This window comes from Pseudomonas kilonensis, from assembly GCF_001269885.1.
Lineage (GTDB): Bacteria > Pseudomonadota > Gammaproteobacteria > Pseudomonadales > Pseudomonadaceae > Aquipseudomonas > Aquipseudomonas kilonensis.
Genome location: NZ_LHVH01000007.1, coordinates 1 through 182,308, shown reverse-complemented (window position 1 = coordinate 182,308; position 182,308 = coordinate 1). Strand labels below are relative to the sequence as shown.

The following is a 182,308-nucleotide window of genomic DNA, read 5'->3' as shown; positions in this document are numbered from 1 at the left end:
GCTCCCACCCTGGATCGGCATCGCCCGGCCCACTGTGGGAGCGAGCTTGCTCCGGGCGGCGATCCGACGATAGGGCTCATGGGTTCAACGCTTATTTTTTCTTCAGGCACTCACTCATGAACGCCTTGCGGGCATCGCCCTTCAACGCCTGGGTGGTGGCGGTGGCGTTGCAGGTTTTCATGCGATCCTGCGGGGTAGCCTTGAGGCAAGTGCTCATGAAGGCTTTGCGCTCGTCGCCCTTGAGGGCCTTGGCGGTGGCGTCGGCGTTGCAGGTGGTCATCTTGGTCTGCTGCGCCGTCTCGGCGAAGCTCTGGGAACACAGCAATAAACCGATCATCAACAAAGGCACACGCAGCATCTTCATGGTGTTTCTCCTGGCTGCCACACGAGAGGGTGGCGATGAGGTGCAGTGTAGACAAAGCCTGTTACACCTTCACCCAAGAGATTCTCAGTGCCTGAACTACCGCTTTCGCGAGCAAGCCCGCTCCCACATTCGACCGAGTTTCTTCAGACAGAATGCGGTCAATTGTGGGAGCGGGCTTGCTCGCGAAGAACGATAACGCCGTCTTCCTGATGATCTACACCCCGGCCGCCTTCAACCGCTCGGCATGCTCGACAAACAACCGGATCGGCTCAGCCCCCTTGCCCACCAGCCCCAGCGACTGGTTGACGATGTCGAAGTGGTCCAACGGATAGTCATCGCCGATGACCGTGCCCAGGTGCGAGCTGTAGCGTCCGACCATGCCGTCGCATTGCCCCGCCTCCCTTACAAAGGTGCGAGCAAATAAACGGCAACTGCGGTTGGTGCCGTCGAACAGGTTGCGCCCCTTGTCGGTCTTGCCCGGCTGCAAGGTGCCGGACCACGAGTAATAGCGCACGCCATTGACCTCTTCCGGCCCATTCCCGCCCCAGGTAACCGGCAGGCCCTGTGGATAACGTTGGTTGAACACCCCCACCCCGGCGGTGGTCAGGGAGGCGTGGGAAGCGTGGACATCCACCGGCAGCTTCGGCCCGCGATAGCCGGTGTCCAGCAGGCTCATCAGGGCGCTGATCAGCCGCAGCACGGCACTGAGCACGCGCCCCTTGGCACTGTCGGCGGGGTAGTGGAGCTGCAGGTAATCGGCCAGTTCGGAACCGTGGTTGGTGCCGGCCACCGATGTGACCGACGCCACCAGGTCCGGGCGCTTGGCGGCTGCATAGCGGGCGGTGAGGCTGCCTTGGCTGTGGCCGATCAAATTGACCTTCTGCGCACCGGTTTGCCGCAGGATCTCCTCGATCCGTGCCAGCAATTGCTCGCCGCGCACCTCGGAAGAATGCAGCGGCGAAACCTTCACCGCCACGACCACGGCCCCGCCGCGACGCAACGCCGAGACGATCCCATACCAGTACGGATACAGCACCAGGCGTATGAACCCGAGCATGCCCGGAACCAGTACCAGCGGGTAACGAGTGGCGCAGCGCTGCGACATGGCGACATCCTTGTGATCAAGAGGGTCAGCATCGGTACCGATGATGACCAGTCTATGACACCCAGATGAATCCGTGGCGAGGGCGCTTGCTCCCGTTAGGCTGCGCAGCCTCTCAGAAGGACCGCGCCAAGGCCAGCAGACGCTCCTCGGCCTCGGCGCAGGACAACGCAAAGCTGCGCTCGGCCGATTCTTCGCCTTCGGCCGCCACCACCGTCACATCGCTGATGCCGATAAACCCCAAGACAGTGCGCAACAGTGTGTCGGCGTGGTTCATGCTCTCCAACGGGCCGCCAGGGCCGAAACCGAAATCGCCGCGACTGGTCACGATCAGGGCTTTCTTGCCCTGCAACAGCGGCTCGTAGTGCGACACGCCGTTATCCAGGCTGTGGTTGAACGTCAGCCCGATGCGCACGATCTGGTCGATCCAGGCCTTCACGCCGCTGGGCACGCTGAAGTTGTGCATGGGCGCGGAGATCACCAGTCGGTCATGGGCTTGCAACTCCTCGACCAAGGCATCGCTCAGGGCCAGGTCCGCTTGCATGATCAACGGTCGAGCCTGGGGCTCAGGGTAGAACGCCGCGGCGATGAACGCTTCGTTGACCGGCGCAATCACCGTCCGTCCAACTTCGCGACGGGTCAATTGGGATTGTGGATGGGCGGCCTGCCACGCTGAAACAAAGGTCTCAGCCAAGCGCCGGGAATGAGAGCGCTCGCCACGGGGACTGCCATGTACTACAAGAATCTTGCTCATCTGAATATCCTTTATCCGGCTACAATCGACACTGCTTGTGCCCTTCAGCTTGAAGCCCAGCGCTGCTGACAGACAAATGAGCGCTAATTCATCAAGATGAATTAATTTCATCCATAGCATTTTCAGGAGAGTTCAGATGTTCGCCAACCTGCCGCTCAACGCCCTGCGCGCCTTCGAGGCTGCCGCGCGGTTGCTCAGCTTCAAGGCGGCCGCGGCGGAGCTGTCGGTGACGCCTACGGCGGTCTCCCATCAGATTCGATCCCTGGAGAGCTGGCTGGGGCTGGCGCTGTTCGAACGCCTGCCACGCCAGGTACGCCTCACCGACGGCGGGCAACGCTTGTTCCACAGCCTGCATGGGGCGTTGCTGGAAGTGGCACAAAGCGTCGACACCCTGCGCCCGCAACGCAGCACCAGCCACCTGACACTGTCCACCACCGCAGCGTTTGCCGCCCTGTGGCTGGTGCCTCGCCTGGGGCGTTTTTATGCGCGTCACCCGAACATCAACGTGCGCCTGGACACCCACTGCGAGGTGATCGACCTGCACCAGGACGCCAGCGTCGACCTGGTGGTGCGCTACAGCCTGGACGCCTATCCGAACCTCTACGGTATGTGCCTGTTCGATGAAAGCTTCGGGGTCTATGGCTCGCCTGAACAGGTGGCGCTGGCAGCACGGCAGGTGCCGACGCTGATCAGCGTGCATTGGCACAACTCCAAGCTGTACGCCCATGGTTGGGATGCCTGGTGCGCCCAGGCCGGGGAAACCTGGCTTGCCCGGCAGCCATGCATGCGCGAGTACGACGAGGAGCATTACGCCTTGCAAGCGGCGATTGCCGGGCAGGGCCTGGTGCTGGCGAGCAATATCCTGGCTTCCGAAAGCATCGCCAGTGGTTTGCTGGTGGGCTATCGCCCAGACATCCAGGTCAATGGCGCCGGCTACAGCGCCCTGTGCGTCCCGGGCCGCGAACGCCACCCGCCGGTGCGGGCGTTCTTCCAGTGGCTGGGGGAGGAAGCGCGGCTGTCCGGCTATGCACTGAAAAACTCGGTAAAACTTTTTCAGGACCGTGTCACTCAGACCTAGAGTGATCGCGCCATCAGAGCGTGACGCTCCCACCGGATCAGCCTCCAGGAGAACGAGATGAGCGACATGCACTTATCCGATGTAACCACCCTGCGCGAACGTGCACGGCAGAACGTGCAGAACGGTGCAGTGACCGAAGGCTACGGCGCCGATCGGCAGGAAGTTGTCCGCCTGCTCAACGAAGCGCTGGCCACCGAACTGGTCTGCGTGCTGCGCTACAAGCGCCACTACTTCATGGCCACCGGCCTCAAGGCCAGCGTGGCGGCCAATGAATTCCTCGAACACGCGAACCAGGAAGCCGAACACGCCGACAAACTTGCCGAGCGCATCGTGCAGTTGGGCGGCGAGCCGGAGTTCAACCCCGACCTGTTGACTCGCAGCTCCCACGCCCAGTACGTGGCGGGCAACACCCTCAAGGAAATGGTGTACGAGGACCTGGTGGCCGAACGCATCGCCATCGACAGCTATCGGGAAATCATCCAGTACATTGGCGAAAAAGACCCGACCACCCGGCGCATCTTCGAAGACATCCTGGCCCAGGAAGAAGAGCATGCCGATGACATGGCCGATATCCTCGCCGACCTCTGATACACCTTAGGGCCCCTTCGCGAGCAAGCCCGCTCCCACACTTGAACCGCATTCTTTCTGAAAGAACTCGGTCAACTGTGGGAGCGGGCTTGCTCGCGAAAGGGCCCTAAGCATCACAGCAATCCGTCGGCTACCGGGTCGGCTTGACCGTCACCGGCGCCTTGCCCGCCTTCATCTGCTCCAGCAGCGGCGCGCACTGGTTCGGCTCACCGCCGCTGGGCGCTACCAGCGCGAGCAAGCCGGCGGCCGGCGCGGCGATCACGCCCAACGCCACCATCCCGGCACCGCGCAGCATCAGCGGCACGGCCTTGACCCCAGCGGCGGGCTTGGCGAACGAGCCCCGCACGTACAACGGCGAGCGCAGGGAAATCAGGCGCCAGCCCTTGGACTCGGGGGTGATGGTCAGGTCCAGTTGTTCGTTCGCCATATTCGCCGTGCCGTCGATGTAGATGATCGCGTTCTCGGTGTCGAACACGAACAGGCGCGTGGTGGCCAGGCCCGTCTTGATGTCGAAGTCCGCCGCCGCGCAGTTGATCTTCACTTCCTTGTCGCCAAAGATTTTCCCCACCACGTAGTTGCCGACGTTCAGCCCCGCCAGCTCCATCAGCTCACGACTGATGGCACCATCGTTGATGAGCATTTTCAGCGTGCCATTGGAAGTGCCCAGCAACGCCGCCACCGAATTGCCGCGCCCGGTGATATCGGCATCGCCGTTCAATTCGCCGAAGCTGGTTTTCATCGGCTCAAAACCGGGGAACAGTTGCTTGAGCTTGAAACCGCGCGCCGTCAGCTTCGCCTGGCCTTCAAGGGGCCGGGTGCGCCCGTTGAGGCGGATCTGTGCATCAAGGCGGCCACCGGCCACGCCGAAGCGCAGGGGCTCGAGGCTCAACTGCCCATCGTTGAGCACCAGATGGGTGTAAAGGTCGGCGAACGGCAACTGCTCACTATGGACGATGCGTTTGCCGGTGAACTCGACATCGGCGTCCATCACACTCCAACGCTCGGTGCGAAACTCTTCCACGGGCAAGACCTTGCCAGTCGGCTGCTTGCTGGCGCCGCCGCGGGCCTTTTGCTCGGCATTGGAGTCAGCGCCGATCAGCGGCGCCAGGTCACTGAACAGCAGTTGATTGGAGACCAGCGCGCCACTGAGTTTCGGCCGGGGCTGGCTGGCGACATAGGCCAAGTCGCCATGGATATCGCTGTCGCCGATCTTGCCGTTGAACGCCTCATAGCGAAACAGCGCCCCTCCCGGCTCATGCAGCTTGGCAATCAAGCGGCCATCGGTGGCATACGGCGGCGAATCCGGCAGGGTCACGCCGGTCAGTGGGTAGAGATGGGCGAGGCTGTTGCCGGCCAGTTTCAGGCGCAAATCCAGGGCCCCGAGGTTCATCGGATCGGTGAGGGTTCCGGCCAACTCGACGCGGGTGGCGGCGATCGTCGCCTGGGCCTGGAGCGGAAAGGGTCGTGACGCATCCTGCAATGCCAGCAAACCACCGACCTTGCCGGAGCCGGCCAGGGCTTGCCCGTGATACTGCCCGTTGACCTTGAAGGCGAACGCGTAATCCTGCGGTGTGGCGCCTTGGTCCTGGGCTTTTTTGGCAGCCTTGTCACCGACGATATCGCTGAACGGGATGGGTTTGCCTAATGGGTCGATCAACAGGTCGAGCCGGGTCTTGAGCGTCTGGTCATCAAGGGTGACGTGGCCTTTGTCGAAGCCGATGGCGCCGATGTCCACCACCCAGCTGGACGGCTCGGCGTCCGGGTCTTTCGGATCGAATTGGAAGGTCCAGTTGGCGCGTCCGTCAGCCAGACGCTGCAGGTTGGCATTGGGCTCCGTCAGGTCGATGCGCGGGATCGCCACCCGCCGCGCCAGCAAGGCCAAGGGGGACACGCGCAACTCGACACGCTTGAGCGTGACCATTTGCGGGGTTTTCGACCAGTCAGGGTTGCCCAGGCTCAAATCCTCGGCCACCACATGGGGCCAGGGCAGCCAGGCACGCCAGCCCCCTTCCTCTGGCTCACGCTGCCAGGCTACCGCCAGATTGCCGTTGATGGCGAAGGGGCGATGCAACTCCTCGGAAACCTTGGCATTGAGCGTGGGCTTGATGCGGTTCCAGTCGAAGAACGCGATGACCAGGACCAGCACGGCCAGCAGGACAACAAGGCTGGCAAAGCTCCAGGCGAGGATTTTCGAGGTGCGCGTCATGCACAAGGCTCCTGATGACAAGTCAGCGTCCGCAACCGCGACGCCGCTGGAAACACGAACCTGCAGCCGGTTCGTCATAAAGGGTTGGACTGGTGAAACAGCTTACAGGTGCCGATGAACGGCACAAAAAAAATGCCAGGATCCTGACCGATCAGCCAACAAACTGTTACCGCATCCGCACATTCACGAGGCAGTAGTGGGTACAAAATACCCACCCCGGTGCAAAACGGCACCTCGGAAACGCCCGTTCTAGAGCCTTCGCGCTGAACAATCAATTCCGTTGATTATTACCATTGCGTTTATGAACTTTTATATCGACTTATCGAGAGTAGCATTGCCCTCGTACCCACTTTATCGCCCCCCCAAGGAGCAACGATCATGAAACGCCAATTACTGATGAGCCTGTCCCTTTCACTGCTGGCCTCGACTGCCTTCGCACTGCCAGCCTCCGAACAAGCCACACCACAGGTCAAGGACAGCCACTCTGTCTACAGCCAGACTGTTGCCGAAGGCGGACGTGATCGCCTGGAAGAAAAAGGCCTGGTTGAAGACGGTTCTGACCGTACACCTGGCCAGACCCTCGCCGCCGACGGTTCTGACCGCACACCTGGCCAAACCCTCGCCGCCGACGGTTCTGACCGCACACCTGGCCAGACCCTTGCTGAAGACGGGTCTTCCCGCACCAAACTGGGCGAAACCGTGGCCGAAGGCGGTGGTGATCGCACGATCGAACGCAATGGCACAGTGAGCTGAGCCCATGATGGCCCAAAAAAAAGCCCGATTCCTGCAATCGGGCTTTTGACTTTTCAAGCCCTTCGTTTTCCCGCCCCCCCCTCTCTACCGTTCGACGTCGGCAAAGCCGATTTGCTAGAGTGCGTCGCTCCCGTGAATCAGAAGCCAGCCCTGCGATGCTGCCCCGCGCCGAACAGAAACAACAGACCCGAATTGCCCTGATGGATGCAGCCCGTCATTTGATGGAGTGTGGCCGGGGATTCGGTAGCCTGAGCCTGCGGGAAGTCACCCGGACAGCCGGCATCGTGCCCACCGGGTTCTACCGGCACTTTGACGACATGGACCAACTGGGCCTGGCACTGGTCAGCGAAGTCGGCCAGACCTTCCGCGAAACCATCCGCCTGGTACGCCACAACGAATTCGTCATGGGCGGCATTATCGATGCCTCGGTGCGGATCTTTCTCGATGTGGTGCAGGCCAACCGATCGCAGTTCCTGTTCCTGGCCCGCGAGCAATACGGCGGCTCCCTGCCGGTGCGCCAGGCCATCGCCCAACTGCGCGAAGACATCAGCTCGGACCTGGCCGCCGACCTGGCCTTGATGCCCAAGTTGCAGCACCTGGACCTGGCCGCCCTGGGCGTGATGGCCGACCTCATCGTCAAGAGCGTATTCGCCACCCTGCCGGACATCATCGACCCACCCGCCCAAGCCCTCCCCGAACACCTCACGCCCCAGGCGAAGATTACCCAGCAACTGCGGTTCATCTTTATTGGCCTCAAGCATTGGCAAGGGTTGGGCAGTACCGAATAAACCCCCGGATGTACCCCACTGTGGGAGCGAGCTTGCTCGCGATAGCGGAGTCTCAGCCCCTATCAATGCCAACTGAACCGACGCCTTCGCGAGCAGGCTCGCTCCCACAGGTTCTTTTTGTGCCCGTCGCATAATGGTGCGCGACATCTCGGCGCGCACCAACATGGCACGCAATCCGCCCCATCCTGAAACGCCATCCCAGCTATTTCCTACACCTCATTCGGTTGGCAAGCCCCTTGCTCTAAACACAGCACTGTTCATTGCTGGAAGCACTCCGATGCTGGTGATTCACCGCAGAATCGACACTCAACCGCGCTGGGACGCCGAGCTGCACCTGACCTTTGACGCCCGCAGCAAAAGCCGTCTGCGCTGTTTCAGTGCCGAGGGTGAAGACGTGGGGTTGTTCCTGGAGCGAGGCCAACCGCCGCTGTACGACGGCGAATGCCTGCAGGCCGAAGACGGGCGCATCGTGCGCGTCTGCGCTCGCGCCGAACAATTGCTGCATGTCACCTGCGCCAACGCGTTTGAACTGACCCGCGCCGCCTATCACCTGGGCAATCGCCATGTCGCCTTGCAAGTAGGCGATGGCTGGTTGCGCCTGCTGGACGATTACGTGCTCAAGGCGATGCTCGAGCAACTGGGCGCCCGCGCCGAACCCATCGAAGCCCCGTTCCAGCCGGAACACGGCGCCTATGGCGGCGGTCATCATCACTCCCGGCACGGCGACGAAGATTTCAACTACGCGCCGCGCCTGCATCAGTTTGGCGTGCGCACATGAACCCGGCCTGGGCGCTGCTGCGTCTGGCCAGCCCGCAATTGCCGATTGGCGGCTACAGCTATTCCCAGGGGCTGGAGATGGCGGTGGACAACGGCCTGGTCAAGAATTGCGACGACGCCCGTCGCTGGATCAGCGATCAATTGCTGCTGAACCTGGCGCGTTTCGAGGCGCCTTTGCTGCTGGCGCACTGCAGCGCAGCAGCCGCTGACGATTGGGACGCCCTGCTGCTGCATTGCGAAGAACACCGCGCCAGCCGGGAAACCCGTGAGCTGTATCAGGAAAGCCGGCAGATGGGCTACTCGTTGCAGCAACTGCTCGCCGGCCTGCCGGAGCTCGACCGTGCCGCCCGGGACTTTCTTGAACAACGCAGCGAGCCGCACCTGGCCTTGTGCTGGGCCCTCGCGGCGCGCGCCTGGCATATCACCCCCCAGGACGCCCTCGCCGCCTGGCTGTGGAGCTGGCTGGAAAACCAACTGGCGGTGCTGATGAAAACCCTGCCCCTGGGCCAGCAAGCCGCCCAGCGCCTGACCAGCGAACTGCTGCCACTGCTGCAACAGGCTCAGCACGACGCCTCGAACATCGACCCCGACCATTACGGCAGCGCCGCCTTTGGCCTGTCCCTGGCGTGCATGGCTCATGAGCGCCAGTACAGCCGTCTGTTCCGTTCCTAGGAGACACCCATGAATACACAACCTCTGCGCGTCGGTATCGGCGGCCCGGTAGGTTCCGGCAAGACCGCCCTGACCCTGGCCCTGTGCCTGGCTCTACGTGAACGCTACAACCTGGCAGTGGTCACCAACGACATCTATACCCGCGAAGACGCCGACTTCCTGGTGCGCAACGAGGCCCTGGCGCCGGAGCGGATCATCGGCGTGGAAACCGGCGGCTGCCCGCACACGGCGATTCGCGAAGACGCGTCGATCAACCTTGAGGCGGTGGACCAGTTGAACCGGCGCTTCCCGGACCTGGACCTGATCCTGGTGGAATCGGGCGGTGACAACCTGTCGGCGACCTTCAGCCCTGAGCTGTCGGACCTGACCATCTATGTGATCGACGTCTCGGCCGGCGACAAGCTGCCGCGCAAGGGCGGGCCGGGCATCTGCAAATCCGACCTGCTGGTGATCAATAAAATCGACCTGGCACCGCTGGTGGGTGCATCCCTGGAAATGATGGACAGCGACACCCGGCGGATGCGCAACGGCAAGCCCTTTGTGTTTAGCAACCAGAAGACCGGCCAGGGCCTGGACGACATCATCGCCTTCATCGAGCGCCAGGGTCTGCTGACCGCCGCCTGATCTTTCCGACTGACCACAAGGAAGCTTATCCATGACCTTCAAACGCCTCCTCGGCGCCCTCGCCCTGCTGCTGACCCCGACCCTGGCCTTCGCCCACCCAGGCCATGGCGACAATGGCCTGATCGCCGGCCTCGGCCACCCCATCGGCGGGCTCGACCACTTGCTGGCAATGCTGGCTGTCGGTTTGTGGGCCGCACAACAACAAGGGGCCGCGCGCTGGGCGCTGCCCTGCACCTTCGTCGGTACGATGCTGCTCGGCGGCCTGCTGGGCTTTGAAGGCCTGGAGCTGCCAGCGCTGGAAAGCGGGATCGCCGCCTCGGTGCTCGCCCTGGGCCTGGCGGTGGCATTGGCGGTGCGTCCGCCATTGAGCCTGGCGGTCGGTGCGACGGCACTGTTTGCGCTGTTCCATGGCGTGGCCCACGGCTTGGAACTGCCGAACATGTCGAGCCCGTGGGCCTATGCGGCGGGCTTCGTCGCGGCGACAGCAGCGTTGCATGGCGCCGGGTTTGCCCTGGTGCGGGTGTTGCCGCGAGCGGCGGCGCCATTGGTTCGATTGGCCGGGGCGGCTTCGGCGGGGGCTGGGGTTTGGTTGTTGGCGGGTTGATTATTTAGCGCCTTCAAAGGCCCCTTCGCGAGCAAGCCCGCTCCCACAGTTTGATCGATCCCTGTGGGAGCGGGCTTGCTCGCGAAGGCGGCCTGACAGCCGCCCCATCTCCCCAGGCCTGCCACTCTGCTACCATGTCGCGCAATCGCCCCCAGCCGTGACGACGTCCGCCAATGCCTCATGCTTCCCGCCCCGCTCCCCAGCCTGAATTGACTGCCCTGTTTGCAACGGTGCGTCAGCATTTTCACGACGTGATCGTGCCGATGTGGCAGGGCCCGGGCTGGAATGCCGAACTGGCGCTGCCCTATGAATCCCTGGATGCCGAACATGCGCCGCTGCCACCCCAGCGCTATCGCGCCATGGCCTGTGCGCGGCAGCTGTATGTGTTCGCCAGCCTGATTGGCGAAGTGCCCCAGGCCGAGGAACGGGCCAGCGCACTGTTCCGCTCGCTGCAGCGTCATTTCCACGATGCCGAGCATGGCGGCTGGTTCTACAGCATCGACCCGCAAGGCGTGCCGCTGGACACCGGCAAAGACCTCTACACCCACGCCTTCATCCTGTTCGCCTGCGCTCATTACTGGGGCAAGGTTCGCGAACCGCTGGTGGAATCGGTGCTCAACGCCAGCCTGGAGGTCATTGCCAAGCGTTTTGCCAGTGCAGACGGTCTCTACGAGGCCAGCCTCAAGCGCGATTGGTCAACGACCGGATCCGGCCCGTTGCAAAACCCCTTGATGCACCTGGCCGAAGCGTTCCTCGCCACGCTCTCGGTCCGCGAAGACGCCAACGTCCGCCAGGCGTTGCTGAGCCTGTGCGACGGGATGTCCAAGCAGTTCATCGAGCCGCAGCAACGCGTGATGATGGAGAAGCCGCTCAAGGCTGTGGATAACTGGTTCGAACCGGGGCACCAGTTCGAATGGTATTACTTGCTGGCTTCATCGCCGCTGTTGCGCAACGGCAAGTTGCACACCGCCCTGGAGCGCAGCTTCGGCCATACCGAACAACGCGGCGTCGCCCCGGACTCCGGTGCTGTGTGTGCAATGCTGGCCTTGGGATCCCAGGCAGGCCCACGCGATGCCACCCAACGCATCTGGGCCCAGGCGGAATACTTGCGGGCACTCACCTTGCGCCCGGACAACCAGGGGCTGCTGCTGCTGCTGCGTCAATTGCAGGCGCTGCAGCAGCATTTCCTGCATGCCAAGGGGTGGAACGAATGCCTGGACGCCGACGGCATCGTCAGCCGCCGGGACATGCCGTCCACCACGCCGTATCACCTGCTGACCTGCTATCGCGGGCTGGCCGATTATCTGGGCTGATTGGTAAACCGCTATCGCGGGCAAGCCTTGCTCCCACAGGGATCAGAGCCGACCTGCTCCCCAGGGATGAGTCAAACCTGTGGAAGTCCTGCTCCCCAGAGATGAATCAAACCTGTGGAAGTCCTGCTCCCCAGAGATGAGTCAAACCTGTGGAAGTCCTGCTCCCCAGAGATGAGTCAAACCTGTGGAAGTCCTGCTCCCCAGAGATGAGTCAAACCTGTGGGAGCAAGGCTTGCCCGCGATGAACGATAACGCGGTTTTATGTTTTGTTGCGCTCAATGGCAAACCCGGCCCAGGTCTGGCTCACCGGCATCAGCTCCAGGCTGTTGATGTTGATGTGCGCTGGCGCATTGAGCACCCAGAAAATCGTATCGGCGATGTCCTGTGGCTGGATCGGCTCAGCGCCAGCGTAGGTCGCGTTGTAGCGCTCCTGGTCGCCACCGAAGCGCACCAGGGAAAACTCGCTCTCGCACAGGCCCGGCTCAATATTGCTCACCCGCACGCCCGTGCCTTGCAGGTCGCAACGCAGGTTCAAGGAGAACTGTTTGACGAACGCCTTGCTCGCGCCATACACGTGGCTGCCCGGATACGGGTAGTTGCCGGCGATAGAGCCCAGGTTGACGATCCCTGCTCCACGACCATGGGCGATCAGGCGCGGCAACAGCAGGCGAGTGCTGTAGAGCAGCCCTTTCACATTGGTGTCGACCATGGTGTCCCAGTCATCGAGGTCGCACTTGGGCGCCGGGTCAACGCCCAGGGCCAGGCCGGCGTTGTTGATCAGCCCGCGCAATTTGACGAAGGATGGCGGCAGGTTGGCGATGGCCTCTTCCATGGCCTTGCGATCACGCACATCCACGACCAGGCCATGGACTTCGGTCTGCTTCGACAGCTCGGCACAGAGGGCATTGAGGCGTTCTTCACGACGACCGGTCAGCACCAGTTTCCAACCGGCCTCGGCAAAACGACGGGCACAGGCTTCACCAAAACCGGACGTCGCGCCGGTAATAAACAGGGTGTCAGACATCGTGTTCTCCTTGTTTGAACTTCAACAGCCATTAAATGGAAATCGGCCCACAGCATGCCCGCCCTGGCACGGTAGGAGCAAGGCTTGCACACGGCTTTTGCCCCACAACTGCTCATAAAACAACCAATCCCCGCCAGGCCTTGTCCAACAAGGGCCGCAGCCGGTTGCCCGCACCTTATCCACAGGCACGTCCACAGTAATCGGGGGCAAGTGCAAAACCCGCAAGCCGCTGTGCATAAGGCTTTGCGGGGTATTTGGAAATTTTTTTCGCTTGACCCTGCAAGTGAGGTTGTGCAGCGCAAGTTATCTGCTATAAGCCAACGCGAGATGGGCGATGGCTCCAAGCCAGTAACGACGGTACTCAGCGCGGTCTTTCCAGAGTTTAATCACAGACTTATCCACAGGCTTGCCCACCGACTTTCGAGCCCATTGCAGTGTTCATAAAAGTGTTGACAACAGTCACTCCCGCTTGACGAAAAACGCCTGATCAAAAAACAACCACAGGCCTGCAAGCCACGTATTCAAAGGCTTGCAGCCAGCTACTCCCACGTTACCCACAGCCAGTTCCACAGCAAACGGGGACAAGTCAAAACCGTGACAAAACAACTGTTTGCGGCGACTTTATGTCGCGGTTTCGCAGGGACTCAGGATTGTTGTCCACAATTGCCACAGACAACCGAAATCCCCATGTGGGAGCGGGCTTGCTCGCGAAGGCGGCGTGTCAGTCGACATCAATATGTCTGATCCACCGCTTTCGCGAGCAAGCCCGCTCCCACAGAGGGACAGTGGTGTTTTGGGGAGATAAAAAAACCGGCGATCACTCGCCGGTTTTTTTCATTGCAACAGCCGCCTCAATGCCCGCCCAGGTACGCGTTGCGCACTTCCTCGTTGGCGAGCAGCTCCTTGCCTGTGCCGGTCAGGCGGATTTCGCCGTTGACCATCACATAGGCCCGGTCCGACAGCCTGAGGGCGTGGTTGGCGTTCTGTTCCACCAGGAAGATGGTCATCCCGGTGGAGGCCAGCTCGCGCAGGGTGGCGAAGATCTGCTTCACCACGATCGGCGCCAGCCCCAGGCTCGGCTCATCGAGCAGCAACAACTTGGGCCGGCTCATCAATGCCCGAGCGATGGCGAGCATTTGCTGCTCGCCGCCGGACATGGTCATGGCCCGCTGGTTGCGGCGCTCCTTGAGCCGTGGAAACAGCTCGAACATGCGCTGCATGTCTTCGCTGGCATATTTATCACCTATGGGAATGGTGCCCATCAGCAGGTTTTCCTCGACGGTCATGTCCGGGAATACCCGCCGCCCTTCCGGCGACTGCGCGATGCCGTTGGAGGCAATGTAGTGCGACGACTTGTGGGTGATGTCCACGCCCTGGTAGATGATCTGCCCGCCGGCAGCACGCGGCTGGCCGAAGATCGACATCAGCAACGTGGACTTGCCGGCCCCGTTGGAGCCGATCAGGCTCACGGTTTCACCTTCACCGATGTGCATCGAGACTTTTTTCAGGGCCTGGATCGGCCCGTAGAACACGTCCAACTCCTTGAGCTCGAGGATAGGTCCACTCATACCAGTTCCTCTTCATCGGCACCCAGGTAGGCCGCGATCACCTTCGGATCGTTGCGAATCGCCTCGGGACCGCCCTCGGCGATCACGTTGCCGTGGTCCAGCACCACAATGTGGTCGGAAATGCTCATTACCATGCCCATGTCGTGTTCGATCAGCACCACGGTCAGATCATGCTCGTCGCGCAGCAGCCGGATCATCGCGCTCAGCGCTTCGGTTTCCTGAGGGTTGAGGCCGGCGGCCGGTTCATCGAGGCAGATGATCTGTGGGCGTGTGCACATGGCCCGGGCGATTTCCAGGCGCCGCTGCTGACCATAGGAAAGCTCGCCCGCCAGGCGGTTGGCGCAATCCACCAGGTCCACCACTTCCAGCCAATAGAAGGCATGGTCCAAGGCGTCGCTTTCGGCCTTGCGGTAGCCCTTGGTGTTGAGGATGCCCGCCACCATGCTGCGGTTGACCCACATGTGCTGGGCCACCAGCAGGTTTTCCAGCACCGACATTTCCTTGAACAGGCGAATGTTCTGGAAGGTGCGCGCCAGGCCGGCGCGGTTCACCAGGTGGGTGCCGCCGAACATCTTGTAATACAGCCGGCTGGCGAAGGCTTTCGGCGACACGAAATCAGTCGGGCGAAACGCCTCGCCCAACAGCTTGATGACGTTGGTTTGCTCGCCACGCACGTTGAGCTCGATATTCCCGCCCGAAGCCTTGTAGAAACCGGTCAGGCAGTTGAACACCGTGGTCTTGCCCGCACCATTGGGGCCGATCAGGGCGAAGATCGAGTTGCGCTTGACTTGCAGGCTGACGTCGCTGAGGGCCTTGATACCACCGAACTGCATCATCAGGTTTTCAACTTTGAGTACGACTTCGCTCATGGCGCTACCCCCTTGCGCGGCGTTACCCCGGTACGGCTGATACGGATCAGGCCGCGAGGCCGCCAGATCATCATCAACACCATCAATACGCCGAACAACAGCACCCTGTATTCCGAGAAACTGCGCAACAGCTCCGGCGCCACGGTGAGCACGAACGCGGCAATCACCACGCCGACCGTCGAGCCCATGCCCCCCAGCACCACGATGGCCAGTATCAGCGCCGACTCGAAGAAGGTGAACGAAGACGGGTTGACGAAACCCTGGTAACTGGCGAAGAACACCCCCGCCAGGCCCGCCGTGGACGCACCGATGGTAAAGGCCGAGAGCTTGACCAGCACATGGTTCAGGCCCATGGAGCGACAGGCGATTTCATCCTCGCGCAAGGCTTCCCAGGCACGTCCGACCGGCATGCGGGTCAGGCGATGCTTGACGTAGAGCACCAGCAGCACCGTGATGAACAGCACGATGTAGATGAACAGGAATTTGATATTGGGGTTGTAGTCGATGCCGAAGAACTCATGAAACGGTACCCCACCATCCTTGGCCCTTCGACCAAACTCCAGGCCGAAAAAGGTCGGCGACGGCACAGGCATGCCATTCGGCCCGCCGGTGAACGACAGCCAGTTGTTGAGCACCAGGCGAATGATCTCGCCAAAGCCCAGGGTCACGATGGCCAGGTAATCACCGTGCATTCGCAACACCGGGAAACCCAAGATGCACCCCGCCATCGCCGCCGCGATGGCCGCCAGGGGCAGTACGGTCCAGAACCCCAGCCCCAGGTATTGGTAGCCCAGCGCCAGGCCATAGGCGCCGATGGCGTAGAACGCCACATAACCCAGGTCGAGCAGCCCCGCCAGGCCGACCACGATGTTCAGGCCCAGGCCCAACAGCACATAGATCAACCCGAGGATGACCACGGTGAGCACGTATTTGTTGGCGAAGAACGGAAACACGATGGCAATCACGATCAGCGCCGGGATGATCCAGCGCAGCCGCGACTTGTAGTCGGGTGGCAGCACATGCACGCCGGAGCCAGTGCTTTCGAAACCCTGGAGAATCTTCAGTCCCTTGGGGGTTTGCAGGAACAGGCTCAAGGCAAAGCGCCCGATCATCACGATAGCCACCAGCCAGCCGACGCGGGCCGGTTGCAGGTTGAAGCTGTAGCCGTCGAGCACCACGCCGACAATCGGCCCGAACACGATCAGCGAGATCAGGCCGGCCAGGATCGCGTCGATGACGCTCTGTTTGATATCAAGCGGTTTATTGGCAGCAGACATACTTATACCTTCGCCACGAGTGGGCGACCCAACAGGCCCTGGGGACGGAAAATCAGAATCAGCACCAACAGCGAGAAACTGAACACGTCTTTGTAGTCAGAGTTGATCAGACCGGCGAACAGCGACTCGGAAATGCCGAGGATGATCCCGCCGAGCATCGCCCCAGGCAGGGAGCCAATGCCGCCGAGTACCGCAGCAGTGAACGCCTTGATGCCGATGATGAAGCCAGCATAGAAGTCGAACGTGCCGTAGTTCATGGTGATCAGCACACCGGCCAGGGCCGCCATGGCCGCGCCGATGATGAACACGTAGGAAATCACCCGGTCGGTGTTGATCCCCAGGATCGAGGCCATCTTGCGGTCTTGCTGGGTGGCGCGGCACATGCGTCCGAGCTTGGTGTACTTGATGATGTAGGTCAGCAAGGCCATCCCGGCGAATGCGGCGATCAGGATGAAAATCTTGGTGTAGGTGAGCTGGACGAAACCGCTGCCGATGTCGACGCGCATGGCGCCTTCGAGCAGTGTCGGAACACCCTGTTGGCGGGCGCCCTGGCTGATCTGTGCATAGTTCTGCAGGATCAGCGAAATGCCGATGGCACTGATCAGCGGTGCCAGCCGGGTTGAGTTGCGCAGGGGTTTGTAGGCGACGCGTTCGATGACCCAGCCGTATACCCCGGTGACCACGACCGTGAACACGAGAGTGCCGAGGATCATAAGCGGAAAGGATTCAATACCGAAGTAAGCCAGCAGAGCCAGACTGATTGCCGCGAGGTAAGCGGAAATCATGTAAACCTCGCCGTGGGCGAAGTTGATCATGCCGATGATGCCGTAGACCATTGTGTAGCCGATGGCGATCAGACCATAGACCGACCCGAGGGTCAGGCCATTGATCAGTTGCTGCAGGAAAATACCATCCATAACGCAATCTCACGCAGTGAGAACCTGCACACCCTGAGGTGTGCGGTTCTTCTAAGGAAAATACAGATTTACGTCGGAGCAGTGTCAGGCACGACCGGCGCGAGCCTCATGGAAACCGGGGCTTGCCCGGCTGCCCTAGAAGGCTTGGACGGTCGTTTCAGCCCTTACTTCTGTTTTTCCAACTGGTGATATTTGCCGTCCTTGTCCCACTGGTAGACCACGTAGTCGGAGACTTTCAAGTCGCCCTTGGTGTCCCACTCCTTCTTGCCCATCACGGTCTGGACGGGGTTGGCCTTGAGCCACTTGGCCGCGTCTTCGCCTTTGTTGGACTTGGCGCCATTGAAACCGGCGGCCAGGGCCTGGACCGAAGCGTAGGCGTACAGGGTGTAGCCTTCAGGCTCGGTGCCGTTCTTGCGGAACTCTTCAACCACGACCTTGCTGTCTGGCAGCAGGCGCGGGTCGGCACCGAAGGTCATGTACACGCCATCGACGTATTGCGCGCCGCCGGCGGTGGTGACCAGCTCGTCGGTCACGATGCCATCGTCGGACATGAACTTAACGTCCTTGAGACCTTGCTCACGCAACTGGCGAACCAGCGGGCCGGCTTCCGGGTGCAGACCACCGAAATAGACCACGTCGGCACCGGCCGAACGGATCTTGGTGACCACGGCGCTGAAGTCTTTCTCGCCGCGGGTCAGGCCTTCGTACAGCACCTCCTTCACGCCACGCTTGGCCAGTTGTGCCTTGGTGGCATCCGCCAGGCCTTGGCCGTAGGTGTCCTTGTCGTGCAGCACAGCCACTTTCTTGCCCTTGAGCACGTCAACGATGTAGTCGCCTGCCACGATGCCCTGCTGGTCGTCACGACCGCACATGCGGAACATTGCGCTCAGGCCACGCTCGGTGACCTGTGGGTTGGTGGAGCCCGGGGTGATGGCGATGATGCCGGCTTCGTCGTAGACCTCGGAGGCCGGGATGGTATTGGACGAGCAGAAGTGCCCGACCACGCCGATCACCTTGTCCTGGTCGACCAGGCGGTTGGCCACGGCCACGGCCTGCTTGGGTTCGCAGGCGTCGTCGCCAGCGACCAGTACGATCTTCTCACCGTTGACGCCGCCGGCCTTGTTGATGGCATCGGCTGCCGCCTGGGCACCTTTCATGTACTGCTCGCCAAATGCAGCGTTGGCGCCGGTCATCGGCCCCGCCACACCAAATTTCACATCAGCTTGAGCAAACGCAGAAACACCCAACGCAGCTGCCACTGCGAGGGCCAGGAAACCTTTCTTGTAAAACGTCTGGGACATGAGGTGGTGCTCCAAGGTTTTTTTTAGTTGGCACTGCGACTTCATTTCACTGAAAAGCTCAGAGCAAGGGCCGTGCCATCGGTTTTTTATTCTGAAAAAAGTCGCTGCTTTATTGTTATTTCGACTGTTTCGAGCCCTTTTTCATAGGGCGTGCAACCGTCTAAACCGCACGAGGTGCAACCTTTTATTTAAATAGGTGAAACCCTCCGTGAGCCATCATTGCAACCATCGCACGAAACGGCGTGCAACCACTGTGTAACAACCCGCGTCACCGAACTGCACACTGTCGGTGCGCGATTGCTACAACCCGCACCATAACAGGCTAGACGCTACGCCGGAAAAAGCGGGTTCCAGTAACAATTTTCAACACTCAAATGACGATCCGCAGGCACTGGCCCGCGTGATACAGCGAGAAGCCCGCCTCATACAAGCAACTGCGCAACCCCACCCCGGCCACCGGCTGCATGGGGGCGAACGGGATCGGCAGGGCCTGGGCATCGCCGTGGCACAGGTAGTCGGCGAACGCCTTGCCGACCACAGTACCGGTGGTCACGCCCCGGCCGTTGTAGCCGGTCACGGCCACCAGCCCGGGGGCCGGTTCGAACAGGCGCATCAAGTGATCGGGGGTGAAGGCAATGCAACCGGTCCAGGTGCACTCCCACTCCACCGACTTGAGATAAGGAAAGTAATGCTGCTGCACCCGGTCGGCCCAAGCCTTGAGGAACCAGGTCGGCTTGCGGTTGCCATTGCCCAGGCTGCCCAGCAGCAAACGGCCATCCTTGTCCCGGCGGATGCTGCTCAACACCTGGCGGGTATCCCACGAGCCCTGCCCGCCCGGCAGAATGCGTCGGGCGGCCTCGTCAGTCAGCGGGGCCGAAGCGACCTGATAGTAATAACCGGGGAAGAAATTTCGCCGCAGTTCGGTCCAGTCGCCCTCGGTGTAGGCGTTGGAGGCGATCACCACCTGCTCGGCCAGCACCGAACCCTGGGCAGTCTGCACCGACCAGCGCTGGCCTTGGCGTTCCAGGCGCGTCACCGGTGAATGGTCGAACAACTGGCCGCCAAGGTCTGTGGCCGCCTTGGCCAACCCGCTGGTGTAGGCCATCGGGTTGAGCGTGCCGGCGCGACGGTCGAGCAATGCCGCAGCGATTTTCGACGTGCCGGTGGCATCGACACAGGCCTGGCCGGTGAGCAATTCCACCGGGGCACCGCGGCGCTTCCATTGCGCTTCACGACTGCGCAGGTCGGCCTCGCCCCGGGCGTTATGGGCCATGTGCAGGGTGCCTTCGCGGCGCAGTTGGCAATCGATGTTGTATTTATCGATGAGGCTGAACACCAGGGCCGGCGCGGCCCCCAGCATGCGGTTGAGCTGGCTGCCCACCGCCTCGCCGAACCCGGCCTCGATGTCATCCGGCGGGATCCACAGGCCGGCGTTGACCAACCCGACGTTACGCCCCGATCCACCATGCCCGGCCCGATGAGCCTCCAGCACAACCACGCGCTTGCCTTGTTCGAGCAAATGTACCGCCGCCGACAGCCCGGTAAAACCCGCGCCGATCACGCAGACATCGGCCGTGACTTCACCGGTGAGCGCGCTGTTTTCAGGCCTTTGCGGCGTCAGTTTTTCCCACAGACATTCTTCGCGTAACGGCATTGCCAGACTCCGAAAAAGAAACCCAACCACCACACCCTTTCATTTGTGGGAGCGAGCTTGCTCGCGATGACGGTTTATCTACCGATATTGATGTCGGCTGATTCGACGCTATCGCGAGCAAGCTCGCTCCCACATGGGATCACCGCTTGGCTCAAGCCTTAATCAAAGGTAATCCCCTGCGCCAACGGCAACTCCAGCGAGTAGTTCACGGTGTTGGTCTGGCGGCGCATGTAGCCGCGCCAGGCGTCGGAGCCGGATTCGCGACCGCCGCCGGTTTCTTTTTCGCCACCGAATGCGCCGCCGATCTCGGCGCCGCTCGGGCCGATGTTGACGTTGGCGATGCCGCAGTCGCTGCCCACGGCCGACATGAATTGCTCGGCTTCACGCACGTCGGTGGTGAAAATGCAGGACGACAGGCCCTGGGGCACGGAATTGTTCAGGTGCAAGGCCTCGGCAAAATCCTTGTAGCCGACCACGTACAGGATCGGTGCGAAGGTTTCGTGGCGCACCACATCGCTCTGCTCGGGCATCTCGACGATGGCCGGCGAGACGTAATAGGCATTCGGGAACTGGTCTTCAAGCTGGCGCTTGCCACCAAACACGCGCCCGCCCTCACTCAAGGCCTGCTCCAGCGCATCCTGCATGCTGTCGAAGCTGTGCTTGTCGATCAGCGGCCCGACCAGGTTGCCTTCCAACGGATGGCCGATACGCACTTTCGAATAGGCGGCCTTGAGGCGGGTGACGATTTCTTCCTTCACCGATTCATGGGCAATCAGCCGGCGCAGGGTGGTGCAACGCTGGCCGGCGGTGCCGACGGCGCTGAACAGGATGGCGCGCACGGCCATGTCCAGGTCGGCGCTCGGTGCCAGGATCATGGCGTTGTTGCCGCCCAGTTCCAGGATGCTGCGGGCAAAACGCGCGGCGACTTTCGGTGCCACTTCACGACCCATGCGGGTGCTGCCGGTGGCGCTGATCAAGGCCACGCGCGGGTCATCCACCAGCGCTTCACCAGCATCGCGACCACCGATGATCACCTGGCTCAGGTACGGCGGTGCGTCACTGAAGTTCTTCAGCACGCGCTCGAACAACGCCTGGCACGCCAGGGCGGTGAGCGGGGTCTTTTCCGACGGCTTCCAGATCACCGCGTTGCCGCACACCAGGGCCAGCGTGGTGTTCCAGGCCCAGACCGCCACCGGGAAGTTGAAGGCACTGATCACCCCAACCACACCCAGCGGATGCCAGGACTCACGCATGTGGTGGCCAGGACGCTCGGAGGCGATGGTCAGGCCGTACAGCTGGCGGGACAGGCCGACGGCGAAGTCGCAGATATCGATCATTTCTTGCACTTCACCCAGGCCTTCCTGGGTGATCTTGCCGGCTTCCCACGACACCAGCTCGCCGAGGTCGGCCTTGTATTCACGCAACAGGTCGCCAAATTGACGCACCAGCTCGCCGCGACGCGGGGCCGGCACCTTGCGCCACAGGTCGAAGGCGTGTTCGGCACGGCTGACCTGCTGCTCGACTTCAGCCGCGCCTTCCCAGTTCACGGCGCCGATACGGCTGCCATCAATGGGCGAATGCACCGGTTGTGTGCCGTTCTGGTACAAGGCCGAGTCGACGCCCAAGCGATCAAGCAATGCAGCAACCATGGAAAATTTCCTCACACGAAAAACAAAGGATTGGCAGCCGGACGAATGCGACTGATCAGACCTGTAGTTGTAGCTGGCCTGAGTCTTGCCAACAAACGACCTTTAAGCGAGATATCATTCCGTTTATTCATGCTGGCCATGACCGGATAAGCAGAGCGACAAGAAATAAGGCCTCATCATGCTCAATAAACGCTATTTACCGTCGATCACGGCGCTGCAGTGCTTCGAAGCAGTGACCCGCCACCTGAGCTTCACCCGCGCCGCCGAAGAGCTGAACCTGACCCAGAGCGCCGTCAGCAAACAGGTCGCGCAACTGGAAGAGTTGCTGCAGCACTTGCTGTTTCGACGCGTGCGCCGACGCTTGCAACTGACGCCAGCTGGAGACTTGTACCTGGGGGAAGTGCGAAAAATCCTCACGCAGGTGGAGATGTCTACCCATTACCTGCGTTCCTACGGCGGCGATACCGAAGTCCTGCGCGTGTCCACGCCTCCGACCTTCGGCGCCCGTTGGCTGGTCCCACGCTTGAAGGGCTGGCGGTTGCGGCATCCGACCATTCACCTGGACCTGTGCAGCGAGCAGGAAGCCGATGACTTGCTGCAAGGGCGCAGCGACCTGGCGTTCTATTTCGGCCAAGGCTCGCGACCCGGCACCGAATCCCTGAAGCTGTTTGGCGAAGAACTGGTGCCGGTCTGTGCGCCCGGCAGCCTGCCTGAGCAGCCCTTCACCGACCCGACCCAACTGGCCGAGCTGGTGCTGCTGCAAAACGCCTCGCGCCCCCAAGCCTGGCACGACTGGTTCGACCACCAGGGCTACCACACCGAACACAGCTACCACGGGCCGCGCTTCGAAACCTTCTACATGTGCATCCGCGCCGCCCAGGTCGGCTGCGGCGTCGCCCTGCTGCCGCGGTTTCTGGTGGAAGAAGAACTGGCCGACGGCAAACTGGTCATCCCCTGGCCGCACGCGATGCCCAGCACCAACGCCTATTACCTGGCCTATCCGGAACATTCGGCGGAAGTGCCCAAGGTGCGGCTTTTTGTGGAGTGGATGCTGGAGCAGATCGACAACCCGGATATACCGGCATAACCCGACGCGAACCTGTGGGAGCAAGGCTTGCCCGCGAAGAACGCACCACGGTCTCCCGGAAACCGAGTCGCCTGTATCGCGGGCAAGCCTTGCTCCCACAGCGGGGCGGGGCGACGTTTCGATAAATCCCCTCGCCACAAATAGCTCTTCTTAGCCGAAAAAGCCCCAGTGACCAAAAAAAACTGGCAATCATCATGAGTGATATGCGCCACTAGCCCTTTCACTACAAACCGCCGAACTTCGCTACCCTCGGCTGCGGCCTGTCTGGAGAACCCTATGAGCGAGAGCGTATTTGCCGATCGTATCGTGCAGAACCTGCTCGACACCGACTTCTACAAACTGACGATGATGCAGGCGGTGTTGCACAACTACCCCAACGTCGAAGTCGAATGGGAATTCCGCTGCCGCAACAGCGAAGACCTGCGCCCCTACCTGGCAGAGATCCGCTTTCAGATCGAGCGCCTGGCCGAGCTGAGCCTGAGCGCCGACCAGTTGGGTTTCCTGGAGCGCATCAGTTTTCTGAAGCCGGACTTCCTGCGTTTCCTGGGGCTGTTTCGCTTCAACCTGCGCTACGTGCACACGGGTATCGAAAACGGCGAGCTGTTCATCCGCCTGCGCGGGCCGTGGCTGCACGTCATTCTGTTCGAAGTGCCGCTGCTGGCCATTGTCAGCGAGGTGCGCAATCGTTATCGCTACCGTGAAATAGTCCTGGAACAGGCCCGCGAGCAGTTGTATTGCAAGTTCGACTGGCTGAGCGCCAACGCCAGCGCCGAAGAACTGTCCGAATTGCAAGTCGCGGACTTCGGCACCCGCCGCCGCTTTTCCTTCCGCGTCCAGGAAGAAGTGGTCAACGTGCTCAAGCATGACTTCCCCGGGCGTTTCGTCGGCACCAGTAACGTGCACCTGTCCCGGGAGTTGGACATGAAGCCCCTGGGCACCATGGCCCATGAGTGGATCATGGCCCACCAGCAATTGGGCCCGCGGCTGATCGACAGCCAGATCGCTGCCCTCGATTGCTGGGTGCGCGAGTACCGAGGCCTGCTGGGGATCGCCCTGACCGATTGCATCACCATGGACGCCTTCCTCAAGGACTTCGATCTGTTCTTCGCCAAGCTGTTCGACGGTTTGCGCCACGACTCGGGCGACCCGGTGATCTGGGCTGAAAAAGCCATTGCCCACTACCACAAGCTTGGCATCGACCCGATGAGCAAGACCCTGGTGTTTTCCGATAGCCTGACACTACCCAAATGCCTGGAGATTTTTCGGGCATTGCGTGGTCGCATTAATGTCAGCTTCGGTATTGGCACCAACCTGACCTGCGACATTCCGGGTGTCGAGCCCATGAGCATCGTGCTTAAAATGATCAGCTGTGCCGGGCAACCCGTGGCCAAGATTTCAGACGAGCCCGGCAAGACCCACTGCAAGGATCCGAATTTCGTCGCCTACATGCGACACGTTTTCCAAGTACCTGCCGCCCTTCCAGACACATCAAGCAAGGAGTGAATTCATGCAAGCCGTACAGCGTGAGATTGCTGAACAGCTCAAGGTCCAGCCACCGTTCGCCGATGACGCCGCCCTCAAGGCCGAAATCGCCCGGCGGGTGGACTTTATCCAGGATTGCCTGGTCAACTCCGGCCTCAAGTCCCTCGTACTGGGCATCAGCGGTGGCGTCGATTCGTTGACCGCCGGGCTGCTGGCCCAACGCGCCATGCGCGAACTGCGGGAGAAAACCGGTAACGCCGCCTACAAGTTCATCGCCGTGCGCCTGCCGTACGAAACCCAGTTCGACGAACATGAAGCGCAAGCCTGCGTGGACTTCATCGACCCGGACGAGCGCCATACCGTCAACATCGGTCCAGCGGTCAAGGCCTTGGCCGATCAAGTCGCGGCGTTCGAAGGCAAGGCAGCGCTCTCGCGGGATTTCGTGCTGGGCAATACCAAGGCGCGGATGCGCATGGTGGCGCAATACACCATCGCGGGCACCGAGCACGGCCTGGTGATCGGCACCGACCATGCCGCCGAAGCGGTGATGGGTTTCTTCACCAAGTTCGGTGATGGCGCTTGTGACTTGGCCCCGCTCAGCGGCCTGGTGAAAAACCAGGTCCGGGCCATCGCCCGTGACTTTGGCGCGCCGGAGTCGCTGGTGGAAAAAGTCCCCACCGCCGACCTTGAGGACCTGTCGCCAGGCAAGCCGGATGAAGCCTCCCACGGTGTGACCTACGCCGAGATCGATGCGTTCCTGCATGGCGAGCCTGTGCGGGACGAGGCGTTCAGGATCATTTGCGAGACCTATCGCAAGACTGAGCACAAGCGGGTGATGCCTTATGCCCCGTAACGGGTAATCACTGTGGGAGCGAGCTTGCTCGCGATAGCTGAGAGGCGTGGGTTGGTGTGTATATCCGTTATTTAGGTAACGGCTACTTAGGGTTCCGCTCTTACAGCGGGTCACTTTTGGAAGAGCGCCAAAAGTAACCAAAAGCGCTCTGCCCCACCACTCGGCACCTCGCTTAGGCTCGGTGTGCCCGAACGCAGGCATTGCTCCGTGGGCCCGCCGCGAAGGGCCATCCATGGCCCAGCGCGGCTATCCCGGCATCCATGCCGGGATGCCCACTCCACAATGCCTGCGTTCGGCCAGCGTGGTTTAACGGGGCGTCCAGATCAAGATCCAAAGCAAAGCAAGGCAAGAGCAAGAGCAAGAGCAAGAGCAAGAGCAAGAGCGGGGCTTATGCCGGCATCTATGTGGCTGAGCCACCGCTATCGCGAGCAAGCTCGCTCCCACATTGGATCTTCCGTAGAGACAATATTTATGTGCATCCAGAGCCCCCTGTGGGAGCGAGCCTGCTCGCGAAGAGGCCGGCACATCCAACATCTTCATTGACTGGGACACCGTCATCGCGAGCAAGCTTTGCTCCCACAGATCTAATGGGTGTACGACCGCAAGAGCCAGGTCGGCTATCAGGCCGCCTCGCGGTGGACGTTGATCTCGGGCGCCCCATTAACCACGATGGCTGAACGAAGGTGTTGCGCAGTGGGCAACCCGGCATGGATGCCGGGTTAGCCGCGCTGGGCCATGGATGGCCCTTCGCGGCGGCCCACGGAGCAATGCCTTCGTTCAGGCATGCCGAGCCTAGGCGAGGCACCGAGTGGTGGGGCAAAAGCGTTTTGCTTACTTTTGCGCTTCTCAAAAGTGAGCCGCTGTAAGAGCGGAACCATAACCCGCCGTTACGCAAAAAACGGATATACACACCAAAGCAACTAAACACCGAGCTTTCTAAAAAACCAAAAAAAACGGCACTTCCCATTTCTGAAAGAAGCGCCGCTTTTTTGTGCCTGAAGCTGATTACTTCAGGGTAACGGTGCCTTTCATCATCGAGATGTGGCCCGGGAACGAGCAGAAGAAGCCGTACTTCTCGGAAGCATTGAGCTTCGACACATCGAAGGTCACCGAGTCGCTTTCCTTGGCACCAATGAGTTTGGTGTGGGCGATGATGCGTGCATCACCTTCCGGCAGGTAGTTCTTGTCGACGCCTGCTGGCAAACCAGCCGTGGCAATCGGCTGCATGTCAGCCTCCTTGCTCAGTACCCAGTTATGGCCCATGACGTTTTTCGGCAAGTTGCCCGAGTGAGTCAGCTCGACGGTGAACGTCTTGCAGCTCTTGTCGATCTCGATGGCCTTGGTGTTGAAGGACATCTGGTCGGTCGAGTCGATGGTGGTCTTGCACTCCGCTGCCATCAGTTGGCTGCTGGCCAGCGTCAACAGGGATACTGCAACAAGTTTGGCAAACATTGTGAATCTCCAAGGCATGGTTAACAAAAATCCGTCAAAGGGAAAGACTGCCTGAATTTCAGACAAGTTCCTATGACCTGAATCAAAGATTGTATACAACTTAAGGCTATCAGCCTGATGGACACAATCAACCAGCCAGAGGGAGGACACCGCTCTATGATCAGCCTCACCACCTCTCGGGAGCGCCCATCATGAACGTCAACAGCCTGTTATGCAGCTTGCTCGCCGCCTACGCCTGCGGCGCCAGTGGCACCTACGAAAAACCCCAGCGCGAGGTTTAAGTCCTTTGCGCAGCATAGGCCAGGCTTTACTCTGGAGGGGTAACTGACCACGGAGTAAAGCATGTCCATCGCGTCTGTTTGTGTATTTTGCGGCGCCAGCACCGGCACCGATCCAGCGTATCGTGAAGCGGCGCAGGCCCTGGGCCGGGCGTTGGCGGAACGAAAATTGACCCTGGTCTACGGCGGCGGGGCCGTCGGCCTGATGGGTATCGTCGCCGACGCGGCCCTGGCCGCCGGCGGCGAGGTCATCGGCATCATCCCGCAAAGCCTCAAGGACAAGGAGATCGGCCACAGCGGCCTGACCCGCCTGGAAGTGGTGGACGGCATGCACGCCCGCAAGGCGCGCATGGCTGAACTCAGCGATGCCTTCATCGCCCTGCCCGGCGGCCTCGGCACGCTGGAGGAGTTGTTCGAGGTCTGGACCTGGGGCCAGCTCGGCTACCACGGCAAACCGCTGGGGCTGCTGGAAGTGAACGGCTTCTACAGCAAGCTCACCGCTTTTCTCGATCATATCGTCGGCGAAGGCTTCGTCCGCGCGCCCCATCGTGACATGCTGCAAGTGAGCGAATCAGCGCAGAACCTGCTCGATGCGCTGGACGAATGGCAACCGTCAGTGCAGCCAAAGTGGGCCGAACAAAAACCCAGCTAACGGCTCGGCCCCGATACAGGGCAGAATATGCGCCGCTCAACCTCACCTTCGACCCCAGAGGATCGCCCATGGCCAAACCCAATTATTCCTTCGCCAAACGTCAGAGAGACTTGGCCAAGGAGCAGAAGAAAGAGGAAAAGCTGCAGCGCAAGAAAGCCACAGCTGAAGAAGAAGCCGCACTGACCCCGGATACCGAAGGCGAAGTAGCAGCAGAAGATGATGTTGATGCACCGAAAGATCAGGCACCCGAGGCCTGATACCCCCAGGGCCCGATGATCCGATCCGGCCCCCCGGTTTTGTGTCCTGGGCCGGCAGTCCCACTGCCGGCCCTCACAATCCCAGCGTCTTGATAATCGACAGGCGATAGCCTGCAGGTAGATTGGCCGGCAATTGGTCCGGCTCGAACAACCCGATCTGCTTGTGCTCATGGCTGATCATCGGCACAAAACCGCCCAGCAACTCATCCATATGACACACAATCTGTGGGAGCCGAACCCTGTGGGAGCCGAGCTTGCTCGCGATGAGGGCGACACGGTTCAACTGCAAAAACGCGTCATCGTTCATCGCGAGCAAGCTCGGCTCCCACAGGCTCGCTCCCACATTTTCCACACAGCGCTCATGACTCCAGCGGCATCACCGTCACCCGCACCTCGGGATCATGATTGCCACCCCCCAGGATCACCCCCCGCAGCGGCGACACATCGGAAAAATCCCGGCCCCAGGCCAGGGTGATGTGTTCCAGGGCCGGCTGGACGTTGTTGGTCGGGTCGAAGTCCACCCACCCCAACACCGGGCAATACACCGAGACCCAGGCATGGGACGCATCGGCGCCAATAAGCCGTGGCTGGCCGGGTGGCGGCTGGGTCAGCAGGTAGCCGCTGACGTAACGCGCCGCCAGACCGCGCGAGCGCACGCAGGCCAGCATCAGATGGGCAAAGTCCTGGCATACGCCCCGCCGCCGCTCCAGCACCTCCACCAGCGGCGTCGCCACCTGGGTCGCCTCGGCATCGAAGGTGAACTCTTCGAAGATCTTCTCCATCAGCGCTCGAACGCCAACCATCAGCGGTCGCCCCGGCGGGAAGCAACTTTCGGAAAACTCGACGAAGCTGCGCTTGAGGTGCACATACGGCGACTCGAAACGATAACGGCACGCCTCCAGCAATGGTGCCGCCAGTGGCCGGCCACTGTAGCTCAGCGCGTTGCAGGTCGATTCCCAGGCCGGGGACAGGTCGAAATCCAGCGCGGGGCGCGCCAGCACTTCGACGCTCAAGCGAGCATTGACCAGCAACTCGTCATGGGGCCGTTCGAAGGCCAGCCGGGTCAGCGGGTTGCCAAACACATCCAGCTCATCGCGACGAGTCGTCGGCTCCGGGCTGATCAGCAACTGCTGTTCGGTGCAACGCTGCCAGTCACAGGCGCGCGGCCACAGGTGAGCAAGCTGCTGGGCCAGGGACACCGGGCTGTCGTAGTGGTAATGGGTGTCGTGGAGGATCTGGTAACGAGCGCTCATCAGACGGACACCGTGCGTTGGCTGACGTCATCGACGTGGGCGAAATGGCGCAAGGCCAGGCGATCGGACACCTGGCCACCGACATCGGCCACTTCCTGCAACAGGTCGGCCAGCCCATCAAGTGCTGCGCGCAGGCTGGCTTCGCCAAACAGGGGGTTTTCCAGGCAACGCAAGTCAAAGCGAGAAAGACGCGTCACCAATTCTGGCAAGGCCGTTTCCTTCGGTGCGCCAAAATCGTCGTTCAGGCGTTTGAGCGTGCGGGCCACCAGCTTTAACTGGAAAAGCACCGCGTGGGGGTTCTGTTCGTCCAGCAACAACAGGTCCAGCACCGGGATCAGTTGCGCCACCGCCAGGTAGCGCGAACGGTAGGTGATGCTGCTGTTGCCCAGTTCCAGCAGCCACTCCAGCCCGGCCTGGTCGAACACTGCATCGCTGCGCAAAAACGCCGCCAGGCTGCCGCTGAGGAACTGCAAGCGTTCCAGGCGTCGGCCAATCATCAAGAAGCGCCAGCCCTCGTCGCGGGTCATGTCGTCCAAGGCAAAACCAGACAACGCCGCCAGGGACATCACTAGCCGATTGAGGAAATCCAGCAACTCACCGAAATCCGGCTCCTCGGTTTCCAGCTCCATCGCTTCGCGCTGCAACTCCACCAGCGCCTGCCAGTTCTCCCGGGACAGCTTGCCGCGAACCTGCGAGGCCGCCCACTGCAAGCGCTGCAGGTTGGAGCGCAGGCTGAACGACCAGTCGTCCCCCAACAGCGCCGCCAGCAAACGCTCGTGCAGCTCGCCCTCTTCAGGCAGCAGCATCAGGCTTTCACCCAGGGACACCGCCGACTGCAGGGCCTGCGGGTCATCGCCATCGACATAACGCCCCAGCATGATCCGCAGCAGCCGCGCGCTGTCGTCGCAACGCTCGCAGTAGCGGCCGAACCAGAACAGGTTTTCCACCACCCGCGAAGGCAGGTACGGATCGCGTCGAACCAGGTCGTGGACCCCCACGGTTCGCTGGGCCTTCCATTGTTCACCGCCGGGCGCCTGCTCGCCCAGCACCCAGGTGTCCTTGCTGGCGCCACCACGTTGCATCGACACCACCTCGGCGTCGGCCTCGGCGGCCACGCGGGTCAGGCCACCCGACAGCACCCGATAATCATCCTTCCCGGACACGGCATACACGCGCATGCCGATGGCCCGAGGCTGGATGTGCCCGTCTTCGGCCTGCCAGACCGGGGCCTGGGACAGTTGCGCCAACTCCTGGGCGACATAGGCATAGGGCCGTGCCTGCATGCGCGCCGCCAGTTGGCTGCGCTGCTTCTCGCTCAGGTCGCGGCCGAACACCGGGCTGAAGCTCTGGGAAGGAAATGCCGGCTTGATCAACAGCTGCGGCAATTTCTCCAGGGCCTGGGCCAGCACCGGCGGTTCACCGCACCACCAGGTGGCGATGGACGGCAGTATCAATTCCTCACCGAACAGGTACTGGTTGATCTTCGGCAGGAACCCCAACAGGCCCGGTGACTCCAGCACGCCACTGCCCAGGGCATTGGCCACCAGCACCCGGCCCTGGCGCACCGCTTCCAACAACCCCGGCACGCCGAGGGCCGAATCGGTACGCAGCTCCAGGGGGTCGCAGAAATCGTCGTCGAGCCGGCGCATGATGGCGTGGACCCGGCGCAGGCCACTGAGGGTCTTGAGGTAGACCGTGGCGTCCCGCACGGTCAGGTCGCCTCCCTCTACCAGCGGATAGCCGAGCTGGCGCGCCAGATAAAGATGTTCGAAATAACTTTCGTTGAACCGCCCCGGCGTCAACAGCACCACCAGTGGCGACTCACCGTCGCTGGGGGCCTGTCTTGCCAGGGTTTCCTGCAAGGTGCGGAAAAACCCGGACAAGTGCCGCACCTTCAAGTCGCGATACAAATCGGGGAAGGCGCGGGAAACGATCATGCGATTTTCCAGCGCATAACCGGCCCCCGAAGGCGCCTGGGTCCGATCCGCCGTGACCCACCAACGGCCATCGGGCGTGCGCGCCAGATCCACCGCATACAAGTGCAGGAAGCTGCCGTCCGGTGGCGCGATGCCCTGGCAGGGCCAAAGGAAATTGTTGTGCCCGAATACCAGCTCTGCCGGCAGCAGCCCTTCGCTGATCAGCCGCTGTGGCCCATACAGGTCGGCCAGCACCGCATTGAGCAGCCGCGCACGCTGGGCGATCCCGGCCGACAGATGTTTCCATTCCTGCGGGTCGATCACGTGGGGCAGCAGGTCCAGCTCCCACGGCCGGTCGGCGCCCTTCGGATCGGCGTAGACGTTATAGGTGACACCGTTTTCCTGGATCTGCCGAGCCAGCAGCGCCTGACGCTGGATCAGGTGAGCCGGCGTGCTGCGCTGCAACTGATCGAACAACCGCCGCCAGTGCGGACGCACCGCACCGCTGTCGTCCAACAGTTCGTGATAGGTGCCCGTCGTCAGCGGGTAACGGTCAAGCAGGTCAGGCATGGAAAGCTCGGCAGACGGCAATAAAAGGTGAGACTAGCGCAAGCGCATGACGCCCGGATAGGTGTGTTTTATGTTGGGTCCGGCCTGGGTTTTCAGACTGCAATCATCGTGGCGAGGGGATTTATCCCCGCTGGGCTGCGCAGCAGCCCCCAAACCAGGCAACTCGGTGTGCCAGGAAGATTGAGCTAACTGCTTTAGGGCTGCTGCGCAGCCCAGCGGGGCGGTGCGACGTTTCGCTAAATCCCCTCGCCACAAGGGCCACCTAGCGCTTTAACGCTCCTGGAAAACGTCGCAGATCGAGTGTGAGCGGAAACTCGTCATCCACTGCCAGGCTGGGTGTCGGAAGTTTCCCAGGCGTGTGTCCGATACGGAAGAAACGCGCCATCCGCCGGCTTTCGGCCTCGTTGGCATTCACCGGCAGGCTGTCGTAGTTGCGCCCGCCCGGATGGGCCACGTGATACTGGCAGCCGCCCACGGAACGTTGCATCCAGGTGTCGAGCAAATCGAAGACCAGCGGCGCATGCACCGGGATGGTCGGTTGCAGGCAGTTGGCCGGTTGCCAGGCGCGGAAACGCACCCCGGCGACGAACTCGCCGACCCGACCAGTGGGTTGCAACGGCACCGGCACGCCATTGCAGGTCAGCAGGTAGCGTTGCGGCGCCAGGCCGCTGAGCTTGACCTGCAAGCGCTCCAGGGAGGAATCCACATAACGCACGGTGCCGCCCACCGCGCCCTCTTCCCCCAGCACATGCCAAGGCTCGAGGGCTTGGCGCAATTGCAGCTCGATGCCGCTGACCGCGTAATCGCCCACCTTGGGGAAACGGAACTCCAGGTGCGCGGCGAACCACTCGGCCCGCAGCGGGTAGCCGGCGGCGTTCAGCTCATGGATGACGTCGGCAAAATCCTGCTCGATAAAGTGCGGCAACAGGAAACGGTCATGCAGCTCGGTGCCCCAGCGCGCCAGTTTCGCCGGCGCATAAGGCTCACGCCAGAACCGCACCACCAGCGCCCGCAGCAGTAATTGCTGGGCCAGGCTCATGCGGGCGTGGGGTGGCATCTCGAAAGCACGCAACTCCAACAAGCCGAGACGCCCGGTGGCGCCGTCCGGCGAATAGAGCTTGTCGATGCAGAATTCGGCACGGTGCGTATTGCCGGTCACGTCGATCAACAGGTTGCGCAACAGGCGATCGACCAACCACGGCGGGCATTCCTCGCCGGGCTGTGGCATTTGCGCGAAAGCGATTTCCAGTTCGTACAACGCGTCGTTGCGCGCCTCGTCCACGCGAGGCGCCTGGGAGGTCGGGCCGATGAACAATCCGGAAAACAGGTAGGACAATGACGGATGGTTATGCCAGTAACTGATCAGGCTGCGCAGCAGGTCGGGACGCCGCAGAAACGGTGAGTCAGCCGGTGTCGCGCCACCCAGTACGAAATGGTTACCACCGCCGGTGCCCGTGTGCCGGCCATCGATCATGAATTTCTCGGTGGTCAGTCGGGTCTGTCGCGCCTCTTCGTATAGAAACTCAGTGCGCTCGACCAACTCATCCCAGGTCGCCGAGGGTTGCACGTTGACCTCGATCACACCCGGGTCGGGGGTGATGCGGAAATTGCCCAGGCGCGGGTCGCTCGGCGGCTCGTAGCCCTCCAACAGCACCGGACAGTGCAGCTCCTCAGCCGTCGCCTCGATGGCGCTGACCAGTTCCAGGTAATCCTCGACCCGCTCCAGTGGCGGCATGAACAGGTACAGGCGGCCATCGCGGGCCTCGGCACAGAAGGCGGTGCGGGTCAGCCAGTCGGCGGATTTGTCGATCTCCGGGACACGCTCCTGCTCGGCCGCCGGCTCGCCGTGACGCGCCAGTTGCTCGGTGCCGGGCAGCTCGGGCAAGTCCTGGTTCGGGTCGGTGGGGTGGATGAACGGGTACTCGGCCGCCGTCACCCATGGCTGGGACGCCAGTGGCAAGCGATAGCCCAGGGGCGAATCCCCTGGCACCAGGCGGCAGTGACTGTCACGCAGATACCAGCGACCGCTTTGCCACTGATCGCCCTTGGCGGTACGGGCCAGCGGCAGGACCTGGCCGATGACCTTGTCCAGGCCCTGGCTGAAGACCTTGCGCAACCGTGCACGCTCCAGGGCGTCCTCCAGACGTGGGTCCTCGGCCGTGACATTCGAAGGCAATGCACCTTCGCGCCAGAGGTAATAGAAGTTGTCTTCGTAGGCCGGAAACACGAACCGCGCAGGAATTTTCAAACGCTCGGCAACGCTCGCCAGGAAACGCCCGGCCAGTTCGCCATCGGCGCCGTAGTCCTCCTGCTCATCGGCGATCAACGCGCTGTTGTGCCAGATCGGCACCCCGTCGCGCCGCCAATAGCAGTTGAGCGACCAGCGCGGCAATTGTTCGCCGGGGTACCACTTGCCCTGGCCGAAATGCACCAGCCCCTTGGGCGCATAGTGATTGCGCATGCGCTGGAACAGCTCGGCGGAGAGCCGGCGTTTATCCGGCCCGAGTGCCGCGGTGTTCCACTCGGCACCGTCCGGGTCATCGATGGAGACAAAGGTCGGTTCGCCACCCATGGTCAGGCGCACGTCGCCCTCCAACAGGTCGGCATCGATCTGGCGCCCCAGCGCCTGGATCGCCAGCCACTGTGCGTCGGTGTAAGGCTTGGTCACCCGTGGCGCTTCCCAGACCCGCTCGACGGACATTTCATGGCTGAACTCACACTCGCAAGGCTCCACCAAACCACTGATCGGTGCCGCCGAGGACGGATCGGGACTGCACGCCAACGGGATGTGGCCTTCACCGGCGAACAACCCGGACGTCGCATCCAGGCCGATCCAGCCGGCACCGGGCAGGTAGACCTCGCACCAGGCATGCAGGTCGGTGAAGTCCACGTCAGTGCCAGACGGGCCATCGAGACTTTTCACATCAGCGGTCAACTGGATCAGGTAACCGGAGACAAACCGCGCAGCCAGGCCGAGGTTGCGCAACAGCTGCACCAACAACCAGGCCGAGTCGCGGCAGGAACCGGAGGCGTGCTCCAGCGTATGCTCCGGGGTCTGCACGCCCGGCTCCATGCGGATCAGGTAGTTGATGTCTTCGCTCAGGCGCTGGTTGAGCGCCACCAGGAAATCCACCGCGGGCAACGGCGTGCGGTCGATCCCGTCCAGATAAGCCTGGAACCTCGGCGTCAGCGGCAGGGTTTCCAGGTAAGGCGCCAGCTCCTTGCGCTCGTCGGCCGCGTAGGCGAACGGAATCTTTTCGGCGTAGGGCTCGAGGAAGAAGTCGAACGGATTGAACACCGCCATTTCCGCCAACAAATCGACCTCTATTCGCATCTCCCGGGTTTTCTCGGGAAACACCAACCGCGCCAGGTAATTGCCCTGGGGGTCCTGCTGCCAGTTGATGAAATGCTGCTCGGGCGAAACCTTCAGCGCATAGGAAAGAATCCGCGTGCGGCTGTGGGCCGCCGGGCGCAGGCGAACGATCTGCGGGCCGAGTTCGACGGCGCGGTCGTAGCGGTAATGCGTGACGTGATGCAATGCGACATGGATCGACACGACGTGCCTCCTGCGAGCCTGGGCGTTATCGAAAGCGGCGCAAGACTTATGCCATGCAGGCAGGCCGGACACTTTCTTTATCTACTCAAGGCAGTAGAGCACTAAAAACGCGCGCTGCCCGAATTCATCTGCAAAGCAATGCACATAAATGCGGCGCCGGCAGCGCGAATCGACTCAGCGACGCAGGCGTGATGCCTTGGCGGCCTGGATGATCAGCGCGCGTTGGCGGCGGATGTCGACGAGTTTGCTGCGCATCTCCCGATGGCGCTTGCTGTTGAGCAGCAAGAGCCCCAGCAGTGGCAATAACACCGCGAATAGGTACACGCCCTGATGCGGCCGATACGCGAACGTCGGCAGCACCGCCGCCAGACAGGCCAGGAAATACCCCGCCACCCACCAGACCGCCCAGGCGCGCCCGCGAGCAATCAAGAGGTTGCCCAAGACCAGAACGATCACCAGGGCCAAAGTGCCGAGCCCGACATAGTCGGTCCTGGCTGACGGCTCCAGGGCACGCCAATAAGTGGTCCCGGCCAACACAAGCAGCGTGGACCCGGAAAAGCAGCCCAGCAGGATCGTCCCCATGAAAACCGGAAAATAACGGGCGAGAAATGATTTCAGCGATCCGCCACCGATCATTCCGTGAACTCCTCATATAGGCCGACGGCCACGGTCTTCACATGGCCGCCGCCGGTATAACTGCCGATAACGCCCAGGGCGCCACCCAACGAGTCCTTGATCTGAGTCAGGGTCGCGTGGCGGATTTCAGCGGAGGAATAACGTTTGGGCACGGCCCCCGCGCGTTGCTGCAACTTGAGTAGCTTCGCCGTCAGGCTCGGGTCCTTGAGCGTCAACAGCTCCTTGGTCAGCTTGCTTCGCTCTTGCCGATTCAGGCCCTTGAGCAACTGATACCAACTCTTTCCAGTGCCGGCCGCTTTGTTGGCCTTGAGCAGCCGGACAGTCGTCAGCGCCGAGCCACCGACACCCACCAGGGAAACCCCGTCAAGGATCGGCGACACGATGTTGTACCAGTCCGCGTCATTCATCTCATCGTTGCCGGTCGGATTGGTCAGCTCATTGGCCACCCGCATCCCGCCAATGACGCATTGCGCGGTGCTGGCCGTCGCGGCAGCGGCGCCCAGGGCAACGACAAAGGCACTTGCCCCCGCCGTAAAGGGCACGGCGACGCTTCCACTGAACACCACCACCCAACCAATCACAGCGGCGACACAGGACAAGCCGGCATTGGTTGCTTCAAGCCCAAGCTTGGACTCGCGCGGGCTGCTTTTTACCTGATCGATGAATTGCTGCGGTGCGATGTATTTTTTCGCCTCGCGCAGAATGATGCGCTTGGGCGCGATGCTGCAAATCGGCTTGAATTCGCGCAGGACCACTACGTTGAACTCAGCATCGATATACACCACACCCGCGCCGACGATGCTTGGATCGGCATCAATGGCGGCGAACAGCCGTGGCAGGTTGATTTGGCTTTCAATGCGGCGGCGGGCCATCATCTGGGAGATGCTGTTGTCCATGCCGATGCCGGGTAACGGAGTGCTCATATGAATCGTCCTTGAGAATCGGAGGGTGAGACGTTATCCACACTGAACCCTGTGGCGAGGGGATAAATCCCCTCGCCACAAGAGCGATGTGTCCGGCGTTGTTGTGCCTATTGACGGGAATTGGCGGGCGCCACGATAACAAACGGCCAGCACCGCCGCTAGAAAGCAAAACGCCAGCACTTAGGCTGGCGTTTTACGAGGTGGCAGGGCGATCAGCGCGGCACGACAGGCTTGCGCGCCGGTTTCGGTCCTTTGCCCTTGGCGGCGTCCTTGCGCTCCTTGGCAGCCTGTTGGTTGCGGGCGAATGCCGCGGCCTTGGCTTGCTCGCGCTTGTCCCATGCGTTGCCACCATCGCTGGCACGCGGCGGCAGGCCGGTGTGCTGGGTCAGGATCTTGGTGGTTTCCTTGCCCACCTTGTGGCTGCCGGCTGGCGTCGAATTCTTGCGACGGGCGCTCTGGTAGCTGTCGGTGGACGGCTGGTGCAACGGAATCAATTGGTTCTTGCCCGGCCCGATCAGGTCGGCGCGGCCCATGCGGGTCAGCGCTTCGCGCAGCATCGGCCAACCCTTGGGGTCGTGATAACGCAGGAAGGCCTTGTGCAGACGGCGCTGCTCCTCGCTCTTGACGATGGTCACCGCGTCGCTCTTGTAGGTGACCTTGCGCAGCGGGTTCTTGCCCGAGTGGTACATCGCCGTGGCCGTGGCCATTGGCGACGGATAGAACGCCTGCACCTGGTCGGCGCGGAAGCCGTTGCCCTTGAGCCACAGCGCCAGGTTCATCATGTCTTCGTCGGTGGTGCCCGGGTGAGCGGCGATGAAGTACGGAATCAGGTACTGCTCTTTCCCGGCTTCCTTGGTGTACTTCTCGAACATCCGCTTGAATTTGTCATAGCTGCCGATGCCCGGCTTCATCATCTGGTTGAGCGGGCCTTCCTCGGTATGCTCCGGAGCGATCTTCAGGTAACCGCCGACGTGGTGGGTCACCAGCTCCTTGACGTATTCCGGCGACTCGACCGCCAGGTCGTAACGCAGGCCAGAGGCAATCAGGATCTTCTTCACCCCAGGCAAGGCCCGGGCGCTGCGGTACAGCTGGATCAGCGAAGAATGGTCGGTGTTCAGGTTCGGGCAGATGCCGGGGAACACGCACGATGGCTTGCGGCACGCGGATTCGATTTCCGGGCTCTTGCAGGCAATGCGATACATGTTCGCGGTCGGGCCGCCGAGGTCGGAAATGACTCCGGTGAAACCCGGGACCTTGTCGCGGATCTCTTCGATCTCGCGAATGATCGACTCTTCGGAACGGTTCTGGATGATCCGGCCTTCGTGCTCGGTGATCGAGCAGAACGTGCAGCCACCGAAGCAGCCACGCATGATGTTCACCGAGAAACGGATCATCTCGTAGGCCGGGATCTTCTCCTTGCCGTACGCCGGATGGGGGACGCGTGCGTAAGGCATGCCAAACACGTAGTCCATTTCTTCGGTGGTCATCGGAATGGGCGGCGGGTTGAACCAGACATCGACTTCGCCGTGCTTCTGCACCAGGGCGCGAGCATTGCCTGGGTTGGTTTCCAGGTGAAGCACACGGTTGGCGTGGGCGTAGAGCACCGCGTCGCCACGGACCTTTTCCACCGATGGCAGACGGATCACGGTTTTGTCGCGGGTCATTTTCGGGCTCGCCAGGATCTGTACGACCTTGGCTTCGCTCGGGTCTTCAACCGGACCCTTCTCCTGCTCGATGGCGCAGGCTTGAGTGTCCTGGGTGTTGACGTACGGGTTGATGATCTTGTCGATCTTGCCCGGACGGTCGATGCGCGTGGAGTCGACTTCGTACCAGTCTTTCGGCGTATCACGACGGATGAAGGCCGTACCGCGCACGTCGGTGATGTCTTCGATCTTGTGGCCGTAGGACAGGCGCTGGGCGACTTCGACAATCGCCCGCTCGGCATTGCCGTAGAGCAGGATGTCGGCGCAGGCGTCGATCAGGATCGAGTTGCGGACACGGTCCTGCCAGTAATCGTAGTGAGCGATACGGCGCAGCGACGCTTCGATACCACCCAGAACGATCGGCACATGCTTGTAGGCCTCCTTGCAGCGCTGGCTGTAGACCAGGCTCGCCCGATCCGGCCGTTTGCCCGCCATGCCACCCGGGGTGTAGGCGTCGTCGGAGCGAATTTTCTTGTCAGCGGTGTAGCGGTTGATCATCGAGTCCATGTTGCCGGCCGCGACACCGAAAAACAGGTTGGGCTCGCCAAGCTTCATGAAGTCGTCTTTGGACTGCCAGTTCGGCTGGGCAATGATCCCGACGCGAAAGCCCTGGGCTTCCAGCAAACGGCCAATGATCGCCATGCCGAACGACGGGTGATCGACGTAGGCATCACCGGTCACGATGATGATGTCGCACGAATCCCAGCCGAGCTGATCCATCTCCTCCCTGCTCATGGGCAGGAACGGCGCCGGGCCGAAACATTCGGCCCAGTACTTGGGATAGTCAAATAACGGCTTGGCTGCTTGCATGTCGATAACCGGTATAAAAGATGAAAAATCGCGGGCGCGGAATATAGCACAAATTTTGACCAATTCCGACGGCTATGGTCGGAAATCGGCGGCGCACCTATCGCGAGCAGGCTCGCTCCCACAGAGGAATGCATTCCAGGGTGGGAGCGAGCCTGCTCGCGATGAGGCCGCATCAGACGATGAAGAACTTACTCGTCGTCATCAAAATTGTAGCTACCCGGCGCCAGGTTTTCGAAGCGCGTGTACTTACCGATAAACGCCAGGCGGATGAAGCCGATCGGGCCGTTCCGCTGCTTGCCGATGATGATTTCGGCGATGCCCTTGTGCTCCGTCTCGGGGTGATACACCTCGTCGCGGTACACGAACATGATGACGTCGGCGTCCTGCTCGATCGCTCCGGATTCCCGCAAGTCGGAGTTCACCGGACGCTTGTTGGGGCGCTGTTCCAGGGAACGGTTCAACTGGGAAAGCGCCACCACCGGGCAGTTGAACTCCTTGGCCAGGGCCTTGAGGGAACGGGAGATTTCGGAAATCTCGTTGGTCCGGTTGTCGCCGCTGGAACCGGGGATCTGCATCAGTTGCAGGTAGTCGATCATGATCAACCCGACCTCACCGTGCTCACGCACCAGGCGACGGGTCCGAGCGCGCATTTCCGATGGGCTGATACCAGCCGTATCGTCGATGAACAGCTTGCGGTCGTTGAGCAGGTTGACCGCCGAGGTGAGGCGCGGCCAGTCGTCGTCTTCCAGTTGGCCGGAACGAACCTTGGTCTGGTCGATACGCCCCAGGGACGAGAGCATACGCATGATCAGCGATTCGCCTGGCATCTCGAGGGAGTACACCAACACCGCCTTTTCGCTGCGTAGCACGGCGTTTTCCACCAGGTTCATCGCAAAGGTGGTTTTCCCCATGGACGGACGGCCGGCGACGATAATCAGGTCGGACGGCTGCAGGCCGCTGGTCTTCTCGTCGAGGTCGGTGTAGCCGGTGGACAGGCCGGTAATGGCGTTGTCAGTGTTGAACAAGGTGTCGATACGGTCGATCGCCTTGGTCAACAGGTCGTTGACGCTGACCGGGCCACCGGTTTTCGGCCGGGCCTCGGCGATCTGGAAGATCTGCCGTTCGGCTTCGTCAAGGATCTCGGCGGCGGTGCGGCCTTCCGGGTTGAAGGCGCTGTCGGCGATCTCGGTACTGATGCCGATCAATTGGCGCAAGGTCGCCCGTTCGCGCACGATCTGCGCGTAAGCCTTGATGTTGGCGACAGACGGCGTGTTTTTCGCCAGCTCACCCAGGTAACCGAGACCGCCGACCTGGGATGTCTGCCCTTCCTTGTCCAATTGCTCGGCCAGGGTCACGACGTCGATCGGCATGTTCTGATCGGCCAACTTGGCGATCGCACGGAAAATCAGCCGGTGGTCATGCCGGTAGAAATCGCCATCGGAGACTTGATCGAGCACGCGTTCCCAGGCGTTGTTGTCCAGCATCAGGCCACCGAGCACGGCCTGTTCGGCCTCGATGGAATGCGGAGGCACCTTCAGGGCAGCGGTTTGCAGATCGTATTGCTCGGGAGCGGTGATTTCGTTCATGGCCACTTCTGGTTATGAAAATCAGGAATTGCAGAAAGACAAAGGGCACGACCTGTAAACAGGATCGTGCCCGATGTTACCGGCAAGCACCCGAGGGTGCCAGCCGACAGGTGTTGCTTAAGCTGCTACCACGACAACGCGTACGGTGGCTTCAACTTCGGCGTGCAGGTGCACGGCTACGTCGAATTCGCCTACGTTGCGGATGGTGCCGTTCGGCAGACGAACTTCGCTTTTCGCAACTTCAACGCCGGAGGCGGTCAGTGCGTCAGCGATGTCGTGAGTACCGATCGAACCGAACAGCTTGCCTTCGTCGCCAGCGGTGGCAGTGATGGTCACTTCCAGCTCGGCCAGTTGGGCAGCACGGCTTTCAGCCGAGGTTTTACGGTCTGCGGCAGCTTTTTCCAGCTCAGCACGACGCTCTTCGAACGCAGCCAGGTTGGCAGCGGTCGCAGCGGTGGCTTTGCCGTAAGGCAGCAGGTAGTTACGACCGTAGCCGGCCTTAACGTTTACTTTGTCACCCAGGTTGCCCAGGTTGGTGACTTTTTCCAGAAGGATCAGTTGCATGTGAAAATCCTCTAACTTTTAACCTTCACCGTTCGCGTTGTCGGCGTCTTTCGGCGCCATACGACCGCGAAAATCAATCAGGCTGTCGACGATGGCCAAGACCACCAGCAACGGATAGATCAGTTGCATGAACAGCAACAACGTGACGTACAACCCCACCAGCCAGAACCTGGCCAGTCGCTTTTGCGCCACCAGCCCATGAATCAGGGCCAGGGCGGCAAAGACCAGCGGTACACTGCACAACGGCGTGAGCATCGCCATCTGCGGACCGAAGTTCGGCCCCAGAAGCATGCCCGCCAACAGCAACATCGCCAGCCCAAGCGGGAAACGGATGGCGCGAAACTCGCGACCAAAACCACCCGGGTTGTACAACAACGCCTGCCAGTAGCGCCCGATAACCAGGCTCAGCACACTGACGATTTGCAACAAGGCCGCAATCAGTCCGGTCAGGACGGGGGCGATCAGGGACGCGAAACGCGCCTGCTCTTCTACCGACATCTGCTGGTAGAGATCACCGAGCGCCTCGGGCAGGATTTTTATCAAAGCCTGCGACAGCATCTCGATCTGGGGTGCGAAAGCCACCCCGAGCACCACTGAAAACACCACGCCTATCGCTATGCTGACCAGCAGCACGCGGTTCCAGGATTCGCTAGCGCGCAACACCAACGCCAGCGCCGAAGTCCCCAGCAGTACCATGACTGCACGCGGGTCCGCGGAATACAGCCACCAGAGCAAGGCCGGCAGCAGTCCTAGAGCAAGAACGCCCAAGGCGTCCCTCAATCCGCGCCGCAGGAGTACAAGACTCCCGGCGGCAGCACCCAACCAATACAACAACGGCAATGCCGCGCATCCAGCCACTACCAGAGTGGCCTGCATACGACCGCGCATGATGAACTCAGCTAAGGCGCGCATGCATTCAATCCCTTACTACTCGTCGACTGCCCGGTCTCAGCGGCCGTGGCTGTCGGTGTAGGCCAGCAGGGCCAGGAAGCGGGCGCGCTTGATAGCGGTGGCCAGCTGACGCTGATAACGAGCTTTGGTACCGGTGATACGGCTTGGAACGATTTTGCCGGTCTCGGATACGTAGGCTTTCAGAGTGTTGAGATCTTTGTAATCGATCTCTTTCACGTCTTCAGCGGTGAAGCGGCAGAATTTACGACGACGGAAGAAACGTGCCATGTGATTGGCTCCTTAAAAGGTCCGTGGATTACTCGTCAGCGTTATCGCTGTTGTCGCTGTCGCTATCGCTGTCATCGCCATCGGCGCTGTCAGAGTGCTCAGGACGGTCGCGACGCTCACGGCGCTCACTGCGGTTTTCTTCAGCCTTGAGCATCTCGGATTGGCCGGTGACGGCTTCTTCGCGACGGATGACCAGGTTACGGATCACTGCATCGTTGTAGCGGAAGTTGTCTTCCAGCTCGGCCAGGGCCTTGCCAGTGCACTCAACGTTCAGCATCACGTAGTGAGCCTTGTGAACATTGTTGATTGCGTAGGCCAGTTGACGACGGCCCCAATCTTCCAGACGGTGGATTTTGCCGCCGTCTTCTTCGATCAGCTTGGTGTAACGCTCAACCATGCCGCCGACTTGCTCGCTTTGATCCGGGTGGACCAAAAAGATGATTTCGTAATGACGCATGAATGCTCCTTACGGGTTGTAGCCTGCCGCTCAAAAACGGTCAGACAAGGAGTGAATGACACTTATGGACTTGTGGACGCTAGACACATCAGTGCCTGCCATCACAGCAAGGGGCGCAATTGTAGAGAAGGGCCGAGGGCGGCGCAAGGCAATTGGCGATTATTTGAACAACCACTGACGATTGCGGGGCTGACAAATGTAGGAGCTGCCGAAGGCTGCGATCTTTTGATCTTGATCTTTCGCTTGAGACTCAACTGCCAGGGATAAGATCGCAGCCTCGTTGCACTCGTCAGCTCCTACAAGGGTATGTCAGGGCTTTTTGGCGGAAGCCTTGACGCTGCGCTGGCGCAGCGCTTCGAACAGGCACACGCCGGTCGCCACCGAAACGTTGAGGCTGCTGACGCTGCCGGCCATCGGCAGCTTGACCAGGTAGTCGCAATGCTCGCGGGTCAGGCGGCGCATGCCCTTGCCTTCGGCCCCCATGATCAGGATCGTCGGGCCCGTCAGGTCCTGGTCATAGATACTGACCTCGGCCTCACCCGCCGTGCCGACCACCCACAAGCCGCGCTGCTGGAGCTTTTCCAGGGTGCGCGCCAGGTTGGTCACCGCCACCAGCGGAATCACTTCCGCCGCGCCGCAGGCCACCTTGCGCACCACCGGCGTCAAGGTTGCCGACTTGTCTTTAGGCACGATCACCGCCAACGCACCCGCTGCATCCGCCGAACGCAGGCAAGCGCCCAGGTTGTGCGGATCGGTCACGCCGTCCAGCACCAGCAACAGCGGCGCGCCTTCGGTACGGTCGAGCAGCTCGTCGAGCATCGCCTCGCCCCAGACCTGGCTCGGGCTTACGTCCGCAACCACACCCTGGTGAACGCCTTCGACCCACACGTCCATTTCACGACGCTCGGCCTGGCCGATGGCAACCTTGTTTTGGGTGGCCAGTTCGACCAGCGCTTGCACACGCGGCTCGCTGCGACCCTCTGCCAACCATACTTGCTTGACACGTTTAGGGTGGTGACGCAGCAGTGCTTCTACGGCATGCACGCCGTAGATTTTTTCCAGACTCATGACTTGGCCTTAGGTTTGCGCGACCCGCCGCTTTTGGCGGGAGCCGAACCCGCTTTTGGCGGGCCTTTACGGTGTTTACTTGGCTTGCTCGACGGCTTTTCCGCCCCGTGGGACTTTCCCCCAGACGCCGCTTTACCACCGCTCTTGGCTTCGTTGAGCAACTGCTGCTTCAACTCGCGGCTCTTGCGCAGCTCGGCGTTTTTCGCCGCAGCGTCGCTGGGGCGGTAGGCTTCGGGAGCCTTGTCCTTGGCAGACGAACGGCGACCGGCCTTGGCTGGCTCAGGCTCTGCGGTTTTGGCAGGAGCACCTTTACCTCTGCCTTTGGTCGCAGGCGCGGCGGTCTCGCTGCCACGCTTTTTACGGCCAGTCGGTGCTTCGGCAGGCTTGTCGGACATTCCGAAGTCGATCTTGCGCTCATCGAGGTCGACGCGCATGACCTGCACTTCCACGGTGTCGCCCAGACGGAAGCTGCGACCGGTGCGCTCGCCCGCCAGGCGGTGGTGCACAGGATCGAAGTGGTAGTAATCACCCGGCAAGGCGGTGACGTGCACCAAGCCCTCGACGTAGATGTCGGTCAGCTCGACAAACAAACCAAAGCCTGTCACTGCAGTGATCACGCCTGGGAACGACTCGCCCACGCGGTCTTTCATGAACTCGCACTTGAGCCAGTTCACCACGTCGCGGGTAGCTTCGTCGGCGCGGCGCTCGCTCATGGAGCACTGCTCGCCCAACTGCTCCAGGGCCGCTTCGTCGTACGGATAGATCCGCGCCTTCGGAATGGTCATGGCACCGGCGCGCTTGACGTGCGGGGTGTTCTGCTTGGAATGGATCACGCTGCGGATCGCGCGGTGCGTGAGCAAGTCCGGGTAACGGCGAATCGGCGAGGTGAAGTGGGTGTACGCCTCGTAATTCAGGCCAAAGTGGCCCTGGTTGTCGGCGCTGTACACCGCCTGGCTCAGGGAGCGCAGCATCACGGTCTGGATCACATGGTAATCCGGACGGTCCTTGATGCTGGCCAGCAGTGCCTGGTAGTCCTTCGGCGTCGGGCCGTCCTTGCCTTTGTGCAGGGACAGGCCGAGCTCGCCGAGGAAAGCACGCAGTTTTTCCAGACGCTCCGGCGGCGGGCCGTCGTGCACGCGGTACAACGCAGGAATCTCGTGTTTCTTGAGGAATTCCGCGGTGGCCACGTTGGCTGCCAGCATGCACTCTTCGATCAGCTTGTGCGCATCGTTACGGGTGGTCGGGGTGATTGCGGCGATCTTGCGCTCGGAACCGAAGACAATCCGGGTTTCCTGGGTCTCGAAATCGATCGCGCCACGCACGTGACGGGCCCCCAGCAACACCTTGTACAGCGAGTACAGCTGCTTGAGGTGCGGCACCACGCCAGCGTATTCGGTACGCAGGGCCTTGGCTTCACTGGTCTTCGGCGTTTCCAGGATGGTGCTGACCTTGTTGTAGGTCAGGCGCGCCTGGGAGTGGATCACCGCTTCGTAGAACTGGTAGTCGGTCATTTCGCCGGTTTTGGAGATGGTCATCTCGCACACCATGGCCAAACGGTCGACTTTCGGGTTCAGCGAGCACAGGCCGTTGGACAGCTGCTCAGGCAGCATCGGGATCACGCGCTCAGGGAAATACACGGAGTTGCCGCGCACCTGGGCTTCGTTATCCAGGGCCGAACCGATCTTCACGTAGCTGGACACGTCAGCAATCGCGACGAACAACTTCCAGCCGCCGGAGAACAGGCGCAGCTTGCCAGGCTTGGCTTCGCAGTAGACCGCATCGTCGAAGTCGCGGGCGTCTTCGCCGTCGATAGTGACGAACGGCAGATGGCGCAGGTCGATGCGTTTTTCTTTATCTTTCTCTTCAACTTCCGGCTTGAGCTTGGCGGCTTCCTTGAGCACAGCCTCGGGCCAGACGTGAGGAATGTCGTAGGTGCGCAGCGCAACGTCGATCTCCATGCCCGGCGCCATGTAGTTGCCGACCACTTCAACGATATCGCCCTGCGGCTGGAAGCGCGCAGTTGGCCAGTGGGTGATTTTCACCTCGACGAACTGACCTACCTTGGCGGCGCCATTACGGCCCGGGGTAATCAGCACTTCCTGCTGGACCTTCGGGTTATCCGGCACAACAAAACCGATACCACCTTCTTCGAAGTAACGGCCGACGATGGATTCGTGGGCACGGGACACTACTTCGACGATCACGCCTTCACGGCGACCACGACGGTCCAGGCCGGACACGCGTGCCAGCGCCCGGTCGCCATCGAACACCAGGCGCATTTGCCCCGGGCTCATGAACAGGTCGTCGCTGCCGTCGTCCGGGATCAGGAAACCGAAGCCGTCACGGTGACCGGCGATGCGGCCCAGGATCAGGTCGAGCTTGTCCACCGGCGCATAGGTCCCGCGCCGGGTGTAGATCAGTTGAGCGTCGCGCTCCATGGCGCGCAGACGGCGGCGCAGGGCTTCGAGTTGGTCCTCGGTGGTCAGACCGAACTCTTCGACCAGCTGCTCGCGGCTAGCAGGCGAACCCCGATCGGCGAGATGCGCCAGGATCAGTTCGCGGCTAGGAATAGGGTTTTCATATTTTTCCGCTTCACGAGCGGCCTCGGGATCGAGGGACTGCCAATCGGCCATTAGAGAGTTTTCACCTTGTCTATATGCGGGTTAGTTTGGCATAGGCTTAATGAAACGGGAAATTTCAAGCATCCGATCGCTTTTCTAAAGTCATTTGGCCTGCCTTGGAAGCCCGGAAAAGCGCCGCTCGTGAAATTTAGCGGTTTTTTTCTCAGGAGGGGTTTACAGTTAAAAAGACGCTCCGTATAGTGCGCGCCATCGACGACGTACACACGATGTCGATATTGCCCAGATGGTGAAATTGGTAGACACGCCAGCTTCAGGTGCTGGTGACCGCAAGGTCGTGGAAGTTCGAGTCTTCTTCTGGGCACCAATTTCGAGCAACAGGTCAATGGCCTGCTGGCTCAACAAAAACCCGCGAAAGCGGGTTTTTGCATTTTTGCCCCCTGCAATTGCGTTTGGCAATTACTAAAACAAAAACAGGGGTTTACAGATCAAAATGCGCTCCGTATAGTGCGCCACATCAACAGCGGCAACGCTGAAGATGCTGCCCAGATGGTGAAATTGGTAGACACGCCAGCTTCAGGTGCTGGTGACCGCAAGGTCGTGGAAGTTCGAGTCTTCTTCTGGGCACCAATTCAAGCTTCAAGGTTACAGCCTTGAACCTCACAGAAACCCGCGAAAGCGGGTTTTTGCGTTTCTGCACGCCTAAAATTGGAACACCCCCCTGTGGCGAGGGAGCTTGCTGTGGCGCCCGCCTATGCGCTGGTGTTCCTGGATGCAATGAAGGAACCGACCGCCACACTGCTGAGGCCGACCGGGCTCAATACGCTGGCAACGCCGTTTGGGCCCATACCTCGAATGTGGAGTTCGCGGCGGCGCCTTATGCGGCGCTGTTGATTCTGGTATCGGGGTTGCCGGTTTATTTGCTGACGACGCGGATGTACCTGAGCCGCTGAGACCGCCATCGCGAGCAGGCTCGCTCCCACAATTGGATCGGGGCACGACCGGAGAGACTGGTTGGCTGTTAGGCCGCCTTCGCGGGCAAGCCCGCTCCCACAATTGGATCGGAGTATGACTGGAGAGCTAGGTCGGCTATCAGGCCGCCTCGCGAGCAAGCTTTGCTCCCACAGATCTGATGAGGTGTACGACTGGGAGAACCAGGTTGGCTGTTAGGCCGCCTTCGCGGGCAGGCCCGCTCCCACAATTGGATCGGAGTATGACTGGAGAGCTAGGTCGGCTATCAGGGCGCCTCGCGAGCAAGCTTTGCTCCCACAGATCTGATGTGGCGTACGACTGGGAGAACCAGGTTGGCTGTTAGGCCGCCTTCGCGGGCAGGCCCGCTCCCACAATTGGATCGGAGTATGACTGGAGAGCTAGGTCGGCTATCAGGCCGCCTCGCGAGCAAGCTTTGCTCCCACAGGTCCTGCTCAAACAAGTCTGATGGGTGTACGACCGTGAGAGCCAGGTCGGCTACTAGGCCGCCTCGCGGCGGACGTTGATCTCGGGAGCCCCGTTAACCACGATGGCCGAACGCAGGCATTGTGGAGTGGGCATCCCGGCATGGATGCCGGGATAGCCGCGCTGGGCCATGGATGGCCCTTCGCGGCGGGCCCACGGAGCAATGCCGGAGTGAGGGCATGCCGAGCCTAAGCGAGGCACCGAGTGGTGGGGCAAAAGCGTTTTGCTTACTTTTGCGCTTCTCAAAAGTGAGCCGCTGTAAGAGCGGAACCATAAGCCGCCGTTACCACAGCAATGGATATGTACTCAGTCAAGCCGCCATCGCGAGCAAGCTCGCTCCCACAGAGGTACCAGCCGCCAGATCAGGCCCGGAACTGCCCCAAACTCGCCTTCAACTGCGCCGCCAACCCATCCAGGACCTTACCGCTGGCCGTGGTCTCCACCACGGCCTGGGCCGCCTTCTCGGCCTGGGCATGGATGGTTTCCACCCGCCCGCGCACCGCTTGCGCGCCCTGGGCCTGATGGGCCGCGGCCTGAGTTGCCAGGCCAATGGCCGCATGCACCTGCTCGACAGACGCCTGAACCGACTGCTGCAGCCGCGCACTGTCTCGCAGCACCAACAAGCCCTCACTGGCCTGGCGCCCGGCCTGGCCGATAGCGGCTACCGCCTCGCGAGCGCCCTGCTGCAAGGCCACGATATGCGCCTGGATATCGCCCGTTGAGCTTTGGGTCTTGCTCGCCAACGCCCGCACCTCATCCGCCACCACGGCAAACCCGCGCCCGGTTTCCCCGGCCCGCGCCGCTTCGATGGCCGCGTTCAAAGCCAACAAGTTAGTCTGCTCGGCGATGCCGTGGATCACCGTCAGCACCACTTCGATCTGTTCGCTCTGCTGCGCCAGCCGCTCGATCACTTTCGCCCCAGTGTCTACCTGCCCGGCCAACGCCTCGATCAAGCTGCCGACCTTGGCCGAAGTGCGGGTGTTTTCATCGGTGGCCTGGCGGATCTCCACCACCTGCTGCAAGGCCGCCTGCATCGCCTGGCTTTCCGATTGAGCTTCATCCGCCATTTGCGACAGCGCCCGCAGACTCTCGGCCACTTCATCACGCTGCATCCCGGCCGCCGCATCGGCACCGGAGTTGCGCAAGGTCATCGCACCGATTTCCACACCGGTACGCTGGGCCACATCGCCCGCCTCGCGCACGATGGGTTGCAACTTATCCACAAAGCGATTGACCGCTGACGCCATGTCGCCGATTTCGTCCTTGCTGTTGATTTGCACGCGCTTGGTCAGATCACCCTCGCCTGCCGCCAGGTCGTTCATGGCCGCGATCAGCAACTTCAAGCGATTGACCACCCGACGCCCCAGCACCACGGCCAGCAGGGCCAGCACACCAAAGCCCACCAGCGCCAGCCCCAGGCCGATGCGCCAGCGCAAGGTGCCTGCCGCTTCCTGCACGGTGCTGGCGGTGTTGGTCTGCATCTGTGTGGCGGTGGCCTGGGCCGACTCCAGACGACCGCGCATGGCCGTGGCGCTGTCGGCCGCCGCCCCCTTGAGGCTGTCACCGACCAACTGGTCGCTGCTGGCGATCAAGGCCGAGAAGCGCTGGTCCAACGCTTTCAGGTCGGCTTCAACGGAAGCCGTGGAAACGCCCATCAACACTTTGCCAATCTCTACGCCGTTGGGGCTGATCGAGGCTTCGAGGTAATACACCGACGGGTCGCTCTTCGCCGCATCCAGCACTTTGTCCAACGCCCGCTCGCCCTTGCCTTTTTCCAGCAGCGCCTTGTTGATCGGGTTTTCCCGGTTCAGGTAGCGGGTCAGGTGCTCACCATTGGCGTCATCATAGATAACGAACAGCACATTGGGATTGCGCTGGGCCCGACGGGCGAATTCGGAAAGGGTCGGTATGTCGCTGTCCCACATGGCGCGGGGCGCGACCGAGGCCAGGAGTTGCGCCATATCGTTGGCGGAGTCCTTGAGCGATTGTTCGAGTGTCGTGCGCAACTGCGCCTGCTCGTCCTTCAGGCGCGTCGACAAACCGACGGTAAGGCGCTGACGAGTGCTGGCAGACAAACTGTCCAGGCTTGAGGTGACCTCGCGCCCGGCCTGCTCCAGTTCGCCAGACAATTTCTGACTATCCCCCCCCAGCCGGGCCCCTAGCTCGGCCTCCAGCGCGGTGACCGTGCTTCGCGTCAGCGCGACGGCCACCAGCACTTGCACCAAAAGGGCGATACCCAGGGTAACGAACACAGGCCGCAACAGACGGCTTTGTAACAGTGAGAGAACGGCCGACACAGGGGAATCCCTCTACTAAACGCCATTAAATTGATGGCACTTCAAAGAAGTACTTATTATTAACGATGCATAGCAAAGGTCGTGCCGTTCGACCGGCAGAGACGACAAAGGCCCCAAACGAGGGGCCTTTGTGTTTTACATCAACGACTTATCAGGCAAACGGGTGACGCAGAACGATGGTTTCGTTGCGGTCCGGCCCCGTCGAAATAATGTCGATCGGCGCACCGACCAACTCTTCGACGCGCTTGATGTAGTTGCGGGCCGCCACTGGCAGCTCTTCCAGGGTCTTGGCACCCACGGTCGATTCGGTCCAGCCTGGCATCTGCTCGTACACCGGCTCCAGGCCGATGTAGCTGTCGGCGTCGGTCGGTGCGTCGATGACGGCGCCGTCCTGATTTTTGTAGCCCACGCAGATGTTGATGGTTTCCAGGCCGTCCAGCACGTCCAGCTTGGTCAGGCACAGGCCCGAGATGCTGTTGACGTCGATGGCGCGACGCAGGATGACAGCATCGAACCAGCCACAACGACGGGCACGGCCGGTGGTAGCACCGAACTCGTGGCCGCGCTTGGCCAGGAAGGCGCCAACGTCGTCGAACAGCTCAGTCGGGAATGGACCCGAACCCACGCGAGTGGTGTAGGCCTTGGTGATACCCAGGATGTAGTCCAGGTACATCGGACCGAAACCCGAACCGGTGGCGATGCCGCCGGCGGTGGTGTTGGAGCTGGTGACGTACGGGTAGGTGCCGTGGTCGATGTCCAGCAGCGAACCCTGGGCACCTTCGAACATGATGTCCTTGCCAGCGCGACGCAGCTCGTGCAGCTCAGCAGTGACGTCGAGCATCATCGGCTTGAGCAGCTCGGCGTACTCCATGCACTCGTCCAGGGTTTTCTGGAAGTCGATGGCCGGTTCTTTGTAGTAATTGACCAGGACGAAGTTGTGGTAGTCCAGCAACTCGCCCAGCTTGGCGGCGAAACGCTCACGGTGGAACAGGTCACCGATGCGCAGGCCACGACGAGCCACCTTGTCTTCGTAGGCCGGGCCGATGCCGCGACCGGTGGTGCCGATCTTCAGCTCGCCACGGGCCTTTTCACGGGCCTGGTCCAGCGCGACGTGATAGGACAGGATCAGCGGGCAGGACGGGCTGATACGCAGGCGCTCGCGCACCGGTACGCCTTTTTCTTCCAGCTTGATGATTTCCCGCAGCAAGGCGTCGGGAGCAACCACCACACCGTTGCCGATCAGGCACTGTACGCCTTCGCGCAGCACGCCCGACGGAATCAGGTGCAGGACGGTTTTTTCACCGTCGATCACCAAGGTGTGACCTGCGTTGTGGCCACCCTGGTAGCGCACTACGGCGGCAGCATGTTCGGTCAGCAGATCAACGATCTTGCCTTTGCCCTCATCACCCCACTGGGTGCCCAGGACTACGACATTCTTACCCATAACACTTGTCCTCATTCGCGCAAACTTGGTGCCGGCCGCAGCCGGCAGGAAAACTCAAGAAGCCAGCGGCAATACTTGCCAAAGCCCGTTCTGCTGAATCAATTGCCGGTCGCAGTCCGCTTCACGGGCGGCGGCCAAAGGTTGCCCAGGCAAGGCCTGGACGACACGCTGACCCTCACTGCGCAACTGGCAGACTGCTTGCCAGAGTGCCGCATCCGTACTGTCAGGCATCCAGATACCGCCAGACGGTAGCTCGACTTCAGCACGCCCCAGGGTCACCAGGGTTTTCAAATCGGTAGAGAAACCGGTCGCCGGACGGGCACGACCAAAGTCGGCACCGATGTCGTCATAACGGCCGCCCTGGGCGATGGATTGACCCACGCCCGGTACGAACACAGCGAACACGACGCCCGTGTGGTAGTGATAGCCGCGCAACTCACCCAAGTCGAAATACAGCGGCAACTCAGGGAAGCGCACCGACAGACGCTCGGCAATCGCCAACAGGTCGTCCAGCGCCGCCAACACAGGCGCCGGCGCGCGGGCCAGGCGCTCACGGGCAGCGGCCAATACTTCACGTCCGCCACACAGGTCCACCAGCGCCCGCAGCATGCCCGACAGATCGGCCGGCAGGCCCTCGGTCAGGCTGATGACCTCGTCGATAGCCTTGCGTTGCAGGGCATCGAACAGCTGTTGCTCCACTTCGCCGGACAAACCGGCCGCACGGGCCAGGCCGCGATAGATGCCAACATGCCCCAGGTCCATATGGACATCCGGCACGTCAGCCAGTTGCAGCATGGCCAACATCAGGCTGATGACTTCTACGTCGCTGCTCGGACTGGCGTCGCCATACAACTCGGCGCCCAGCTGGATCGGGCTGCGCGAAGACGACAAGGCACGCGGCTGGGCATGCAGCACACTGCCGGCGTAGCACAGGCGGCTCGGACCTTCACGGCGCAGGGTGTGGGCATCGATACGCGCCACTTGCGGCGTGATGTCGGCCCGAAAGCCCATCTGCCGGCCCGACTGCGGGTCGATAACCTTGAAGGTGCGCAGGTCCAGGTCCTGGCCCGCGCCGGTGAGCAGGGATTCCAGGTACTCGATATGCGGGGTGACGACGAACTCGTAACCCCAACTCTGGAACAGATCCAACACCTGACGACGCGCTACTTCGATACGCGCAGCTTCCGGTGGCAGTACTTCTTCGATGCCATCTGGCAGCAGCCAGCGGTCTACCGTTGCCATTACGCCATTCCCCTATGGTCCGGGCGGCCAGCTTTCGGGCTGGCCTTGAGTGAAGCAGAAAATGCCTGCGCCAGGCGCGCATCCTGGGCAAAAAACGCGCAAGAGCGACGTGACGAATGGCCCACAATCGGCCTCGCCCGGCACTTCCCTCGAAAAACCTGTCGGGTCGTTCAACCCGACGCCTGCACCTATAAACCGCAATCGAACGTGCAGACGCAAAAAAGCCGGGAATTTCCCGGCTGCCGCATCATACACACGTTTTCCCAAAGGATCACCCCGCCCGATGCTTTAGCCGCCGGGCGGAGTGTCTCAGGTCAACGTCGCATCAAGGCTTGGACTTTTCCAGGTAGTGGAAGAAGTCGCTGCTTGGGTCCAGGACCAGGACGTCGGATTTGTTCGCGAAGCTTTCACGGTAGGCGCGCAGGCTACGGTAGAACGCGTAGAACTCCTGATCCTGACCGTAGGCCTTGGAGTAGATCGAAGCGGCCTGGGCATCACCATCACCACGGACCTCTTCCGATTCACGATAGGCTTCGGCCAGCAGCACGCGGCGTTGGCGATCGGCGTCGGCACGGATGCCTTCGGCCAGCTCGTTACCCTTGGCGCGGTGCTCGCGGGCTTCACGCTCACGCTCGGTGCTCATGCGCTCGAACACGCTGCGGTTCACTTCCTTCGGCAGGTCGATGGCCTTGACCCGGACATCGACCACTTCGATACCCAGCTCTTTTTCCGCCATCGCATTCAGCGAACGGGTGATGTCGGCCATGAGCGCATCACGCTCACCGGAAACCACTTCATGCAGCGTGCGCTTACCGAACTGGTCACGCAGGCCCGATTCCAGACGACGGGACAGACGCTCGTCGGCGATCTGCTTCAGACCAGAGGTCGCGGTGTAGAAGCGCTCGGCATCCTTCACACGCCACTTGGCATAGGCATCCACCATCACGGCTTTCTTTTCCAGCGTCAGGAAGCGTTGCGTCGGCGCATCCAGCGTCATCAGGCGAGCGTCGAACTTGCGCACCTTGTTGACGTACGGCACCTTCACATGCAGCCCTGGCTGGACATCAGCCTGGACCACGCGACCGAATTGCAGCAACACCGCGCGCTCGGTCTGAGCCACGATGTAGAAGCAGTTCCAGGCAGCGATCGCCACGACGACACCGACAATAAGGGCGATCAGCGATTTATTGCTCATCAGCGACTCTCCCTGGTACGTGCTTGCTGTTGTTGCAGGTCCGCCGCCGCACGGGTGCCGGCCTCATTGCTGGCCGCCGCCGAGCTGGTCGGTGGCGTGCTGGTGTTGCGACCGCTCTCGACCATCTTGTCCAGCGGCAGGTACAGCAGATTGCTCTGGCCGTTCTTGTTGCCGGTCACGAGGACCTTGCTGGTGTTGCTGAAGACTTCCTGCATGGTGTCCAGGTACAGACGTTGGCGGGTCACTTCAGGGGCCTTGCGATACTCGGCCACCAGCTTGGTGAAACGATCAGCCTCACCCTTGGCACGGGAGACCACTTCATCACGGTAACCGTTGGCATCCTCGATGATGCGCTGGGCCTGACCACGGGCTTCCGGCACGACGCCGTTGGCATAGGTTTCGGCCTGGTTGCGCGAACGCTGCTCGTCTTCACGGGCACGGATCACGTCGTCGAAGGCTTCCTGGACCTCACGCGGGGCTGCCGCGCTCTGGACGTTGACCTGGGTGACGGTGATACCGGTGCGATAGGTATCGAGGAACCGCTGCAGGCGCTCCTTGATTTCGCTGGCCATCAGTTCACGACCTTCAGTCAGCACCTGGTCCATGGCGGTGGAACCCACCACATGGCGCAAGGCACTTTCGGTCGCGTGCTGCAGGCTGATTTCCGGCTGGTCGACGTTCAGCACGAAGTCCTGCAGGTTGGTGATCTTGTATTGCACGGTCAGCGGCACTTCGACGATGTTCTCGTCTTCGGTCAGCATCTGGCCCTGCTTGGTGTACGCCCGCTCACGCGTGACGTTCTCCATGTACTTCTGGTCGATCGGCGGGAAATAGATGTTCAAGCCCGGGCCAACCGTCTCGTAGTACTTGCCGAAGCGCAGCACCACGGCCTGCTCCTGCTCGTCCACGACATAGACCGCGCTGTACAGCCAGACAGCCGCCAGCACGACCAGACCGATGCCGAGCAGGCCAAAACCGCCGCCCTTGCCCGGACGACCGCCCCCCTCGTCACCGCGTTTTTTACCACCACCGAACAAACCGTTCAGGCTTTCCTGCAGCTTTCGGAAGGCCTCGTCGAGATCCGGCGGCCCCTTGCGGTCGCCGTTGTTACGACGTTTGCCACCCCAAGGATCCTGATTATTCGAGTTGCCACCCGGCTCATTCCAAGCCATAGCGCTCTCCATCTGATAAAGCAAAGACGCACCCACGGCGCGCCGACCAATGCTACAGAATGCCTGACACAGCTTTCTCAGGCTTTTATTGCAAAGTGTGTTGCTCGATGAATTCCATCGGTTGCAGCCCTTCGCGACTGACCAGCCGATTGAGCTCCGCCCGAGGCAGGCGAACAGCCAGCAGGCAGACGCCTTCGTCGTCGTGTTCTTCTTTTTGCACGGCCCCCAACTCAAAGAACTGGGCTCGCAGCCGGGCGAAACGTTGCGGCAACTTCAGGGTGCCGACAAACAGATCGTTGCCCAACAGCTCGGCCACGGCCTGCTTGAGCAGGTCCAGGCCGGTGCCATCACGGGCCGACAGCCAGACCCTTTGCGGCTTGCCGTCGGCATCGCGCTGGATCTGCGGCTCCACGCCTTCGAGCAAATCGAGTTTGTTGTATACCTCGAGGATCGGCAAGTCCTGGGCTCCGATCTCGCCCAGCACCACCATCACCTGCTCGATCTGCAGCATCCGGTCCGGCTCGGCGGCATCGATCACGTGCAGCAGCAGGTCGGAGTTGCTCGACTCTTCGAGCGTAGCCCGAAAAGCCTCGACCAGCTTGTGCGGCAAATGACGAATGAAGCCCACGGTGTCGGCCAGCACGATCGGCCCGAGGTCGTCCAGGTCGAGCCGGCGCAGGGTCGGGTCGAGCGTGGCAAACAACTGGTCGGCGGCGTAGACGTCGGATTGGGTGACGTTATTGAACAGGGTCGATTTGCCGGCGTTGGTATAACCCACCAGTGAAACCGTCGGGATATCTGCCCGTTTGCGGCCGCGTCGCGACTGCTCGCGCTGGCTGCGGACCTTTTCCAGCCGCCCCTTGATCTGGCGCAGGCGCACCCGCAACAGGCGCCGGTCGGTTTCCAGCTGGGTTTCACCCGGGCCGCGCAGGCCAATACCGCCTTTTTGCCGCTCAAGGTGAGTCCAGCCGCGAACCAGGCGCGTACTCATGTGTTCAAGCTGGGCCAGTTCGACCTGGAGCTTGCCTTCATGGGTGCGGGCACGTTGGGCGAAAATATCGAGGATCAGCCCCGTACGGTCGATCACGCGACACTCGAAGACACGTTCGAGGTTACGCTCCTGACTGGGCGTGAGGATGTGATTGAAAATCACCAGATCGACCTGTTCGGCCTTGACCAGGTCGCGCAACTCCTCGACCTTGCCACTGCCGATCAGGAACTTGGCGGTTGGCCGATGACGCGGCACGTTGAAAAACGCGACGGTCTCGGCGCCGGCCGAAAGTGCCAATTCCTGAAACTCCTGCGGATCTTCGCGCGCCTCAGGGTCCTGTCCATCCAAGTGAACGAGAATGGCCCGTTCACCACCACCGTGGCGCTCAAAGAACAAAGGAGGCTCCTATCAGGCGTTACCCGGTTCAGCGTCACCGCCTTCGGATTCGGTTGCACTAGGCAGACGAATTGGACGAACTGGCACGACTGTCGAGATCGCGTGCTTGTAGACCATTTGGCTGACGGTGTTTTTCAGAAGGATGACGAACTGGTCGAAAGACTCGATCGTGCCTTGCAGTTTGATCCCGTTGACCAGATAGATGGACACCCCAACTTTCTCTTTACGTAAAGTGTTCAAGTAAGGGTCTTGTAGCGAATGCCCTTTTGACATGTGCCGCACTCCTTTAAGGATCAATAATAAAAATCGGAATCAGATGGCTTGGGCCGTCACACCCCCAAGGATAGACGGCAATTGCAAGGACTCAGCTCAATATGGAGATGGTCCCAAGGTATTTCAAGGCGCGTGGCAGATTGTCGCAATCGAGACTGTCGAGCCAATGCAAGTCAGTCCAGCTGCGCAGCCAGGTGAACTGGCGTTTCGCCAATTGGCGCGTGGCTATGATCCCACGCTCCTGCATCTCGGCTGACGTCAGCTTGCCGTCCAGGTAATCCCAGACTTGTCGATAACCTACCGCACGTATAGACGGCAACCCGGCATGCAGGTCACTTCGCTCACGCAGGGCTACGACCTCGTCTATGAACCCCTGTTCCAACATTAATGTGAATCTTTGTTCAATTCGCCGATGCAGCACTTGCCGGTTCGCCGGAGCGATGGCCAGATTCGCGACAGTATAGGGCAATTGTTGCAGTCCCGAAGCGGCTGCTTCAGTACTTTGCGCAGATTGTCGCTGGCGCAGGGCGGTCATGCTCTGGCCGCTGACCCGATAAACCTCCAGGGCCCGACTGAGTCGCTGCGGGTCATTGGGGTGAATACGCGCCGCCGATTCCGGATCGATGATCGCCAATTGCTCGTGCAGGGCTTGCCAGCCAAGGCGCGCGGCCTCTTCTTCGATCTGCGCGCGCACCTCGGGATCGGCCGCCGGCATGTCCGCCAGCCCGTCGACCAAAGCCTTGTAATACAGCATCGTGCCGCCCACCAGCAGCGGGATCTTGCCCCGCGCCGTGATCTCGGCCATGGCCTGGAGCGCGTCACGACGGAAATCGGCCGCCGAATAAGCCTCGGCCGGGTCGAGGATGTCGATCAGGCGATGGGGAAATTCGGCCAGCAGTTCTTTCGACGGCTTGGCGGTGCCGATGTCCATGCCCCGGTAGACCAGGGCCGAATCGACGCTGATCAACTCGCAGGGCAGGACTTTGGTCAATTCGATGGCCAGGTCGGTCTTGCCGGCAGCGGTCGGTCCCATCAGGAAAATCGCGGGGGGTAACTGGCTCATCAACGACCGCGCAGGAACAGTTTGTCCAGGTCGTCCAGACCCAGTTGGGTCCAGGTCGGCCGGCCATGGTTGCATTGGCCGCTGCGTTCGGTGTTTTCCATGTCCCGCAGCAGGCCGTTCATTTCCGGCAGGGCCAGGCGCCGGTTGGCGCGGATTGCGCCGTGGCAGGCCATGGTGCCGAGCAGTTCGTTCAGGTGCGCCTGGATGCGGTCGCTGGTGCCGTACTCCATCAAGTCCGCCAGCACGTCGCTGACCAGGCGATTGGCCTCGGCCTGTTTCAACAGGGCCGGGATCTGGCGGATCGCCAGGGTTTCCGGGCCCAGGCGCTGCAATTCGAAGCCCAGGCGCTGGAACCAGGCCACATGTTCTTCGGCGCAATCGGCTTCGCGCTGGCTGACGGCCAGGGACTCGGGCACCAACAACGGCTGGCCGCTCAAGCCTTCGCTGGCCATGGCGATTTTCAGCCGCTCGTACATGATCCGCTCATGGGCGGCGTGCATGTCCACCAGGACCAGGCCCTGGGCATTTTCCGAGAGGATATAAATGCCTTTGAGTTGCGCCAGGGCATAGCCCAGCGGCGGGATATCGCCCTGGCCGTCGGGCATCGCCGCCGCTCCGGCTTCCGGCAAGGGTTTGAAGAACTCGCGATAGGCCGCCTGGGCCTCGCCTGCCGGCACGTTGGATTGCGGGCGCGGGCTGTATTGATATTGATAGCCGCTGCCGGCACCGCTGCCGGCCGTGTTGTAGCTCGGCTGAGGCTGGGGCTGCTCCAGCAGGGCATTGGCCGCCAGGCGCATTTCACCCTGAGGCCCGAATTCGCCAGCGTCCAACCCCGTTGGCCGGACCATGCCGCCCACCGCCGCCGGTGCCGCCAGTTGATCTTCCGGACGCACATCGCCCAAGGCACGGTGCAAGGTGCCGTAGAGGAAATCGTGGACCATGCGCCCGTCGCGGAAACGCACCTCATGCTTGGTCGGGTGCACGTTGACGTCCACCACGGCCGGATCGACTTCGAAAAACAGCACGAAGGTCGGATGTCGGCCATTGAACAGCACATCGCGATACGCCTGGCGCACCGCGTGGGCCACCAGTTTGTCGCGCACTGCACGACCGTTCACGTAGAAATACTGCAAGTCCGCCTGGCTGCGGGAAAACGTCGGCAAGCCGACCCAACCCCACAGGTGCAGGCCATTGCGCTCCACCTCGATGGGCAAGGCCTGCTCCAGGAAACCCGCGCCGCACACCGCGCCGACACGCCGGGCGCGGGCCGCATCATCGTGGGCCTCGTGCAGGCTGAGGATGGTCTTGCCGTTGTGGCGCAAATGGAACGCCACGTCAAAACGCGCCAGGGCCAGGCGCTTGATGACTTCTTGCAGGTGATCGAATTCAGTCTTCTCGGCCTTGAGAAACTTGCGCCGGGCCGGGGTATTGAAGAACAAGTCGCGCACTTCCACCGAGGTGCCCACCGGATGGGCCGCAGGCTGCACGCGAGAGGCCATGTCCCGGCCCTCGGTCTCGACCTGCCAGGCCTGCTCGGCGTCGCGGGTGCGGGAAGTGAGGGTCAGGCGCGACACCGAACTGATGGACGCCAGCGCTTCGCCCCGAAACCCCAGGCTCATGACCCGCTCGAGGTCTTCCAGGTCGCGGATCTTGCTGGTGGCGTGACGTGCCAGGGCCAGCGGCAGGTCGTCGGAAGAAATACCGCCACCGTCATCGCGCACCCGCAGCAGCTTGACGCCGCCCTGCTCGACATCCACATCGATGCGCTTGGCTCCGGAATCAAGGCTGTTTTCCAGCAACTCCTTGATGACCGACGCCGGGCGCTCGACCACTTCACCGGCGGCGATCTGGTTCGCCAGCCGGGGGCTGAGCAGTTCGATGCGAGCGTTGCTGCCGATCACTTCGTCACTCATTGCTGGACCGCCACGTCATTGCCGGGAATGGTCAGGGTCTGGCCGATCTTGAGCTCATCGCTCTTGAGGTTGTTGGCGCTGCGCAAGGTCGCGGGCGACACCTGGTAACGCACGGCGATCATCGCCAGGGTTTCGCCGGGATTGACCCGATGGTCCCTTGGCCCCTGGGCGATCTTGCCGGAGTCGCGCAGCCAGGCAATGTAGGTGCCTGGCGGTGGGTTCTGCTGGAAGAACTGCCGCACGCCACTGCTGATGGAACGGGCCAGGGCCTGCTGATGACTGGAGGACGACAGCTTGGACGCCTCGTTGGCGTTGGAGATGAAGCCGGTTTCCACCAGGATCGACGGGATATCCGGCGATTTGAGCACCATGAACCCGGCCTGCTCGACGCGCTGCTTGTGCAGCGGCGTGACGCGACCGATGTTGCTCAGGACTTTCTGGCCGACGTTCAGGCTGGAGGTCAACGAGGCCGTCATCGACAAATCGAGCAATACGCCAGCGAGCATCCGGTCCTTGTCATCAAGGCTGACGTTGCCGGCACCGCCGATCAGGTCGGAACGGTTTTCACTGTCGGCCAGCCAACGGGCGGTCTCGGACGTGGCACCGCGGTCGGACAGGGCAAACACCGAGGCCCCGAACGCCGCCGCCGAAGGCGCGGCGTCGGCGTGGATGGAGACGAACAGGTCGGCGCCTTTCTTGCGGGCGATTTCGGTACGTCCGCGCAAGGGGATGAAATAGTCACCGGTACGGGTCAGTTCGGCGCGGAAGCCCTTCATGCCGTTGACCTGGCGCTGCAATTCACGGGCGATGGACAGCACCACGTCTTTTTCACGCTGCCCGCGCGAGCCCGAGGCGCCCGGGTCTTCACCGCCGTGACCGGCGTCGATCACCACGATGATGTCGCGCTTGCCGGCCGGGGCCGGTGGCAGCTTGAGGGCAGGCTCGGGCGGGGCCACAGGCACCGCTGGCAGCGTGGCGACATTGGTCGGCGGCGGCGCAGGTGGCGCCGCATCGGCCGGGTTGTCGAACAGGTCCACCACCAGCCGGTTGCCGTACTGGGCGTTGGGGGCCAGGGTGAAGCTTTTCGGGGTCACGGCTTTTTTCAGGTCGATGACCACCCGCAGGTCGGTCGGCGTACGCTGGGCCGAGCGCATCGCGGTAATCGGCGTGTTGGCGGTCGCTACGTTCAACGGCGCGCCCAGGGACGCCCCATTGATGTCGATCACCAGGCGATCCGGGGCGGTCAGGGTGAATACGCTGTGCTGCACCGGGCCCGTCAGGTCAAACACCAGCCGTGTGTTGTCCGGCGCCCGCCAGAGGCGAACGCTGTTGACCTTTGTCTCGGCCACAGCATCGACGGCCAGTGCCGTAAGCAACAGTCCTACGACAGCAACCACCGCGCGAAAGCGCATACCAAACCCCATCATCAATTAGTTTTCCAATGCCAAAGCGGCACACCACGACTCGCCACGCGAGCCTTGCGGCGTCAGTTTCAACGAACGCCCGCCGTTCTGCGCGCCAATGGTAATGGTCAGGTCGGGCTTTGGCAAAAAGCCTGCACCCTTCTGGGGCCATTCGATCAGGCACAAGGCGTCATCTTCGAAATAATCGCGGATACCGAGGAACTCCAGCTCTTCAGGATCCACCAGTCGATACAGGTCGAAATGGAAGGCGCGAATGTCGCCAATCTCATAGGGCTCGACCAGGGTGAACGTGGGGCTCTTGACGGAGCCGACGTGCCCGAGGCCGCGAATGATGCCACGCGACAGGGTGGTTTTCCCCGCGCCGAGATCGCCTTCGAGAAAAATCAGGCCGTGGCCGGCGGTGACCTGCGCGATGCGGGCGCCAAATTGTGTCATGGCTTGTTCGTCCGCCACGTACAGGGTTACTTCAGACACGGTGAATGCTCCTCCAACAACTGACGAATGGCCGGGATCAGATCGGTCGCTGCCAATCCCCGGCCCGAGCGACCGGCCTGAGCACCGGCATTGGCATGCAGCCAGACCGCCAGGCACGCGGCCTCAAACCCCTCCATGCCCTGGGCCAGCAAGGCGCCGACCACGCCGGCCAGCACATCCCCCAGGCCCGCCGTGGCCATGGCCGGATGGCCCTGGCTGCAAACCGCCAGGCGACCGTCCGGGCTGGCAATCAGGCTGCCGGCGCCCTTGAGGATCACCGTGGCGGTGTATTTCTGGCTCAATGCATGGGCCGCCGCTGGGCGATCGGCCTGCACCTGGGCTGTGGATATCTCCAACAATCGCGCCGCCTCGCCCGGGTGCGGGGTGATGACACACTGCTCAGGCAGACGGACATCGCCGTTGCTCAGCAGGTTCAGCGCATCGGCATCCCACACCTGCGGCAGTGACGCGTTGGCCGCCGCCGACAACAGGCTACGCCCCCAGGCGGCCTGGCCCAGGCCTGGACCGACCACCAGCACGCTGGCCTGGTGGAGCAAGCCCATCAACTGGTTCGCCGAATGGGTGCCCTGCACCATGACTTCCGGCAAACGCGTCAGCGCGGCGGATACATGCTCGCTGCGGGTCGCCAGCGAAACCATGCCCGCACCGCAGCGCAGGGCACTTTCGGCGCTCATCTGGATGGCGCCGCCAAAGCCCCGGTCGCCACCGATCAACAGCACGTGACCGAACTTGCCTTTGTGGGCAGTGGCCGCGCGAGGCGTCAGGCATGGCAGATTTTGGGGTAAGAGCAGTCGGGCACTGGCCGGTGCCGCTTCAACAATATCTGGATCGGCGTGCAGGTCGTTGAATACCAGCTCACCGACCCGGTCCGCCGCTTCGCCGGTAAACAGGCCCAGTTTCAGACCAATGAAGGTCACGGTCAGGTCGGCCGCTACCGCCGTGCCCAGCACCCGCCCCGTGTCGGCGCACAACCCCGAGGGGATATCCACCGCCGCGACCGGCAGGCCGCTGACATTGATCGTATCGATCGCTTGCACATAAGGCTCGCGCACATCGCCACTCAGCCCCGTGCCGAGCAGCGCATCCAGCAACACGCCACGCAACTCGGCTGCATCCGACCACGGTTCCATTGGCACGCCCACCGCTACAGCCTCGGCGTGGGCAATGGCGGCGTCGCCCTGCAATCGCCGGGGTTCGCCCACGGTCAGCACCCGCACCGACCAGCCGGCGCGCCGGGCCAGGGTCGCGACCAGGTAGCCATCGCCAGCATTGTTGCCATGACCGGCCAGCACCGTCAGCTCGCGGGCGTCAGGCCAGCGCCGAACCATCGCTCGCCAGGTGGCGCGGGCGGCGCGCTGCATCAATTCGAAACCGGCGGTGCCGGCCGCGATCAGTTGTGCGTCGAGGGCCCGGACCTGCGCAGCGCTGTACAGCGCGTCGGGAAAATCATCTTTAGTGTGCGGCATGCGTCTTCGGGCTCCGATGTCTGGCAGAATTATACGCATCTCAGCTCTGGTTTCTCTCGCCTCATGCCTGCCATTCCCACAGACCTCCCCGCCCTCGCCCAATCCATCAAGGAGTGGGGCCGTGAGCTGGGCTTCCAGCAGGTCGGCATCAGCGGCCTGGACCTTGCCGAGCATGAGCAACATCTGCAACGCTGGCTCGATGCCGGGTACCACGGCGAAATGGACTACATGGGCGCCCACGGCAGCAAACGCTCGCACCCCGAGGAACTGGTGCCGGGTACGCTGCGGGTGGTGTCCCTGCGCATGGACTACCTGTCGGGCGATACGCACATGGCGCAAATGCTCGGCCAACCGGAGAAAGCCTACGTCTCGCGCTATGCATTGGGCCGCGATTACCACAAATTGATCCGTAAACGTGTGCAGCAATTGGCAGAAAAAATTCAGGCGGTCATCGGCCCCTTCGGTTATCGCGCCTTCGTCGACAGCGCGCCGGTCCTGGAAAAAGCCATCGCCGAACAGGCCGGCCTGGGCTGGATCGGTAAAAACACCCTGGTGTTGAACCGCAAGGCCGGCAGCTATTTCTTCCTGAGCGAGCTGTTTGTCGACCTGCCGCTGCCGGCGGACCCGCCCCACGCCAGCGAACATTGCGGAAAATGCACCGCGTGCCTGGACATCTGTCCTACGAATGCCTTCGTCGGGCCCTACGTACTCGATGCCCGCCGCTGCATTTCCTACCTGACCATCGAGCTGAAAAGCGCCATCCCCGAGGAGCTGCGGCCGTTGATCGGCAACCGGGTGTTCGGCTGCGATGACTGCCAGATCGTCTGTCCATGGAACCGCTTCGCCCGACCGTCCGGGGAAAGCGACTTCAAGCCGCGGCACAACCTGGACAATGCCGGGCTGGCCGAGCTGTTCATGTGGGACGAGGACAAATTTCTCAGCAGCACCGAAGGTTCACCGCTGCGCCGTGCCGGTTACGAGCGCTGGCTGCGCAACCTGGCGGTGGGCCTGGGTAATGCGCCGTCAACAATCCCCGTGCTGCAAGCGCTGGAGGCACGGCGCAACTATCCGTCAGAGCTGGTGCGCGAGCACGTGGAGTGGGCCCTGCGTCAACATGCCGAGCGTCAAACCTCGTCGTTGTAGACAAACTTCGGCATTTCCCAGCGAAAGCGAATCGCCAAAAGCCGCAGCAGGAAACCGCCGAACAAGGTGATGAGGATCGCCTGTTCGTTCGGCAATTGCAGGTAGACACAGAGTAGATAGCACCACGCCGCAGCAAACGAGACGCTGGCATAGAGTTCGCGACGAAAGATCAGCGGAATATCGTTGCAGAAGATGTCCCGCAGGATACCGCCGAACACCCCGGTGATGACCCCGCTGACCGACGCCACCAGCATGCCATGGCCCATTTCCAGGGCCGTCATGCAGCCGATCAGGGTGAACGCCACCAAACCCACGGCGTCGAGCACCAGGAACAACGAGCGCAAATGACGCATCCAGCGCGCCAGGAACACCGTCAGCATCGCCGCCGCCGTGGTCAGAACCAGGTATTCCGGGTGCTTGACCCACGTGAGCGGGTAATGACCGAGCAGCACGTCACGCACCGAACCGCCACCCAGCGCCGTGACACAGGCGATCAGCACCACGCCGAACCAGTCCATGCCCCGACGCCCGGCAGACAAGGCGCCAGTCATGGCTTCAGCGGTGATGGCGATCAGATAGAGCATCAGCAACATGATGGCGGTCCTTACGGGAAGGCGCGCAGTCTAGCCAGTTTGGGCAGGCACCAAAAGAGGGCAGCTATCAACCATGCCAAACAATGAATCTGTGGTCAGGATATCTGTGGGAGCAAGGCTTGCCCGCGATGATGGCGATGCGGCCCTTCAGAAACCGAGTCGCCTGTTTCGCGAGCAAGCTTTGCTCCCACAAGTCTTGTTCCCAGAGCTCCCCTCGCCACAAGAGCGCCGTGCGCTTCAATCAGAACTTGATGAAGTGCTTACGGTAATGCTGCAACTCGGCAATGGACTCGCGGATGTCGTCCAGGGCCAGGTGGCTGCCGCCTTTCTGAAAGCTGTCGCGCACTTCTGGCGCCCAGCGCGCGGCCAGTTCCTTGAGGGTGGAGACATCCAGGTTGCGGTAGTGGAAGTAGCTTTCCAGGGATTTCATGTGGGTGTACAGGAAGCGACGGTCCTGGCAGATGCTGTTGCCGCAGATCGGCGACTTGCCCTTGGGCACCCATTGCTCCAGGAAGGCGAGGGTCTGGGCCTCGGCCTCGGCCATGCTGATCGTGCTCTCGCGCACCCGCTGGGTCAGGCCCGAGCCGCCGTGCTGGCGAGTGTTCCACTCGTCCATGCCGGCGAGGATCTCGTCACTGTGATGGATCGCGATCACCGGGCCTTCGGCCAGGGTGTTGAGGTCGCTGTCGGTGACGATGGTGGCCATTTCGATGATGACGTCGGTATCAGGGTTCAGACCGGTCATTTCCAGGTCGATCCAGATCAGGTTCTGCGGGTTTTGCATAGGGAAGCTCCTCGGCGTAGCCACGCAGTTTAGCCTAGGCCGGCCTTTGGGCGTGCTAAACTCGCGGCCGTTTTACCCTATTCGCTGCATTTCTTCATACGGAACACCCATGGCCAAACGCCAACTCAATCGTCGTCAAAACTGGCGCATCGAAAAGATCCAGGGCGAGCGCGCAGCTCGTGCCGCCAAACGCGAATCCAGTGCTGTCGAAGCCCTGGAGGGTGGCGACTTGGGCCCTGAACAGACCGGCCTGGTGATCGCCCACTTCGGCGTGCAGGTCGAGGTCGAGGCCCGGGAAGGCGAACTGGCCGGCCAGGTGTTCCGCTGCCACTTGCGCGCCAACCTGCCAGCGCTGGTGACGGGCGACCAGGTGGTCTGGCGTGCCGGCAACCAGGGCATCGGCGTGATCGTCGCGCAATTGCCACGCCACACCGAGCTGTGCCGTCCGGACAGCCGAGGCCAGCTCAAGCCCGTGGCCGCCAACGTCGACATGATCGTCATCGTGTTCGCCCCGTTGCCCGAGCCCCACGCCAACCTGATCGACCGCTACCTGGTGGCCGCCGAACACGCCGGCATCCGTCCGTTGTTGCTGCTCAACAAATTCGACCTGATCGACGAGCACAACGCCCCGGCGCTGAACGCCCTGCTGTCGGTCTATCGGGATTTGGGGTACCCGGTGCTGGAAGTCTCGGCCCACCACGGCAACGGCATGGAGCAATTGCAACAGCAACTGGACGGGCGCATCAGTGTGTTCGTCGGCCAGTCCGGCGTCGGCAAGTCGTCGCTGGTCAACAGCCTGCTGCCGGAAGTCGAGACGCGCGTCGGGCCGTTGTCCGAGCTGTCCGGCCAGGGCACTCACACCACCACCACGGCGCGGCTGTTCCACTTCCCTGGCGGCGGTGAATTGATCGACTCGCCGGGTATCCGCGAGTTCGGCCTGGGCCACGTCAGCCGGGCCGATGTGGAAGCAGGGTTCATCGAGTTCAACGAGCTGATCGGCACCTGCCGCTTCCGCGACTGCAAGCACGACCGCGAGCCTGGTTGCGCCTTGCTCAAGGCCCTGGAAGAAGGCCGCGTGCATCAGCAACGGATGAACAGCTACCGCTCGATCATCGCCAGCCTGCCGGAAAGCAGTTACTGATTCTAAAAGGAATGTGAGTCGAGAGGATCTGTGGGAGCAAAGCTTGCTCGCGAAATAGGCGCCTCGGTCTTTGAAAGACCGCATCGCCTTCATCGCGGGCAAGCCTTGCTCCCACGGTCTGTATCGGCTCTTAGGTCACTGCGCCGGCGGTTCGGCCGGCTTCGGCGCCGCGTCGTCGAACAGGTTCAGGCGCTCGCGCAGTTCATGGGCCGGTACGGGTTGCTGGTCCGCCGGCAACGCGTTCGGATCGACCGCCGCGCCAGGTGTGACGGGCGAAGCAGGAGCTTCCCCCGGCGCGCCCTCGCCCTGGGCCGGATCGGGCGCCGGATCGTCAGTCTGCGAACCTTCGATGGCCTGCTGGGCCTTCTTGGTCAACACCACGATATCGATACGCCGGTTAACCGGGTTGAACGGATCCTTGCGGTCGAACAACGCCGAAGACGCATAACCGACCACCCGTGCCACCTGCTCATCCGGGTAACTGCCGGCCACCAGGGCGCGACGGGCCGCGTTGGCGCGGTTGGCCGACAACTCCCAGTTACCGAAATCGCCTTTGCCCACGTAAGGCTTGGCATCGGTGTGACCGCTGATGCTGATCTTGTTCGGCACCGCCTTGATGGTGTCGGCCATGGCCAGCAGGATGTCTTCGAAATAAGGCTTCAGGCGCGCGCTGCCAGAGTCGAACATCGGCCGGTTCTCGGCGTCCATGATCTGGATCCGCAAGCCGTTCGGCGTGATCTCGAACAGAATCTGATCCTTGAACTTCTGCAGTTCAGGATTCTCTTCGACCTTGTTCTGCAATTCCTGCAGCAGCAACTCCAGGCGCTCGCGCTCAATCTGCTCGGCCATGCCTTCGACCTGCTCGGTATCCGTCGTCACCTTGTCGGGCTGAGGCTGGGATTTGACTTCAGGGTTGAGGGTCGTGTCCGGCGCCAGGGTCGGTGAGCCGCCCAGGTCGATGATGTACGGCGTGCCGCTTTCAGTAAAACCCACCGGGTCCTTGAAGTAACCGGCGATGGCGATCTTCTGCTCAGGGGTTGCCGTGGACAGCAGCCACAGCACCAGGAAGAACGCCATCATCGCCGTCGCGAAGTCGGCGAAGGCGATTTTCCAGGCGCCCCCGTGATGCCCAGCGGCTATGCGCTTGACGCGCTTGATGATGATCGGCTGGTTATTTTCCATAACTTAGCGACCGCGAACCGCTTGTTCCAGCTCGGCAAAGCTTGGACGGTGCGCCGGGTACAGGACCTTGCGACCGAACTCCACCGCCAGCGAGGGCGGCATGCCCGAGGCCGAGGCCACCAGGGAAGCCTTGATGGCCTCATAGACATTGAGTTCTTCCTTGGCGTCATGGGCCAGGGAAGTGGCCAACGGGCCAAAGAAACCGTACGCGGCCAAAATACCGAAGAAGGTACCCACCAGTGCCGCACCGACGTGCAGGCCGATGGACTTCTGGTCGCCATCGCCCAGGGAGGCCATGGTCACCACGATCCCCAATACCGCCGCGACGATACCGAAGCCAGGCATGGCGTCGGCGATGCCGGTGACGGCGTGGGATGGATGCTCCAGGTCTTCCTTGAGGCTGTACAGCTCCATGTCGAACAGGCCTTCGAGCTCATGGGGCGCCATGTTGCCGGACGACATGATGCGCAGGTAATCACAGATGAACGCCGTCATGCGGGCGTCCTTCAGCACCGAGGGGTACTTGGCGAAAATCGGGCTGGCGGCGGCGTCTTCGATGTCGCCTTCGATCGCCATCATGCCTTCGCGGCGGCTCTTGTTGAGGATCTCGTAGATCAGCCCCAGCACCTCCAGGTAGAAGGTGTGGCTGAAACGCGAACCGAACATGCTCAAGGACTTCTTGAGCACATGCATCGTCATGTAGCCGGGGTTGGCCTGCAAAAATGCGCCAAGGGCCGCACCACCGATGATCAACACCTCGAAAGGCTGGATCAGCGCAGCAATCTTGCCATGGGAGAGTACGTATCCGCCGAGCACGCTCGCGAACACGACAATGATGCCGATAATTTTAGCCATAGATAGAAAGTACTTACTTAGTCGGGTTCAAGGTCATATTCGGAAGCTGAAAAATCTCTTCTTCTACTTATCGGCAAAACTGCGCCAGACTATAGGCTGTTCTGGCGAAAAGCCAATTTGCCCCGTTCCGGGCGTAGAGAATTCATACGATGATCACGTCCAGCCATGACTAACGAAACCAAGGTTCCAACGCCTCGACCGAGCACCCTCGAAGGCTGGGTAAAGCTGCTCAACGGCGTGCATCTGCCGGTGCCCCAGGCCAGCCATGACCTGGTCTGCAAGGCCATCGCCGACAGCCGCCGCTCATTGCGCGACATCGCCGACCTGATGCAGGACAGCCCCGCCCTGGCCCTGAGCGTCATCCGCGAAGCCAACCATCACACCCATGGCAGCCTTGCAGAACCTGCGGAAAACCTCGAAGTGGCGATCAACCGCCTCGGCCTCAAGCGCACCGAGGAACTGCTCGCCCGCCTGCCGTCATTGCCGGGGCACGAAATCCCCATCGCCTTGCGCCAGCTGCAATTGATCAGCCAGCACGCCACGCAACAGGCCAATGGTTTTTTTGCCAGCCGCCTGGCGCGACTGTGGCAAGACATACACTGGGGCAGCCTGTTGTTCCTGTCGCCACTCTGGCCCCTGGCCCTGACTCATCCGCGATTGCTCGGGGAGTGGGAGTTGCGGGTCGCCCACAAAGGCGAGCCCGCGCGCAAGGTAGAGCGCGAGCTGTTCGGCGTCAGCCTGCTGGAAATCTGCCTGGCGCTGGTGGAGACGTGGCGCTTGCCCATCTGGATTGCGCAAGGTTATCGCCTGCTGCTCAATGAACGCCGCGAGCTGGTGCAGGTCCTGCGCATCGCCCGGGACAGCGAGCACCCGCTGCGCCAGCAGAATCGCCTGGACGATGACCCGACCCTGCGGCGCTGGCTCAATCAACCGGCCAATACCGTGTTGCTGGCCAACGGCCTGGCACTTTCAGCGCAACACGCCTGGGACAGCCCCCACACTGCCCGCTGGCAATACCTCACCAGTTTGTATCTGCAGATGCCGATCGATGAGGTCCAGCAACAGCTGCACCAACAAGCCGTCACCAGCGCTCGTCATGACGCCATGCCGGACCTCTGGCATCCGGCCGTGGCGTTGCTCTGGCCCTGGGGCAGCCGTCGCATCCACCCCGGCTTGCTACCTCCTCCCCCACCCAGCGCCGAAGACCTGAGCCAGTGGCGCAAGCAATGTTCCGCACTGCTGGTGGAACCGAGCCCCTTCAGCAATGCCATGCACCTGACCACCTCGGCACGGGACGTGTTGGTGGCCTGCGGCATGCGCCGGGTGATGATCCTGATGGCCGACCGCACCCAGACCTGCGTGCGCGTACATCAGATCGCCGGCCTGCCCAAAGAAGCCGCGGCCATGAGCTTTACCATCAGCCAGAGCAAAATCTTGCAGCGGTTGCTGGCCCAGCAGGCCCAGGTTCGCCTGAACCCGGACAACAACGCGCAGTTTTCGGCGCTGCTGCCACCGGGCCTGCGCAGCCTGTTCCGGGGGGAGCACCTGCTGCTGCGCTCCCTGACCTGCAATGGCCGGGTGATCATGCTAGTGGCGGTGGACCAGGGCGGCGGGCCGTTCTCGGACGTGACCGTGCAAGCCTTCGGCAAAACCGTGCAATGCATCGAAAGGGCCCTGCATACCTTTACCAACCGCGGCCGCTGAACTTGCTACAATCTTTTCCCTTTGCGCCCCTGGAGACCTCACATGCCTGACTTCTCTGGCTTGCCGTTGGTGATCGAGCCGAGCGAGCTGCTGCCGCGCCTCGACGCCCGCGAACTGATTCTGGTGGACCTGACCAGCGCCGCCCGCTACAGCACCGGCCATATCCCCGGCGCACGTTTCGTCGACCCCAAGCGTACCCAGCTCGGCCAACCGCCGGCGCCGGGCCTGCTGCCGGCCAAAGCCGACCTGGAAACCCTGTTCGGCGAGCTCGGGCACAACCCGGATGCGGTCTACGTGGTCTATGACGATGAAGGCGGCGGCTGGGCCGGGCGGTTTATCTGGCTGCTGGACGTGATCGGCCACTCGAACTACCACTACCTCGACGGTGGTTTGCTGTCGTGGCTGGACGAAGGCCTGCCGGTGTCCGTCGAAGTGCCTGCGCCCGTCGCAGGCCCGGTCAGCCTGACACTGCACGAAGCGCCCACCGCCACCCGTGAGTACCTGCAAAGCCGTCTCGGTGCTGCCGACCTGGCGATCTGGGACGCTCGCGGCCCGCTGGAATACTCCGGCGAGAAAGTCGTCGCAGCCCGAGGCGGGCACATTCCCGGCGCGGTCAATTTCGAATGGACTGCCGGCATGGACCCGGCGCGCAACCTGCGCATCCGCAAGGACATGCCGCAAATCCTCGAACAATTGGGCATCACGCCTGACAAAGAAATCATCACCCACTGCCAGACTCACCACCGCTCCGGCTTCACCTACCTGGTGGCCAAGGCGTTCGGTTATCCACGGGTCAAAGGCTATGCCGGTTCCTGGGGCGAATGGGGCAACCACCCCGACACCCCCATCGAGCTTTAAAGGTTCTTAAGGACAGTTAATGAAAAACCGTTTGTTCATACTCACTCAATACCTGCTGCCCCACCACCTGCTGTCGCGGCTGGCCGGCTGCATTGCCGAATGCCGCGTGCGCTGGTTCAAGAACGCCTTCACCGCATGGTTTGCCAAGCGCTACCAAGTGGACATGTCCCTGGCCCTGGTGGAAGACCTGACTGCCTACGAGCACTTCAACGCCTTCTTCACCCGCGCCCTGAAAGACGGCGCGCGCCCACTGGACGAAACCCCGGGCGCGATCCTCAGTCCCGCCGACGGTGCCGTCAGCCAGCTGGGCCCGATCGAGCACGGCCGGGTCTTCCAGGCCAAGGGCCACAGTTTCAGCGTGCTGGAATTGCTCGGCGGTGATGCGGCCAACGCGGCGCCGTTCATGGGCGGCGATTTCGCCACCATCTACCTGTCCCCCAAGGACTACCACCGCGTGCACATGCCACTGGCCGGCACCCTGCGGGAGATGGTCTACATCCCCGGGCGGATTTTCTCGGTCAACCAGACCACCGCCGAAAACGTCCCGGAGCTGTTTGCCCGTAACGAGCGCGTGGCGTGCATTTTTGACACCGAACGCGGGCCGATGGCCGTGGTGCTGGTGGGCGCGATGATCGTGGCGTCCATCGAAACCGTCTGGGCCGGGCTGGTGACACCGCCCAAGCGCGAGCTGAAAACCTTCCGTTATGACGAAGCCGCCCGCGCGCCGATTCATCTGGAAAAAGGCGCCGAACTGGGTCGCTTCAAGCTGGGTTCGACGGCCATCGTGCTGTTCGGGCCGGACCAGGTGAAATGGGCCGAAGGCCTGGTTGCCGGTTCGCCAGTACAGATGGGCCAGGGCCTGGCATTGCCGAAAGCCTGATTCACACCCGCCCCTTGAAGCAGGCCTGTAGAGGCAGGCCTGCGGGAGTAGGATTGTGAGAGCAAGGCCTGTGGGAGCAAGGCTTGCCCGCGATGAACGATGACGCGGTCCAAAAGAAACCGCGGCGCCTGCATCGCGAGCAAGCTTTGCTCCCACAGCACATTCAGGGCAACGCGCCGGCCTGTCAGCTGCTAGAGTTGGAACATCACGTTTATTTCCCGCCGGAGCCCGTACACGGCATGAATGAGACCAGCCCTCTCCAGCTATTGCGCGTCCTGACCCCGACACAATCACGCCTGTCATTCTGCGATGCTACGCCAAAGGACCTCAAACGCTGGATCGCCAACCTGCCCAAGGCCAACATCGGCGAAACCGCCCGCCTGTTGTACCAAGCCCTTGGTGAACTCAACCAACTGCTCACACCCAGCGACAATCGCCTGCAACTGCTCGAGCTGCTGCGGCCCGAGGTGTATTACGTCTGCAAGCACCTGGAGCGGCACTTCCTGCAACAGGCCATCGTGCTGGATGATCGCTCGCGCAAGATCGTCAACCTGTGCCAGGCCCTGCAAACCCAGCTGGCGATGGGCTACAAACAGATCGTGACGCGTATCGCGTCGAAATACACCAAGGACCGTGCCCGCCTGCTGAGCACCGCGCTGCAACGGGCGCTGCATGCCCTCAACGGCCCGCTGCTGCGTGCGAGCCAGCTGTACAGCCCAGTGCCCGAGGGATTGTGGCTCGATTTGCATCAGTTGTACCGGATCGCCTGCCTGCACCGCTTGCAGCACTTGAGCGTGAGTGACGAACTGGCCAGCCAGGTTCATCAATTGAACGCCGAGCAAACCTATGTCGTCGCCTTGTTGCTGGGCGCTTCACGCAGCAATCAATTGCGCCAGAGCCAGATCGGACGACTGACCGAAGTGCTCGAATCCTGGAGCCAGTGGGTCAAGCTGGACCCCGCCACCAGCGCTACCAGCCTGTTCGCGGTCGCTCCGGAGCTGGATGTCGGGCCACGCTATCGTTCCAAGTTCCGCGCCGAACAGCAGCCGACCTTGCAGGGGTTCGATCCACAGCCCCTGGTGCGCGTAATCGCCACTCACCTGGAACAACCTGCCGAGCACAGTCTGCCAGTACCGAGTGGCATGAGCATCGACACCCTGCATCACCTGCATGCAGCCTGGGGCGAAGCAGCCGAACGCAGTTTCCAGCGCACCGAGGGCAACGGCACGCTGACGCTGTGCGTGGGCATGAGTGCCCTGCACTACTACCTCGGCGGCGAGCGCTCTTTCAACGAAATACTGAAAAGCCCCACCACCCGCAAGGCCCGCTTCGAAGCCTCGCCGAGCAAGACAAACGACACCTGGGGCCAAGCCTTCGACGCCGCCCCCGCCGGCGACAGCGACCTGCTGCCCTATGAAGAAATCGAGTATCCGGTCAACCCGGCCGATGACGATGGCACCAGCTCCGACAACCAGCATCACTTCCCCACCTACGACCTGCCAATCATCAACCACAGCCCTGGCGGCTATTGCCTCGGCTGGCCCAAGGAAGTGCCGGAACAACTACAAGCCGGGGAAATGATCGGCATCCGGGACACCAGCGACCAGGCCTGGAGCGTTGCCGTGGTGCGCTGGATCCGGCAAGTGCGCAACGGCGCCATGCAAATGGGCATCGAGCTGGTGGCACCGCACGCCCAGCCTTGCGGGCTGCAACTGGTCCGGGAAAAAAATGAGCACGGTCACTACCTGCGCGGGCTGTTGCTGCCCGAGATCAGTGCCATTGACCTGCCCCCAACCATGATCGCCCCACGCCTGCCTTTCCAGGAGGGCCAGCATGTGCTGATCAATACCAACGGCCAGGAACGCCGCGCCGGCCTGGACCGCCGGGTCACCAGTACCCACAGCTTCAACCAGTTTTCCTATCACCCGGAAGACTCAGCCGAGACTGGGGATGGCGGCGACCAAGAGGGGAATTTTGATTCGTTGTGGAAGTCGCTCTAGGCAGCCAACGCGTAACCCTTTGTGAAGAGAGAATTCTCTGTGGGAGCAAAGCTTGCTCGCGATGCGGGCACCGCGGTTTTTTTATAGACCGCGTTATCGTTTATCGCGGGCAAGCCTTGCTCCCACAGCTAGATCCCCTCGCCACAAAGATTGCGACAGACTCAGAGCTGCCCGTCACGATCCCTGAAGCCCAACAGGTACAACACCCCATCCAGCCCCAAGGTTGAAATCGCCTGCCTGGCCGACTGCTTGACCAGCGGCTTGGCGCGGAACGCCACGCCCAGGCCCGCTATCGCCAGCATCGGCAAGTCGTTGGCACCGTCGCCCACGGCGATGGTCTGCTCCAGGCGCAGGCCTTCTTTTTCAGCCAGTTCACGCAGCAGGTCCGCCTTGCGCTGGGCATCGACGATCGGCTCGACGGCCACGCCAGTCACCTTGCCATCCACCACTTCCAGCTCGTTGGCGAACACGTAGTCGATGCCGAGCTTGGCCTGCAACTGCTTGGCGAAGTAGGTGAAGCCGCCGGACAGGATGGCAGTCTTGTAGCCCAGGCGCTTGAGTTCGGCGAACAGCGTCTCGGCGCCTTCGGTCAGGCGCAGGGAAGCGCCAATGGAATCCAGCACGCTGACGTCCAGCCCCTTGAGCAGCGCCAGGCGCTCCTTGAAGCTGGCGCGGAAATCCAACTCGCCAGCCATGGCTCGCTCAGTGATGGCCGAGACCTTGTCGCCCACGCCGGCCGCCTTGGCCAGTTCGTCGATGACTTCGGCTTCGATCAGCGTCGAGTCCATGTCGAACACCGCCAGGCGGCGGTTACGGCGGAACAGCGAATCTTCCTGGAAGGCGATGTCGACATTCAGTTCCTGGGCCACGCTGAGGAACTCGGCACGCAACGCCTGGGGATCGGCCGGTTCACCGCGCACCGAAAACTCGATGCAGCCCTTGCCCTTGTCGTCCGGGGTGTCCAGCGGCATGCGCCCGGACAGTCGGTCGATGTGATCGATGTTCAGGTCATATTTGGCAGTGATCGAGCTGACGCGCTGCAACTGTTCGGCGGTGACCTTGCGGGTCAACAAGGTCACGATGTGGCGTTTCTTGCCCTGGCCAGCCACCCAATGCCGGTAATCGTCCTCGGACACCGGGGTGAAGCGCACCTGTTGGTCGAGCTTGTAGGCGGTGAACAGGATGTCCTTGAGCACGGACTTGCCTTGTTCGGCGTCCGGAATTTCAACCAGGATACCGAACGACAGCGTGTCGTGGATCACCGCCTGACCGATGTCGAGAATGTTCACACCACCCTGGGCCAGAACGCCGGTAATGGCCGCAGTCAGACCCGGACGGTCGCTGCCAGTGATGTTTATCAGGACGATTTCGCGCAAGGCGCACCCCCGCAGGTGGAAAAAAACCGCATTCTACCCACATTCAGTGACCATCGGGCACCGCCAGTGCTTTGCCGGTCATGGGGCTATCGCTATACTGCGCGTCAATTTCACGGACAAAGAGCCGAGCTCAGTGAACCGGCCCACGCCAGTCAAAACCGACAACTTCTTCCTGCTGATCTTCCGTGCACTGCGTCACCGTCGTGTGCCGATTGCATTGCGCATTGCCAGCCATAACGTGATCCTGGTCGCCCTGGCCCTGGTCATCTATGCCTGCGTGATGGGTTTGCAATTCAAGCAGGCCATGCACGAGCAGGCCGATGCCCTGGGTGAAAGCCTGACCACCCAGACCGCCACGTCCGCCACCGAGCTGCTGGTGTCCAACGACATCCTCAGCCTCAATGTGCTGCTCAACAACCTGACCAAGAACAAACTGGTGGCCCACGCCGCCATCTACAGCGTGGACAACCGCATCCTCGCCGAGGCCGGACAGCGTCCCAAGCCGGGCCTGCTGAGCGAGTCCGGCGGCATGTACCAGAGCAAGATCACCTTCCAGGACGTGACCGCCGGGCAGCTGCGCATCAGCCTGGACATGGACCAGTTCCAACAACCAATGACCATCAGCCTGCAAAGCATGGGCATCCTCAGCGCGATACTGCTGGCGCTGGCACTGGCCTTGAGCCTGCGCCTGGGGCGACACATCTCTACGCCGCTGCTGCAATTGCGTGTCTGGCTGCGGGACATCGACGAGCACACGCCGGCCACCCAGCGCCAGGACGAAATCGGCGACCTGGCCCGGCAACTGCACGCCAGCTTCGCGCCGAAACCTGAGCCGGTGCCGGAACCCGAAGACATCGACTACGCGGACGACGATGCCGAGCCGGGCTTCGAAGTGCGCAACCTGCGCGACCCGGGCTTCGATGAAAGCCAGCCAGTGCCTGCCTCCAAACCGGCGCCACGCCACGTGGTACGCACGGTAGAGGACGAGGAAGACGACGACGCGTTCGCCGACCTGCGGGACGAATCAGTCGATGGAGCCCCTCAACCGGTCGCCAGGCCAGTCGCCTCGAACCTGCCCCAGCACAGCGCCGTACTGGCCGTGCAACTGGGCGCCCAGGATCAACTGCGCCGCCTGCCCCAGGCGCGCCTGAAGGAGTTGCTCGAGCGCTACCGCGACTGCCTCGACCAGGCCGCATCGCTCTATCAAGGCGAACTGCACACCCTGAACGATGGCAGCACGCTGATGCTGTTCCACACCGAAGACAGCGGTGATGACTACCTGACCAACGCCATTTGCTGCGGTGAGTTGCTGCGCGCCTTGGGCCACCAGTTGCAGATCGAAGTCGCCGACAGCGGCATCACCCTGCAACTGCAATTGGGCCTGACCCTGGGCGATGGCTTGTTCGGCCTGAGCCAGATCGACCTGCTGCTGACCGAAACCGCCCAGGACGCCCTGGCGCTGTCGCAACACAGCCGCAACCTGCTGCTGGTGGAGCGCAAGATCAACGACGACGCCCTGATCCGCCAGCGCGCCCGCATCCGCCCCATCGCCAGCCCCGAAGGCGCGTGCTGCGTGGAGCGCTTGATGGAGCCTTATCCATCGATGCTGGAGCGGCAACTGGCACGGATGCATGAACGCCAGGCCTGAGTCTCAGGACTTGAAATGACGAAGCCCGCAGACGAGTGATTGTCTGTGGGCTTTTTTGTTGCCTTCAGCGCCGTCATCGCGAGCAAGCTCGCTCCCACAGGGGATCTCTGCAAACCAGGCCCAATGTGGGAGCGAGCTTGCTCGCGATGGCGTCAGGACAGACCGCGAAAAACCAGACTACAGAGTCGCGTCCACCCGATACACCTTAGCGCTCAGGCTCAAACGAATACTCAAATGACACTTGCGCCGGCTCACCATGACCCGCCACGTAGCTGCCAGTCCCACTCAAATTGACCAGATCCCCAGTGCCGGCGCCCTCTACGACACTCCAGGTACTGCGCGCCTTGCCTTCGGAAAACGACCCCGAATGCTGGGCAACAAATGTTCCGCGCTTACCTGCCACCACCGCACAAACCCGCTCAAAACCCACAAAGCACGCTGTGCCGTCAGCACTATAGGACATCAGGTATTCGACGCTACTGGTGCCCTCGATAGCGCCGGAATAGGACTGCGTGATGTTGGCATGCGAGATTTTTGGAGCGTCTTCAAGCATTTGAGACGGCTTCTCGTCCCAGCCCGTGATCTGAAACGTGCAACTGACAGTTGTTTTCATGGGAATTTAACTCGTCCTTGTCATTTATTGGGGGAAGGCCTGATGCGCCGGGCCCTCATCTTGCCTGACATTCCCCAGGAATAAGAACCCAGGAAACGACAAAGCCCGCACTTAATGCGGGCTTTGTCTTGTAATCCAGTCCTGGCGTCAGAACCTGAACACTTCCATGTCCGTGCGAATCGGCAAGGCCATGGGAATCTTGTCCTTTTCCTTTTCTACCGGCTTGGCGGGGGCAGGAGCAGCCTTGCGCGGGACTTCAGCCGCAACAGGAGGCTGGTTGGCCAAAGGCTTGAGCGACACGGACAACTGTTCGGCCAGGCGTTGCAGGAGCACGCCCTGGGCCTGGACCTGTGCCGCCGTGGTGCCAGCATGTTGCTCTTGCAGATGAACGATGCGGTTCTCACGCACCTTGCCACGACGGTCGATCAATCGCCATTGGGCATCGAGCACTGCCGGCTGGGCTTTACCCGAGTCCAGGCGGGTAATCGACAGCAGCACCTGTACATCCGGGGCGAAGCCTTGGGTCGCAGGTGCGAGCACTACACGCTGGCTGTCCAGATGCCCGGCGACCTGGCGCAGCAGCAACTGATCGATGTCAGAAGACAGGCTGCCAGCCCAACGACCATCCGTGGCGGCCTGCAGGCTGCCGTCCGGTTGGCGTTGCAACAAGGTTTCGCGTTGCAGGTAGTCGGCGATCAGGACCGGCCCCAGCAATACTGCCATGCCTGTGCTTTGCGCAGGCTGGGTCGGGGTTCCGCTGTCCAGTTGGTACAGCGACACCGGCTGGTTCATGCTGCAGCCCGCCAGGCCAAGCAGGCCGGCGAGCCACAAAATAGGAAGGCGCAGAGCAGTCATCGTTCCGTCCAGGTGGCAGCCACAAGGCTTGCCACAGTGAAAAAATACTCGGTCATTATGAAGAACGCTCGGCCACGCCGGCGCTTGAAAGGGCCTATCATCCGTGAATATGCGCGCCGACTCCAGCGCGAAAGTATCGATCTGCGGCATTTAATCGCAGACCGAGCCCTCTACTACGCCTAATTGAGGTTTTCGACGAGCAGCGCATCGACTCGCTGAAACCCCCTTGGAAGCTTGTTGCCCCGCCGACCGCGTTCACCCTTGTAATGCTCAAGATCGTCCGCCTTCAACGAAAGCGTGCGCTTGCCTGCCTGTAGCACAAGCGTGGCGCCTTCCGGCAACACTGCAATATCCGTGACATATTCTTCACGACTGGCGACCCGTTCGCCGGAAATACCAATAATCTTGTTGCCCTTGCCTTTACCCAGCTGTGGCAGGTCGCTGATCTTGAACACCAGCAACCGGCCTTCGGTGGTAACCGACGCCAGCCAGTTGCTCTCTCGATCGGCCACCGGTCGCGGCGCAATCACCTTGGCGTTGTTCGGCAGGCTCAACAACGCCTTGCCCGCCTTGTTCTTGGCTTGCAGGTCCTCGCCCTTGACCACGAACCCGTAACCCGCGTCCGATGCAATTACGTACAGTCCATCATCATCTGGCATCAGCACGCATTCAAAAGTTGCACCCGGCGGCGGCGTTAAACGACCGGTCAGCGGTTCGCCCTGGCCACGAGCCGACGGCAGGGTGTGGGCTGGCACCGAATAGCTGCGCCCGGTGGAGTCGACGAACACCGCAAACTGGTTGGAACGCCCGGCCGCCAAGGCCTTGAAGCCATCCCCGGCCTTGTAGGAAAGCCCCGTCGCGTCAATATCATGCCCCTTGGCGGAGCGCACCCAACCTTTTTCTGACAGCACGACGGTGACTTTCTCGTTCGGCAACAGGTCGTGTTCGGTCAGCGCCTTGGCTTCGGCACGCTCGACGATCGGCGAGCGACGGTCGTCGCCGTAGGTTTCGGCGTCCTTGAGCAGTTCGGTGCGTACCAGCTTCTTGAGCTTGGCTTCGCTGCCCAGCAGGGCTTGCAGCTTGGCCTGCTCTTTGAGCAGTTCATCCTGCTCGGCGCGCAGCTTCATCTCTTCCAACCGCGCCAACTGCCGCAGGCGGGTGTCGAGGATGTAGTCGGCCTGGATTTCACTCAGGGCAAAACGGGCGATCAGGCTGGCCTTGGGGTGCTCCTCGGTGCGGATGATGTGGATCACTTCATCCAGGTTGAGGTAGGCAATCAGCAAGCCGTCCAACAGGTGCAGGCGACGCTCGACCTTGTCCAGGCGGAATTGCAGGCGCCGGCGCACGGTCTTAACCCGGAACTCGAGCCATTCCACCAGCAATGCCCGCAGGTTTTTCAACTGCGGCTTGCCGTCCAGGCCAATGATGTTGATGTTGACCCGGTAGCTGGACTCCAGGTCGGTGCTGGCGAACAGGTGCTGCATCAGCGCGTCGTGGTCGACCCGGCTGTTGACCGGGATAATCACGATGCGGCACGGGTTTTCGTGGTCGGATTCGTCGCGCAAGTCAGCCACTTGCGGCGCTTTCGACGGTTTTGCCTGCATCATTGCGGCAATTTGCTCCAACACCTTGGCCCCGGAGACCTGATGCGGCAGCGCCGTGACAATGATGTCGCCGTCTTCTATGTGGTACACGGCGCGCATGCGCACCGAACCACGACCGGTCTCGTAGATTTTCAGCAGGTCGGCACGCGGCGTGATGATCTCCGCTTCGGTCGGATAGTCCGGGCCCTGGATGTGTTCACAGAGCTGCTCCACCGTGGCTTTCGGCTCGTCCAGCAGACGCACGCACGCCGTGGCCACTTCCCGCAGGTTGTGGGGCGGCACGTCAGTGGCCATGCCCACGGCAATGCCGGTGGTGCCATTGAGGAGAATATTCGGCAAACGCGCCGGCAAAACCAGGGGTTCGTCGAGGGTGCCGTCGAAGTTCGGCCCCCAGTCCGCAGTGCCCTGGCCCAACTCGCTGAGCAGCACCTCGGAATAGCGCGACAACCGCGCCTCGGTGTAACGCATGGCCGCGAAAGACTTGGGATCATCCGGCGCACCCCAGTTGCCCTGGCCGTCCACCAGCGTGTAGCGATAGCTGAACGGCTGAGCCATCAGCACCATGGCTTCATAGCAGGCCGAGTCGCCGTGGGGGTGGAACTTACCGAGCACGTCACCGACGGTACGCGCCGATTTCTTGTGCTTGGAATCCGCATCCAGCCCCAGCTCACTCATGGCATAGATGATCCGCCGTTGAACCGGCTTCAAACCATCGCCGATGTGCGGCAAGGCGCGGTCCATGATCACGTACATGGAGTAATTGAGGTAGGCATTTTCGGTGAAGTCAGCCAGCGATCGGCGTTCTACGCCGTCTAAGCTGTCTGCAAGAATGTCGCTCATGCGGGCCTCATCAGTTCGTTGTCTGGCGCAGCAGCATGGTGCCGTCGCGCTGGGTAAATTCAAGTTTGTTCAGGGCGCTCATGCCCAGCAGCACTTGCGTGCCACCCAGGCCTGGCGCCACCAGGGCACGGACATCGCGCAAGACGATGTCACCCAATTGCAGCCGGTCGATGCGGGTGCGATAGCCCTCGCTCAAACCGTTGGCGGTACTCAACGTCACGCCGAAACCTTTTTCCAGCTTGAGGCGCTCGGCCAACTCCACCGGAATCGCCACGTCGGTGGCGCCGGTGTCGAGCATGAACTCCACCGGCTGGCCGTTGATCTGGCCGCTGGCGACAAAGTGCCCCTGCGTATTGCCGACCAACTTCACCTCGATAAAACCTTCGCCTTTTTGCGAATACACCTGGGTATTGGGATTTTGCTGACGCTGCTCCCATTGGGCAAAAAACCGCGTCGCCAGAAACAGCGCCGCACACCAAGCCAGGATCATCAGCACCCGGCCGGCGCGCTTGCCTGGCAGTTGCTGGCTCATGGCGCGGCGCTCCAGCCACCGTCGGGCGCAGCAAAATGCCAGACGATCGGCCGAGTTTCGCCGTCGGCGCGGGCACCGTCGTTGTTGTCCAGGCCGACCCAGGCGCCCTCAGCGTTCACCACCAGCGCTTCGGCCAGCCCGTAGGGCTGTGGGTAACGGCGATTGTCCTGCAATGCCTCGACGGCAAACGACCAGCACCGCTCCACTTGGGCGGTCTGGGGGTCACGCCGACAGATCTCAAAGGCGTTGCGCTCCAGGGTAAACAGCTTGCCATTGAACAATGACAGATCGGCGAAATCCCGCGAAACCGCCTTGGCCTTGGGAAACTGCGCCGGCTGCATCTCCAGCCCCGCTTCGCTCAGCAACACGCAGTTGCCCTCGCAGTCCCACACCGTTTGCTGGCGCTTGATCAGCAGCAGGCCGCGACGCTCGCGCTCGGTCGCCAACCACAGCTGGTCACCGACCGGATTGATTGCCAAGCCTTCGAACAACGCATTGAAATGCAGCAACATGCCACTGGCGCGGGCCTGGCGGATCATTGTTGGTGCGATTTTCAACCAGGACGCCGGCCCCTCCGTCGGCACCTGCAACACCGCGGCATGGGACTCACTGACCACATAGCGATTACCGGCGCTGTCGCAACTGATGCCTTCAAAATCCAGCTCGCCACCGCGCAGGAACGACGCCGCCCAGGTTCGGGATTTCAAGCCCCAGGGCAAACCGCTGTCCGGCACCTTCGGCACCTCGATTTCAACCACTTCGGCTTGCCAGACCGGCGCATCGACGGGCGTGAGGCGGTAGATCCGGTCATCGTCGCGATCGGACACCGTCCACATGTCGCTGCCGCACAGCGCCAGCCCCGACAAATTGCCGCCGCGCATGCCATCAACGGCATGCTCGGACAGCAGCTTCAGTTCCGGTGCAGGCCCTGCGGCCACAACCCCCGCCCACAGCAACAACGCCAGGGCGAAACCGTTGCGCATCAGGCCAGCACCTCGGCCAGGTTCCCTTTGGATTCAAGCCAGGATTTGCGGTCACCCGCGCGTTTCTTCGCCAGCAGCATGTCCATCATTTCCGACGTCGCTTCAAAATCATCCAGGGTCAACTGCACCAGGCGGCGCGTGTTCGGGTCCATGGTGGTTTCACGCAACTGCGGCGGGTTCATCTCGCCCAGGCCCTTGAATCGGGTGACCTGCGGCTTGCCGCGTTTTTTCTCGGCCACCAGGCGATCGAGAATGCCGTCGCGCTCGGCTTCGTCCAGGGCGTAGTAGATCTCCTTGCCCAGGTCGATGCGGTACAGCGGCGGCATCGCCACATAGACGTGGCCGGCATCCACCAGCGGGCGGAAATGCTGAACGAACAAGGCACAGAGCAACGTGGCGATGTGCAGGCCGTCGGAGTCGGCGTCGGCGAGGATGCAGATCTTGCCGTAGCGCAGCTGGCTCATGTCGGCGGCGCCCGGATCGACACCGATGGCCACCGCGATGTTATGCACTTCCTGGCTGGCCAGCACTTCGCTGCCGTCCACTTCCCAGGTGTTGAGGATCTTGCCCCGCAGCGGCAGAATCGCCTGGAATTCCTTGTCCCGCGCCTGCTTGGCCGAGCCGCCGGCGGAGTCACCTTCCACCAGGAACAGCTCGGAACGCATCGGATCCTGCCCGGCACAATCGGCGAGCTTGCCCGGCAATGCCGGCCCCTGGGTGATGCGCTTGCGCTCGACTTTCTTGCTGGCCTTGAGACGGCGGCCGGCGTTATTGATTGCCAACTCTGCCAGGGCCAAACCGGTTTCCGGGTTAGCGTTGAGCCACAGGCTGAACGCGTCCTTGACCACCCCGGAAACAAACGCCGCCGCTTCGCGGGACGACAGGCGCTCCTTGGTCTGACCGGAGAACTGCGGCTCCTGCATCTTCATCGACAGCACGAAGGCGATGCGTTCCCAGACGTCTTCCGGCGCCAGCTTCACGCCACGGGGCAGCAAGTTGCGGAACTCACAGAACTCGCGCATCGCATCGAGTAGGCCCTGGCGCAAGCCGTTGACGTGGGTGCCGCCCTGGGCCGTGGGGATCAGGTTGACGTAGCTTTCCTGAACGCTTTCGCCGCCTTCGGGCAGCCACAACAGCGCCCAGTCCACCGCTTCCTTGTTACCGGCCAGGCTGCCGCAGAACGGCTCGTCGGGCAGGCGTTCGAAACCGTTGACCGCGTCCACCAGGTAGGAGCGCAGGCCATCTTCGTAATGCCATTCGACTTTCTCGCCGGTGGCCTTGTCCTCGAAACTGACCAGCAGCCCCGGGCACAACACAGCCTTGGCCTTGAGCACGTGCTTGAGGCGGCTGACGGAAAACTTCGGTGAGTCGAAATACTTCGGGTCCGGGGCGAAATACACGCTGGTCCCGGTGTTGCGCTTGCCGACGGTGCCGACCACTTCCAGCTCGGTGGCCTTGTAGCCGTCGGCGAAGGTCATCTGGTATTCGTTGCCATCACGCTTGACCCGCACCCGCACCTGGGTCGACAAGGCGTTGACCACGGAAATACCCACCCCGTGCAGACCGCCGGAGAACTGGTAGTTCTTGTTGGAAAACTTGCCGCCGGCGTGGAGCTTGGTGAGGATCAGCTCGACGCCCGACACACCCTCTTCGGGGTGAATGTCCACCGGCATGCCGCGGCCATCGTCGCTGACTTCCAGCGAGTGATCGGCGTGCAGGATGACCTGCACCGAACGGGCGTGCCCGGCCAAGGCTTCGTCGACACTGTTGTCGATGACTTCCTGGGCGAGGTGGTTCGGCCGACTGGTGTCGGTGTACATGCCGGGGCGCTTGCGCACCGGGTCGAGGCCCGAGAGGACTTCGATGGCGTCTGCGTTATAAGAGCTAGCGCTGGGAGTGGCCATGGGGTCTCGTCGTCAGTGTTCAATGAAAAAGGGGCGATGGGCTCACAGCGACGTGAAGTCGATCGCCTGGTGCAAATCGGCGCCAATGCCGGCAAAACTCAACAGCGCCGGCAACTGCTGGGCAAACCCTTGGAAACTGTGGTCGCCGCCGGCCTGGATGCGCAAGGCACAGGCGCGGTAATACTGCTGGGCGTGGCGATAATCCAGCGTTTCGTCACCGGTTTGCAACCATACCTGAAACCGCTGCGGATCCCGGGGCGCCGGGACTTGCAGTTCGGCCAAGGCCGTGACGTGGTCGTGGGTCAATTCCCAGGTTTCGTCGGTGTACAAATTCTTCTGCGTGCCCAGGTAGCCGTCGAACAGCCGATGCGGGCTGACGGCAGGGTTGACCAGCAGGGCCTTGAGCCCGTGGCGCTCGGCCAAGTGAGTGGCATAGTAGCCGCCGAGCGAGCTGCCGACCAGCAGCGGGCGCCCCAGTTCTGTAATCGCCTGTTCCAACTGACCGATGGCCTGGCGGGGGTGGTGATGCAAGGCGGGCACCTGCAACTGGTCGCTCAGGCCCAGGCGCGTCATCACTTGCGTCAACTGGCTGGCCTTGGTCGACGCCGGGGCGCTGTTGAGGCCATGGATATAAAGGATCGAACCCGACATTGCCGACTCCCTGGGTGTTGGGCAAAAGCCGGAGTTTACAGGGAGATTGCGGTGATTGGGGGGGATTTGACCGTGTTGTTGCCTCCTATGAATCGTCGATCACAGCACCTGTGGGAGCAAAGCTTGCTCGCGAGGCGGCCTGACAGCTGGCCTGGTTCTCCGGTCGTACTCCGATCCGATTGTGGGAGCGGGCTTGCTCGCGAAGACGAAGGCACATTCAGCATTAATGCAAGCAGACCCACCGCTATCGCGAGCAAGCTCAGCTCCCACAGGGATCGGCGGTGGGCATTGATCCCGCACCCACCACCACTCCCTCTGTGGGAGCCTTCTCGCTTCTGCTCGCGGTGTGGTCAGGGTTGTGTGTTGACGTTGTCCAGCATCCGATTCGCCAATAAAGCGCCCAGCTCGATCAGTTGCTGAATGCCAAGGGCAACATGGCGTCGCGAGCCTTTCAGGTCGAAGGCAAGGTCGCTGACCATGGCATCGGCTGAGGCCAGGGTTTCGCTGAGGTTGGCCAGCAGGCTTTCGGTGTCGACGCCGTCCACGACGGTGAACAGTTGACCTGAGGGCTTTTTCTTTTTGGCTTGAGGTTTGGGATCAAGATAATGGTCGATGGCTCGCTTGGCGGCTTCATCGAGTATCGGGGGAATCTGGCTGGCTTCGGGAGAAATGGAATCTTTTTTTGTTGGCCCAGAGTTATCTTCAGACATGTTGGCGCTCCACTAGGATTGAAATAACGCCCTCCTACTTTCGGGTTTCCAGGCCCGGCCGCTGAACTTTCAGCGACGGGAAAAGGTTAGCGACAGCCCTTCCCACCCAGTAACCGCCAGAGCTCGTCGGAAAAATCTGCTTGAACCAGGAAGGATGTCCGACCATTCCCACAAACCCTGGTCGGCTGTCAGCCGCCATCGCGAGCAAGCTCGCTCCCACACAGGTTTTTGGTCGTTTATAAGATCAGCGTCCACCGCCGATCTCTGTGGGAGCAAAGCTTGCTCGCGATGGCGGTGGGTCTGCTTGCATCCATGCTGAATGTAGCGCCGTCTTCGCGAGCAAGCCCGCTCCCACAATTGGATCGGGGTATGACCGGAGAATCAGGTCGGCTATCAGGCCGCCTCGCGAGCAAGCTTTGCTCCCACAGATCTGAAAGATGTACAACCGGGAGAGACAGGCCAGCTGTCAGGCCGCCTCGTCCTCAGTACCCGTTGGAGCCATAGTCCGGGGTAAACGCAAACCCAACCACCCGCTCAACCCCCGTCTCCAATCGCCCATCCGGCAACAACCGCAACCACCGATACCCCGGCGCCTGCGAGCCCACCGCAAAATCCTCACTCCCAGGCTCAAACTGAATACAGGTCGAAGGTGAAGCCAACAAACGAACCCCCTCGCGCACCCGATCAACCTCCTGATGCACATGCCCCCACAACACCGCCCGCACCTGGGGAAACCGATCCAACACCGCAAACAGCGCCTCAGGATTACGCAACCCAATCGGCTCCATCCACACACACCCAATCGAAACAGGATGATGATGCAGACACACCAAGTGATGCCGCTCCGGCGCCTCACTCAAGGCATTGGCCAACAGAATCAACTGCTCCTCGGCCAAAAAACCCGGCACCGAACCAGGCACGGCAGAATCGAGCATCGTCACGCGCCAATTGCCAATGTCCACCACCGGATCGAGCAACCTGCTCTTGACCGTCGCCTTGAGCATCACCTGCGGCTCATCATGGTTACCGGGAATCCACCGCGCCGGCGCATCGATTCGCGCAGTCAATTGCCGAAACGCCTCGTAGGACTCCAGCGTACCGTCCTGGGACAGGTCCCCGGTGGCGAGCATCAGGTCAATGTCCGGCTGCTGCTTGAGCACCAAATCAATGACCGCCCGCAAACTGTCACGGGTATTCATGCCCAGCAACGAGGCATCGGCCTCGGCGAACAAATGGCTGTCAGACAGTTGGACCAGCAACGCCGCATCGGCAGTGGTCAAGCTGGATACGCTCGGCAAATCGCTCTCTCCCAGGCGCAGTCACGCCGTTGCATGAAGCCGCAATTATGCTGGGGGACGATCGAAAGGGGAAACCCGCGAACCGGAACCGGTTCACAACTACCGAACGACTTCGAACTCGTGGCCCAGCGCCAGGCAATGACTCAGCCACTCGCCCAGGAACAGGTTCAACTGGGCTTTTTCATCCGGCTGGTGCATCGAGGCATTGGGGTAAGGATAGATGCCACGAAAGCGTCGTGCATGTTCGGCACTGACAACTTCGGCCATGCGCGCATCGTGATAGACCTGGACCTCCAGTTGCGGCACCGGCAACCAAGGCAGGCTGTGCTCCTGACGCACTTGCAACGTGGTGGTGTAGGGACAGGTCTGCAGCACTTCCAGGGCCAGCACGCCCAGCATCTGGTCGCCGTGGGTCACGGCGATGCGCCGAGGCGCCGGGTCGTTGCGCATGTCCGGCAACAAGCGCATCAGGCGAGCGTAATTGGCCTCGCAGGCGGCCTGCAACCCCACCAGATCGACGCGATAGCGGTCGCGCAGCTTGTTCAGGACCATAGCCCCCTCACTTCATCGCGATTCAAGGCCAGCCATTGCAAGGCAATGATGCTGGCCGCGTTGCAGATACGCCCGTCGCGCACAGCTTGCAAGGCATCTTCGTAGGCCCAGACCTTCACCCGAATGTCCTCGGCTTCCTCCAGAAGGCCATGCAGGCCGCCTGCCCCCGTGCTGTCGCAACGCCCCAGGTACAAATGTACGAATTCATTGCTGCCGCCCGGCGATGGAAAATATTTGGTCATCGGCCAAAGCGCAGCGAACACAAGCCCAGCTTCCTCCTGCGCTTCGCGATGAGCAACTTCTTCCGGTTGCTCGTCCTTGTCGATCAGGCCGGCCACCAGTTCCACCAGCCAGGGGTTGGTGGTCTTGCCGATGGCGCCCACGCGAAACTGCTCGATCAACACCACTTCATCGCGCTGCGGGTCGTAGGGCAATACGCACACGGCGTCATGACGCACGAACAACTCACGGCTGATCTCACGGCTCATGCCACCGGCAAACAACTCGTGGCGCAAGACAAGGCGGTCGAGCTTATAGAAACCCTTGAAGCAGGTTTCACGCTTGACGATGTCCACGGTGTTCGGTGTGGCGTTGGCGAAATCGGTCATGACAATCCTCGTGTGCAGTCGATCAATACGAGGTTCCAACCTCGGCTTCGCGCCATCCTAACGCGCCCGTACCCTTTGATGCAGCCCCTTTCCACTCATCGGGATGGACGGCAGAAGGTGAAAGAACTCTAATGAGCTTAGTGGCGAACTGATTGTCCTGCTGGCAGTCGAAGCGGGTAACTTTTCGCCTTTCCCTGTTCCATGAAGGACGCCCATGTCGCTTTTCAAAACTGCCTCCGTGGCCGCCATTGCCCTGACCCTGGGCGCTTGCCAAAGCCTGTTCCAACCCAATTATCGCGCACCGCTGGAAACCACCCGCGATGCGTCGGAACAGCTGCAACAAGGTTGCGCCAGTGCCGACTGCCCATTGGTGAACATCGATACCCTGCACTTTCCCACCGAGCCAGCTCTGGACGGCATCGTTGAAAAGCGCCTGCTGCAAATGACCCGCACCACCCCGGACGCCCCGGCGGCGCCGACGCTTGCCGCCTATCGCGAGCAGTTCCTGCGCAACGCCGCCCCCCGCAACAGCAGCTATTTGCAGGCCAAGGTACGTGAGCAACATGACGGCCTGGTGATCATCGAGTTGTCCAGCTACCTGGACACCGGCGGCGCCCACGGCACGCCGGGTCGCGGCTTCATCAACTATTCGCGCCAGCAACACAAGGTGCTGACGCTGTCGGACATGCTGCTGCCGGGCCAGGAAGAAGCGTTCTGGAAAGCCGCCCAGGTCGCCCACAACAGTTGGCTGATCAGCACCAAGCTGGATCAGGAACCCGAGTTCCTGAAACAGTGGTCCTTCCAGAAAACCCCACACGTGGCGCTGACCTACGGCGGGGTGATCCTCAAGTACGAAGTGAGCACCATCGCGCCGTACGCCCTGGGCCACATCGAATTGAAGATCGCTTACCCACGCCTCAATGGCATCCTCAAGCCCGAGCTGTTCCCCGGCCGTAGCTGAAAGCCCGGCCCAGCAACAGTTGCAGCAACCCTGCCAGAATCAGCGACGGCAGGGTTGCGCCGATGTCCGGGTAGAGGTTGGCCAGCAAGTGATAAGTGCTCACCCCACCCAACCAGGCCAACAGGGCCGGCCAGCGCAACGCGGCTGATACCACTTGGCTGCTGCGCTTGCGCAGGATGAAGTGGTCCACCAGCACCACGCCGAACAGCGGTGCAAACACCGAGCCGATCAGCAACAGGAAGTTCTGGTATTGCGCCAACGGCGCGAAGCAGGCGATCAAGGTGCAGAGCACGCCAATCGCCAAGGCCAGGTGTTCGACCTTCAGCCCCGACAACATGCCACTGGAGACCGCCGCCGAGTGAATGTCGGCGAAGGCGTTTTCCGACTCATCCAGCAGAATCAGCAGCAGCGGAATGCCCAACCCGGCGCCAGCCAAGGCCAGTAGCAACGCGTTGACTTCACCGCTCGGCGCGAACGCCAGGGTGTAGGCCACGCCCAGGCTCATCAGCCAGACGTTACCGATGAAGAAGCCCACGGCAGTGCCGCCGAAGACGTTCTTGGCGCGCTTGCCGAAACGCGAATAGTCGGCAATCAGCGGCAACCACGACAGCGGCATCGCAATGGCGATGTCAAACCCCACCGCCAACGGCATAGAACCATCGCCTGCCTCGGCCCACAGCGCAACCAGATCAGCCTTGGCGAACAGGTTCCAGGTCAACCAGATGCAAGCCGCCAATAGCAACCAGATGCCCCACTTGCGCAGGACCTTGCGCACGAACGTCAGCGGCCCGCTCACGGCGAGCAGTGTCGCCAGGGCGCCGAAGAACAGCGTCCACAGCAGTGGGTTGGAGCCCAGGCTGCCTTCGCTGAAGGCTCGGGCACCGAGCAGGCTGGCGGCATCACGCATGACGATGATTTCGAACGAACCCCAGCCGATCAACTGCAGCAGATTCAACACCGCCGGCACGCTCGCGCCCTTGCCGCCGAGGCTGAGCTTGAGGGCGGCCATGGCCGACAGGCCGGTGTCACTGCCGATCACCCCGACGGCGGCCAGCAGCAGAACGCCCACCAGCGTGCCGAAAAAAATCGCCAGCAACGAACCACTGAGACCCAGGCCCGGCGCGAGCAAGGCACCGACCTGCAAGACCATCAGGCCGATGCCCAGGGAGAACCACAGGGAAAACAGATCGCGGGCGCCGAAGACGCGTTTGTCCAGGGAGACGGCGGTGTCTGGGGAGTAGGTGCTGGGTTGGATGTTCAAGGGTCGTTGTCTCAGAGGGATATTTGTTGTTCTGATGATCGCAATCGCGAGCAGGCTCGCTCCCACAGGGGATTTGCGGTGGACACAAGATTTGTGAACGACCGAGATCCACTGTGGGAGCGAGCCTGCTCGCGAAGGCGGCAGTGAGGACACCGCCACCCTCAGCTCAGCCCAAATCAGACTTTCTTGTAAAGCTGACTACCTTCCTTCTTGAACCGCTCAGCCTGCTCCGCCAAGCCCTGGGCAACATCGACATCCACCGCTTCAATGCGTTGGTTGGCCGCGTACTCGCGCACTTCCTGGGTGATTTTCATCGAGCAGAATTTCGGCCCGCACATCGAGCAGAAATGCGCCACCTTGGCCGAGTCCTTCGGCAGGGTTTCGTCGTGGTACGAGCGGGCGGTGTCCGGGTCCAGGCCGAGGTTGAACTGGTCTTCCCAACGGAACTCGAAACGCGCCTTGCTCAAGGCGTTGTCACGGATCTGCGCGCCCGGGTGACCCTTGGCAAGGTCGGCGGCGTGCGCGGCGATCTTGTAGGTGATGATCCCGGTCTTCACGTCATCCTTGTTCGGCAAGCCCAGGTGTTCCTTCGGCGTCACGTAGCAGAGCATGGCGCAACCGAACCAGCCGATCATCGCCGCACCGATACCGGAGGTGATGTGGTCGTAGCCCGGCGCGATGTCGGTGGTCAGTGGGCCGAGGGTGTAGAACGGCGCCTCGTCGCAGCACTCGAGCTGCTTGTCCATGTTCTCTTTGATCAACTGCATCGGCACGTGGCCGGGGCCTTCGATCATGCATTGCACGTCGTGCTTCCAGGCGATCTTGGTCAGCTCGCCGAGGGTTTCCAGCTCACCGAACTGCGCTTCGTCGTTGGCGTCGGCAATCGAGCCCGGACGCAGGCCATCGCCCAGCGAGAAGCTGACGTCGTAGGCCTTCATGATTTCGCAGATGTCTTCGAAGTGGGTGTAGAGGAAGTTCTCTTTGTGGTGCGCCAGGCACCACTTGGCCATGATCGAACCGCCACGGCTGACGATACCGGTGACGCGCTTGGCGGTCATCGGCACATAGCGCAGCAACACGCCGGCGTGGATGGTGAAGTAGTCGACGCCCTGCTCGGCCTGTTCGATCAGCGTGTCGCGGAACAGCTCCCAGGTCAGGTCTTCAGCCACGCCGCCGACTTTTTCCAGGGCCTGGTAGATCGGCACGGTGCCGATCGGCACTGGCGAGTTGCGGATGATCCACTCGCGGGTTTCATGGATGTGCTTGCCGGTGGACAGGTCCATGACCGTGTCCGAACCCCAGCGGATGCCCCAGGTCAGCTTCGCCACTTCTTCTTCGATGGACGAACCCAGCGCACTGTTGCCGATGTTGCCGTTGATCTTCACCAGGAAGTTACGGCCGATGATCATCGGTTCCAGTTCGGTGTGGTTGATGTTGGCCGGGATGATCGCGCGGCCACGGGCGATTTCGTCACGCACGAATTCCGGGGTGATGACTTTCGGCACGCTGGCGCCGAAGCTGTGGCCGGCGTGTTGCTGGTCCAGCAGGCCGGCGGCGCGGGCGACTTCCAGCTTCATGTTTTCGCGGATGGCAACGTATTCCATCTCGGCGGTGATGATGCCTTTGCGCGCGTAGTGCATCTGGCTGACGTTGGCACCCGGCTTGGCGCGACGTGGGTTGTTCACGTGAGCAAAGCGCAGCTTGGTCAGCTCGGGATCAGCCAGGCGTTCCTGGCCGAAGTTGGAGCTCAGGCCGGCAAGACGCTCGGTGTCGCCACGGGCTTCGATCCACGAAGAGCGCACGTCGGCCAGGCCCTGGCGCACGTCGATGATCACGTTCGGGTCGGTGTACGGGCCCGAAGTGTCATACACCACGACCGGCGCGTTGATTTCGCCGCCGAAGTCGGTCGGGGTTACATCGAGGCTGATTTCGCGCATGGGCACGCGGATATCCGGGCGGCTGCCCTGGACATAGATTTTTTGCGAGCGGGTAAAGGGCTGAACCGATTGCTCATCGACCTTGGCCGAATCACTGAGGTTGATCGCGTTTTTTGATTTTGTCGTCATCACGGGCTCTCCAGACACACATCCAGGCAGTGGATTTTTGTCGGAGCGAACCTGTAACGAATGGACGCGTCCCTGCACGAAAATGCGGACGCTGTGCTTGCTGCTCGAGTGCGTTCGATGGTCGAACGACATCCCGGACGAAGCACAAGAGGACTCGCCGGGTGACGAGAAATCTTGTTCCCTACGCAGGCGCTAACCTGATCAGGTTCAACGGGATCCGAAATTATTCGATCTCAGCCTCATAGCAAGGCACCCCGACAAGAACCCGGCCAGTCTAGACACAACCACGAGAGAACGCCATCGCCAGGGCAAAAGGCGTGATGAATGGCGCATATACAGGATTGTTGCCACGCCCGGGCGCAACTACACTCGCTACGCCGCGCGCCACTTATGCGCACTCATTTGCGAACTAGGGATAGCCTCATGCTGCGCAAACTTTCACTGGCCCTGGCCGTGTCTTGTGCGTCCAACGCAATGGCCTGGGCCGCCGAAGCGCCCTTGACCACCAAAACCGATCTGGTGAGCGTGTATCAGGAAGCGGTGGACAACAACGCCGACCTGGCCGCTGCCCGCGCCCAGTATGGCGCCCAGAAGGAAGTGGTGCCCCAGGCTCGCGCCGGGTTGTTGCCCAACCTTTCGGCCGGCGCCGATCTGAACAACACGCGTACCGAGCTTGACCAGCCGGCGATGACCGCCAACCGCAGTTCCACGGTTTACCAGGCGACACTGTCCCAGCCGATTTTCCGCGCCGACCGCTGGTTCCAGCTCCAGGCGGCAAAGTCCGTCGACGAACAAGCGTCGCTGCAACTGTCAGCCACTGAACAGAACATGATCCTGCAAAGCGCCGAGAGCTACTTCAACGTGCTGCGCAGCCAGGACAACCTGGCCTCGACCAAGGCCGAGGAAGCCGCGTTCAAGCGCCAGCTCGACCAGTCCAACGAACGCTTCGACGTAGGCCTGTCGGACAAGACCGACGTGCTGCAATCCCAGGCCAGCTACGACACAGCACGGGCCAACCGGATCCTCGCCCAGCGCCAGGTCGAAGACGCCTTCGAAGCCTTGATCACCCTGACCAACCGCCAGTACAACGCGCTCCAGGGCATCGTCCACACCTTGCCGATCCTGCCGCCGACGCCGAACGATGCCAAAGCCTGGGTCGACACGGCGGCCAAGCAGAACCTGAACCTGCTGGCCAGCAACTACGCCGTCGATGCCGCCGAGGACACCCTGCGCCAACGCAAGGCTGGCCATGCACCGACCCTCGACGCGATAGCCCAGTATAGAAAAGGCGACAACGACGGCCTCGGCTTCACCAACCCGAGCCCCACCGGTCAGCGTTATGGCGGCGATGCCGAGCAACGCACCATCGGCCTGCAACTGAGCATCCCGATCTACAGCGGCGGGCTGACCAGCTCCCAGGTGCGCGAGTCCTACTCGCAGCTCACTCAGACCGAACAGCAACGCGAAGGCCTGCGCCGGCAGGTGGTGGAAAACACCCGTAACCTGCACCGCGCGGTAAACACCGACGTGGAGCAGGTCCAGGCCCGGCGCCAGTCGATCATCTCCAACCAGAGCGCGGTGGAAGCCACGGAAATCGGCTACCAGGTGGGCACTCGCAACATCGTCGATGTGCTCGATGCCCAGCGTCAGCTGTACACCTCGGTGCGCAACTACAACAACGCCCGCTACGACTACATTCTCGACAACCTGCGCCTCAAGCAGGCGGCCGGGACGTTGAGCCCGGCGGACCTGCAAGACCTGTCACGCTACCTCAAGCCCGACTACAACCCCGACCGCGACTTCCTGCCGCCGGACCTGGCCCAGGCCGCAGCGGAGCAATTGCGCTCGCGGCCGGCGCAATAACCTCACCGAGGGAAGGCTTGTCCAGCCCCCCTGTGGGAGCAAAGCTGGTGTGGGAGCAAGGCTTGCCCGCGATGAATACAGCGCGGTCTCTCTGGAACCGAGGCGCTTGTATCGCGAGCAAGCTTTGCTCCCACAGGAGGTTGTGGAAAAACCTTCCCTCGCCTCCCTAGAGACTCAGCCGAGCAACCGCCCCAACCCCTCCAGCAAGCGCTGCAACGCGCCCTGATTGGTGCGCATCACCGCAAGCCCCGCCTCGGCCATGCGCTGGGCATCGCGGGGCAGTTCGAACAGGCGCTGTACCGCCAGGGCCAGGCTTTCGGCATCGTCCACTTCCGTCAGCGCACCAGCAGCGCGCAGTTGCGCGGCGATTTCGAGGAAGTTGAACAGGTGCGGCCCACTGAGCACCGGTTTCGCCAGCGCCGCCGGCTCGAGCAGGTTGTGTCCACCGTTGGGCACCAGGCTGCCACCGACAAACGCACTGTCGGCCAACGCGTAGAGAAACAGCAGTTCGCCCATGGTATCGCCGAGCAACACCGACGTCTGGGCGGTGACCGCTTGCCCACTGGAGCGCCGCACCGTGACCAGGCCTTCGTTTTCACACAACTGGTGCACGGAGTCGAAACGCTCAGGATGACGCGGCACCAGAATCAGCAACGCATCGGGGTAGCTGTCGAGCAACCGACGGTGGGCGGCCAACACCACTTCGTCCTCGCCCTCATGGGTACTGGCGGCGATCCACACCGGGCGCTCGGTAGCCTGCCACTGGCGACGCAAGGCACTGGCGTCTTCGAGCAGTTGCGGGTCGATGGTCAGGTCGAACTTGATCGAGCCGGTGACCTCGACGGTTTCCGCCCGGGCGCCCAGCTGGCGAAAACGCTCGGCTTCGGCTTCGGTCTGCACGGCGAACAGGCTCATCTCGGCGAGCATCGGCCGGGTGAGCTTGGGAAAACGCCCATAGCCCCGTGCCGAACGCTCCGACAGCCGCGCGTTAGCCAAAGCAACGGGAATACCACGCTTGGCACACTGGTGAATGTGGTTGGGCCACAGCTCGGTTTCCATGATCACCGCCAGGGACGGGCGAACCCGGTCGAGAAAACGCTTGGCGGCGCAGGGCAAGTCGTAAGGCAGATAGCAATGCTGGATGCGCGGCTCGCCGGAGAACAACGCGCGGATCCGCTCCGAACCGGTGGGCGTCATGCAGGTGACGGTGATCGGCAGCTGTGGATAACGTTGCAGCAAGGCGCGGATCATCGGCGCGGCGGCGATGCTCTCGCCCACCGACACCGAGTGGACCCAGATGCCCCCCGGCACCATGACCGGCAGCCCCCAGGAAAACCGCTCGCCGATGCGCCGGGCATAAGCCGGCGCCTTGCGGGCCCGCAACCACAGCCGAATCGCTACCAGTGGCAGCCCCAAGTAAAACAACGCGCTATAGAGAGTTCTGTTCATGGCGGCGGAGTTTATCGGTTTTTCAGCCAATCGCCTGCAACTGCACGGCAAAACGTTCCGCCAGCCAACGGGCGGCCGGACCCAGGGGTTCGTCGCGGCGCCAGACCAGTTCCACCACCAGGGCCGGCGGGGTCCATTCGCTGCTGAGCTCGACCATGTCGCCCAGGTACGCCGGGTATTGCACCACATGCCGAGGCAGCCAGGCCCAGCCCAGGCCACTCCTCAGCCATTCGGCCAGTACATAGAAACTGTCAGCCCGCCAAACTTGCGGGCTGGCCTGCTCACTGCCGGGATAGACACTGGACTGGGTGGCCATCAACAACTGGCGGTGCCGGGCCATTTCCCGGCAGGTCACATAGTCATGGTTCGCCAGCGGGTGCCCCCTGCCACACACCGTGACCATCTCGACGCTGCCCAGCACCCGGCGCTCCAGCGCCTCGGGGATCTGGTCGTGATAGAACAGCAAGCCGAGGTCGGCGCGGCGCTCCACCAGTTTGCGCGCCACATCGCCTTGGGCGGCGCTGGCCAGTTGCACTTCGAGGGTGGGGAATTGCTCGGCCAGGGCCGCCAGGCTGTCGATGACCGGTTGATAAGGCATGGCTTCGTCCTGGGCCAGGCGCAGCGACGCTTCCTGCCCGCGCATCAGGGCCAGGGCCCGGCCATTGAGGCGCTCGCACTGACGCAGCACTTCCCGGGCCTCTTCAAGCAAGGCTTCTCCCGCGTCGGTGAGCCTGGGCTGCCGGCCGCTGCTGCGCTCGAACAGGCTCACCCCCAAGTCGTCCTCCAGCAAGGCAATCGCGCTGCTGATGGCCGATTGGGCCTTGCGCTGATCCCGAGCCACGGCCGAAAACGAACGTTTCTCGGCGACCCCGACAAACAGCCGCAATTGCTCCAGGTTCCACTGAACGTTCATGGCTCAACCTATCTTAATTACAGATAGGTAATGACTTTACCGCATCTGACCTATCTCTAGAATGGCCCCATCGAAAGACGCAACCGTCGAAGAGGAACCGCCCATGAACGCCTACTACTACCTGGCCATCGCCATCTGCGCCGAAGTCATCGCCACCGTTTCGATGAAAGCGATCAAGGGCCTGAGCACACCTCTGCCTTTGCTGCTGGTCGTCGTCGGCTACGGCACCGCCTTCTGGATGCTGACGCTGGTGGTGCGCACCGTACCGGTGGGCGTGGCCTATGCGGTCTGGGCCGGGCTGGGGATTGTGATGGTCAGCGTGGCGGCGCTGTTTATCTATGGGCAGAAACTGGACGTGCCGGCGATGCTGGGGATGGCGTTGATTGTGTTGGGGGTGGTGGTGATCCAGCTGTTTTCCAAGACTGCTGGCCACTGAAAACACGGATTAAAAGGACTGAAAACACATGTTCGGCAAGGGGGAATCTGTGGGAGCAAGGCTTGCCCTCGATGAAAACGACGCGGTCTCTCTGGAACCGAGGCGCCCGTATCGCGAGCAAGCTTTGCTCCCACAGGTTGACCGCCAACAAATTCCCTCTGCATCGAGTCTGTATACTGCGCCCTCGTCTTGAACACTGAGGTCGCTCATGTCATCCGTTATTTCCACCGACATTCTGATTGTCGGCGCAGGCGTCGCCGGTCTCTGGCTGAATGCACGCCTGCGTCGCCAGGGTTTTTCGACCGTGCTGGTGGAAAGCGCCAGCCTCGGCGGCGGGCAGAGTGTCAAATCCCAGGGCATTATCCATGGTGGCGCCAAGTACGCCCTGCACGGCGCCCTGACCGGTGCCTCGGAAGCCATCGCCGACATGCCGCGTCGCTGGCGCGAAGCCCTGAAAGGTGAAGGTGAGCTGGACCTGTCCGGCGTGCGCATGCTGTCCGATGCCCATTACCTCTGGTCCCCCGGCACCCTGGCCGGCAACCTCACCAGTTTCTTTGCCAGCAAGGCCGTGCGCGGGCGGGTCGATCAGGTCAAGGGCGACCAGTTGCCGCCGGCCCTGCAAGACAAGCGCTTCAAGGGCAAGGTCTATCGCCTGGCCGAGCTGGTGGTGGACGTGCCGAGCGTGATCGCGCGCCTGGCGGAACTGGCCGGCGACAGCTTGTTGGCCGGGCAACACATCGAACCGCTGCGCGAAGGGGGCGAGCTGATCGGACTCAAGGTCGATGGCCGCGAGATTCGCGCGCAACGCATTGTCCTCAGCGCCGGGGGCGGCACCGCCGACCTGCTCAACGCCTTGGGCCTGGACCAGCCAGCCATGCAGCGCCGGCCGCTGCACATGGTCCTGGTCAAGGGCCCCAGCCTCAAGCCGCTCTACGCCCATTGCCTGGGCGGTGGACCGAAGCCGCGCGTCACCGTGACCACTCATCCGGCGGCCGATGGCCAATGGGTCTGGTACGTGGGTGGTGATCTGGCCGAAGGCGATGGCGTGACCCGCGAGCCGGCCGCGCAGATCGCCGCCGCCCAGAAAGAACTCGGCCAATTGTTGCCTTGGGTTGACCTGAGCACCGCGCAATGGGCCACGCTGCGGGTTGACCGCGCCGAACCGTTGCAGTCGGGCCTGACCCGTCCGGACAACGCCTTCCTCGCCGAGCAGGATCGACTGCTGGTGGGTTGGCCAACCAAACTGGCCCTGGCCCCGGACTTCGCTGATCGGGTGGTCAATGTCCTGCAACGCGATGGCATCCAGCCAAGCCACCCGGCCCCACTGCCGGACCTGCCGAAGCCGCCGATGGGCGTGCCTGCCTGGGAGCAACTGCTGCCATGAGCCAACCGACCCTGCATGACCTCTATCGCCCCCTGGGCCATGACGGCCCGCGCGTCTCCCCCCTGGGCCTGGGCACCGTCAAGCTCGGTCGCGACCAAGGCGTCAAATACCCCAACGGCTTTCGGATCCCCGATGACGACGAAGCGCGCATGTTGCTCAAACTGGCGCGCGACCTGGGTATCAACCTGATCGACACCGCGCCGGCCTATGGTCGCAGCGAAGAGCGCCTCGGCCCGCTGCTGCGCGGCCAACGCCAGGACTGGGTGATTGTCAGCAAGGTCGGCGAAGAGTTCAGCGACGGCCAGTCACGCCATGACTTCAGTGCCGCCCATACCCGATTTTCGGTGGAGCGCAGCCTCAAGCGCCTGGAAACCGACTATATCGACCTGGTCCTGGTGCATTCGGATGGCAACGACCTGGCGATCCTCAACGACAGCGAGGTCTACCCGACCCTGGCGGCGCTCAAGCGCGAGGGCAAGATCGGCGGCTTCGGTTTTTCCGGCAAGACCGTCGACGGCGGCTTGAAGGCCTTGGAGCAAGGCGATTGCGCGATGGTCACCTACAATCTGAACGAACGAAACGAAAAGGCTGTCATTGACTACGCCAGCGAACACGGCAAAGCGATCCTGGTGAAAAAGGCCCTGGCCAGCGGCCACGTCTGCCTGAGCCCCGGGGTAGACCCGGTTCGCGCCAGCTTCGAACTGTTGTTTGAGCATCCTGGGGTCGCCAGTGCTATTGTCGGCACCATCAATCCGCTGCACCTCGCCCATAACGTCGCGACCGTCGCCACGGTCCTGCGTAAACACTGACGCCGCCCACGCGGCCTGAAGGAAGGAGCCGACATGCCGCGTACGCTCATCAGAAAGAACCCGAGTAACTTCAAGACCCTGCCCCTGTTCGTCGAAGCGACCCCCGAAGGCCTGACTTACCAGAGCGTCGGGATGCCGCTGAATTTCGCCCAGACCTTGCAGCGTCGCCGTCCTGTCGCGGTGGCCGATGCCGAGCGCTTTTCCCTGGAGTTGGCGAACCTGGGCGTCTCGGTGCGCCTGACCCTGCATTGGCAGAACCGCGATTATTGGGTGCTAGTGCGCCAGCGTCGACAGGATCGCGGCGATGTGGTGCTCAAGCTGATATCCGGCTACGTCCCGGCCCACGAACTGAACCTGCCGCTGCTCACCGCCATCAGCGAAATTGCCGAGGAATGCCTGCTGGAAACCCCAGAAGGCTGGCTTGGCGGGCGCTTCAACGACACCTGGCTGCCAGCCCCCTACGCCACGGCCCTGCATTACCGCGAAGCCTTGCCGTTCCGGCTGACGCCACTGTCGGGCTCGGCACGCCCGGTGCGCAGCGCCAACCTGCAACTGATCGAGCGACCACGGGCCTACGTGCACCTGCCGACGGCATCGCTGCAACTGATCTATGACTTGCGCCTGGATGTGCCCAAGGAAGCCAAGTCCCTGAGTTTGTTTCACGTCGATGAGCGACTGGAAGGTGACCTGTTGGTGGCGCGCCTGGACCGCAAGCGGCCCGACCTGTACCTGATGCCGCTGCAGGATGGGCAGCCCTTGCCCGAGCTGTACACCCTGAAAAAGGATCAGTTGTACCCAGCCAGCACCCGGGGGCTGTACCTGGCGGAGAGTTTCGCCAGCCAAGAGGGCTGGGTGGTGCGCGACGAACGCATCCGCTGGAAAGATTGGCTTGTCAAACAGGGCCTGAAGGCTCCGGCCCCACATCGCCAAGGCCTCAAAGGCTTGCACAAGAAAGCCATGGGCTTGATGCGCATGGTTCGTGGGACGCTACACAAGTAGGTCAGGTGGAGGAGCGCCTATCGAGGTAGGTCCGCCACCGCGCGAAGAGACGAAAATAACGATTCTCGCGTTTGCCCATGCCGCGCTTGGAAGAGAACGACTCTTCAGCGAAATTGCCATTAATCCGTACGCGAGATGCCGTGGTCGGCAGGGTGAAGACTTTGATATGCGCCTGCTGCAGCGCAAATTTGAGTAACCGTTCGGAATGCAGCTTCCTGCCGGTTACCTCGCAGAAATCGAAAATACGCTCGATACGCGAGCCATAGGCACGGTAGGCGTCACGCCCGCAGATCGCAAATCGGTCGTTCAAACCGTTCCACCATTGCCAGTCCGGAATATAGGCATTCAACCTGCGAGCTTCGGGACGAGCAAACACATAGCTGGGAAGCGTCGTGTGAAAGAAAATGTCGGGCCGAACGAACACGACGAAGTCTGGATCAAATGGCTCCATCATAGCCGTGACACTGTTCAGGGAGTTGAGCTGATAGATCAGGTTTCTGAGCGACGCATGCTGATCCCCCCATGTATCACCAAACGCCTTGACCCTCTCGAAGTCCCAGCGCTCCAGAACCCCCTCAATGGAATCGAGTCGACCGGTCATTGTGGTGAAGGGTGAATAGTTGTCCGCATCCAGTTTGCCTTGTTCACCGGAACGCGGATTGTGAACTTCATCGATTTTGTACAAGTGGTAAAAGCACTGCACTTCGCTCCCGGCAGGGATTTGTGCAAGAACGTTTTTTTCAATGGACGGGAAACAGACTTCCGAATTCCTCGGGATACCAAAAAATGCCAGCGCAATTTTCAACACACGTCCCGCCCCTACCGTAATAAAACAATTCGCCCCAGCGATATCACGCCAGGTTGCCGGACCTCTTCAACGCGACTGTACGTTCACTACCGACAACATGACGCTCGTAAGCGGGTTACTGCCAAACGGGACTAAGCAATGCTCACGAGCGGGCCAGGCGACGGAAAGGCGCGTGCCATACCGCACCCTCCCAAAACCATCGGGTGAAGACATCACCGGCCACGAATCTTCTCGACGATGGCTGTCGTCGAGCTGTTTTCCACCAGTCCCAGCACTTTCACCGCGCCGCCATAGGCCGCAACGATATCGGCGCCCACAACTTGGTCGACGCCATAATCGCCGCCCTTGACCAGCACATCCGGCTTGACCTGGCGAAGCAGGTTTTCCGGCGTGCCCTCGCTGAAACTGATGACCCAATCCACCGCGCCAAGGCCGGCCAGGACCGCCATGCGTCGATCAACGCTGTTGATCGGCCGGCCCGGCCCTTTGAGGCGGCTCACCGATGCGTCGTCGTTGACTGCAACGATCAGGCGATCACCCTGGGCCCTGGCCTGCTCGAGGTAGGTCACATGGCCGGCATGGAGGATGTCGAAGCACCCATTGGTGAAGACGATTCTTTCGTTGTGGGCACGCGCGTCGTCGACGGCCAGCAGCAGTTGCTCCAGCCCCAGCACACCGCGCTCGGAACCCTCTTCGCGCTGAATGGCGCGACGCAGCTCCGGCGCACTGATCGCAGCAGTACCCAGCTTGCCGACGACAATGCCCGCCGCCAGGTTCGCCAGGGCGACCGCATGGGGGAGCTCTTCACCGGCGGCAATCGCTGCCGCCAGGGTGGAAATCACCGTGTCACCGGCACCCGTCACGTCGAACACTTCACGGGCACGGGCCGGCAGGTGCAAGGCCGGATGATCAGGACGCAGCAGGGTCATGCCGTGTTCACCGCGGGTCACCAGCAGCGCCCCGAGATCCAGGTCATGCATCAGCTGGGCGCCTTTACTCACCAGCTCGTGCTCATCGGCGCAACCGCCGACGATGGTTTCGAATTCGCTGAGGTTCGGGGTGATCAGGCTCGCGCCACGGTAGATGGAAAAGTCCTTGCCCTTGGGATCGGCCAGGACCGGAATGCCACGGGCACGGGCGGCCTGGATCAGCGCCTGGTGGTTTTTCAACGCACCTTTGCCGTAGTCCGACAACACCAGGACCTTGATGCCTTCGAGCAGGTTGTCGACCTCAGCACCGAGGGCCAAGGGATCGGTGGCGAAAGGTTCTTCGAAGTCGATGCGCAGCAGTTGCTGGTGACGGCTCATGACCCGCAGCTTGACGATAGTCGGCTGGTGCGCGATGCGCTGGAATATCGCCCGTACGCCAGCGCCCTTGAGGCTGTTGGTCAGGCTGTCGGCAGCCTCATCGTCGCCAGTCACGCCCACCAGGGAGGCCGGCGCGCCGAGGGCGGCGATGTTCAGGGCAACGTTGGCGGCACCACCGGGGCGATCCTCGATGTGCTCGACCTTGACCACCGGTACCGGGGCCTCAGGGGAAATCCGTGAGGTACCGCCATGCCAGTAGCGGTCGAGCATGACATCGCCGACCACCAATACAGGGGCTTGATCGAATCGCGGCATGGACAACTTCATGGAGCATCCCACATACAAAATGAACAGGGGCGCGATATTAGCACAGGGTTGAGGAAGGCTCTTCCATGGCTGTAACACGAAGCATTATCCGCAACCTTCATTATTATTTTTGCGCCAACGCAATCATGTGCTCACAGGCCTGGGCCAGCCCCACCTCGCTAGTATCGATTTCGCATTCGGCTGCAAGCGGCGGCTCGTAAGGGCTGTCGAGTCCGGTGAAATCCTTGATTCGTCCGGCGAGCGCTTCTCGGTACAAGCCTTTGGGATCGCGCTGGGCACAGACGTCGAAAGGCGTGCTGACATAAACTTCCACGAAAGCGCCCTTGGCAAAAAACCGCCGGGCGGCGTCCCGGTCGGCGCGAAAGGGAGAGATTGCCGCGACAATGACGATGAGCCCGGCTTCGACCATCAAACGTGCCACTTCGGCTATTCGCCGGACGTTCTCTCTTCGGGCCCCGGCGTCCATCCCCAAGTCACTGCACAACCCCTTGCGCAAGTTGTCGCCATCCAGCAGGGCCGTGTGTAGCCCTTGCTCGTGGAGCCGGACTTCCAAGGCATTGGCTAGCGTCGACTTGCCCGCCCCCGAAAGCCCGGTCAACCAGATACAGCGAGGCCGCTGATTCTTTATGGCTGCCCGACTCGCGGGGGAAAGTGATAGCGCATCAGAGCGCATCTGCGATTGCTGCGTTGCTCCCTTTGATGCCTCGTGCATATCGTGCATTCCATTGTCGTGTGCAGCAGAGCATAGCCTTCGGCTCGTATTCAGGCGATGTCCTGGGCCGGGGCATCCAGCCCCATGGCGTGAAGACGCGCGTAATAGCCGTTTTGCGCGAGAAGTTCGCCATGGCTGCCGCGCTCCACGATACGCCCCTGGTCCATGACCAGGATCAGGTCGGCTTTTTCGATCGTGGACAGGCGATGAGCGATGACCAAGGTCGTGCGGCCTTTCATGACTTGGTCCAGCGCGGACTGGATATGCCGCTCGGACTCGGTGTCCAGCGCTGAAGTCGCCTCATCGAGAATCAGCAGTGGGGCGTTTTTCAACAACGCCCGGGCAATGGCCAGTCGCTGACGCTGGCCACCGGACAACAGCACGCCATTTTCGCCCACCTCGGTATCCAGGCCTTGGGGCAGTTGCTCGATGAAATCCATCGCGTAGGCGTCTCGGGCGGCTTTTTCGATATCGGCCCGCGGCGCACCGGCCAGGTCGCCATAGGCGATGTTGTTGGCCACTGTGTCATTGAACAACGTGACGTGCTGGGTCACCTGGGCGACATGGCGACGCAAGTTGCGCAGTCGATAATCTTCAATTTCCACGTCGTCGAGTAGAATCTGGCCGACTTCGTGGTGATAAAAACGTGGGATGAGACTGGCGAGCGTCGATTTGCCACTGCCCGAACGCCCTACCAGGGCAATCATCTGCCCAGGCGCTGCTGTGAAACTGATGTCCTTGAGCACCTCTCGATCGGCACCTGGGTAGGTAAAGCTCAGGTTGCGCACATCGAGACGGCCGCTGACGCGCTCTTGCTCTACCGTGCCGGTGTCGACTTCGGGTTCGACATCCAACTGTTCGAAGATGCTTTCCGCGCCCGCCACCCCTCTCTGGATCGTAGAGCTGACTTCGGAGAGCTGCCGAATCGGCTTGGGCAGCAAACCCGCCGCGGTGATATAGGCCACCAGGTCGCCCGCCGTCGCTTCGCCGCGCAAGAACAACACGAGGAACATCAAGGCCGCCATGGCGGTGTAGATGACCAATTGCAACATCGGCGTATAGACCGCGCTCGTGCGAGTCATGCGCAATTGCTTATCCGTATTGCTCTGGCTGGCACTGGCAAAGCGTTTCTCTTCATACGCCTCACCGCCAAAGCTGCGCACGACGCGGTAGCCCTGGATGGTTTCGGAGGCTACGTGGGTCACGTCGCCCATGGCCACTTGAATCTTTTTGCTCTGCTTGCGGAATTTCTTGCTGGTACTGCTGACCATCACCGCGATGAGCGGCAGGATCGCCAACATGACAAGCGTCAGCTTCCAGTTCATCCATACCAGGTACGTGAAGAGAAACACCACGGTGAGACCTTCGCGAATCACGACCTTGATGGCGTCGGTGGCCGCACCGGTGACCATGGTCACGTTGAAGGTGATCCGAGAAATAAGATGCCCTGAGTTATGGGTATCGAAGTATCGGTTGGGCAGCACCAGCAGCTTGTTGAACAGCTCGACGCGCAAATCATGCACCAAGCCCAGCGAGACCCTGGCCAAGTAGTAGTTCCCCAGGAACGACCCCAGGCCCTGCCAGGCAGCGATCAGGATGATCAACAACGGCACGGCCATCAGCAGTTTCAAGTCCTGCAGGTACGGCACATTGGGGAAAAGTACCGCATCGGGATTGCTCAAGCCGTCGACGAAATACTTGAGAATTCCGGCCAGCATGGGCTGGGTGGACGCGAATATCACGAAGCCCACGATACTCAGCGAGAAAATGCCTATGTAAGGTCTGACGTATCCCAGCAACCGTAGATAGATCTTCAGGCTGGAATCCTGTTCCGCTTTAGGCGGTGCGTCACTCATCGTCGAGCTCACTGGTTAGGAAGAGCGCGGGATTTTATCACAGCCACCGGGTTTGGCCGCGCCCAGGTCAAAACGCTGGCCAGGCCAATCGGCAACCAACTGATAAACCATTCGGCACGCGGGGTTCCCGTCAGGCTCGCAGCGTCGAACTGCATCGCCAGAAGCGAGAATATCCACATGCCTAATACGCCTTGGCCCAGCAGGGTATCTTTGGTACGCCAAGCCTCACGCAGCACAGCGAACCAGACGAGACACCATAGCAACAAGCCTGGCAAGCCCAGCTGAATGGCAATGTGGGTGAACAGATTATGAGCGTGATCGAATAATCTACCGCCAACAGGGACCCGATAATCACCTGCCAAACCAATACCCCCCCATGGACGCTCGGCAATCATTTGCAGGCTCGACATGAAGATTTCAGGGCGATAAGAAGCACCACGAGCCATCACCAGGGGTTCCAGCAGCCAAAAGGTCAGCATCGCCAGCACCAAAACCGTGGCGGAGATGACGCGGGTACGCTGGTCCCGGCAGTAAAGCGGCATGGCCAGTACGCTGAGCAACAAGGCCAGCGCCGCGCCGCGACTTTGGCTCGTCACGACAAACATCCCTAACATTGCCAAGGCCACCCCCCAAAGGATTTGCAGCCCTGTTTGGCGCGGCATCCAGTGCAACATCCAGATTGCCGCCAGTCCCGCCACGTATGCTCCAAGAATCGGATGGGCCAACTTGCCCAGCCCTTCCAGGCGCGCCGTCCATTGATGCCCCTCGATACCGTAATATCTGACAAGGCTTAACAAGGCGATCAGTGCGAGCCCCAGGCCACCCCATTGCATAAAACGGATCACACGCTCCGGACGACCATCGGCAAAGATCGCGAAAAACAGCAGGAACACCATGATGTAGAACAAGCGTTTTATTTCGCGGACGGGCTCGGAGGCTTCGGCCCAGGACAGGGTAATCAATGCCCAGACCGCCAGCGCCAACAAGGCCAGATAAATAAAGCGTTGTGCCCGCCACAGCTCCAGCAAGCGATTGCGGGCAGGCCAAGCAAACAGGATCGCCGGCAACCATAAAAAGACAACCAGCCCTTGTTGATAGATTTTATTGGTCGGCGCCAGCGCGATAGCGAGCAAAAACCATAACAAACCAAATGCCATCCACCCCTGAACCCAACGTGACCCCTGCATCTATCGCTCCTAAACGGCATTCCAACCAAACTGGCATAGTGAAAACAAAAACTTTTGGGCATCATGACCCGTCATGGCACCCGTTCTTTCGACAAGGTTTTTCTATGATGCAGTCCTCACGGCTTTCCGAAGGCGCTTTGAATCAATTGATTGAAGGCGCAAGTATTCTGGAAACCGATAGCTACGGCCCAAAAGTCTATCTGCTACGGGATGGAAATATCCTTAAGCTGTTTCGCCGCAAACGGCTCATTTCTTCGGCTCTTCTAAAGCCTTATTCACGGCGATTCATTGAAAATGCGGCCCGTCTGCGGGAGCTCGACGTACCGACGCTTCACGTTCAAGCGTTCTTCAAATTGGAAAAGCCTGGAATAACTGCAGTACTGTATCGACCACTCCCCGGAAAAACTTTGCGCCAACTATCGAATCAGGAGCGATTCAGCTGGCAGCCTATCCTTCCTGCGCTGGTCGAGCTCATCCGCCAATTGCACACCAGCGGCATTTATTTCCGCTCGTTGCATCTGGGCAACATTGTCGTCACACCTGAAAACAGATTGGGATTGATTGATGTGGCTGACATGCGCTTCCTGCGCTCACCACTGCCACGTTACCTGGCACGCCGCAATCTGCAGCATTTCGCTCGCTATATTACCCGAGAGAACCTGAACGAAAGCTTTCCGATGCAGGCGCTGGAAGACGCTTTATTTCCCACCCGAGATTAACCCCTGGGCGGTCCGGCAGAAGCTCACCCACGCCTCGTCCGGTGCCAATGCCTGGTATTGCGCCGCCGACACCGCATCGGTCTGAGCCAGCGAGGCTCTGATAATTGCCTCGCTCCACGCGATTGTTTCGCCAGCAGGTACATACCAGCCGACATCGGCCAACTGCTCCCGAAACACGGCCAGATCACTGGCGAGTACCGGAATACCGGACAGGACTGCTTCTTGAAGAATGAGGCCAAGCCCCTCTTCAAAAGAGGGGATCATCACCCAATCGAACGCTTTGTATAGCTTAACGACATCCTCCTGATGCCCAGCCAGCATCACCTTACCGGCCAAATCCGGTTGGGCGACTCGCGCTTCCAGTGCCCGGCGAGCAGGCCCTTCGCCGACTATCACCAAGCGCCAGTCAGGCTGATCCAAAGCAGCAATGGCAAAAGCTTCCAAAAGGCTGGAGAAGCCTTTTTTTTCCACCAGCCGCCCTATCGCACCGAATATTCGAACCCCTGCCTGAGGCAACCCCAACCGGGCACGCGCCTCTTCGCGAGTGACAAGACGGGATTGGAATGCGACGGGATCGAAAGCACTGCGCAAGGCGGTGACCTGGACGCCCAACTCGTCCTGAAGCGAGGCTGCCAGTGTCTCGGAGACTGCCGCCAACACCAGGCGGGAGGAAGGAAAGTCGCGCAATAGCTGCTTGCTCTTGGCGTTGAACCGTGTCGCGCCGTGGAAAACAACCACCACCCGAACGTGCGGCAACGACTTCAGAACGGGTAACAGCGTACGAACCACACCAATACCGTCGAGGAGCACCACTCGGGCTTCGTCATCGAGCAAAGCCCGGCGAAAACGGCTATGCATCCAGGGTTTGAGCAAACGCCAGAAGTGCCGGCCCTTGAGCCGGGCTGAAGCCAGGTTCCATTCCCGCGCCGCGCCCATGTTTTCCTGACAAGCGGATGCCGAGCCTTGCAGGAGCCACGTCTTGACGGGCAACGCAGAATCAATCTGTGAAATTATCTGACAATGGACCTTATGGACCGAAGCAAATGGTAAACCGCCTGCCCACATAACATTAACAATGCTCATTGAGCAGCAATCCTTCTAACTCGGACCGGGATTCACGCTTCGAGATACTCAATCGTTGAAAAGCCAACCAACACCGGCTCCGAGCAAGAGGATGAGTACGAGCATGATTTGCTCACGCTCCGAAAACCACACCGAAACACCGTTTAATCAAATACCGTCCGGCACTCGGACGGCCTCTCGTTTCTTTCATATGCCCAGCTTCTGACGCCACTTCTCAAGCAAACTCAACGGCTCACGCAGCCGCAGCGGTGGCTCCAATGCCTCCACTATTTTTTCCCCAATACGCGCAAAACCAAACTGTTCCAGCGCAAGACTTTCGCCGTTACGAGCGATACTGTGCGCCAGTTCTGGATCGGCACGCAGCCTTGAAAGTTTTTCCTGGAGGTGCGGGATATCCCGATATAGCACAACGTTATGCATATCTTGCAAGCCCAGCGCACGTGCTTCCTCAGCACCCTGATCGAACGCCAACAGCACGCAGCCGCAAGCCATGGCCTCGAAATTCTTGATCATGAATTCGCCCATGCCTACATCGGCGCTGACGAAAAAGCGGACACGGTTCAAGGTGTCACAGTACTCTTCGCCGGACTGGGTGCGGGTCACAACCAGTGGTTCAACACGCGCCAGTTCGTCCAACAGCTGCTTGCGAGCGCTATAGGCAGCGCTTTTGACGCTTCCGACGAAGGCCAACTCGATATCCCGCTCACGGCCCTGATTCTGCAATAACGATCGATCGTAGCCCTTGGGCACGAAAACCGCATCGAAACCTTCACCACGCAAACGTTCGGCAACCATGAAGCCGGAACTGATCACCCGCGCCCAGGGCAGCCGACGGTAATGCGCACTGAACTTGCCCGTGTATTTGCAGGGTATGTAATTCTGATAGGCGTCGTGCTCGAGGATCACCAGGTTGGGGATCGTGCGGATGAAGCCGGCCTGACGAATTTCCTGCTTGAAGCGCAGGAAAAATACGATCCGATCATAACGTGATACGTCTACATGGCGGCGGAAGTACCCCCGCAGGTTGCGTTGTTCCTTGCTGTCGAGCCAGCGCAAGTCGCATTCGCAATGAGCGGCCACGCCTTCGTAGAGTCGGTCCAGGATGGCCCGCTGTTCTTTCTGCACCAAAAACAGAACTTTCATCGTTTTCCTTGCGGCACTGAACGACTTGATAAACACCCCGAAGCCGAACCGGTGCGCCCAGTCAGCATGGTCATCGGACCGCAGTAGCGCTCACTAATAACGTTCCCGGGTGGAAACCCTTCGCGTCGATTTCCCAGGCAGGCGATGCCGCCAATTGTTGTAGCCATGCAGGGTCTGGCATGGGCAAGGCCGGCCACTCATTGTGCTTCCAGGTTATGAAATGAAAGTACGGAAACGTACGATCTCCATCCCGGTCATTGGTCAGGCGGCCGTTGCGCCAGTACCAGCGCTGGGGGAAGTTCTTCGTACCGTCATGCCACTTTATACAGCCGCCCGGCGTGCTGAACGCTTCGGTGAATTCGCTGCGTCGACGCCACGGATTGAATTTACCCACCAGGGTAAACAGAGGTCGGGGAAAATTCTTTCGCCACAAGAAAATACGGCTGAACGCCCCTTCGTCCAGCGCATGATGCTGATCATCGGCGAAGCGTTCTTTCCAGTTCTTGATCAGCTTGAAGACTTCACGTGTGCGTGCGGTGTTGCGCATCAAGCACAAGTGACCAGCAACACGTCGCTCATGAGTTGAGAAGAGATCATGAGCGGCCAGGCGTTCAGCTGTGAAGTACTCACGAAGATTGCCGTACAACAAGTCGATGTCGCCATAAGCCCAAAAATCATAACCTTCGAGACGGTCGACATGAATATAGCCAAGGGCAGGTTTGATATCACACAGCTTGTAGGCCTGTGCTGGCCTGAAGTCGATGCCCAGTCGCTGGGAAACCAACCGGCAATAGGCCTCGAAGGTAATGGTTTCGACGGTCACATTGGGCGGCAGATTTTCCGGCACACCACAATCACTGAACAACAACCAATCAATATCAGCGTTACGTCGACAGGTTTCCAGAAACAACGGCATCCAGAACGGCCAGCGTCCAAAATAGGGAATGACAAAAAGAATACGCGGGCAAGGATTGATCACAATAAACTCACATTCACTAACGAGAAGGACATAAGGCCCCCTTTAGGTGCTGTTGTGCTCGGCAGATAATAACAGCCGGGAACGCGCGTGACGCCTGAGTGCCGGGCGAAAAAAACAGCCTCTCGCACCCGCCTCGAAATCGGGTAGATATCAGTTCCTCGGTGCCAACTCAAGGACTTGAGGCAAACGCCAAAATGCCTTGCGCACAGCGTAATCCGAAAAACGTTCATGCAAGCGCTCAAGCATCAGTTCGGCACACTGGCGACGTTGCAGATCATCCATCGCCGCCAGGTGTTGTAGCCCTTGGGCCATATGTTCGGCGTCGCCGAGCGGAAACAGTATACCGACTCCCTCTACCACTTCCTCCGCGCCGCCGCACGCTGTAGCCAGCAACGGAACGCCCGCAGCCATGGCCTCGAGCAGCACCATGCCGAACGGCTCATGATCCGAGCTCAGGACAAAGGCATCAAAGGCGCGAAAATAACGGCGCGCGTCAGGCACCTGACCTAGAAACAACACACGATCGGCGACGCCCAGCTCCAGGGAGAGCTCCTTGAGGTTACGTTCCAGCCGCCCCTTCCCCAGGATCGCCAACTGGCTATTGGCCGGCAAGTAGGGCAGCGCGGCGGCAAAACCTCGAAGCAGCGTTGCCTGATCCTTGTCCGGATGCAGGCGGCCAACATTACCAACAATCCAGGCGTTTACTTCGAGTCCGAGGGTGCTCCGCGCTTCGTCCCTGGGGACCTGGTGGGCTTGCAAAGCATCGGGATCAATGCGGTTGTAGAGGGTCTGGATTCGACTGGCCGGCCATTTTGGCAAGCAATGGCGGATGTCGTCACGCACCGCGTCGGAGACCGCGAGCAAGCCCAGGCGCTTGCGAAAGACATGGGCGAACAGCCGGCGCGTACGCCGCTGGTAATCACCAAAGGCATGGTGCACGCCTATTACCGGCAAGCGAGTACCGAGCAGAGCGATGTAGACCGGCTTGAAACGATGGGCGATACAAAAACTGAAGTTGCGCGAGGCGACGATCTTGCGCAGATCGGCAATGGCACCCAACTTCAAGCTTCTGATTTCGCTGGAGCTGTACTCCATGAACAGCACCTCGTCCGAGGCGCAACCGGCGGCGACTTCAGCATCGGCCATGCCAGTCAGGAATACCGTGGTCACACGATACCCGGTGCCCACGAACAGACTGGCGTATTGACGGGCGCAGTCCAGGAACGGCCCATCATAGCCGTGGCAGAACTGCAGCACATGTCGCTCAGCCGAGCGTGTCATAAGCATCTACGCCGTCTTTGACCACCAGAATATCTTCCATGATCAGGTACTGCAGGTCGGAGCCAAAGAACATGTTCAGCGCGTCGGTGGGCGAGCAGATCATCGGTTCGCCACGACGGTTGAGCGAAGTGTTCAGCGACACGCCGTTACCGGTCAGGACTTCCAGGGCCTTCATCATGTCGTAGTAGCGCGGGTTGTATTCGCGCTTGAGCACCTGGGCCCGGGACGTGCCGTCTTCATGGACAACTTCCGGCACGCGGGTTTTCCACTCTTCGGCCACTTCGAAGGTGAAGGTCATGAACGGCGCCGGGTGGTCGACCTTGATCATCTGCGGCGCAACGGTGTCGAGCATCGATGGGCAGAAAGGCCTCCAGCGCTCGCGGAACTTGATCTGCTCGTTGATCCGATCGGCCACGCCGCTGGCGCTTGGGCAACCGATGATCGAACGACCGCCCAAGGCGCGCGGGCCAAACTCCATGCGCCCCTGGAACCAGGCCACCGGGTTGCCGTCGACCATGATCTTGGCGATGCGCTCGGGGGTGTTGTCGATCTTGCGCCACACAGGCTTGCTCGGATGACGGGCACACGCAGCGATCACGTCTTCGTTGCTGTAGGCCGGGCCGAGGTAGACGTGTTCCATCTTCTCTACCGGCACGCCACGGGCGTGGGACACATAAGCCGCCGCACCTACCGCAGTACCGGCGTCACCGGAAGCCGGTTGCACGAACAGCTCCTTGACGTCGTCGCGGGCGATGATCTTCTGGTTAAGCTTGACGTTCAACGCGCAGCCACCGGCGAACGCCAGCTTGCCGGTTTCCTTGAGCACGTCGCCCAGGTAGTGGTCGATCATTTGCAGCGCAAGCTTTTCGAACAGCGCCTGCATACTCGCCGCGTAGTGGATGTACGGTTCGTCGGCGATGTCGCCTTCGCGTTTCGGGCCGAGCCATTCGATCAGCTTCGGCGAGAAGTAGAAGCCCTTGCCCTTCTCTTTATAGCGGCGCAGGCCGATCACGTTGGCGTAGTCGGTGTTGATCACCAGTTCGCCGTTTTCGAACGAGGCCAGGCGCGAGAAATCGTACTTGGTGGCATCGCCATAGGGCGCCATGCCCATGACCTTGAACTCACCGTCGAGCATTTCAAAACCGAGGAACTCGGTGATCGCGCCGTACAGGCCGCCCAGGGAGTCCGGGTCGAAGAATTCCTTGATCTTGTGGATCTTGCCGTTTTCGCCGTAGCCGAAGAAGGTCGTGGCGTATTCACCCTTGCCGTCGATGCCCAGGATCGCGGTTTTTTCCTGGAAGCCCGAGCAGTGATAGGCGCTGGAGGCGTGGGCCAGGTGGTGCTCGACCGGCTCGATCTTGATCTTTTTCGGATCGAAGCCCAGTTGTTCCAGGCACCAGACGATCTTGCGGCGATAGCGCTTGTAACGACGATTGCCCATCAGGATCGCGTCAAGGGCGCGGTCCGGGGCGTACCAGTAACGCTTGGCGTAGTGCCAGCGCGCCTCGCCGAACAGGCTGATCGGAGCGAAGGGGATCGCCACCACATCGACGTCGGAAGGCTTGATGCCGGCCTGCTCCAGGCAGAACTTCGCCGACTCGTAGGGCATGCGGTTCTTTGCATGTTTATCGCGTACGAAGCGCTCTTCCTCGGCCGCCGCGATCAGCTTGCCGTCAATGTACAACGCAGCGGAAGGATCATGGCTAAGGGCGCCGGACAGGCCAAGAATCGTCAATGCCACAGGGTCTAGCCTCTTAATGTCTGCATACGGGCGACAAGCGCCGCGGAAAATGGATGTGCCGCGCGCCAAGGGGGCGGGGCAGCTAAAGGGCGGGATTATAACTTAAAAGCGCTGGCAAGCCTCGTAGGAGCTGCCGAAGGCTGCGATCTTTTGATGTTGATCTTTCCCTTGACCCTCAAGTGATCAAACAAAGATCGCAGCCTTCGGCAGCTCCTACGCAGGAGACGTACCGAAGCAGCTATCGGGCATCATTCAAAAACTTTTGGGCAACCGCTGATCAATCACCCGATACAGCGCACTGTCCTGCGGCCAATTGCGCATGAACCGCGCCCGATCCCGGGCGTAGGCCGGGGCGAAGCTGGCGTGGGTGCGGTGTTGGCACATGGAATCCAGGTCGATCAGCACCCAGCGGTCGTTCTGCCAGAGCAGGTTGTGGCCCTTGAAGTCGCCGTGGCTAATGCGCTCTCGTATCAGGTCGACGAACAGCCGGTCCAGCGCCAGCAATTCAGCCTCAGGAGCGTCGCCATTTTCCACGTAAGGGGCGAAGCGCTCGATGACGTCGGGACCCGACAGATGCTCGGTTACCAGGTAAGCGCCGAGGCGCAACCACAGAAAACGCTTTTCAAACAACGCCAGCGGCTTGGGGGTGGCGATGCCGAGGAACGCCAGGCGATGCCCCTCGCGCCAGGCATGCCAGGCACGGCTCGGGCGCCAGAAGCGCTTGAGCCAGTGGGCGAAGCTTTTTATGTTATAGCGCTTGATCAGCAGGGTGCGCCCGCACACTTCGACTTTACCTACACTCGCCGACCCACCGTCCTTGTACAGATGGCCCTGGGCAAGCAAGGCATCGGCCTGCTCCAGCACGGGCGCCATGGCCGCCTCTTCATCACGGCGGATCGCCTGCAGGCCGAACGGCCCGCGCTTCACGCTGAACAAGCTGCACTCGCGCCCGACCTTTTCCAGAAAGTCCTTCAGACGCCAGGCCTGTACTTTGTCGATCTGTTTTTGCAACGCTTCCATGGGCAGTGCGTGCTCGGCGTTACCCAGCAGGTAATGCACCAACAACTCTTCATTGAACGGCTTGAGGGATTTGGGCAATTGGGCGAAAAACACCCCAAGGTTTTCGAGCACTTTGTGCCGCGACAGTGGTTGACCCGACGTTTCGGCGCGGATGCCGGCACCGTCGATCAAATAGAGCTTGCCGTCATGGCGCAACAGATTGTCCAGGTGCAGGTCTTCCTGCCACAGGCCTTTGCCATGCAGTTGCGCGATGGCCCCCAAGGCTTCGGCCAATACCGCCGTTTGATCATCGGCCAGCAATGGCAAGTGCTCGACCTGCTTCCAGGCGTCCCCCAGGCTCTCGGCGTCTTCCAGCAGTTCGAACAGCAGCCAGCCGCCTTCGCCTTCCTTCAGGCCATCGGCCAGCAGCAGCGGCGTCGTCAGCCCCTGCTCCGCCAGCAGGCGAACGCCTTGCAGCTCTCGCTGAAAATGCCGGGGCGCCTTGCTGCCCACCAGCAGCTTGGCCAGCACCGGCCGGCCACGCCAGACGCCGGCACCGACGTAGCGCTGCCCTGGCAATACTCTCAACAGTGAAAGCAATTGCAGTTGCGCCGGACCCGCCGCGTCCGCCAACTCCAGACTCAGCGGCAGGCTCGGGCTGCGTCCGGCGTTTTTCAGTTCGGACAAATTCATCAGCGGACCTCCTTATGGCTGCGTTGAGCGCCTGGGCGAGTCATCCATGGGTGCTCCGGCAGTGGCCGGCGTTCAGCGACCGAGAAACAAGTCATTCCCGCCCCTCGAAAAACCTCACCACGTGACGGATGCGTTTTTTGTCGCCCGCATCGAGCCGGTCGCGCTGGCAATATTGCAGGTAAAAGCGCAGACGCTGAGTGGCCGACAAATGATACTTGGCCACTTTATCGAGGCATGCCAAATCCTTGGTGATGCGGTACTTGAGCCAGAAGCCATGCCAGAAATCGCCATTGGGACAGTCGATCAGGAACAGCCGTGACTGGTCGTCGATCAGCAGGTTGCGCCACTTTAGATCGTTATGGGTGAAACGATGATCGTGCATGGTTCGGGTGTGGGCCGCCAGCTGACGGCTCACACCATCGACCCAGGCACGATCCGCCAGCCTTGGATCATGACGGTCGGCCAAGACCGAGAGATCCTCGGTATTAGGCAGCTCTCGCGTGATCATCGCACCACGGGCGTAGACTGCACCGTGACGCTCCAGCCCCCAGGCGACAATTTCGGCCGTGGGAATGCCCCACTTGGCGAAGCGTTTGAGGTTCTGCCATTCAGACTTGACCCGTGGCTTGCCCAAGTAACGCCGCAAGCCCTTGCCGGCCCCGGTGTAGCGCTTGACGTAATAATTCACGCCGTCGCGCTGTACCCGGATCACCTCCGACAGCGGGTCGCGAGTCAGGCGCTCCCCCTGGAGAGCAAACACCGCATCGAGGCTGCCAAAATCTTTTGTCAGCCCAGCGTAGGAAGGTTCCAGTACCCAACCCGACATCAGAGCGCGCCCCCGTAGCGCAGTTTGCGTGCATATAGCCTGTTGGCCTTGCCTTCGAGCCAGGTCAGCAGTGAAGCCTCTTCGACCAGCGTCCGGCGCAGCGGCTGCTGGAAATAGCCCTTGAGAAAACGCAACTTGTCGCGGCGAGTCAGACCAATGTCCATTATCGAAAAATACAGTGCAGCCAAGTCTTTGTTACGCCAGCGATTGGGGATGGTTTCGCGGACCTGCGCACGGTGCAAGTCAATCACCGAAAGCTTGAAATCTTCAGCCGTCACCGGCTTATCGGTGTGCAGCAGGAAGTGGCAGATGTAGCAGTCACGATGATTGACTCCGGCGCGGTGCATCATGCCGGTCATGCGCGCCACTTCGGCGATCAGCGCCCGCTTGAGCTTGGGCTCTGGAGGCTGCTTGACCCAGTCCATGCTGAAATCTTCGAGACTGACGGTCGGCGCCAGTTCTTCGGTGACGATGAACGAATGCTGGTCGGCTGGATTGCTGCCTTTCTCGCCATACGCAACGGCGGTCATGGTCGGCACCCCGACTTCCTGCAAACGCTGGATTGCCTTCCACTCCTGACCCGCGCCCAGTACCGGCAGCTTGGCGGTCAGCAGGTTCTTGAAGATCTCGCCCCAACCAATGCCGCGGTGGATCTTCACGAAAAAACCGCGACCGTCCACCTCCGTGCGCAAGGTGCGCCGGGCTTCCAGTTCACGATAGACCTCGCCCTTGAGCGCCTCGACTTCGGCGAACGCATCGCGCCCGGCCCAAAGGCTCTTGAACGGTTCGGCCAGCATCAACTTCATTGTGCTTGCTCCGCCAATATCACATCGGCCGCGTGCTGCGGCATGCTGTAGAGGTCGGCCGTCTCCGCGAAGGCCAGACCGTTGCGGCTCCAGGTCGCCCGGGCCTCGGCATCGTTCAACATACGCACCAGGTACTCGGTGAGCTGTGCTTGTTCGAACAGCTCGTCCAGCACCAGGCCACTGTCGGCCTCGGCGATGTAATGGGCGTACCCACACACCGCGCTGACCAGCACCGGCAACCCGGCCACCAGCGCTTCGAGCAGTACCGTGCCGGTGTTCTCGTTGTACGCCGGATGGATCAACAGGTCGGCGCCCAGCAGGAAGCGCGGGATGTCGCTGCGGCCCTTGAGGAACCGCACATTGTCACCGAGCCCCAGTGCGGCGCTCTGCAGTTGGAATACCTTGGGGTCGTCCTGGCCGATTACAAACAGCCGGGTGCGTTTTCGCAATTCGGTTGGCAGCGCGGCCAGGGCCTTGAGGCTGCGATCCACGCCCTTGGTCTTGAACCCGGAACCGATCTGCACCAGCAGCAGGTCGTCCTCGGCCAGCTCGAATTCGGCCCGGAACGCCGCGCGGATCTCGTCGGCGTCGGCAGGCCGACGGCGGTCCTGGGCGATGCCCGGTGGCAGCAGGTGAAAGCGCTCCAGCGGCGTGCCGTAGTGCTTGATGAACAGTGGCTGCTGGACTTCGGAGATCATCAGCACATCGGTCTTCGCGTCCTTGGCGAACACTGCCCGCTCGTACTCGGCGAAATGCCGGTAGCGGCCCCAGCGCCGGTACAGCGAATTGCGCAGGTTCTGCGCCTTGTCTTCGAAGCAGCCGTCGGCGGCGTAGTACACGTCCAGGCCGGGCATCTTGTTGAAGCCGATCAAACGGTCCACCGGGCGCTTGGCCAGGTCGGCCTCCATCCACGCACTGAGCTTCTCGTTGCGGCGATGGTTGAACAGCGCCTTGACCGGCGCCACCAGCACTTCGAAGCCGGGCGGCACGTCACCTTCCCAGATCAGCGTGTAGACACGGATCTGGTGACCGCGTCGCTGGCACTCCAGGGCGATGCGCATGAAGTCACGCTGCAGGCCACCAAAGGGGAAGTACTTATAAAGGACAAAAGCCAATTGCATCAGCGCGGCTCCTCAGCCAATAACGTGCTCAGGTGGCTGGCAACACGCTCGGGGTTCAGACGCGTGAAGCACAGGGGCTGCTCGCGTTTCAGGTCAAACCGCCGGGCATCTTCGGCGGTCGGCGGGTAAGTGCAATGTTTCTGCATGCATGGCGCGCAAGGGAAATCACTGGCAAGGTGAATCTGGCCCTTGCCATAGGCGCCGGTCAGCACTGGATTAGTGGGGCCGAGCAGCGAAATGGTCGGCACGTCCAAGGCCGCGGCCAGGTGACCGAGACCGGTGTCCACCGCCACGCAGGCCTGGGCGCCGGCAAGCACCTTGCCCATCCCGCCGAGGTTCAGCTTCGGCAGCACCAAGGCGTTACGCAGCCCGCTGGCGATGCGTTCGGCCCGGGCCTTCTCGGCCGGGTTGCCCCACGGCAATTTGACCACTACGCCGAACTGCCCCATGCGCTCGGTGAGCTGGCGCCAGTAAAGTTCGGGCCAGTGCTTGGACTCCCAGGTCGTGCCGTGCAGGAACACCACATAGGGATAGGGGCGTGGCAATTCCACCAATCGGTCGATGTCGAGACCATAGCTGCCCTGGGTCTGCGGCAAGTCATAACCCAGCGCCAGGGCAAATAGCTGCCGTACGCGCTCGACCGCATGCTGACCGCGAGCCACCGCCAGGCGCCGGGAATAAAAGCGCGCCGCCAGGGGCTCACGGGCCGAATTTTTATCCAGGCCGGCCACCGGGGCCTTGACGTAGCGGGTCAGCCAGGCGCTTTTCAGCAGGCCTTGGGCGTCGATGACCAGATCGTACTTTTCAGCGCGCACGCCCTGCTTGAAGCGTCGCCATTCGCCACTCTTGATGGTTTGCCAGAGGTTCTTGCGCCAGCGACGGATCGCTACCGCAATGACTTTGCCCACAGCCGGGTGCCAGGTGGGGATTTCGGCGAAGCCTTCTTCCACCACCCAATCGAACTTGATGCCAGGAATCGCCCGCGCCGCGTCGGTCAGCGCCGGCAGGGTGTGGACCACATCCCCCAGCGAAGAGGTCTTGATCAGCAATACCCGCAAGTTACCGAACCTCCACGGGTGTGCCCTGCAGACGCTCAAGGGCCTCGTTCACCGACGACGGCATGAGCTGGCGCAGGCAATTGTAATGACCGAAGCGACAGGTGCGGTCGAAGCACGGACTGCACTCGATGCCCAGGCGCACGACTTCGACCTTGTCGGCCAGCGGTGGCGTGAAGCCCGGCGAGGTGGAACCGTAGACCGCCACCAATGGGCGGTTCAGGGCCGCGGCCACGTGCATCAGGCCGGAGTCGTTGGAGACCACCGCATCGGCACAGGACAGCAGGTCGATGGCCTCGGCCAGGGAAGTGTCGCCACTGAGGTTCACCGACTCTTCCCGAAGCCCCGGGATCAACCGCGAGCGGATGTCTTCACCCACCGGGTGATCTTTTTTCGAGCCGAACAGCCAGACCTGCCAGCCTTCGCGAATCTTCGCCTCGGCAACCTGGGCGTAATGCTCCGCCGGCCAGCGCTTGGATTCGCCGAACTCGGCCCCCGGACACAGGGCCAGCACCGGACGATCCAGGCTCAGGCCGAACTTGGTCAGCGCCGCTTCACGGGTCACCGGGTCGATCTGCAGGCTCGGTCGTGGATACGGCTTGGGCAACTCGGTCCCAGGCTCGTAGGCCAGGGCCATGAAGCGCTCGATCATCAACGGATAGCGGTCTTTGTCCAGGGCGCGCACGTCGTTGAGCAGGCCGTAGCGAAACTCGCCACGCCAACCGGTGCGTTTGGGGATGCCGGCGAAAAACGGCACCAGCGCCGACTTCAACGAATTGGGCAACAGGATCGCCTGGTCGTACTGACCGGCCAGGGATTTGCCGATGCGCCGACGGGTCGCCAGCTCCAGCGCGCCGTGGCCGAGCGGGAAGCTCAAGGCCTTGCGTACCTCGGGCATGCGCTCAAGGATCGGCCGACTCCACTCGGGGGCCAGGACGTCGATTTCGCACTGCGGATGACGCTGTTTCAGGCACTGGAACAGTGTCTGCGCCATCACCATGTCACCGACCCAACTGGGCCCAACGATCAGAATATTCATTTGCTTTCCAAAAACGATACGGGGAGGCCTACGCCTCCCCGCCTCGAGAATCACTGTGGCTTAGGTCGCTGCCTGTTGCCCTAATCTACAACACCCCACCCATCAACGGTGGGAGCGAGCTGTGTGGGAGCAAAGCTTGCTCGCGATCCAGGCGCTGCGGTCCTCAAGAGACCGCGGCGTTTTCATCGCGGGCAAGCCTTGCTCCCACACAGCTCGCTCCCACATTTAAATCTTCAGCTCAGGCCCAGCTCCCGCCAGATCCGCAGTACCTGCTGGCGCTCGTCCACGAACTGATCGCCTGCGATCACCCCGGCATCTTTCTGCAAGGCCTGGCGGTGAGCGGCGGAGCGGTAGGCCTTGTAGGCTTCGCGCAACAGCGTGGCGTCCTCGGCCGGCATCAGCCCGACCTCCTGCAACCCGTCCAGGATGCGGATGTTATCGGTGTAGCGCACCAGCGACGGGTGTTCCTCGGACCACGCCAAGGCCGCGTATTGCACCATAAATTCAATATCGACGATACCTCCGGCATCCTGCTTGAGGTCGAAGGGTGCCGTGGCCTCGAAGGCATTCGGTGCGGTCCCGGCGGCGGTGGCCTTGCTGCCAAGGTTGTCGCGCATCTTGGCGCGCATCTCGCTGACTTCCTGGCGCAGCGTCGGCAAGTCCCGCTTGCGTCCCAGCACCTGGGCGCGGACTTTCTCGAACGCCTGGCCCACGTCCTGGCTGCCCACCAGCACACGGGCCCGCACCAGCGCCTGATGCTCCCAGGTCCAGGCTTCATTCTCCTGGTAACGGGCAAACGCCCCGAGGGAGCTGACCAGCAACCCCGATGCCCCGGACGGGCGCAGGCGCATATCCACTTCGTACAACTGCCCGGAGTTGGTCTGGGCGGTCAGCAGGTGAATGATCCGCTGGCCGAGTCGGGTGAAGAACTGCGCGCCGTCGATGGGTTTCGGGCCGTCGGTTTCCGCCTGAGGATCACCATCGTGGATGAACACCAGGTCCAGGTCGGAACCATGCCCCAATTCCAGGCCGCCGACTTTCCCATAACCGACAATAATGAAGCCCGGATCACACAGGCTGCCATCGGTGCGCAATGGCACGCCGTGCTTGGCGGTCGTCTGGCGCCAGGCCAGGGCCAGCACTTGTTCGAGAATCGCCTCGGCCAGCCAGGTCAGGTAATCGCTGACTTTCATCAGCGGCAGGCTGCCGGCGATTTCCGAAGCGGCCACCCGTAGGCGGTGCGCCAGCTTGAAATGCCGCAGCGCCTCCATTTGTTGTTCCAGGTCATCCTCGGGGATGCGCGTCAGGCGCTCACGCAACTCCGCCGCCAACTCCGGCGCCAAGGGCGGCTTGAACAGCCGGCCCTCGTTGAGCAATTCATCGAGCAGCAAGGGGAAACGGGTGATTTGCTCAGCAATCCACGGGCTCGCCGCGCACAACGTCAGCAAACGACGCAGGGCGCCGGGGTTTTCCGTCAACAGCACCAGGTAGGCCGATCGGCGGGCCACGGCCTCGACCAAGGGCAGCACCCGCTCCAGCACCAGGTCTGGATCGGCATGTTCCACGGCCTGGGCCAGCAGGCGTGGAATGAAGGCATCCAGACGCTCGCGTCCCAGGCGCTGCATGGCGCGCAGTTGCGGGCTACCGCGCAGGGCGGCCAAGGCCTTGAGGGCTTTGGGCGCATCGACGAAACCGCCCTCTTCCAACTGCCGACACGCCGCCTCTTCATCCTGGCTGTCTTCCCACAACGGCAACCATTCGCCGCCCACCACCACTTCGCTTTCGCCACCCTCTTCTTCATCCGGGTCGGCGATGACCTGGCCGAAATGCCAGGCCACACGCCCGCGCCAGTACATCAATCGTTCATGAAAGGCCGACCAGTCGGCAAAACCCAGCATGAACGCAATGCGCGCCTGATCCTGCGGACTATCCGGGAGCATCTGGGTCTGGCGGTCGGCGATGGCCTGGATCGCATGCTCGGTATAACGCAGGAACTCATAGCCCTGGCGCAGCTCATCGATCACCTTGCCCGGCAGGTACCCCTGGCCCTCCAGGGTGCCCAGCACTTTAAGCAGCGGGCGCTGCTGCAAGCTCAAGTCGCGACCACCATGAATCAGTTGGAACGCCTGGGCAATGAACTCCACCTCGCGAATGCCGCCCGAGCCCAGCTTGATGTTGTCGGCCAGGCCCTTGCGCCGCACTTCCTGCTGGATCAGTTGCTTCATGGTGCGCAGCGCTTCGATGGCGGAAAAATCCAGGTAACGGCGATAGACGAACGGGCGCAGCATGTCGAGCAACTGCGCACCGGCCACTTGGTCACCCGCCACCACGCGCGCCTTGATCATGGCGTAGCGCTCCCAGTCGCGGCCCTGGTCCTGGTAATACTGCTCCAGGGCATTGAAGCTCAGCACCAGCGCACCGGCCGAGCCGTAGGGACGCAGGCGCATATCGACGCGAAACACGAAGCCGTCGACGGTCATCGGGTCCAGGGCCTTGATCAGGCGCTGGCCGACGCGGATGAAAAATTCCTGGTTATCCAGCGGTCGCTTGACGCCCACGGTTTCGCCGCCCTCGGGGTAGGCGAAGATCAGGTCGATGTCCGACGACAGGTTCAGCTCCACGGCACCCAGCTTGCCCATGCCCAGGATGACCATCTGCTGCGGCTCGCCGCTGCGTCGTCCGGTGGGTACGCCGAATTGCTGGCTGAGGCGCTGGTACAACCATTGATAGGCCTGGTCGATGCAGGTGTCGGCCATGTCCGAGAGGTCGCGGCAGGTCTGGACCAGGTCGGCCTGGCGGGTCAGGTCGCGCCAGATGATCCGTACCTGCTGGCGGGTGCGCTGGCGGCGCAGGACGCGGCCCAGTTCTTCTTCAGTCTCGGCGGCCTGCACGGCGGCACCGATCTGCGCGCACATTTCACCGGGCGCCAGGCTGCGGTCCAGTTCGCCGCTGCGCACCAGCTCCAGCAGCATCACCGGGTCACGGACGCTCTGTTCGATGACAAAGTCGCTGGCGGCGGCAATACGGTTGAACGCCTCCCAACGCTGCGGGGTCCAGGCCGACAGCCCGTGGTCGTCGTCGAACAAGGCGACCACCGCACGGAACGACTGCTCGGCACGACTGACCAATGACTGGAGAATGGCCGGTACCGTTTCCGGTATTGGGGCAAGCGAGGGCAGGCTCATGGTCTATCCTTGATCGGCGCGGGAAAGGCTCGATGTAGTGTTTTTTTAAAAGACACTACCTGATCGACTGTCGAACAAAGATGATAAATAGCTGAAAATCTGATTTTATTGGCAGCCGGCATCAAGTTTTTACCTGTACGAGTTGGCTAAAGACCAACAGTAACGATTATTCTCACAACGAAACGAGGGGCCAGAAGCCGCTCATGTGTAGTTTTACTACTCGTCTATACATTCGAAAGGCTGAAACGGCCGACGATTTGTAGTAAAACTACACGCCGCCGAAACAACCTTCGGCAATCCAAGAATTTATATCGTCTGCCCACAAGGCCAGTCGCAAACTCAGGCAACCGATTCTGGTAGCCTTTCCGCCCTGGAGCAAGCCATGCAAGACCTCGATCCCGTCGAAACCCAGGAATGGCTGGACGCCCTGGAATCGGTTCTCGACAAAGAAGGCGAAGACCGTGCTCACTATCTGATGACCCGTATGGGCGAACTCGCAACCCGCAGCGGTTCGCAATTGCCTTACGCCATCACCACGCCGTACCGCAACACAATCCCCGTCACCCACGAAGCACGCATGCCTGGCGACCTGTTCATGGAACGCCGCATTCGCTCGTTGGTACGCTGGAACGCGATGGCCATGGTGATGCGTACGAACCTGAAAGATTCTGACCTGGGCGGTCACATCTCCAGCTTCGCCTCCAGCGCAACCCTGTACGACATCGGCTTCAACTACTTCTTCCAGGCCCCGACCGACGAACACGGCGGCGACCTGATCTACTTCCAGGGCCACACCTCCCCAGGTGTCTACGCCCGTGCGTTCATGGAAGGCCGCATCACCGAAGAGCAGATGAACAACTTCCGCCAGGAAGTGGACGGTCAGGGCCTGTCGTCCTACCCGCACCCTTGGCTGATGCCCGACTTCTGGCAGTTCCCGACTGTATCCATGGGCCTGGGCCCGATCCAGGCGATCTACCAGGCACGTTTCATGAAGTACCTGGAAGCCCGTGGCTTCATCCCGGAAGGCAAGCAGAAAGTCTGGTGCTTCCTGGGCGATGGCGAGTGCGACGAGCCGGAATCCCTCGGTGCGATCTCCCTGGCCGGCCGCGAGAAGCTCGACAACCTGATCTTCGTCATCAACTGCAACCTGCAGCGCCTCGACGGCCCGGTTCGCGGCAACGGCAAGATCATCCAGGAGCTCGAAGGCGTATTCCGCGGTGCCCAGTGGAACGTGACCAAAGTCATCTGGGGCCGTTTCTGGGACCCACTGCTGGCCAAGGACGTCGACGGTATCCTGCAACGTCGCATGGACGAAGTCATCGACGGCGAGTACCAGAACTACAAAGCCAAAGACGGCGCGTTCGTGCGTGAACACTTCTTCAACACGCCTGAACTCAAGGCAATGGTTGCAGACCTGTCCGACGACGAGATCTGGAAACTCAACCGTGGCGGCCACGACCCGTACAAGGTCTACGCGGCGTACCACGAAGCGGTCAACCACAAAGAACAACCCACCGTCATCCTGGCCAAGACCATCAAGGGTTATGGCACCGGTGCTGGCGAAGCGAAGAACACTGCGCACAACACCAAGAAAGTCGATGTCGACAGCTTGAAGTTGTTCCGTGATCGTTTCGACATTCCGGTCAAAGACGACGAACTGGAGAACCTGCCGTTCTTCAAGCCAGAGCCAAACAGCGCCGAAGCCCGCTACCTGAGCGAGCGCCGCACTGCACTGGGCGGTTTCGTGCCGCAGCGCCGCGCGCAAAGCTTCAGCGTGCCAACCCCATCGCTGGATACCCTCAAGGCTATCCTCGACGGCTCGGGCGACCGTGAAATCTCCACCACCATGGCCTTCGTGCGGATCCTCGCGCAACTGGTCAAGGACAAGGAAATCGGCCCGCGCATCGTTCCGATCATTCCGGACGAAGCCCGTACCTTCGGTATGGAAGGCATGTTCCGTCAGTTGGGCATCTACTCCTCCGTCGGCCAGCTCTACGAGCCAGTCGATAAAGACCAGGTGATGTTCTACAAGGAAGACAAGAAGGGCCAGATCCTCGAAGAAGGCATCAACGAAGCAGGCGCCATGAGCTCCTTCATCGCTGCCGGCACTTCGTACTCCAGCCACAACCAGCCGATGCTGCCGTTCTACATCTTCTACTCGATGTTCGGCTTCCAGCGTATCGGCGACCTGGCCTGGGCCGCTGGCGACAGCCGCACCCGTGGCTTCCTGATCGGCGGCACCGCTGGCCGGACCACACTGAACGGCGAAGGCCTGCAACACGAAGACGGTCACAGCCACATTCTGGCTGCCACCATCCCGAACTGCCGCACCTTTGATCCAACCTACGGCTACGAGCTGGCGGTGATCATCCAGGACGGCATGAAGAAGATGACCGAAGAGCAACAGGACGTCTTCTACTACATCACCGTGATGAACGAGTCCTACCAGCAGCCAGCCATGCCGGCCGGCGCCGAGGAAGGCATCATCAAGGGCATGTACCTGCTCGAAGAAGACACCCGCGAAGCGGCGCACCACGTCCAGTTGATGGGCTCCGGCACCATCCTGCGCGAAGTGCGTGAGGCAGCGAAGATCCTGCGTGAAGAATTCAACGTCGGCGCCGACGTCTGGAGTGTCACCAGCTTCAACGAACTGCGTCGCGACGGCCTGGCCGTAGAACGCAGCAACCGCCTGCACCCTGGCCAGAAGCCAAAGCTGAGCTACGTCGAAGAATGCCTGAACGGCCGCAAAGGTCCGGTCATCGCCTCTACCGACTACATGAAGCTGTTCGCCGAGCAGATCCGCCAGTGGGTTCCTTCCAAGGAATTCAAAGTGCTGGGCACCGACGGTTTCGGCCGTAGCGACAGCCGCAAGAAACTGCGTCACTTCTTCGAAGTCGACCGTAAGTTCGTTGTGTTGGCAGCCCTGGAAGCCCTGGCTGACCGTGGCGATATCGAACCCAAGGTGGTGGCCGAGGCCATCGTCAAGTTCGGCATCGATCCAGAAAAACGCAACCCACTGGACTGCTGAGGAGAATTTTCGTGAGCGAACTCATTCGCGTACCTGACATCGGCAGCGGTGAAGGTGAAGTAATTGAACTGTTTGTGAAGGTCGGCGACCGTATCGAAGCCGACCAGAGCATCCTGACGCTTGAATCGGACAAGGCCAGCATGGAAGTGCCTGCGCCGAAGGCCGGTGTCATCAAGAGCCTGAAAGTGAAGCTGGGCGACCGCCTGAAAGAAGGCGACGAACTGCTGGAGCTGGAAGTCGAAGGCGCCGCTGCGGCACCTGAAGCGGCTGCACCGGCTGCTGCCCCGGCGGCGGCTGAAAAGCCTGCCGCTGCACCGGCTGCTGCGGCAGCTCCCGCCCCGGCAGCCGCACCTGCCGCTGCCACGGTCCAGGACATTCATGTCCCGGACATCGGTTCGTCGGGCAAGGCCAAGATCATCGAAGTGCTGGTCAAGGTGGGCGACACCGTCGAAGCCGACCAGTCGCTGATCACCCTGGAATCCGACAAGGCCAGCATGGAAATCCCATCGCCGGCTGCCGGCGTGGTGGAAAGCATCGCGGTCAAGCTGGAAGATGAAGTGGGCACAGGCGATTTCATCCTCAAGCTGAAAGTAGCCGGTGCCGCCGCACCTGCCGCACCCGCCCAAGCCGCTGCGCCTGCCGCCAAAACTGAAGCCGCTCCGGCTCCGGCTGCCGCGCCTGCCGCCAAGGCCGAGGCTGCTCCGGTTGCCGCCGCGCCTGCGCCAAGCGGTGCCAAGGTGCACGCCGGCCCTGCGGTGCGTCAGTTGGCCCGTGAATTCGGTGTCGAGCTGTCGGCCGTTGGCCCAAGCGGCCCACACGGTCGCGTGCTGAAGGAAGACGTGCAGGCCTACGTCAAGGCCATGATGCAGAAAGCCAAGAACGCACCGGCCGAAGGCGCCTCTGGCGGCGCGGGCATTCCGCCGATCCCGGCGGTGGACTTCAGCCGCTTCGGCGAAACCGAAGAAGTGGCCATGACTCGCCTGATGCAGATCGGCGCGTCGAGCCTGCATCGCAGTTGGCTGAACATTCCCCACGTGACTCAGTTCGACCAGGCTGATATCACTGAGCTGGAGGCCTTCCGCGTCGCGCAGAAAGCCGTGGCGGAAAAGGCCGGCGTGAAGCTGACCGTGCTGCCTCTGCTGCTCAAGGCTTGTGCACACCTGCTCAAGGAACTGCCGGACTTCAACGCCTCCCTGGCCCCGAGTGGCAAGGCTGTGATCCGCAAGAAATACGTGCACATCGGCTTTGCCGTCGACACCCCGGAAGGCCTGCTGGTACCGGTCATCCGCAACGTCGACCAGAAGAGCCTGCTGCAACTGGCTGCCGAAGCCGCTGCCCTGGCCGAAAAAGCCCGGAACAAGAAGCTCACCGCCGACGACATGCAAGGCGCCTGCTTCACCATTTCCAGCCTCGGCCACATTGGCGGCACCGGCTTCACGCCGATCGTCAACGCGCCGGAAGTGGCGATCCTGGGTGTTTCCAAGGCCACCATCCAGCCTGTCTGGGACGGTAAAGCCTTCCAGCCGAAGCTGATGCTGCCACTGTCGCTGTCCTACGATCACCGTGTGATCAACGGCGCCGCCGCTGCACGCTTCACCAAGCGCTTGAGCGACCTGCTGGGCGACATCCGCACCATCCTGCTGTAACACCGGGCGGCCCTCCCTTGCGGAGGGCCATTCGGCGCACTGTTTTCCGAGCGCCACGCTCGTACCTCAACCCCGTCCGTTTGGCGGGGCTTTTTTTTGCCTGGAATTCAGGCCAGGTACAGGGAGGTTGGATGTGCCGGCCTCATCGCGAGCAGGCTCGCTCCCACAATGACTTGTGGTGCTGCACCTTAACTTGAAGCCAACCAAGCCCCCTGTGGAAGCGAGCTTGCTCGCGATGGCGGTCTGTCAGGCAACCCGGCATTTTCCTACCCCGCAAGTTTTAAATGACTACACCCCCTGTTAGTCATTACCCACAACTTGCGCCCCCTTCCCTATCGATATTTATGACGCGCCGGGCTTTAGCATCAAACCACCAGGCAACTGGATGCTTGTACCCCACTATTAAAACTTCGAATGGATTCGAATATGTTCAAACCTACCGTTGGCCCCATTGTCGGCCACACGACAACGGATCACGCCCGGATATTCCTGCGCGGCGATCACGACAACAACCGGGTATTCGCCGGCATTCGCCACCGGCGCCAAGGCGATACACGCTGGTCGAAAGGGCATTTTGTCCAACTGAAGGCCAACCGCGACATGTCCGATGTCATCGTGCTGAAAGGCCTTCAACCCGACACCGCCTACGAATACCAGGCCGGCTGGTTCAGCCCCCTGAGCCCGACCCATACCGTGGAAACCGTCCAGGAACTGCCGCTGCAATGGCCCAGGAACACCTACTGCTTACGCACCCCGGCCAGCAAAACCGATGGGCCACGCGCTTATATCGTGGGCTCTTGTCGCTACTTGCGAATCGCCGCCGGCACCCCGTTGCTACCGGGGCTTGGGGACCGCACCTTTGCCGGCATCAATCGCCTCGTGGAACAGGCCGACCCGCCGATCAGCGCGGTATTGATGACCGGCGATCAGGTTTATCTGGATGACCTGAATGTCATCGGACCGGACCGAACCTATCAGAACATCCTTTTCAGATACCGATCGGTATTTAGCCAGCCGCATATCCGCAAACTGATGTCTGGCACCCCTACCTACATGATCCTTGACGACCATGAGATCGAAGACAACTGGCCCGCCAGGAAAACCGGTAACGACGATGTTCTATACGCCAATGCCATGGGCGCTTATGGGCTTTATCAGGCCAGCCACGGGCCCGCCCATGAACTGTCGAGCGACGGAACATTACACAAGTCGTTAACCCGCTACTGGTACACCTTCACCCACGGCGATATCCAATGGTTCGTCACCGACAGTCGGACGCAACGCAACCTGTCGGCGCACGATCGGCGCATCCTCGACGAGGAACAGGAACAGTCCCTGCTCCAATGGCTTATCAACAGCACCGCCCGGGTCAAACTCGTCGTGACCAGCGTCATGTTCTTCCCTGACAGCAAGCACGATGACGGCGACGCCTGGCAGGCGTTCCCGGAACAACGCCTGCGCCTGCTGGAAACCATACGCCGCCATCGGATCAAAAACGTGGTTTTCGTCTCGGGCGATGTCCACGGCTCCATGACCAGCCGCCTGCGTCATAGCGAGGATCCTGATTTCGAGGTCAACACCGTGGTTTCCTCGCCGTTCTACAACAGCAAATTGCTGCCTTTTGCAAAAGCCTCGGATTTTATTTTCCACAGGCCGATGGCCCGCACCCAAAGTGGTGAGTACCGCTATGAACTGACCAGCAAAGTGGTGAGTCAGGACAACTTCGCCCACCTGCATGTCACGGCCCAGAGCCTTCAAGTCACCTTCCACGACCGGGACGGCAACCCCTTGCAGGCAGTCGATATCCCACTGCAATGATTTTCCATGCCCTCTGATCGGTCGGCGACTGGAGAAATCCTCTTGTCGGCCGATAAAAGGTTTATAGCACTTGGCCTTCATCTCTCTTGTCAGCCAGTGCCGCAATGATGCAACCTTGCGCCAATCCGTAATAACGAGGGCGTCAGCCCGGCGCGATCAGCATTTTCGAAGCGAGTTTCCCCATGAAAAGCCAACCCGATGCCGCCAGCCGTATGGCGGCCGAGGTAGTGACGCAGTTACCGGTGCCCTCGCGGCTCGGTATGCTGCGTTTCGAACGGCTGAATGAAGCAAGCTGGGCGCTGTTGTTCCTCGATCCCAACTGCGAGCGATACTTCGGCCTACCGGCGGTAGAGCTGTGCTCGCTGGTCAGTGCGCCTTACGCCAGCTTGATGGAGCCCGAAGCACGCTATCAGTTGCACGACGCCATCCAGCAACAATTGGCCCAGGCCGCGCATTACCAGATTCGCTACACGCTCCACACCGCCAAGGGCCCGATGAACGTACTGGAGACGGGGGAGGCCTATAAGCAACACAATCGTCATCTGCTGCGCGGTTACCTGCTGGAAGTGGACAATTTGCTGCAAGGCGAACCCTCCGTGCCGGCCCTGGACCTGGAAACCCAGAATTCACGCCTGCAGATCGCCCTGGAACTGAACCAGCGCGCCCAGCAAGAGCAACTCCAGCACCTGGACCGGGTACGCGCCCAACAGGACTTGATCCTGCTGCTGACCCGTCAACGCTACAGCGCCAACAACTCCCTGCTCGAAGCCGCCGAACTCATCACACGCAGCGCCTGCGACATCTACCAGATCGACTGCGCCAGCCTCTGGAATCTGGACGATGGCAAACTGGTTCCGATTTCCGCCTACAACCGCGCGTCCCAGGCGTATTTCCTGCCGGCGGTGATCGACGCCAACGACTTTCCCGACTACATGGAAGCGCTGCAGACCTGCCGCGCCATTGACGCCCACAATGCAATACGCGACCCGCGCACCCGGGAAATGGCCGAGAGCCTGCGCGCCCGTGACGTCAATGCCATTCTCGACGCCAGCGTGCGTATCGACGGCCAGGTGGTGGGCGTGCTGTGCCTGGAGCAAGTAGGCGTCACCCGCGCCTGGCAATCGGATGAAATCGCCTTTGCCGGCGAGCTCGCGGACCAGTTCGCCCAGGTCATCAACAACCATAACCGACGCACCGCCACCAGTGCCCTGCACTTGTTCCAGCGCGCCGTGGAGCAGAGCGCCAACGCGTTCCTGCTGGTCAATTGCGACGGCGTGGTGGAGTACGTCAACCCGAGCTTCACCGCGATCACCCAGTACACCACCGAGGAAGTCCACGGCCAACGCCTCTCGGAACTGCCGGCCCTGGAGAATCTCAGCGAACTGCTGTTCGACGCACCCTCGGCGCTGGCCCAGAGCAACAGTTGGCAGGGTGAGTTCAAGAGTCGGCGCAAGAACCTGGAGCCCTACTGGGGCCAGTTGTCGATTTCCAAGGTCTACGGCGACAACCGCGAGCTGACCCACTACATCGGCATCTACGAAGACATCACCCAGACCAAGCTGGCCCAGCAGCGCATCGAGCGCCTGGCGTACACCGACAATCTGACCAACCTGGGCAACCGTCCGGCGTTCATTCGCAACCTCGATGAACGCTTCGCCCGGGACAGTGATTCGCCCATCAGCCTGCTGCTGGTGGACATCGACAACTTCAAGCGCATCAACGACAGCCTCGGCCACCAGACCGGTGACAAACTGCTGATCAGCCTGGCCCGGCGCCTGCGCAACAGCTTGAGCCCCAGCGGCAGCCTGGCGCGATTTGCCAGTAACGAATTCGCGGTCCTGCTGGACGACACGAGCCTGGAAGCCGGGCAACAGATCGCCAGCCAGTTGCTGATGACCCTCGACAAGCCGATGTTCGTCGATAACCAGTTGATCAGCGTGACCGGCTCCGTGGGCCTGGCCTGTGCGCCGTTGCACGGCCGCGATCCGCAGACCCTGATGCGCAACGCCGGCCTCGCCCTGCACAAGGCCAAAGCCAACGGCAAGCACCAGGTCCAGGTGTTCACCGAGGCGCTGAATGCCGAGGCCAGCTACAAGCTGTTTGTGGAAAACAACCTGCGCCGCGCCTTGACCCAGAACGAACTGGACGTGTTCTACCAGCCCAAGTTGTGCCTGCGCAGCGGCCGCCTGCTGGGCATGGAAGCGCTGCTGCGCTGGAACCATCCGGAAAAGGGCATGATCCGCCCGGACCAGTTCATCAGCGTGGCCGAAGAAACCGGCCTGATCATCCCCATCGGCAAATGGATCGCCCGCCAGGCTTGCCGCATGAGCAAACAGCTGACCGCGGCCGGCCTGGGTAACCTGCAAGTGGCGATCAACCTGTCGCCCAAGCAGTTTTCCGACCCGGACCTGGTCGCCTCCATCGCCAGCATCCTCAAGGAGGAACAACTGCCGGCCCGGCTGCTGGAACTGGAGCTGACCGAAGGCCTGTTGCTGGAAGCCACCGAAGACACCCACTTGCAGCTCGACCAGCTGAAGCGCCTGGGGCTGACCCTGGCCATGGACGACTTCGGCACCGGTTATTCGTCCTTGAGCTACCTGAAGAAATTCCCGATCGACATCATCAAGATCGATCGCAGCTTCATCCACGAAATCCCGGACAACCAGGACGACATGGAAATCACCTCGGCGGTGATCGCCATGGCCCACAACCTGAAACTCAAGGTCGTGGCCGAAGGCATCGAAACCGCCCAGCAACTGGCGTTTCTGCGGCGCCACCGCTGCGACGTCGGCCAGGGCTACCTGTTCGACCGGCCAATCCCCGGCGCCGAGCTGGTCGAAAAGCTCAAGCGCTACCCGCGCGGGCCTCTGGTCTGACAGCTGCGTATAGCTTGCGGCGGCTTTTCTGAGGCACACTGACGGTCTATTTCGCTCAACTCAATCTGACTGAGAGGACTGATCAATGGTCTTGCGCTCGGAAATCCTGGTGAACAAAAACGTGCTCCCTACTCAAGAACAAGCCCTGCCTGGCCGTGAAACGCCGATGAGCGTGCCGGAAAAACACTTCGTCCACGACGCGCCCCTGCTGGGCCCGTTTGCCATGGACGTGGATTTCGCAATCTTCGGCCTCGGCTGCTTCTGGGGCGCGGAGCGCAAGTTCTGGCAGCGCGAAGGCGTGGTCAGTACAGCGGTGGGTTACGCCGGCGGCTTCACGCCGAACCCGACGTATGAGGAAGTCTGTTCGGGTCTGACCGGCCACAGTGAAGTGGTACTGGTGGTCTATGAGCCAGCAAAAGTCAGCTACGAGCAGCTTCTGAAAATGTTCTGGGAACTGCACAACCCGACCCAGGGCATGCGCCAGGGGAATGACATCGGCACCCAGTACCGTTCAGTGATCTATGCCACCAACCCCGCTCAACTGGCGGCGGCCAAACACAGCGAGCAAGTGTTCCAGGCCGAGTTGACCAAGGCCGGCAAAGGCACCATCACGACCGAAATCGAAGAAGCACCGACGGTCTACTTCGCCGAGGCTTACCACCAGCAGTACCTGGCGAAGAACCCTGAAGGCTATTGCGGGATTGGCGGTACGGGCGTGACCTGCCCGATCTGACTTTTAAACCCCAGACCCAGTGTGGAAGCTGAGCTTGTGGGAGCAAGGCTTGCCCGCGATGCGGCGGCACATTCAACATCAATGCGGCTGAACCACCGTCATCGCGAGCAAGCTTGGCTCCCACAAGAATTTGTGGCGGTTACAGTTCTGCGAACATCCCCGCAACTCATGTGGGAGCGAGCCTGCTCGCGATGGCGCCCTTCCAGACGCCATCAAGCCATCAGCTTTCAGCGATCAACCAATCCATCTGCCACCCGCCCTGGGTCTGCCCCAGCTTTTTCGACAGCCACGGCAGCAGTTCACGCAACTCTTCCTCCAGCCCCCACGGCGGGTTGGCAATCGCCAGGCCGGAGCCGTTCAGGCTGTTGGGCGTCGCCAGTGGATGCACCAGCAGTTCCACCCGCAACAGCTTCGGCGCGCCCGTGCCGGCCAGGTCCTGGTAGAAGCGGCGCAACATCCGCTGGTCCTTTACCGGGTACCAGATCGCCGCCACCGTCTGGCGCATCCGGCCAATGGCTTCCTTGAGGGAGGCGGCGCAGCGCTGCATCTCGTCCAGCTGCTCGAAGGGCGGATCGATCAGCATCAGGGCACGCTTCTCTGCCACCGGCAGCAGTGCCCGCGGCACATGCCAGCCCTCACCCAGGTGCACCGCCACGCGACGGTCGCCTTTCATGTTGTCCTTGAGCAACACGCCGTCTTCAGGGTGTTTCTCATTGAGCAGCACACGGTCATGCGAACGGGTCAGGCGCCGCGCCAGCTCCGGCGAGCCCGGGTAGTAGCGCAACTGGCCGTCCGGGTTCATTTCGTGCAGCACCTTCATGTAATCGGCGGTCAACGGCGGCAGATCGCTCTCGCCCCACAACCGCGCAATGCCTTCCAGGTACTCGCCGGTACGGTTGGCCTGGTCACCCTGCAGGTCGTACAGCCCAATGCCCGCATGGGTATCGAGGTAGGCAAAGGGCTGCTCCTTGCGCGACATCAAGGCGATGAGGCGGGTCAAGGTCAGGTGTTTGAACACGTCGGCGTGATTGCCGGCGTGGAAGGCGTGGCGATAATTCATGGCGGCTCCTGCGAAGGGCGACGAGTTTACCTTGAAGCGCGTCGGACGTCAGGGGTTCGCAGCCCAGCGGACAGGCCAGCCTCAGCCCAGCTCTCGCAGCAAATACGCCTGCAATGGCGCCTTTTGCGCCTCAACCGGCTCCGATCGCTCAAGAAAGCGGGCAATCTTGCAGCGCAAGACGCTGCCGTCGACCCGCTCGAACACATGCGGATGCTCTTCACCCAGCCAAGTGAGCACGTTGTCCAGCAGACAGTCCGTCGGAACCTCGGCCATTGCGTCCAACAGTGCGACGGGTACTTGCCACCAGGGAAAAGCCTGGGCCGGCCGCTGGGCATTTCCCACGACCTCAAGGGATTGCCCATTGATCAGACAGCGCTTGATGACCGGCAAGAGTTGCCCGGCCTCCACCGCCGTCGATTGCAGGATCGGCCGCACAAAGCGCCCATCCCAAAAACGCAGGAAGACCGGCTTGCCACCGGGCAACAACACCTGCGTGAGCCCGCGCAAGTGTTCGACAAGGATTTCCTGGCTCACGCACGAAACCGCCAGCCAACCCCAATCGACGGAATCGGTGGCGGCGATCCAATCAAGAAACCCACTGTCTGCGCTGACCAGACCTACATAAGGCATGACCGCTTCCCACTCGGCGTACGGCGTATCGGCCCAGATCGGGCTGGCTGCCGAGGTCATCGAACGCCTCCAGGCCGACAACGCCCCGGCGTGACTGGCACTGCTGAAAATGGCGAAAAGTTGCTCGGAGGCCTGCAAGGGGTGCTCCTCAAGCCAGGCGCGAGGAGATTGATCGCTGTTCATGGACGCCCCCGGACATCGACAGGTTTGTGAAAGACCGGCGGCGCTGCACAGGCGCCATTCCTGCAACGCTCACACTCCTCACAGAACGGCGCCGAACCTTGGAAACTGAGGATCTGCGCAAGGGAAAGCGCAGGCGCCGCCGCAGCGACCAGCTTCTCGGCGCGGCCTGGAGAGCCGGATGCCGCGCTCATGACCGCCATCGGCGCCCCACCGACCTCGATGGGTACGCTGCTGGAAATCCCCCCGGCGCCGATGTTGATCCAATGGCCGCCGGCCTGAAGGGTCACGCTCGTGCCCCCGTCCAAGACTACCTGCTGGCCGGCGCTGACATGAAACTGCTGGCTGGCATTCAGGACCTGGCTGGTGACACGAATATGCCGCTCGCCGCTCACCAGCAGATGATCGTCCTGCCGCACTTCTGCCCGGCGTTGACCGTGGGTCAGGCGCTGCTCATCGGCCTTGAGCTCGTGCCGTGCCGTACCGGCGACAACGATGCTGCGCTCGTTATCGACCTGCACCCGCTGGTCATGCAGCACATGCTGGGTCCAGTTGCGCTGGGCCCGCAGGTAGATCTCCTCGGCGCCCTTGCGATCCTCGATGCGCAATTCGTTGTAGCCCGCCCCGCCGGGGCTGCTCTGGCTGCGCAACACGCTGCGGGTCTTGTCCGCAGGCAGGTCCAGCGGCACCGGGTTGGCGCCATTGGGCAGGCACCCCACCACCAACGGCTTGTCCACATCACCATCGATGAACCCCACCAGGACTTCCATGCCGACCCGGGGAATCATCACTGCGCCATAGCGATCATGGGCCCAACCGGAGGCCACGCGCAGCCAGCAGCTGGAATGCTCGTCGCATTGACCGTCGCGATCCCAGACCAGTTGCACCTTGACCCGCCCGAATTCATCGCAATGGATCTCGCTGTCCACCGGCCCAGTCACCACCGCCGACTGATAACCATGGGCGCGGGGCTTTTCGTGATGCAAAGGTGGCCGAAAGAACACGTCCCATGGCGTGGCAAGAAAGGTATTTTTGTAGCCCTGGAACTCATCCGGGCCGGCGGCTGTTTCTTCCAGCACCTGCGGTTGACGGCCATGATGGTCGACCTGCGTCAGGAGCCAGAGATCATTCCACGGCTCTCGGGGATGTTCCTTGATACGCATGAAATGTCCGCTGACCAGGGCGCTTTCATTGCTGCCGCCCTCTGCCACGCAGTGGTCGGCGCCGTGGCGCTCAAGGGCGCGTCGGGTCAGATACTTGCCGTCGTCACGGGCGCAGAAACCACCGGGATAGTGATAGTCCTCGAGCACCGGGCGCTGTCGATTGTCGAGTTGGGTTTGCAGTAACAAACCGGGCCTGCGGAAGTCGTAATCGCGCAACGTCACGGCAGTGGTACGGGTCTGCAGCCGCACCGCCAGGCGCTTGATGGCCGGCTCGTCGGCGGCCATGCCGCTGTCCGGCAGGTATAGCGTCGACTCAGGCAGGCGGTGAAACACCGTCTGGTCGTCACCGAACACCAGCAGATGGCCGTCAGGGCGATGCCTGAAGTGATAATGGATACCGACTTCGGCGCAAATCCGCTCGATGAAGGCCAGGTCGCTTTCGCCATACTGCACACAATATTCACGCTCGGGGTATTGCCCGCCCAGCGTGAACTGGCAGGCATCCGCCAGGATCCCGTGTTCCTTCAACACCCGGGCGACGATATCGGGCACGCTCAGGTGCTGGAAAATCCGCTGGTTGATGCGATGACGCAGGTAGGCCAGGCGGGGCACCAGGCTGACCTGGTAACGGGTCAGGCGCTTGCCCGAATCCCCCTGGGCCACGCTATAGACCTGGCCGTGTACGCCACGGCCCCAATCTTCGAACCCCAGAAATGCCTGGCGATGCAGGAGCTCTTCCAGCGCCAGGTCAGACCGCTCGCTGACCAGTTCCAGATCAAAGCGATAGGGCTGGCTGATGGCTTCCTTGCCCTTGAACTCGAGCACCTTGAGTTCATTCGGCTCGCTGTCGAGCGTCAGCGTGAAACGCGGTTGGTTGGCAGGCGGGAACATCCAATGTGCCTCTGCTGAGTGGAGGCGGGCGATTCTGCACGAGCGATAGGGGGAGTGGATTGGAGGTCAGGAAAAACAGATTTGCCTTACAACCAATGAGCTAAAAGCGGCAAGACGTGATGCATTTTCCGATAGACATTCGTGGCATCGCGGCCAACCGCAACCATCCCACAAATGAATCAGCCGTTTCCTGCAACACGACGGATCTCGGCGCCGTAACAGCCGTGATAACGTGTGCTGGTCGCAAAAAAAGCAAAGGATGCACGGCATGACGACACGTTACGCAAAAATCGCAATGACCCTGGCGCTTGCCGCATTCGCCTTCCTGACCGTGTTCAATAACGTCACGGACTACAGCTCCAACTTCAATTTCGTCCATCACGTACTGAGTATGGATACCACCTTTCCCGACAACGCCGCCCGGTATCGGGCCATCGATCAACCGTGGATGTGGCACGGGGCCTATTGGCTGATTATTCTCGGCGAAGCGATGACGGCAGGGTTGCTGGGCTACGGCGCACTGGAACTGTGGCTGGCACGCCAAGCCGAGGCCGCTGTTTTCGCCCGCGCCAAGCGCTGGGCCGTTGCCGGCCTGACGATGGGTTTCTTCGTCTGGTTCTTTGGCTTCATGGTGGTCGGTGGCGAGTGGTTCCTGATGTGGCAATCAGAAATCTGGAATGGCCAGGACGCTGCGTTCAGGTTCTATATGGCGATTTTGGGGGTGTTGATCTTTCTCAACCAGCCTGACGCCAATCCGGACTGAGCGCCATGAAAAAACGGCCCGCCTCCATTGGAGACGGGCCGTTTTTCATGCAAACCCTCCTGCGAGCCATCGAGGCCGCGCTGAAGGTCTTACTGATTCAGACGGAAATCTTTCTCGGCTGCTTCGAAGCGCTGCACCATACCGGCGGTAGGCGAGCCCGTCTTGCTGACCAGGTAGATAGCCAGGCTGGCAAAAATGAAGCCAGGGATGATTTCGTACAGGCCCAGCAGCTCGAAGTGCTTCCAGACGATGACGGTAATCGCCCCCACCAGGATGCCGGCCAGCGCGCCGTTGCGGGTCATGCCTTTCCAGATCACCGAGATCAACACAACCGGGCCGAAGGCGGCACCAAAACCGGCCCAGGCGTAGCTCACCAGGCCCAGTACGCGGTTTTCCGGATTGGCGGCCAGGGCGATGGCGACCAAGGCCACCAGCAGCACCATGGCACGGCCGACCCAGACCAGTTCCAGCTGGGAAGCGCTCTTGCGCAGGAAGGTCTTGTAGAAGTCTTCGGTCAGGGCACTGGAGCACACCAGCAACTGGCAGCTCAGGGTACTCATCACCGCCGCCAGGATGGCCGACAGCAACACACCCGCCACCCACGGGTTGAACAGGATCTTCGCCAACTCGATGAACACGCGCTCAGGGTTCTCGGTCACTGGCCCGGCCACGTCAGGGTGCGCCGAGAAGTAAGCGATACCGAAGAAGCCCACGGCCACGGTGCCGCCCAGGCACAGGATCATCCAGGTCATGGAAATGCGACGGGCATTGGCGATCGACTTGACCGAATCCGCCGCCATGAAGCGCGCCAGGATGTGCGGTTGGCCGAAGTAGCCCAGGCCCCAGCCCATCAGCGAGATGATGCCGATGAAGGTGGTGTTTTTCAGCATGTCGAAGGACGAAGGATCTTTCGCTTCAATAGCCAGGAACGTGGTGTCCACACCACCGGTAGCCAGCAGCACGATGATCGGCGTGAGGATCAGCGCGAAGATCATCAGGGTGGCTTGCACGGTGTCGGTCCAGCTCACGGCCAGGAAACCACCGACAAAGGTGTAGGCGATGGTCGCTGCAGCACCGGCCCACAGCGCGGTCTCGTAGGACATGCCGAAGGTGCTTTCGAACAGACGGGCACCGGCCACGATGCCGGAAGCGCAATAAATGGTGAAGAACACCAGGATGACCACCGCCGAGATAATCCGCAGCAGGCCGCTCTTGTCTTCGAAACGGCTGGAGAAGTAGTCCGGCAGCGTCAGTGCGTCACCGTTGTGCTCGGTCTGCACCCGCAGGCGACCGGCCACGAACAGCCAGTTGAGGTAGGCACCGACGATCAGGCCGATGGCGATCCAGCTTTCCGACAGGCCGGACATGTAGATGGCACCCGGCAAGCCCATCAACAACCAGCCGCTCATGTCCGAAGCACCGGCGGACAATGCCGTTACCACGCTGCCCAGGCTGCGACCGCCCAGGATGTAATCGGAAAGGTTGTTGGTGGAGCGGTAAGCCATCAGACCGATCAGGACCATGGCTGCGATATAGATCACGAAAGTGATCAAGGTGGGATTACTAACACTCATGAGTTACGCCCTGGCTTTGTTTTTATGGTGCGGTGGCAGTTGAAAGCGTCGACAACACGGACGTTATAGCGACGATTTGCAGTCCCGCGAATTTATGACTGATGTTTCCCCAGGAAAGCCATCAGCCGATGCCCCTCGACGTTGAAGCCGGTTGCACCTTGGCCGCGAATGCTATTCAACAAATCAAATAAGGTGCAACCAGTTTCGCTCGAATAAGTTGCACCTGATCGGTTTTATCGCAAATTCTGTGTTTTTTGCTCCCTTTTAGTGCAGTTCCTAGCACTCAGCTAGAAGCCAAAGCACTAAGCCGGTGCAGGATCAGCCGGGCAACATTTGCTTCCGGATGAGCTGCCTGTCATTTCGAGAAAAAAAGGGTTGCACCCGGTTGCACCTCAATCATCCCGCAGCTAATCTTGCCGCCAGCTGATGCCACGCCATACGTGGTAAACATGAGGATAAAAATATGGCTACCACCACCCTTGGGGTCAAACTTGATGACCCGACCCGCGAACGCCTCAAGGCGGCCGCAACCTCGATTGATCGCACGCCGCACTGGCTGATCAAGCAGGCAATTTTCAATTACCTGGAAAAACTCGAGGGTGGTGCAACCCTGACCGAGCTGAACGGTTCACCTCGCACCGACAGCGACGATGCTGGCGATGTGCAGGTCGACCATGCTCACCAATGCTTCCTCGAATTTGCCGAGAGCATCCTGCCGCAATCGGTCCTGCGCGCCTCCATCACCGCCGCTTACCGTCGCCCTGAGCCGGAAGTGGTGCCGATGCTGATCGAGCAGGCCCGCCTGCCGGCGCAAATGGCCGAAGCCACCAACAAGTTGGCCGCCTCCATTGCGGAAAAACTGCGCAACCAGAAAAGTGCCGGCGGCCGTGCCGGTATCGTTCAGGGCTTGCTGCAGGAATTTTCCCTGTCGTCCCAGGAAGGCGTGGCGCTGATGTGCCTGGCCGAGGCGCTGCTGCGCATTCCGGACAAAGGCACCCGTGATGCGCTGATCCGCGACAAGATCAGCACCGGCAACTGGCAGCCACACTTGGGCAACAGCCCGTCGCTGTTCGTCAACGCCGCCACCTGGGGCCTGCTGCTGACCGGCAAGCTGGTCGCCACCCATAACGAAGCGGGCCTGACCTCCTCCCTGAGCCGCATCATCGGCAAGAGCGGCGAGCCGATGATCCGCAAGGGCGTCGACATGGCCATGCGCCTGATGGGCGAACAGTTCGTCACCGGCGAAACCATCGCCGAAGCCCTGGCCAACGCCAGCAAGTTCGAAGCCAAGGGCTTCCGTTATTCCTACGACATGCTGGGTGAAGCCGCACTCACCGAACACGATGCGCAGAAGTACCTGGCCTCGTACGAACAAGCCATCCATTCGATCGGCAAAGCGTCCCATGGCCGTGGGATTTATGAAGGCCCGGGCATTTCCATCAAGCTCTCCGCCCTGCACCCGCGTTACAGCCGCGCCCAGTACGAGCGCGTCATGGAAGAGCTGTACCCGCGCCTGCTGTCGCTGACCCTGCTGGCCAAGCAATACGACATCGGCCTGAATATCGACGCCGAGGAAGCCGACCGCCTCGAACTGTCGCTGGATCTGCTGGAGCGCCTGTGCTTCGAGCCGCAACTGACCGGCTGGAACGGCATCGGCTTCGTGATCCAGGCCTACCAGAAGCGCTGCCCGTATGTGATCGACTACGTCATCGACCTGGCCCGCCGCAGCCGCCACCGCCTGATGATTCGCCTGGTCAAAGGCGCGTACTGGGACAGCGAGATCAAGCGCGCCCAGGTCGAAGGCCTGGAAGGCTATCCGGTCTATACCCGCAAGGTGTACACCGACGTGTCCTACATCGCTTGCGCGCGCAAGCTGCTGTCGGTGCCGGAAGTCATCTACCCGCAGTTCGCCACGCACAACGCCCATACCCTGGCAGCCATCTACCACATCGCCGGCCAGAACTATTACCCGGGCCAGTACGAATTCCAGTGCCTGCACGGCATGGGTGAACCGCTGTACGAACAGGTTGTAGGCAAGGTTTCCGAAGGCAAGCTGAACCGTCCGTGCCGTGTGTACGCACCGGTCGGCACCCACGAAACACTGCTGGCCTACCTGGTACGTCGCCTGCTGGAAAACGGCGCGAACACGTCGTTCGTCAACCGTATCGCTGACCAGTCCATTTCGATTCAGGAGCTGGTGGCCGATCCAGTGGCCAGCATCGAGCAGATGGCGACGCTGGAAGGCGGTTTCGGCCTGCCGCACCCGCGCATCCCACTGCCGCGCGACCTGTATGGCAGCGACCGCGCCAACTCCAGCGGCATCGACCTGGCCAACGAGCATCGTTTGGCGTCGCTGTCCTGCGCCCTGCTTGCCACTGCCCATAACGATTGGAAAGCCGTGCCGATGCTCGGCTGTGCTGCCAGCGAAGAAACCCCGGCAGCGGTACTGAACCCCTCCGATCACCGCGACGTGGTCGGCCATGTGCAGGAAGCCACGGTTGCCGACGTCGACAACGCCATTCAATGCGCCCTCAACGCCGCACCGATCTGGCAGGCAACGCCGCCAGCCGAGCGCGCCGCGATCCTCGAGCGTGCCGCCGACCTGATGGAAGGCGAGATCCAGCCGCTGATGGGCCTGCTGGCCCGCGAAGCCGGCAAGACCTTCGCCAACGCCATCGCCGAAGTGCGTGAAGCCGTGGATTTCCTGCGCTACTACGCGGTGCAGGCGCGCAACGATTTCACCAACGATGCCCACCGCCCACTGGGTCCGGTGGTCTGCATCAGCCCGTGGAACTTCCCGCTGGCGATTTTCAGCGGCCAGGTCGCCGCTGCCCTGGCCGCCGGCAACCCGGTATTGGCCAAACCCGCCGAGCAGACGCCATTGGTGGCTGCCCAGGCGGTGCGCCTGATGCTCGAAGCCGGCATTCCGGAAGGCGTGCTGCAACTGCTGCCGGGGCGCGGCGAAACCGTCGGTGCCCGCCTGGTGGGTGACGAGCGGGTCAAAGGCGTGATGTTCACCGGCTCCACCGAAGTCGCTCGCCTGCTGCAACGCAACATCGCCGGTCGCCTGGACAACCAGGGCCGGCCGATCCCGCTGATCGCCGAAACCGGCGGCCAGAACGCCATGATCGTCGACTCCTCGGCGCTGACCGAACAAGTGGTCATCGACGTGGTGTCGTCGGCCTTCGACAGTGCCGGCCAGCGTTGCTCGGCCCTGCGGGTCCTGTGCCTGCAGGAAGATTCCGCCGACCGCGTCATCGAAATGCTCAAGGGTGCCATGGCCGAATCGCGCCTCGGCAACCCCGAGCGCCTGTCCGTGGACATCGGCCCGGTGATCGACGCCGAAGCCAAGGCCGGCATCGAGAAGCACATCCAGGCCATGCGCGACAAAGGTCGCACCGTGTACCAGATGGCAATCGCCGACAGCGACGAGTGCAAGCGCGGCACCTTTGTGATGCCGACCCTGATCGAGCTGGAAAGCTTCGATGAACTGCAACGCGAGATCTTCGGTCCGGTGTTGCACGTGGTGCGCTACAAGCGCAAGGAACTGGATCAGTTGATCAACCAGATCAACGCTTCCGGCTACGGCCTGACCCTGGGTGTGCACACGCGCATCGACGAGACCATCGCCAAGGTCATCGACAATGTGCATGCGGGCAACGTCTACGTGAACCGCAACATTGTCGGTGCCGTGGTCGGTGTACAACCGTTTGGTGGCGAAGGCCTGTCGGGCACCGGTCCCAAGGCCGGCGGTCCGCTGTACCTGTACCGCCTGCTGTCGACACGTCCTACCGATGCGATCCAGCAATCCTTCGCCCGTGGTGATGCCCTCACCGCGCCGGACCTGCGTTTGCGCGACGCCATGAGCAAACCGCTGACCGCGCTGCAAGCCTGGGCCGACAGCCAGAAGCTCGCCGAGCTGAGCGCCCTGTGCGTGCAGTTCGCAGCCCAGTCGCAAAGCGGTATTACCCGGACCCTGACCGGCCCGACCGGCGAGCGCAACAGCTACGCCATCCTGCCGCGCGAGCACGTGTTATGCCTGGCCGACGTGGAAGGCGACCTGCTGACGCAACTGGCGGCCGTACTGGCTGTGGGCGGCTCGGCCGTGTGGCCGGAAACCGACACCAGCAAGGCGTTGTTCGCACGCTTGCCGAAGGAGATTCAGGCACGCATCCAACGGGTTGCCGACTGGAACAAGGACGAGGTGCTGTTCGACGCGGTCCTGCACCACGGCGATTCAGACCAGCTGCGCGGCGTTTGCCAGCAGGTAGCCAAGCGCGCCGGCGCCATCGTCGGGGTCCATGGCCTGTCCCAGGGCGAAACCAGCGTGGCGCTGGAGCGCCTGGTGATCGAGCGAGCCTTGAGCGTCAACACCGCGGCCGCGGGGGGTAACGCCAGCTTGATGACTATCGGCTAACCCGCTGTAGACCAGGCACCTGCAAGGGGTGCCTGGCAATCCAATCCCTGTGGGAGCCGGCTTTGTGGGAGCAAAGCTTGCTCGCGATCCAGGCGCTGCGGTCCTCGAGAGACCGCGGCGTTTTCATCGCGGGCAAGCCTTGCTCCCACAAAACCTGATCCCACAGAGCTCGCTCCCACATTGGGATTAGTGTCGCCCGCACCTCTGCATCACTACCATCAATCATCCTGTTCAGCCTCCATTCCCACGCCTAGACTCGGCCCATCCCCAAAAAAGGTAAGCCGCCATGTCCGAGACGCTGCTCAGTTCCCGCAATCTGGCTTTCGAGCTGTATGAAGTCCTCGATGCCGAGGGCCTGACCCTGCGCGAGCGGTTTGCCGAGCACAATCGCGAAACCTTCGACGCCGCCATCGGTACGGCCCGCAGCATCGCCGAGAAATTTTTCGCACCCCACAACCGCAAGAACGATGAAAACGAACCGCGCTACGAGAACGGCGAGGCGATTCTGATTCCCGAGGTGAAACCGGCGGTGGACGCCTTCCTCGAGGCGGGCTTTCTCAACGCCGCACGCAGCTTCGAGGCGGGCGGCATGCAACTGCCGACGTTGCTGTCCCAGGCCTGCTTCGCGCACTTCCAGTCGGCCAACGCCGCTTCGACCTCTTATCCGTTCCTGACCATGGGCGCGGCGAACCTGATCGAGAGCTTCGGCAGCGAGGAGCAGAAGCAACGCTTCCTGCAACCGATGATCGACGGTCGTTTCTTCGGCACCATGGCCCTGACCGAGCCCCATGCAGGCTCTTCGCTGTCGGATATTCGTACGCGCGCGGAGCCTGCATCTGACGGCACCTATCGACTCAAAGGCAACAAGATCTTCATTTCTGGCGGCGATCATCCGTTGTCGGAAAACATCGTGCACATGGTCCTGGCGAAATTGCCGGACGCGCCGCCGGGCGTGAAAGGCATTTCGCTGTTTATCGTGCCCAAGTTCCTGGTCAACGACGACGGCAGCCTCGGCCAGCGCAACGACGTGCTGCTGGCCGGGCTATTCCACAAGATGGGCTGGCGTGGCACCACCTCCACCGCGCTGAACTTCGGCGACAACGGCGAATGTGTCGGTTACCTCGTAGGCAAACCGCACCACGGCCTGAGCTACATGTTCCAGATGATGAACGAGGCGCGAATCGGCGTCGGCATGGGCGCGGTGATGCTCGGTTACGCCGGCTACCTGTATTCCCTGGAATACGCCCGCGAACGCCCGCAGGGTCGGGTGCCCGACAGCAAGGACCCGACCACCGCCCCCGTGGCGATCATCCAGCACGCCGATGTGCGCCGCATGCTGCTGACCCAGAAGGCCTACGTCGAAGGTTCGTTTGACCTGGGCCTCTACGCAGCACGGCTGTTCGACGACACCACCACCCTGGACAGCGAAGCCGAGCGTCGGCGCGCCCATGAGTTGCTGGACCTGCTGACCCCCATCGTCAAATCCTGGCCCTCAGAGTTCTGCCTGAAAGCCAACGAACTAGCGATCCAGATTCTGGGGGGCCACGGCTACACCCGCGAATACCCGGTGGAGCAGTATTACCGCGACAACCGCTTGAACCCGATCCATGAAGGCACCCACGGCATCCAGTCCCTGGACCTACTGGGGCGCAAACTGGCGCAGAACGGCGGTGCCGGGCTCAAGCAATTGATCCGGCTGGTGGCCGACACCACCGAACGCGCCCAGGCGCACGCGTCACTGACGCCGTTACGCCAGCCGCTGGAAGCGCTGGTGGCGCGCCTGCAAACCGTCACCCTCGGCCTGCTGACGGACCTGGCCCAGGGCAAGGTCAACAGCAGCCTCGCCAACTCGGCGCTGTACCTGAAGGTGTTTGGGCACATGGTGATCGGCTGGCGCTGGCTGGAGCAGGCGATTCGTGCCGAGGAAGGCTTGGCCAAGGGGAATGCCGCAGACAGCGATTTCTATAAAGGCAAGCTGCAAGCGGCACGCTACTTCCTGACCTGGGAAGTGCCGGGTTGTCATCATGAACTGGCGATTCTTGAGGCGCGGGATGATACGTGCCTGGGGATGCGGGATGAGTGGTTCTGAGCCGGGTCATGCAGCGGGGCTGAAATCCAATCGCGAGCAGGCTCGCTCCCACAGGGGGCAAGGGGTGAACGCAGATTTTGTGTTCACCAATATCTAACTGTGGGAGCGGGCTTGCTCGCGAAGGCGGTGGATCAGACAGATCATTTGCGACTGAAATACCGCTTTCGCGAGCAAGCCCGCTCCCACAATTTAATCACCGTCAACCTTTGGCCTTCATAGGTTTCAGGCCTGCTGAATGGTCTTGGCAATCACATCGACCGTGGCGCTGACTTGCTCTTGGTAACGGTCGAGTTCCGCTTGATGTTGCTTCTGCATTTCCATCTGCTGCGAACACAGGTTCATGGCCGCCAATACCAACAGGCGATCACCGATCAGCGTCGGGTATTTCCTTTTCGTGTCGGCCAGTGCGGCCTTGAGCATGGCAGCGGCGTCCAACAGGGCCTGTTCCTGCCCGGTCGGCGCTTTGATTGAATAGTCTTCTCCCAGGATCGAGATGACTGTCACCCCATCGGCGCCGTGCTTCATGCGCTGACAGGCCCGGCGCTGGCGCGCTCGATCAAGGCCTGGATGCGGGCGGCGGTGGTGCCATGCAATTCTTCCTGTTCCATCAGGCTCAGTTGCAGGCTTTCGTTTTCATCCTTGGCCTTGGCAAGTTCCGCGCCCAGGGTTTCGTTCAGGCCGGTGAGGTGACGGTTCTGTTGCACCAGGTCGTTGACCAGTTGCTCCAGTTGGCTGAGGGATGTTTCCAACATATTGATTTCCAGGCATTTCAAGGGGCGCGTACGATAAAGAAAAGTCCCCGCCAATGCCACGCTTTACGGGGTGGCAGGGCTTTTCCGGCGAGTTTTAGAGACTGCGAATGAGGAATCTGGTTCCGACCCTTCGTCGCACCGCCAACTTTGCTGTGTGACAAAAGCACGCATGTCACTCAAGACTTTAGTCGTATGACCGATAAGTCATGGAACAGCAGTCATAGCCCCGCACGGACGCGGCTACTTCCGGTACTTTCCATGTCTCTACGTAATATGAACATCGCGCCTCGGGCATTCCTTGGGTTTGCCCTGATCGGCGCCCTGATGCTCGCCCTCGGGGTGTTTGCCCTGACCCAGATGAGCAAAATCCGTGATTCGGGCGAAAGCATCGCCCAGAACAGCGTACCCAGCATCAAGGCCCTGAATGAGTTCACCCAACTGACCCTGCGCCTGCGCGTGCTGTCCTATCGCTTGCTGGTCAACCGCGAATCGGACGTCCAGCAGAAAACACTGGACCTGCTCGAGCAGCGCAACCAGCAGATTCGCGCGGCCCAGGCCGCCTATGAAAAGCTTATCAGCGCCCCGGAAGAACGGGCCGCCTACGACCAGTATGGGCAATTGCTGGGGCAGTACCGCCAGCTCGAAGATCAGATGAAAAGCCTGTCGCGCAACAATCAGGTTGATGAGCTGCGGACGCTGATCAACACCCAGGTGTTAAGCAACTCCGATGCGATCAACGCTGTGCTCGACCGTCTGATAGACATCAACAACCAACAAGCCGAGGCCTTCAATCAGGGGGCGACACAGCAATACTCAACGGCCTTCAACTGGGTCGTCGCGCTGCTGATCATCGCTACCGGCCTGACCCTGCTGTTCGCCTGGCTGCTGACCAACAGCATCACCAAGCCGATTGCCAACGCGCTGGATGCCGCCGAGGAAATCGCCAAGGGCAACCTGACCCGCCCGATTGTCGTCGATGGCAGCGACGAAGCCGGTCGCCTGCTGCGGGCGATGTCGACCATGCAGGAAAAACTGCGCGACACCTTGCAGCGGATCTCAGGGTCGGCCACACAACTTGCGTCGGCGGCCGAAGAGCTCAACGCCGTCACCGACGAAAGTGCTCGCGGCCTGACCCAGCAGAACAACGAAATCGAGCAGGCCGCCACCGCGGTCAACGAGATGACCAGCGCCGTGGAAGAAGTCGCGCGCAATGCGGTGAGCACCTCCGAAGCCTCGAAAAACGCCACCACCTCCGCAGGTGACGGCCGCGACCTGGTGCAGGAAACCGTCAGCGCCATCGAACGCATGAGCGCCGATGTGCAAAGCACTGCCGCCTTGATCGGCAACCTGGCCGATGAGTCCCGCGACATCGGCAAGGTGCTGGACGTGATCCGCGGCCTGGCCGACCAGACCAACCTGCTGGCGCTGAACGCCGCCATCGAAGCCGCCCGTGCCGGTGAGGCCGGTCGTGGTTTTGCCGTGGTCGCCGACGAAGTCCGCGCCCTGGCCCACCGCACCCAACAGTCGACCAGCGAGATCGAGCGCATGATCGGCAGCATCCAGAGCGGCACCGAACACGCCGTGGATTCGATGCGCAACAGCACCGAACGCGCGGAGTCGACGCTGAACATCGCTCGCGGTGCCGGCATGTCCCTGGACACGATCAACACCGCCATCGTCGAGATCAACGAACGCAACCTGGTGATCGCCAGCGCCGCCGAAGAACAGGCCCAGGTCGCCCGTGAAGTGGACCGCAACCTGGTGAACATCCGCGACCTGTCGGTGCAGTCAGCCACCGGCGCCAACCAGACCAGCGCCGCCAGCGCCGAACTGTCGCGCCTGGCCGTGGATTTGAACAGCATGGTTGGGCGGTTCAGCCTTTAATCCACGCAGCTGTTGATGATGATCGTTCCCACGCTCCGCGTGGGAATGCAGCCGGGGACGCTCCGCGTCCCAAAAGCCGAACGCGGAGCGTCCGTAGATGCATTCCCACGCAGAGCGTGGGAACGAGCGGAGCGTCCGTCGAGGCGTTCCCACGCAGAGCGTGGGAACGATCAGCTCCCCTCCCTCCCAACCTTTTTTGACAGCATCACATTTCAACAGGTTAGAATCGCTGGCACGCAGACTGCATGGTCAGTCTGCGCCCGCCCCTCAGTATTCCCGGAGTAACGCCTTTGACTGCAACGACCATCAACAGCCTGTTCTTGATCGGCGCGTTGCTGGTAGGTGCGAGCATCCTGGTGAGTTCTCTTTCGTCCCGCCTGGGCATCCCGATCCTGGTGATCATCCTGGCCGTGGGCATGGTGGCCGGTGTCGACGGCGCCGGTATTCTTTTCGACAATTACGCCACGGCCTACCTGGTCGGCAACCTCGCATTGGCAGTCATCCTGTTGGACGGTGGCTTGCGCACGCGGGTGTCGAGCTTTCGCGTGGCGCTGTGGCCGGCGTTGTCGCTGGCCACGGTCGGGGTGTTGATCACCACCGGACTGACCGGCCTGGCGGCGGCGTGGCTGTTCAACCTGAACCTGATCCAGGGCCTGCTGATCGGCGCCATCGTCGGCTCGACCGATGCCGCGGCAGTGTTTTCGCTGCTGGGCGGCAAGGGCTTGAACGAACGGGTCAGCGCCACCCTCGAGATCGAATCCGGCAGCAACGACCCCATGGCGGTATTCCTCACCGTCACCCTGATCGGCATGCTCGCCAGTGGCGAAACTGGCCTGCACTGGAGCCTGCTGGGGCATCTGATGCGCGAGTTCGGTATCGGCGCGGTGATTGGCCTGGGCGGTGGCTGGCTGATGCTGCAATTGGTCAATCGCATCAACCTGGCCAACGGCCTGTACCCGATCCTGGTCATCAGCGGCGGCCTGGCCGTGTTCGCCCTGACCAACGCCCTGCACGGCAGTGGCTTCCTCGCGGTGTACCTGTGCGGCCTGGTGATCGGCAACCGTCCGGTGCGCAGCCGCCACGGTATCTTGCATATGCTCGATGGCATGGCCTGGCTGGCGCAGATCGGGATGTTCCTGGTGCTGGGGCTGCTGGTCACGCCCCACGACCTGCTGCCCATCGCCCTGCCCGCCCTGGGCCTGGCGTTGTGGATGATCCTGTTTGCCCGCCCACTGTCGGTCATGGTCGGCCTGTTGCCGTTCAAGGCGTTCCACGGTCGCGAAAAAGCTTTTATCTCCTGGGTCGGCCTGCGCGGCGCGGTGCCGATCATCCTCGCGGTGTTCCCGTTGATGGCCGGGCTGCCCCACGCCCAGCTCTATTTCAACCTGGCGTTCTTTATCGTGCTGGTCTCGCTGCTGGTGCAGGGCACGAGCCTGCCATGGGTCGCCAAATTACTGCATGTGACCGTCCCGCCCGAGCCGCTGCCGATTTCCCGGGCGGCGCTGGAAGTCCACGTCACCAGTGAGTGGGAGTTGTTCATTTATCGCCTGGGCAAGGAAAAATGGTGCATCGGCTCGCCCCTGCGGGACCTGAAAATGCCCGAAGGCACACGCATCGCTGCCCTGTTTCGGGGCCAGCAACTGCTCCATCCGTCGGGTAGTACCGTGCTGGAAGTCGATGATTTGCTGTGTGTTATCGGCCATGAACACGATTTGCCGGCCCTTGGAAAACTGTTCAGCCAAGCGCCGCAACGGGGCCTGGATTTGCGTTTCTTCGGCGACTTCGTACTTGAAGGAGACGCCCAGCTGGCCGCGGTTGCGGCGCTGTACGGGTTGAAGCTGGAAGGCATCGATCCGGACATGTCCCTGGGCCGCTTCATTGCCCAGAAAGTCGGCGGTGCGCCAGTGGTCGGCGACCAGGTGGATTGGAACAACACCCTGTGGACCGTCGCGGCCATGGACGGGAACAAGATCGGCAAAGTGGGCGTCAGATTCCCCGAAGGAAGTCGCCCGGGTCCCGGCTTGTTCCTCTAAACTGCTCCCACTCTCACTTGCTTGACCGGTCTCTATGCCTACCCTGCGCTCCTTTTTCGCCATCGCCCTGCTGGGCCTGAGTCTCTCCGTCTGCACACTGCAAGCCGCAGACCTTCCTGCCAGCACCTCGGTGCAGGCCAGCCTGGACAAGATCGCCGACCGCAAACTGCCGGAAGCCGACCAGAAAGCCCTGCAGGCCGTCTTGCAGGGCACGCTGACCCAGCTCAACAACAAGGCCGACTACGAACAGAAGCTGCAGACGCTCAAGCAGCAACTGGCCACTGCGCCCAAGCAGAACATCGAGAACCAGCGCGAGCTGGCGCGGCTCAAGGGCACCACAGTGGTGCCGGTGGCGCAACGCTATGCCAACCTGCCGATTCCCCAGCTCGAGCAAATGCTCTCGGATCGCTCCACCCAGCAGGGTGATCTGCAAAAAGCCCTGGCCGATGCCAACAGCCTGATCATCACCGCCCAGACCCGCCCCGAGCGCGCCCAGGCGGAAATTTCCAGCAGCCAGACCCGCATCCAGCAGATCAACGCCATCCTCAAGGCCGGCCGAGACGCCGGCAAGACCTTGAGCGCCGAGCAGCGCGACCAGCTCAACGCCGAGCTGGCGGCGCTCAATGCGCTGATTCCGCTGCGTCGCCAGGAGCTGGCCGGCAACAGCCAACTGCAGGACCTGGGCAACGGTCAGCACGATTTGCTGATGGAAAAAATCGCCCGCACGGAGCAGGAAATCCAGGACCTGCAAAACCTGATCAACCAGAAGCGCCTGGCCCAGTCCCAGGAAACGGTGACCCAGCAATCCATCGAAGCCCAGAAGGCCGGTGGCAGCAGCCTGTTGGCGACCGAAAGCGCGGCCAACCTGAAGCTCTCCGACTACCTGCTCAAAAGCACCGACCGCCTCAACGAGGTCACCCAGCAGAACTTGCGGACCAAGCAACTGCTGGACAGCGTCACCCAGACCGACGCCGCCCTGGACGAGCAGATCAGCGTACTCAAGGGCAGCCTGCTGCTCTCCAAGATCCTCTACAAACAGCGCCAGACCTTGCCGCGCCTGAAGCTGGACCAGAACCTGGCCGACCAGATCGCCGACATCCGCCTGTACCAGTTCGAAGTCAGCCAACAGCGTGAGCTGTTGAACAATCCCAGCGCCTATGTCGACAGCCTGCTGGCCTCCCAGCCATCGGAACAAGCCACGCCGCAATTGCGCAAGACCTTGCTGGAACTGGCCCTGACCCGCGTCGACCTGCTGGAACGCCTGAACCGCGAGTTGAGTGCGGTACTCAACGAATCCATCACCTTGCAGCTCAACCAGAAGCAACTGCTCAGCACCGCCCAGAACCTGCGGGCGACCCTCGAAGAGCAGATGTTCTGGATTCCCAGCAACAAACCGCTGGATTTCGAATGGATGCGTGCGGTGCCGGTGCGCCTGGAAAAACAGATCGACTCGCTGCCCTGGGCTTCGAGCCTCAGTGAGCTGGCCGATGGCCTGACCCAGCGGCCACTGCTGTTCCTGCCCCTGGCGCTGCTGATCGGCGCGCTGCTGTGGCGGCGCAAGAATCTCTATGCTCGCCTGAACAAGGTTCACCAGGACGTCGGTCACTTCAAGCGCGACAGCCAGTGGCACACCCCCCAGGCGATCCTGATCAATATCCTCCTGGCGATGCCGGTGGCCCTGGCGCTGACCCTCTGCGGCTACGCCTTGCAGATCGACGCCCGCGGCCAGAACGCCAACCTCGGGGCGGCGCTGCTGCAGATCGGCCAGGCCTGGCTGGTGTTCTACACCGCCTATCGGGTGTTGGCGCCGGGCGGCGTGGCCGAGTTGCATTTCCGCTGGGAGAAACCCCAGGTCGAATTCCTCCAGGGCTGGATCCGCCGGCTCGGGCTGGTGGTGTTGGCGTTGGTGGCAGTGGTGGCCGTGGCCGAGTTGCAACCCTCGACCCTGGCCGATGACGTGCTCGGCATGCCGGTGGTGCTGACCTGCTACGCGCTGATGGCGTGGTTGCTCAGCCGTCTGCTGCTGAGCAGCCCGACCCACAAGAACACGTCGCTGTTCCGCAAGGCGGTCGGGGTGCTGTTCACCGCGCTGCCGATCGCGCTGTTCGTGGCGGTGTGCTTCGGCTACTACTACACCGCACTGAAACTCAGCGACCGGTTGATCAACACCCTGTACCTGCTGATGTTCTGGCTGGTGATCGAGGCCACCTTCGTCCGTGGCCTGTCGGTGGCAGCGCGGCGCCTGGCCTACCAGCGTGCCCTGACCAAGCGCCAGGCCGCCAAGGAAGCCGGCGACGGCGAAGCGGTGGTCGAGGAACCGACCCTGGACATCGAGAAGGTCAACGAGCAGTCCCTGCGCCTGATCCGCCTGGCCCTGCTGGGTGGTTTCATGGCTGCGCTGTACTGGGTCTGGTCGGACCTGATCAGCGTGTTCTCCTACCTGGACAACATCACCCTCTACGAATACACCAGCGGTACCGGCGTCAACATGAGCATGGTGCCCATCAGCATCGGTGACATGCTCGGCGCGCTGATCATCATCGGCATCACCTTCGCCCTGGCGCGCAACCTGCCGGGCCTGCTGGAAGTGTTCGTGCTGTCGAAGCTGAACCTGGCCCAGGGCAGTGCCTATGCCACCACCACGCTGCTGTCCTATGTGATCGCCGGCTTCGGTTTCGTCACCACCCTGTCCACCCTGGGCGTGAGCTGGGACAAACTGCAATGGCTGGTGGCCGCGCTGTCGGTGGGCCTGGGCTTCGGCATGCAGGAGATCTTCGCCAACTTCATCTCCGGGATCATGATCCTGTTCGAACGCCCGGTGCGCATCGGCGACACCATCACCATCGGCAACCTGTCGGGCACGGTCAGCAAGATCCGCATTCGTGCGACCACCATCACCGACTTCGACCGCAAGGACATCATCGTCCCGAACAAGACCTTCATCACCGGGCAACTGATCAACTGGTCGCTGACCGACACCGTCACCCGGGTGACCCTGAAACTGGGCGTGGACTACGGCTCGGACCTGGACCGGGTACGCGAATTGCTGCTCAAGGCCGCTCGTGACAACCCGCGCGTGCTGAAGGAACCGGAACCGATCGTGTACTTCCTGAACTTCGGTGAAAGTACCCTGGACCATGAGCTGCGCATGCACGTACGCGACCTCGGTGACCGCAACCCGGTGCTGGACGAGATCAACCGCTTCATCAACCGTGAGTTCAAGAAGGAGCACATCAACATCTCCTTCCGGCAGATGGAAATCTATCTGAAGAACCTTCAGGGCCAGGAGTACAAGCTGGTGCCCGCCGAGCCCGAGCACAAAACCCTCGGGCCCGTGCCCTCGGCCGTAGCCAGCATCAAACCGGTGCCAGAGCCGCCGCAAGACACACTCGACTGATGCGCGCTGCCTGAGGGCGGCGCGCCGGAGACGGCCATGAAAACGCTGGAAACCTTGACCTTCGATAACCGTTTCGCCCGCCTGGGCGACGGCTTATCGACCCACGTGCTGCCCGAGCCCATCGACAATCCGCGACTGGTAGTCGCCAGCCCGGCGGCCATGGTGCTGCTGGACCTGGACCCGGCGCAAGCCCAGGCACCGCTGTTTGCCGAGATCTTTGGCGGCCACAAGTTGTGGGCCGAAACCGAGCCCCGGGCGATGGTGTATTCCGGGCATCAGTTCGGTCACTACAACCCGCAATTGGGCGATGGCCGTGGGTTGCTGCTGGGCGAGGTGTACAACGAGGCCGGCGAGCACTGGGACCTGCACCTCAAGGGCGCCGGCCAGACGCCATTCTCACGGATGGGCGACGGGCGCGCGGTGCTGCGCTCCTCGATCCGCGAATTCCTCGCCTCCGAAGCCCTTCACGCCCTGGGCATCCCCACCACCCGTGCCTTGTGCGTGATCGGCTCCGACACCCCGGTGTGGCGCGAAAAGCAGGAGCGCGCCGCCATGGTGCTGCGCCTGGCGCCCAGCCATGTGCGCTTCGGGCATTTCGAATATTTCTACTACACCAAGAAACCCGAGCTGCATGCGGCCCTCGCCGAGCATGTGTTGAACCTGCATTTTGCCGAGTGCCGTGAGCAGCCGGAGCCGTACCTGGCGATGTTCCGCGAAATCGTCGAGCGCAACGCCGAGCTGATTGCGAAATGGCAGGCCTACGGCTTCTGTCACGGCGTGATGAACACCGACAACATGTCGATCCTGGGCATCACCTTCGACTTCGGGCCGTTCGCCTTCCTCGACGACTTCGACGCCAACTTCATCTGCAACCACTCCGATGACCAGGGCCGCTACTCATTCAGCAACCAGGTGCCCATCGGCCAGTGGAACCTCAGCGCCCTGGCCCAGGCCCTGACGCCGTTCATCAGCGTCGACGCCCTGCGTGAAACCCTTGGCTTGTACTTGCCGCTGTACCAGGCCCATTACCTGGACCTGATGCGCCGCCGCCTCGGCCTGACCAGCGCCGAGGAAGACGACCAGAAGCTGCTGGAGCGCCTGCTGCAATTGATGCAGAACAGCGGCGTCGACTACAGCCTGTTCTTCCGCCGCCTGGGCGACCAGGCACCCGAGCAAGCCGTCGCCACCCTGCGCGATGACTTCGTCGACCTCAAGGGCTTCGACGCCTGGGGCGAACTCTACGTCGCCCGCGTCAACCGCGAAGGCCCCGTCGACCAAGACCAACGCCGCGCCCGCATGCACGCCGTCAACCCGCTGTACGTGCTGCGCAACTACCTGGCGCAGAAAGCCATCGACGCCGCCGAATCCGGCGACTACAAAGAAGTCCGCCGCCTGCACACCGTGTTGAGCAAGCCGTTCGAAGAACAACCGGGCATGGACAGCTACGCACAACGCCCGCCGGAGTGGGGCAAGCATCTGGAGATCAGTTGCTCGTCGTAACCCTTCCTCGCCGCAGGTTCGGGGTTGCCTGGGAGAAAGTCATCGCGAGCTTGCTCGCGATGGCGATCTTCAATTCACCACATGAAGCCAATCCACTCCCCGTGACGATCACCGCGTTTATTTCGATGTAGGACCATTCAGGAGCAGGCTACGCCGCCTTGCGCCATTGCCTACAACTACGCCAGAATCCGCCGGCTTGTGCGCCTTGGGATCGGGCTTTATCGTTTTCCCCGTCGCTGAAAATCAGCGATCGGGTTTAGCGATCCGACTCAACACAGACGCAACAATGCCCAGTCTCGATTGCAGTCTTTTACGTCTGCAACTCGCTTAATGGTGGCTGTGCGTGGGAGACCTTCTGGTCTACCCGGGGTTTCTGTGACCCGGATCGCTAACCTGCGTACAGCCGCCACCTTTACTTGTTTAGCGATAGGTCGTGGTGGCTCAACCAATCACGGAGATTCACCATGTTCAAAGCAACCCCCAATCCGCCCGATACCGATCCAGCCAATAAAAACTCAAAAGAATTCGACGAAACGGCTGACCGCGTCCTCGACTACTACCTCAACCCAAAACCCAGCAAACCCGAGGCCGATCCAGGCCAACTGTTCACCGTCGTCAATGGCGTCGACACCGAAACCCTGCTCGCCAACCTCAGCGAAAACCTGGCCTCGGCCAACGCCATGGTCAGTGACCTGGCGTTCGATTTGGAAGGCCCCAAGCGGCACATTGCCCTGGGCATTCAGCAGTTGATCGAACTGAGCAGCTTATTGGCGAACCGGGCACTGGACAACGTCGACCCACGCCAGTCGACATAGCGCATCCCCCTGTGGCGAGGGAGCTTGCTCCCTCGCCACAGTTAGTGCGCCGCGCCAAACCATCAAATAAAGGTCTCAACCGATACGCCGAAGCGCTCCGCCAGCCAGCGGATCTGCCTTAAATTGAGCTGGCGCTTGCCGCTCAATATCTCCGACACCACCGACTGGGTGCCGACACCCGGCAAGTCGCTCTGGCTCATCCCATGCTCGCGCATCAGATAGCGAAGTGTCTCGACGCCACTGGCCTTGGGCATTGGCCGATGTTGGTGATCCCAGGCCTCAATCCATTCACCGATGATGTCCACCAGGCTCATCAGAGGATGGGCTTCTTCTTCGCCAATCAATTCCAACAATTCATCGAGCGCTGCGACCAACCGGTCGTAATCCTCTTCGCTCCTGGGTTTGCGCAGCAGGGGCGACACAAACTCCCAATGGGCGGCGACTTGTTCGATCAGTGCACTCATCCCTTTTCCTCCTTCCACCTGCCTCTGTCGTATTCCCGATGGTCAAGCACGCATTTGATATACAGACGCTGCGCTCGGTATCGAATCACCGCAATCAGCCGCAACTTGTTTCCACCGATGTCAAACACATGCAGCGGACCGACCTTGTCGGTTGCCGGAAATATGGATTTCATCGCTGCGAAAACAGCCGGGCTATTGCGCTTGATCAGCCGATACCATTGATCCAACGCATTCGCTGAATGTGGCCATGTCTCCTTGGCCTCCCAAATGCGTTTCTCAGTGATCACATGCATGCAACGTCCTTATCGCATTTTGCTATGGGGAAGTTAAACACAAATCTGGCGCATCGCAAATTGCGATAGCGCCAGTTAGACAAATGGTTAGTTCTTGCTGGTTTCCAGCCTAGTCGCCAAAAGCTTTAGGTCTCGGTAAGAAATGTGAGCAGATATGAGTCCTGCTCACCCAACCTTATCGTTCCCCTGCTCAGGCATCTCGATGCCCGGTTCCGTCTCGGCCCCCTCTTCGCCAACCGGTTTGGCCGGCGTTTTTTTCTCCGGGTAACCGGGCATGCCGCGGGCGTCTTCAGGGGTCAGTTCATCCCGGTCGTGGCGGCGGTCGGTGGCGTAGGACGGGGCGGCGTTGGGGTCCTCGTCGCGGCCGGCGGTGCCGAGTACGAAGCCGTCATCGTTGGGGTTGTCCACTGTTTGGGGAGTGGCTGGGTCTTGAGGATGGCTCATGGGACCTCCTGAGTCTGCAAACAGATACGTGGTGTCTTTTTGAGGCCGTGACACCTTTTCAGTGCGGCGCACCTGATGAATGGCAGCCTTGAGTGCAAGCCCCACAATGGGATTGGAGTACGAGAGGGAGAGCCCAGGCCGGCTATCAGGCCGCCTCGCGAGCAAGCTTTGCTCCCACAGGACCAGCCCAAACAAGTCTGACGGGTGTACGACCGGGAGAGCCAGGTCGGCCGTCAGGCCGCCTTCGCGAGCAAGCTTTGCTCCCACAGGACCTGCCCAAACAAGTCTGACGGGTGTACGACCGGGAGAGCCAGGTCGGCTACTAGGCCGCCTCGCGAGCAAGCTTTGCTCCCACAGGACCTGCTCAAACAAGTCTGACGGGTGTACGACCGGGAGAGCCAGGTCGGCTACTAGGCCGCCTCGCGAGCAAGCTTTGCTCCCACAGGACCTGCCCAAACAAGTCTGACGGGTGTACGACCGGGAGAGCCAGGTCGGCTACTAGGCCGCCTCGCGAGCAAGCTTTGCTCCCACAGGACCTGCTCAAACAAGTCTGATGGGTGTACGACCGTGAGAGCCAGGTCGGCCGTCAGGCCGCCTCGCGAGCAAGCTTTGCTCCCACAGGACCTGCCCAAACAAGTCTGATGGGTGTACGACCGGGAGAGCCAGGTCGGCTACTAGGCCGCCTCGCGAGCAAGCTTTGCTCCCACAGGACCTGCCCAAACAAGTCTGACGGGTGTACGACCGGGAGAGCCAGGTCGGCCGTCAGGCCGCCTTCGCGAGCAAGCTTTGCTCCCACAGGACCTGCTCAAACAAGTCTGATGGGTGTACGACCGGGAGAGCCAGGTCGGCTACTAGGCCGCCTCGCGAGCAAGCTTTGCTCCCACAGGACCTGCTCAAACAAGTCTGATGGGTGTACGACCGTGAGAGCCAGGTCGGCTACTAGGCCGCCTCGCGAGCAAGCTTTGCTCCCACAGGACCAGCCCAAACAAGTCTGACAGGTGTACGACCGGGAGAGCCAGGTCGGCTACTAGGCCGCCTCGCGGTGGACGTTGATTTCGGGCGCCCCGTTAACCACGCTGGCCGAACGCAGGCATTGTGGAGTGGGCATCCCGGCATGGATGCCGGGATAGCCGCGCTGGGCCATGGATGGCCCTTCGCGGCGGGCCCACGGAGCAATGCCGGAGTGAGGGCACACCGAGCCTAGGCGAGGTGCCGAGTGGTGGGGCAAAGCGCTTTTGGTTACTTTTGGCGCTCTTCCAAAAGTGACCCGCTGTAAAAGCGGAACCCTAAGTGGCCGTTACCGCAGAAATGGATATGTACCCGGTCAAAACCCCCCGACCAACTATCAGGCCACCATCCCAAGCAAACCCACACAAGGGAAATACACTGGCATGGCTGCCTCCACGCTACGCCATATCACTCTGGCTGAATTCCTCGGCCAGAAAGTCAATCAGCGTACGCACCGACGGCAGCAACCCGCGTCGCGAGGCAAAGATCGCATGGACGATCCCGCACTTGGGCGTCCAGCCCGGCACCAGTTCCACCAATCGGCCGGCCGCTATGTCTTCGCGCACCACCACGGCGGGCAGGTGGGCGACGCCGATGCCGGCCAACACGGCGTGACGCAGGGCCAGCAGGTCGTCGGTGACCATGCGCGGTTCATGGCGGATCAGCGCGCGGGTGCCGTCCGGGCCGAACAACTCCCACTGGTATTCCCGCTGCGCCGCGCCCCAGTGCACGCTGGGCAAGCCATTGAGGTCCGCCGGGGAAGCCGGTGAAGACAAGCGCTCCAGAAACGCCGGGCTGCCCACCAGGCACTGGGTGCTGTTGCTCAGCACTTTCATGACCATGTCGGTGTTTTCCAGCGGCGGAAAGCGCACCCGCAAGGCGATATCGAACCCTTCATGGATCAGGTCGACCCGGCGGTTGGTGCTCTCGATGAACAACTCCACCCGTGGGTACTTGAGCATGTAGCGAGTCAGCATCGGCCCGACCCAGCTGTTGAGCAGCGCCGTCGGGCAACTGATGCGCACCAGCCCCTGGGGTTCGGAGCGGTTGCGCTCGATCACTTCCGCCGCGCTCTCGGCCTCGACCCGCATCGCCAGGCAGCGCTGGTAATAGGCCTGGCCGATCTCCGTCAACGTGCAGTGGCGGCTGGTGCGATGGAGTAACCGCACCCCGAGCCGCTCCTCCAACTGGGCAATACGCCGGCTGAGCTTGGATTTTGGCATGTCCAGCGCCCGGCCCGCGGCGGCGAAACCGCGGTGCTCGACCACCTGGGTGAAGTAGTAAAGCGTGTTGAGGTCTTCGATGATCGTTCTCCAAATAGAACGCTAAGGCGAATTTTTGCAGTCTAGCGCATCAAAGGTGCCAGTTTTAATCTACACCCATCGAAACGCAACACGGATTCAAACCGGCGCTTCGGCCAGATGAGTCACCGAATAATCGCAACACCGCCATTAAAAACCTTAACCACGCCGAAACCTTCGGCAACCAAAACTTAATGAGGGCTACGCCATGACCACTTCCTACAACCGTCTCGACAAAGATAACGCCGCCGTTCTGCTGGTCGATCACCAAGCCGGCCTGCTGTCCCTGGTACGCGACATCGACCCGGACCGCTTCAAGAACAACGTGCTGGCCCTGGCTGACCTGGCAAAGTACTTCCAACTGCCGACCATCCTCACCACCAGCTTCGAAACAGGCCCCAACGGCCCGTTGATGCCAGAACTCAAGACGCTGTTCCCGGATGCGCCGTACATCGCTCGTCCTGGCCAGATCAACGCCTGGGACAACGAAGATTTCGTCAAGGCGATCAAGGCCACCGGCAAGAAACAACTGATCATCGCCGGCGTCGTCACTGAAGTCTGCGTAGCCTTCCCGGCACTGTCGGCCCTGGCCGAAGGTTTCGAAGTGTTCGTGGTCACCGATGCGTCCGGCACGTTCAACGAGCTGACCCGTCAATCGGCCTGGGACCGCATGTCATCCTCCGGTGCGCAACTGATGACCTGGTTCGGCCTGGCTTGTGAACTGCACCGCGACTGGCGCAACGACGTGGAAGGGCTGGCGACCTTGTTCTCCAACCACATCCCGGACTACCGCAACCTGATGACCAGCTACAACACGCTGACCAACGCTAAATAACAGCCACACCGATTTACCCCTGTGGGAGCAAGCTTGCTCCCACAGGGGTTTTTGTGGTGGTTTCTATATAGTGTTCAATCTGTGCCAAAGATTTTCTGGAGACTGACCTGATGCTGATCCCCTGCCCCCATTGCAACGGGCTCAATCGCATACCCGCCGAACGCCTGGGCGACCAGCCCAAGTGCGGGCGCTGCAAGGCCCAGGTGTTATTGAGCAAACCGTTCGAACTCAAACAAGGCGATTACGCCAGCCAGATCAAGGGTGACCTGCCGTTGCTGGTGGATGTGTGGGCCGATTGGTGTGGGCCGTGCAAGTCCTTCGCGCCCGTGTTCGAACAAGCCGCCGCACAGCTGGTGGGCAAATGCCGGTTGACCAAGCTCGACAGCGAGGCCAACCAGCAACTGTCGGCGCAGTTGGGCATTCGCTCGATTCCCAGCCTGATTCTGTTCAAGGACGGCCGGGAAGTAGCGCGCCAGAGTGGGGCGCTGCCGTTGCCGCAGTTGATGGCTTGGTTGCGCAGCCAGGGGATTTGAAGCCATGAGATAACTGTGGGAGCGGGCTTTGTGGGAGCAAAGCTTGCTCGCGATCCAGGCGCTGCGGTCCTCAAGAGACCGCGGCGTTTTCATCGCGGGCAAGCCTTGCTCCCACACAGTTGCTCCCACATGGGTTTTGCACAGGTCAGATTCAGGCGCTTTCCAGCAGGCTATGCAACTCCATGAACTGCTGGGTCAGCTTGTGCCGCGGGTCGAGGTGGATCAGCGGCAGGCTGGCCTGGTGGGACTCGCGCATACGCACCGAACTGCTCAGGTACACCGGCAATACGGGCAGGCCTTCGGCGATCAGTTCGTCGAGAATCTGTTGCGGCAGGCTGGCCCGGGCCTGGAATTGGTTGACCACGATGCCTTCGACTTCCAGGCCTTCGTTATGGTCGTCCTTGAGCTCTTCGATTTCCGCCAGCAGGCCGTACAGGGCCTGCCGGGAGAAGCTGTCGCAGTCGAAGGGGATCAGCACCCGATCGGCGGCGATCAATGCTGAAACCGCATAGAAATTCAGTGCAGGCGGGGTATCCAGGTAAATCCGGTCGTAATCCTCCTCCAGCTCTTCAAGCAGTTTGCGCAGCTTGTTGATCTTGTGCTTGGCCTCAAGCTTGGGCTGCAGATCCGTCAGTTCCGCCGTGGCGGTGATCACGTGCAGGTTGTCGAACGGCGTTTCGTAGATATCCACCTTGTTCTTTTTCGAGAACGGCCCGGACGACAGGGTTTGCTTGAAGAAATCGGCAATGCCCATGGGAATGTCATCGCCGGTCAAGCCAGTCAGGTATTGAGTGGAGTTGGCCTGGGCATCCAGGTCTACCAACAGCGTGCGATAGCCTTCGCTGGCGCTGACTGCCGCCAGATTGCAGGCGATGCTGGACTTGCCAACGCCACCTTTCTGATTGAACACCACACGCCGCATGTCAAAACCTCCGTGTATCAAAGATTCCCGAGTGTAGTAGGCAGCGACACTGCTTAGCTACCTTCTGCGTAGAAGGACTACAGCAACAGTGGCTTTTCCAACGATTCGGACGTCAATTCGCCCAGACCGTGACAGAAACAACCGACAGACCGGCTCGTGCTGATCGCGACCATGGTCCGGGTCTGGCCTTGAGCGGACCAACTCGTACATTTCGCTGGGCAAAATGTAACCAGTATTTGCTACAAGCCAACCGCACCGGGATAATGCGCGCCACTTGGGTCGCAAGGCCATGCAGGGTTGGACGCGGGTCAAACCACTGAACCGTGACAATAAAAGCCCGCAGGGGTGGGATGAAGTTTGTGATCAATTTCAATATCGCCCAATGGCGCGCATGGGCCCCTGGGCTCGAAAGCGTGGACGATTGGCAGGCATGGAGCCGACAGCCGGTCGTATTGCCGCCCAGCGATGCCGCCCCTGACGTATCGTTCCTGCCGGCCATGCAGCGCCGGCGCCTCAGTCGCCTGGCGCGGATGGCCTTCAGTGTTGGCTGGCCGTTGGCCGAGGGTCGACCGGACCTACCGTTGGTCTTTATTTCCCGCCACGGTGAAACCCCGCGCACTTTTGAGATTCTCAAGGACCTGGCAGCCGATCAGCCATTGTCGCCGACCCAATTCAGCCTGTCGGTGCACAACGCGGTGATTGGCCTGTGGTCGATCATGCGCGGCGAAACCAGCGAAATGACCGCCCTGGCCGCGACCGGCGACGGGTTGGAGCACGGTGTGCTGGAGGCCGTCGCGCTATTGAACGAAGGATCGCCTGCGGTGCTGCTGGTGATCACCGAAGAACAACCTCCGCAAGTCTATGCTCCGTGGGTCGATGACGTGCCGTTTCCCTATGCCATGGGCCTGCTGCTGACCCCGGGCGATGACTGGCAACTGGACCTGTGCGCGCAGGCCGGCCAATCGTCTGGTAGCGACTGGCCCCATGCCCTGGATCTGTTGCGTACCCTGCTGAACAACGAAACCACCTGCCAACATGCCTGGAAGAATCGTGTATGGACCTGGCAACGCAACCGGTGACCGGTAAACATCGCGACGCCTATTACTGGCGCCTGGTCGCGACCGCAGCAAGCTTCGCCCTGTTCGGGCTGGGCGGGCTGTGCCTGCGTTTGCTGGTATTCCCGTTGCTGGCCTGGTGGCCCGGCGACGCCCAGGCTCACCGTCAAAGGGCGCGCCGCACGGTCGGGCGGTTGTTCTGGTTCTTTATTCGGTTCATGGCCCGCACCGGCGTGCTCACCTACCAGATCGATGGCGCCGAACGGCTCGGGCGCCCCGGGCAGATGATCATTGCCAACCACCCGTCGCTGATCGACGTGGTGTTCCTGATCGGGCTGGTGCGCGATGCCAACTGCGTGGTCAAGCAAAGCCTCTGGGACAACCCCTTTACCCGTGGCCCACTGCGTTCGACCCAATACATCAGCAACGACGGCAGCATGGACATGCTCGATGCCGCCAGCGACGCCCTGCAAGAGGGCCAGACGCTGATCGTCTTCCCCGAAGGGACGCGCACCCAGCCAGGCCAGGTGCCGGCCTTTCATCGGGGGGCGGCGGCCATCGCCCTGCGGGGTGCGAAAATCCTCACACCCGTCACGATCAAGGTCTGCCCCACGACCCTGACCAAGGCTGAACCCTGGTATCGCATCCCCCAGCGCCGCGTGCACTTCAGTTTCCGCGTCGGGGCCGATATAGACCCACAGGCGTTCGCCGCGCTCGGCCCGCCTCCCCAGGCTTCGCGCAGGCTCAACGATTTTCTGCATCACTATTACATCAAGGAGCTCGCCGAAGATGAGCGATCTGCACCGTGACATCAAACAGCTGATCATCGACGCCCTCGGCCTGGAGGACATCGGCATCGACGACATCGGCGACCACCAGACCCTGTTCGGCGAAGGCCTGGGCCTGGACTCGGTGGATGCCCTGGAGCTCGGCCTGGCGATCCAGAGGGAGTACGGCATCAAGATCGATGCCGACGCCAAGGACACCCGTAACCATTTCAGCAATGTGGCAAGCCTTGCGGCCTTCGTCACTGCAAAACGCCCCTGAGACCGGACCATGCAAACTCGTGACGACATTTTCCACACCCTGCGCGATGCTCTGGTCGAGCTTTTCGAGCTGGACCCTGAGCGTGTGACGCTGGAATCGAACCTGTACCAGGACCTGGAAATCGACAGCATCGATGCAGTCGACCTGATCGACCATATCAAGCGCCAGACCGGCAAGAAAATCGCCGCCGAAGAATTCAAGTCGGTGCGCACCGTCAATGACGTGGTCGAGGCGGTTTATCGACTGGTCCAACCGGCCGCATGACCCGGCTGATTGGCCTCGGCCTGCTGCTGGCGGGCCTGCTCTACCCCTTTGCGGTGTATTTCGGCATGGAGCACTTCGCCCCGTGGCAGTTCGGGCTGCTGCTGGGCAGCCTGTGGCTGGCCCGGGCGTTGCTTGGCAAGGGCGGGGCCGGCAGCCGCTGGATGGCGGCCACGGCGATCGTGTTTTGTGTATTGCTCGCGCTGTTCGACAGCCCGCTCCTGCTGCGCTGGTACCCGGTGCTGATCAGCGCGTTCATGCTCGGGCTGTTCGTGCTGAGCCTGAAATACGGCCCGCCGATGATCGAACGCCTGGCCCGCCTGCGCGAACCGCAGCTGCCGGCCAAGGCGGTGGTATATACCCGTCAGGTCACGGTGGCCTGGAGTGTGTTTTTCCTGTGTAACGGCTTGCTCGCCGCCGCCCTGACCCTCTGGGCGCCGCTGAGCTGGTGGATGTTGTACACCGGCCTGATTTCCTACGGATTGATGGGGCTGCTGTTTGCCATTGAATGGCTCATACGACAACGGGTAAGAGGCCGCCCATGAATTGGATAACACTTGAGCAGATGCTGCTCAAGGCTCAGCCGGAACGCACCGTTGCGGTCGATCCGGCGCTGAATCACTCGCAACTGCGGGACGCGGCGTTGCGCCTGGCGGCCGGCCTGCACGCCCGGGGCGTGCGGCATGTGGCGGTGCACCTGGAAGATGCCGCCGACCTGGCCATCACCCTGCTCGGTGCCTGGCGCGCCGGGGTGCGAGTCCTGCTTCCCGCCGACCTGCAAACGCAGACACGCCAGCGCTGGGCGGCGGACGTGGATCTGTGGCTGACCGACCAGCCCGGCGACACCCATCCCAACGACGTGCAACAGGCGCCGATGGACGCCGCCGAACTGGACCTCGATCACTGCTGGCTGAGCCTGTGCACCTCCGGCTCCAGCGGCGAGCCCAAGCGCATCGAGAAAACCCTGCGCCAGTTGAGTAACGAGGTCCTGGCCCTGGAACACCTGTGGGGCGCCGACCTGGGCCCGGCCTGCATGATCGGCAGCGTTGCCGCACAACACATCTACGGGCTGCTGTTCCGGGTGCTGTGGCCGCTGTGCGCCGGGCGTGCGTTCGTGCGTCGGCAATTGGCCTTCCCGGAAGACCTGCAACGTGCCAGCCGTGAGCAACCGGCCTTCGCCTGGGTCGCCAGCCCGGCGCTGCTCAAGCGCATGGGCGACAACCTCGATTGGCCGGCCTTGAGCTGCGTGCGCCGGGTGTTCTCCTCTGGCGGCGCCTTGCCCCCCGAGGCTGCGCAAAGCCTGCAGCAGCGCCTGGGGCAATGGCCGACGGAAATTTTCGGCAGTTCGGAAACCGGCGGCATCGCCTGGCGCCAGGGTGACGGATTGTGGCAACCCTTTGCCGACGTCGAGCTGAGCCAGGACAGCGACGGCGCCTTGCTGATCGCCTCGCCCTATCTGCCGGCCGGGCATGTGGAACACACCGCCGACGCGGCACGAATCGCCGAAGATGGGCGCTTTGAGCTCCTCGGGCGACTGGACCGTATCGTCAAGCTCGAAGAAAAACGCATCTCCCTGCCGATGCTCGAACAAGCGCTGGTAACCCACGACTGGGTCAGCGAAGCGCGGCTGGGGGTGGTGCAGGAAAATCGCGCCTCCCTCGGCGCGCTGCTGGTGCTGAGCGACGCTGGCCTGCGAGCCTTGCGCAACCAGGGCCGGCGCGCCGTCACCGAGGGCCTGCGCCGGCACCTGAGCGAACATTGCGAAACCCTCGCCCTGCCGCGGCGTTGGCGCTGGCTGCGGCAATTGCCGCTCAACGCCCAGGGCAAGCTGCCCCAGGCCGAAGTCGAGGCGCTGCTGATGGCGCCACGCCCCAAGGCTCCCGAAGTGTTGGAACACGTCGAAACCGACGGTGAGTGGAACCTGCAACTGGTCGTGCCGCCAGACCTGGCGTACTTCAGCGGCCACTTCCCCACCGCGCCGGTACTGCCGGGCGTGGTGCAGGTCGACTGGGCCTTGAGCCTGGGCCGGCAATTGCTGGACCTGCCGCCCCGCTTCGTCGGCATGGAAGTGCTGAAATTCCAGCAACTGGTTCGCCCCGGCGATGAAATCCAGCTGCACCTGCGCTTCGACCGCGAGCGCTGCAAGTTGTACTTTGCCTACCGCAATGACACGGCGGCGTGCTCCAGTGGACGGATTGTGTTGGGGGTGGCCGATGACTGATTGCACCGAGGTGCTCCTGTGGCGAGGGGATTTATCCCCGCTGGGTTGCGCAGCAACCCCAAATTCTTCGCAACGACACAGACTGATGGCGAGCGCTTCGCACTCGAGCGGGGCGGTGCGACGGTTCGCTAAATCCCCTCGCCACAGGAAGGTTGTGCACAGGGAAACCGTGGAGGGAGCAGAATATGCATAACCCCTGCGCCGTCATCCCGGTCTACAACCACGAAACCGCCATCTCGGCCGTGGTCCAGGCGTTGCTCGCCAACGGCCTGCCCTGCGTGCTGGTGGATGACGCCAGCAGCCCGGCGTGTGCCGCCGTGCTCGATCGGCTGGCCGAGGGCGAGCGGGTTCACCTGGTCAGGCTGGCCGTCAACCAGGGCAAGGGCGGCGCGGTGATGACCGGCTTGCGGGAAGCGGCGCGCCTGGGCTTCAGCCACGCCTTGCAGGTGGACGCCGACGGGCAGCACGATCTTGGCGACGTGAAGACGTTCATCGAGCAATCCCGTGCCCACCCGGACGCGGTGATCTGTGGTTATCCGCGCTACGACGCCAGCGTGCCGAAAGGTCGTCTGTACGCGCGCTACCTGACCCACGTGATGGTCTGGATCAACAGCCTGTCCTTGCAAATCCGCGACTCCATGTGCGGCTTTCGGGTCTACCCCTTGGCACCGACCCTGGCGCTGATCGACTCGGCCAATATCGGCAAGCGGATGGATTTCGATTCGGACATCCTCGTGCGCCTGGCCTGGCGCAATCAGCCGATGCACTGGCTGCACACGCGGGTCCATTACCCTCAGGACGGGGTCTCGCACTTTCGCCTGTTCCACGACAACGTACTGATTTCCAGCATGCACACCCGGTTGTTCTTCGGCATGCTGGTGCGTTTCCCCCTGATTCTCTGGCGACGGTGGCGGGCATGAGCGTTCAGGAAGACAAGCAGCATTGGGCCGACCGCCAGGAGCGCGGCAGTTTCTGGCTGATGAAACTCACCGCGCTCGCCGCCAAGGTGCTCGGTCGGCGTTTGCTGACCCCGGTGCTGTACGGCATCGTCCTGTACTTCTTCATTTTCGGCCGCAGCGCTCGCCAGGCCGCCTGGCAATATCAGCAACGCCTGGCCGACTGGAGCGCACGTCCCGAGCTGCGCCCGACCCGCTGGCGGGTGTTCGGGCAGTTCATGGCCTTTGCCGACTCCCTGCTGGACAAGCTCGACGTCTGGAACGGCAAGCTGAGCATCGACCAGATCGAAATCGTCGACCCGGCGCTGCTGCGCAATCATCTGCGCGATGCCCGCGGGCAAATGCTGGTGGGCGCGCACCTGGGCAATCTGGAGATGTGCCGGGCCCTGGCCGAGCTGGGCGAGAAAGTCACCATGAACGTGCTGGTGCACACCAAGCACGCCGAGCAGTTCAACCGTTTGCTGGGCGAAGCCGGTGCCACGCACTTGCGGCTGATCCAGGTCAGCGAGCTGAACCCGGTGATCATGTTGCAGTTGAGCGAGCGCCTGGAGCGCGGTGAGTGGCTGGCGATTGCCGGCGACCGCGTACCGCTGCACGGCGGGCGCAGCGTGACCGTGGACTTCATGGGGCTTGCGGCCGCATTCCCCCAGGGCCCCTGGCTGTTGGCCGGCCTGCTGAAATGCCCGGTCAACCTGCTGATGTGCCTCAAGCACGAGGGACGCTATCGCGTCACCCTCGAACCCTTCGCCGATGCCGTGGTGTGGAAACGCAACGACCGCGAGCAAGTGATCGCCTACTGGGCTGGCCGCTACGCCGAGCGCCTGGCGCAATACTGCCTCCAGGGGCCCCAACAGTGGTTCAACTTTTACCCTTTCTGGAAGACCGATGACGATGCCCACTCTTGAGCCGGTAACCTTCGGCGAACGCCCCTTGCGCATCGAAGATGTGCTGGCCCTGGCCAACCGTCAGGCACCGACGCAGTTGCAGGATGACCCGGCGTTCCGCCAGCGCATCGCCAAGGGTGCGCAATTCCTCGATTCCCTGCTGGACAAGGAAGGCGTTATCTACGGCGTGACCACCGGTTACGGCGACTCCTGCGTGGTGGCCGTGCCGTTGCACCACGTCGAGGCCCTGCCGCGTCACCTGTACACGTTCCACGGCTGCGGCCTGGGCAAGTTGCTCGACGCCCAGGCCACCCGTGCGGTGCTGGCGGCGCGTCTGCAGTCGCTGTGCCACGGCGTGTCCGGGGTGCGGGTGGAACTGCTGGAACGCCTCCAGGCCTTTCTCGAACACGACATCCTGCCGCTGATTCCGGAAGAGGGCTCGGTGGGCGCCAGCGGCGACCTGACGCCGCTGTCCTACGTCGCCGCCACGCTGTCCGGTGAACGGGAAGTGATGTTCCGTGGCGAACAACGATTGGCCGCTGATGTGCACCGTGAACTGGGCTGGACCCCATTGGTGCTGCGGCCCAAGGAAGCCCTGGCGCTGATGAACGGCACCGCCGTGATGACCGGCCTGGCCTGCCTGGCCTTCGCCCGCGCCGACTACCTGCTGCAACTGGCGACCCGCATCACCGCGCTGAACGTCGTCGCCCTGCAAGGCAACCCGGAACACTTCGACGAACGCCTGTTCGCCGCCAAGCCACACCCGGGGCAGATGCAAGTCGCCGCGTGGCTGCGCAAGGACCTGGCGATCGACGCCCCCACCGCGCCGCTGCATCGCCTGCAGGATCGCTATTCCCTGCGCTGCGCGCCCCATGTGCTTGGGGTATTGGCCGACAGCCTGGGCTGGCTGCGCGCGTTCATCGAAACCGAACTCAACAGCGCCAACGACAACCCGATCATCGACGCCGAAGCCGAGCGCGTGCTGCACGGCGGGCACTTCTACGGCGGGCATATCGCCTTCGCCATGGACAGCCTGAAGAACCTGGTGGCCAACGTCGCCGACCTGCTCGATCGCCAGCTCGCACTGCTGGTGGACGAGCGCTACAACCATGGCCTGCCCAGCAACCTGTCCGGCGCCAGCGCCGAGCGGGCGATGCTCAACCATGGCTTCAAGGCCGTGCAGATCGGCACCAGTGCCTGGACCGCCGAAGCCCTGAAAAACACCATGCCGGCCAGCGTGTTCTCGCGCTCCACCGAGTGCCACAACCAGGACAAGGTAAGCATGGGCACCATCGCCGCCCGGGACGCGATCCGCGTACTGGAGCTGACCGAACAAGTCGCCGCCGCCACCTTGCTGGCCGCCAACCAGGGCGTCTGGCTGCGCAGCCGTGCCGAAGACGCGCGCCCACTGCCGCCGGCCCTGGCCGCCATGCACCAGCAACTGGCCGAGGATTTCCCGCCGGTGATCGAAGACCGCGCCCTGGAAGGCGAGCTGCGCCTGTGCCTGCAACGCATCGCCGAGCAACACTGGAGGCTGCATGCGTAACCAAGGCGTTTTGCACGTTGACACACACATCGTGGTGCCGTTCTTCGATGTCGATTCGATGAACGTGGTCTGGCACGGCCACTACGTCAAATACCTGGAAGTGGCCCGCTGTGCCTTGCTCGACCTGATTGGCCACAACTACAACGACATGCTCGAATCCGGCCATGCGTGGCCGATCATCGACCTGCAATTGCGCTACGTGCGCAGCGCCGTGTTCGGCCAGGCCCTGACCGTGCGTGCCAGTCTGGTGGAGTGGGAAAACCGGCTGAAGATCAATTACCTGATCAGCGACGCAGCCACCGGCGAGCGCTTGACCCGTGCCAGTTCGGTGCAAGTGGCCGTGGACCTCGCCAGTCGCGAAATGCTGCTGGCCTCGCCCCGGGTCTTTGTTCAAGCCGTGGAAAGGAAACTGCCATGAAGCGCCTGGTTATCTGGCTGTTGCTGTGCTGCCTGGCGCCCGCTGCCCAAGCGTTCGACTTGCAACAACTGAGCGAGCAACTGGCCCGCCCGGAGGTGATCCACGGGCAGTTCATCCAGGAAAAACACCTGCGCGCCCTGCCCCAGCCCCTCACCAGCAAGGGCCGCTTCGTGCTGGCGAAAAACCACGGCCTGCTGTGGCTGCTGCAAACCCCGCTGCAACAGGACTACCGCATCACCACCCAGGGCATCGCCCGACGAGACGGCAGCACCTGGCAGATGTTGCCGAACAAGAGCGCCGGCGCCGAGCAGAACCGCTTGTTCCTGGCCGTATTGCAGGGTGACAGCACAGGCCTGCAGCGGGATTTCGAACTGAGCCTGTCGGGCGAGCCGCAACAATGGAAGCTCACCCTGACCCCGCGCTCGGTGCTGCTCAAACAGGTTTTCAACCAGATCAACATTGACGGCGGCGAACTGGTACAGCGCATCGAACTGCTCGAAACCCAGGGCGACAGCACCGTGCTGCGCATGCAGGACGCTACCCCTGCGCAACCGTTGAGCGAAGCGGAGCAACATGATTTTGCCGAGTGAACGGATGCTGCCCCGGCTGTTCCTGATCCTGCTGCTGGCGGTGCTCGCGCTCGCCGGTTGGCAATGGCGTAACGGCGCGCCGCTGTCGGCCAATCTCATGGAGCTGGTGCCGGGGACGTCGCCCGATGCCCTGGAGCTGATCGCCGAACAACGCATGCAGGAGCCGCTCAATCGCGAGGTGCTGGTGCTGGTCGGTCACACCGATCGCCAGCAAGCCATCGCCCTGGCGCAAACCCTCGGCGAGCAATGGCAGGCCAGCGGCCTGTTCGACAAGGTGCAGTGGACGTTGCAGGCCGACTTGCCGGCGCTGCGCAGGCAATTGCTCAACGGGCGGCTGGCGATGCTCTCGGCGGTGGACCGGCAGCAATTGATCGAGCAGCCCGAGGCGTTCATCCAACAGCGGGTGCAGGCCCTGTTCGACCCATTCAGCGGCTTCAGCCTGGTGCCGAACCAGGACGACTGGCTGGGCCTGACCGGGCGCATCCAGAACAGCCAGCCACAACGCGGCGCGATAAAATTCGACATCGGCAGCGGTGCGCTGGTCGCCGATGCCGACGGTAAAAGCTGGGTGATGCTACGGGCCCGGGCCCAGGGCAACGCCTTCGACATGAACCTGCCGCTGCAAGTGGCCGAGCTGCTGCAACGCAGCCGCGACCAGGCGGCCCAGGCCCAAGGGCAACTGCTGGCGGCCAGCGGCCTGCTGTACGCCGCCAGCGGCCAGCAACAGGCGTCGCGGGAAATCACCTGGGTCGGCGGTGGCGCGACGGTCGGCATCTTGCTGCTGCTGTTGCTGGCCTTCCGGCGCCTGCGCGTGTGGCTGGCGTTCGTGCCGGTGCTGGTGGGCATGCTGTTCGGCGCGGTGGCGTGCGTGGCCTTGTTTGGCCGCATGCATGTGATGACCCTCGTCCTGGGTTCCAGCCTGATTGGCGTGGCCGTGGATTACCCGTTGCACTACCTGTCCAAGAGCTGGAGCCTGAAGCCATGGCGCAGCTGGCCGGCCTTGCGCCTGACCCTGCCGGGGCTGAGCCTGAGCCTTGTGACCACCTGCATCGGCTACCTGGCCCTGGCCTGGACGCCCTTCCCGGCCTTGACCCAGATCGCGATCTTTTCCGCCGCTGGGCTGGTCGGCGCCTACCTGAGCGCCGTCTGCCTGCTGCCGGCGCTGCTCAAGGGTGCCGACTTGCGCCCGGCCCAGTGGCCGCTGCGGCTGTGCGAATGCCTGCTCCAGGCCCGCCAAGCGCTGTTGGCGCGGGTGCCCACGCCAGTGCTGCTGGTGTTGCTGCTGAGCTTTTGCGCAGGCGGCCTCTGGCACCTGACCACCAAAAACGACATTCGCCAGTGGATCGGCACGCCCCAGCACCTCACCGACGAAGCCCGCGACATCGCGCGCATCACCGGTTTCCAGCCCACCAGCCAGTTCTTCCTGATCCGCGCCGACGATCAGTCCCAACTGCTGGAGCGCCAGACCGCCCTCAACGAGCGGCTGGATCAGTTGATCGGCCTGGAAAAACTCCAGGGCTACCTGTCGCTGAACCAACTGGTCAGCCCCCCCGCCGAACAGCAGAACGTGCGTGAGGCCCTGGCCCGCTTGCCAGCCTTCTGGCAACCGCTGCTGGACCTGGGCGTGCCGGTCGCCGCGCTGCAAGCGGAGCTGGCGCAACTGCAAGCCTTGCCGGTGGAAGACATCGATGCCGCGTTGACCGGGCCCCTGGCGGAGCCCTATCGCACACTCTGGCTCGGACCGACAGGGCAAGGCGTGGCCGCCATGATCAGCCTCCAAGGCTTGAACGATGCCGCATTGCTGCGGGTGCAGGCGGTGGATTTGCCGGGCGTACAACTGGTGGATCGCCTGGGCGACCTGAACCGGGTCTTCGCCGCCACGCAGGTCAGCGCCGCCGAATTGAAACTGGCCTCCTGCGTGTTGATTGTGCTGGTGCTGATCTGGCCGTTCGGTGTCGGCGCGGCCTTGCGCATCGTCGCCCTGCCATTGCTGGCCGCGCTGTGCAGTTTGGCGAGCCTCGGCTGGCTGGGGCAGCCACTGACCTTGTTCAGCCTGTTCGGCCTGTTGCTGGTCACGGCCATCGGTGTCGATTACGCGATCCTGATGCGCGAGCAGATCGGCGGTGCCGCCGTGAGCCTGCTGGGCACGTTGCTGGCGGCGGTCACCACCTGGCTGTCGTTCGGCCTGCTGGCGCTGTCCAGCACCCCGGCGGTGAGCAACTTCGGCCTGGCAGTAAGCCTGGGGCTGGCCTTCAGTTTCATGCTGGCGCCGTGGGTCGGACACCAGACCCACGCGGCAGCGGTCGCGGAGCCCGCCCCATGATGATCCTACTGTTCTGGCTCATGGCCCTGGGGCTATTCGCAGTCGCGACCCACATAGGCCGTCGCTTCGGGTTGATCCCGATTGTCAGCCAGTTGTTGCTGGCGACGTTCGGCCTGCCGCTGCTGATGTATTTCTGGATCGAGCCGGGCTGGCAGCTCAGCGGCGCGCAACTGGTGTCGCCGGTGTGGCTGAAGAACCTTTACAGCCTCGCGTTTGCGCTGTTGCTGGGGCACATCCTCAGCGACGTGATCGACCTGCGCCTGGACCGCCAGAGCGTGAAAATCGCCCTGCCAAGCTTCGTCGTTCCGTTCGCCTGCGGTCTGGCGACAGCGTTCTGGCTGCTGCCGCCCCAGCCCTGGATCAGCTCCCTGGCGGTGGGACTGCTGTTTGCGATCACGGCGATCCCGGTGCTGTACCTGTACCTGCATCACATCGATTACCCACCCGCCGCCACACGGCGACTGGTGCAAACGGCGATCCTGATCGACCTGGCCTGCTGGAGCTTGTTCGGCCTGGCCCAGGGCAGTCTTCACCTGGGCAGCCTGCTGTTGCCGTTGGCCGGCGCCTGTGTGCCGCTGCTGTTGCGCCTGGTTGGCCTGCGCCAGCCGTTGCTGTACAGCGGCGTGTTTTTTGCCTTGCTGGTGGTGGCCGAGCACTACCGGCTCAATGCCCTGATCGTCGGCATCGGCTATCTGCTGTGCATGGCCGCGCTCAAAGTGCCCTTGAGGCTGCCGCTCAATATCGCCTGGATGCAGGGTTTGCAGACATACCTGGCGATCCCGCTGATCCTCACGTTCGGCATTGTGCAGATCGACGTCCACAGCGCCATGAGCAGCCTCGACGGGGTGCAATTGACCGCGTTGCTGCTGTTGCCCATTGCCAGCAAACTGCTGGGCAACTGGCTGGGCCTGGGTTGGGCCACCACATCATTCGCCGGCGCCAGTCGCTGGCGCGAAAGTGTCCTGCTGAACATTCGCGGCTTGAGTGAAATCGTCTTCCTCAACCTGCTCTTGCAACAACAACTCATCAGCCCGGCGTTGTATTTCACGCTGATGCTGATGGGGCTGATCGCCACATTGCTGCCGGCCGTGGCCGGTTTCCACCGTATCCCCTCGCTTGCCGTCCCGGCCAGGAGCTCCCGTGCCAACAGTTGAAACGGAACGTCGACAGGTCGTCATCATCGGCGCAGGCCCTTCCGGCGCCATCGCCGCCGCGCTGCTCAAGCGCAAGGGCCACGATGTGCTGGTCATCGAGCGCCAGCATTTCCCCCGGTTCTCCATCGGTGAGAGCCTGCTGTCCCATTGCCTGGATTTCGTCGAAGAAGCCGGCATGCTCGACGCGGTGAATGCCGCCGGGTTCCAGCGCAAGAACGGCGCCGCGTTTGCCTGGGGCGAGCGCTACAGTGCCTTCGATTTCGGCGACACCTTCAGCAACGGCAAGCCCACGACCTTCCAGGTGCAACGCGCCGACTTCGACAAGTTGCTGGCCGACCAGGCCGCCCTGCAAGGCGTGGAGATCCGCTACGGCCAAGCAATCACCAACGCCGATTTCACTCTCGCCAAACCACAACTGGGCGTGCAGCGCGAAGACGGCAGCGAGTACTGCGTCGAAGCCGATTTCGTGCTCGATGCCAGCGGCTATGGCCGAGTCCTGCCGCGCCTGCTGGACCTTGAGGCGCCGTCGAACTTCCCGGTGCGCCAGGCGGTGTTCACGCATATCGAAGATCGCATCGACGCCCCGGCTTTTGATCGGGACAAGATCCTCATCACCACCCACCCGAGCAAACGCGACGTGTGGTTCTGGACCATTCCATTCAGCGACGGGCGCTGTTCGGTGGGTGTGGTTGCAGCGGCGGAACATTTCGCCGGCCGCACCGACGACCTCGATGCCTGCCTGCGCGGTTTCATCGATGAAACTCCAAGCCTGGCCGGCGTGCTGCAGAACGCCGTGTGGGACACCCCGGCGCGGACCATCGGCGGCTACTCGGCCAACGTCAAGACCCTGCACGGCCGAGGCTTCGCCCTGCTGGGCAACGCTGCGGAATTCCTCGACCCGGTGTTCTCCTCCGGCGTGACCATTGCCATGCGCTCGGCGAGCATGGCCGCCGACGTGCTCCACCGTCAGTTGCAAGGTGAACCCGTGGATTGGCAAAGCGAGTTTGCCGTGCCGCTCAAGCGCGGCGTCGACACCTTCCGCTGCTATGTCGAGGGCTGGTACGCCGGCACCTTCCAGGACGTGATTTTCTACACCGAAGGCTCGGCCGACATCCGCCGCATGATCAGCTCGATCCTAGCCGGCTACGCCTGGGATCAGCGCAATCCGTTTGTCAGCGAACCCAAGCGGCGCCTGCGCATGCTCTCGGAAATCTGCGCGAGCCCGACGCCATGAGTCAGCAAGCATGAGCTACCTGAGCGACAACTACGTCGAAGAAACCCGCTTCGGTTTCTGGTTCCTGCGCAGCCACACCTGGCAGCACCATGTGTTGCGCGTGGCGATCAACGACCTGCGCAGCCTGTTCAGCACCCCGCTGCCGAGCAACCCGGTGCTGCTGGACGCCGGCTGCGGCCAGGGCAAATCATTCCAGTACCTGCGCCAGGTGTTCGCGCCACACCGCCTGATCGGCGTGGATGCCGACCCCCACAGCCTGGACCTGAGCCGGGAGGAGGCCACGCGCCAGGGCATGACCGTGGAGCTGATTGGCAGCGACTGCGCGACATTGGCAGTGCCCGATGCCAGCGTCGACCTGCTGTTCTGCCACCAGACGTTCCATCACTTGGTGGAACAGGAAAACGCCCTCGCCGAGTTCTACCGCGTACTCAAGCCCGGCGGCTATTTGATGTTCGCCGAATCCACCGAAGCCTACATCGACACCTGGGTGATTCGCTGGCTGTTCCGTCATCCCATGCACGTGCAGAAAAGTGCCGCGCAGTACCTGGAGATGATCCGTGGGCAGGGTTTCCAGTTCGAAACCTGCAACGTGTCCTATCCGTACCTGTGGTGGAGCCGCGCCAAGGACTTCGGCTTGCTGGAGCGTTTTGGCCTGCGCCGGGCCAAACCGTTCGGCGAGCGAGAGGAAACCCTGGTCAATGTGGTGGCTCGCAAGCCCGTCGAAGGGGCCATCGGATGATTCGTGCCCTGCTTATCGGCTGCCTGTTGCTGCTCAGTGCCTGCGCCAGCCATGCGCCGCTGCCCGAGCGCACGCCAACCCTGGCCTTGCCGATGCAACTGCACATCGAGCGGACAATGGCCGGCCAACGCCAGGATTGGCTGCTGGTGATCCAGCGCGAAGACGCCGGCATCCGTTGGTCGATGATGGACCCGCTGGGCATTCCCGTGGCCCGCCAGCGCCTGGTCGCGGGCCAGTGGCAGGCCGACGGCCTGCTGCCGCCCAATGCCGAGGCCCGGGAGTTGTTCGCCGCGTTGTTGTTCGCCCTGACCCCCGAAGCCGAACTGCCCGGCAACTACCCGGCCGCCCGGCAACAGGCGGCGCAACGGACCCTCGATAGTCGCTGGCAGGTGCGCTACACGCAGCCGCTGGATTTTGAAATGAGCCTGCCCCAAGGCCCCCGCTACCGCATCACACCGTTGACCGAGAACGCCCAATGACCGCCTATTTGAATGCCCTCGGGGTGATCTGTGCCCTGGGCCGCGACAAGCGCAGCGTCGCGCGCAACCTGTTTGCCGGCGACTGCTCGGGCGTGCGTATCAAGGACGGCTGGGTCGCCGAACGTGCGTTGCCGGTTGCCGCGGTGCCGGGTGAACTCGCCCCCATTCCCCCAACCCTGTTGGCGCACCGCAGCCGCAACAATCAACTGCTGCTGGAAGCCGGGCTGCAGATTCGCGCCGAGATCGACCAGGCCATCCAGGCCTACGGTCGCGCCCGCATCGGCATCGTGTTGGGCACCAGCACTTCGGGGATCGATGAGGCCAGCCAGGGCATTGCCCATTACCTGCGCGAACAACACTTCCCCGACGGCTACGACTACCAGCAACAGGAACTCAGCGCGCCGGCCAACTTTCTTTCCGACTGGCTCGGCCTGAGCGGCCCGTCCTACGTGATTTCCACGGCCTGCACCTCCAGCGCCCGCGCCTTGATGAGCGCCCGGCGCCTGCTCGACCTGGGCCTGTGCGATGCGGTGCTGTGCGGTGGCGTGGACAGCCTGTGCAAACTGACCCTCAACGGTTTTTCCGCACTGGAAGCGGTGTCGAACGAACGCTGCAATCCGTTTTCGGTGAACCGCAGCGGCATCAACATTGGCGAAGCAGCCGTGCTGTTCCTCATGAGCAAGACGCCGGGCGAAGGAGCACCGATTGCCTTGCTCGGCGACGGTGCCAGTTCCGATGCCCACCATATTTCCGCACCTGAACCCAGCGGTCGTGGCGCCCGCCAGGCCATGGAAAAAGCCCTGCGTTGCGCCGGCCTCGAGGCCAGCCAGATCGACTACCTGAACCTGCACGGCACCGCCACGCAACACAACGACGCCATGGAAAGCCAGGCGGTGGCCGGGCTGTTTCCGGCGGGCGTGCCCTGCTCGTCCACCAAGCCCATGACGGGCCATACCCTCGGCGCGGCCGGGGCACTGGAAGCGGCGTTCTGCTGGCTGGCCCTGAGCGCAGAGAACACCGCCCTGGCCCTGCCGCCGCATGTCTGGGACGGCCAGGCCGATCCGGCCCTGCCGGCGCTGGACTGGGTCACCGCCGGCACCCACCTTAGCCCGGCCACCCCGCGCCGCCTGATGAGCAATTCATTTGCATTCGGCGGCAACAACGTCAGCCTGATTATCGGAGACGCCCCATGATTGACTGGCCGCTCGCCGAACTGCTGCCCCATGCCGGCGACATGATCCTCATCGACCGGATCCTGTCGTTCGATGACGAACAGATCCATACCCACGCCACCGTCAAGCCCGGCGGTTTGTTCAGCCGCGACGATGGCGCGCTGCCGGCCTGGGTCGGCATCGAGCTGATGGCCCAAAGCGTCGCCGCCTTTGCCGGTTGCCATGCACGCCAACGGGGTGATGCCGTGGCCCTGGGCTTTTTGCTCGGCACCCGCAAGTTCGAATGCAACGTCGAGTGTTTTCCAGCCGGCGTCGAGCTGACCATCCACGGCGTGCGCTCCCTGGAAGACGACAACGGCATGGGCGTGTTCGAATGCCACATCCACGCCCCCGGCATCCACGCCACGGCCCGGCTCAACGTATTCCGTCCGCCCCAGGCCGCCCATTACCTTCATGAACCGTCCGCAACAGGAAACCCGTCATGACTGAATCCGTACTGGTCACCGGCTCCAGCCGTGGCATCGGTCGCGCCATCGCCCTGCGCCTGGCCCAGGCCGGGCACGACATCGTGCTGCACTGCCGCAGCGGCCGCGCCGAGGCCGAGACGGTCCAGGCGCAAATCCAGGCTCTGGGCCGCAACGCCCGGGTGCTGCAATTCGACGTGGCCGACCGTGCCGCGTGCAAGGCCATCCTCGAAGCCGACGTCGACACCCACGGTGCCTATTACGGCGTGGTGCTCAACGCCGGCCTGACCCGCGACGGTGCCTTCCCGGCCCTGAGCGAAGACGACTGGGATGTGGTAATGCGCACCAACCTCGACGGTTTCTACAACGTGCTGCATCCGGTGATGATGCCGATGATCCGTCGTCGCGCCGCCGGGCGAATCGTCTGCATCACCTCGGTTTCCGGACTGATCGGCAATCGCGGCCAGGTCAACTACAGCGCCTCGAAGGCCGGTTTGATCGGCGCGGCCAAGGCGTTGGCAATCGAGCTGGGCAAGCGCAAGATCACCGTCAATTGCGTCGCGCCAGGCCTGATCGACACCGCCATGCTCGATGAAAACGTACCCGTGGAAGAACTGATGAAGATGATCCCCGCCCAGCGCATGGGCACTGCAGAAGAAGTGGCGGGTGCGGTGAATTTCCTGATGTCCGCCGAAGCCGGCTACATCACCCGGCAGGTCCTGGCCGTCAACGGAGGCTTGTGCTGATGAAGCGCGTCGTCGTCACCGGCATGGCCGGTATCACCTCAATAGGCAGCGACTGGGAGACCATCGCCGCCAACTTCGCCGCCAACCGCAGCGGCATCCGGCGCATGGATGAGTGGGACCGTTTCACCGAATTGAACACCCGCCTGGCCGGCCCCATCGACGACTTCCAGGTCCCGGCCCACTGGACCCGCAAGCAACTGCGCAGCATGGGCCGGGTTTCGCGCCTGGCGGTGGGCGCGGCGGAACAGGCCCTGGCCGACGCCGGCCTGCTGGGCGACGAGTCGATCAAGGACGGGCGCATGGGCGTGTCCTGCGGTTCGTCCACCGGCAGCACCGACGAGATCAAGGCCTTTGGCAACATGCTGCTCAACAGCGTGGCCGAAGGGCTGAACGCCAACTCCTACGTGCGGATGATGCCCCACACCACGGCGGCCAACATCAGCATCTTCTTCGGCCTGACCGGACGCCTGATCCCCACCTCCAGCGCCTGCACCAGCGGCAGCCATGGCATCGGCTACGCCTACGAAGCCATCAAGTTCGGGCGCCTGCCGTTGATGCTCGCCGGTGGCGCTGAAGAACTGTGCCCGACCGAAGCGATGGTCTTCGATGCGCTCTACGCCACCAGCCTGAAAAACGATGCGCCGCAAACCAGCCCGCGCCCCTACGACAAGGACCGCGACGGTTTGGTGATCGGTGAAGGCGCCGGCATGCTCGTGCTTGAAGAACTGGAACACGCCCTAGCCCGTGGCGCACGGATCCATGCCGAGATCGTCGGCTTTGGCAGCAACGCCGACGGCCAGCACGCCACCCGCCCCGAACTGCTCACCATGCGCCGGGCCATGGAACTGGCCCTGGAAGATGCCGGCCTCGAGCCCTCGGCCATCGGCTACGTCAACGGCCACGGCACCGCCACCGAACAGGGCGACATTGCCGAAACCCTGGCCACCAGCAGCCTGTTCGGCGAACACATGCCCATCAGCTCACAGAAGAGTTTCCTCGGCCACACCCTGGGTGCCTGCGGGGCGCTGGAGTCCTGGTTCAGCATCGAAATGATGAACCGCGACCTCTACGTGCACACCTTCAACCTCGATGAGGTTGATCCCCAATGCGGCAAGCTCGATTACCTGCGTAACGAGTTCAGGTCGATGAGCAACGAATACGTGATGAACAACAACTTCGCCTTTGGTGGGGTCAACACCTCGCTGATTTTCCGCCGCTGGCACTGAATCGGATTCAAAACCCTGTTGCCCCTCGTCAAGGAGACCATGATGTCGTTGAAGAAAATCGCCGTGACCGCCGCCCTGTTGCTCAGCACCCTGCCAAGCCTCAGCCAGGCCCGTGATACCGCGCTGTTCCTGCCGTTCGACAAAGTCGTCGCCGAAGCCATCCGCACCGGCAAGATCGACGGCAGCGTGAAGTTCTACCTGGCCGGCAACAAACCGGCCGGCAACGTCACCGTGGTCAGCCCAGGTGCGGTGACCAACAAGAAAACCAACGCTTTCAACAAATCCGATGAAGTAGCCTGCGAATGGGTCCTGCAATCGGCCCTGATCAGCCTGCACCAGGCAGCCAAGAACGCCGGCGCCAATGCCGTCACCAACATCGTCAGCTTCTACAAGCGCAACGAACGCAAGGACTCCACCACCTACGAATGCCACGCCGGCGCGATCATGGCGGGTGTTGCGTTGAAAGGGGATTTGGCGAAGGTGCAATAAAAAAAGCGCCTGTTGAGCCATTAGAGAAGCCTGACGACTAATGCCAGGCCATCAAACACCCTCATGTGGGAGCTGAGCCTGTGGGAGCAAGGCTTGCCCGCGATGCAAACACCTCGGTCTAGCAGATAGACCCAGGCGATGCCATCGCGAGCAAGCTCGGCTCCCACAGGGTGGGGTGGTGTACCCAGATATTGCGAACACCAAAGATCCACTGTGGGAGCGAGCCTGCTCGCGATAGCGGTGGGTCAGCGCCGGTGATGTCGGCTGTGCCGCCGTCATCGCGAGCAAGCTCGGCTCCCACAGGGTTGGGTGGTGTACCCAGATATTGCAAACACCAAAGATCCACTGTGGGAGCGAGCTTGCT

Annotated in this window: 151 protein-coding genes, 2 tRNA genes, 3 pseudogenes and 1 riboswitch; of the genes and pseudogenes, 68 read left to right on the top strand and 88 right to left on the bottom strand. The window is 61.8% G+C overall.

The window, feature by feature from the left end:
- Positions 1-91 precede the first annotated feature (91 nt).
- The 3 genes from AD662_RS03085 to AD662_RS03075 all read right to left on the bottom strand — a co-directional run bounded on the left by AD662_RS03085 (position 92) and on the right by AD662_RS03075 (position 2,220).
- The gene (locus tag AD662_RS03085) at positions 92-364 is read right to left on the bottom strand and encodes a PsiF family protein (protein ID WP_018611870.1); all 273 of its coding nucleotides are present in this window, start codon (positions 362-364) and stop codon (positions 92-94) included.
- A gap of 214 nt (positions 365-578) precedes the next feature.
- Complete coding sequence (locus AD662_RS03080; RefSeq protein ID WP_053185375.1) at positions 579-1,469, bottom strand: esterase/lipase family protein; 891 nt, start codon at positions 1,467-1,469, stop codon at positions 579-581.
- Positions 1,470-1,581: 112 nt separating this feature from the next.
- Entirely contained in the window at positions 1,582-2,220 is a 639-nt protein-coding gene (locus AD662_RS03075) for an FMN-dependent NADH-azoreductase (RefSeq protein ID WP_053185373.1), read from the bottom strand.
- Between the two features lie 136 nt (positions 2,221-2,356).
- Here AD662_RS03075 and AD662_RS03070 point away from each other — a divergent pair, with 136 nt between their 5' ends.
- Both AD662_RS03070 and AD662_RS03065 read left to right on the top strand, forming a co-directional pair.
- Positions 2,357-3,298, top strand: coding sequence for a LysR substrate-binding domain-containing protein (locus tag AD662_RS03070; RefSeq protein ID WP_024617365.1), 942 nt, complete (start codon positions 2,357-2,359; stop codon positions 3,296-3,298).
- A gap of 57 nt (positions 3,299-3,355) precedes the next feature.
- Entirely contained in the window at positions 3,356-3,886 is a 531-nt protein-coding gene (locus AD662_RS03065) for a ferritin-like domain-containing protein (protein WP_053185370.1), read from the top strand.
- A gap of 130 nt (positions 3,887-4,016) precedes the next feature.
- On the opposite strand, the gene AD662_RS03060 is transcribed toward AD662_RS03065, so the two are convergent.
- A complete protein-coding gene (locus tag AD662_RS03060; RefSeq protein ID WP_053185367.1) occupies positions 4,017-6,092 on the bottom strand; it encodes an AsmA family protein in 2,076 nt (691 codons plus the stop codon).
- Positions 6,093-6,470: 378 nt separating this feature from the next.
- Between AD662_RS03060 and AD662_RS03055 the strand changes: the two genes are divergently transcribed.
- The 7 genes from AD662_RS03055 (at position 6,471) to AD662_RS03025 (ending at position 11,623) form a co-directional block, all read left to right on the top strand.
- Complete coding sequence (locus AD662_RS03055; protein WP_018606246.1) at positions 6,471-6,845, top strand: hypothetical protein; 375 nt, start codon at positions 6,471-6,473, stop codon at positions 6,843-6,845.
- A 155-nt stretch (positions 6,846-7,000) separates the two neighbouring features.
- Positions 7,001-7,633 carry a TetR family transcriptional regulator gene (locus AD662_RS03050; protein WP_018606248.1) on the top strand — a complete coding sequence of 211 codons (633 nt, stop codon included), beginning with the start codon at positions 7,001-7,003 and terminating at the stop codon, positions 7,631-7,633.
- Between the two features lie 277 nt (positions 7,634-7,910).
- On the top strand, positions 7,911-8,411 hold the full coding sequence (gene ureE, locus AD662_RS03045; RefSeq protein ID WP_018606250.1) for an urease accessory protein UreE: 501 nt from the start codon (positions 7,911-7,913) through the stop codon (positions 8,409-8,411).
- Positions 8,408-9,082 (top strand): urease accessory protein UreF, encoded by a 675-nt coding sequence (locus AD662_RS03040; protein WP_018606251.1) that lies wholly within the window; start codon positions 8,408-8,410, stop codon positions 9,080-9,082. Before ureE ends, AD662_RS03040 begins: the two co-directional genes overlap by 4 nt.
- Before the next feature lie 9 nt (positions 9,083-9,091).
- Positions 9,092-9,706 (top strand): urease accessory protein UreG, encoded by a 615-nt coding sequence (ureG, locus tag AD662_RS03035; RefSeq protein WP_018606254.1) that lies wholly within the window; start codon positions 9,092-9,094, stop codon positions 9,704-9,706.
- A gap of 31 nt (positions 9,707-9,737) precedes the next feature.
- Positions 9,738-10,310, top strand: coding sequence for a HupE/UreJ family protein (locus AD662_RS03030; RefSeq protein WP_053185365.1), 573 nt, complete (start codon positions 9,738-9,740; stop codon positions 10,308-10,310).
- Between the two features lie 173 nt (positions 10,311-10,483).
- Positions 10,484-11,623: an AGE family epimerase/isomerase gene (locus AD662_RS03025; protein ID WP_053185362.1), complete on the top strand. Its 1,140-nt coding sequence runs from the start codon at positions 10,484-10,486 to the stop codon at positions 11,621-11,623.
- A 259-nt stretch (positions 11,624-11,882) separates the two neighbouring features.
- Here AD662_RS03025 and AD662_RS03020 read toward each other — a convergent pair whose 3' ends face one another.
- From AD662_RS03020 to amaB, 8 genes are all read right to left on the bottom strand, one after another.
- A complete protein-coding gene (locus AD662_RS03020; RefSeq protein WP_053185358.1) occupies positions 11,883-12,647 on the bottom strand; it encodes an SDR family oxidoreductase in 765 nt (254 codons plus the stop codon).
- Between the two features lie 851 nt (positions 12,648-13,498).
- Complete coding sequence (locus AD662_RS03015; RefSeq protein ID WP_018606262.1) at positions 13,499-14,215, bottom strand: ABC transporter ATP-binding protein; 717 nt, start codon at positions 14,213-14,215, stop codon at positions 13,499-13,501.
- Positions 14,212-15,084, bottom strand: a complete 873-nt coding sequence (locus AD662_RS03010) for an ABC transporter ATP-binding protein (RefSeq protein ID WP_018606264.1) — start codon at positions 15,082-15,084, stop codon at positions 14,212-14,214. Before AD662_RS03010 ends, AD662_RS03015 begins: the two co-directional genes overlap by 4 nt.
- Positions 15,081-16,361, bottom strand: a complete 1,281-nt coding sequence (livM, locus tag AD662_RS03005; protein ID WP_018606266.1) for a high-affinity branched-chain amino acid ABC transporter permease LivM — start codon at positions 16,359-16,361, stop codon at positions 15,081-15,083. The genes AD662_RS03010 and livM overlap by 4 nt, the downstream gene beginning before the upstream one ends.
- Positions 16,362-16,363: 2 nt before the next feature.
- Entirely contained in the window at positions 16,364-17,278 is a 915-nt protein-coding gene (locus tag AD662_RS03000; RefSeq protein WP_014336328.1) for an ABC transporter permease subunit, read from the bottom strand.
- A 164-nt stretch (positions 17,279-17,442) separates the two neighbouring features.
- Positions 17,443-18,579, bottom strand: a complete 1,137-nt coding sequence (locus tag AD662_RS02995; RefSeq protein ID WP_018606268.1) for a branched-chain amino acid ABC transporter substrate-binding protein — start codon at positions 18,577-18,579, stop codon at positions 17,443-17,445.
- Positions 18,580-18,949: 370 nt separating this feature from the next.
- On the bottom strand, positions 18,950-20,233 hold the full coding sequence (gene amaA / locus AD662_RS02990) for an L-pipecolate oxidase (protein ID WP_053185355.1): 1,284 nt from the start codon (positions 20,231-20,233) through the stop codon (positions 18,950-18,952).
- Between the two features lie 158 nt (positions 20,234-20,391).
- Positions 20,392-21,882, bottom strand: coding sequence for an L-piperidine-6-carboxylate dehydrogenase (gene amaB, locus AD662_RS02985; protein WP_018606272.1), 1,491 nt, complete (start codon positions 21,880-21,882; stop codon positions 20,392-20,394).
- A gap of 178 nt (positions 21,883-22,060) precedes the next feature.
- Here amaB and AD662_RS02980 point away from each other — a divergent pair, with 178 nt between their 5' ends.
- The 3 genes from AD662_RS02980 (at position 22,061) to nadE (ending at position 25,304) form a co-directional block, all read left to right on the top strand.
- Positions 22,061-22,969 (top strand): LysR family transcriptional regulator, encoded by a 909-nt coding sequence (locus AD662_RS02980; RefSeq protein ID WP_018606274.1) that lies wholly within the window; start codon positions 22,061-22,063, stop codon positions 22,967-22,969.
- A 276-nt stretch (positions 22,970-23,245) separates the two neighbouring features.
- Positions 23,246-24,472, top strand: coding sequence for a nicotinate phosphoribosyltransferase (pncB, locus tag AD662_RS02975; protein WP_018606276.1), 1,227 nt, complete (start codon positions 23,246-23,248; stop codon positions 24,470-24,472).
- Between the two features lie 4 nt (positions 24,473-24,476).
- The gene (gene nadE, locus AD662_RS02970; RefSeq protein ID WP_024617377.1) at positions 24,477-25,304 is read left to right on the top strand and encodes an ammonia-dependent NAD(+) synthetase; all 828 of its coding nucleotides are present in this window, start codon (positions 24,477-24,479) and stop codon (positions 25,302-25,304) included.
- Between the two features lie 1,005 nt (positions 25,305-26,309).
- Here the strand turns inward: nadE and azu are convergent.
- On the bottom strand, positions 26,310-26,756 hold the full coding sequence (gene azu, locus AD662_RS02965; RefSeq protein WP_053185350.1) for an azurin: 447 nt from the start codon (positions 26,754-26,756) through the stop codon (positions 26,310-26,312).
- 342 nt (positions 26,757-27,098) lie between these two features.
- Here azu and AD662_RS02960 point away from each other — a divergent pair, with 342 nt between their 5' ends.
- Positions 27,099-27,686 carry a cytokinin riboside 5'-monophosphate phosphoribohydrolase gene (locus tag AD662_RS02960; protein ID WP_018604315.1) on the top strand — a complete coding sequence of 196 codons (588 nt, stop codon included), beginning with the start codon at positions 27,099-27,101 and terminating at the stop codon, positions 27,684-27,686.
- Between the two features lie 68 nt (positions 27,687-27,754).
- On the top strand, positions 27,755-27,943 hold the full coding sequence (locus tag AD662_RS02955; RefSeq protein ID WP_018604316.1) for a hypothetical protein: 189 nt from the start codon (positions 27,755-27,757) through the stop codon (positions 27,941-27,943).
- Positions 27,944-28,016: 73 nt separating this feature from the next.
- Here AD662_RS02955 and AD662_RS28035 read toward each other — a convergent pair whose 3' ends face one another.
- From AD662_RS28035 to rnr, 14 genes are all read right to left on the bottom strand, one after another.
- The gene (locus tag AD662_RS28035) at positions 28,017-28,154 is read right to left on the bottom strand and encodes an NUDIX hydrolase (protein WP_235862360.1); all 138 of its coding nucleotides are present in this window, start codon (positions 28,152-28,154) and stop codon (positions 28,017-28,019) included.
- 148 nt (positions 28,155-28,302) lie between these two features.
- Positions 28,303-29,196: a transglutaminase family protein gene (locus AD662_RS02945; RefSeq protein WP_014336318.1), complete on the bottom strand. Its 894-nt coding sequence runs from the start codon at positions 29,194-29,196 to the stop codon at positions 28,303-28,305.
- Positions 29,196-31,682, bottom strand: a complete 2,487-nt coding sequence (locus AD662_RS02940; protein WP_018604319.1) for a circularly permuted type 2 ATP-grasp protein — start codon at positions 31,680-31,682, stop codon at positions 29,196-29,198. The genes AD662_RS02945 and AD662_RS02940 overlap by 1 nt, the downstream gene beginning before the upstream one ends.
- Before the next feature lie 262 nt (positions 31,683-31,944).
- On the bottom strand, positions 31,945-35,238 hold the full coding sequence (locus AD662_RS02935; RefSeq protein WP_053185342.1) for a transglutaminase family protein: 3,294 nt from the start codon (positions 35,236-35,238) through the stop codon (positions 31,945-31,947).
- 174 nt (positions 35,239-35,412) lie between these two features.
- Positions 35,413-35,874 (bottom strand): hypothetical protein, encoded by a 462-nt coding sequence (locus AD662_RS02930; protein WP_053185340.1) that lies wholly within the window; start codon positions 35,872-35,874, stop codon positions 35,413-35,415.
- The gene (gene ssp4, locus AD662_RS02925; protein ID WP_024618453.1) at positions 35,871-36,797 is read right to left on the bottom strand and encodes an Ssp4 family T6SS effector; all 927 of its coding nucleotides are present in this window, start codon (positions 36,795-36,797) and stop codon (positions 35,871-35,873) included. The genes AD662_RS02930 and ssp4 overlap by 4 nt, the downstream gene beginning before the upstream one ends.
- 212 nt (positions 36,798-37,009) lie before the next feature.
- A complete protein-coding gene (locus tag AD662_RS02920) occupies positions 37,010-39,310 on the bottom strand; it encodes a YgiQ family radical SAM protein (protein WP_018604326.1) in 2,301 nt (766 codons plus the stop codon).
- Between the two features lie 188 nt (positions 39,311-39,498).
- On the bottom strand, positions 39,499-40,896 hold the full coding sequence (gene dnaB / locus AD662_RS02915) for a replicative DNA helicase (RefSeq protein WP_014336312.1): 1,398 nt from the start codon (positions 40,894-40,896) through the stop codon (positions 39,499-39,501).
- A gap of 117 nt (positions 40,897-41,013) precedes the next feature.
- Positions 41,014-41,460, bottom strand: a complete 447-nt coding sequence (rplI, locus tag AD662_RS02910; RefSeq protein ID WP_003197251.1) for a 50S ribosomal protein L9 — start codon at positions 41,458-41,460, stop codon at positions 41,014-41,016.
- Positions 41,461-41,478: 18 nt separating this feature from the next.
- The gene (locus AD662_RS02905; protein ID WP_024618455.1) at positions 41,479-42,372 is read right to left on the bottom strand and encodes a YybS family protein; all 894 of its coding nucleotides are present in this window, start codon (positions 42,370-42,372) and stop codon (positions 41,479-41,481) included.
- 36 nt (positions 42,373-42,408) lie between these two features.
- Positions 42,409-42,639 carry a 30S ribosomal protein S18 gene (gene rpsR, locus AD662_RS02900; protein ID WP_002551829.1) on the bottom strand — a complete coding sequence of 77 codons (231 nt, stop codon included), beginning with the start codon at positions 42,637-42,639 and terminating at the stop codon, positions 42,409-42,411.
- Between the two features lie 28 nt (positions 42,640-42,667).
- Positions 42,668-43,096 (bottom strand): 30S ribosomal protein S6, encoded by a 429-nt coding sequence (gene rpsF, locus AD662_RS02895; RefSeq protein ID WP_003186395.1) that lies wholly within the window; start codon positions 43,094-43,096, stop codon positions 42,668-42,670.
- Between the two features lie 309 nt (positions 43,097-43,405).
- Complete coding sequence (rlmB, locus tag AD662_RS02890) at positions 43,406-44,164, bottom strand: 23S rRNA (guanosine(2251)-2'-O)-methyltransferase RlmB (protein ID WP_018604469.1); 759 nt, start codon at positions 44,162-44,164, stop codon at positions 43,406-43,408.
- A complete protein-coding gene (gene rnr, locus AD662_RS02885) occupies positions 44,161-46,797 on the bottom strand; it encodes a ribonuclease R (RefSeq protein WP_018604471.1) in 2,637 nt (878 codons plus the stop codon). Before rnr ends, rlmB begins: the two co-directional genes overlap by 4 nt.
- A 226-nt stretch (positions 46,798-47,023) precedes the next feature.
- Here rnr and AD662_RS02880 point away from each other — a divergent pair.
- The 3 genes and pseudogenes from AD662_RS02880 to AD662_RS28030 all read left to right on the top strand — a co-directional run.
- Positions 47,024-47,110: transfer RNA gene (locus tag AD662_RS02880), tRNA-Leu, on the top strand.
- Positions 47,111-47,286: 176 nt separating this feature from the next.
- Positions 47,287-47,373, top strand: a tRNA-Leu gene (locus tag AD662_RS02875).
- Between the two features lie 126 nt (positions 47,374-47,499).
- Positions 47,500-47,696, top strand: a pseudogene (locus AD662_RS28030) (iron ABC transporter permease); the annotation flags it as partial.
- 864 nt (positions 47,697-48,560) lie between these two features.
- Here the strand turns inward: AD662_RS28030 and AD662_RS30040 are convergent.
- The 13 genes and pseudogenes from AD662_RS30040 to AD662_RS02815 all read right to left on the bottom strand — a co-directional run bounded on the left by AD662_RS30040 (position 48,561) and on the right by AD662_RS02815 (position 63,569).
- Positions 48,561-49,310 (bottom strand): methyl-accepting chemotaxis protein, encoded by a 750-nt coding sequence (locus AD662_RS30040; RefSeq protein ID WP_371103550.1) that lies wholly within the window; start codon positions 49,308-49,310, stop codon positions 48,561-48,563.
- Positions 49,311-49,418: 108 nt separating this feature from the next.
- A pseudogene (locus tag AD662_RS30035) lies at positions 49,419-49,679 on the bottom strand (HAMP domain-containing protein); the annotation flags it as partial.
- Between the two features lie 967 nt (positions 49,680-50,646).
- Positions 50,647-51,939: an adenylosuccinate synthase gene (locus tag AD662_RS02865; RefSeq protein WP_003186407.1), complete on the bottom strand. Its 1,293-nt coding sequence runs from the start codon at positions 51,937-51,939 to the stop codon at positions 50,647-50,649.
- Positions 51,940-51,993: 54 nt separating this feature from the next.
- Positions 51,994-53,181 carry an ATP phosphoribosyltransferase regulatory subunit gene (locus AD662_RS02860; RefSeq protein ID WP_018610085.1) on the bottom strand — a complete coding sequence of 396 codons (1,188 nt, stop codon included), beginning with the start codon at positions 53,179-53,181 and terminating at the stop codon, positions 51,994-51,996.
- A 325-nt stretch (positions 53,182-53,506) separates the two neighbouring features.
- Positions 53,507-54,376: a protease modulator HflC gene (gene hflC / locus AD662_RS02855; RefSeq protein ID WP_018610083.1), complete on the bottom strand. Its 870-nt coding sequence runs from the start codon at positions 54,374-54,376 to the stop codon at positions 53,507-53,509.
- Positions 54,376-55,548, bottom strand: coding sequence for an FtsH protease activity modulator HflK (hflK, locus tag AD662_RS02850; RefSeq protein WP_018610077.1), 1,173 nt, complete (start codon positions 55,546-55,548; stop codon positions 54,376-54,378). Before hflK ends, hflC begins: the two co-directional genes overlap by 1 nt.
- 85 nt (positions 55,549-55,633) lie before the next feature.
- Positions 55,634-56,935 (bottom strand): ribosome rescue GTPase HflX, encoded by a 1,302-nt coding sequence (gene hflX, locus AD662_RS02845; RefSeq protein ID WP_003197227.1) that lies wholly within the window; start codon positions 56,933-56,935, stop codon positions 55,634-55,636.
- 12 nt (positions 56,936-56,947) lie between these two features.
- On the bottom strand, positions 56,948-57,208 hold the full coding sequence (hfq, locus tag AD662_RS02840) for an RNA chaperone Hfq (protein ID WP_003186419.1): 261 nt from the start codon (positions 57,206-57,208) through the stop codon (positions 56,948-56,950).
- Between the two features lie 91 nt (positions 57,209-57,299).
- Positions 57,300-58,271, bottom strand: a complete 972-nt coding sequence (gene miaA / locus AD662_RS02835; RefSeq protein WP_018610076.1) for a tRNA (adenosine(37)-N6)-dimethylallyltransferase MiaA — start codon at positions 58,269-58,271, stop codon at positions 57,300-57,302.
- Positions 58,271-60,184 (bottom strand): DNA mismatch repair endonuclease MutL, encoded by a 1,914-nt coding sequence (gene mutL, locus AD662_RS02830; protein WP_018610075.1) that lies wholly within the window; start codon positions 60,182-60,184, stop codon positions 58,271-58,273. Before mutL ends, miaA begins: the two co-directional genes overlap by 1 nt.
- Positions 60,181-61,611, bottom strand: coding sequence for an N-acetylmuramoyl-L-alanine amidase (locus tag AD662_RS02825; protein WP_053177889.1), 1,431 nt, complete (start codon positions 61,609-61,611; stop codon positions 60,181-60,183). The genes mutL and AD662_RS02825 overlap by 4 nt, the downstream gene beginning before the upstream one ends.
- A gap of 3 nt (positions 61,612-61,614) precedes the next feature.
- Positions 61,615-62,082: a tRNA (adenosine(37)-N6)-threonylcarbamoyltransferase complex ATPase subunit type 1 TsaE gene (gene tsaE, locus AD662_RS02820; protein WP_014336299.1), complete on the bottom strand. Its 468-nt coding sequence runs from the start codon at positions 62,080-62,082 to the stop codon at positions 61,615-61,617.
- Positions 62,070-63,569, bottom strand: coding sequence for a bifunctional ADP-dependent NAD(P)H-hydrate dehydratase/NAD(P)H-hydrate epimerase (locus AD662_RS02815; protein WP_053177888.1), 1,500 nt, complete (start codon positions 63,567-63,569; stop codon positions 62,070-62,072). The genes tsaE and AD662_RS02815 overlap by 13 nt, the downstream gene beginning before the upstream one ends.
- A 63-nt stretch (positions 63,570-63,632) precedes the next feature.
- Here AD662_RS02815 and queG point away from each other — a divergent pair, with 63 nt between their 5' ends.
- Positions 63,633-64,712: a tRNA epoxyqueuosine(34) reductase QueG gene (gene queG / locus AD662_RS02810; protein ID WP_053185334.1), complete on the top strand. Its 1,080-nt coding sequence runs from the start codon at positions 63,633-63,635 to the stop codon at positions 64,710-64,712.
- Here queG and AD662_RS02805 read toward each other — a convergent pair.
- Both AD662_RS02805 and orn read right to left on the bottom strand, forming a co-directional pair.
- Positions 64,694-65,308 carry a trimeric intracellular cation channel family protein gene (locus tag AD662_RS02805; RefSeq protein WP_172681127.1) on the bottom strand — a complete coding sequence of 205 codons (615 nt, stop codon included), beginning with the start codon at positions 65,306-65,308 and terminating at the stop codon, positions 64,694-64,696. The genes queG and AD662_RS02805 overlap by 19 nt on opposite strands.
- Positions 65,309-65,546: 238 nt before the next feature.
- Positions 65,547-66,089 carry an oligoribonuclease gene (orn, locus tag AD662_RS02800; protein WP_014336295.1) on the bottom strand — a complete coding sequence of 181 codons (543 nt, stop codon included), beginning with the start codon at positions 66,087-66,089 and terminating at the stop codon, positions 65,547-65,549.
- A gap of 109 nt (positions 66,090-66,198) precedes the next feature.
- Between orn and rsgA the strand changes: the two genes are divergently transcribed.
- The gene (rsgA, locus tag AD662_RS02795) at positions 66,199-67,230 is read left to right on the top strand and encodes a small ribosomal subunit biogenesis GTPase RsgA (protein WP_014336294.1); all 1,032 of its coding nucleotides are present in this window, start codon (positions 66,199-66,201) and stop codon (positions 67,228-67,230) included.
- A 135-nt stretch (positions 67,231-67,365) separates the two neighbouring features.
- Here the strand turns inward: rsgA and motB are convergent, their stop codons facing one another.
- Positions 67,366-68,412, bottom strand: a complete 1,047-nt coding sequence (gene motB / locus AD662_RS02790) for a flagellar motor protein MotB (RefSeq protein ID WP_018614161.1) — start codon at positions 68,410-68,412, stop codon at positions 67,366-67,368.
- 3 nt (positions 68,413-68,415) lie between these two features.
- On the bottom strand, positions 68,416-69,267 hold the full coding sequence (gene motA / locus AD662_RS02785) for a flagellar motor stator protein MotA (RefSeq protein WP_018614160.1): 852 nt from the start codon (positions 69,265-69,267) through the stop codon (positions 68,416-68,418).
- Between the two features lie 165 nt (positions 69,268-69,432).
- Between motA and AD662_RS02780 the strand changes: the two genes are divergently transcribed.
- The 4 genes from AD662_RS02780 (at position 69,433) to AD662_RS02765 (ending at position 74,709) form a co-directional block, all read left to right on the top strand.
- A complete protein-coding gene (locus AD662_RS02780; protein WP_053185331.1) occupies positions 69,433-70,971 on the top strand; it encodes an HDOD domain-containing protein in 1,539 nt (512 codons plus the stop codon).
- A 42-nt stretch (positions 70,972-71,013) separates the two neighbouring features.
- Entirely contained in the window at positions 71,014-71,829 is an 816-nt protein-coding gene (locus tag AD662_RS02775) for a rhodanese-like domain-containing protein (RefSeq protein ID WP_018614156.1), read from the top strand.
- A gap of 19 nt (positions 71,830-71,848) precedes the next feature.
- The gene (gene asd / locus AD662_RS02770) at positions 71,849-72,709 is read left to right on the top strand and encodes an archaetidylserine decarboxylase (protein ID WP_018614154.1); all 861 of its coding nucleotides are present in this window, start codon (positions 71,849-71,851) and stop codon (positions 72,707-72,709) included.
- 239 nt (positions 72,710-72,948) lie between these two features.
- Positions 72,949-74,709: a hypothetical protein gene (locus tag AD662_RS02765; RefSeq protein WP_053185376.1), complete on the top strand. Its 1,761-nt coding sequence runs from the start codon at positions 72,949-72,951 to the stop codon at positions 74,707-74,709.
- A 161-nt stretch (positions 74,710-74,870) separates the two neighbouring features.
- Here AD662_RS02765 and serB read toward each other — a convergent pair whose 3' ends face one another.
- Positions 74,871-76,085, bottom strand: coding sequence for a phosphoserine phosphatase SerB (gene serB, locus AD662_RS02760; protein ID WP_003197189.1), 1,215 nt, complete (start codon positions 76,083-76,085; stop codon positions 74,871-74,873).
- 133 nt (positions 76,086-76,218) lie between these two features.
- On the opposite strand from serB, the gene AD662_RS02755 reads away from it, so the two are divergent.
- Positions 76,219-77,733: an AhpA/YtjB family protein gene (locus AD662_RS02755; protein WP_053185328.1), complete on the top strand. Its 1,515-nt coding sequence runs from the start codon at positions 76,219-76,221 to the stop codon at positions 77,731-77,733.
- A gap of 205 nt (positions 77,734-77,938) precedes the next feature.
- Here the strand turns inward: AD662_RS02755 and AD662_RS02750 are convergent, their stop codons facing one another.
- From AD662_RS02750 to AD662_RS02700, 11 genes are all read right to left on the bottom strand, one after another.
- Positions 77,939-78,346, bottom strand: a complete 408-nt coding sequence (locus AD662_RS02750; RefSeq protein ID WP_053177884.1) for a DUF3224 domain-containing protein — start codon at positions 78,344-78,346, stop codon at positions 77,939-77,941.
- Between the two features lie 147 nt (positions 78,347-78,493).
- Positions 78,494-79,201, bottom strand: coding sequence for a PqiC family protein (locus tag AD662_RS02745; RefSeq protein ID WP_053177883.1), 708 nt, complete (start codon positions 79,199-79,201; stop codon positions 78,494-78,496).
- 179 nt (positions 79,202-79,380) lie between these two features.
- The gene (parC, locus tag AD662_RS02740; RefSeq protein ID WP_053177882.1) at positions 79,381-81,645 is read right to left on the bottom strand and encodes a DNA topoisomerase IV subunit A; all 2,265 of its coding nucleotides are present in this window, start codon (positions 81,643-81,645) and stop codon (positions 79,381-79,383) included.
- A 10-nt stretch (positions 81,646-81,655) separates the two neighbouring features.
- Positions 81,656-82,177 carry a retropepsin-like aspartic protease family protein gene (locus AD662_RS02735; RefSeq protein WP_018614144.1) on the bottom strand — a complete coding sequence of 174 codons (522 nt, stop codon included), beginning with the start codon at positions 82,175-82,177 and terminating at the stop codon, positions 81,656-81,658.
- Positions 82,174-83,160 (bottom strand): esterase-like activity of phytase family protein, encoded by a 987-nt coding sequence (locus AD662_RS02730; protein WP_053177881.1) that lies wholly within the window; start codon positions 83,158-83,160, stop codon positions 82,174-82,176. Before AD662_RS02730 ends, AD662_RS02735 begins: the two co-directional genes overlap by 4 nt.
- Positions 83,160-85,064, bottom strand: coding sequence for a DNA topoisomerase IV subunit B (gene parE / locus AD662_RS02725; protein ID WP_018614140.1), 1,905 nt, complete (start codon positions 85,062-85,064; stop codon positions 83,160-83,162). Before parE ends, AD662_RS02730 begins: the two co-directional genes overlap by 1 nt.
- Positions 85,065-85,106: 42 nt before the next feature.
- Positions 85,107-85,715 carry a YqiA/YcfP family alpha/beta fold hydrolase gene (locus tag AD662_RS02720; protein WP_053185324.1) on the bottom strand — a complete coding sequence of 203 codons (609 nt, stop codon included), beginning with the start codon at positions 85,713-85,715 and terminating at the stop codon, positions 85,107-85,109.
- A 350-nt stretch (positions 85,716-86,065) separates the two neighbouring features.
- A complete protein-coding gene (locus tag AD662_RS02715) occupies positions 86,066-86,425 on the bottom strand; it encodes a DUF6124 family protein (protein ID WP_018614138.1) in 360 nt (119 codons plus the stop codon).
- 482 nt (positions 86,426-86,907) lie between these two features.
- The gene (cpdA, locus tag AD662_RS02710; RefSeq protein ID WP_018614137.1) at positions 86,908-87,723 is read right to left on the bottom strand and encodes a 3',5'-cyclic-AMP phosphodiesterase; all 816 of its coding nucleotides are present in this window, start codon (positions 87,721-87,723) and stop codon (positions 86,908-86,910) included.
- Between the two features lie 99 nt (positions 87,724-87,822).
- Complete coding sequence (locus tag AD662_RS02705) at positions 87,823-88,275, bottom strand: DUF1249 domain-containing protein (RefSeq protein ID WP_003186471.1); 453 nt, start codon at positions 88,273-88,275, stop codon at positions 87,823-87,825.
- Positions 88,266-88,883: an NUDIX domain-containing protein gene (locus AD662_RS02700; RefSeq protein WP_018614135.1), complete on the bottom strand. Its 618-nt coding sequence runs from the start codon at positions 88,881-88,883 to the stop codon at positions 88,266-88,268. The genes AD662_RS02705 and AD662_RS02700 overlap by 10 nt, the downstream gene beginning before the upstream one ends.
- Positions 88,884-89,097: 214 nt before the next feature.
- Here AD662_RS02700 and AD662_RS02695 point away from each other — a divergent pair, with 214 nt between their 5' ends.
- Positions 89,098-89,844 (top strand): DUF3298 domain-containing protein, encoded by a 747-nt coding sequence (locus tag AD662_RS02695; protein ID WP_018614134.1) that lies wholly within the window; start codon positions 89,098-89,100, stop codon positions 89,842-89,844.
- Here the strand turns inward: AD662_RS02695 and cytX are convergent.
- Positions 89,813-91,105 carry a putative hydroxymethylpyrimidine transporter CytX gene (cytX, locus tag AD662_RS02690; RefSeq protein ID WP_053185321.1) on the bottom strand — a complete coding sequence of 431 codons (1,293 nt, stop codon included), beginning with the start codon at positions 91,103-91,105 and terminating at the stop codon, positions 89,813-89,815. The two genes, AD662_RS02695 and cytX, sit on opposite strands and share 32 nt — an antisense overlap.
- A gap of 176 nt (positions 91,106-91,281) precedes the next feature.
- Positions 91,282-93,171, bottom strand: a complete 1,890-nt coding sequence (gene thiC / locus AD662_RS02685; RefSeq protein WP_014336271.1) for a phosphomethylpyrimidine synthase ThiC — start codon at positions 93,169-93,171, stop codon at positions 91,282-91,284.
- Positions 93,172-93,332: 161 nt separating this feature from the next.
- A riboswitch (TPP riboswitch) is annotated at positions 93,333-93,438 on the bottom strand.
- A 156-nt stretch (positions 93,439-93,594) separates the two neighbouring features.
- On the opposite strand from thiC, the gene AD662_RS02680 reads away from it, so the two are divergent.
- On the top strand, positions 93,595-95,034 hold the full coding sequence (locus AD662_RS02680; protein ID WP_018614131.1) for a TolC family outer membrane protein: 1,440 nt from the start codon (positions 93,595-93,597) through the stop codon (positions 95,032-95,034).
- A 174-nt stretch (positions 95,035-95,208) separates the two neighbouring features.
- On the opposite strand, the gene waaA is transcribed toward AD662_RS02680, so the two are convergent.
- Together waaA and AD662_RS02670 are read right to left on the bottom strand one after the other, a co-directional pair.
- A complete protein-coding gene (waaA, locus tag AD662_RS02675; RefSeq protein WP_053177875.1) occupies positions 95,209-96,483 on the bottom strand; it encodes a lipid IV(A) 3-deoxy-D-manno-octulosonic acid transferase in 1,275 nt (424 codons plus the stop codon).
- A gap of 22 nt (positions 96,484-96,505) precedes the next feature.
- Complete coding sequence (locus AD662_RS02670) at positions 96,506-97,396, bottom strand: LysR family transcriptional regulator (RefSeq protein WP_018614128.1); 891 nt, start codon at positions 97,394-97,396, stop codon at positions 96,506-96,508.
- 103 nt (positions 97,397-97,499) lie between these two features.
- Here AD662_RS02670 and AD662_RS02665 point away from each other — a divergent pair, with 103 nt between their 5' ends.
- The 4 genes from AD662_RS02665 to AD662_RS02650 all read left to right on the top strand — a co-directional run bounded on the left by AD662_RS02665 (position 97,500) and on the right by AD662_RS02650 (position 101,024).
- Complete coding sequence (locus tag AD662_RS02665) at positions 97,500-97,832, top strand: DMT family transporter (protein WP_014336267.1); 333 nt, start codon at positions 97,500-97,502, stop codon at positions 97,830-97,832.
- Between the two features lie 208 nt (positions 97,833-98,040).
- On the top strand, positions 98,041-99,216 hold the full coding sequence (locus AD662_RS02660; protein WP_018614124.1) for an NAD(P)/FAD-dependent oxidoreductase: 1,176 nt from the start codon (positions 98,041-98,043) through the stop codon (positions 99,214-99,216).
- Positions 99,213-100,025 carry an aldo/keto reductase gene (locus AD662_RS02655; protein WP_018614122.1) on the top strand — a complete coding sequence of 271 codons (813 nt, stop codon included), beginning with the start codon at positions 99,213-99,215 and terminating at the stop codon, positions 100,023-100,025. Before AD662_RS02660 ends, AD662_RS02655 begins: the two co-directional genes overlap by 4 nt.
- A 33-nt stretch (positions 100,026-100,058) precedes the next feature.
- Positions 100,059-101,024 (top strand): hypothetical protein, encoded by a 966-nt coding sequence (locus tag AD662_RS02650; protein ID WP_024617999.1) that lies wholly within the window; start codon positions 100,059-100,061, stop codon positions 101,022-101,024.
- Between the two features lies 1 nt (position 101,025).
- On the opposite strand, the gene AD662_RS02645 is transcribed toward AD662_RS02650, so the two are convergent.
- From AD662_RS02645 to AD662_RS02625, 5 genes are all read right to left on the bottom strand, one after another.
- Positions 101,026-101,832: a hypothetical protein gene (locus tag AD662_RS02645; RefSeq protein ID WP_018614118.1), complete on the bottom strand. Its 807-nt coding sequence runs from the start codon at positions 101,830-101,832 to the stop codon at positions 101,026-101,028.
- Positions 101,833-102,044: 212 nt separating this feature from the next.
- Positions 102,045-103,466, bottom strand: a complete 1,422-nt coding sequence (gene hldE / locus AD662_RS02640; protein ID WP_018614115.1) for a bifunctional D-glycero-beta-D-manno-heptose-7-phosphate kinase/D-glycero-beta-D-manno-heptose 1-phosphate adenylyltransferase HldE — start codon at positions 103,464-103,466, stop codon at positions 102,045-102,047.
- A 103-nt stretch (positions 103,467-103,569) separates the two neighbouring features.
- Positions 103,570-104,178 (bottom strand): adenylyl-sulfate kinase, encoded by a 609-nt coding sequence (gene cysC / locus AD662_RS02635; protein ID WP_018614113.1) that lies wholly within the window; start codon positions 104,176-104,178, stop codon positions 103,570-103,572.
- A gap of 50 nt (positions 104,179-104,228) precedes the next feature.
- The gene (gene msbA, locus AD662_RS02630) at positions 104,229-106,034 is read right to left on the bottom strand and encodes a lipid A export permease/ATP-binding protein MsbA (RefSeq protein ID WP_018614111.1); all 1,806 of its coding nucleotides are present in this window, start codon (positions 106,032-106,034) and stop codon (positions 104,229-104,231) included.
- An 8-nt stretch (positions 106,035-106,042) separates the two neighbouring features.
- Positions 106,043-107,221: an O-antigen ligase family protein gene (locus AD662_RS02625; protein ID WP_053177871.1), complete on the bottom strand. Its 1,179-nt coding sequence runs from the start codon at positions 107,219-107,221 to the stop codon at positions 106,043-106,045.
- 107 nt (positions 107,222-107,328) lie between these two features.
- On the opposite strand from AD662_RS02625, the gene AD662_RS02620 reads away from it, so the two are divergent.
- Entirely contained in the window at positions 107,329-107,940 is a 612-nt protein-coding gene (locus AD662_RS02620; RefSeq protein ID WP_018614107.1) for a protein kinase family protein, read from the top strand.
- Here AD662_RS02620 and AD662_RS02615 read toward each other — a convergent pair.
- The 12 genes from AD662_RS02615 to glnE all read right to left on the bottom strand — a co-directional run bounded on the left by AD662_RS02615 (position 107,920) and on the right by glnE (position 123,891).
- Positions 107,920-109,023 (bottom strand): glycosyltransferase, encoded by a 1,104-nt coding sequence (locus AD662_RS02615; RefSeq protein WP_053185319.1) that lies wholly within the window; start codon positions 109,021-109,023, stop codon positions 107,920-107,922. The genes AD662_RS02620 and AD662_RS02615 overlap by 21 nt on opposite strands.
- 186 nt (positions 109,024-109,209) lie before the next feature.
- Positions 109,210-110,166 carry a glycosyltransferase family protein gene (locus AD662_RS02610; RefSeq protein ID WP_018614102.1) on the bottom strand — a complete coding sequence of 319 codons (957 nt, stop codon included), beginning with the start codon at positions 110,164-110,166 and terminating at the stop codon, positions 109,210-109,212.
- Between the two features lie 70 nt (positions 110,167-110,236).
- Complete coding sequence (locus tag AD662_RS02605) at positions 110,237-111,145, bottom strand: DUF6625 family protein (RefSeq protein WP_024617991.1); 909 nt, start codon at positions 111,143-111,145, stop codon at positions 110,237-110,239.
- Positions 111,146-111,295: 150 nt separating this feature from the next.
- Positions 111,296-112,426 (bottom strand): glycosyltransferase, encoded by a 1,131-nt coding sequence (locus tag AD662_RS02600; RefSeq protein ID WP_053185316.1) that lies wholly within the window; start codon positions 112,424-112,426, stop codon positions 111,296-111,298.
- Positions 112,410-114,167 (bottom strand): carbamoyltransferase family protein, encoded by a 1,758-nt coding sequence (locus AD662_RS02595; protein WP_018614096.1) that lies wholly within the window; start codon positions 114,165-114,167, stop codon positions 112,410-112,412. Before AD662_RS02595 ends, AD662_RS02600 begins: the two co-directional genes overlap by 17 nt.
- Positions 114,168-114,419: 252 nt before the next feature.
- Complete coding sequence (locus AD662_RS02590) at positions 114,420-115,859, bottom strand: lipopolysaccharide kinase InaA family protein (protein WP_053185313.1); 1,440 nt, start codon at positions 115,857-115,859, stop codon at positions 114,420-114,422.
- A 91-nt stretch (positions 115,860-115,950) separates the two neighbouring features.
- Positions 115,951-116,685: a lipopolysaccharide kinase InaA family protein gene (locus tag AD662_RS02585; protein WP_018614092.1), complete on the bottom strand. Its 735-nt coding sequence runs from the start codon at positions 116,683-116,685 to the stop codon at positions 115,951-115,953.
- Positions 116,685-117,491: a lipopolysaccharide core heptose(I) kinase RfaP gene (gene rfaP, locus AD662_RS02580; protein ID WP_053177867.1), complete on the bottom strand. Its 807-nt coding sequence runs from the start codon at positions 117,489-117,491 to the stop codon at positions 116,685-116,687. The genes AD662_RS02585 and rfaP overlap by 1 nt, the downstream gene beginning before the upstream one ends.
- Positions 117,488-118,612 carry a glycosyltransferase family 4 protein gene (locus AD662_RS02575; RefSeq protein WP_053185310.1) on the bottom strand — a complete coding sequence of 375 codons (1,125 nt, stop codon included), beginning with the start codon at positions 118,610-118,612 and terminating at the stop codon, positions 117,488-117,490. The genes rfaP and AD662_RS02575 overlap by 4 nt, the downstream gene beginning before the upstream one ends.
- Positions 118,612-119,670, bottom strand: a complete 1,059-nt coding sequence (gene waaC / locus AD662_RS02570) for a lipopolysaccharide heptosyltransferase I (protein ID WP_018614087.1) — start codon at positions 119,668-119,670, stop codon at positions 118,612-118,614. Before waaC ends, AD662_RS02575 begins: the two co-directional genes overlap by 1 nt.
- Before the next feature lies 1 nt (position 119,671).
- Positions 119,672-120,706 (bottom strand): lipopolysaccharide heptosyltransferase II, encoded by a 1,035-nt coding sequence (gene waaF / locus AD662_RS02565; protein WP_018614085.1) that lies wholly within the window; start codon positions 120,704-120,706, stop codon positions 119,672-119,674.
- Between the two features lie 233 nt (positions 120,707-120,939).
- Positions 120,940-123,891: a bifunctional [glutamate--ammonia ligase]-adenylyl-L-tyrosine phosphorylase/[glutamate--ammonia-ligase] adenylyltransferase gene (glnE, locus tag AD662_RS02560; protein WP_018614083.1), complete on the bottom strand. Its 2,952-nt coding sequence runs from the start codon at positions 123,889-123,891 to the stop codon at positions 120,940-120,942.
- Positions 123,892-124,273: 382 nt separating this feature from the next.
- Between glnE and aceE the strand changes: the two genes are divergently transcribed.
- The 5 genes from aceE to msrA all read left to right on the top strand — a co-directional run bounded on the left by aceE (position 124,274) and on the right by msrA (position 133,992).
- Positions 124,274-126,919, top strand: a complete 2,646-nt coding sequence (gene aceE, locus AD662_RS02555; RefSeq protein ID WP_014336242.1) for a pyruvate dehydrogenase (acetyl-transferring), homodimeric type — start codon at positions 124,274-124,276, stop codon at positions 126,917-126,919.
- An 11-nt stretch (positions 126,920-126,930) separates the two neighbouring features.
- The gene (aceF, locus tag AD662_RS02550; RefSeq protein ID WP_053185308.1) at positions 126,931-128,565 is read left to right on the top strand and encodes a dihydrolipoyllysine-residue acetyltransferase; all 1,635 of its coding nucleotides are present in this window, start codon (positions 126,931-126,933) and stop codon (positions 128,563-128,565) included.
- A gap of 426 nt (positions 128,566-128,991) precedes the next feature.
- A complete protein-coding gene (locus AD662_RS02545; RefSeq protein ID WP_053185305.1) occupies positions 128,992-130,383 on the top strand; it encodes an alkaline phosphatase D family protein in 1,392 nt (463 codons plus the stop codon).
- 182 nt (positions 130,384-130,565) lie between these two features.
- Complete coding sequence (locus tag AD662_RS02540) at positions 130,566-133,259, top strand: putative bifunctional diguanylate cyclase/phosphodiesterase (protein WP_018601278.1); 2,694 nt, start codon at positions 130,566-130,568, stop codon at positions 133,257-133,259.
- Between the two features lie 85 nt (positions 133,260-133,344).
- Positions 133,345-133,992 (top strand): peptide-methionine (S)-S-oxide reductase MsrA, encoded by a 648-nt coding sequence (gene msrA, locus AD662_RS02535; RefSeq protein WP_018601280.1) that lies wholly within the window; start codon positions 133,345-133,347, stop codon positions 133,990-133,992.
- Between the two features lie 220 nt (positions 133,993-134,212).
- Here msrA and AD662_RS02530 read toward each other — a convergent pair whose 3' ends face one another.
- The 3 genes from AD662_RS02530 to AD662_RS02520 form a co-directional block, all read right to left on the bottom strand.
- Positions 134,213-135,052 (bottom strand): 23S rRNA (adenine(2030)-N(6))-methyltransferase RlmJ, encoded by an 840-nt coding sequence (locus tag AD662_RS02530; protein WP_018601281.1) that lies wholly within the window; start codon positions 135,050-135,052, stop codon positions 134,213-134,215.
- Positions 135,053-135,133: 81 nt separating this feature from the next.
- Positions 135,134-135,865 carry a DUF4123 domain-containing protein gene (locus AD662_RS02525; protein ID WP_053185302.1) on the bottom strand — a complete coding sequence of 244 codons (732 nt, stop codon included), beginning with the start codon at positions 135,863-135,865 and terminating at the stop codon, positions 135,134-135,136.
- Positions 135,862-137,916 (bottom strand): type VI secretion system Vgr family protein, encoded by a 2,055-nt coding sequence (locus tag AD662_RS02520; protein ID WP_053185299.1) that lies wholly within the window; start codon positions 137,914-137,916, stop codon positions 135,862-135,864. Before AD662_RS02520 ends, AD662_RS02525 begins: the two co-directional genes overlap by 4 nt.
- A 268-nt stretch (positions 137,917-138,184) precedes the next feature.
- Between AD662_RS02520 and AD662_RS02515 the strand changes: the two genes are divergently transcribed.
- Positions 138,185-138,679 (top strand): DUF2165 family protein, encoded by a 495-nt coding sequence (locus AD662_RS02515; RefSeq protein WP_018601286.1) that lies wholly within the window; start codon positions 138,185-138,187, stop codon positions 138,677-138,679.
- Positions 138,680-138,768: 89 nt separating this feature from the next.
- Here the strand turns inward: AD662_RS02515 and putP are convergent, their stop codons facing one another.
- Positions 138,769-140,253 carry a sodium/proline symporter PutP gene (putP, locus tag AD662_RS02510; protein ID WP_018601288.1) on the bottom strand — a complete coding sequence of 495 codons (1,485 nt, stop codon included), beginning with the start codon at positions 140,251-140,253 and terminating at the stop codon, positions 138,769-138,771.
- A 463-nt stretch (positions 140,254-140,716) separates the two neighbouring features.
- Here putP and putA point away from each other — a divergent pair, with 463 nt between their 5' ends.
- Positions 140,717-144,670 (top strand): trifunctional transcriptional regulator/proline dehydrogenase/L-glutamate gamma-semialdehyde dehydrogenase, encoded by a 3,954-nt coding sequence (gene putA / locus AD662_RS02505; RefSeq protein ID WP_053185296.1) that lies wholly within the window; start codon positions 140,717-140,719, stop codon positions 144,668-144,670.
- 286 nt (positions 144,671-144,956) lie between these two features.
- Positions 144,957-146,759 (top strand): acyl-CoA dehydrogenase, encoded by a 1,803-nt coding sequence (locus tag AD662_RS02495; protein WP_053185291.1) that lies wholly within the window; start codon positions 144,957-144,959, stop codon positions 146,757-146,759.
- A 222-nt stretch (positions 146,760-146,981) separates the two neighbouring features.
- On the opposite strand, the gene AD662_RS02490 is transcribed toward AD662_RS02495, so the two are convergent.
- Positions 146,982-147,284 (bottom strand): cell division protein ZapA, encoded by a 303-nt coding sequence (locus AD662_RS02490; RefSeq protein ID WP_018601295.1) that lies wholly within the window; start codon positions 147,282-147,284, stop codon positions 146,982-146,984.
- Complete coding sequence (locus tag AD662_RS02485) at positions 147,281-147,511, bottom strand: hypothetical protein (protein ID WP_018601297.1); 231 nt, start codon at positions 147,509-147,511, stop codon at positions 147,281-147,283. Before AD662_RS02485 ends, AD662_RS02490 begins: the two co-directional genes overlap by 4 nt.
- 192 nt (positions 147,512-147,703) lie before the next feature.
- Between AD662_RS02485 and AD662_RS30030 the strand changes: the two are divergent.
- The 6 genes and pseudogenes from AD662_RS30030 to AD662_RS02460 form a co-directional block, all read left to right on the top strand.
- Positions 147,704-148,492, top strand: a pseudogene (locus AD662_RS30030) (MCP four helix bundle domain-containing protein); the annotation flags it as partial.
- A 30-nt stretch (positions 148,493-148,522) separates the two neighbouring features.
- Complete coding sequence (locus AD662_RS30025; protein WP_408003921.1) at positions 148,523-149,395, top strand: methyl-accepting chemotaxis protein; 873 nt, start codon at positions 148,523-148,525, stop codon at positions 149,393-149,395.
- Positions 149,396-149,685: 290 nt separating this feature from the next.
- A complete protein-coding gene (locus AD662_RS02475) occupies positions 149,686-151,428 on the top strand; it encodes a potassium/proton antiporter (protein WP_018601302.1) in 1,743 nt (580 codons plus the stop codon).
- Between the two features lie 34 nt (positions 151,429-151,462).
- Positions 151,463-154,825 carry a mechanosensitive channel MscK gene (gene mscK, locus AD662_RS02470; RefSeq protein WP_018601304.1) on the top strand — a complete coding sequence of 1,121 codons (3,363 nt, stop codon included), beginning with the start codon at positions 151,463-151,465 and terminating at the stop codon, positions 154,823-154,825.
- Between the two features lie 36 nt (positions 154,826-154,861).
- Positions 154,862-156,325 (top strand): protein adenylyltransferase SelO, encoded by a 1,464-nt coding sequence (selO, locus tag AD662_RS02465; RefSeq protein ID WP_053185288.1) that lies wholly within the window; start codon positions 154,862-154,864, stop codon positions 156,323-156,325.
- A 464-nt stretch (positions 156,326-156,789) separates the two neighbouring features.
- Complete coding sequence (locus AD662_RS02460; protein WP_053185286.1) at positions 156,790-157,140, top strand: DUF6124 family protein; 351 nt, start codon at positions 156,790-156,792, stop codon at positions 157,138-157,140.
- Between the two features lie 62 nt (positions 157,141-157,202).
- Here the strand turns inward: AD662_RS02460 and AD662_RS02455 are convergent, their stop codons facing one another.
- From AD662_RS02455 to AD662_RS02440, 4 genes are all read right to left on the bottom strand, one after another.
- Positions 157,203-157,604, bottom strand: a complete 402-nt coding sequence (locus tag AD662_RS02455; RefSeq protein WP_018601310.1) for a helix-turn-helix domain-containing protein — start codon at positions 157,602-157,604, stop codon at positions 157,203-157,205.
- Positions 157,601-157,897: a type II toxin-antitoxin system HigB family toxin gene (locus tag AD662_RS02450; protein WP_053177853.1), complete on the bottom strand. Its 297-nt coding sequence runs from the start codon at positions 157,895-157,897 to the stop codon at positions 157,601-157,603. The genes AD662_RS02455 and AD662_RS02450 overlap by 4 nt, the downstream gene beginning before the upstream one ends.
- 165 nt (positions 157,898-158,062) lie before the next feature.
- On the bottom strand, positions 158,063-158,341 hold the full coding sequence (locus tag AD662_RS02445) for a hypothetical protein (RefSeq protein ID WP_053177852.1): 279 nt from the start codon (positions 158,339-158,341) through the stop codon (positions 158,063-158,065).
- Positions 158,342-159,747: 1,406 nt separating this feature from the next.
- Positions 159,748-160,653, bottom strand: a complete 906-nt coding sequence (locus AD662_RS02440) for a LysR family transcriptional regulator (protein ID WP_193384630.1) — start codon at positions 160,651-160,653, stop codon at positions 159,748-159,750.
- Positions 160,654-160,858: 205 nt separating this feature from the next.
- Between AD662_RS02440 and ycaC the strand changes: the two genes are divergently transcribed.
- Both ycaC and trxC read left to right on the top strand, forming a co-directional pair.
- Positions 160,859-161,485, top strand: coding sequence for an isochorismate family cysteine hydrolase YcaC (gene ycaC, locus AD662_RS02435; RefSeq protein ID WP_018603387.1), 627 nt, complete (start codon positions 160,859-160,861; stop codon positions 161,483-161,485).
- 110 nt (positions 161,486-161,595) lie between these two features.
- Positions 161,596-162,018, top strand: a complete 423-nt coding sequence (gene trxC / locus AD662_RS02430) for a thioredoxin TrxC (protein WP_053185282.1) — start codon at positions 161,596-161,598, stop codon at positions 162,016-162,018.
- Positions 162,019-162,169: 151 nt separating this feature from the next.
- On the opposite strand, the gene AD662_RS02425 is transcribed toward trxC, so the two are convergent.
- Positions 162,170-162,940 (bottom strand): ParA family protein, encoded by a 771-nt coding sequence (locus AD662_RS02425; protein WP_014336219.1) that lies wholly within the window; start codon positions 162,938-162,940, stop codon positions 162,170-162,172.
- Positions 162,941-163,290: 350 nt separating this feature from the next.
- Between AD662_RS02425 and AD662_RS02420 the strand changes: the two genes are divergently transcribed.
- The 21 genes from AD662_RS02420 (at position 163,291) to AD662_RS02320 (ending at position 181,944) form a co-directional block, all read left to right on the top strand.
- Entirely contained in the window at positions 163,291-164,019 is a 729-nt protein-coding gene (locus tag AD662_RS02420) for a beta-ketoacyl synthase chain length factor (protein ID WP_033062487.1), read from the top strand.
- Positions 163,995-164,804 (top strand): lysophospholipid acyltransferase family protein, encoded by an 810-nt coding sequence (locus AD662_RS02415; protein ID WP_018603396.1) that lies wholly within the window; start codon positions 163,995-163,997, stop codon positions 164,802-164,804. The genes AD662_RS02420 and AD662_RS02415 overlap by 25 nt, the downstream gene beginning before the upstream one ends.
- Entirely contained in the window at positions 164,785-165,042 is a 258-nt protein-coding gene (locus AD662_RS02410; RefSeq protein WP_018603399.1) for a phosphopantetheine-binding protein, read from the top strand. Before AD662_RS02415 ends, AD662_RS02410 begins: the two co-directional genes overlap by 20 nt.
- A gap of 9 nt (positions 165,043-165,051) precedes the next feature.
- On the top strand, positions 165,052-165,306 hold the full coding sequence (locus tag AD662_RS02405; RefSeq protein ID WP_003197040.1) for an acyl carrier protein: 255 nt from the start codon (positions 165,052-165,054) through the stop codon (positions 165,304-165,306).
- Positions 165,303-165,848: a COG4648 family protein gene (locus AD662_RS02400; RefSeq protein ID WP_018603423.1), complete on the top strand. Its 546-nt coding sequence runs from the start codon at positions 165,303-165,305 to the stop codon at positions 165,846-165,848. The genes AD662_RS02405 and AD662_RS02400 overlap by 4 nt, the downstream gene beginning before the upstream one ends.
- Entirely contained in the window at positions 165,845-167,524 is a 1,680-nt protein-coding gene (locus tag AD662_RS02395) for an ApeI family dehydratase (protein ID WP_033062488.1), read from the top strand. Before AD662_RS02400 ends, AD662_RS02395 begins: the two co-directional genes overlap by 4 nt.
- A gap of 185 nt (positions 167,525-167,709) precedes the next feature.
- Positions 167,710-168,444 carry a glycosyltransferase family 2 protein gene (locus AD662_RS02390; RefSeq protein WP_018603427.1) on the top strand — a complete coding sequence of 245 codons (735 nt, stop codon included), beginning with the start codon at positions 167,710-167,712 and terminating at the stop codon, positions 168,442-168,444.
- Positions 168,441-169,385 carry a lysophospholipid acyltransferase family protein gene (locus AD662_RS02385; RefSeq protein WP_053177849.1) on the top strand — a complete coding sequence of 315 codons (945 nt, stop codon included), beginning with the start codon at positions 168,441-168,443 and terminating at the stop codon, positions 169,383-169,385. The genes AD662_RS02390 and AD662_RS02385 overlap by 4 nt, the downstream gene beginning before the upstream one ends.
- Positions 169,366-170,910 carry an HAL/PAL/TAL family ammonia-lyase gene (locus AD662_RS02380; protein ID WP_024616258.1) on the top strand — a complete coding sequence of 515 codons (1,545 nt, stop codon included), beginning with the start codon at positions 169,366-169,368 and terminating at the stop codon, positions 170,908-170,910. Before AD662_RS02385 ends, AD662_RS02380 begins: the two co-directional genes overlap by 20 nt.
- Positions 170,903-171,328, top strand: a complete 426-nt coding sequence (locus AD662_RS02375; RefSeq protein ID WP_053185279.1) for an acyl-CoA thioesterase — start codon at positions 170,903-170,905, stop codon at positions 171,326-171,328. The genes AD662_RS02380 and AD662_RS02375 overlap by 8 nt, the downstream gene beginning before the upstream one ends.
- Positions 171,325-171,918, top strand: a complete 594-nt coding sequence (locus tag AD662_RS02370; protein WP_053177848.1) for a LolA family protein — start codon at positions 171,325-171,327, stop codon at positions 171,916-171,918. The genes AD662_RS02375 and AD662_RS02370 overlap by 4 nt, the downstream gene beginning before the upstream one ends.
- Positions 171,902-174,241, top strand: a complete 2,340-nt coding sequence (locus AD662_RS02365) for an MMPL family transporter (protein WP_053185276.1) — start codon at positions 171,902-171,904, stop codon at positions 174,239-174,241. The genes AD662_RS02370 and AD662_RS02365 overlap by 17 nt, the downstream gene beginning before the upstream one ends.
- Entirely contained in the window at positions 174,238-175,395 is a 1,158-nt protein-coding gene (locus AD662_RS02360; protein ID WP_053185273.1) for a hypothetical protein, read from the top strand. Before AD662_RS02365 ends, AD662_RS02360 begins: the two co-directional genes overlap by 4 nt.
- On the top strand, positions 175,382-176,629 hold the full coding sequence (locus tag AD662_RS02355; RefSeq protein WP_053185270.1) for an NAD(P)/FAD-dependent oxidoreductase: 1,248 nt from the start codon (positions 175,382-175,384) through the stop codon (positions 176,627-176,629). Before AD662_RS02360 ends, AD662_RS02355 begins: the two co-directional genes overlap by 14 nt.
- A gap of 10 nt (positions 176,630-176,639) precedes the next feature.
- Positions 176,640-177,368: a class I SAM-dependent methyltransferase gene (locus AD662_RS02350; RefSeq protein ID WP_053185267.1), complete on the top strand. Its 729-nt coding sequence runs from the start codon at positions 176,640-176,642 to the stop codon at positions 177,366-177,368.
- On the top strand, positions 177,365-177,847 hold the full coding sequence (locus tag AD662_RS02345) for a DUF3261 domain-containing protein (RefSeq protein WP_053185262.1): 483 nt from the start codon (positions 177,365-177,367) through the stop codon (positions 177,845-177,847). The genes AD662_RS02350 and AD662_RS02345 overlap by 4 nt, the downstream gene beginning before the upstream one ends.
- On the top strand, positions 177,844-179,040 hold the full coding sequence (locus tag AD662_RS02340) for a beta-ketoacyl-[acyl-carrier-protein] synthase family protein (RefSeq protein WP_053185259.1): 1,197 nt from the start codon (positions 177,844-177,846) through the stop codon (positions 179,038-179,040). Before AD662_RS02345 ends, AD662_RS02340 begins: the two co-directional genes overlap by 4 nt.
- Complete coding sequence (locus AD662_RS02335; RefSeq protein ID WP_014336202.1) at positions 179,037-179,504, top strand: hotdog family protein; 468 nt, start codon at positions 179,037-179,039, stop codon at positions 179,502-179,504. Before AD662_RS02340 ends, AD662_RS02335 begins: the two co-directional genes overlap by 4 nt.
- On the top strand, positions 179,501-180,229 hold the full coding sequence (gene fabG, locus AD662_RS02330; protein ID WP_053185257.1) for a 3-oxoacyl-ACP reductase FabG: 729 nt from the start codon (positions 179,501-179,503) through the stop codon (positions 180,227-180,229). The genes AD662_RS02335 and fabG overlap by 4 nt, the downstream gene beginning before the upstream one ends.
- Positions 180,229-181,455, top strand: a complete 1,227-nt coding sequence (locus tag AD662_RS02325; RefSeq protein ID WP_053185254.1) for a beta-ketoacyl-ACP synthase — start codon at positions 180,229-180,231, stop codon at positions 181,453-181,455. Before fabG ends, AD662_RS02325 begins: the two co-directional genes overlap by 1 nt.
- Positions 181,456-181,497: 42 nt before the next feature.
- Entirely contained in the window at positions 181,498-181,944 is a 447-nt protein-coding gene (locus AD662_RS02320) for a hypothetical protein (RefSeq protein WP_018603453.1), read from the top strand.
- The last annotated feature ends 364 nt before the right edge of the window (positions 181,945-182,308 follow it).

Bases quoted from the DNA above. Each gene is read 5' to 3' on its own strand.
- AD662_RS02865 (WP_003186407.1), bottom strand. From the start codon at position 51,939: ATGGGTAAGAATGTCGTAGTCCTGGGCACCCAGTGGGGTGATGAGGGC.
- AD662_RS02615 (WP_053185319.1), bottom strand. From the start codon at position 109,023: ATGAGCATTGTTAATGTTATGTGGGCAGGCGGTTTACCATTTGCTTCG.
- AD662_RS02585 (WP_018614092.1), bottom strand. From the start codon at position 116,685: ATGTCGGGTTGGGTACTGGAACCTTCCTACGCTGGGCTGACAAAAGAT.
- AD662_RS02380 (WP_024616258.1), top strand. From the start codon at position 169,366: ATGACGATGCCCACTCTTGAGCCGGTAACCTTCGGCGAACGCCCCTTG.
- putP (WP_018601288.1), bottom strand. From the start codon at position 140,253: ATGAGTGTTAGTAATCCCACCTTGATCACTTTCGTGATCTATATCGCA.
- waaA (WP_053177875.1), bottom strand. From the start codon at position 96,483: ATGAACAGAACTCTCTATAGCGCGTTGTTTTACTTGGGGCTGCCACTG.
- queG (WP_053185334.1), top strand. From the start codon at position 63,633: ATGCCTGCCATTCCCACAGACCTCCCCGCCCTCGCCCAATCCATCAAG.
- AD662_RS02575 (WP_053185310.1), bottom strand. From the start codon at position 118,612: ATGCAATTGGCTTTTGTCCTTTATAAGTACTTCCCCTTTGGTGGCCTG.
- livM (WP_018606266.1), bottom strand. From the start codon at position 16,361: ATGTCTGCTGCCAATAAACCGCTTGATATCAAACAGAGCGTCATCGAC.
- mutL (WP_018610075.1), bottom strand. From the start codon at position 60,184: ATGAGTGACGAAGTGATCGGCAGCAACGCTCGCATCGAACTGCTCAGC.
- AD662_RS02765 (WP_053185376.1), top strand. From the start codon at position 72,949: ATGAATGAGACCAGCCCTCTCCAGCTATTGCGCGTCCTGACCCCGACA.
- AD662_RS03060 (WP_053185367.1), bottom strand. From the start codon at position 6,092: ATGACGCGCACCTCGAAAATCCTCGCCTGGAGCTTTGCCAGCCTTGTT.
- orn (WP_014336295.1), bottom strand. From the start codon at position 66,089: ATGCAAAACCCGCAGAACCTGATCTGGATCGACCTGGAAATGACCGGT.
- asd (WP_018614154.1), top strand. From the start codon at position 71,849: ATGAAAAACCGTTTGTTCATACTCACTCAATACCTGCTGCCCCACCAC.
- rsgA (WP_014336294.1), top strand. From the start codon at position 66,199: ATGGCCAAACGCCAACTCAATCGTCGTCAAAACTGGCGCATCGAAAAG.
- AD662_RS03015 (WP_018606262.1), bottom strand. From the start codon at position 14,215: ATGAGTGGACCTATCCTCGAGCTCAAGGAGTTGGACGTGTTCTACGGG.
- AD662_RS02410 (WP_018603399.1), top strand. From the start codon at position 164,785: ATGAGCGATCTGCACCGTGACATCAAACAGCTGATCATCGACGCCCTC.
- AD662_RS02730 (WP_053177881.1), bottom strand. From the start codon at position 83,160: ATGCGCAACGGTTTCGCCCTGGCGTTGTTGCTGTGGGCGGGGGTTGTG.
- AD662_RS03025 (WP_053185362.1), top strand. From the start codon at position 10,484: ATGCCTCATGCTTCCCGCCCCGCTCCCCAGCCTGAATTGACTGCCCTG.
- dnaB (WP_014336312.1), bottom strand. From the start codon at position 40,896: ATGAACGAAATCACCGCTCCCGAGCAATACGATCTGCAAACCGCTGCC.
- AD662_RS02625 (WP_053177871.1), bottom strand. From the start codon at position 107,221: ATGCAGGGGTCACGTTGGGTTCAGGGGTGGATGGCATTTGGTTTGTTA.
- AD662_RS02415 (WP_018603396.1), top strand. From the start codon at position 163,995: ATGGACCTGGCAACGCAACCGGTGACCGGTAAACATCGCGACGCCTAT.
- AD662_RS02320 (WP_018603453.1), top strand. From the start codon at position 181,498: ATGTCGTTGAAGAAAATCGCCGTGACCGCCGCCCTGTTGCTCAGCACC.
- AD662_RS30040 (WP_371103550.1), bottom strand. From the start codon at position 49,310: ATGCAGCGTGATGAAGTGGCCGAGAGTCTGCGGGCGCTGTCGCAAATG.
- AD662_RS02620 (WP_018614107.1), top strand. From the start codon at position 107,329: ATGCAGTCCTCACGGCTTTCCGAAGGCGCTTTGAATCAATTGATTGAA.
- AD662_RS02455 (WP_018601310.1), bottom strand. From the start codon at position 157,604: ATGAGTGCACTGATCGAACAAGTCGCCGCCCATTGGGAGTTTGTGTCG.
- AD662_RS02780 (WP_053185331.1), top strand. From the start codon at position 69,433: ATGACTAACGAAACCAAGGTTCCAACGCCTCGACCGAGCACCCTCGAA.
- AD662_RS02525 (WP_053185302.1), bottom strand. From the start codon at position 135,865: ATGAACAGCGATCAATCTCCTCGCGCCTGGCTTGAGGAGCACCCCTTG.
- AD662_RS02390 (WP_018603427.1), top strand. From the start codon at position 167,710: ATGCATAACCCCTGCGCCGTCATCCCGGTCTACAACCACGAAACCGCC.
- motB (WP_018614161.1), bottom strand. From the start codon at position 68,412: ATGGAAAATAACCAGCCGATCATCATCAAGCGCGTCAAGCGCATAGCC.
- AD662_RS02445 (WP_053177852.1), bottom strand. From the start codon at position 158,341: ATGAGCCATCCTCAAGACCCAGCCACTCCCCAAACAGTGGACAACCCC.
- AD662_RS02665 (WP_014336267.1), top strand. From the start codon at position 97,500: ATGAACGCCTACTACTACCTGGCCATCGCCATCTGCGCCGAAGTCATC.
- AD662_RS02520 (WP_053185299.1), bottom strand. From the start codon at position 137,916: ATGTTCCCGCCTGCCAACCAACCGCGTTTCACGCTGACGCTCGACAGC.
- AD662_RS03085 (WP_018611870.1), bottom strand. From the start codon at position 364: ATGAAGATGCTGCGTGTGCCTTTGTTGATGATCGGTTTATTGCTGTGT.
- AD662_RS02610 (WP_018614102.1), bottom strand. From the start codon at position 110,166: ATGAAAGTTCTGTTTTTGGTGCAGAAAGAACAGCGGGCCATCCTGGAC.
- AD662_RS03075 (WP_053185373.1), bottom strand. From the start codon at position 2,220: ATGAGCAAGATTCTTGTAGTACATGGCAGTCCCCGTGGCGAGCGCTCT.
- AD662_RS02860 (WP_018610085.1), bottom strand. From the start codon at position 53,181: ATGGCAACGGTAGACCGCTGGCTGCTGCCAGATGGCATCGAAGAAGTA.
- AD662_RS02540 (WP_018601278.1), top strand. From the start codon at position 130,566: ATGAAAAGCCAACCCGATGCCGCCAGCCGTATGGCGGCCGAGGTAGTG.
- AD662_RS02715 (WP_018614138.1), bottom strand. From the start codon at position 86,425: ATGTCTGAAGATAACTCTGGGCCAACAAAAAAAGATTCCATTTCTCCC.
- mscK (WP_018601304.1), top strand. From the start codon at position 151,463: ATGCCTACCCTGCGCTCCTTTTTCGCCATCGCCCTGCTGGGCCTGAGT.
- selO (WP_053185288.1), top strand. From the start codon at position 154,862: ATGAAAACGCTGGAAACCTTGACCTTCGATAACCGTTTCGCCCGCCTG.
- motA (WP_018614160.1), bottom strand. From the start codon at position 69,267: ATGGCTAAAATTATCGGCATCATTGTCGTGTTCGCGAGCGTGCTCGGC.
- AD662_RS02695 (WP_018614134.1), top strand. From the start codon at position 89,098: ATGTCGCTTTTCAAAACTGCCTCCGTGGCCGCCATTGCCCTGACCCTG.
- rpsR (WP_002551829.1), bottom strand. From the start codon at position 42,639: ATGGCACGTTTCTTCCGTCGTCGTAAATTCTGCCGCTTCACCGCTGAA.
- AD662_RS02980 (WP_018606274.1), top strand. From the start codon at position 22,061: ATGCTCAATAAACGCTATTTACCGTCGATCACGGCGCTGCAGTGCTTC.
- AD662_RS03030 (WP_053185365.1), top strand. From the start codon at position 9,738: ATGACCTTCAAACGCCTCCTCGGCGCCCTCGCCCTGCTGCTGACCCCG.
- AD662_RS02490 (WP_018601295.1), bottom strand. From the start codon at position 147,284: ATGAAGCACGGCGCCGATGGGGTGACAGTCATCTCGATCCTGGGAGAA.
- AD662_RS02530 (WP_018601281.1), bottom strand. From the start codon at position 135,052: ATGAATTATCGCCACGCCTTCCACGCCGGCAATCACGCCGACGTGTTC.
- AD662_RS02660 (WP_018614124.1), top strand. From the start codon at position 98,041: ATGTCATCCGTTATTTCCACCGACATTCTGATTGTCGGCGCAGGCGTC.
- AD662_RS30025 (WP_408003921.1), top strand. From the start codon at position 148,523: ATGTCGACCATGCAGGAAAAACTGCGCGACACCTTGCAGCGGATCTCA.
- AD662_RS03010 (WP_018606264.1), bottom strand. From the start codon at position 15,084: ATGAGCGAAGTCGTACTCAAAGTTGAAAACCTGATGATGCAGTTCGGT.
- waaF (WP_018614085.1), bottom strand. From the start codon at position 120,706: ATGAATATTCTGATCGTTGGGCCCAGTTGGGTCGGTGACATGGTGATG.
- AD662_RS02345 (WP_053185262.1), top strand. From the start codon at position 177,365: ATGATTCGTGCCCTGCTTATCGGCTGCCTGTTGCTGCTCAGTGCCTGC.
- AD662_RS02370 (WP_053177848.1), top strand. From the start codon at position 171,325: ATGAAGCGCCTGGTTATCTGGCTGTTGCTGTGCTGCCTGGCGCCCGCT.
- trxC (WP_053185282.1), top strand. From the start codon at position 161,596: ATGCTGATCCCCTGCCCCCATTGCAACGGGCTCAATCGCATACCCGCC.
- AD662_RS03055 (WP_018606246.1), top strand. From the start codon at position 6,471: ATGAAACGCCAATTACTGATGAGCCTGTCCCTTTCACTGCTGGCCTCG.
- AD662_RS03020 (WP_053185358.1), bottom strand. From the start codon at position 12,647: ATGTCTGACACCCTGTTTATTACCGGCGCGACGTCCGGTTTTGGTGAA.
- AD662_RS02960 (WP_018604315.1), top strand. From the start codon at position 27,099: ATGTCCATCGCGTCTGTTTGTGTATTTTGCGGCGCCAGCACCGGCACC.
- rfaP (WP_053177867.1), bottom strand. From the start codon at position 117,491: ATGAAGTTGATGCTGGCCGAACCGTTCAAGAGCCTTTGGGCCGGGCGC.
- AD662_RS02815 (WP_053177888.1), bottom strand. From the start codon at position 63,569: ATGCCGCACACTAAAGATGATTTTCCCGACGCGCTGTACAGCGCTGCG.
- rnr (WP_018604471.1), bottom strand. From the start codon at position 46,797: ATGGCCGATTGGCAGTCCCTCGATCCCGAGGCCGCTCGTGAAGCGGAA.
- AD662_RS02955 (WP_018604316.1), top strand. From the start codon at position 27,755: ATGGCCAAACCCAATTATTCCTTCGCCAAACGTCAGAGAGACTTGGCC.
- AD662_RS02945 (WP_014336318.1), bottom strand. From the start codon at position 29,196: ATGAGCGCTCGTTACCAGATCCTCCACGACACCCATTACCACTACGAC.
- AD662_RS02425 (WP_014336219.1), bottom strand. From the start codon at position 162,940: ATGCGGCGTGTGGTGTTCAATCAGAAAGGTGGCGTTGGCAAGTCCAGC.
- pncB (WP_018606276.1), top strand. From the start codon at position 23,246: ATGAGCGAGAGCGTATTTGCCGATCGTATCGTGCAGAACCTGCTCGAC.
- AD662_RS02775 (WP_018614156.1), top strand. From the start codon at position 71,014: ATGCCTGACTTCTCTGGCTTGCCGTTGGTGATCGAGCCGAGCGAGCTG.
- hfq (WP_003186419.1), bottom strand. From the start codon at position 57,208: ATGTCAAAAGGGCATTCGCTACAAGACCCTTACTTGAACACTTTACGT.
- hldE (WP_018614115.1), bottom strand. From the start codon at position 103,466: ATGAAGTTGTCCATGCCGCGATTCGATCAAGCCCCTGTATTGGTGGTC.
- AD662_RS02735 (WP_018614144.1), bottom strand. From the start codon at position 82,177: ATGAGCCAGCAACTGCCAGGCAAGCGCGCCGGCCGGGTGCTGATGATC.
- AD662_RS03080 (WP_053185375.1), bottom strand. From the start codon at position 1,469: ATGTCGCAGCGCTGCGCCACTCGTTACCCGCTGGTACTGGTTCCGGGC.
- AD662_RS02650 (WP_024617999.1), top strand. From the start codon at position 100,059: ATGCCGCGTACGCTCATCAGAAAGAACCCGAGTAACTTCAAGACCCTG.
- AD662_RS02400 (WP_018603423.1), top strand. From the start codon at position 165,303: ATGACCCGGCTGATTGGCCTCGGCCTGCTGCTGGCGGGCCTGCTCTAC.
- AD662_RS02450 (WP_053177853.1), bottom strand. From the start codon at position 157,897: ATGCATGTGATCACTGAGAAACGCATTTGGGAGGCCAAGGAGACATGG.
- AD662_RS02590 (WP_053185313.1), bottom strand. From the start codon at position 115,859: ATGAATTTGTCCGAACTGAAAAACGCCGGACGCAGCCCGAGCCTGCCG.
- AD662_RS02705 (WP_003186471.1), bottom strand. From the start codon at position 88,275: ATGGTCCTGAACAAGCTGCGCGACCGCTATCGCGTCGATCTGGTGGGG.
- AD662_RS02495 (WP_053185291.1), top strand. From the start codon at position 144,957: ATGTCCGAGACGCTGCTCAGTTCCCGCAATCTGGCTTTCGAGCTGTAT.
- AD662_RS02745 (WP_053177883.1), bottom strand. From the start codon at position 79,201: ATGACTGCTCTGCGCCTTCCTATTTTGTGGCTCGCCGGCCTGCTTGGC.
- amaB (WP_018606272.1), bottom strand. From the start codon at position 21,882: ATGGTTGCTGCATTGCTTGATCGCTTGGGCGTCGACTCGGCCTTGTAC.
- AD662_RS02420 (WP_033062487.1), top strand. From the start codon at position 163,291: ATGAAGTTTGTGATCAATTTCAATATCGCCCAATGGCGCGCATGGGCC.
- parE (WP_018614140.1), bottom strand. From the start codon at position 85,064: ATGGCCACTCCCAGCGCTAGCTCTTATAACGCAGACGCCATCGAAGTC.
- AD662_RS02750 (WP_053177884.1), bottom strand. From the start codon at position 78,346: ATGAAAACAACTGTCAGTTGCACGTTTCAGATCACGGGCTGGGACGAG.
- AD662_RS02485 (WP_018601297.1), bottom strand. From the start codon at position 147,511: ATGTTGGAAACATCCCTCAGCCAACTGGAGCAACTGGTCAACGACCTG.
- AD662_RS02670 (WP_018614128.1), bottom strand. From the start codon at position 97,396: ATGAACGTTCAGTGGAACCTGGAGCAATTGCGGCTGTTTGTCGGGGTC.
- hflK (WP_018610077.1), bottom strand. From the start codon at position 55,548: ATGGCTTGGAATGAGCCGGGTGGCAACTCGAATAATCAGGATCCTTGG.
- AD662_RS02905 (WP_024618455.1), bottom strand. From the start codon at position 42,372: ATGCGCGCCTTAGCTGAGTTCATCATGCGCGGTCGTATGCAGGCCACT.
- AD662_RS02680 (WP_018614131.1), top strand. From the start codon at position 93,595: ATGCTGCGCAAACTTTCACTGGCCCTGGCCGTGTCTTGTGCGTCCAAC.
- AD662_RS03040 (WP_018606251.1), top strand. From the start codon at position 8,408: ATGAACCCGGCCTGGGCGCTGCTGCGTCTGGCCAGCCCGCAATTGCCG.
- miaA (WP_018610076.1), bottom strand. From the start codon at position 58,271: ATGAGCCAGTTACCCCCCGCGATTTTCCTGATGGGACCGACCGCTGCC.
- hflC (WP_018610083.1), bottom strand. From the start codon at position 54,376: ATGAGCAATAAATCGCTGATCGCCCTTATTGTCGGTGTCGTCGTGGCG.
- msrA (WP_018601280.1), top strand. From the start codon at position 133,345: ATGGTCTTGCGCTCGGAAATCCTGGTGAACAAAAACGTGCTCCCTACT.
- AD662_RS02700 (WP_018614135.1), bottom strand. From the start codon at position 88,883: ATGACCGATTTCGCCAACGCCACACCGAACACCGTGGACATCGTCAAG.
- fabG (WP_053185257.1), top strand. From the start codon at position 179,501: ATGACTGAATCCGTACTGGTCACCGGCTCCAGCCGTGGCATCGGTCGC.
- thiC (WP_014336271.1), bottom strand. From the start codon at position 93,171: ATGACGACAAAATCAAAAAACGCGATCAACCTCAGTGATTCGGCCAAG.
- AD662_RS02360 (WP_053185273.1), top strand. From the start codon at position 174,238: ATGATGATCCTACTGTTCTGGCTCATGGCCCTGGGGCTATTCGCAGTC.
- nadE (WP_024617377.1), top strand. From the start codon at position 24,477: ATGCAAGCCGTACAGCGTGAGATTGCTGAACAGCTCAAGGTCCAGCCA.
- AD662_RS02325 (WP_053185254.1), top strand. From the start codon at position 180,229: ATGAAGCGCGTCGTCGTCACCGGCATGGCCGGTATCACCTCAATAGGC.
- AD662_RS02655 (WP_018614122.1), top strand. From the start codon at position 99,213: ATGAGCCAACCGACCCTGCATGACCTCTATCGCCCCCTGGGCCATGAC.
- AD662_RS02545 (WP_053185305.1), top strand. From the start codon at position 128,992: ATGTTCAAACCTACCGTTGGCCCCATTGTCGGCCACACGACAACGGAT.
- AD662_RS02600 (WP_053185316.1), bottom strand. From the start codon at position 112,426: ATGACACGCTCGGCTGAGCGACATGTGCTGCAGTTCTGCCACGGCTAT.
- aceE (WP_014336242.1), top strand. From the start codon at position 124,274: ATGCAAGACCTCGATCCCGTCGAAACCCAGGAATGGCTGGACGCCCTG.
- ureE (WP_018606250.1), top strand. From the start codon at position 7,911: ATGCTGGTGATTCACCGCAGAATCGACACTCAACCGCGCTGGGACGCC.
- ssp4 (WP_024618453.1), bottom strand. From the start codon at position 36,797: ATGAGCACTCCGTTACCCGGCATCGGCATGGACAACAGCATCTCCCAG.
- AD662_RS02460 (WP_053185286.1), top strand. From the start codon at position 156,790: ATGTTCAAAGCAACCCCCAATCCGCCCGATACCGATCCAGCCAATAAA.
- AD662_RS02340 (WP_053185259.1), top strand. From the start codon at position 177,844: ATGACCGCCTATTTGAATGCCCTCGGGGTGATCTGTGCCCTGGGCCGC.
- AD662_RS02405 (WP_003197040.1), top strand. From the start codon at position 165,052: ATGCAAACTCGTGACGACATTTTCCACACCCTGCGCGATGCTCTGGTC.
- AD662_RS02720 (WP_053185324.1), bottom strand. From the start codon at position 85,715: ATGTCGGGTTCGATCCTTTATATCCATGGCCTCAACAGCGCCCCGGCG.
- AD662_RS28035 (WP_235862360.1), bottom strand. From the start codon at position 28,154: ATGGATGAGTTGCTGGGCGGTTTTGTGCCGATGATCAGCCATGAGCAC.
- AD662_RS03000 (WP_014336328.1), bottom strand. From the start codon at position 17,278: ATGGATGGTATTTTCCTGCAGCAACTGATCAATGGCCTGACCCTCGGG.
- AD662_RS02920 (WP_018604326.1), bottom strand. From the start codon at position 39,310: ATGCAAGCAGCCAAGCCGTTATTTGACTATCCCAAGTACTGGGCCGAA.
- putA (WP_053185296.1), top strand. From the start codon at position 140,717: ATGGCTACCACCACCCTTGGGGTCAAACTTGATGACCCGACCCGCGAA.
- rplI (WP_003197251.1), bottom strand. From the start codon at position 41,460: ATGCAACTGATCCTTCTGGAAAAAGTCACCAACCTGGGCAACCTGGGT.
- parC (WP_053177882.1), bottom strand. From the start codon at position 81,645: ATGAGCGACATTCTTGCAGACAGCTTAGACGGCGTAGAACGCCGATCG.
- AD662_RS02350 (WP_053185267.1), top strand. From the start codon at position 176,640: ATGAGCTACCTGAGCGACAACTACGTCGAAGAAACCCGCTTCGGTTTC.
- AD662_RS02335 (WP_014336202.1), top strand. From the start codon at position 179,037: ATGATTGACTGGCCGCTCGCCGAACTGCTGCCCCATGCCGGCGACATG.
- AD662_RS02930 (WP_053185340.1), bottom strand. From the start codon at position 35,874: ATGATCGGTGGCGGATCGCTGAAATCATTTCTCGCCCGTTATTTTCCG.
- ureG (WP_018606254.1), top strand. From the start codon at position 9,092: ATGAATACACAACCTCTGCGCGTCGGTATCGGCGGCCCGGTAGGTTCC.
- AD662_RS02375 (WP_053185279.1), top strand. From the start codon at position 170,903: ATGCGTAACCAAGGCGTTTTGCACGTTGACACACACATCGTGGTGCCG.
- AD662_RS02385 (WP_053177849.1), top strand. From the start codon at position 168,441: ATGAGCGTTCAGGAAGACAAGCAGCATTGGGCCGACCGCCAGGAGCGC.
- AD662_RS02940 (WP_018604319.1), bottom strand. From the start codon at position 31,682: ATGCCTGACCTGCTTGACCGTTACCCGCTGACGACGGGCACCTATCAC.
- AD662_RS03050 (WP_018606248.1), top strand. From the start codon at position 7,001: ATGCTGCCCCGCGCCGAACAGAAACAACAGACCCGAATTGCCCTGATG.
- msbA (WP_018614111.1), bottom strand. From the start codon at position 106,034: ATGAGTGACGCACCGCCTAAAGCGGAACAGGATTCCAGCCTGAAGATC.
- AD662_RS02825 (WP_053177889.1), bottom strand. From the start codon at position 61,611: ATGATGGGGTTTGGTATGCGCTTTCGCGCGGTGGTTGCTGTCGTAGGA.
- AD662_RS02365 (WP_053185276.1), top strand. From the start codon at position 171,902: ATGATTTTGCCGAGTGAACGGATGCTGCCCCGGCTGTTCCTGATCCTG.
- AD662_RS02395 (WP_033062488.1), top strand. From the start codon at position 165,845: ATGAATTGGATAACACTTGAGCAGATGCTGCTCAAGGCTCAGCCGGAA.
- azu (WP_053185350.1), bottom strand. From the start codon at position 26,756: ATGTTTGCCAAACTTGTTGCAGTATCCCTGTTGACGCTGGCCAGCAGC.
- glnE (WP_018614083.1), bottom strand. From the start codon at position 123,891: ATGAGCCTGCCCTCGCTTGCCCCAATACCGGAAACGGTACCGGCCATT.
- AD662_RS03070 (WP_024617365.1), top strand. From the start codon at position 2,357: ATGTTCGCCAACCTGCCGCTCAACGCCCTGCGCGCCTTCGAGGCTGCC.
- AD662_RS03065 (WP_053185370.1), top strand. From the start codon at position 3,356: ATGAGCGACATGCACTTATCCGATGTAACCACCCTGCGCGAACGTGCA.
- rpsF (WP_003186395.1), bottom strand. From the start codon at position 43,096: ATGCGTCATTACGAAATCATCTTTTTGGTCCACCCGGATCAAAGCGAG.
- cysC (WP_018614113.1), bottom strand. From the start codon at position 104,178: ATGCACGAGGCATCAAAGGGAGCAACGCAGCAATCGCAGATGCGCTCT.
- rlmB (WP_018604469.1), bottom strand. From the start codon at position 44,164: ATGAGTCTGGAAAAAATCTACGGCGTGCATGCCGTAGAAGCACTGCTG.
- AD662_RS02515 (WP_018601286.1), top strand. From the start codon at position 138,185: ATGACGACACGTTACGCAAAAATCGCAATGACCCTGGCGCTTGCCGCA.
- amaA (WP_053185355.1), bottom strand. From the start codon at position 20,233: ATGCCGTTACGCGAAGAATGTCTGTGGGAAAAACTGACGCCGCAAAGG.
- ycaC (WP_018603387.1), top strand. From the start codon at position 160,859: ATGACCACTTCCTACAACCGTCTCGACAAAGATAACGCCGCCGTTCTG.
- AD662_RS02995 (WP_018606268.1), bottom strand. From the start codon at position 18,579: ATGTCCCAGACGTTTTACAAGAAAGGTTTCCTGGCCCTCGCAGTGGCA.